Origin of the sequence: Candidatus Poriferisodalis sp. (genome assembly GCF_965203655.1) — a bacterium.
In the GTDB taxonomy this organism is placed as follows: Bacteria; Actinomycetota; Acidimicrobiia; order Acidimicrobiales; family Poriferisodalaceae; genus Poriferisodalis.
The window spans coordinates 57,672-288,357 of sequence record NZ_CBDBDD010000008.1 but is presented as its reverse complement, the minus strand read 5'-3'; the positions used below and the strand labels follow the sequence as shown (position 1 = coordinate 288,357).

The window sequence follows — 230,686 nt, the reverse complement described above, 5'->3', positions numbered from 1 at the left end:
TGTAGGCCAAGTGTGGACCGCTCACGAAGCCGAATTCAGCGACGGGTTGCGGTGCTGTGGTGGCAGGATGCGCAGGTGAATTCAACGGGGAGCAACTCGGGCAGCATCAGCGCAGTCGGGCACAGCTATGTCGACGCCGCTACGGGAACGCGGTTGGACGCTTGGTTTCCGGAAGGGGCGACGGAGGACTCGCCGCCGGCCCGGTCGTGCCTGGCTGTCGAGCTCGGTGTCAATGCGGGCGAGACGGTCACGGTCACGATCGACGATCTGGATGCTCCGCCGGCAGACCTGGCCGATGCGTACCTGCGGCTCCACCTGCTGAGCCGCCGGGAGATCCAGCCCCACGACGCCAACCTCGACGGCATGTTCGGCCTGATGACCAACTGCGCGTGGACCAGCGCGGGCCCGGTGCTGCCCGAACGGGTCGACGATCTGCGCACGGCGGCTGCCTCGCTGGGCCACCCCGTGAGCGTGACAGCGGTCGACAAGATCCCGCGCATGGTCGACTACGTGATCCCCCAGGGCGTCCGCATCGGCGATGCCGACCGGGTGCGACTCGGCGCCCACCTGGCAGACGGCACCACGGTCATGCACGAAGGCTTCGTCAACTTCAACGCCGGCACGCTCGGCCCTGCCATGGTCGAAGGGCGCATCTCTGCCGGCGTCGTCATCGGGGCGCATTCCGACCTTGGCGGCAGCGCTTCCACCATGGGGATGCTGTCGGGCGGCGGCAGGGAGCGGGTGTCGATCGGCGAACACTGCCTGCTGGGCGCCAACTCGGGCATCGGCATCGCGCTGGGCGACAACTGCACGGTGGAAGCCGGGCTGTACGTGACTGCCGGCAGCCGGATCACGCTGCCCGACGGCTCGGTGGTGAAAGGCCGCGACATCTCTGGGCACTCAGGGATGCTGCTCATCCGCAACAGCGTCACCGGCGCCATCGAGATGCGAGTCGCCGACCCGAGCCGCTGGGAAGGCATCAACCCCGAACTCCACAAGAACTGACGCCGCTTCGTGCCGCCTGCGCCCCACCGGTCAAGCTAGGTGACACTGGCGAGGACAGTCACTAGGACAAAACTAGGTGCAGATAGTTGATTGTGCCTGATTACACTGCACTGATGCACACCCGATATCAGGCGGAAATGTGGTGAACCGCCGCGACGAAGCTCGCGAATACGCCGGCACACATCCGTGGATCGACTTCGATGCGAGCTTCGCGAACCGCCTCGGGGCACGCTCGTGGATGCAAGTCGGCGAGGCATACGCAAGGTGCGCCGAGCTCTCAGGAACACCCCTCGCCCCGGCAGTTGCTGAAGCGCTCCACCAACATGCACTCATCCGAGGTGCCCAGGCCACGGTGGCCATCGAAGGCAACACGCTGACCGTCGAGCAAGTACAGAGCATTTACGCCGGGGAGTTCACCGCGCCCCAATCCCGCGCCTACCAGGAACGCGAGGTCCGCAACGTCCTCGAGGCGTTCGAACGACTCGACGACATGGTGATGGAAGATGGCGACCTCAGCCTGAGCGCCGAACTGATCTGCGACATGAACCGATGGGTGCTTGACGGGGTCGACCCCGACGCCTCTCTGGAACCAGGTGCCATCAGAACGCATTCGGTCGTCGTCGGCTCCTACGTCGGCCCTCCCGCGCGTGACTGCTGGCACCTGCTCGAGCGGCTGGCTGACTGGCTCGACGGCGACGACTTCCGCTCCACGAGCAGCGAGAGCGCCGAGCACCGCGACGCTTTCGCCCGCACCGTGCTGAGCGCCCTGCTCGCGCACCTCTACATCGCATGGATCCACCCGTTCGCCGATGGCAACGGCCGTACCGCGCGGTTGCTCGAATACCTGATCCTCGCCAGATCGGGCATGGTCCCGCTGGCAGCGGCGAATCTGATGGCTAATCACTTCAACCTCACGCGTGACCGGTACTACGCACGGCTCGCCGCGGCCAGCCGTGAACGCGACGTCCTAGGATTTCTTGAATACGGCATCGAAGGGCTCGTGGACGGACTCGTCGAGCACTCGGCGGCTGTGAGAGCGCAACACTTGGGTCTTGCTTGGCAGAGCTATGTCGCAGAGACAATGGCCCAGTTCCCGACGAGTCCAGCGTCGGAGCGCCAACGCACACTGGTGATGGCATTGGAGCCTGCGGCGAGAGTTCCACGGTCGGATATCGCCGGCTTGACACCGCAACTGGCGCAGATGTACGCGCGCACTGGGTCGCGAACGCTGGCTCGCGACCTCAACCGGCTCGAAGATGCAGGACTCATTGAGATCTCAACCGAAGGCGTCCGCGCTCGGGTTGATCTGATGTCAGCGTTCCTGCTGCCGACGTCAACCTGAGCGACGAACCCAAGCTGAGTCAGGCCGCCTGCGATCGCCTGGTCGGGAACGATCCGAGCTCGGAACGTTGCCAGGAGTCGCCAGTATCGTCGGGTACGGCGCCGGGAACGCAGGGAGGCATCGGCATGGCCTATGTCGAAAACAGGATCATTCACGACGCGGATGCGCACACCATGGAGCCGCCGGAATGGCTGGAGCCGTTCGCTACCGCTGAGGTGGCGCGGTATGCGCTCGACCACTTCTCCATCGGCGACAACGACCAGGTGTTCGCCGACATCGAGAAGGCCCGGGAACGTCAAGCCGACCCGGAGTTCCGCGCCGGCGCTGCGGCCGAGGTGATGCTGCGCAAGAACTACATCGCACCCGGCGCGTGGGATCCCGCCGATCGGTCCCAGGCGCTCGATGACCTGGGGTTCGCCAGCCAGCTCGTGTTCCCCTCGATGCCCAACACGCTCATCGAGGAGATGGAACACACGGCCGCGCCCGCCCTCACCTATGCCGCAGCCACGGCGGCGAACCGGGCACAGATCGCGTTCTGCTCAGGCGATCCCCGCTTGCTGCCGGTGTGCTCGGTGCCGCTGCAGGACATCGAACGCGCCGCGCCGCACGCCCGCCAGGCCATCGAAGACGGCGCAGCGGCACTGCTCATTCCCAACCGCATGCCGAAGGACCACGCCCAGAGCCACGTCGGCTTCGATCCCGTCTGGGCCGCCGCGCAGGAAGCGGGCATCCCGGTGGTGATGCATGTGGCCACGCCCGACCTGGTGATGCCGCCGCAGCACCGCAACAACGGCCTGCCACCCGAGCCCGACTTCCACGGCGGCGGCGAGAACTTCCGCTCCGTGTCGTACATGGCGATCTCGGCTGCACCGCTGCAGGCGCTGTCGATGCTGATCTTCGACGGCGTGCTCGAGCGCTTTCCGGAGCTGAAGATCGGCGTGATCGAGCTGGGCGCTGTGTGGGTGCCGGGCTTCATGCGCCAGCTCGAAGCTGCGTTCGACGCGTTCGAGCGGCACGAGCAGCGGCTCGGCGAGCTCAGCCTGCGCCCCTCGGAATACGTGCACCGCCAGGTGCGGGTCACGCCCTACCCCACCGAGCCGACCGGCTGGATCATCGAGAACACAGCCCCTGAGATCTGCATGTTCAGCTCCGACTATCCACACGTCGAGGGCGGTCGGAATCCGCTGCGGCGCTTCGACCGCGAGGTCGAGCACCTGCCCGCCGACGTGCAGGAGCGGTTCTTCCGGCTGAACTTCGAAGACCTGATGGGCACGGCAGTGGCTGACGTGCCGGTCGTGGCGGCTGCATAGGCCCCAGGGCACACCACGCGCCGATCGACTTGCCCGCGCGACCACGACCCGAGAGGTAACGCCAGATGGGAATCCGGCTCGACAAGCCATGGCAGCGCCTCGACGACGCGGCGGTCGATGCACTGCCGGGCCAGCTCGGCGTGTACCAAGTCGCCGACGCAGAGGGCACGGTGCTGTCGGTGGGTTATGCGGGTGCGCGCGAACTCTTCGGCATGCAATCCGCACTGCGACGTGAAATGGAACTGCACGCCAACGCCACGCAGTTCCGCTGCGAGTTCACCTCCAACTACCGCAGCCGCTGGGACGAGCTGCTGATGCTGCATCTCGCCGACCACGGTGAGCTTCCCCAGCCGCAGCGCGACCAGGCACAGCGCGTCGGCCGGCTATCGCCTGCCTGATCGCAGAGAGGCCGTGCCCCGGGCCGAAGCGGCCTGCGAGCGAGAGCGTCGAGCACAGGGCGAAGCCGTGGCCCGAACGGCCGAACTTTGGCGGGTCAGATAATGCGCTCGGCTGCCAAGGCCGCCAGGTCGTCGGCTTCGAGCCCGCAGAATTCGCGGTAGATCGTCTCGTTGTCGGCGCCGACGGGCCGGTACGGCTCGAGCTCGCGCATGTCCGAGCCGTGCCAGCGCAACGGGCTGTGCGCCAGCGGGATCTCGCCCAGGCCGTCCAGCTCGGTCCATTGCAGGAACCCGCGCTCGATCATGTGATCGTCGTGCACGACGTCGGTGACCTCGCGGACTTCCGCCACCGGCACGCCCGCCGCGCCGAATGCAGCGGCAGCCTCGGCCCGGGTGTGCACTGACGTCCAGGCCGTCACCAGCTCGTCCACCTCGTCCATGTGCTCGCAGCGACCGGCGTTGCTGCGCAGGCGCTCGTCGCCCAGCAGGTCGGCCCGGCCGATCACCTCCAGCACCGACCGCCAGTGCGAGTTCATCGCAGCGATCAGCGCGATGTGCCCGTCGCTGCACGGATACACGTTCGACGGCGAGACGCTCATGGCGGCGTTGCGGTTGCCCATGCGCCCAGTGACGCCGTGCATCTGCCACGCCTGCAATGAGGTGGTAAGCGTGTAGTACGCAGCCTCGGCCATCGACGTCGACACCAGGCGACCGCGACCGGTGCGCTGCGCTTCGAATAGCGCAGTCACGACAGCGCCGTACAGGTGGGTGCCGCCGAGGAAGTCGATGAACGTCGCGCCGGACTTCACCGGCGGTCGGTCAGCGAAGCCGTTGATGCTCATCACGCCCATGTGCGCCTGCACGGTGACGTCCATGGCAGTCCGCTGGGCGTCCGGGCCGTCGAGGCCGTAGCCGCTGGCCTGGGCGAACACCAGCTTGGGATTCGTCTGCCAGAGCGTCTCGGCGTCGATCCCGAGCCGCTCGGGAACGCCGGGTGCGAAGTTGCACAGCACCGCATCGGCGCCGCCGGCGAGCTGGATGAACAGCTCGCGGCCACGGGGCGACTTGAGATCCAACGACACGATCTCTTTCGACGAATTGAGCATGGCGAAGGGCAGCTGGTGACTGTGGCCTCGCAGGGCCTCGCCCCGGGGATGCTCCACCTTGATGACCCTGGCACCCGAATAGGCCAGCAGCAGGCCGGCGTATGGCCCCTGGTAGATCTGGCCGAGGTCCAGCACGACCACGCCGTCGAGCGGCAGCGGTCGGGCCGACTCGCCGGCCCCGGTCTCCGATTCGCTCACTTGAAGCTGCCGCCGAGAATGTCGCGGGCCATGATCAGCCGCTGCACCTCGCTGGGGCCCTCGCCGATCCTGCGGATCCGCAGCTCCCGGTACCAGCGCTCCAGCGGCAGGTCCTTGGTGACGCCGATGCCGCCGTGGATCTGGATGCAGCGGTCGACCACTCGCCCGGCGGCCTCAGAAGCGACCAGCTTGGCCATCGCGGCCTCGGTGCGGAAACGCTCGCCGCGGTCGGCTTTCTGGGCGGCCTCCAGCACGCACCAGCGGCCGTGGCGGATGTCGATCTCGTTGTCCACGATCATCCACTGCACCGCCTGCTTCTCGGCCAGCACCGATCCGAAGGTCTCGCGGCTGCGGGCCCAGTCGATCGCCATCTCCTGCGCCATGATCGCCGGCCCCAGGCAGCCCGCTGCATACGGGATGCGCTGGCGGCTCAGGCGGTCGTTGGCGATGCCGAATCCGCCGTTCACCTCGCCGAGCACATGGCTCTCGGGCACCCGCATGTCGGTGAACTCCAGCTCGGTGGCATAGCGAGTGGCCCGCAGCGTGTGCACTACCCGGCGCACGTTGAACCCGGGAGTGTCGGTGTCGACGATGAACGCCGTGACGCCGTTGCGCCCCGGATCGTCTGACGTGCGAGCGAACAGCAGCGCGTAGTCGGCCTTGTCGGCACCGGAGATGAACAGCTTCGAGCCGTTCAGTACCCACTCGTCGCCGTCCTTGTAGCCGCGGGTGCGGATGGCCCGGCCGGGGTCGGAGCCGCCCGACGGCTCGGTCAGGGCGAAGCAGCCCATCTTCTCCCCGCGCAGCGTCGGGTAGAGCCAGCGCTCCTTCTGCTCGTCGGTGGCCTCGTAGAGCTGCGCCAGCCCGGCCCCGCCGAACACCCCGTAGCAAGGGTTGTAGAGGCCGGCACGGTGCTTGGACATCTCGATGGCCATGAGCGCGCGGGTGGTGGTGTCGAGACCCGGCCCGCCGTACTCGGCGGGAATATCGAGCCCGTAGAAGCCCATGTCGCGGGTCATCTGTGTGAGCCGGGCCGCGTCGTCGGGCTCGAGCTCGCCGGCGTCGGGGTCGAGGTCGGCCTCGAGGGGGATGATCTCGCTCTCGACGAAACGCTGAACGGTCTCGACGATCAGCGCCTGCTCGTCGCTCATGGAGAAGTCCACGTTGTGCCCCCTTGGGTCGGCGCCGTGTCGGCGCCCGATGCTAGGAGGGTGGCGGCGCAGGGGCCGTGTCAGCCGGCCGTCCAGGCGAGCTGGGCGAACGCCGGCGCCACCACAAGCTGCTCGCCGACCGAGACCGACAGGTCGACGCTGAAGCCTGCATCGTCGGAGGTGGCGATCGTGCCGGAGCAGACCACCGTCTCGCCGGCGTGCACCGGCGCACGATTGCGGTACACGAGCCGGACCAGCCGAGCGCCGGGGCCGGCGGATCGCAGCACGCACTCAGCCAGCAGCGCGCCCAGCATCTGGCCGTCGACCAGCGGTGCAGGAGCGCCCAGCCGGCGGGCGTGCGCCTCGTCGTAGTGCAGGCGATGCCAGTCCCAGGTGGCAGCGCCGTAGGCGACCATGTCCGCCAGAGCGATGCGCCGATGCAGCGGCCGCAGCGACCGGCCGGGGCTCAGACGCTCCCGAGGCAGTGGTTCGTGAACAACTGAGGTACCGAGAGCATCAGCGACACCGACGGTGTCGGGGGCGCTCGCCGCGGATTCGGCGGCCTCGTCCCCGGTGTCGTCGGCCGCAGGGCCGATCGGCCGGAAGATCATGGTCTCGGTGTTCGTGGCGAGCAGGTCGTCACCTGCGGCATAGCGGGCCTCTGCGGTCACCAGCAGCAGCGATCCTCCGGCACGGTCGAGCCGCTCGGTCGCATCGGTCAGCGTCCACGTCGTGGTGATGACGTCGTCGAACCGGGCAGGCCGCTCGAACCGGTAGTCGTTGCCCCCGCGGAACATCGCACAGCGAACAGGCAGCGGCAGCTCCCAGGTGTGCCCGAGATACGAATTCCCGTCAGGAACGGCACGACCGGTCAGCTGCGCGGTCTCGCAGATGAGCGTCGGCGGCGCCTCGTCGGTCCACCGCCCGGGATCGGCACCGATGGCCAACGCGAAGTAGCGAATCGACGCCCGGCTGAGTGGCTCGGGCGCCACGTAGGAGTACGTCGAACCCAGCGCAGCGCGCACGTCGGGAGTCAGCAACTGCGTCATAGGAAACGCCCCGATCCCGGCTCAGGGCATCAAGGCGACGGCTTCTACCTCGATCAGCCACCGACGGCTCAGCAGCCCCGACACCACCACACCGGTCGAGGCGGGGAACGGCCGGCCCATCACGCGCTGGCGCACCTCGCCGACAGCGCGGTAGTCGCCGACGCCGTCAGGCGTCACGTACTCGACGGTCTTGACGAGGTTGTCGATGGAGGTGCCGGCCATCTCGCAGATGGCCGCGATCTCGCCGTAGACGAACTCGGCCTGCCGGCCGATATCGCCCTCGGCAACGGTCTCGCCGGTGCCGAGATTGAACGCCGTCGTGCCGGAGATGAACAGCAGCCCACCGGCCTCCACGGCGGGGCTGAAGGTGAGCGACGAGTAGGCGTCAGCCAAGTAGGGCACCACCGTCTTGGGATGTGCCGACGCCCACACGTCGAGCGCCACGAGCGCCCCGGGATGGGGAAGCTCAGGCATCAGCAACCCCGTTGACGACGGGAACTGCGGTGCGAGCAGCCGCCGGCGTGCCTCCGCGGTCTCGTTGTACTGGCGGCGGGTGGCCGCGGTCGTCTGCTGCACGATCCGTACGACGTTGCTCAGGTCCATGCCGTGGGGCTCGAGCCGGCGGCCGGCCTCTTCGAGAGCCCACTCGCACTGGCCGACGAAATCGCCCCCCAGCACCGCATTGCCGTCGTCGTCGACAGGCAGCACCTGGGGCACGTGCACCAAGCCGTCGAGGGGCCCGGCCACGACCTCTACCTCCACCAGTGCCTCGGGCCGCACGAGCGATTCGACAATGAACGTCGAGGGGCGCACGCCCCCCACCGCCGAGCCCAGGCTGTGCGGCTGCTGCGCCGTGATCGCGTCTCGCTCGGGTGCACCGGCCACGGTGATGTACTCGGTGACTTCGGAGCATTCGCTGATGTCGCGCCCGGCCGCGTCCAGCACCGCCTCCACCTTCGCCCAGCACACGCTGGCCTGCTCGGCGCCATCCCCGCGCACGGTGACCCGACCCGACTCGGCGTCATAGGCGCCCGCGGTCTGCCCCGCCAGCCAGGCGGCGCCGCCCGCCTCGATTCCCTGAGAGAACGAATACCGGCTGGTGTCCAGCCACGGGAAGGGCTCTGGCGTGATCTCCTGGGGGGCCATGGTGCGTGCTCCTCGTGCACCTACTGCGGCGCTGCTGCCGCTCACACCTTGTCTAGTGCGCGCAAGCGTTCGACGCTAGGACGTTCGCGCATGCTTCGGCCGAGCTCTCCGGCACCCGTATTCCCGCTGGCCGGCAGCCTTCGCGGCTGCGTCGGCGGCTAGTTGCCGGTGAAGTTCGGCGCGCGGCGCTCCACGAAGGCGGCGATGCCTTCACGGCCGTCGTGGGTCTGCATGGCGTCGGTGATCGTCTTGCCCTCGAACTCGCCAGCCTGCTCGAGCGGCGAGTCGATGCCGTTGTAGATCACCCGCTTGGCGTGGCCCAGCGCCCACGCCGGTCCGTCAGCGAGCGCCTGGGCCAGCTCGGCTGTGGCCGAGTCGACCTCGTCGTCGGGCACCACCCGGTTGACCAGGCCCCACTGCTCGGCCTCCTCCGCAGACAGCACCCGGTTGGTGAGGGTCAGATCCAGCATCCGGCGCAGCCCGATGTGGCGCGCCAAGAAGTACGACGACGTGCCGTCGGGCGTCACGCCGGCCCGGGTGTAGGCCATGGTGAACTTCGCCGACTCGCCTGCGACGACCAGGTCGAACGAGGCGGCCAGCGACATGCCGGCCCCGCCGACACTGCCGCCCACGCCCGCAACGAACGGCTTCGGCGTGCGGTTCATCTTGTTGATCGCTGCGTGCAGGTCGATCACCATGTCCGATGCGAGCTGGGGCAGCCCGTCGCCTGCGGCGTGGAACTCCTTCAGGTCGCCGCCGGCGCAGAACACCCGGCCTTCGGCGGTGATCGACGCGGAGTTGACCGCATCATCGAACTCGATCTCCAACATGACGGCCCGCAGCTCGCGTGAGAACAGCGGGTTCACCGCATTGGCGCCCTCAGGGCGGTTGAACCGCACATGCGCCACGCCATCGCGCACTTCGTAGTTGATCGTCTCGAGGTCCATGTCTGCTCCTTGCATGATGCGTGAACAATGTGCGCACAGGTGAGCCCGATGCGGGCTCACCGGGAGGTTACGCGCCGAGGCAGCCCAGCGAATGAGCCGGCTAGCTGCGAGCCGCGGGCGACAGGTCGCGGGCCGCCTGGACGGGGTCGATGCCACCGAAGGGCATGATCGAGATGGCCGACACATCGACGCCGTTGGCGTGGTAGCGGTCGATGTGTTCCCGGCACGCTTCCGGCGAGCCGTGCACCAGCAGTTCGTCGACGAGATCGTCATCGATGACCTCGAGCGCGCCGCGGCGGTCGCCTTCAGACCAGCGCTCCCACATGGCGGCGAGCAGCTCGCCGCGTCCGAGCCAGCGATGGAATTCGGCATACACCGGCACGTTGAGGTAGGCAGCCATGGCCCGCTTGAAGCCGGCTCGGACGGTGTCGGCGTCAGGGTTGGGGCACACGAAGATGCGAGCCACCACTTCCTTGCCCTCGCCGCCTTCGTCGACGTAGGGGCGAACGGTGGCCACGTCGTCGGCCGAGAGCCAGTTGATGATGGCGCCGTCACTCTCGCTGCCCGCCAGCCGCAGCATCCCGGGCCGCAGCGCAGCCAGCAGGATCGGCGGCTGGATCTCGGGCGGTCGGCCCAGGCGGAAGCCCTGCACCTCGAACGTGTCGTAGCTCTCGCTGATCCGGTCGCCGGTCAAGGCCTCGCGCAGGAACCGGGCGGTGTCGCGTGTGCGCTTGAACGGCTCGTCGAAGGGAATGCCGTTCCAGCGCTCGACGATGACATTGGAGGAAGCCCCGATGCCCATCGCGAACCGGCCCGGCGCGGCTTCGCAGATGGCGGCTGTCTGCTGGGCCAGCAGCGCTGGGCCACGGGTAAAGGCCGGGATGATGGCGATGCCGAGGCGAACGTCGGGCACCCACTGGCTGGCCAGCACCAGCGGGGTGAAGCCGTCGGTGCCGTCGGCCTCTGAGCTCCAGAACTCGGTGTAGCCGAGGTCGGCGAACTCCCGGTAGAGGTCGGCTTGGGCGTGCAGCGGATCGCCGAAGGGAACGGTGATGCCGTAGCGCCAGTCGGTTCGGTTGTCGGTCACGGCGCGCAGGCTAGTGAGACCAGCCCGGCCGGATCGGGTGACCGTCTTGCGAGCCGCTCGCAGCGGGGGCCGGCATTCGTGTCACACCCCCTGTTCACACTGGAGACATGGCAGATCAGCTTGAACTCGGACCCCAGCTCCGGTTGGTGTCGACCAGCCGGAAGCCGCACCGGCTGAGCCGGGCTACCCGCCAGGTCGGCTTGGCGGGTGTGGCACGGGCACGTGAAGTACTGGCTTCGACAGTACGCCCGCCCGATATCGACCTCGACGCGGCGTGAACCCTGCTCGAAGCCCTGCGGCGGCAATTCGCCGGGCGGGTCGTACAGGTGCGCAGGTACAGTGCCGGCCATGAGCAGCGCTTCCACGTCCCAGACCCACAGCGACGACATCGTCATCGTCGACGCCGTCCGCTCCCCTGTCGGCCGCCGAGGCGGCGACCTGAGCGGCATCCACCCCTCCGACCTGCTCAGCGACGTGCTCACGTCGCTGATGGAGCGAACGCAGGTCGACCCTGCGGGCATCGGTCAGCTCGTGGGCGGCTGCGTCAGCCAGGCCGGCGAGCAGACGGCGAATATCGCCCGCACCGCGTGGCTGGGCGCAGGATTCCCGCTCTCAGTGGCCGCCACGACGGTCGATGCGCAGTGCGGGTCGAGCCAGCAGGCCACGACTCTGGCGTACGGCCTCGTGCGCAGTGGCGTGGTCGATTCCGCGATCGGCTGCGGCGTCGAGTCGATGACGCGCAACCCGATGGGTTCGAGCTACAAGAAGGGCCAGCGCACAGCGACCTCGCGCTACAAGGAGCACTACGAGTACACGACGCAATTCCAGGGCGCCGAGCTGATGGCCAAGCAGTGGGGCATCAGCCGTGACGAGTGCGACGCCTACGGCTTGCGCAGCCAGAACAACGCCGCCCGGGCGTGGGAAGAAGACCGCTTCGGCACCCAGATCGTCGAGATCGACGCGCCGGTGCTCGACGAGGACGGCAAGCCCACCGACCAGATCCGCCACGTGGTGCGCGACGGCGGCATCAGGCCCACGACGGCTGAGGGGCTCGCTGGACTCACGCCGGTGATGGACGGCGGCGTGCACACCGCCGGCAGCTCGTCACAGATCAGCGACGGCTCGGGGGCGGTGCTGCTGATGCGTGCCGGCCGGGCCGCCGAGCTGGGGCTGCGCCCGCTGGCCCGCATTGTCGACACCTGTTTGGTGGGCAGCGATCCCGTGCTGATGCTGACCGGGCCGATCGAGGCCACCAACTACCTGCTCGATCGCAACGGCATGACGATGTCAGACATCGACCTGGTCGAGATCAACGAGGCATTCGCGTCGGTGGTGCTGGCGTGGGAGCGCGAGGTCGGTCCCGACATGGACGGCGTCAACCCCAACGGCGGCGCAATCGCGCTGGGTCACCCGCTCGGCGGCACCGGAGCGATCCTGCTGACCAAGGCGGTGCACGAACTGCACCGCGCCGACAAGAGCACCGCGCTGGTCACCATGTGCTGCGGCGGCGGACTCGGAACCGGCACCATCATCGAGCGACTCTGATCAACGCTCCGTCGCACGCTCCGCCCGGCGAGGCCGCTCGCGCCGTCGCCAAGCGGCCGGATCGCGGAGGCCACCATCGGAGATTGCGCGACCGGACGCCGGTTCGCGTTGCAGCGGTCGCAGCCGCATGCGCGGCGGCATGGGTCGGCTGGCGCTATGTCGACCGAGCTGAGCCTCCACCGGACGCTTCGGCCGACGCCGCCACACCGTCGGTGCCCGGGGCTGCGCCGGACGCGAGCGGCCCGGCAGTCGAGCCGAACGCCGTCGTGCTCGAGATCATCGACGGCGACACGATGGACGTCGACCTGGGCGGGCGTCGAGCCACCGTGAGGTTCCTCGGCATCGACACGCCAGAGAAGACCGGCGGCTATCTGCCGGCTGAATGCGGGGGCGATGCCGCCACCCGCCGGACTGCCGAGCTGCTGCCGCCCGGCACCGAGGTGCTCCTCCAACGCGACGACGAGCTCTACGACCGCTACGACCGGCTGCTGGCATACGTGTACCGGGCCGACGACGGGTTGTTCGTCAACCGCTATCTGGTGCTCGACGGCTATGCCGCTGCCATGCACTTCGAGCCGAACACCACGCACCGGGCCGTGCTCGACGCCGCTCAGGCAGATGCCCGAGCGGCCAACCGGGGCATCTGGTCGGACTGTGGCGGCCCCGACCGGCCGCTCGCGGGCGCTGGTTCGAGCACGGGTTAGCTTGTCGGCGTGGCACCGCTGTCCCAGCGGCTCGGATACGGCCCCGACGACAGACTGCTGATCATCAGCGCGGCCGGACTCGGCGGCTGCCATGCGATGAACGAGGGCGTGTACGCCTCGCTGCGCGACGGCCTGGCAACCACGGGCACGCTGCTTGTGCCATGCCCGTGGTCGCGCGAGGCGGCCGCGCGGTTTCGCGGCGAGGACGTCGGCATCGCGCTGACCCTCAACGCCGAGTTCGAGCTGTACCGGTGGGGACCGATCACCCAGGTCCCGTCATTGCTGGACGGCAACGGCGGGATGCCCAGCACGGTGAGCGATGTGTGGGATCACGCCGACCTCGACGAGGTCCGCCGCGAATGCCGGGCACAGATCGAGCGGGCGATCCTGTGGGGATTCGACGTCACCCACCTCGACAGTCACCTCGATGTGCTGAGCGTGCGGCCCGAGTTCTTCGATGTGTACCTGGAGCTGGCTGTCGAATTCGGGCTGCCGGCCCGGCTGATCTCCACCGACGCCCGGCGGCAGCTGGGCTTCCCCGTCGAAGACCTCGTCGCCGCCGAAGGGGTAGTGACGCCCGATCGGGTGATGCGCATCGCACCGGGCGCGATGGGCCGCTACCGCCGCATCGAGGCACTGCTCGACTCGCTGGAGCCGGGCGTGACCGAGCTGCAGCTTCAGCCCGCGGCCGATCTGCCGGAACTGCGGTCGCTGACAGCCGACTGGGGGTCACGAGTCGAAGACCTGCTGCACCTTCGCGACAACGCCGAGCTGCGCACGCACATCCAGCGCAGCGGCATCAAGCTGATCGGCTACCGGGAACTGCGGCGGCTGCAGCGGTCCGAGACAGGCCGTCGCTGAGAGGCGCCGAATCAGCAGGGCGCCGAGTCAGCCTGGCGAGCCGAGTGAGCCCGCCGCGCGCCATGCCGGCAGCAGCTCCAGCCAGAGCGCCATGTCGCCGGACACCTTGAGATCGCCCGCCATGTAGTGCTGTGCAGGATCGGCATCGCCGCACACCACCTCGGCGGCAAGCTCCCACGGCGCTTCGAGCGTCAGATCGGCGCCGCGGGTGGTGCCCGGCGTCGCGGCCCGCAGCACGCCGCCCTCGAACGACAGGCTGACGTTCACCTTGCCGTCAGGACCGCCGCTGGTCTTCATCACGATCATGCCCGAGACGCCGCCCAGCGGCTCATGATCGCCGGCAGCCCAGCTCGCCAGGTACTCGTCGTCGAGGAAGCTCACGGACGCAGCCCCGCGAACAAGTCGTGCTCCATCGGCTCGGTTGCGATGCGCGACTCAAGCAGCATGTATTCCTCGTAGGGGTGGATGGCATCGGCCACGTCGTCGGGCAGGCCGAACCAGAATGGCGAGGTCGGGTCGACCTGGGTGGCGTGGGCCAGCAGCGCCTTGCGCCGCACCGCGTTGTTCACCTCGACGACGGCGGTGATGCGGTCGTCCCGGCTGGGGCGTCCCAGCCACTTCTCGTCGAACGGCGACTCGAGATCGAGGTCCAAGAAGGCCTGGTGGATCAGCTTCATGCGCTTGTGAGACCACACCGGCGCGTACATCTTCATCGGCGTGAACGCAGGGCCGCACTCGGGACGCCACGCCGGCTCGCCGGCATGGGCGAAGGCGGGAATACAGATCGCGGTGACCTGCAGGTGATCGGGGTGCGGGTAGCGCGACTGCACCAGCGGGTAGGTCAGGATCACCTGCGGGCGCACGCGCCGGATCACCTTCACCAGCCGGGCGACCGCCTCGTCGAGGTCTGCGTTCGCGAACGCCTCAGGGTGGGCGTTGGCCTCGGTGTCGGGCATGCCCGAGTCGCGGTAGCCCAGCATGACCACCTCGTCGTAGCCGATTTCCACCGCTGACGCGTCCAGCTCGGCACGGCGGATTTCGGACAGGTTCTCCTTCACCTCGGGCCGGTCCATTGCCGGGTTGAGGATGTCGCCCTCCTCGCCGCCGGTGCAGCACACGAGCGTCGTGCGGATGCCTTCATCGGCATACCGGCGGACAGTGCCCGCCCCCTTCGACGCCTCATCGTCGGGGTGGGCGTGCACCGCGAGAATTGACAGTCCGGTGTCCAGCGTCATCGGCGGTCAAGCTACCGGCGTCGAGACGGTGCTGGCCGACTGTCCGGTGACTCCGATCACGGTCTCGGCGGTCATCCCATCGGCGTCAGCTCGACGTGTCCGGTTTCCTCGTCGATGTCCATGGAGTACCCGCAGATTGCAGCAAGGCGGTCACGCCCCTCCTCGGGACCCGACGCGAGCAGCTCGTCTCCCACCCACAGCCGCACGGTGCGTGGCGGGTTGTAGATGTAGCTCGCGGCACGGCGGATGGCCAGCACGTGATAGCCGGGATCCACCGCCAACCCCAGCGAGCCCAGCGTCGAATCGTCGGCCTCGGAGCCGGGTGCGACCGGCAGCTGCACCACGACGTCATCGGTGTCGCCCAACGCGAGCGCCAGCACCGGATGGATGTCCTCGTCTTCGAGCACGAGCGTGGTGATGTTGCGCGCCTGATCGCCGATGTCCTCGGCGGCTTCGGCAACGTGCAGCAGGCCGCGCAGTCCCGCCGGGTCCGCATCAGACACCCGGGCAACATCGGCCGCGGCACGCAGCACCCACGTCTGCATCGACGCCTTCATCCCGTCGAGCCGCTCCTGCATCGAGCGCACCTCCCGGGCCAGCGACAGGTCGTCCAGCACGAGTGCCGAATAGGCCAGCCCGATGGCTGCCTCGGACAGGTTCTTCATCTCCACCAAGGTGTCCACCGCTCGGTCGAGGTCGCTGAGGGCATGGCCGTCGTCGGGCTCGGGCGGGTTCCAGCGCTCCATCGCGGCCAGCTCCCGCAGCCGCACGATACCTGCCGGGTCGCCGCGCATGAACAGCACGTCGCCGGGTTCGACGATGCTGTCGCCGCCGACGTCGGTGATCCAGTGACGGCCCCGCTGGATGGCCACCACCCGCATGCCGACGGCCACCGGCAGCTCCATGTCGCGCAGCGGCCGGTTCGCCAGGTGGCTGCCGGGGGCCACCACCAGCCGGTGCGAGACCTCGGCCGCTTGGGCCAGGTCCACGATGAGGGCTCGTGGGATGCCCCAGTGATGCAGCACGATCTTGGCGATGTCCACTGCCGCGTTGGCGATCTGCTCGATGGACGACACCACCTGCAGCACCGAGCTCATGCCGTCCACCTCGCGGGGGTGGCGCACGGCCAGCATCGCCAACGACCGCATCTCGTGCACAAGGGCAGACATGTCAACCTCTAGGCCCAGCACGGCATCGGCCATGCCCTCGTCGTCGAAGTAGAGCGCGGCGTAGGCCAGATCGACCATGAGCTCGGAGGCGTCCTTGGCCTCCGAGAGCATGGACTTGAGGTTTCGGGGTTTGTCTTCGGGGTCTGATCGCATTTCAGATCGTCAGCCAGCGGCGCGACGAACTCCTTTCAGGCTAGGGGTCACGACAGGCCCACCCAGCTCACGGCGAGCACGAGTGCGGCGGCACCCGCGAGGTCGACGGTGCTGTTCACGAGCGGGATGCCGTACGTGTCGGGATCGACACCGATGCGGGTGGCCACGACCGTGCCGTAGTAGGCGATGACTCCCGCCAGCGCCGTCGCGATCATGCCCCCGATGAGCGAGATGGCCACAAGTCGCAGCATTCCTGGCGACGAGAGCGAGAACAGCGTGCCGAAGGCGCTGGCAAGCACCCCGTTGAGCACGAATACTGGCACGGTCAGGGCGAAGGCGAACAGGATGTCGAGGCGGGCGCCGCGCTCGGGGAGCGCGCGAGGCTCGATGACGCCCAGATGCAGCTTGGTCGACAGCCGGCTCGACAGGATGCCGCCGATGGCGCCTGCGGCAGCGAGACATGCGGGCACCAGGATGAGCACCGCTCGCTTGTCGACGAAATCCTCGAGTCGGTGCTCGATCACCACGCCGGCCACGATGAGCACGAGTCCTCCGATGCCCAGCACGGGAATCGACTCGCGCAGGATCTGCCAGAGCTGTTCGAGCCCCGAGCGCCACGCCCAGAACATTGCCGCGGCAGCCCCGACAACGCTGGCGGCTGCCAGCAGCGGTGTGAGGGCGGTGATCCCGACGAGATAGGTGGCCAAGAACAACGCCGGCAGCGTGACCACATCGCCCACCGCGGAGATGAGCGGCGCGCTGACGTTGTCGAGATCCCAGCCGCGCCGGGTGGAGCTGGCCGCGAGACCAAGCGTGACGACGAGCACCACGATCGAGGCCAATTGGGCACCGACGACTGATACCACGATGAGGTCGGTGATGCCGATGATGTCCGACAGGCCGAACACCGGCGCCAGCACCTTGGTCATGACGCCGAGCCCCACGGCGGTCACCAGCGTCAGCACGGCGGCCGCGATGACGTTCTGGCCCACGATCGTGTCGCTGCGCGCAGTGGCCCGGAAGGTGCCCGCGTGGATGGTGGTGGCAAGCCGGCTGCCCAGCGCGCCGAAGATGTCGCCGCGCATGCCGATGGCTGCAGGCACCAGCACGAGCAGGCCCGGCAGGCGCTCGAGCGTGCCGGTGACCGCTGCGAGCAGTACGCCCGCCGCCGTGGCGGTCAGGCTGCTGACGGCGAGAGCAGTGAGGCTCTGACGGGCTCCTGTGGCGTCGGGGCCGAACAGCCCGCGCCAGAAGCCCAGCGGATGCAGCCGGCGTACCGGGCGGAGCACCCGGGTCCGTCCGAATGCCCCGGCCCGACCGGCGAGTCGGACACTCTCACGACCGAGCCGGACGCTCTCACGGCGAATCCGGGTGCCCTCGCGGCGAATCCGCTTGGCCTGTGCGATGTGCGGGGCCCTCGCGTGCGCGCGAGGGGCACGGCTGGGGGCGCGCTTCGACGAGCGCCGCGGCGCGGAATCGCCCTCGGCCATACGCAAAGGGTGGCAGCCCCGCTGCCCAATGCGCGAGATGTAGCCGCTGCGGCCAAGGACGCGAGCTCAGAGACTCGCTTGCAGCGGCGAGCGATCAGGTACCGCCGTCGAGCAGGAAGGCGAAGAGTGCGGCGAGTTCGGGCGGTCCGCCCGGGATATTGCCCGCAAACCGCAAGACGACTTCGTTCTCGGCATTGACGGCCACGAGGTAGGGCACCGACTGCAGGCCGAACGCATCGACCACCGACCATGCCGGCGTGTCAGCCACGACGGGGTACTGCCAGCCCTCGTCCGCCAGCCACTGGGTCGGCGGATGATTGCCGCGTGCAGGGTCTTCGAGCACCGATACGGCGTAGAAGTCGACCCCTGCGGGAAGCTCGTTGGTCTCGAGCCACTCGGTGAGTTCTGCCACCTCGTTTTGGCAGTGCGGGCACCAGTGCGCATAGAACGCGATGACGATCGGGCGTCCCTGGTTGGTGATGCGCACCACTTCGCCCGTCAGCAGATCGGTGCCGACGACAGCCGGCGGCGTGCGGCCGACGGCGGGATCGTCCTCGAGCTGCTCGAACTTCGGCAGCGCGGTACCGAACACTTCGGTGGGGCCCGGTGTGGTGTCGGCAGCGGAGGTCGTGGCCACGGCTCCATCGGTTGCCGAGGTGGTCGCGATGTCAGTGCTGGGTGCGCTTGTGGTCGTTGCCGTCTCGCCTCCGCCGCAGGCAGCAAGCAGCGCCAACGCACACAGACCAATCACCGCTCGCCGCACGAACGACAAGGCTAGGCACCGCCCAGCGCGGTCGTCGTCGAGTGTCACTGCTGCCCGGAGCTTTCGGAACGGCCGGTGGCAGACTTGGCCCGTGGAGACCCGCCAGCTCGAATCGACCCCCGGCTTCGTCATCTTCGACCTGCCAGGAGCCCAGCACTATGTCGGGGAGGCTCGCCTCGGCACCCGGCTCATCCCCGGCAACGCGACGATGCTGGTGCGGCATCTGACCTACGTCTTCGCCACGCTGGAGCAGCAGCGCAGCGGTGCCAGCATCGGCCTGAAGTCCGACCCCGCCGATGCCCACGGTGCCGTCGAGGCGCTGGCAGACGAGCTGGCCGACGACTTCTCCACCGGCAGGCTCTCGACCAGCCCGGGCCTGCGGCTCGATGCCGAGCTGCTCGCACCCGTGCTGGCCCACGACCAGCGCAATCTCATCGGCAACGACGACCGCGACGGCATCTCGTTCAACCACGAGCTCATCGGCGTCGGAGCTGCTTCGGCGGCAGCCAGCTTGCTCGGCGATCTCGACGGCAAGCGCATCGCGATCGAGGGATTCGGCCCCGCAGGGCTCGGCATTGCACGCGAAGCCGCAGCGGCAGGGGCGAGCATCGTGCGTGTAGCCACCGCGAAAGGCTGCACTGCCGACCCGATTGATGGCGGCCAGCTCGACCCGGTGGCACTCTCGGAGGCCTGGCTGGCAGACGGCGAGATGTGCGTGGCAACGCTCTCGGGAGACAGCGAGCCGGCCAAGCCGTGGACCGTCTGGAAAGACGACGTCGACGTGCTGTTCTGCGGCTCGAAGCCCGCTGCGATGTCGGGCGATGGCGCCTCGATGGCCGGTTCCACACCGGTCGTCGCCTTCTCGTCAGCAGCGGTGTCGTCGAAAGCCCTGGCAGTGCTGCGCGCCGCAGGCACGCCGGTCGCGGCCGACTTTGTGGCTGCCGCGGGTCCGGCATTGGGCTGGTGGGCCGACCCTGTGCTCACGCACGACGACCTGCGTTCGGCCACGACCGACACGGTGAACGCTGTCATGTCGGAGACCGCCGGCCACGACGACGGCCCGTTCATGGCCGCCTGCTACCGGGCCGAGTCGTTTCTGCAGACCTGGCAGGACGAGCTGCCGTTCGGCCGTCCGCTGGGCTGACGCAGCACGCAGGTCGCTCTCAGCGGAAGTCTCGGCTCGCTACCGAAGCAGCTACATCGAGAGCCTCGAGTTTCTCGGCGATCACGTTCGCCACGTTCTCGTGGCGCTCGAGGCGACCTGACACCATCAGCGCGGGCATGTCGCGCGCAACCGAGCGGTACCGCTGCCAGCATCCCCGCGACACCACCACGTTCACCAAACCCGTCTCGTCCTCGAGATTCAGGAACGTCGTGCCGCCTGCCGTCATGGGGCGCTGACGGTGCGTCACCAAGCCGGCGACGCGGATCTTGCCCGGCGGGCACGTGAGCAGCTCCCCCGCTGTGCGTATCCCCGCTGCGGACAGCCTTTCCCGCAGGAATCGCGTGGGGTGGCCGTCTGGAGAGACCCCGGTCGCCCAGAGGTCTGCGGCGGCGGTCTCGATCCCCGACATCGACGCCAGCGGAGGCGGTGATGCGCCGGTCACGATCCCTGCCAGCCGGTCCGGGCCCCCTTGATGCACCGCGCCGGCCATCCACACAGCTTCACGCCGCGACAGCCCGAAACAGTCGAACGCGCCAGCAGCAGCCAGCGCCTCGAGCGGCCGCAGGCTCAGTCCGGCTCGGCGCTGAAGGTCTTCCATGCTGCTGTAGGGGCCACCGACGGCAATCCGCTCGGCGAGTTCATCGCCCACCTCCCGCACTGATGACAGCCCCAGCCGCACCGCCGCACCGCCGGTGGAGGCATCGCACGGCTCCAGCGTGGCTGTCTCGGAGGACAGGTTGATGCAGGGCGTATGCACCACCACCCCGTGACGGCGAGCGTCCTGGCACAGCGAGTGCGGTGAGTAGAACCCCATCGGCTGCGCATTCAGCAGCGCTGCGCAGAACGCCGCCGGGTAGTGCAGCTTGATCCATGACGAGGCATACACCAAGTGAGCGAACGACACCGAATGGCTCTCGGGAAAGCCGTAGTCGGCGAAGGCGACCATCTTCTCCCAGACCCGCTCGGCCACATCGCCGACCAGCCCCCTGGCGGCCATGCCGCTGAACAGGCGCTCGCGCAAGCGGCCCATCCGCTCGCGGGACCGCTTGGAGCCCATGGCCTGGCGCAGCTCGTCGGCTTCGGCGGGTGTGAACCCGGCGACATCGATGGCTGTCTGCATGAGCTGCTCCTGGAACAGTGGGATGCCCAGCGTCTTGGCAAGCGAGTTCTCGAGCAGGGGGTGCAGGTAGGTGACCGGCTCTTCCCCGTTGCGCCGCCGGATGTAGGGGTGCACCGAGCCGCCCTGGATGGGTCCGGGGCGGATGAGCGCCACCTCCACCACCAGGTCGTAGAAGCAGCGGGGCCGCAGCCGCGGCAGGGTGGCCATCTGGGCGCGTGACTCCACTTGGAAGACGCCGATGCTGTCGGCGCGGCAGAGCATGTCGTAGACCTCGTCTTCCTGGGGCAGCATGCCGATGTCGATGTTCGTGTGATGCGTGTCAGCGATCAGATCGACGGCGTAGTGCAGGGCTGACAGCATTCCCAGCCCGAGCAGGTCGAACTTCACCAGCCCGACCGCGGCGCAGTCGTCCTTGTCCCACTGCAGCACCGAGCGATCGGCCTTGGTCGCCCATTCGGTGGGGCAGACATGAGTCACCGGCCGGTCGCAGATGACCATGCCGCCCGAGTGGATGCCGAGGTGGCGCGGCGCATGCTCCAGAGACACCGCGAGATCCAGCACGTCGGGAGGTATGCCGTGCTCAATAAGCCGATCCCTCGAGGATCGGCCGTGCTCTTCGAGCAGCGGCTCCGGCGCTGCGTCGCGCCAGTCGCGAGTGCGCGGGCGGCCCGGGGCGGCCTGGCTGCTGTCGGCAGATCCGGCCAGCTCGGAGAGCGAGCCGTACCGGTCCAGCGATTTTGCCCATGCATCGGCTTGGCCGGGCTCGTGGCCCAATGCGCGAGCCATGTCGCGCAGAGCCGAGCGCGATCGGTAGCTGATGACATTTGCCACCTGCGCTGTATGAGCACGGCCGTAACGCTCATACACGTACTGGATGGCTTCCTCGCGGCGACCGCTCTCGATGTCGACGTCGATGTCGGGCGGCCCGTCGCGCTCGGGCGACAGGAAGCGCTCGAACAGCAGCCCCAGATCGACCGAGTCGACATTGGTGATGCCGAGCGCGTAGCAGACCGCCGAGTTCGAGGCCGAGCCGCGGCCCTGGCAGTAGATGTCGCGGCTGCGGCAGAACGACACGATGTCGTACACCACGAGGAAATAACCAGCGAAGCCGAGCTGCTCGATGAGGTCGAGCTCGTGATTGATCTGCGCCCACGCCCCCGGCACCCGCTCGCTCTCAGGGTCGCCGTACCGCCACAGGGCCCGCTGGGTCACGAGGTGGCGCAGGTACGACATCTCGTCGTGACCGTCCGGGCAGGGGTACGGCGGCAGGTTCGGCGCGATCAGCGACAGGTTGAATGCACAATCGCGGCCGAGCTGCGCAGCGGCGTCCACCACGCCCGGCCAGCGGGCAAACCGGCGCGCCTGCTCGGCGCCCGATCGCAGGTGTGCTCCTGCGGACGGGGGCAGCCAGCCGTCCAGTTCGTCGAGGCTGCGCCGGGCGCGCACGGCAGCCAGCGCAGTGGCCAGCCGTCGCCCCGCAGGGGCTGCGTAATGGACGCCGTTGGTGCAGACCGGCTCGACGCCGGCCCGCACAGCCAGTTCGGCCAGCGCGTCGTTGCGGTCGCTGTCGAGCGGATCGCCGTGATCCCACAGCTCGACGAAAACGTTATGGCGGCCGGCGGCTTCGATGAGACGGGTGAGCTGCGCGGCTGCAGCGCGTGCCCCCCCGTGCGGTCCTTCAGCCATAAGCGCTGCGGGGACGGCGCCTTTGCGGTGCCCGGTGAGGATCGCCCACTCGCCACGATGCTCCGTTGCGGCTGCCAGGAACTCGCTGGTGCCCAGGCGCGGGGCGTGCTTGCGGCCCGCCATCTGCGCTGCCGAGATCAGCTCGCCCAGCGAGGCGTATCCCGCCGGAGAGCGCGCCAGCACCACCACGTGCGATCCCGCAGGATCGGCGCATCCGGTGCGCTCCGGCTGAATCCTCTTGCTCTTTCGGGGCACCGGGATGCCGCTGCCATGAGCATCGAGCGTCAGCTCGTCGGCGCCGTACGCGTCGAGCGTCAATTCAGCACCGAACACCGTCGGCAGGCCGGCTTCGGCGGCAGCCTCTGCGAAGCGCACCACGCCGTAGAACCCGTTGTGATCGGTCAGCGCCAGCGCTTCGAGGCCCAGCCGCACTGCCTCGTCCACCAGCTCAGCCGGGCTGGATGCCCCGTCCAGGAAGCTGAAGTTGGAATGGGTGTGCAGCTCTGCATAGGGCACCGTGAGCCCCGCCGGCTGCGGTCGGGCGACAGGCTCGGGCCAGCTGGGTTCGATGGACCGGCCCCGAGGGGGCCGGTCAGACAGCCGCCGTTCCAATTCTCGCCACGAGATCCCCGGATTCGTGAAACCCACGCCATAACATTAGCGAACAACAGTTCTTAAGAACAAGAGTTCTCAAAACAGAAGTTCTACAAGCTGCATCGCTTCGCCGCACTGCTCTTGAGCGCTCATGCCACCGGCAGCCGAACTACGTTGCGGCCATGGCTGAGACCTCAACCGCTGGCGCCCCTTCCGGCGCCTCCGCCGGGCAGCTGCCAGACGGCGTGGCCACTGCCGAGCTGTTCGCTTCGGGCGAGGCCTCGGCGACCGAGCTGCTCGATGAGGCCGTCGCCCGGGCTGACCGGCTGAACCCGCAGATCAACGCCATCATCGGCCGGCTCGACGAGAGCGCCCGCCGTGCGGCCGAGCACCTCGACGCCGCACGCGACGCAGGCGAGTCGAACGGCTCGCTGGCAGGCGCTCCCTTCCTGACCAAAGACCTGACGTGCACGACGGAAGGTCAGCCGTACCACGCAGGCAATGCGGCGCTCAAAGAGGCCGGGCATGTCGCGTCGAGCACCGCGCACCTCGCCACGATGTTCGCTGAGTTGGGGCTCGTGAACTTCGGGCGGACCAACACGCCCGAATTCGGTCTGACCATCACCACCGAACCGCTGGCATATGGGCCGACGGCCAATCCCTGGAACACCGGCCATTCGACCGGTGGGTCCAGCGGCGGATCCGCCGCGGCAGTGGCGGCGGGCATCGTGCCCATCGCCCACGCCAACGACGGGGGCGGCTCGATCCGCGTGCCGGCCGCCAACTGCGGACTGTTCGGGCTGAAGCCGAACCGGGGGCGCGTGTCGCTGGGTCCCGACTCGGGCGACGGCTGGGCAGGGTTCAGCGTCGACGGAGTCGTCAGCCGCAGCGTGCGCGACAGTGCCCGGGTGCTTGACGGCATCAGCCGACCGTGGCCCGGCGACCCCTACTGGGCACCGCCGCCGTCGGGCACGTTCGAGTCCGCGGCAGAACGGGAGCCGCAGACGCTGCGGGTCGGGCTGTGCGCGCACTCAGACTGGGGCCCGGTGAATGCTGAATGCAGCCGAGCTGTCGCCGACGCCGGGAAGCTGCTGGAGAACCTCGGGCACCACGTCACCCACTCCGCGCCTGCCGAGCTGTTCCACGAGGAGTTCTTCGAGCACTTCCGCACGATCGTGTCCGCGCAGAACGTCGTCATGCTTGCTGGGATGGAGGAGGCCTTGGAGCGGCGCATGGGCCGCCCCGACATGGAAGGCGACACGTGGGCGCTCATGCAGATCGGCCGCGAGGTGAGCGGAGCGCAGTACGTGTCGGCTGTCGAGTGGTGCCATGCGTGGACACGACGGCTCGCCGCATGGTGGGCAGAGCACGACGTGCTGGTGTCACCGGTCATGGCCGAGCCGCCGCCCCGCCTCGGCGAACTGCGCAACCCCGAGACCGGCCGCGGCCGGCTGAACGACCTGCTGCAGTTCACCCCGCAGTTCAACGTGACCGGCCAGCCGGCGATGTCGGTGCCTCTGCATTGGGCGCCCGGCGATCTGCCCGTGGGCGTGCAATTCGTGGGCGCGCATGCCAGCGAGGAGATGCTGCTCTCGCTGGCAGGTCAGCTCGAGCAGGCAGCACCATGGGCGGGTCGCACACCGAGCCTGTGGGCCGGCAGCGGCTGAGGTCTGCTGCCGGGGCATCGGAGAGACTGAGCTATGTCTGCCGACCGCCGCGACGAGGATGCCACGGCGCTCGCGCAAGCATTCGCCGCAGGCGAGGCCGACCCCGCCGAAGCGATGCAGACCGCGCTCGAACGGATGGAGCGGCTGAATCCGGGGTTGAACGCGGTCATCCATCCCCGCCCGGAGCAGGCGTTGGCGGAGGCTGAGGCGTCAACGCAACGTTGGTCGCGGCGACGGACCGGCGGCGACTCGCGAGACGACCTGTCTGACGATGGCGTGCTGTTCGACGGCGTGCCCATGGCAATCAAGGACCTCGGCTGCGAGCAGGCCGGGGAGTTCCATCACGCCGGTGCCCGATTCTTGGCCGAGCTGGTCTGGCGAGGCTCGTTGGACAGCCATCTGTACCGGCTGCTGCGCGGCGCGGGGCTGATCTCAGTGGGGCGCACGAACACGCCCGAGTTCGGCACCACCATCACCACCGAGCCGGATGCGTATGGCCCCACGGCCAACCCGTGGTCGCTCGACCGCTCGCCGGGCGGTTCCAGCGGCGGCTCGGCAGCCGCCGTGGCGGCAGGCATCGTGCCGGTCGCGCACGGCAACGACGGGGGCGGTTCGATCCGCGTCCCGGCGGCGGCGTGCGGGCTGGTGGGGCTGAAGCCGACCCGGGGCCGGGTGTCGACCGCGCCGCGCCTCGGCGAGCACCGCGGCGGATTCGCGGTGGACGGGATGCTCACCCGCACGGTGCGCGATGCCGCACGGTGCCTCGACATCATCAGCCGTCCGGCACCGGGCGATCCCTATGTCGCTCCCCCGCTCGGTCCCGGCGAGTCGTTTGCCGACGCGCTGACCGCCCCGCTGGCTCCGCTGCGCATCGCAGTGTCGACGGGTCGTCCCGGCCGTGCGTGCACACCGGTGCGGACGGCGGTCGAGCAGGCTGCCGATCTGCTCGCGCGACTCGGCCACAGCATCGAGCCCGACACGGCGCCCGACGGCTGGTTCAGTCCTGGCGTGACCGACCACACGATCGTCGTGCGCACGGTCGGCATGGCGACCGAACTCGCCGGATGGGCAGAGCGGCTCGGGCGTCCCATGACCTCCGACGACGTCGAGCCCGCCAACTGGTGGTCGGCGGAGCTGGGCGCATCGCTGCCTGCGTCCGCGTACGTCCAGGCACTCGAAGAACTCGCCCGCTGGCGGAGGCGCGTCATGGCGTTCTGGAACCCCGCCTCCGGGCCGGCCTCGCCGGAAGGCGACGGCTTCGACTTGCTGCTGACTCCCGTTCTCGCAGACGTGACACCTGCACTCGGCTACCTGGCTGACCCGGCCGACGGTGCCCGACGGATCGCCGAGCTGGCGACCTTCGTCAACCAGGCCAACATCAGCGGGCAACCAGCCATCTCGCTGCCGACAGCGCTCGACCTCGACGGGATGCCGCTGGGGGTGCAGCTGCACGCGACGCACGGCGGCGAGCATCTCCTGGTGGCCGTTGCCCAGCAGATCGCCGATGCCGGCGGGCTGATCCCGCTCGGCGACTTGCCGGCGGAAGCAACCGCTTCATGACGCCCTCGGACCGGGCGCTCGCCCGGGCGATCGAACTGCTCGGCACGCTCGGCGTGTCCGTGCGCTGTGCGGTGGTCGTGACTGATGCCGAGACGCTCCGTTCGCACCGGCGCGTGATGGTTGTGCGGGTCGCGGCCTTCGCCGTAGGTGCCGCGCTGGCCGTCGCGTGGGGCATCGGCTGGCTGCTCATCGTCGCTGCTGCCGTCGCCCACCAACTGCTGTTCAACGTGCAACGCCTGCTCGCAGCCACCGACACGGGTCTGGTGCTTGCCGACATCGGCATGCGGCGAGCGGCCATCGTGAAACGCTGGGACACAGGCACCGACGCCAGCCTGGTGCTGCGCACCGACAGCCCGCGCGTGGAGGTGGCCATCGATGCACCCCTCGATGACAGCGGCGTCGCGCAAGCTTGGACAGGACATGTCAGCGGGACCGACCTCGACAGCTTCGAGACCACGATCCGGGCAGCAGGCGGCGAACCGCTGCGACGCACAGCGAGCGACGGAGACTGAGCCCCCACCGCAGCGACGCCACAAGTACGGTGACGCGCCGTGAGATTGCTGCGCTACACGATTGCCGAGTCGCCGCGAACCCACGTCGGCGTGGCGACACCCGAGGGCGTGGCGAGTCTCGACGGCGTCGAGGTGGGCGGCTCGCCCATCACCACCATCGGCCAGGCGATTGCCAGTGCCATGTCCGACCCGGCGGCGCTGGACGGCGCATCCGCAGACCACGGCTGGGACGACATCTCCTTCGCCGTGCCGGTGGACCCTGGTGCTCGCATGCTGTGCGCTGGGGCCAACTACCACAAGAAGTACCCGCTCGGCGGAAACGTGCAGGCTCCCGCGCAGCCGGTCTACTTCAACAAGCCTCCTGGAACGCTGGTGGCCCACGGCGAGCACCTCGTCCGGCCCGCGGTGTCGGTCCAGTTCGACTACGAGGTCGAGCTCGCCGTCGTGATCGGGCGGACCGGGCGTCACATCGAGGCAGCCGATGCCCTCGACTACGTCGGCGGCTACTCGATCCTCAACGACGGATCGGTGCGTGACTGGCAGCGCCACAGCGTTGCAGCAGGCAAGAACTTCTTCCGCTCCGGGTCGCTGGGCCCGTGGATCACCACGGCCGACGAGATCGCCGATCCCGCAGCGCTGGAGGTGATCTGCCGGGTGAACGGCACCGAGCGCCAGCGAGCCAGCGTCAGCGAGATGATCTTCTCGGTCGCGGAGATCGTCTCTTACCTGTCGCGGGTGATGCCGCTCGAACCCGGCGACGTCATCGCCACCGGCTCTCCCGAGGGAACCGGCGGCTCGTTCGAACCGCCGCGCTGGCTGGAGCCGGGCGATGAGATCGCTCTTGAGATCCCCGGGATCGGCGTCCTGGAGAACCGGGTGATCGACGAATAGCCGGTCTCCGGCCGATTTCGCCGCTCCGTGGGCGGCCGAGTCGTGCCGCCGAGACGGCCCATTCTGAACGCAACCTGAGAATCCGGCGGGCGACACCCATAGGCGACCGGCCATCGGTACCTTGGGCCGAAGGTTCCGGCCGCCGCCTGCGGCGGCCACAGCTCGACGACGGGGCCGGTCCCGAGCCGGCTTCAGCGAGGACGCGCCCGGTGCGAGGTTCAGCGCCACAGTCACGCTCGCCCGCAGCACGCCGCAGGCTTGCACGCCGAGGCGTGGCGGCGCTCGCGTTCGCCCTGGTGGTCAGCGTCGTGCCGATCGCCGGCACCGGCGCCCAGTCAAAGCCCACCGACGAGGAGCTGCGAGAGCGCCAGAAGCAGCTCGAAGAGCAGCAGGAGGAGCTCGAGGCAGAGCTGGCCGAGGAACGACGGATCCGCGACGAAGCACAGGCTGAGCTGCTCGGGAAGATCCTCGAAGTCGACCTGCAGCAGGCCGACGTGAACGAGGTGCTCGAAGCCTTCGACCAGCTCAAGGTGCTGGTGAACGACCAGCGTGCCGACCTGGACGCGGCTGAACTGGCCTTGGATGCTGCCGAGGCATCGGTGGAGGCAGCGCTCCATCGGCAACTGTCGCTCGACGCCCAGCATGAAGAGCTGGGGCTGCGGGTCATCGATCTCATCGTGCAGACCTACATCGGCCACGATGCCCTGGTCGAGGGTTCCTACGGCTTGGTGCGCACCGGCGACATCTACGACGCCGCTCGCATCCGGGTGCTGATCGGCGCGGCGCTCGGCGACCTGAACGTGACCGCCGACCAACTGAGGGCCCTCACCATCGATGCCGAGCTGGCACTGCGCGAGTTCCAGCGCGCGGAGGAACTGCGAGATGTGCGTCGCGTCGAGTCCGAACGCGCGCTCGAGGACCTGCTCGATGCCGTCGAGCAGGAGGCCATCGTGCTGGTGGAGCTCGAGGACGAACTCGACGCACTGCTGTACGAGCAAGCGGCGCTGGAGGAATGGAATGCCTCGGCCGCGGCGGAGGCAGCCGCCACCGCTGAACGCGTCACCAGTGTCATCCGCGAGCAAGATCGCATCGAGTCTGAGCTCAAGCGCCGCAAAGCAGAAGAGGAACGGCGTCGACGCGAAGCCGAGGAGCGGGCTCGCCGGCTGCGTGAAGGCACCGCCGGGCAGCCCATCAGCAACGATTTCGACCGCAGCGAACTGGACTGGGTCGGCGGGTTCGTGGAGAGCGGCGTCCGGGTCGGCCGGATTCAGGTGCACGAGTCGATTGCAAACAAGGTGCATGATCTGCTCGTACACGCTGCCCAGGACGGTATCGGGCTGTCCGGCGGCGGCTACCGCAGTGCTGCTTCGCAGATCGCTCTCCGGCGGGCGCACTGCGGCACTAGCGAGTGGGCGATCTGGCAGAAACCCTCCTACCAGTGCCGGCCGCCTACGGCCCGTCCCGGCAAGTCCATGCACGAGCGCGGCCTGGCCATCGACTTCATCTACAACGGCCGCTCGGTTTCCTCTCGCAGTAACCCAGCATTCCGCTGGCTGGCAGCCAACGCCGCGACCTACGGCCTGAAGAACCTGCCGAGCGAGCCGTGGCACTGGTCCACCAATGGCAGATGACGCCGCAACACCTGGTGCTTTGAGGCCTCCCGAACCACATCTTCGCCTGCTGACCTAAGCCCTCAGAGCTCAGTCGTAGGTGGCCTCGCGCTGCCAGCGGCCCCCCTCGACAGCGCAGAGATGGGCGGTGCCGTCGTCGAGCACGAGCTGGAACCGAGCCTGGCGACGGCGTGCAGCGCGATCCCACCAGCGCTCGTCCAGCGGCCACGGCCCGGCCCACGCCGTGATGCGGCTCGTGCGCCCGTCGACCCTGCGCAGCACCGCCGGAGGTGCACTGAGCTGCGCCCTGCCGCTCACGCCCACCGGCTCGCCGTCCGCGTCGAGCACCATGAGCGGCTCGGGTTCGACCATCACCTCGGCAGGGGCGGGCGCACCGAGCCGTCCTGGCCACGGAGCTGTGTTTGATGCGCCAGTCCCACGAGGACCGACTGTGTTCGATGCGCCGGTCCCCAGAGGACCGGCTGTGTTCGATGCGCCGGCTGTGCCGAACGGGAGGCGCTGCTCGAGATCGGCAAAGCGACGGCCGGAGCCCAGACGGCCCACGGTGACGCTGTCGAAGCCGACCAGGGTCTGCACTCGCTGCAGTGCCCGTTCGGCCCGTTCGTCGGCCTCGGACTGGCCGCCCCAGAAACCGAGCTGACGCCCTTCGTCGGGGACCGTCTCGGCAACGGTCAGCCGGATGTGCGAGACACGGCCGCTGGCACGGGTGCGCTTGCCGGCCCGCCAGCCGTCGAGCTGCCAGCGCACACGGTCGACCACATCGGGCGGGCTGAAGCGGAATCCGTGGCGCCATCTGCGGCTGGTCGTCTCGCCGTGTTCGGTCTCGGCGCTGATTTCCACGCACACCAGCGCCTGGCCGAGCCGCGCCAGTCGGGCATCAAGCTGATCTGCCAAGGACTTGGCTGCGAAGGCCACCGAGTCGAGCCGGTCCGCGGGCGGGTCGATCTCGGTCTCGACGCTGAGCTCAGGCTGCGCGACCCCAGGCTGGCTCAACCGGGGATCGCGCCCGCTGGCCAGCCGGTGCGCCCATTCGCCTTGGGTGCCGAACCTGCCGACGAGGTCCGCTACAGGCAGAGCCGCCACATCGGCCAAGCTGCGCAGGCCCAGCCGCCGCAGCACGTCGATGAAATCTCTCGCCGTGCTTGATGCGCCCGCCAGCGGCGAGAAAGGCTCAGCCAGGGTCGATATCGGCAGCGTGCCCAGGAAGGATGCACTGCAGCCGGCGGCCACCACCAGCACCGGCATCGATGGAGTCCGGACCGACGCTGCCCTCCCCGCAAGACCGGCAGCGAACAAGCCGTCGGCGATGCCAACGCTGACGGCTGGGTTTGATGCGCCGACGCCACGAGCGCCGGCTGTGTCCGATGCGCCGACGCCACGAGCGCCGGCTGTGCCCGGCTCGCCGGCCAGCACTCCGGCAACGGTGCGATGCACCAGCTCGGCCAGCGCTTCGTCGCCGCCGTAGTAGCGCGATGGACCCCGGGTGGCAATGACACAGCAACCAGGCGCCAGCACCTCGACTCTCGGCGCCAGATCTTCCAGCGCCGCCGCCACGGGGGCGAAACAGCGAGCGTCGAGATCGGGATCGTGCTCGGCCAGCTCCAAGACGGGACATTCCGTCTGGGCTTGACGGCGACGCATCCCCGTGCGTATCCCAGCAGCAGCGGCCGCAGGCGTGACGGCGGTGATGCGCCCGGCGGAGACCACCGCCGCTGGTGCGGCCGGGTCGAACCCTGCTGCGACAGCAGACCAGTTCCCGACCTCCGCTGCCAGCATCCGTGGCGGGACGTCGGCAGGTTCACCCTGGCCGGTCAGGCTGGCCCGGCTGTCTCGGTTATCCCGCACGACGCTGCAGGGGGACGACCACATCGGTGTCGATATGGGAAGCATCGGCGTGGGCGGCATCGACGAGATCGGCAAGCTGATCGGTGCGCTCCGGAGTGATCGCACCGCGGACGGCGGTGATGTGCCCGTCGGCATCAGGCAGCCACAGGACGGCTCGTCGCGGCAGCGACGCCGCACCGCGGCCCGCAGCAACCACCTCGGCCCGGCGTTCCCGCAGCCGTCCATGCCCGTGCCCGAGACCGGTCCATGCGGCGTGCTCCACCGTCATGGTCACGTCTGGACTGAATGCGCTGGCTGTGTTTGATGCGCCGACGCCACGAGCCCTGGCTGGGTTTGACACGCCAACCTCGATCACCACGGTCCCGCGTTCCCGCAGGCGAGTGCGCAGGCGCCGGCTGTGGGCAGCCGCCAGCCGCACGCTCCCAGCCAGCAGGATCACGTCGACGTTGCCGACCAAGGCGTTCAGCACTTCGGCTGCAGCGCTGCCGGGCTCATCCACGAAGGCCCACCGGTCCAGCGATGCCCCCCGCTCGGCCACCGCCGAGACACCCATGCGTCCCAGGCCCACCGCGGTCACCCACCCGCCGATGCGCGAGACCTCCGCCGCGAAGGCCGTTGCCAAGGTCAACGCCCCTGGACCCTGAGCGGCCAGCACCGCCCCGGGGACCAGCCCCGGCTGGGTCAGCAGCGGTACCAACTCGTCAGCAACGGGCAGCAGCCGCTCGCAGCGGCCGGCAGCCATGTCGCTCAGACGCACCGCCTCTGCAGCCATCGCGACAGACTAGACGAACAATCGTCCTTACGAACGGTTGTTTACAGTCGTTGCCCGTTGGCTAGCGACTGTGCTTGTCGCTACAGGTAACGAGTTACCTGTAGTGGGCGAACAGCTCTTCGATGAGCTCGGTGATGCCGTCGGAGGTGTGGCCGCGGGAGATGTCGATCGTGGCCACGTTGCCGTACACGTGAATGTGGTCGACGCCGCCACGCTGGAACAGGCGCCACGCCAGCAGATCGGCCGGATCCTCGGCGCTGGCGGCGTCTTCCGCGCTGTTGTAGTAGCGATGGCCCGCCCCGGTCAGCGGACGGTTGGTCTCGAACTGGACCGTGCCCGGCCGGACGGCCGACGGTCGCTCTGCTACTCGGACGGGCTGACCCATGGCCGATGAGCCTAGACAGATGAGTCGCTAGCTTGGGGCTGCTCGTAACCCGGATATTCCGCTTTCTTGCGAAACAGGAGCCCGACATGGCCGCTGCCGACACCGCTGAGATCACCGAGGAGCAGTTTGCTGCTGAGGCGCTGGAATTCTTGGAGGCCAACGCCAAGCGCAAAGCCGAGCGGCGCGAGTTCGTCTGGGGCGAGGGGCCCGACAACGCGGCGCTCTTCGAGGAGATCGACCGCGAGCGCGAGCGCGCCGAGCTGGAGGCGTCGAAGGAGTGGCGGGCCGCCAAGTACGACGCCGGCTTCGGCTGGATCAGTGGTCCGGCCGAGTTGGGCGGCGGCGGCATGCCCCGCAAGTTCGAGCGAGTCTGGGGCCAGCTCGAGAGCCAGTTCGACACGCCCGACGGCGGCTTCTTCGGCATCGGTCTGGGCATGGTGGCGCCGACCATCCTCGCCCACGCCGAGCCTGAGGTGTCCGCCGAGGTGCTGCCCCAGATGTACCGGGCCGACATCGTGGGCTGCCAGCTGTTCTCCGAGCCGGGCGCCGGTTCGGACCTGGCCAGCCTGCAGATGCGGGCCGAGCGCGACGGCGAGGAGTGGATCCTCAACGGCCAAAAGGTCTGGACCTCGGGCGCGCACTATTCCGACATCGGCGAGGTGATCGCCCGATCCGATTTCGACCTGCCCAAGCACCAGGGCCTCACCGGCTTCCTCGTGGACATGAAGGCCCCCGGCGTGGAGGTACGCCCGTTGCGGCAGATGACCGGCGGGGCCAACTTCAACGAGGTGTACTTCACCGACGTGCGCGTGCCCGACTCGCATCGCCTCGGCGAGGTGAACCAGGGCTGGGGGGTGGCGCTGACCACGCTCATGAACGAGCGGGCGGCGATCGGCGGCGGCTCGGGCGGCGGCACCGGCGGGGGCAGCTTCACCAAGCTGTCAGCCATGGCCGCCCACTACGGGATGGCCGACGACGCCCTGGCCCGCCAGAAGCTCGCCGAGATCTACACCCACGGCAAAGTGCTGGGCTGGTCGAACCAGCGCACGATGGACGCGCTGCGTGCCGGCAAGACCCCAGGTCCCGAGATGTCGCTGTCGAAGATGGGGCTGATCCGCCAGATGAACGCCACCTCCGAGTTCGTGGCCGGCACCATCGGCCCCAAGCTGGTGGTCGACTCTGGCGAGTGGGGCACGTTCTCGTGGGCCGGCTTCGTGCTGGGCTTCCCGGCGATGCGCATCGCCGGCGGCTCGGACGAGGTGATGCGCAACATCGTCGGCGAGCGCGTGCTCGGGCTGCCCAAGGAGCCGGGCATCGACACCACCAGCCCGTTCCGGGAGCTGAAGGTCGGCACCCAGCGCGCCGAGTGAGCCGCCCGGCATGAAGATCGGATTGGCTCCCACCAACAGCGACTACGGGCCTGCGACTGCCGACATGGCGGTCGAGGCGGAACAGCGGGGCTACGACTCGCTGTGGGTGGGCGAGCACAGCCACATCCCTGCCAGCCGGGAGACGATTCACCCCGACGGGGGCGATCTGCCGGAGCTCTACTGGCACATGCGCGACCCGTTCGTATCGCTGGCGACCGCGGCGGCTGCGACGTCGAAGATCAAGCTGGCGATGGGCGTCTGCCTCGTGCTCGAACACGAGATCTTGGACCTAGCCAAGAGCGTGGCGACACTGGACGAGGTGTCCGGCGGCCGCCTGCTCTTCGGCGTCGGCGTGGGCTGGAATCGGGAGGAACTGGCAAACGTGTCGAACGTGCCGTGGGCGCTGCGTTACAACGCCATGCGGGAGACCGTGGCCGCGCTGCGGCTGCTGTGGGCTGAACACGAAGTCGGGTACTCGGGCGAGTTCGTGAACTTCGCGCCAGCGTGGGTGTACCCGAAGCCGGCTCAGCAGCCGGGGCCGCCGGTGCTGGTGGGCTGCCGAGGACGCATCGGCATGCGCCATGTCGCCGAGTACGCAGACGGCTGGTGCCCCCTCGATGTCGGCTTCCGCGACATACGAGTGGGCATGGAACGGTTCCGCACTGCGGTGGAGGCAGCGGGGCGCGATCCCGATGCCATCCCGATCTCGATGTACTGCTACGCGAGCCCAGACGCAGAGAAGCTGGAGCTGTACCGCGAACTCGGCGTCGAGAGGGTCGTCCTCGCCGCCCCCGATGGTCAGGACCGTCTGGCGCGATACGTCGACCGCAACCAGCATCTCGTGGACGCCTTCGCCGACTGACACCCCGCCGGCGATCGGGACGGCTCGCGGGCACCCGCGAACCGGCCGTCAAAGGCGGGTCGGAACCTCGGCGAGGGGGATGACTTCAGCCTGGGGCGTCTCGATGTCTCCTTCGGGCAGCATGAAGCGCCAGAAGGCGATGCCGAAGGGACGGCCCTCGCTGTCGAGCCAGTTGGGAACGCCGGGATCGGTGTGGGCGATGACGGCGGTGAAGCGGCCGTCATCGTCGGCCACCATCTGCGCACGGTTGAGCGAGATCGAGCGGTTCGCGTAGTCGAGCGATTGCAGGTGGCGGTTCCACAGGCTGATGTTTGCGTAGCGGCATCGGGGCCAGCGGCCCCGGATCACCAGCGCCTCGTCGGGCCCGATCACGAACGGCGCCAAGGCGTAGGCGGCATCGATGGCCGACAGGCCGAGGTCGCCGGGAAGGCCAGGGGGCGGGAACTCATTGGGCACCAGCGACACCCACGAGCGGGGCTCGCCGTGGGCCATCGGCACGCGATCCACGGTCAGCTCACGGATCATTGCCGCAATGCGGCGGATGCCGGCGCTGACCGAGTCGTCGGAGGGCGGGGGCGGGGGCGTGCCGTCGATGACCTCGATATCCATTTCCGGGATCCGGGCGGGATTCGTCGCTGCGTGCGTGGTGTCCTCGAAATAGTGGCGGCTGATGATCGCTCCCTCTTCGGGCGGCAGCTCCAGCCAGTTGCCCTGCCGGGGCTCGCCGCCGAGCACGATCTCAAAGCGGCCGTCGGCGTCGACGTCCAGGGTCGTGTCGTTGAGCACGCCGAGCACCTGGTTGTCCATCGATCCCCACCCGGTGCTCGACTCGACGGTGATCGACAGGTAGGTGGCGCCCTTGGTCTCGCCGGTCACGCGGTACGCATAGTCGGCCGACACCGGGGCCTCGAAGTAGATGGTGTCGGGGTTGTCGCCCAGCAGCTTGCGGCTCGGCGCCACCAAGCGCTGGAACCGGGGAGCGGACGGGTCGCGCTCGAACAGCCCCACCAGCCCCCATTGCAGGTAGTGCAAGAGGGCGCGGTGCGCCTCGACGGCGTCCTCGGCGGTGTACAGGTTCCACTCGGGCGACACCCAGCGCTCGTCGGCGTCACGCAGCGTCTCGAGCAGCTCAGCGAGCGCCCGGCGGGACTCAGTTTCGGGAAGCGGGTCCATGGCTGTGGTCGGCTCAGCCCTCAGGGGGCAGGTCGAATCGCTCGATGTACTGGGCAGTGGCGTCGCGTATGCCCTCGGCGGTCATGCCCCAGTCTTCGGGCTGGTAGCGATGCACGCCGTACTTGCCCTTGGGCTTGTGGTCCAGGTAGTCCCGCACTGCGGTGGCGTAGGCATCGGTCATCGACAGGCCCATCTGTTCGAGGGCCGGGCCGAGCGCCCCGATGGGGTCGCTCACCAGCTGCGTGTAGCTCACGTCAACGAAGCGCTCGTCCGGCACGACGCCGTTTGCTCGCAGATTCACCGAGTCGTTGAGGGCGAAGGCGAATGCATCGTGCACGAACTGGGCGTTCCCGACGGCGTCCACATCGGTAAAGCGCATCCAGTGGACCATGGCGGTGATGCTGGCCGTGGAGGCCATGGTGCGGGCCGGGTCGCGGTGAGTCTGGATCACCCAGGCGTCGCCGAACTCCGCGAACAGGTCCGGCAGCACGAAGAGATGGCCGGGCGTCTTGAGCACCCATTGCGTGGGGCCCGCGCCGTGCTGGAGCACCTGCAGGATCTGCCGCTCGTAGCTGTAGTTGACCGCCAGATCAGGGATCCACCCTGTCAGCGGAGCAATCATGCTCCAGTGGAACCCGGCGAAGCTGCCGGTGGTGAGGGTGATGCACTCCACGGGCAGGTCGGCCCGGAACTCGTGCATGGCCAGGAACTCGGGCTGTATGTCGGCCCAGAACTCCTGCTCGCTCTGCCCCATCTCGAGCCGATCCGCAAGGCCGGCCTCGGGCAGCGGCACCGGGTGCAGCGCCTCAGCGCCGATCGGGGCTCGCAGGTCGGGATGCAGCCCCAGCAGTTCGAACAGGATCGAGGTGCCCGAGCGGGCGGGGCCGGCGATCATCACCGGGGCACGCACGGGCTCGGCGGTGATCTGCGGAGTCGCGTCGATGGCAGCGGTGAGCAGCATCCGAGTGCGCAGCGAGCGCAGCAGCTCCTGCTTGGTCATCAGCCGGCCGAGCACGTGCATGGGCGAGCTATCCAGATCGGCGGCCAGCGACTCGAAGCGCTGCTGCCAGTCGGGGTCGCCCAGGTTGCCAGCAGGCATGCCGCCAAGCGAGGCCGTGGCCAGCTTCAGCAGCTCACCGGCGTCAATGGGCACCAAGTCCTGGGGACGCCCCCCGATCGAGTCGCCCATGAGGTTGATGCGCCGCACCCAGTCAGGCCGGGTGTACCGCTCACCCATGGTCGGAAGTGCGTCTGTGTTCTCTGACATACCGCCGGTCAACGTACCAGCACCCCGCTCAGCGAGTCAGCAGGAAAACCGTTGGAATGGCTCGGTCTGCGCTCGTTACGGTGCCAGCGTGGTTGTTCCGAGACGCCGTTTGCCAGCGTCGCCGAGTCCGGGACATATGCCATACCATATGGTCATGGCTCGACGCGAAGTGCTCGTCCAACTCGACGACGAACTCATCGAGCGCCTCGCGGAGATCGCTACTGCCGAGGGAACCAGCAGGTCAGCGCTGCTCCGCCGAGGCGCACGAGCGGTCATTGATGCTGCAGACCTGGCCGCCGCCGATGCCGAGCTGGTCGCTGCATACCGTCGTCAGCCCCAGGATCCAGCACTCGTCGAGGCAGCAACGCGGCTGGCAGCCGAGACAGCACCCCGGTGGTAGCCCGCAACGAGATCTACTGGGGCGATCTGGGCGAACCAGGCGGCCGGCGACCCGTCGTCGTGTTGACGAGGGACGCCGCGGCCTCAGTGCTGACAGCCGTGGTGTGCGCTCCCATCACACGCACGAAACGGGGCATCCGCTCTGAGGTGGAAATCGGCACAGAAGAAGGACTGCCACAGCGGTCCGTCGTCAGCTGCGACAACATCCTCACAGTGCCGATCACCCGCCTCGACGCCGATCCCGTCGGCCGGCTCGGCATAGTCAAGCGAGCGCAGCTCGACCAAGCCCTCCGCTACTCCCTCGACATCGCCTACTGATCTACCGGTCACACGCGGCCACCCATGGCGCTTAGGGCGGTTGCGATGTCGTAGACGGCGATGTCGCCCTCGGCGACGGTCATGACGAGGTCGTAGACGGCGTCGTTACTGGCAGTGCGCACGCTGGCGTTGTTGAGTTCCAGGAAGACTGCTATGGCCAGCCAGCCGAGACGCTTGTTGCCGTCGACGAGCGGGTGGTTGTTGACCACCGAGTGCAGCAGCGCGCCAGCCTTGGACCACACGTCGGGATAGGCGTTCTCGCCGTACGCGGAGGCCTGGGGCCGTGCTGCCGCGGCGCCCAAGAGGCCGATGTCCCGTATCGGCGGTGGGTCGCCGAGCAGCCGGCGGGCCAACTCGACGAGGTCTTCGGTGTCGAGGTACTCGAACGTCTCGTTCACTCGCCTAGACGCCGCAGCGCGTCGGCGTGACGATCCATAACGAGGTCGGCTGCAACTGCGACACGGTCGCGATGCTCCGCCTTGGCCACGTACTCGCGCACGGCACGGCGAGCGGCCTCCTGCATGGAGGTGCCGTCGAGCTCGGCCCGACGCCGCAGTGCTTCTTGCTCGTCATCGGTCAATCTGAGCGTCATCGCCATGGATGGGATGGTATCAAATCGGTATCACTCGCACACTGCTGCTTCGCCTGAGTATCGAGGCAGTGGATGACTGCATAGCCTGTGGACCTGCCTCGCCGTTCCCGATCAGCGAGCAAGCATCCCGCTGGCATCCTGCCCTTCCATGACGCAGCTGTCGTTCTTCAGGAGACAGCGATGAACCGACGCGCCGACCATCCCGAGACGGCGGCTCTGATCGCAGGCCGCAGCGCGGACGACGGGCTGGCGCCCGCACTCGAGCCGTCCACAGCATTCGAGGCCGCGGACGCGACGGATGCCGCGCGCAGAGCCGTACGCCCCCGTGTCACCGACTTCTACGGGAGGTACGGCAACCCCACGGTGCAGGCGTTCGCCGACGCCGTAGCCGAACTCGAGGGCGCCGAGGCAGCTATCTGCAGTTCCAGCGGCATGGGCGCCATCTCGACGGTGGTGCTCGGGATGTGCTCGCAAGGCAGCCATGTGATCACCCAGCGGCAGCTGTTCTCGGGCACGCTGCAGCTGTTCAACCAGGTCTGCCCGCGATTCGGCATCGACGTCACCTTCGTGGATGTGGACGACACCGACGCATGGCTGGGCGCAATCGAACCGGGCCGCACCACGCTGGTCTTCGTCGAGACGCCCAGCAATCCGACGCTCGCACTGGCCGACCTTGAGGCGCTGGGTTCGATCGCCGGCCCGATCACCGTGATCGACTCCACCATGGCAACGCCGCTCATTCAGCGCCCCTTGGACTACGGAGCGGACCTCGTCGTGCACTCGGCCACCAAAGCGCTGTCGGGCCACAACGACGCCACCCTCGGGGTGATCGCCGGCGAGAAGACACTGGTCAACGAACTGTGGGGCTATGCGGTGGTGCAGGGCAGCTCGGCGTCGGCGTTCGACAGCTGGAATGCGCTGCGCGGTCTCAAGACCCTCGGGGTGCGCATGGAGCGCCAGTGCGCGAATGCGCTTGCGGTTGCCAGCACGCTCAGCGCTCACCCCGCCGTCGCCGAGGTGTTCTACCCCGGACTCGACGACCACCCCCAGCGTGCACTCGCAGCCCGGCAGATGGCTTCGGGCGGCGGCTGCGTCACCTTCGAGCTCCTCGGGGGCTACGACGCCGCCTGCGCATTCACTCAAGCGCTGCGCCTGGCCCGCTTGGCGCCGTCGCTGGGCGGTCCCGAGACGCTCGTCAACCACCCCGCGTCGATGACCCATGCCCAGCTCGAGCCCGCTCAGCGTGCGGCAATTGGCATCAGCGAGGGGATGATCAGGCTGTCGATGGGACTCGAGCATCCCGACGACGTGACTGCCGACATCTGCTCGGCGCTGCAGGCCGCCCACACCGGGTCCTGACGTCCATCGCCGGTTTTCGGGGCCGATGCGAGGCCAGCCAGACCCGCCGCGTCTTAATTCCTGACTAAACCGATCATATTTATCGATAATATGCCTCTCGCATATGTCATCACCCGTGCCAACGCCTGCAGCGTCCCTTGCCGAGGGACTCTCCTACCCTGTGCACCTCGACCTTCGCGGTCGTCGCGTGCTGGTGGTCGGCGCGGGCAGCGTGGCCGCCCGCAAAGTCGAGCGCTTGGTGCCCGCGGGTGCGGCAGTCACCGTCGTCGCGCCGACCGCCGTCCCCGCGATCGCCGAGCGAGACGACGTTCGATGGCACCGCCGGCCCTACCAGCAAGGCGAAGTTGCGGGCTACCGGCTGGCGTTCACATGCACGGGCGCCTCCGAAGTGGATGCGCAAGTGTTTGCCGACGGCGAGGCGAGCGGCGTCTGGGTCAACTCGGCCGACGACATCGACCACTGCTCGTTCATCCTGCCTGCCGTCGCGCGACGAGGCCCGCTGTCGGTCTCGATCTGCACCGAAGGCACGACTCCTGCGCTGGCGTCGTGGCTGCGTGGCCGTTTCCAGCGCGAACTCGACGATGGCACGGCCGAACTCGCTCGGCTCCTGAGCGCCTCCCGGGCCGAACTGCGCGCAGCGACGGGATCGTCGGAGCATCCGGGCTGGCAGGAAGCGCTCGACGACGGCCTCCTCGACGCCGTCCGGGCCGGCAACAACGCCTGGGCACAGCAGCGCTTGCGCACAGCGCTCGGCCTCGATTCCGCCGCCGACGGCACAGGGCAAGCGCACACAGCGGTGCTCCCATGACGGTGTACCTGGTCGGCGCTGGACCCGGCGACCCGGATCTGCTCACGGTGCGGGCAGCACGACTGCTCCAACAAGCCGATGTCGTGATCCATGACCGGCTCGTCGGAACAGGCGTGCTCGATCTCGTTCCCCCTCGAACGCTGCTGGTCGATGTCGGCAAGCGACCAGGCGGTCCGCGTCGTGCCCAGGCCGACCTCAACGCGCTGCTGCTCCATTACGCGGCCCACTACGAGGCCGTTGTGCGGCTCAAGGGCGGCGATCCCTATGTGTTCGGCCGCGGAGCTGAAGAAACCCGCGCGCTGCTCGACGCCGGCCATCGCACAGAAGTCGTGCCCGGCCTGTCGAGCGCCACTGCCGCTGCCGCTGCCGCCGGCATCCCGCTGACGCATCGAGGCCTCTCGAACGGATTCACCGTCGTGACCGCCACCAGCGCCCACGACGCAGCGGGCGTGGACTGGCTCTCGCTCGCCCAGATCGATCACACGCTGGTGGTGCTCATGGGGGTGCGATTGGCGCCCCACATCGCCACGGCACTGATCGCAGGCGGCCGATCGCCCGATGAGCCGGCCGCGGTGATCGGCTCAGCCACGACGGCATGCCAGCAGGTGCAGCGCACCACCCTCGGGAGGCTCGGACAGGTCCAGATTCCCGCCCCGGCGACCATCGTGATCGGCGATGTCGCGAGCTTCGAAGGGTTGCCGGTGTGGCACGGCGACCATCTCACCGTCCACCACGGCAGCACCCGCCACGGCGCTCTCGGAGGCACAGCATGACCATCGTCGACCGACCAGCCGCTCGCCCGCGGCCCATTCCACGCGACACCGACCTCGCCGAACCGTTCCTGGCTGACATCGTCAAATGGGAGTCGACCACCCAGCAGTATCTCGACGGCCGCATCGACCCCGACGTCTACAAGACGTATCGGCTGACCAACGGTGTCTACGGCCAGCGCCAAGGCGGACACAACCAGATGGTGCGCATCAAGGTGCCGTACGGGTCGATCCAGCCTGAGCAGCTCGAAATGATCGGCTACCTCGCCGAGCACTACAGCCGCGGCTGGGCGCACATCACCACCCGCCAGAACCTGCAGATGCACTACGTGCAACTCGACCAGATCAGCGACGTGCTGCGGCTGCTCGCGAGCGTGGGCCTCACGACCCGGGAGGCGTGCGGGGACACGGTGCGCAACATCGGCGGCTGCCATCTGGCCGGCGCGTGCCCCTATGAGGTTCTGGACATCTCGCCGTGGGCCGAGGCCGCGTACGAGCACTTCGTGCGCAACCCCATCGCCCAGCGGCTTCCTCGAAAGTTCAAGATCAACTTCTCGGGCTGCGACACCGACTGCGGCCAGGCCATGTTCAACGACGTCGGCGTCGTCGCGGTCGTCGCCACGGACGAGCACGGCGAGCCGCGGGCCGGATTTCGGGTGTATGTGGCCGGAGGCCTCGGCGCCAACCCGCATGCCGCGCTGGCATTGGAGGACTTCACGCCACGCGAAGAGCTGCTGCCGACGATCGAGTCGATCCTGCGGGTCTTCGACCAAGCGGGCAACCGTGACAACCGGCTCCGCGCTCGCATGAAATGGCTCGTGGACACGCTGGGGATCGACGAGGTCCGGCGCCGGGTGTTCGGCATCCGCCGAACGCTGATTGCGTCGACAAGCTGGCCCGGCGGGCTTCCCCATGCTGTCGTGCTCGAAGGCGACGAGCCGGCGGGCCGGGCACCGGACGGCGTTACTCTCGTGGGTCACGGCGCTGCATCGGTCCCGGTGACCATCGCTGCACGCCGCCCGGTCGACGGCGCGAGCCCCTACGCCGACTGGGTGCGGGCCAACGTGGTGCGCGGCACCGCCAACGGCACGGTCTCTGCCTACGCGCACGCCCCCCTCGGCGACATCACCGCGGCGCAGTTCCGCGCTCTGGCAGGCGCCCAGCGCGCCCTCGGAGCCAGCGTGCGGCTGACGAATCGTCAGAACCTCGTCTTCAGAGACCTGCAAGAGCATCAGCTCGGGGAGCTCTATCGCCGACTCGCCGAGATCGGCATGGCATCCGCGGGTGCCGAACTGCTGCGCGATGTAGTGGCCTGCCCAGGTGCCGATACCTGCAGCCTGGCAGTGACCCAGTCGAGGGGTCTGGCCGATGCGATCACCGATGCGCTCGAAGAGGCTGGACTGGCCGAAGTCCCAGGGCTGCGCATCAACATCTCGGGCTGCATGAACAGCTGCGGCCAGCACCATGTCTCGGACATCGGCTTTTTCGGCATCGAGCGGCGGGTCGATGCCAAGTCGGCTCCCGGATACCAACTGCTGCTCGGCGGCCATGTCGGCCAGGAGCAGATCAGATTTGGGGCCCGGGCGCTGCGACTGCCCGCGAAGAATGCACCCGCGGCGGTCGTGCGAATCGTCGACCGCTACGTGGGAGAGCGGGATGCAGGCGAGACGTTCGCGGCCTGGCTCGAGCGAGCAGGCGGCGCGGCAGCGGTGGCGCACGGCCTGGCTGACCTCGATCGCTTTGACACCGAGGCGCACTTCGCCGACTACAACGAGACGGGCCCCTTCACGGTCGCCGTCGGCGAGTCCGAGTGCCTCTGAGTTCGCCCGTCCGTCCTCAATTGCGGGCGGACACGATCCAGAACGCAGCCGGGAAGACGACGCCGTCGGATGTCTGGTGCGGTTCCAGCACGGCGGCGATGGCGTCGCGCACCCGCGCATGAATCTCGGGCGGCTGACCCTTCAGCGCCCGTCGAGCGATGCCCAGGTCCATGGCGAAGTCCACGGTCTCGTCGAGCGTGCCCGCGCTGCTGAAGACCATCTCGGTGTCGTGGGGCTCGAGCTCGATGCCGTCCCAGCCCGCTCCCCCGAGGACTCCCCGCACATGATCTGGATCGGCGAACGCGAACGGGTTCGCAGCCGGACCGCCTTCGGGCATCTCCACGATCTCCAGCACCGCCTTGTTGACGGTAATCAGCCACGGGTTCTGCCGGGGCGTCTGCCAGCAGACAAACGAGAGCCTGCCGCCAGGCCGCGTCGCGGCACGCAGATTGGCGAACGCAGCCACCGGGTTGGCGAAGAACATCACGCCCATGCGGGAATAGACCAGGTCGAAGCCGCCGAAGCTGCCGCCGATGGCTGGGGTTGCTGCCGCCAGCGCCTCGATGTCGGCAGTCTGCGCGTCTGCCACGGCGAAGCTGATGGGCGCTGCAGCGGGCTGCTCGGCGGCGTGCCCGGTTGCACGGCGCCGCGCCACCCCGATGAGCAGGTCGCTGATGTCGACACCCAGCACCGACCCGCTCACCCGTTCGCTCCACTGCAGCGACGTCTGGCCGCAGCCGCAGCCCACATCGAGCACATGCGCCCCCGACGGGAGCTGCTCGGCGACGTTCATCGCCGCCAGGCCGATGTGTCCGAGCTGCCTGTCGAGACGCTCCTGTTGCTCCACCCAGACGTCGGCAGTGCGCCAGAACTCCCGCTGGTCCGCGTTGGGATCGTCATTCGCGCTCATCGGTCGTCCCTCTCGGAGGCTGCCTTCTTCTAGCAGCCTGCACCGGCCGCGTCCGGTGGACGCAGGTGCCGAAGCGAGTGCTCAGAACAGGGTCACGTCGGCGCCGGACTGCACCCGGGCGTAGGTCGCCAGCGCCGTCTCGGTGTCGCAGTGCCCGGAGTTCGGCACCGGCTCTGCGTCGGGCAGTGCGTCGGCAAACGACCAACTCAGCCGGTGGAGGGCGCACGGACCGTGCGTTGCCAGCGCCGCCCGGTGAACCGGGGCCGGGTAGCCCTTGTTGGAGTCGAAGCCGTACGGCGGGAAATCGCCCGCCAGCTCGGACATGATCCGGTCGCGCACCACCTTGGCCATGACCGACGCCGCTGCGATCGACAGGCAGCGCCGATCGCCCTGCACCAGCGCCCTGCTGGGACGCCAGTCCACGAAGTTGAACTTGCCGTCGACCAGCACCCGGTCGGGTTCGGCGGGGAGCGCCTCAAGAGCCCGCCATGTTGCCAGCCGCAGCGCTTCGGTCATGCCGAGTTCATCGCACTCGCCGGCGGTGGCATGACCTACAGACCACGCCCGGGCCCAACTGCCGATGCGGTCGAACAGCTCGTCGCGCGCGTCGGGTCGCAGCTCCTTAGAGTCGCGTATGCCGTTGACCCGCCCGCGGGTCGACACCACCACGGCACCCACGGTCAGCGGACCTGCCCAAGCGCCGCGACCCACCTCATCCACGCCGACAACCGTCGCCTCGCCGGCCTCCCAGCACTGCCGCTCGAAGGCGAGACTCGGCCGGGCCGTCATGGAAGCGAACCTAGTGCGGTGCCTCTGCCCGCCAGCGTGATTCGCGGCGTCGCTAGGCGGGTGGGACCAGTGGTGGCGCAAGCAGCGCCTCGCCACGCCAGCCCGTGGCCGTGAACGAGGGATCGAGACCGGGCGCACTGAGGGTCGGCGCTGCGCTGTCGGGACGATGGGGCACGACCTCCCACAGCAGTGCCGGCCGCTCGCCGTGCCAGCGGACAGCCCAGGACACCGGGCCGATCCACGTCGGCACGTTGTGCACTTCGACCTGCTGACCCAGCCAGCCCGCCGGCCAGTGCGCAGCGAGCCGCAAGCTCGGAGCGTCGCGGCCGTCTCCCCCAGTACTGGTCGCATCGCCGTCGGGCACGTCGACCAGCAGCCGCAGCAGCGTTCGCACGAACAGACCGCCGACCATGAGGTCGTGTCCCATCCCGTTGGTGCCGGTGCGCAGCCCCGGATGCATGAAGGTCGGCCAGTTCAGCGTCGGCGATGCCACCGAGACCAGTGCCTCGAGCCGCTCGAAGGCGCGTCCCGGCGCTGGTCGAGCCTCCGCGAAGGCCAGCAGCGCGGTGGCCACCATGTCGTGACCGCACGACGCGGCGGTGTCGTTCACGAAATCCGCAGGCGTACCGTCGGCTGGCTCGGCTCCCACGAACGGCAACGGCGGTGCCCACGGCACCGCAGCATGGATCCACAGCCCGGTGTCGTGCGACAGCCATTCCCAACGCTGGCTCGCCGGTGCCGGCGTCTCGTCCCACGATGCTTCCCACGGCAGGCGCCCCAATCGATCGCGGTAGAAGGACGGGGACGCAGTAGCACCTACGTCAACCCGCAGTGCCTCGGGCATCGCCATCGCCTCGCGCTGCAAGGCGATCGCCGCACGTTCAACGCCGAGCCGCAGCAGCATCCGGTACCCAGCACGCAGCCCTTCGCGGATAGCCCAAGGCTCTTCCTGCAGCTCCTTTCTTCCCCGCAGCAACCACCGTGCTGCCGATGTCACGAACTCTGAGATGGCCTCAGCAAACGCCGGGTCGGGATGCAGCGACAGCAGCTGCTCGGCCAGCACGAGCGAGGTGCCCGTCACCGAGATGCCCATGCTGGTGGTGACGCCCGAGAAATCCTGCCCCTGGGCCTGGCGCAACAGGAGATCGCGGACCTGCTCGGGCACGCCCGACTCCACCAGCGCCAACAGCTGCACGAGGTCGTCGCCAGCGAACTGTGCATCGGTGTGCACCGCCGGGGCCAGCATCGGGCCGACAACGCCGGGGCCGTCATCGCACGGCGCCGTCGAGAGCAGTTGCGCCGAGCGTGCCGCTAGCGCAGCGTCCGCCAGCCGGCCGCCGGGCAGTTCGAGACGGCAGCCCGCATCGACTCGGCGACGCCAGCCGTTGGCGACCCGGTCCACAGCGGGAACCGCATCGAGCACGGCAGCGCCGAGCGCGGGACTGCCGGCGTCGTCCCACTCGAAGGCTGAACCGCGCCCCACGACTGCAGCGCGCAGCGTCGCTCCGGCAACCAGCGGGAAGACTGCGGCCGCATTGGCAAGGTGCTGCGGGCACCGAACCGAAACCGGAGCCCGCTCGGGTTGCGGCGTCGATGCCGGCTCTGGTCGCGGCGTCGACGCACTATCCGGGATTGACGAACCGCCCCCGATGCTGACCGATACCGAACTTGGCTGACCTGTGGTGGCCTGTTCGCCGGCTTCCACCAGCACGGAAGCGCAATCAACCCCGTCAAGGCCGACAACTACGTCACCCGGTGAGCGATCGAAGATCACGGCTGCACGGTTCACCAGATGGTGATGACCATCATCGAGCGTCATCACCCGACCGTCGACGGTGATCTTGTCGATGCCCCACGCGTTCGACCACTCCCAGATCTCGTCGTCCTCATGCTGGAACGCACCCAGGTGGCACGGTCGGGCCACGAGCGCTACCGCCACAGGCGCAGGCGTGCGGTTGGTGATCTCCACCACGAACACTTCGGGAACGGCGCTCGTGCCGTCGCCCGCCGATTGCTTGCCGCGCTGCTGCTTGACGTGCCGCTGGACATCATCGAGCCGAACCGAAGCGCCCCGGGCCGCAGCAACCCGCTGCATCACATCACCACCGCCGACACGCAGCACGGACTCGACCACCGGCATCCCGTCCACCAACCGCTGCCGCGCCGCAGCCGCCCGCGACGGGAAGACCCACTCCTCACCGGCACGCACCCACCAGTCCAGCGACCAGTCGCCCAGCACCACCAACCCCCGGGGATCTACTGCGGCCCGGTCGAACGTCTCCGGCAGCCCGACCGTCGTCCATGAGCGGCCCACCGTGTTCGCCAGCACAGTGTCCACGACCTGATGAGCGTCGAGCCAGTAGCGGACCCTGCTGGGCTCCGGCGCATAGGCCGCCGATCCCGGGTCGAGCTGCCGCTCAGCCCACCACGGTCGCACCCACCCCTCAGGCGGCTCTGTCAGCACCGTTCTGTCCTAGCAAAGCGACGCCTCCAGTCGACGCGCACCGGGCACATCATCGACGCTGTATGTTGTGCTGTATGTCCGCGACGCGAACGCAGGTGTACCTCACCGAGCAGCAACGTCAACGTATCGACGAACTCGCAGGCATCGAGGGCGTCACGCTGGCCGAGATCGTCCGCAGGGCACTCGACGCCTACTTCTCGTCATATATCCCCGATGCATCTGAGAGCTTCTCGCGTACATTCGGTGCCGTGACCGATATCGAGGCCCCCTCGCGAGACGAATGGCAGCGTGGCTGACCTGCTCGTCGACACCGACATCTTCATCGACCATCTGCGCGGACACCGAGCATTGACCAGCGGCCGTCACCGGCTTCACTACTCGGTAGTCACCCGTGCCGAGCTCTTCGCGGGCACGAGCGCGACGGCCATCGTGACTGAACTCTTGGATCCGCTGCGGGAATTGCCCGTGAGCAGAGACATTGCCGAACGCGCCGGCCGCATCAGGCGCGAATCCGGCGTGCGGCTGCCGGATGCGCTCATCGCCGCCACAGCTCTCGAACATCGACTGGGTTTGGTGACACGCAACCAATCGGACTTCGCCCGCGTCCGTGGGCTGCGAACGCGCTCAAGCTTCTGAGCGGTCATACACTCGCCGCGGGTGACTGCAACGAGCGTCACGCCGACCGTGCTCATTCCCGTCAAGGGCTTCCGGCTTGCCAAGGGCCGCCTCGCGGATCGCCTGAGCGACACCGAACGCCACGAGCTGGCGCGCACCATGGCGAGCCAGGTCGTCAAAGCCGCCGGGTCGCTCCCCGTCCGAGTCGTCTGCGACAACGACGAGGTCGCCGACTGGGCTCGTGCGGTCGGCGCCGAGGTGCTGTGGATCGATGCCGACGGCCTGAACCCGGCGATCAGCGCGGCAGTCGCCGCCCTCGAATCGGACTTCGATCTCGACGTTGACGGATCCGGACACGTTGTCGTCGCGCATGCGGACCTGCCACATGCGCAGACGCTCGCGGGCCTCGCCGAGACCGGCACCGTGACCATCGTCCCAGATCGGCACCTCGACGGCACCAATGTGATGGCGCTGCCGCTCGGCACCGGCTTCGAGTTTCACTACGGACCCGGCTCGTTCAGGGCACATTGCACCGAAGCCCTGCGCCGCGGCCTCGACCTGCGGGTGCGGAGAATTGCCGACCTGGAGTTCGACATCGATACGCCTGACGACCTCGACGCAGCGGGCTTGATTGAGTCTGCAACTGCTGATGGGCGCTGAGGGCTTCTCGATTGACCTGCCGGTGCCGGCGTCGGCGCTCGTCATCGCCGCGCACCCCGACGATGCCGAGTTCGACTGCGGGGCGACGCTGTCCAAGTGGGCGGCTGCCGGCGCGGTGGTGCACCACTTCATCTGCACCGACGGCTCGAAGGGCACATGGGACCCTGAGTGCGACCAGGCGGCGCTGGTGCGAACCCGCCAGGACGAGCAACGTGCCGCTGCTGCTGCGCTCGGCGCCACCGGCGAGGTGCGCTTCGGCGGTTACGTCGACGGCGAGCTCGACAGCGACCTCGCGACGCGTGCGCAGGTTGCGCAGGTCATCCGCGAGCTGCGACCCGCCGTCGTGCTGGGCCATGACCCATGGAAGCGCTACCGACTCCATCCCGATCATCGCCATGCGGGACTGCTGGCTGTCGAGGGCGTGGTCGCCGCACGCGACCCGTTCTTCTTTCCTGAGCAGGACCTGGCGCCCCACCGCCCCGACGAACTGCTGCTGTTCGAGGCCGATGAGCCCGACCACGCGGAGAACGTCGATGGCTGGACTGCCGCCAAGACCGAGGCACTGCTGTGCCACCGCACCCAATTCGTCACCACCCACGACATCACCGACCCTGACGACCCCGCCCAGGTGCAGCGCTTCGCCGACTGGGTGGACGCCGTCGCAGCGGCCAGCGGCCAGCAGGCCGGTCTCGCCTACGCCGAGCTGTTCAAGCGCATCGACGCCGTCTGAGCATCACTGGAACGCGGCGTCGATCTCGCTGTCGCTCCAGAACCCCGCCAACGGGGGCACAGCGCCATCCGCGTAGCTCGCGAGCCGTGCAGCGGCTGCGTCGTCGAACAGTTCGATGACGTCGAGAACTGTCGCCGGGCCGAGCGTTCGCAAGGCACGATCGCCCTCGCTCCCCACGCGGGGCAGGTGCGGTGTCAGCAGCAGCAACCGTCGCCGTTCCGGGTCAGGTTGCGCCGAGGCCAGCACCGACGCTCGCGCGAGCGCCTTCCACAGCGTCTCGGCTCGCAGCAGCCCCGGCCGCACGGTCGTGAACGCCCCTGCCACGTCTATCCACCATTCGCGGTTCGCCCGGTCGGCCACCAAGAAGCTGAACTTCACCCCCGACCCGCGCACCGTGGCGGGGCTGCGCACGATCTCGAAGCCCGATGCTTCGAGCAGTTCGCTGGCAATGTCGTGGGCCTTGCGACCGGCATCCACCGCTTGGCGCACGAATGCATCGGCGGTCATCGAGTCAGCGATCGCTTCCGATGTCGAGACACTCGACTCAGGGAGAGCCGCTGGCTTGGCGATGCCGGATGCGCGGGCATCCGGCATCGCCGGCGCCGTTCGCGCCCGTGGAGGAACCGCACTCGGCTCGAACAGCGGCGGCTGCGCGGCGTGGTGCGGCCCTTCAGGCGAAGCCGAGGCAGCGGCTGCCACGCGTGCGCGGGCCAAGTCCACGTAATCCGGGTTCAGGTCGTAGCCCACGGGCCAGCGGCCGCACAGCACGCTTGCGACCAGCGTCGTGCCCGAGCCCATGAACGGGTCAAGCACGAGGTCGTTCTCGTAGGTGTACAGGTCGATCAGACGCCGGGGCAGCTCCAGCGGGAACGGCGCCGGATGCTGCACCCGCTGGGCGCTCTCGGGCCCCATGTCCCACACGTCGATCGTGGCTTCCATGAACTCGTCGGTGGACAGGCTGCTGCGATGCGGCAGGCCCTCGTCCTGGCGCTGTGATGCCGAACGCGCCCGATCAAATCTGCCCTTGCTGGCGATCACGATGCGCTCGGTGGTGTCACGCAGCGTCGGGTTGGACGGGCTGCGGAACGACCCCCACGCGCACGACCCGCTCGATCCCTTGCTCTTCTGCCACACGATCTCGCCGCGCAACAGCAGGCCAAGCTCCTCGAAGATCTTCGCCACATCGCCCGACAGGCTGCGATACGGCTTGCGGCCCAGGTTCGCCACGTTGACAGCGATGCGACCGCCCAGCTCGAGCACCCGCACACACTCTGCGAAGACGTCTCGCAGCATGTCGAGGTAATCGAAGTAGCTGTTGGGGATGCGGCTGTCGGAACCGGCGGCGAGAGCATCTTCGTACGACTTGCCCACGAAGTACGGCGGTGAGGTGACCACCAGCGCCACAGAGGCATCTGGAAGCGCAGTCATCTGCCGGGCGTCGGCACAGATGCAGCCGTCGCCGAGGCGTTCGGCCAGCTCAGGGTCGATGTCGGGCCCCCGAGTCACCGTGTCGTCATCGGACAGGACGGGCGGGGTGAAGCGGGCGTAGAACGCCGACGCATCGTGGCCCTCGCGCCGGGAGGCTCCGAATCGGGACGTCGCCGTGCGGCGAGCGGACGGCGTGGCCAAGCGCGTTCCGCCCAGCCGCTCCCGGGGAGTCATTTGTTCCAAGATACCGAACAGACGCGCGCCCGCCAAGAGCGGGCCGCTGTCAGGCGTCGTGGAGCACCATGCGGACGCGCTTGTTGCCCTTGCCCTTCGACTCGGTCTTGGTGATCTCGAAGCGGCCCACGGCGCCGGTCGACGCCACATGGGTGCCCCCGTCGGCCTGGCGGTCGAGCCCCACGATGTCCACCACCCGGATGTCAGTCACCCACTCGGGGATCAGGTTGACCTTGGTGCGGATCAGCTCGGGATCGGCGAGCGCCACCGAGCGTTCCAGGAAGCTCACCTCGATAGGCCGATCCGCGGCGATCTCGGAGTTCACCAGCTCGGTGACCCGAGCCGCGAAGCCCTCGGGCAGCGGGCTGAACTCGAAGTCCATGCGGGCGGCCAGTGGCTCCATGTTCCCGCCGGTCACCAGCACGCCCCACTCGTTCCAGATGACCCCGCACAGGATGTGCAGCGCCGTGTGGGTGCGCATGAGCTGCAGGCGGCGATCCCAGTCGACCGTGCCGGTGACCTCAGTTCCCTCCGGCGGAGGCTGGCCGTCCACCCAGTGCCAGATGAGATCGCCTTCCTTGCGGACGTTGTGCACCTGCCAGATGCTGCCGCCCTGGTCGGCGAGCGTGCCGGTGTCATGGGGCTGCCCGCCACCAGTGGCATAGAAGACCGTCTGGTCGAGCGCAACCGCATCGTCACGCACGGCAACCACCGTCGCCTCGACAGTCTGCTGGTACGCATCGCGCAGGTAGATCTGGTCGGAGTTCTCGTCGGCGCTCATCGCCGCAGACGATACGTCGCCCGGCCCGCGCATCGGTCAGTCGGCTCGGCGGGGATGGCGGCCGTTACGGTGACGCCGTGCGGATCGTGACCTGGAACCTGTGGTGGCGCTTCGGCGACAACTGGCAGGCCCGCCACGAGGCCATCGCCGCCACGCTCGCCGAGCTCGGCGCCGACATCGTGTGCTGCCAGGAGATCTGGGCGGAGCGTGACGGCCCGAACCAGGCCGACCTGCTCGGCGACGCGCTGGGCATGAGCGTCGCACACCACCCGCGCTTCGGACGGCGGGGACTGTCGTTCAGCAACGCCATCCTGAGCCGCACGCCGATCATCGAATCCAGCTCGCACTCGCTGGCTGTAGGGGACCCCTCGTCGCCCGAGGGCCAGCAGTCGGGGCACCGGACGGCGGTCGTGGCCCGAGTCGCCCGCGGCGACGGCGAGATGACCGTCATCTGCACCCACCTCGAGCACCGCTTCCACCTCAGCGAGATCCGCCAGGCACAGGTGGACACGCTGTGCGAACTGGCAGCGCCTCATCACGATCCCGAGGGCTTCCCGATCGTCCTGGCCGGCGACTTCAACGCCGTCCCCGGCTCCGAGGAGATCCGCCTGCTGACCGGCGAGCGTCCCCCACCGGTGCCCGGGTTGGTCTGGAGCGATGCCTGGGCACAGGCCGGCGACGGGCCGGGCCACACGTGGTGCGGCCAGAACCCGTACCTGTCACAGGCCATGTGGCCGAACCGCCGCATCGACTACCTGTTCGTGTCGACGCCACGCCGTGTGCCTCACGGCAACATCAAGTCGATCCAGCTCGTCGGCACCGCACCCGTCAGCGGCGTGGTGGCATCAGATCACTACGGCCTCGTGGTCGACCTCATCGACTGATCCGCTGGCGTCAGGTTTCGTAGAGCTCCAAGATCGACGCGGCGACGGTGCTGCCGGCGTTCGCCAGCTCGGGAGGCAGCTCCGCTGCGTTGACGACGTGCGTGTCGGCGCCGAGACGCAGCAGCATCTGGCTGAGCACGTACGGGCTGCGGATCGCGTAGGTCACGATGCACCGGTCGCCGTCGTCGCGTACCTCACGGGACGGGTACGCCTCCACCCGCCACAGGTCGTCGCGGGGAATCGACAGCACCACATCGGTGGTCTCATCGGCCTCGGCCGGTGCAATTGCCGTCGCGTCGCTTGCGCCGGGGTCGCGGCCGTGCGACTCGCCCGTGTCGTCGCACGCCTCGATGCGGTCAACCCGGAAGGAGCGCAGATCCTGACGCAGGTGGCACCAGCCCCGCAGGTACCAGTGGCCGTCGGCCAGCGAGATCTCCAGCGGGTCCACCCGGCGCTCGGAGGTCTCGTCGCTGTTCGGCGTGTAGTAGTGGATGCTCACAGTGGTGCCGACGCGCAGGGCTTCGCGCAGCGTCGGCAGGCTGCGCGGCACGGGCAAGTCCACCGAGACCCGCACTCGCTCGCCGTAGGCCGCGCGCAGCTTGTCGAGCGCGGTCGCCAGCGCACCCGAGCGGTCGGCGCCGCGCAGAGCCAGCGCGGACTGCCCGGCCACCAAGATGCCAAATGCCTGCGGCACCGACAGGTTGAGGGGCCGGTCAAGCATCGCTCCAGGCTCAACATGCACCCACGCCTCGCCGGCATCGTGCTCGTCGCCGAAGACGACGATGCCGAGGTTCTCGTAGGCGCTGGCACCCACGATCTCGTAGCACATCGCTGCGAGCAGCAGGTCGTAGACCGCGCCCGGCCGCATCTCGAATCGCTCCGCGATGTCGCCCACGGTGGCGCCGCCCCGCTCGACCACCCACGGGATGATGGCCAGCAGACGCTCGATCTTCGCTGAGGCGCCGGTCCTCATGACGCTGCCTCAGAATCGGCGGCCAGGGCGTGCAGCCATCTGGTGATGTCGGCCACCAGCTCTGGCGGCGACTCCATGACCGCATGGCAGCCCATGTCCAGCAGCCAGGTGCGAAACGCTGCCCGGTTGCGGACCCTCGCTTCGACGGTAACCGAGCCGTCATCGTGCCGGGCGACGACCCGTCCTCGTTCTGCCGTGGGCTGCTGGGCCATGGTGGCGTCGATTCGCACCCGGGCCAGGAGATCATCGCCGAAGTTGATCTCCATCGGCTCCGCCGGCAGCAAGCCGGCGACGTCGATCTCGGACCGCTCGAAGGCGCCCCGCTCCCCGACCCGTGCGTCGCCCTCGATGCGGTCGACCCGGAACGTCTTGGGTGTGCCGTCCTCGACGGCGGCGAAATACCAGAAGCCGGCGCGGCAGAGCAGGCCGAGCGGCTGGGTGTCTCGCGTGCGCCCGCCGTAGGCGAACCGGACGGTCGCCCGCTCGGCGGCGGCTGCTGCCAGTGCCGGCAGCAGGGTGCTGGTCGCGCTCTGGCTTGCGGCGGCGGTCTCGAGCGCCACTTCTGCGTCGGCAGGGCGTGGCTCGGGCGCTTGTGCCGGCACGTCGGCGCTCGCCAGCTTGGCGACGGCCTCGAGATCCCACGTCTCGCCGATGTCCACCCGCGCCGCGGCGAAACGAAGCGCATGCTGCTCGTCGAGTGTGAGCTGCAGGTCAGGCAGGAAGTAGTCCTGGCGCCGGATCGTGTAGGAGGTGGCGCCGTCGTGGGTGATTGCCTCGGTGATCCGCACGCCGAGGTTGCGGATCAGCGCCTTGTCCCGCTCGAAGGAGGTCCGGGCGCTCTCCAGCGCTCGCCGGTCAGTGGTTCCTTCGAGGGCGTACAGGCCGGTGTCGCGCCAGATTTCCTCGCGGGTCTTGGGCACGTCGCGAGCGAGCAGGTACATCATCAGTTCCATCACGCGCTCGGTTGCGTCCGGGCGTGGTGCCGCTGCCACGCTCGGGAGTGTAGGACTGCGCGATCGGGCGCCCCGCTGAGTTTCGGGGCCGATGGCAGATCGTTCAGAGCCCGCGTGTCAGCCGTTGACGCCGGCAGCCTGGAGCGCCGCCCACACCCGCTCGGGAGTGAGCGGGAAGTCGTCCATCCAGACGCCGGTTGCGTCAGCCAGCGCTGCGGCCACTGCCGGTGCATAGGGGATGACGCCCATCTCGGCCATGCCGCGGGCACCGAAGGGACCCAGCGGGTCGGCCAGCTCCAGCACGACGCTTTCTGTGGTCACGGGAATGTCGCCTATGCCCGGGATCAGGTAGGTGCTGAACCGGGGGTTCAGCAACCGACCGTCCCGGCTGCGCAGGTGCTCGCTGAGCACGTGGCCGTGGGCTTGGGCCACCGCGCCCTCGATCTGGCCGACCACAAAGCGGGGGTTGATGGCCCGCCCAACGTCGTTGGCGCTGATCACCCGGTCGATGCGGATGTGGCCGGTGTCGATGTCGACGGTCAGTTCCACATGCTGCGCGACGTAGCCGTAGGTGAAGTTTGGGGTGCCTTCGCCGGTTTCGGGGTCGAGCTCGGTGGTGGGCGGGGGTGTGAAGCGGAAGTGCCCGATGGCCGGCCGAGCGCCCTCGCGCCATGCCTTCTCGGCTTCCTCGGCGGCACCCAAGATCGAGTTGCCCGCCATCCACGTCAGGCGCGAGGCCGACGCCGATCCCGAATCGCCCGATGTGCCGGTGTCGCTGAAGCGACCCACGACCCGGGACGGGTCGACGCCGGTTGCCTCGGCGGCCATCTGCAGGAATGCGGTGTGCGCGCCCTGCCCGACATCGGCACCGGCGTGGGCTAGCTCGACCGATGCCGGCACGCCGTCGTCGGGCTCGCCATGCAGCACGATCGTGGCCTCGCAGCGCTCGGGAAAGCCGAACGAGAAACCGACGTTCTTGAATGCGCAGGCGAAACCACGGCCGCGACGCAACGCAGGCGTCCACGCGGGCAGCGAAACGAACGGGCTGAACAGTGCTGCGTTTTCCGGATCGGCTGGCTGCGCTGCGGCCCGGGCGCACGCCTCGATCACCTCAGGCATAGTCACGCCGGCCGGCATCGGCGTGTGGGCGATGCTCGGGGAACCCTCGCGCAGGGTGTTGATGCGGCGGATGTCGATGGGATCCATGCCCAGCGCCTCGGCCAGCCTGTTCACCTGGCATTCGACAGCAAAGGCCGCCTGCGGGGCGCCGAAGCCCCGGAACGCTCCCCCGGGCGTGGCGTTGGTGTACACGACGTGGGTGTCGATGGCGGCGTTGGGCAGTTCGTAGGGCCCGCCCAGGCCGAGATGCAGGTTCCCCATCACCTTGTTGGAGGTGTAGTTGTAGGCGCCCGCATCCAGCCAGGCTTCGGCCTGCGCTGCGGTGATCCTGCCGTCGCGGTCGGCGCCCCAGCGGGCCCAGATGCGTCCGCGGTGCCGCTTGTGGTGGCCCACGATCGACTCTTCACGCGACCACTGCATGGCCACGGGCCGGTCGATGCCCCGCTCGGCCAGCCGGCGGGCGGCCAGCGCCAGGATGATCTGCATCGACGTGTCCTCGCGCCCGCCGAATGCGCCGCCGATGGCCGGGTAGCGCACCCGGATGCGCTCCTCGGGCAGACCGAGCGCGTGGGCGATCTGCTCGCGGTCCTCATGCACCCACTGACCGGCGATCTCGACGTTGACGATGCCCTCGGCGTCCACCCATGACGTGCCCGCCTCGGGCTGCAGGTAGGCGTGCTCCTGGTAGGGCACCTCGTAGGTGGCCTCGACGGTCACGGCGGCAGCGGCCCAGCCGGCATCGAGGTCGCCCTTGCGGGTGCGCATCGACTCGTACAGGTTGGAGCCGATGCCCTCGTAGGGGTGCACGAGCGTCGCATCGGGAGCCAGCGCCGCATCCAGATCGGCCACGACCGGCAGCGGCTCCCACTCGACCTCGATGGCGGCCGCGGCGGCACGCGCCTGCGGCAGGCTCTCGGCGACAATCAGCGCCAGGTGGTCGGCCTCCCAGCGAGAGACATCGCAGGGCACTGGACTTCGGCCCGTGTGGTCGAGCCCGACGAATACGGGCTGGTCGAACTTGGTAAGCCCGTACTCGTTGCAGGGCACGTCGGCAGAGCCGAGCACCGCAACGACGCCGGGTGACTGTTCGGCGGGGGCGAGGTCGAGGTGTCGCAGCCGGGCATGGGGCTGGTCGGTGAACACTGCGAAAGCCCACAGCGCATCGGCGGGAATGCGGTCCGCCGGGTAGCCGGCCAGACCGGCGACCTTGGCAGGACCATCGGCACGCGGCGGCGACTGGCCGGTACCGCCAGCGGAGGCCGACGGCATCTCGAGTTCGATGGCCGCACCGGCCTCACCGGGAGCGGCGCCCTCCCTCACGACCGGTCCCCGGCGGCCGTGTGCACTGCTGCGTCACTCGAAGCGGCGTGCACTGCTTCGATGATCGAGCAGTAGCCGGTGCAGCGGCACAGGTTGCCCGACAGGCCGACGGTGATCTGCTCGGCAGTGGGCTCGGCGATCTCGTCGAGCAGCGCTACGGCGCTCATCACGAAGCCCGGCGTGCAGAACCCGCACTGCGCGCCGCCGGTGTCCACCATGGCCTGCTGGAACGGATGCAGGTCGCCTGCCGGCGAAGCCACGCCCTCGACGGTGGTGATGTTCGCCCCGTCCGCACGGCCCGCGGGCACCAAGCACGAGAACACGGCGGCACCGTCGAGATGCACCGTGCAGGCGCCGCACTCCCCTTCGGCGCAGCCCTCCTTGGTGCCGGTCAACCCGAGGTCGTCGCGCAGCCAGTCCATCAGCGTCTTGCCGGCGGCCCCTGCCGCACTGCGCTGCACGCCGTTCACCGTCGCCGTGACGGTGTCGCCAGGCTCGTCCAACACTGTCGATGCCGGCCCGGTATCAGCCGCGCTCGCCGTCAACGCCAGCCGTGGCGCTTGGTGTGGCCATCGATCGGCCTCAGTGCCAGTGGCCAGCGCCGTGATCGCTCGATCCACCACGACGCCGACGGTGTGCGAGCGGTACTCGGCGCTGCCGCGGATGTCATCGATGGGTGTTGCCGCCCGGCATGCAGCAGCCGTGATGTCGGCGCTGGCGTCGGCCAATTCGCGACCAGCAGCCAGCTCGGTCGCTTCGGGCACCGTGATGATGGTGGGCGCGACGCTGCCGAGCGCGACCACGAGATCGGCCACCCGGCCGCCGTCGAGCTCGACGACCACGGTGGCATGCACCACCGAGATCGCCTGCGCCCTCCGCAGTCCCAGCTTCACAAACACGCCGCGTCGGCCATGGGCCCGGTTCGCCCCATCGAGAGCATCGAACGCAATTGCGGTGACGATCTCGTCAGGCTCGAGCACGGTCTGGCGGAACCCGGCGAAGAACTCGGCAATCGGAACCGTGCGCTCGCCACGCACCGAGGTCATGGTGACGGCGGCACCGAGCGCCATGAGCGCCGAGATGGTGTCGTTGGCCGGGCTGGCGGTGACGATGTTGCCCACGACGGTGGCCCGGTTGCGCAGCGGCGGCGAGCCCACCTCCAGGCACGCCTGGGCGAGCGGCAGGCCGGCCGTGCGCATCCGCGCCGAGGCGATCACATCGGCGTGGGTCACCAGCGGCCCCAACGTGACCCGCCCGCCGTCGTACGAGATCCGATCGAGGCCCGGAAGCCCCGAGATGTCCACCAGCAGCTCCACGCCCGAGCGCGCCCCGCGCGACAGCTCGAGCATGAGGTCGGTGCCGCCGGCGATCAGCCGCGCCGCGGCGCCGTGCAACGAGAGCAGCTCAGCCGCCTCGTCGAGCGATGCGGGGGCCGCATATCGGCTTGGCAGCGGGACTGCCCGCTGCACCTCATGAAGCTCAAACATGCCGCACTCAAGGGTGTCAGATTGCGCCGCCGGCAGAGAACGCATTGCGCTGATGCACTTCGTGCTCCCCGTTCATGTTTCCCGCTCGCACGCGCTGGGGCTCGTGGGCAGCCCAGTTCAGCGCTACGCCTACCGGCTCAGCATCTGGCCTGGACCTTGCCGAGGGCGTTGCGGGGAAGTGCCGCTACGGTTAGCCCCGCGGCCATTCCACTGATCCACGCGCATCTCGTCTCGCGCTGTTGTGTAAAGACGGATTTCGAGCCCCTACAGAATCTCGTTTCTGATCATTGCGAGACGCCAGCCACCGTGCACTGCCGTCAGCAATCGGGCTTCGTCATCACTCACGTCGAGGCCGTCGGTTCTGGCCACTTGGCGGAAATATTGCCGGACAGACCTGAGCCACGGACTCGCGAGGCTTCTTACAAGATGTCCGTAGGATTCGCCCATACTGCCTCCGCGCACATAGCCCAGTTGCGTAAAGAGCCACTCTGCCGCCAAGGCTACATCATCCTCGATTGCGCCTCCGTAACGGGGCACCGTCAAGCCCTCGCCAATCGGCCGACCCTCGACGAGCGAAAACAACGACTGCTGTGCTGACTCTCCTTCTTCTGGCCTTGACGAATGCAACCAATCATCGAATGGCGCCACAAGAGCTAGTCCGATGAAGCCAGCGATAGCAGACGGTGCGGTTTGCGTAAAATCGATATTGCCGTCGAGGCGTACGCCAAATCCGCGCCAGAAGTCGTATTCGTTGAACCAGGTTGCAATACGCATGTCGAATCGCGCAAGCCAAGCCGCCGTCAACGTCGACCTAGTCGCGAGTTCGCCCGGATGGGACTCACCGGTAAGTGCCTTCAGGGCTTCCTCCCGATCCGACTCAAGAAGCTGCACTGAGGCCAAGATGCCCTTTTGGAAGACGACTTGGTAGGCGAGCGAGTATCTATCCTTAATCTCTCGCGCGATGAGCTCCGCGTCTGGAACCTCGGAATTCGAATACCGCTCAAACACTCTCTTGCCCACATCATCATGGCCTAACCAAAGTTCGAACTGGCCATCGATCAATCCTGCCGCCCGGTAGGCAGACACGAGTTGAGCGTACGGCTCCGCTTTGAGCAGCGGTTCGACAACCAATGATCCAGGCCCCCGCACGTATCCATTGGCTGCCGCGCGCGTTTCGGCTTGAGTTAGTCCAAAGGGAAGTTCATCTCGCCTAGCATGCCGAAGTCGGCTCTCCATCGAGGAACGCTCCCAGCCGTCCGCCGGCTCTGGCTCTAGGCGAGCTTCAATTCGATTCAAATAAGCGCGCCACTCATCGAGCGCGTAGGGATCGGGCTGTTTTAGATCCAGCGCCTTATTGACAACATCACGCAACACAGGCACTGAAGATAGATACAGCGATTGGTCAAACTTCGCGAGCTCAGAGTGCCAGTCGACCAGCGCAAGCGGCACCTGCCCCGGCCGCTCCCCTGAGATCTCCGACTCAATTCCGATGCCATCCGTTAGCAGCAATCGCATCGAACAATCTGCAATCGACCGATCATTGAGCAGTGCAAGTCGCGCGCCCTCAACGCGTTTCGCATTCTTGTTAATGTCCACAAAAATGGTTCGACATGCAGACAACACGCCTGTTGGGCCGCCTTGCGGTGGTTCATAGCCAACCCGCGAGTCGAGCACTAAAGCAAGAATAGGAATCTGCGTCGAGTCAGGTCCAAGATACTTCACGAAAGCTGCATCGGCAAGAAGCTCGCGCAATGCAAAGAGTCGATGCTGGCCGTCAATGACTACTGGCCTAATTTGTCGCGTATTCCATCGGATTAGTCCGACAGCACCACCTTCCATCTCCCTGATCTGAATCGGCCCTACGTTTTTTGTGGTGAGGCCTTCGTCAGCCGAAGCGATTGGAGCGCCAAGACTACTCGCGGGATAGTGATCCATGGGAATCGGCGCATCACCAGCCTCTACTGGTAACAGAACGACGGTGAGAGAATTGAAGAATTTCAAACTCTCAGGCCGTTTCAGATAAGTTTGGATCTCGGTTCGTGCACGATCAATGTCTAGATCACGCTGAAAGAGCTCTTCCAGCTTAACCGGACGCTTGACGTCAAATACAACGTCGCGCGCGAGAACCAAGTTTCGGCTGGCATCTGATACCGACATAGTAAGGGCGTAGTACGGCAATCGTTCCGGTCCTATTGCGTACATCCCTTTTAGATAGGTGTAGTCCGCAGTGTAGTCCGAAACAGCACCCGCGAGTGCGCCAAGTTTGCTCATACTTAATCCATTCGCTCATTCAGTAACGGCCGGCTCATTCGAATAGTCAGCGACTCAGCTGCAGAAATTAGAGATCGGGTGTTCGAATCCAATCCTTCGAGCGATTCTTCTTCGAAATCATCAAGTGATTCATCCGGTACCACGGTGTCATCGGTCGGGACTGTCGGCGCTGGTTGGACCTGTGCCACCATGATCGCGCAGTCGTTTAGAGTAAGCCCAACACCGTCCAGATGCGAGATTAGCTTAGTTCTTCCCATTAGGTGGTCACGGAGGCGATTTCGGAGGTTCTTGGCCTTGCCAACATAGAGCGGCCGTTGGAGAATTGTGGGACACAATAAAGCCCACTCCGCGATTTCGTCATCCATCGAGGACATCTCCTCGATATGACTGACCGTCGCTTTCCTGAGAGGAGGCGGATCGTCATGCAGCGACAACGCGGTATACGGTCGGACCTTGCCGTCGAAGCGCCGAGGAACGGGCGGATGGAGCGCGTCGTTGATCCCGTCGAGCAACTCACCGTTCTCGCGGCGGGATCCCCCAAGCGGGCGACGCAGGTCCAATGTCCACACATAGAGACCTGGCGAAGTCGGTAGCATGGCTTGTTGCCTATCCTGCGTAGCACCCTGCCACTCGCGAACGGCCACGATCCGCATCGTGTAATCCTGAAACACCTAGATTCCTCTCCCTCACGCCGTTCCGAAGGTTCCGCACCGGGGTAATCGGTCCGAGACTACGCAACGTAGCTTGGTGATCAGTCAAGATGCGAATTACTTTTGGACCCGCGACGCTCGTCACGCTCAGTTGCCCCCTGCGGCGTAGCGGCGCCGCTTGGCAAGCGGTTGGGCCGTGCGTTCAACGCAGCGCGGACCGTGCCAGCGCCAAAGCCTTGTCAAGAGGGCTGTGGCGAAGCTCCCTGCTCGTCACTTCCGTGAGTACTCGCGGACAGGCCGCGCCAGCGAGGCGGTTGGCCACGTCGACGATCTGAGCCGGATCATCGATTCGTTCAGCATCGTGCTCCAGTTGCTCGAATGCGACGACTGCCAGAAGGTTGTACACCTCATTCGGAAGTTGCACTTCACGGGTGTCCACGAACTTGTAGCCCCACGTGGCAGGTGCCCCCTCTCTCGGCTGGAGATCGTCAGCTAAGGCAACGCCGAGACAAAGTAGCCAGAAGTCAACCTGCCGGCGAAAAGGCGTCATCTCCCGGCTCGTCTTTGTTCGCTGATGAGTCGATACGAGCCGGGCGACGTCATCTCGTGCCTCCTGAGGCAGATACAGCGAATGACTACGATTTGTAAGAATATGGGCAAAGTACATAGGTGCTCGATCTACCTCCTCCGGGACCAGCCTGGGCGATTTGCCTGCCCCGCACGTTCGCATACATCGCAATACTGTCTTGGCCCACACGAGCACACGAGACTGATGGCTCTGGAGTCAGTCTGGTTCACAACCTCACCGTGCCACTGTGCGGTCAAAGTGTAAGTAGCGCCAGCCTTCTCACTGACTATGTTCACTTCGGTGTCGGCTTCAAGATCGGCGCCTGTTAGAAGAAGAATCGGCTGTCCAGATTTATCAGCAGTAGTTTTAAGCGTATTCCGGCGCACGGCACCAGACATCATGTTCAAGAGAGAATCGGCCACCAGCGGAGCGCGGGTTCCAGATTCGCTGCACAACGCCAGCACGAAAGCAAGCGCGATCACTCGGCGACTTGCGCCATTGATCTCAATATGTGGCTTGTCGCGCCCGTGGTTGTTGATCGCGAAGATTTCAAATCCTCCCCCTAGCACGGGACGCACGCCTACCTGGGCGATCGTCCTGATCGTCTCCTTGCCTGCCTGACTAGTGTCTGCCTCGGCTTCCGTAACGTTGTCAACCATGATTGCGAAGAGCCGGTTCATTTCGCTGGAGAGATCGGCAACCTGGTCGTCTTGGATGGCTTCGTAGGCGTTCGTCAGGATCCGGTGGATCACTCCCGCAAGATCTTCAGCTCGCCGATGCGCCGCTGCGGCGATCTCACTGTTTTGCCGCGCGTGAATCTGCTTGTTGAGAGCGTCTACTGCGGTGCGTAGTCCCGGGAGTCGATTAGCATATTCCGAGTTTTCAGCAATAAGTCGGTCGATCTGAGCGTCAAGAGCTTCGATTTCCTCTTGGATCAACGTGATCTCGGAATGCTCCACTGACTGAAGCTTGTCATCGATGTCTTTGCGGTCAATTCGAAGGTCCGACAACCTCTGCTCCGTCTCGGCGAGCAAACCCTCGGCGTCAGATGTCTCACTTGGCCAATCCGTACCGTCGGCCAACTGCAGGAGCTCGCGGGCTGAGTCGAAGATGTGTCCGAGGAAGTTGGCCCGCTCTGCGTCTGCTTGCGAGTCAGCAAGTCGATTCTCGACATGATTGCGGTGTGCACCAGGCCGGGAAAGATCCTCCCCACAGATACACCGCCCCATATCCAGGAGCTGACGGACGAAGAACAGATGGCGTTGAGGAATCTGGCCACTGTCGTACATCGGCTCAAGAAACTCGATTGTTGCCGTTAGGCGGGAACGAGCGAGCTGCGCAAACAGTTCCGGCGTTTCCAATCGACCTCCAAGCGATACCAATGCTCGCTCATGGTCTTTGGTAGCCCGATTCATCTCGCGCTCGTTCTCTTCAAGCCGCTTCCTGAGCTCTCCGAGTGCGCCAACACCCTTTAGCTCTTCGCCTAGGCGCTCGCGTAGTTTTGTGCGGCTGTCCTTTAGGTTCGCGAGTGCGCGCTCGCCCTCGCGTTCCTTTTCTGCTACTTCCTCGAACTGACGTCGAGTCTCATCCAGCGTGGCCTGCATCTCATCCAAATCGGAATCGCCGATGGCCTTAGTCGCTTTGGCGCCAAATGAACGCTCTGCGTCGGCTACACGACGGGCCGCCCGCCGAAACACCTCAATCCCCAACAGCGCATTGATGGCATACGTCGTCTTTTTCTCGACCTCGCTGCGGCTAATCGTCATACTCTCGCTGCCGCCAACGAACTCCGAAGCCTCATCGGCATCCATCACGAAGAAATCTCGGAGCTCCCACGGGAGCAGCTGACCGATGACGTGATCCACACCGTACGTGTGTGCCTCCCACGTCCCACCGTGGCTCTGAACCATTAGCTGGGCTGTCTCGTTGATCCGTTGATAACCGGGATCCCCATCCCTTGCAATAGTGCGCACTGTTCGGATGAGTCGATATTTGGTTTCTGCAGTTCCCGGAGAGGCGTCGTGCCTAGTTGAGCCGTCGGACGTGAACTCAATGGCCACACGCGTGTCAATCCCCGACTTCGTTGGCTCCCAGAATGTCGGGTGGGTCCCAAAGCTCGTCAGGTCACCCGGCAGGCCCTGCTCTCCATACATTCCCCAACGGACTGCACGCAGGAATGTCGTCTTGCCAGACGCATTCTCCGCGCGGATAACTGTGAGCGGCCGATCCGGCTCGAGGGATGGCTCAACGACGACATCCTCAAAGCAAACGAAGTTCTGGATCTCTATGCGCGTGAACCGGATCACGACGACTGCTCAGAGTTGGCGGTTTGTTCGATCAGGTTCTCGACGATCTGCTTGATGTTCACTTGTTTTGTCGTATGCCTATCTTCCTGATCTACGATCTCCATGGCGAGTGCCACGAGGGCATCTGCGTCGAAGTGCTCAGGCACTTGATTGGCCTGATCGGTGATCTCGTCAAAGATTCGCTCGAAGTTGCTTACCATGGGTTTCCTTGGGGCGTTCCTGGGGCGACATACGTGTCACCTGGATGCTGTAAGTGGGACTGGCCTGCCGAGGCCGATGGCCAGAATACTTCGCGTATCTCACCTATGTTGGCGAACACGCCCGCTGTGCCCGTCGGATTGTCAGCGTGCTGAGCGAAGGCATAGGCTCGGCTCACCTCGGTATCGATGATCGACCTCACCGACGGCGTCGAAGACACGAGCCGTGCTGGAGGTAGTCCTAGGAAGTCGTGGATGACCGCAAACGGCTTGTCTCGGTGTCGTCGAAGGACACGGCCCCGGCGCTGGATCCATTCACGCTCGACGGATGATGAAGCCACGATGAAGGCTTCTCGGGTGGATGGAATGTCGACCCCTTCGTCCAGCAGCCTCTTGGCGAGCAGGATCTGAAATCCTCCTGCTGCAAAAGCCTCGAACGTTTTACGAATAGCGTTCGACGATGTGGCCTGAGTGATCCCTGCCCACCGGATCCCAAGTTCGTCCAGCAGCGCAGCGATTCGTTCGTACTGCTCAGGGTCTTTTGCCGATGCGTAGATGAGAGCGTGCGAGAGCTCTCGGGTTCCACGGGCTTCAAGTACTTTTCTCAGAAGGGCGTACTTGGCCTCTGTCGTCTCGATGATACGTCGCCGCCGAATCAAGAGCGCATCACGACGTTCCTCATCATCCTGCCCAATTGCGGCGCCGATACGCTTCGTAAGCATGAGGAACTCGTCAAGCTCATCCTCACCAAGTGTTGCGGCGTGTACATAGTATCTGTACGGTGTCAAGCAGAATCCGATTGCACGGTCCAAGCCAAACTGATATACGGGTTCACCGAAATAGTCGAAGACTTCTTCGGTCCCATCAGGGTCGTATTGACGAATTGGTGTCGCCGTCAGTGCCAATCGCTTCTCGAAGAACTCGGGCTTGTTCCTTACGAATCCATCGGCACCTAGACCATGGGCTTCATCGGCTACCAAAAGCAGGCTCGCGTTCCCATGGGCGTCTTCGATGGTCGACTGGAACCGTGGGTCACACAACATCACATTGGTGATGACAACTGCCACGGTGCCGCCTTGCCGTAGCTGCCTCATCGCGCGGCCCAATGCCATGTCTGCATTCGACTCAAGTGCTGGCGCAACGGCACGAAGGCCGAACTTCGCAATCTCGGAACGCCACTGGGCGACGAGCGCCCGCGATGGCGTCGAGATCACTACGAGCAGGGGCCGGTCGGGAGCCCGTTGCTGCACACGTGTCGCGCAAACGAGTGCCGTGAGGGTCTTGCCAGCGCCAGTGGCCATTTCCAAGATCCCGCGCTCGGGGGGTTCAGCGCCTTCCCATGCGTCGACCGCTTCGCCCTGATGGCTAAAGTCACCGTCCCTCCAACGCAGCCAGTCAGGTACTTGGAGCGCAGGTGAGGCGGCCATTGCTGCGCCGGCGAACCGGCGGCGCAGAGACTCGTGTGGATCCGCCGCCCAGCTCGGGTTACCGTCTGCCTCCGCGGCATCGAAGTAGTCGGACTCTCTCGGGGCAACATCCGGTGCAGTCTCGATGATGCGCGCCTCGACAGCCTCGGGCAGGTCGAACACCCGACTAATGCCAATGCTCCGGCCATAGGACCAGTCATCCAAGGCAGACTTGGCTCGTTGGAACACTTCGGCGTCGTGGCCATCCCAGCTCACGGTGACCGTCATCTGTTCCACACCGCCGACGACACCGTGTCCGGTGGCATTTCCCGAGCCGTTGACGATTACGTAGTCGCGGTCGTCACCGAAGCCCCACATCTTCGGGTGGAAGTTGGAACCGGGCTGGGGCACTGCAATTCGGAGCTTGAGTTGGCGCGTTGCGAGCATCCAGCCGAGGCAGTCAAGAGCATGACGGCTCAGCGCTCCGACATCGCTGCGACCATGCGAGAACACCTCTGACACCCGATGCGCAGCCTCGTCGTCGCTGAGTTCGACCACCTGCTCTACGACCCGGCGCTCAGGCTCATACAGCGTCGGCGAGATCGTCATTTCGATTGTTCTGGTCTCTGGGTGCTGCAGATAGATCGCGAGTCCAGGAGCAAGCTTGGAAATCCAGCCAGCGCTGAACCAACCGAATACGCCTCGCACCGAACGCGCCTCTCGAAAGGCGGGAATGAGGATTTCGCGAGCGAAGGGATTCTCGGGCAGCTTGTAGAAGCTCCGTCGGAGGGTCGAGACGTCGGAGAGCATTCAGCTGATCCGCCGCCGGCTCTTGAGTCGCTCCAGGAGATCGTTGGCCACGGATGAGCGGTGCAGCTCATCACTCGATTCGACCTGCTCAAACCGAACTGATCCGTGGCGCGCGATGACGAGGCGCGCTTGAGCACCCGCTGTGACACCAATCCCGGCCAGCGCTTCTCGGGCTCTACCGATCTCCGCGGTTCCGTTAACAGATGTCAGCCTCCAAATGACACTCACTGTGCCGCACCCTGCAGGCGCCGTGACAGGTACATCGCGCCGGTCATTGGGACCGCAGCCAAGTTCGCGAGCTAGCTCGGGGGGGAAGCCCGTAATCGAGAAGCCGTCGAAGTACCTGGCCTCAACCTTGAAGTCCCAACTGAGGTCGCCATCCGCATTCCGTGTCGCGACATCTTCAACCGGTCTGTACGTGACACTGCTCTCGTCCGCAACGCTCACCATGCCGTCAACGACCTCGAATTGCCGAGACGCGACATAGGATCGGACGCTGGCCTCAGTGACACCGAATCGCTCAGGGATGTCCTGAATGAGGAAGCTCAGTGGCACCGCGCCCCCATGCTGGTCGATTCGCTGCTGGATTTCCGCGGGGATGCCCTCGTAGACATCGTCGATCCATGCAGTGAGTCCCCATTTCTCTTTGTCGGCCCGGGCGATCGACTCAATGTTCGAAAGCGTGCTACTGAGTGTGCCGAGCGCCAGTCCCCCTACGGCCGCGATCTCTTCCTTTGTTGCGGGACGGCCTATGTCGAGGAGGGCGAGCTTTGCACGCGCGCGCAGCGTGTCTCGCAGAGCCACGTGTTCGCCGATGCGCGTGAGCCCCAACAATTCAACGAGCTCATCGAGCATGGACAAGCCATGCGGAAATTCGCGGGCAACAATCGACTGCAGATCTATGAGCCCAACGTCATCCACCTCGGCCGCAACAGCGCCAGACAGTGCGCCCAGTAGCTGCTGGCCTGCGTCGCTGAGAGCGAGCGAACCCACGTAGGACAGCGCGAGCCGTGCCGTAACGAGATACTGAGGCAGGAACTTGGCCGGTTCGCTCGCTTCGTCTTCCGCAGCCTCGACAGCGGGCTGCAACATAGCGTTGATTCGCTCGGCCACCGAAGTGCTTTCGACGATCGGAGGCAACTCGGCATGCACCAAGGAGGCGATCACCTCCGCATGTTGGCCTCCATAGGCGTCCAGAGCCCTCGCGACCTTGGCCTCGAGCTGCCGGACGCGCTCGCGCGTCACACCGCGCTCTTCGCCGAGCTGCGCAAGTGTGACTGATCGCTCGACTTTGTGGCGGATGAAGAGGTCGACATCCTCGGGATCGTGCTCCGCTTCGACGCGCCTGACTGCACCGATCAACTCCGCTACAGGCCCGATATCGGCCGGAAGCTCATCAAGTTCAAGCCTGTCCAGGTTCTCAAGCGTGTCGACCTCGGTGAGCATCTCCACAAACCGAGGGGAGCGAATCGCATCAGCGGCGGTTCGGCAACCGAGCACATCTCGAGCGGCGGCCAGGGCTGGCAGGAGGCCCTCCACCAGAACGGGCGCGCCGGCCCATACCGCCACGTCCTCGTCCGGCACCGCCAGAGAGCCTCTGACGGTCTGGCGCTGTGCTGTCTCAAGCGGTCCCGCCGCCTCCAACACGCACAGCAGGTCGATGAGTGTGGTGAAGCCGAAATTCGGAAGCTGAAGAAGCTGTTCAGCAGTCACATGCTTCGCGCTCGGCAGCAAGTTGCTGCGCCGAATCACATTCAAGGCCCGAACTGACACCGGCAGAGCAGCAAGCTCGTCGGCTGAGACCCCTGCCGGAATCGCCTCCAATCGACCGCTTCCCGCTACCTGCCGTGCCGCGGCCACGAGTTGTTGGGAGCGAGCTCGGTCAAGGGGCTCCTCAACGACCTGCCAGTAGCTGCCGAGGTCCGCGAACGTCCTGAGCTCGGGCAGACTCGCAACAACCGATGGCAGCGGGTGATCTCCCAGCGCTTCGATGAACCATGCGGGAAGGACAGGCGTCCCAGGCGCACCCCATGGCGCCACGCATGACGACCGCTCGTCCACCTCGTGCGAACTCCCTACAGCGCGCACACCGTACAGGTGTCATCGCTTTCCTCGTCCAACACGCCGGCGAGTGCTTCGATGAGCGGCCGGTCGGGCCTCTCCTTGGTTTGGCGCTTGAGGGCAGCATCGTGCCGTTCGAGGATCTCGTCACGACGTCCGACTAGCTCGACGAGGGTTTCGCCGGAGGTCCAGGTGTATTGCCGGCCGTCCATGGCGGTTGCAGTGAAGTCCGCATCACCGTCGACCCCGGCGTCCTGCAGCACCTTTTGTTCAATTGCAACCGCGCGCTCGAACAAGTCCGGGTGGCGATCGGCCAGTCCAACCCACTCCGCCTTGCGCTGGTAGAAGCAGAAATAACAACCGGAGCGGCTGCGCCACTCGTAGTACTCGGGAAGACCAATCCCAGCATCGTCGAGAATGCGCATGACGCCGTCGTGATCTATGTCGTCTTCGATGAAGGGAAATACCGTTTCGATGTTGGGCTTGGTCGAGATGTAGCCCTTGCGATTCGCCTCGTCCGCACGTATCGCGACGTAGGAGATGGCCGGTGCGTCACCGATCCAAACCTCGATCGGCTTGATCTTCATATTCTTGGTGCACCAACGCATCTGTGGAGATGGCAGCGCGCCGCGGAATACCTCAAACCAGTGGTCGAACCCCCGGCTCGCGTTGAGACGGGCAATGGGTTTGCCGAGGATCACCTCCAGCCGAGTGAGGTATTCGTAGGTCTCGGGCAACTCCGCCCCGGTGTCGCAAAAGAAGTACTCCATCTGCGGGACGCGGTCGCGCAGGTGAACGGCGAGGGCTGATGAGTCCTTGCCGCCGGAGATACCGCAGATGTGTCGAGTGCTGCTATTCATTCGATGCCTTCATGTTCTCGACAACTTCGATCATGCCAGAATCACTGGCCAGAGTGTCGGCTCGAAGGAGGTGCTCGCACTGCAGCGCCAGCAGGGCCGATCTCGCCCTTGCTTCCGAACCCAGCGACTTCGCGGCAGTTTGGACGGCGAGGCCAAGTGCCTCCTGGACGGCAGCGCGGTCGCGCTCGTCGAGCACCACTAGACGATGCTCCTCACGGCCGTCTGGGCTCGTGACGGTGACGCGCCGGGATACATATGCGCCATTTCCGATCGCACGGTGGTCAGCATGCAGAGCCATGAGACGGTGGAAGCCAGCGATGCGTAGTGGTAACTGAACAGCGAATCGCAGTCGGTCTTCGTCCGACCACTCCGAGACCGCCTTCTGCGACACCACGGTCGCGATGGCCTTGACCCACTCGTGGTCATGTTCATGGGCCGCGCTGGCGAGTGCCAGGACGAACGATCGAATCTCCGGGTCGAGGACCTCCCCAGCCAGAGACGCTGCCTGTCCTGCTACCGCGAGACGGGTTGTCTCCTCGGCTGCATCAAAGAGTTCGCGTCGCAAGTCTTCCAGGAGAGCCTGCGGGCAGGCCTCCAGCTGATCGACCGCCTGCGCGAGGGCGTGGCTCAGTTCGCGCTTTTGCGGGTAAGTCTTGGCTGTGCTCCTGACACTGGGGAGACCGACAGCGTTCGGGAGTTGCTGAAACAGCAATTCGTCAGGCTCCACTGCCGTCTTCAGTACGTCACGCACCGCCATAGCTGCACTCGGCAGTGATCTCGTGTCAAGCGTGTACTTGTCAAGCTGTCCCACAATTCGTACCAAGTGGCCGACGATGGCGAGCACATTTGCGACCCGGTGCTTGCGAAACCTCTTCGCGACGCCAAGTGCATTCGCGAGTTCATCGATGACCTCACGGCGAGCGCCACTTGCGTTGGCGTAGTGCTTGATGTCGAAGTGTCCCGGGTTCCGGACCATTCGTTCTGACAGCTCAGCACTCAGCGATGGCCGGAACGTGCCGTGCTCATAGATCGCGACCTCGTCCGTGTTCGCTAGAAGGCCTGCCGTTACGAATACCGGAAGGGCAGCAGCCTTCATCCCAAAAGGCGGGGACATCAGCACCGCATGCACGTCAAGCAGGTTTATGCGACGTCTCTTGGCTCGCCGAAATTCCGCCATCAGCGCTTGCCACGCCGGCTGTAGCGAAGGTGTCACTGGCTCCGCGAACACCCGCGTCTCGTTGCGGCTGTCGAGGCGGTGCATCCGCGACCGGCCGAGCATCGAGCGGTACATCGCGACTTCCGGTCCGTAGCCCTCGAAACCAAGGTCCGCCTGGTCTGCCCGCTCGATCATTGCGCTCAGGAGGATCTTCCGAGCCTTGGCCCCCTGCGAGGTCATATGAGTCCGGTTGATCATCTCGTTGCCGATGACCGGTGTGTGCGAGTAGCAACGATCCGCGGCTTCAGAGAGTGCTGCGCTTCCCCGGCCCTTCGAGAGCGGCGTACTCGCTTCATCATCAATCAGGAACCAATCGCAATTCTCCGCGGCGAACGTCGACACCAGCGCTGCACGCAACTCAGCCTCCGCGAGAGCGAGTCGTTCACCTAGCTCGCTTCGCGCGACCCAGTCGACGTTCACATCTGCCTGCTCCAGCACGGCGCGTATGGCCTCTACGGATCTTGCCGTCCTATCCAGTTCTGCAATCGATTTGGGTATTGCCGCGACCGTCGGTTTCGCTGGACCAGCGGTTACTGCACGCTTCGGGCACGACCCCTCCGCACCGACTACGAGCAGGACTTCGCCATCCACGTCCGCAAGAGGTGACACTGGGTCAACCGATTCGCAGCCGGTGACGTAACGACGCGAGAAAGTCCGAAGAATGTCGTTTTGAGCCGAATGGCGAGCGGCCACGACGGGCTGCGGGTTGTCGACCTTGGCCAAGATTTCTACGAGCGGCAGCTGGCTTGCGGCGCCCATTGCTGCATCGACGCGCGCTCGCAGATCGATGTCACTGCCCTGCCATATTCGGTACTCGCTAGCGAATTCTCGATAGGTCACCAGACTCGACAATTCGAGGCAGTCGAGCAGCTTGTCCGCGCCGGGGTCAACAAGCCGGAGGACATCGGTCGATGCCCTAAGCGGTCCCGCCGTTGAGACCAAATTGAGGACTGCTACTGCCTTGGCAAGGCAGGTTGCTTCATCAGTGAGCCCGTGAACGTCGCGCAAGCGAGTGGCGATCTCAGTCCACCGGCGCGATGTCGGCCCGGCGACGCCAGTCACTACACCGCCATCAACGAAGTAGTCGTAGACCCAAGGCAGCCCAACCATCGGCAACGCCCCGTGCGCAACCAATGGCGTCGCTTCCAGGAACGCAGGCAGTGCGCGCGGATCAGGCCCAGTGAGAAATGAGAACAGAGTGCGCTCGTTTTGCCCATACCGACCGCAGAGCTCTGGCAATACAGCGGCCGTCAGAGGGTGCAGCGGATAGCAGTCAGCGATGGCATCTGACCGGCTCAAGTCCTCGAAGCCCAGCTTCGACAGCGATTGGGCCAACTCGCGTGATTGCGCCACGAGGCGGCGTTGCACCGCGTCATCGGTGACCTCGAAGACCGTCCCAATTAGCGCCCGCGTCTGTGCAGCCGAGTCAACAAACGGAATGTCCTCGAACCGCCCTTGGACCTTTGCCCATTCGAGCTGCTGGGAGCCGTCACCTCCGGCGAAGTAGTCCTCGAATGCCAGATGTTGCAGCGTCAGCGTGAAGATGGGTGACCCAACCTCCTGTCCCGCTTCAGCCAGTTGTTGCAGCAAGTAGGGATCGGTATCCGCCGATTGATCTACAGCTTCGAGGTTCTTGCCGAACTCGTCGATCACGACAAGAAGCGGTGCGTCGTCAGCTAGCGCTCGCGCGACTTCCAACAACGCTGCCGGAGACGGTCCCGTACGACGGGGATCAGTCGACTTCGCATCGGATAGGGCAGCCTTCAGCGCCTTGGTGGCCGGGAAACGAGTGGCAGTCGGCAACTTGCCAAAGCGTCTCACTGCCGCAGAGTGCAGGGCCCGCAGCACTGTGTGGCTGATTGGTTCGCGGCTCGCAGTGACAACGGCGCGATTGAAGCCCCGCTGGTCGGTCAGGTGATGGCAATGTGCACGGGCGATCAGCTCGACAACGTCTGGATCAGCTCTCTCGATCAGGCCGAGCGCAGCATCCCGCACCGGACCTGATTCGCCAAAGACCCCATCAATCAGCACCGCGAGCGACGACTTGCCCGAGCCATAGGGGCCCGTGATCGACCAAGCACCACCTCTCTGCGTCGTCGCGGCAGCGGCTGCGAGGCGTTGAACTACGTCCAGAGCGCGAGCGGTGACGATGTAGCCGTCAAGGGGCTCCGTGGACGTGATGTCTCGTTCGAGGTTGGCCGACCGCGCAAAGCGCCCCGAAATCGCCAAGACTGAACTGGCCGGCCTCATGCCGCTGACCTCACCGGTTGGCGCTCCCTGGCCGCCAGCAGATCAGCTATCGGACCTTCGCGTTCAATCGGCAAGTCTTCGCGATCGACCGGCAGATCACCATTCTCCCCAGCCCAGGCGTCATCCATGCCTGCGCCGTAGTACCGATGCAACACGTCGACCGCGGCCTCCGAAACGTCACGCGTCCAGCTGAGTTGTTGCCCAACCGTCGACGACATCAGGCTGACACCCTCCAATGTGCTCAGCGGCGCTTCAAGGATTCGCTGCATGTCGCTCTCGGTGAGTTTGAATGCGCGCCCCGGCGCACCAGATTCGTTCGCCAGTTGCGAAAGCGTCACCGTGTTTCCTGTCGGCGGCCGCCGAGACAAGAAATCAAGTGTCGCGAACAGCACAATCTCATCTGGAAGCGTCGGCTTCGCTCCAAGGGCGAAGCGGTAGTTGCCTGAAGCAGCAGAAGCGCCGATCAACCCGAGCTCGCGCAACGGACAGTCGAGTACATCGTCGAGCGACGACCGACCTGATCGAGTTGCTGGCGCATACGTACGCAATAGCGCGCTGATGTCCTTTCGCATCGAGGATTCATGAGGGGCCGGAACCGACGCACTGGACTCGAGCTGCCCTCGAACCGCGATCTCCAGTGCCTTGTCGTCGAACTCGACGAAGTGAAGTTCGTTGAACGCGATCCACCAAACAGGCAAATGGCTCCTGGGCGCAAGCAGCATCCAGTGCAGGAGCCAGATGGTCCCGGGATCCTCCATGTACGGATCCCAGCCGTCGTCGCAGAACAGGGCATGGCCGAATCGGGTCGGGACCATTTCAGGAGCGCGCTGGTTCTCCGACTGCGGATCCTTCGTGATGATCTTCGCAGCTTGGCCCCAAAACTTGATGGCCCGGACCATGTTCTTGCCCACACCCATGTTGACTGGTGCGTCGGCTTCGCTGAATCCGTGCTGACGCGTAGCTGCCGTCGCGTAGGCCTTTCGAAACCACCCGTAGCGCGGATGAAACGTCTCGTGCCTGGCAAACGTCGCCATCACCGCATCCGACAAGCGCATCACGGGCTCCCGTTCAGGAATCGAACGCGCTCAACGGCACGAATCGTTCGATCCGCCGCCTCTTCGATCTCACCGGCCGTCGTAAATCGGCCCAAGCTGAACCGCAGGGACTCTTCCGCAGCCGCGCGGTCCACGCCCATTGCCAAGAGCACTGGCGACGGCCCCAGAGCCCCTGCGCTGCAGGCGCTACCGGACGACACCGCAACGGATTCCATGTTCGTCATGACGGCGTCCCCGTCAGCTCCAACGAATCGAACACTTGCCGTGTTGGGTAGACGACGGCTCACACTGCCGTTCTGAGATACCCCATCCAGACCATGCACGAGTTTCGATACCAGGGCGTCTCGGAGCCCACTGACGCGGATCGCTTCGCTGGACTGCTCATCGGCTGCGATCTCACTCGCGGCGCCGAAACCCACTATTCCCGACACGTTCAGAGATCCTGAGCGCCGTCCGCGCTCATGCCCGCCCCCGAGCAGAAGCGGTCGTAGTTGGTGTGACATCGCCTTGGTGACGATGAGTGCGCCTACGCCCGTGGGCCCACAGATCTTGTGGCCGCTAATCGAAGCCGCATCCACGCCAGCAGATGCCATGTCGAAGGGCAGCCGTCCGACGATTTGGGTCGCGTCGCTGTGGAAGAACGCCCCAGAATCTGCGACACATTCGCCGATTGCCGGAAGGTCATTGATGACGCCGGTCTCACTGTTGGCAGCCATGACGGATACGAGCAGAACGTCTTGGCCCAGCATCTCGTCAAGTGCTGCAAGATCGACGCAGCCGTCGCTGGTCACTGGAACGATGTCCACCTTCGCGCGGCCGTTTTGTGCAAGCCAGTCCGCAGTTGCCATCACCGACGCGTGCTCGACTGCAGACACCAAGATCCGAGAGCGTTCAGGGCTCACGTCCGATACCAAGCCTTGAAGGGCGAGATTGTTGGCCTCCGTCGCGCCCGCCGTGAAGATCACGTGGCTCGTTGCAGCGGCCCCAACGAGTCGACTCACCTGCTCCCGGGCGAGATCGACGCGTGCCGCCTGAGCCCTGCCGAACCTGTGAACCGAAGACGCATTTCCCACGCTGTCTCGTAGGACTGGTGCCATCGCTTCGAGCACCCGCGGATCGAGCGGTGCTGAGCCGTTGTAGTCCAGGTAGATGTCGGTGCTCATGTCGACTCCGGAGTCAGGTACGCCAACAGCTCCGATCGGCGAAATCGCCACGCCCGACCGACCTTGGCAGCGGGCAGCTCACCCAGCCGCGCCCGTCGGAGCACCGTCTTCTTGGACACCTTGAGGAATCGCGCCACCTCATCAGGGGTCATGATTTCCTCAGCCTCTTCCTTTGGCGGAGTGTCGTTGTTCACGGAGTTCACATTGGCAACCCGGTGTCACATCTTCGGTACTCAAAGGGACACTAGAACCCAGAAGGACCCACTGGGGCGGATGCTGCGTACTTCGGGCTGTCCGTCGGGACGCGGCGCTGCTGGACCACGCTACGTTCGCAACTTGGGTCGCGGAGTCCTCTCAGTCCGGATCTAGCGCCACATCCACGGCCGCACGGCTTCGCAGCAGCAGGCGCGGCTGCCCCGCGTAACACACTGCGTACAGCATCCCCTCCCGCCGGAATGAAGTTACGTGGTAGGTACCACAGCGCGGACAAGCGATGTGACGATCATCCATGCTGTCGGAATCCACGACGGTAGCAAAGCCGTTCAACCGCACGCCGCCGGAAGCCGCTATGTCGAGCATCGCAAAGCAACCCATGCAGATGCGATCTCTGGCGACTTCTTCTCCCGGCGCAATGTCAGCTCCAATCTGCTCGCCGCACTCCGGACAACGCACCTGGATTCGGCGCCCGAGCGATCCGCGGTTGGTCTGGACCTCCCCTGTCGCAGACCGATGAGCGTGGAACCGGCTATTGCAGCTCGGGCAGGTGCCTATCGCACTAGAGCCTCGCGCGACCCCGATGCTGATGGTGATGGGTGCCCAACCGCAGTGAGGGCAACCGACGGACTCGGAAGCCGTGCGCGTCCTCAGCTCTCTTGCGATTTCTTGCACTTCATCGATCGCGCTCTCGGAGACTGTTTCCGACAGGAAATCCCTTGCCTTACTGAGGAGATCGCGGCTCGTGTACATGAACATCGGCTGCTTGGACGCCGTTCGCATCTCAGCAATCAGCTCATATCGCGGACCTAGAGTCTTGCCCTTGAACCGCCACCACCAGTCATCCTTTTCGTCGTCTGTGACGATGATGGTCGGCAGTCCGGACTCGCGTGCGAAGTCGAGCGCCTGCATCCAGAAATACACGTCGCCGAATCGTCGCGGCTCATCCTTGTCCTTGTCTCGATAGCCGGGCGGTTGCTCGCGCTCGAAGCGCTCCTTAGCGTGAGCCTCAAGCTCAGCGCACCGAGTCTCGTCATACGACGGTCCAACGCGTTTACCGATTGCCGACTGGATGCGATCTCGCAACCCGTCGCGCATGAGACTTGACGGCGTGAGCTCACGGTTGGGATGTTCCTCACTCCTTGTCTTGATGTAGCTCGCCAAGTCCTGCTCGAAGGCATCTAGACGCTGCAGGACCTCGTCGGCATCCAGAACCGGGTGCCGACGCAACTCTCGTGCCCGGCTTCGCAAAGCCTCCACCGACTTGTTCAGTTCTGCTCCAAAGTCTTCGTACGCTGCAACTTGCTGACTGATGACAGTGATGCGGTTCCGCTGAAACTCCTCGGCTGCCTGGTGTGGCACAAAGACCCGGTCGCCAAATCGCGCCAGCACGCGAAACATCGCCTCCTGCGTGTCATCCGAGTAGCGGTAGAAGCCCAGTAACACGCTCGCGTCGAGGACAAGAACACCTTCGTTCCAGAGACGCCTCAGTTCCTCATCAGTAGGCCAATAGTGGCCGGGAAAGGTGTCCGCGAGATCGCTCAGTTCCACGACGCGATGTTTCCAAACCTCGGCGAACATTTCCACTGGCCGCTCAGATGCTGAACGTCAAGCATGATGGCCCTGGCATCCGGGAGACTCGCCCGCTAGGTGAAAGACACACGAAGTCACGGCTGGATGCACGAAGCGAGCTGGTGGCGCTGCACCTTGCCGAGGGCGTTGCGGGGCAACGCCAGGATGCGGTAGGTGCGGCGGGGTCGCTTGTAGTACGCGAGGCGCTCGCCCACGTAGTCCTTCAGCTCGTCGTCGTCAAAGTCCCGCTCGGCGACCACGTAGGCCACCACCACTTCGCCCCACTCGGGGTCGGGCTCGCCGCCGACGGCGCACTCGGCGACATCGGGGTGCGATGCGATGACCTCCTCGACCTCGCGGGGGTACACGTTGAAGCCGCCGCAGATGATGAGCTCCTTGGCGCGGCCGACGATGCGCAGGTAGCCGTCGTCCCACTGGCCGAGGTCGCCGGTGCGGAACCAGTCGTCGCTGAACGATGCTGCGTTCTCGGCGGGCCGCTCCCAGTAGCCCGAGAACACGTTGGGTCCCCGCACCAGGATCTCCGCAGCCTCGGGGCCAGCCGTCGCACGGGAGCCAGCCGACACGTCGGGGGGGCCAGCCGGCGCAGCGTCGTCGTTGGCCGCCGGCTCGCCATCGCCGTCACTGACGTTGAGCGCGTCGAGGCGCACTTCCACTCCGGGCAGCGGGAAGCCGACCGTACCCGCTCGCCGAGGCTCGTCATGCGGATTCGAGACGAGCATGACAGTCTCGGTCATGCCATAGCGCTCGATGACGTGCTGGCCGCTGGCCTCCCGCACGGCGTCGTGCAGCTCGGACGGCATGGGTGCCGAACCCGATACGCACAGCCGCAGTGCCGACAGCTCGGCGGCTCGCGGCGAAGCCACCAGCCGCGAGTACATAGTCGGTACGCCGAAGAACATGGTGGCTCGGTGCTCGCCCGTGCCACTTCGGCCCGCGATTGCATCGAAGACGGCGTCGGGATCGAACGTCGGCTGCAGTACGGCCCGGGCGCCCACGGTGAGCGTGCCGTGGAGCCCCACGCCTAGGCCATGCATGTGGAACAGCGGCAGCGCCAACACGAGCACGTCGCCTGGCGTCCAGCGCCACGCCAGCTCCAGCGCCCGCACCGACGCCAGCAGGTTCGCATGGCTCAGCACCGCACCCTTGGGCCGCCCGGTTGTGCCCGACGTGTACCCGATAAGGGCAGTTTCATCGGGCCTGCGTCCGGAAGCCTGCACAGCGATGTCGAGGCGTGCAGCGCGGGAGGGGCTGTCGCCACCGGCCAATCCAGCGGCGTCAAAGTCGCCGATCAGCATGGCTGGATTAGCGTCGGCGATCCACTGTGCCCACTCGCCGGCTTCGCCTACGCCCTCCACCAGCGCCGCTGTAGGACGGCAATCAGCCGCCACGCCGCGCACTTCATCGGCCCGGTACGCACCGTTCAGCGGGACCGCCACCGCGCCCATCGCCAGCACGGCGACGTGCGCCGCAACCAAACGGGTCGAGCTCGGACCGCTCATCAGCACGCGGTCACCCGCGACGACGCCCGCACTCGCCAAGCGCTGGGCGACATCTTGGGCGCGCCCCAAGAGTTGGACGCCGGTCATCCAGCCCTCGTGCGCATCCCACACAACGGCTCGCTGCGGATCGGCAAACCAGCGATCCAGCCAGACCGCCGGCAGCGTGCCCCCTGCAGACAGATCAACCTCGGCGGCACTGCCGCCAGCGGGCAGATGCCGGGACCAATGCGACTCCTGCCCATCGGTCATCTCGGGCTGCTCCCTCGGCACACGGGCGCCGGTGCCTGGCTCGCAGGAAGCTCAGCGGGACCGACGCCCACCGAGCCACCCGGATCGAGCGGACATGGCGCACCCCCAACGGGATTCGAACCCGTGCCGCCACCTTGAGAGGGTGGTGTCCTTGGCCGCTAGACGATGGGGGCTGGTTGAGATGCGGCTTGCCAGCATAGCCACCGCCCCAGAACTGGCCGCTAGCGCTCGTCGGCGGGAGGCCAGGTCTCGGTGTCGGGGTGGAGGCCGTACCAGGCGAACCAGAACGACTGCGACGAGACGATGCGCGGCAGCCTGACGTCGATCAGCAGGCTGGGGTCGACGAGCGTGTGGCCGTCGACGCGGCTGATGCGCAGCTCGTCGTGCAGCACTCCCCCGGGTACTACCTCGACGGGGGCGAGGTGACGCCATGCTTCGCGGGGTACACCCGCTACGTCCGCGGCGCTGTACACCCTGGCACCGCCTTGGTTTGGCACGATCACGAGCGGCTCGTCGCCGAGCCAGTAGACGAAGGGGTCCATGCCTTCGAGCGCTGCGAGCCTCAGCGCCAGGGCGTGACCGCCGCGGTCGACGGTGACCACCTCCTCCTTCAGCTCGAACACGTCGGGCGTCTCGAAGGTGGGGAACCACAGGTCCTCGCTGGAGTAGTACGACCGGTAGGCCGCGCCGGGCGTGTAGTCATAGCTGATCGGCGGACGCTCCGGCGTCTCGGGGAAGAAGGTCGGCGGCGGCGTGTCGAGCGTGAACGTGTCGGGATGATCGGCCAGCCAGTCCGACCAGCGCGCCGTGGCCACCGGGAACTGCTCCAGCTTGGTGCCGGCCAGCGGGCCGGCGAACGCCGTGCCCGAGAGGTGGTTCCACAGGCTCTCGGTCTCGTTGTCGATCATGATCTTGTTCGAGTCCATCAGCAGGCCCGACGTCTGGAACGTCAGCACGTCGCCGCTGGGCAGCCGCCGGTCGAACATGAGCGCTGTGAGGCACAGGGTGCAGTAGCCGAGTGCTACCGGTACACCGCCCACCACGTCGTTCGCCAGCTCGTGGCGCGCCAGGAACCGCACCGGATACGCACCCGACTCGTTGCCGATGACGAAGCCCAGCACGAGTTCTTCGGGGGTCATGAAATCTGCTTGAGCAGGGGTCAGCCGCTCAGGGTTGTTCAGCTCGGGGATGCCGCCCCGTCGCACCCCGCCCCACTGGACCGCCCCGAGCGTCACCCGGTCGGTGACCTGGGCCAATATCTCGTCGTACTGAGAGTCGAGGTATGCGTACAACGTTCGCTTGAAGTTCCCGTAGTCGTCGCCGGGATCAATGCCGTGAGAGCGGTACCACGAGCCATACCGGACATAGTCAGTGATGGGATCGTCGGCGCTCTCAATTCCGGTGAGTGCCTGCAGTGCTCTCATCGCGACGTCGGACACTTCCCGCGAGCCGCCGACGCGCAGCAGATCCAGAGTCCAAGCAACCCAGCGCTGTTCGCCGCTCCTGCCCATCTCATCAGCGATGATCGCCGCAAAGGTGGTGTTGGGCCGTACCAGGAACTCGTCGATCTTCTCCAGCAGCGTCAGTTCGAGAAACGGCCGCCCGTCGGCGGTATCGGGAATGAACGGCTGCGTCGTCGGCACGGATCCGGGCGACGTCGTGTCGGGTGGCGCCACATCGCCGGCAGCGTCTGAGTCTGCAGCACCGTCTGCCGATTCGTCAGATGGCGAGGATGTCGCAGGAGGGTCTGTCGCAGCGGAACTCTCGCCCTCACCGGAGGAGGGCGAGCACGCGGCGGCAAGCACGCTCACCGCCACGGCTGCGCAGATCAGCTTTCGCATACGGCGGCCGAGCCTATGGCAGCCCTTCGCAGCGCCACGGTCAGGCCGATTGGGCTAGAACGACACCCATGGGTGGCCGAATCAGCGGCACCGCCAAGGGGGAATCGCGATGGACAACGGCGCAAGCAACGGGGCGATACCTGACAATCCTGCGGGCTACGTCTGCCTTACGTTCGACTTCGACGGGCCGTCATTGTGGATCGCCCGCCGCCAGACCACCCCCACGCCCATCTCACGCGGCGAATTCGGCGCCGTCGCCGTGCCGCGGATCCTCAAGCTGCTCGCCCGCCACAACATTCCGAGCACCTTCTTCATCCCAGGCCACTCCATCGACACCTATCCCGACGCAGCCCGCATGGTGGTCGACGCCGGATGCGAAGTGGGACTGCACGGCTACGCCCACGAGTACAACCCCCGGCTCAGCGAGGACGAGGAGCGAGCGATCCTCGAGCGGACCTTCGCGCAGATCGAATCGCTCACCGGCGCTCCGCCCAAGGGCTACCGGGCGCCGTCGGGCGACATCAACCCCTGGACCATCGACCTGCTGATGGAATTCGGCCTCAGCTACGACTCGTCGCTGATGGGCCACGACTACGCGCCCTACTGGCTGCGCACCGGCGATCAGTTCCCGCTGGACGGGCCGATGGAGTTCGGCGAGCAGGTCGACCTCGTGGAGCTGCCGTTCAGCTGGCACCTCGACGACTACGTCCACCTCGAGTTCGTGACGTTCAAGAACACGATCCTGACCGGGCTGGAGAATCCCGCCGCCATGTTCGATGGGTTTCTTTCCGATGTGAAGTGGATGACCAGCGAGGTGCGGCACGGCGTGTGCACGGTCACCTTCCATCCGCAGGCGATCGGCCGCGGCGGTCGCCTGTACGAGATGGAACGCTGGATCGAACAGATGACCGATCTCGGCGTGAGCTACACCCGCATGTGCGACGTGGCCGACGCCTGGCGGGGCGGGCGGCAGCTCGGCATCGAGTAGTAGCCGCCCCCGGCCGCCGGGCCCCTAGCCCTCGACGCCGTCGAGCATGCGGCTGATCAGCAGCTTCTGGACCTCCGAGGTGCCCTCGTAGATCTGGTACACCCGCACGTCGCGGTAGATCTTCTCCACCGGGTAGTCGTTCAGGAAGCCGTATCCGCCGTGGATCTGGATGGCTTTCGACGCCACCCGCTCGGCCATCTCCGACGCGAACAGCTTCGCCATCGAGGCCTCGCGGGCGCATTCGAGGCCCTGATCGCGCATCTGCGCCGCGTGCAGGTAGAGCTGACGTGCCGCCTCGATCTGGGTGGCCATCTCGGCCAGCGTGAACGAGATCGCCTGGTGCTCGACGATGGGGCGCCCGAAGGTCTCGCGCTCCTGGGCATAGGAATGTGCGGCCTTGAACGCAGCCCGTGCGCCGCCGGTGGCTTGGGCCGCGGCGCCGATGCGGCCCAGCGACAGGTTGCCCAGCGCAATGCCGAGCCCGCGTCCGATCTCGCCGAGGACATCGCTTGCGGGAACGCGCATGTCCTCGAAGACCACCTGGCAGGTGTCGTTGGTGCGGTGGCCGAGCTTTTCCTCCTTGGCGATCACGCGGTAGCCGGGGTTGTCGGTGGGCGTGATGAACGTGGTCATGCCCCGCTTGCCGGCGCTCGGATCGGTCACCGCCACGATCATCGCCACATCGGCCGTCGAGCCCGCGGTGATGAACGCCTTGTGGCCGTTGAGGACGTACTCGTCGCCGTCTCGGGTGGCCCGGGTGCGGATGGCCGCAGCGTCGGAGCCGGTGTGGGGCTCGGTGAGGTGGATGCAGCCCAGCCACTCGCCGCTGGTGAGCTTGGTGAGGTAGTCGCGTTTCTGCTGGTCGGTGCCCGACTGCTGGACCGCCACGGCGACCGGCGAGTTGTTCGCCGCCATCATGTTGCTGATGCCGCCGTCGGCAGCGGAGACCTCCTCGATGGCCAGCGCGTACGACACGAAGTCGGCACCCGCGCCGCCCCAGCACGGGTCGATCATCACCCCCATGAGCCCGACGTCGGCCATCTTGGCGTAGAGCTCGCGGGGCGCCCCGCCGGCCCGGTCCCACTCTGCGGCGAACGGCGCGATCTCGCGCTGCGCGAATGCTCTCGCCACATCGCGGATCTGCTGCTGCTCGTCGGTCAACTGCACTGCGCCCTCCTCGGGTTCGGCCACGGGATACAGGGGCTCGGCACCGCCGTACAGCGGCGACTTAGGGTACCGAAATGCAGAATTCTGATTCCGGGGAACGCACCTCCGAGGCCGGTTTCGACCTCGACCAGGTGGATCGCCTGCTCACCACCACCCGGGCAGTGCGCAAGCGGCTCGACTTCGACCGCTGGGTCAGCGACGAGCTCATCTTCGAGTGCATCGACCTCGCGGAGCAGGCCCCGACGGGCGGCAACGATGCGAGCCGCCGCTGGATCGTGATCCGCGACCAAGACCTCAAAGACCGGCTCGGCGAGCTCTACGCCGAGGTGGGCACCATCTTCATCAACGCCCGGGGGCGGCTCGACGGCACCGGCCATCCCAAGGAGCACATCGTCAGCTCCAGCGCCTACCTCGTGGAGAACTACGCGAAGGCCCCTGCCCTCGTCATGCTGGCGATCTGGGGCATTCACGACGACAGCGGCCGGCCGGGGCTGTTCGACAGCGCCATCCCCTCAGCGTGGAGCTTCAACCTGGCGCTGCGCTCCCGCGGCCTCGGCACCGCCTACGCCACCATGCTCAACAACAAGTCCGACGAGGTGGCCGAGCTGCTGGGCATGCCGCCGGGCCTCACCACGCTGGTGTGCTTTCCGGTGGCCTACACCAAGGGAACCGACTTCTCGCCTGCCCCCCGCCGACCGGCGAGCGAGATCACCTACTTCGACCAGTGGGGCTTCACCCGCCAGCGGCCCAGCGACAACGGCACCGCCCGGGTGGCCGATGGGCAGGGCGTGGTCGTCGAGATCGACACCGACGCCCGACCGCGCGCCGTGTGGGAGGTCATCACCGACATCAACATGCCGGCGCAGTTCTCGGAGGAATTCCAGGGCGCCGAATGGAGTTCAGAGGGTGATCCGGGTGTGGGCTCGACGTTCCGTGGCCGCAACTCCATCCCCGATGTCTTCGACTGGGAAACCGACTGCATCGTCACCGCATGGGAGGAGCGCACCGCATTCGAATGGCGCGTCACCGACACCGAGAATCCCGGGGCGGTGTGGCGCTTCGACCTCGCCGAACAAGGCGGCGGGAGCCGGCTGCGGTTCTCGATGCTGATCGGCCAGGAGAACAACGGCACGGTGCCCATGGCCTTGCGCGACCCCGCCAAGGAGCAGCGGGTGCTGAACCGGCGCCGGGACGTGCTGCGGGCCAACATGCAGCGAGTCGTCGAGGGTGTCAAGGCCATCGTCGACAACGACTGAGCCGCTACGCCTACTGGGCACGCGAACGCACAACTGTCGAGACGCACGAGCCAATGACGCGAGAGGGCCGGCGGGCTGTTGCCCGCCGGCCCCTTCGTGCTGACCCGGAGGTCAGCTGTGTTCGCTCAAGCGCGAAGCTCGTCTAGCCGCAGGAGTTCGTGCCCCTGTCGAATGGACAGAGCGGCGACTGGCCATTGAAGTCAATGGGGTCGCCGACGACGACCCACGACTGGGATTCGACATCGAACTGGCTGAAGTCGGTGCCCTCGATGAAGTACGCATCCTCGGCGCCGTTGAACTCGGCTGCGATGCCGTCGAACAGCAGCGGGTGATAGATGCTCAGCGACCGCACCGCCAAGATGAAGTTCGTGCGGGTCAGGCCGCCTGGCAAATCAGCAGCAACGCGCAGTGCCTCAACGTACGGGTAGCCGTAGAAGTAGCCCACGCCATTCAGTGAATTCGACGGGTCGAGGCCGCCGGCTTCGAGGTTGGCGTTCAACCACGTAATGAACGGCTCGCCGGTGTAGGTGGGATCAGTGGTGTCCTTGGCACCACCGCCGACAATCCACCAGCCGTCGGAGGCATCGCCTGGCGGGGCCATGTAGTTGGCCACCGCCTTGCACACCGACGGTGTGAACAGCGCGCCGCCCCGGTCCTGAATGTCCTCAACCAAGCCGTTCGCTCCGGCCTCCTGGATCACCGAAACGCACGGAGCGCCTGCAGTCATCGAAATCAGCACATCCGGATCGGCGGCTTGCAGCGTCGTCATCTGGTTGGTGAACGTCGGCTGGGCGGGATCGACTCGCTGTGGCACGAAGTCGCCCACAACGCCAGGGTTGCGGTGGATCCAGTCCTCGAAGCCCAACTCGTAGGCAAGTCCGAAGTCGTTGTCCATCACCAGGGCCGCCACAGTGACGGGCAGCCGATCGGCGAGGTTGGTTTCGATCCATGCGCCCCACAGATCAGCCTCAAGCGAATACGAGAGCTGCAGACCAGTGGTCCACGGATGGTTGATCGGGTCGCCCCACGCCGGGTGACCGGTCATGACGAACGGCTGCGGGATGCACTCGTCGTTCAGCTGATCGTAGACGGCAAGCGTATTGGGTGAGCCCAGTGTCAGGATCGAGAATACGTTTTCTGACTCGATCAGCTCATTCACGAAGTCAATCGTCAGGTTGGACTGGTACCCGTCATCCCTGACGATCAGGGTGAGGTTGCGCGGAGATCCGCCAACCATGATCGGATCATTCTCGTTGACCCAGTCGTTGTAGTTCGCCCAGCCAAAACCGATGGCACCGTATGCGGCGAGCGTGCCGGACTGCACGGTCGTGTGACCGATCCGGATCTCATCGGCAGTGATGCCATGCGTGTTGGACCAATCCTCGGGGCACCCGTTCATGTCAATTTCGAACCCCGCCGGACCCCGCAGGATTCCGTCGGATCCGACACCGAACTCGCCGGACTCAAGGCCCTCCGAGAGCATCGCTACTGTCGCGGCGCGGCGCTGGTCGTTCTCCGCGAAGATTCCTTCGAGGGTCGACCGGTCGGCTTCAGCGGCCATGTCGTCGTCGGCCATGTCGCTGTCGTCGTCGGCCATGTCGCCGTCGTCGTCGGCCATGTCCTCATCGGCCATGTCGCCGTCGTCGTCAGCCATGTCCTCATCGGCCATGTCGCCGTCCTCGTCAGCCATGTCCTCATCGGACGGTGCTGCAGTGGTTTCGGTTTCGCCGGCTCCTGCGTCTGCTCCGTCGCCATCATCATCGCCGCCGCACGCAGCAGCAATGAGTGAGAACGCGAATAGCAGCGCTAGCAAGCGCCAGATTCGGCGTTTCGTCATTGTGAATCTCCCCCTATAGGTGAATGCAATGAAACGCGGCAAGCCCAAAGAAGGCTGCCAAGTGCGTCGCGAAACTACTTCGCTTCATAGGTGCCCTGCTTGGGTGCGGCATGTCAATTCCGCGACAATTTGCAGTGCGAGCGCAGTCAGTCGTTGCCCAGCAGCCTCTGCCGCGACCCTGTGCCGACGAGACCGTCAGGAAACACCAAGGTGAGAGCAATGAGGGCCACAGCAAACAGGAAGCGGTCATCTGCCAAGAGGTCAAAGAGCTCGCTGATCGGACCGAGGCCGTCGACGCGGGCGAGCCGAGCACCGGCCGCCACGGCGACTTCGCGGATCGCGACGCCGACAACAGCCCCCCAGACCGAATGCAGCCCGCCCAGCACCGCCAAGGCGTAGAGCATCAGCGATTCTTGCGGCGGATACGACTCTTGTGAGACATAGGGCACCAGCACGACGCTCAGGGCACCCGCGAGCCCGCTCACCATGGCACTGAACGCGAACGTCCCTACCCGGATCGTCACGACATTGACGCCGTACACCGCCGCTGCCGTGTCGTCGTCACGCACCGCACGTATCGCACGTCCGACGCTGCTATAGGCAAGGTTGCGCGTGAGCCAGAGCACCAACGCGACAACAATGAGGCAGATCAGGTAGCGGTAGCAAGCAGCTGACCACCGGCTCGTTCCGAACCAAGATGGCGGCAGCATCTCCAAGTCCACGCCGCGGCCGCTGACTCCACCCGTGAGCGACGGAAAACGCTTGGCGAGCGGTTGGTATGCCATAGCCAGCCCAAGCGTGACCAAGGCGAGATAGATGCCCCGGATGCGCAGCGCCGGTACTCCCACGAGTATTCCCAACGTGCCCGCAATAAGCGCTCCTGCCAGCATGCCGGCCATCCACGGCAGCCCTAAGTCATCAACGGCGAAAGCTGTCCCGAATGCCCCAGTTGCCACGAAAACGCCGTGCCCGAGGCTGATCATGCCTCCAAAGCCGGTGGCGACGGTCACCCCGAGCACCGCCAACACGGCGACCACCAATTCTGTCCTGGCGCGGAACTCGGTGACTTCGCTCGTCAACGGCATCGCCACAAGCCAGACGCCAAGCGCTGCGGCTCCGATCCAGCCCAGAGGCCCGATTCGGGTCCGGCGTGCCACCCCGTCCGGCGAGAATTCCGCGCCCTGCTGAGGCCCGCCCTTCACGCTCGCACGTTTCGCCGAGTGCCGAACAAGCCGTACGGCCGCACCAGCAGCACCGCCACCATGGCCAACAGCGCCGGCACGACGCTCACCTCGTAGCCGATGAACGGGACGTATGCAGGTATGAGCGTCTGCGCCAGAGCGACCACGATGCCGCCGACGAGCGCTCCCTTCGGCGAGTCCAGACCACCGAGCGTCGCCGCGGCGAACGCGTAAACGAGCACGCGCTGCATCATCTTCGGCTCGAGCACGACGACGTTGGCGCTCAGTGCAGCCGCCAAGGCACCGAGACCCGCTGCCAGAGCCCAGCCATACATCAAGACGCTCCCGGACCGAATCCCGCTCAGCTCTGCCGAGTCTCGGTCAGAGGAGACCGCTCGGAATGCCAAGCCGGTCCGTGTCCATCGCAGGGCAGCCACTAGCAGTGCGAGCAGTGCGAGCAGCGTGATCCACGTGCCCACCACGGAAATCCGCAAGCGTGCACCGACGATGTCGATGTAGTCGTCCGGCTGGTTGGGAAAGACTGAGGGAAAGGCCCTCGGAGCCGTGCCCCACCATTGCTCCGTCAATGAGTTCAAGCCCAAGAACAGCCCGACTGTCACATTGACAACGGCCAGTTCGGGAGCATGCCGCAACGGACGGATCAGCACCCGTTCGGTGACTCCGCCTGCCGCTATGCCGAACACCACGGCACCCACGATGGCCGAGGGAACCGAGAGCGGACCACCCAGCCAAGCGGCCACAGTGCCACCGGTGAGGCCCGGTGCGGCGCCGCTCAGCAGGACGAATGCCACGTACGCCGAGAACGTGGCCATCTCTCCTTGGGCGAAATTCAGCAGACCAGTCGAGCGGACAATGATGGCGAGCGCGATCGCAAGCGACGAGTAGATCGCACCGTTGAGCAACGTGTCGAAGATGCGTTGCAGCAGTAGAACCAAGTCCATCGCGGCTGCCGTCTGCCTCGTGCTCGACCCAGTGCTTGTCTCAGTGCATGCCCGAAAGCGGCTTCGGAGCCTGCCCCGAGAGTTCGCCTACGTCGACGATGGCTCGTCGCCGCTCTCTGCAGGGGCGACGCTCCCAGCGTCGTGTCCCCCATGCCGGACCTCGGCCGAAGCACCGGAACTTGCGAGTGCCTCCGAGCGCTGCGAACCCGACGTGGTGCCGCTGCGCAGGAAATGGCGAACCCCGACGAGGATCGTCACAGCAATCGCAATGATGCTGAGCACCAACGCCAGCATGCTCTGGGTGGGCCATCCGAGGAGCCATATGCCGACTGCGGTCTCCGAAGCCTCAACCGCTTCGCCCGCAACCTCGCACAGATCGCTGACGGCATGACCCCGAAACTCGCCGGTGGGTGACGTCGCACAGAACTCGGTGCCCGTACCGAAGAACTCCTGTGACTTCCTCGCCTCACTCAGCAGCGGGATGGCTGACACGCTCTCGTCACCGCTTCCGATGACCGCCTCACGAGCCAAGTGGCCCACGTGATGGGCTCGCAGGGCAAGATTCAAGGCAAACGTCTTGATGTACGCGAAGCTCAGAATGCCCAGAATGCATGCGACCCTGGCTTGAGATTCGACCGCGGCCGACCGGTCGCCGCGCAAGCCCTGCCGCGCGGCCCTCAACTCGTTGGCGGCAACGAACACCGCTATCGGCGCCAGCACGATGATGGCAAAGCGGAACATGAAGGCAAACACGCCGACGATCAGGTTGTCGACGTTCATCAGCACCCAACCGATGATCAGCGCAGCCGGGCCGATCAGCGCCAGACGCAGCGCGATCGGCGCACGATTCGACGACGGTCCTGGATCCAGATTCTCCAATGGCGTGATCGGGTCGCCGTTCGGCTTCAAAGGCACTACGTGAATGATGCGTTTCTGGACGGCCGCGACCATCGAGGCGATGCCACCCGGGGCGAAGAAGGTGAACAGTATGAGGATCAGCCCGAAGATGGCCGCCGACAGAGGCCCGCCGCCATCGAGCTCATAGAAGCCGAGCGGGATGGTGATGCGTTTGGTGAGGTCGCGCACCCATACCACGAAGAGCCCGCCGAACACCGAGCCCTGCAACGCGCCGACCCCGCCGATGACCAAGCCGATGATCAGGTCGATCGCGAGGATGAAGGTGAAGTCCTGCTCCGCCACAAAGCCCTTGTCCAAGCACCACATGAGGCCAGCCAACGAGCCCAGCGAAGCGCTGAGCGCGAAGTTGACCGTCTTGTACATCGGCAAGTTCACGCCGTACACAGCAGCGCCCGCCTCGCTGTCGCGGATGGCTACGACCGCACGGCCAGGACGGCTTCGGATGATGTTGCGGACGAGCGCCAATGCGAGAGCGGTAATGAGCAGCAGGATCCAGTACCGATAGGCGGCCGACCCTCGAACGCCGTCAACACCCGGCAGCCACTCGAACCAGCTTGAGACGCCATCGAGCTGGCGGTCGACAACCTCGTCAACTTTGCGGCCGTTCGGCCCGCCGGTGCGCTCAGCGATGCCCAACTCGTCGATTTTCAGCAGCGACGGAAATACTGCCGCCTGCGCGATGGTGATCAACGCTAGGTAGAGACCCTTGACGCGCAGCGCCGGCAGTCCAACGACGACGCCGACAGCGAAGCCGACAAAAAGCACGAGCGGGATGACCATCCAGTAATCCCAGAGCTCGTCTTGCACCATCGTTGCGCTGACGAATGCACCGATGCCCATGAATGCCGAGTGGCCCAATGCGAGCATGCCGTTGAAGCCGACCACGAGGTTCACCGCGAGCACGGCGACAACGAAAACGAACGCCCGGTTCATCTGGCCGATTCGGAACGGCTGCAGCACGTACGGCACCAGCACAGCGATAGCGAGGGCGTAGCCCCAGCTCAGCCACTGCCACTGGCGATGCTGTGTGCTGCCTTTGGAAACGACGAGCAGTGAAGTACTCATACTTCGGCAACTCCCCTTCGATAGTTGGGCTAGACGCGCTCAATGCGACGGGTTCCGAAGAGGCCCGTCGGCCGGAACAGCAGCACGAACAGAATCACGAGGAATGCCATTGCCAGCTCCAGAATCGAGAAGTAGTTCTGGCCCAGCACGTTGACGCCGAACCACGTCACCAGCACTGACTTGATGAGGCCCACAACGAGCCCGCCGATAACCGCACCGCCGAGGCTGTCAAGGCCTCCCAGCGCCGCGGCGGCCAAGGCGTAGATGAGGACGGTTGCCATCAGCGTCGGACTCACGCCACCCAGCACCGGTGCGGCCAGCACGGCCCCCAGTGTTCCGAACACTGAGGCCAGTGCCCAGCCGAAGCCCAGCGTGCGACCTGTGTTCACCCCGACGAGGCGGGCTGACTCCACGTTGGACGAGACTGCCCGGAAAGCAAGCCCCGCTTTGGTCTTGCCCAAGACGATCGCCAACACGATCAAGGCCAGCGCGAGCGTCAATAGTGTGCCGATAGTGCGGTAGTGGATCCGGGTGCCAAACAGCTCCCAGAATGTGCGGCCCACCATGTTGCACATCTCGACGTCCGTGGCACCGGCACCAGCCTCGACAAGATCTCCTGCGGAATTCTCGACGCACGCGATCGTGCCGTCCCGCGCAGTCTTGAGTTCGCTCCCGTTGGGCACCCAGCTCGGGAAGGCACCGAAAGGATCGTTCACCGCCCGAAGCTGATACTCCCAGATGTCTCCTGCGAAGGCGTTGAGCATTAAGAACAGGCCGAGCGTGATGAGCACCACCGGTAGGTGGTCCTCAGGATCAAAGGGTCGAACGAGGGCTCGTTCAACCGCCGCGCCGAGGCCGGCGCTGATTGCCATAGCGATGACGATCGACAGCCACAGCCAGAGACCCTGCTCAATGTTCAGCACGTAGACGAAGAAGGCACCAATCATCGCCAACTCGCCGGTGGCGAAGTTGATCAGCGTCGTCGCCTTGAAGATCAGCACCAACGCCAACGCGACAGCGCTGTACAAGGCCCCGTCTCGCAACCCGTTCATGATGAAGTCCGGGAGGATTTCGAAGTTCCAGTTCACGGTCTGCCCCCGTACCTACGGATTACGCGCCCAAGTACGCTTCCTGCACTGCAGGATCGTTCTTGAGCTGGTCGGCTGGTCCATGCAGAGCGATCTCGCCGCTCTCAATCACGTAGCCGTAGTCGGCCATGTCCAATGCCAGGTTGGCGTTCTGCTCAACGAGGAGCATCGTCAGCCCGGTTTCTCTATTGAGCTGACTGAAGCGCTCAAAGAGGTCTTCGATGATGAGCGGTGCCAGTCCCAGCGACGGCTCGTCGAGCAGCAGCAGCCTCGGTCGGCACATCAGTGCCCTGGCGACGGCGAGCATCTGCTGCTCGCCGCCCGAGAGCGAGCCCGCGAGCTGATCGCGGCGCTCCTCGAGCCGGGGAAAGATCTCAAACCAGCGGTCGACATCCGCGCTGACTTCGTTGTCCTTGCGGGTGTAGGCGCCGATCCTGAGGTTGTCCATGACGGACAGCTCGGGGAATGTTCCCCGGCCCTGCGGTACATGGGCGACGCCGCGCCGCACGATGTCGGCGGTCTTGGACCGAGAGATGTCGTCGCCTTCGAACAGGACCGTGCCCGAAGTTGTGCACATGTTGCACAGCGCCCGCAGCGTCGTGGTCTTGCCTGCACCGTTGGCGCCGAGGATCACCACCACGCTGCGATCGGGCACCTCGAAGTCGAGGCCCCGCAGGACTTCGACAGCCCCGTAGCGCGCGTGCAGGTCTTCGACCTTCAACATCAAATCCGTCATGACGAACTCCCCAGGTACGCCTCGATGACCTCCGGATCGTTGCGCACAGCATCGGGAGGACCGTCGGCGATCTTGCGGCCGAAGTTGAGCACGACCAGGTGCTCGCTGATATTGAGCACCATGCGCATGTGGTGCTCGACCAGCAATACCGAGAGGTTGTGCCGGTCACGGATGTCTTTGATGTCCTGGGCGAGCGAGTCGACCTCTTGGTGGGTGAGGCCCGATGCGGGCTCGTCGAGCATGATCAAGCGCGGGTTGGAGATCAGTGCCCGAGCCAACTCGATGCGCTTGAGGGTGCCGAACGGCAGGCCGGCTGCTGGGTTGTAGGCATATTCTTCGAGGCCGAGCTCTTCGAGCGCCTCCCATGCCCGTCGGCGCAGATCCTTCTCCTCCTTGCGGGTGCCGAGTCGGAACGCCGCGGTGAAGAAGTTGGCCTTGGTGTTCGTGTGATCGCCGACCATCACGTTCTCGATCACCGTCATGCCGCGCCACAACGCAAGGTTCTGGAACGTGCGGTAGACGCCGACCCGGCTGATCTGGTGCGCCGGCATCGAGAGCAGGTCATGCCCGTCGAACGTCACCGATCCCGTCGTCGGGTCGTAGATCCGGCTGACCACGTTGAACAAGGTGGTCTTGCCGGCGCCATTCGGTCCGATGAGTCCGAGGATCTGTCCCTCGTCCAGAGAGAACGACAAATCGTCGAGCGCACGAATGCCGCCGAACTGCACAGAGATGTCTTGGACTTCGAGCAACGCCACGCGCTGAACCCCCTCAGGTCCGTGCCGATCCAGAGACCGGCCGCAGGCAAGTTATCAGGTCGGCTCAGCTTCGTGGCTTTCCGGATGGAGCCCCACGTGGGCCGAGCCAGCGGGTGATGTTAGGTCGTGACGAAGCGACATGTGCAAATGCGCCCGGCTAGGTCCGCCGCAGCGCGCCACCCCGCTTGCATCGGGTGCTCGCGTGCCGGCAGGGCGCTCGCAACGGGCTGGTTCGGGGAGGAGGACTCGAACCCCCAATGACTGGACCAGAACCAGTTGTGTTGCCAATTACACCATCCCCGAGGGCCCGATCAGGCTAGTGGTGCGGCATCGCGATGACCCGACGAAATTGCCGGATTAGTCCGCTGGTGAGCCGGTTCGGCGGAGTCGCTGGCGCGCCGCGTCGAGCCGCTGCAGGGCGGTGTCTCGGCCCAGCAGCTCGAGAGACTCGAACAGCGGTGGACCGACCGCGCGGCCGGTGATCGCGACGCGAACCGGAGCCTGCGCCTTGCCCAGCTTGAGACCGAATTCCTCCGCGATCGAACGCAGGCAGGAGTGCAGTGAATCGGCCGTCCATTCCACATGGCAGAAGTCATCGCGCGCGCGGTCGAGGATGTCACCAGCCGGCGGCGCCAGCGCGGCATCCCAGTCGTCGGCGTCCATCTCGGGCTCCGCGAACAGAAAAGCGATGCGGTCGGGAGCATCGGACAGCAGTCGCGTGCGCTCACGGATCAGCGGGGCGACGTTGCTCAGTGCTGCCCGGTCGAGGCCCGCTCCCCAAGGGCGGTCGTGTACCCATGGTTCGATCGCAGCAGCGAAGCCTGCGTCGTCGAGCAAGCGCAGGTACTCGCCGTTGACCGCAGTGAGCTTGTCCATGTCGAACATGGCGGGCGCCGCATTCACGTCAGCGAGATCGAACAACTCGACGATCTCCGCGAGCGGCCGCACCTCGACGCCGTCCGGGGGTCCCCAGCCCAGCAATGCCAAGTAGTTGACCATGGCCTCGGGCAGCACACCCTGGTCGCGGTAGCTCGTGAGCGACACGTCATCACGCCGCTTGGAGAGCTTCTTGCGCTGCTTGTTCACGATGAGCGGCAAGTGAGCGAATGTCGGCACGTCGGTTGCCCCCAGCGCGGCGCGCAGCAGCACCACCCGTGGCGTCGTGTTCAGCAGATCTTCGCCTCTGCAGACATGGGTGATGCCGAGGTCGAGATCGTCGACGGCGTTGGCGACGAAGAACGTCGCGCTGCCGTCGCTGCGTTTCACCACGAAGTCCTCGATGGAGGCATTGGGGAACTCGACGCGACCCCGAACGACGTCATCGAAGGCCGTTACGCCCTCGGAGGGCACGGCAAATCGCACCGCACCGTCGTCGAGATAGGCCTGCCCGCTGTCAAGCCAACGCTCGATCGCGGCGTCATACAGGCTGGCTCGCTCGCTCTGGAAGACCGGTTCGCCATCGAAGTCCAGTCCCAGCCAGTCGAGCATCTCGAGGATCTGCTCGATGTGGGCACGCGTCGCCAGCTCGGCGTTGGTGTCCTCGATGCGCAGCACCATCTCGCCCCCGCAGTGGCGGGCGTACAGCCAGTTGAACAGTGCTGTCCTGGCGGTGCCGAGGTGCGGCAGCCCCGTGGGGGCCGGCGCGAATCGCAGCCGGGGGCGAGTCGTCGCCGGCGCCGGCCTGCGGCCGGCTCCGTCACTGTCGGAAGGCATCGGGCTATTGGCGCACGCAGCGCCGCTCAGCACTGGCCGGTACTGCAGTTCGGGTCCGAGGAGTCGACCCAGCGACCCACCGGCCTGCCGGCCAGCGCGAGCAGTCGCTGCAGCGGTGGGGTGGACAGGTCGACTGCGAGCGGTTCGAGACCCGGCCAGACCTGCACCGGCGGTGCCGCGGCTTGGACCCTGTCCACGAGCAGTTCATCGAGCCCGGCGCCGGCACTGATGGCCTGCTGGAGGTCGTAGCCCAGGATCGTCAACTCCACAACACGCGTCCACAGCAGGTCGCGCAGCCGGGGGCTGAAGCCAGCACCAGCATCGAGTCCCGCGGCGACTGCGAGCACTGTGCGCACGCTCTCGATGACGGGCCGCGTCGGATCGGGACGATCCTCGGAGTGCCCGCCGAAGCCCAGAGCGACCCCAGCCGCAGGCGTAGGAATCTCGACCGGGGGCGGCAACGGCTGACCGCTCATCTGCGCTGCAGCCGCCAGGTTCCCGTCAGCGACGCGCGCGAGCAGGTCGGCCACGGTGTAGGACTCGAGCGGCGGTGACAGCGCCATCGCCATGTGCTCCCAGGCGGGCAGCCGCATTCGGGCAGCGAAGTCGGTGCACGCCCGGCGGTGCAGTCGCAAGAGCTCACGGTCGGTCTGCGCTGTGCTTGGCGGCTCGGCCTCCAAAACAGTCATGGTGGATTGCGGCGTCGTCGTCTGGGCCATGGAAGTCTCAGTCAGTGAAGTCTCAGTCAGTGTTGTCGGGCTGGGGTGGTCCGGGCGCTCGTCGCTGTGGGTCACGCGTCAGGCCCAAGGGATCGGTCTCGTATCGGCGCCTGATATCCGCAGGAGTCAGCGCCAGCACTGCGGTGGGAACGCAGGCGACCAGCGTGCGGATCTCGCTGTAGTGGTGTGATTCTGCGACGCCTTCAAAGAGGGTCATCCGTCGCGCCACGAGTGCTGCGGGCGGCTGCGGGTCGAGAAATCCGAACGCCAGGTAGCCCGCCTCAAGGTCCCACACGACGGGTGCTCGCCCGAAAATCGATGCGCGTTTGAGCGCGACGGCAACGCAGCCTGCGTCGACATCGTGCCGATGCTCGCCATCGACCAGCAGCACCCGGTCGTCGAACAGTCGCACGAGGCCGTATGCGTATCCCTGATCGGGTCCCTGATGTCCTCGCAATGCACCCGTGGGCTGTCCGCTGGCGAGGTCGCCGGGGCGCTCGGCACGCCAGCGCCGCGGCGTCACCTCCGGCGAGGAATACGCACGGACTTCGCTGAGCGGCCCTACCCGGACGTGGCGCGGTGCAGCCATTGCCGCGGAGTCTAGGAAGCGGCGGTGGTGCTCGCCGCAGCCAGTTATGCGTTCGCGCTTGTGTCGATGCGGTGGCGCATGAGCGCGTAGATGACCGAATCGCGCAGAGCTAGCCAAGACGACTCGATGATGTTCTCAGAGACGCCGATGGTGGTCCAGGTCGTCTCGCCGTCGGTGGAGTCGATGAGCACTCTCGTGACCGCTTCGGTGCCCCGGTCGGCATCCAGCACCCGGACCTTGTAGTCGGTCAGGCGAATTGCATCGAGCTCGGGGTAGTCGTCTCGCACGGCTTGCCGGAACGCGTTGTCGAGGGCATTCACAGGGCCATCGCCCTCGCCGACCGTCACCCGTCGGTCACCGCCGACGACGATGCGCAGCGTGGCCTCCGTGTCGAACTCGGCCTCCCGACCACGCTCCACCAGCACCTTGAACGACTCGACCTTGAAGAAGTCGAATGTTTGGCCGGCGGCCTCGCGCAGCAGCATTTCCAGCGAGGCATCGGCTACCTCGAAGTGATAACCGGCGTGCTCGAGCCGCTTCAGCTCATCGACTACATCGGCCATAGCTGCCTTATCGATCTCGATGCCGAGCTCGGCCGCCTTCAGCTCCACCGACGCCCGTCCTGACAGGTCGCCGAGCAGGAAGCGTGTGCTGTTGCCGACTGCCGCCGGGTCGACATGCTCGTAGCTGTCGGGGCGGCGCGCGATGGCGCTGGTGTGCAGGCCCGCCTTGTGGGCAAACGCCGAGGTTCCCACATAAGGCTGCTGGTTCTGAGGCGGCATGTTCATGAGCTCGGCGACGTGATGCGCCACCGACGTGAACCGGGTCAGGCATTCGCGCGGCACCGTCTCGATGCCCATCTTGAGCGTCAGGTTGGGCACCAGCACGGTGTTGTCGCAATTGCCGGTGCGCTCCCCGTAGCCGTTGACGGTGCCCTGCACGTGCGTGGCGCCGGCAATCACGCCTGCCACAGCGTTGGCCACCGCACAGCCAGTGTCGTTCTGGGTGTGCATGCCGATCTGGACGCCGTCGAAGTGGCCGACCACCTCGCGCACGATGTTCTCCACCTCGTGAGGCAGCGAGCCGCCATTGGTGTCACACAGCACCAGGCAGTCGGCCCCGTTGACCGCCGCCGCTTCGAGCACCGACAGCGCGAACTCGGGGTTGCGCTTGTACCCGTCGAAGAAGTGCTCCGCGTCGAAGAAGACGCGCAGCCCCTCGCCCTTGAGGAACTCGATCGAGTCGCCGACCATGGCAACGCCTTCACTGAGCGGTTGCCGGAGCGCCTCGGTGACGTGGTAGTCCCACGACTTGCCCACGATGCACACCGTGGACGTGCCTGCTGCCACCAGCGCCGCCAAGGTCTGGTCGTCATCGACGCGGCCGCGGGGCCGGCGCGTCGAGCCGAAGGCCACCAGCGTGGCGTGCTCAAGTTGCAGCTCGGTCGCTGCCCGGGCGAAGAACTCCTCGTCCTTGGGATTCGAACCGGGCCACCCGCCTTCGATCCACTGGATGCCCAGCGCATCGAGCTGGCGAGCCACTTTGAGCTTGTCTTCAGATGACACCGAGATGCCTTCGAACTGGACGCCGTCGCGCAGCGTCGTATCGAAGATCTCGACTCGTTCGGGCCACGAGGGATCTCGTACGCCTTCGCGGATGAGCGGTGCTGACGCGCCCGGTTCGGGTGTCGTGTCGGTGGTGTCAGATGCACTCATGCCTGTATTGCTCACGACATTGCTCACGACGGCCTCACCCCTCCGAGACGCCGGCCGTGATCGCCTTGGCGATCTCCTCGGTGCCCACGTCGGGCACCGAGTCGTCGGCGATGACGGCCTCGCACGCAGCTCGCACGCGCTCAGCGCACTCGGCTTCCCCCAAGAACTCCAGCATGAGCACTGCTGACAGGACCGCAGCCGTGGGGTTGGCGAGGCCCTTGCCGGCAATGTCGGGCGCCGAGCCATGCACGGGTTCGAACAGCGAGGGACCCGTGCGGTCGGGGTTCAGGTTGGCTGACGCGGCGAGCCCGATGCCACCCGCCACGGCGCCTCCGAGGTCGGTGAGGATGTCGCCGAAGAGGTTGTCGGTGACGATCACCTCGTAGCGGTGCGGATCCTCCACGAAATGAATGCAAGCCGCGTCGACGTGGTTGTACGCCGTCTCGACATCTGGGTACTCAGCGGCTACCTCGTTGAACGTGCGCTCCCACAGGTCGCCGGAGAAGGTCAAGACGTTCGTCTTGTGCACCAGCGTCAGGTGCCGGCGTTCGCGGGAGCGAGCCAGCTCGAAGCCGTAGCGGATGGCGCGCTCGGCCCCCATGCGAGTGTTGACCGATCCCTGCGTGGCGATCTCGTGCGGCGTGCCCTTGCGAAGGAATCCGCCCTCGCCCGCGTAGGCGCCTTCGGTGTTCTCGCGGATCACCGTGAAGCTGTGGCCGTCGGGAAGGGTGAACGGGCGCAGGTTCACGTACAGGTCGAGCTCGAAGCGGGCCTTCAGCAGCAGGCCGCGCTCGATGATGCCTGGCGGCACGTCGGGCGTGCCGACGGCGCCGAGCAGGATGGCGTCGAACGTGCGCAGCTCTTCGAGGGTCTCGTCATCGAGCACCGTGCCGTCCCGCAGGTAGCGATGGCCGCCCAGTTCGAATTCGGTCGTCGAGATGCCGGCACCGGCGGCGGCAATCACGTCGAGAGCGACCGAGGTGACCTCGGGTCCGATGCCGTCTCCGCCGATGACTGCGATGCGATGAGTCACTGTGGTGCCCCTTGGGTGTTCGTGCGGGGAACGTGCCGCTCCCGCTCCAGGATTTCCAGCCAGTACATCCCGAAGCGCGATCGAGCCCCGAGTTCGACCTCGGCTTGCCGATCGCGCCAGAGAGTGTGCCCGGATAAGCCCTCGGTAACCTCGCGGGGTGCCCGAGATCCATCACATCTCTGCCGAGACCCACGACCGGCTGCAAGCGGAGCTCACCGATCTGACTGGTCGTGGGCGCATTGATATTGCGGCACAGATCGAGACCGCGCGCCTGCTGGGAGACCTGTCGGAGAACGGCGACTACCACGCCGCCAAGGAGGAGCAGGGGAAGATGGAAGGCCGCATCATGCGGCTGAAGTCCATCCTGGAGAACTGCGAGATCGTCGCCGACATTGATGACAGCTCCGGCGACAGCGTCGTGGCTCCGGGCCTCGTGGTGTCCATCCGCTTCCAGGGCGACGAGGAAGTCGAGCAGTACCTGTTCGGCTCGATCGAGGAACGCCGGTCAGGCATCGAGGTGGTCTCGCCGGGATCTCCGATGGGCCGGGCGCTCGAGGGCGCACGGGCCGGCCAGACGGTGACCTACGAGGCAAACGGCAACCAGCTGAGCATCGACATCGTCGCCATCGAGGCCTGACTGGCCCCAACGACTGCGCCGGCAGGTTGGTTTGACGGGCGCACAGGGTCCATAGTGGGGATGTGACAGATCCGGCAGCGGCGGGGCCGCGCACGCTCAGCGAGAAGATCTGGGACCGCCACCTCGTACGCACCGGCGGCGGCCAGCCCGATCTCCTCTACATCGACCTGCACCTCATACATGAGGTCACCTCGCCACAGGCGTTCGACGGCCTGCGCATGTCCGGACGCACGGTGCGCCGGCCCGATCTCACGGTCGCCACCGAGGACCACAACGTTCCGACTGCCGACCTGCATCTGCCGATCTCTGACCCGATCTCGGCCAAGCAGGTGCAAGTGCTGCGAGCGAACTGCGCCGAGTTCGGCATCACGCTGTACCCCATGGGCGATCCGGGCCAGGGCATCGTGCATGTCATCGGACCCGAGCAGGGACTCACACTGCCCGGCATGACGGTGGTGTGCGGCGACAGCCACACCTCGACGCACGGGGCGTTCGGTGCGCTGGCATTCGGCATCGGCACATCCGAGGTGGAGCACGTGCTGGCAAGCCAGACGCTGCCGCAGACCCGGCCCTCCACGATGGAGGTACGCGTCGACGGCACGGCGCCGGCTGGTGTGACCGCCAAGGACATCGTGCTCGCCATCATCGGCCGGATCGGCACCGGCGGCGGCATCGGCCACATCATCGAATACCGCGGCTCGGCCATCGAAGCGCTGTCGATGGAAGGGCGGATGACCGTCTGCAACATGTCCATCGAGGCAGGCGCCAAGGCCGGCATGATCGCGCCCGACGACACCACATTCGAGTATGTGAACGGCCGTCGGCACGTCCCTTCCGGAGCTGAGTGGAAAGCTGCGGTGGCCGATTGGCGCTCGCTGGTCACCGATGACGGCGCGACGTTCGACCGTTCGGTGTCCATCGACGCCGCGTCGCTGCGGCCGCACGTCACATGGGGCACCAATCCCGCACACGTCATCCCGATCGACGGCACCGTGCCCGCGCCGAGCGATTTCGACGACCCTGTCGAGGCGACGACCGCCCAGCGGGCGTTGGATTACATGGGGCTGTCCGCTGGCACCCGGCTCTCCGACGTGGCAGTCGACACGGTCTTCATCGGGAGCTGCACGAATTCTCGCATCGAGGACCTGCGTGCGGCTGCGGCCGTGGCACAGGGTCGCACGGTGGCCGACGGGGTTCGGACGCTGGTCGTGCCCGGCTCGTTCGCCGTCAAGACCCAGGCAGAGGCTGAAGGGCTGCACGAGATATTCACCGAGGCGGGTTTCGACTGGCGTGAGCCGGGCTGCTCGATGTGTCTGGCCATGAATCCCGACAAGCTCGCGCCGGGCGAACGCTCGGCGTCAACCTCGAACCGCAACTTCGAGGGCCGGCAGGGCCGCGGCGGGCGCACGCATCTGTGCTCGCCGGAAGTTGCCGCCGCGACGGCGATCGCCGGCCGCTTCGTCACCCCTGACGATCTGGCCTGAATCGAACAAGGGAATGCGCTGATGGAACCCGTGAGAGTGCATGAAGGCCGTGCGGTTCCGCTCGACCGTTCGGACGTGGACACCGACCAGATCATCCCCAGCGACTGGCTCAAGCGCGTCGAGCGCACCGGCTTCGGCAAGGGGCTCTTCAGCGAGTGGCGCGACGAGCGCGACTTCGTGCTGAACGATGAGCGCTTCGCCGGCGCGACGATCCTGGTCGCCGGTGCCAACTTCGGAACCGGATCCTCACGAGAGCACGCCGTATGGGCATTGATGGACTACGGCTTCGTGGCGGTGGTCTCGCCGCGCTTCGGCGACATCTTCCGCAACAACTCCACCAAGAACGGCCTGGTGCCCGTTCAGATTTCCGAAGAGGCTGCAGCGCGGCTGCGGACTGCCGTGGCGGAAGATCCTGACCTCGCGGTGACCGTCGACGTCGAGCGTCGAGTGCTGAGCGCACCCGCTGCGGGCATCGAGGAGTCATTCCCGATGGACGACGCCACACAGGAGCGATTTCTCGAGGGGCTCGACGACATCGGCATCACGCTTCGCAGCACCGAAGCCATCGACCGTTACGAGACCACACGGGCCGCCTGGCTGCCGACGACCTGAACGCTTCCGGCACTTCGCTTGCGGCCCAGCACTGCGGGCCAAGACGCGCAGTGCGTCCGTCAGTCGCGATACGGTACCGCCACGCTTCGGGCGGCTTGCTCGACCTGATCGCGACTTGACGCGAGCAGGCATGCGTACGCGAGGGAGAGCGATCCATGAAGAAATGGCGACTGCTCGTTGCCGTGCTAGCCGTGTTTGCGCTTGTCGCTGCGGCATGCACAAGCGACGACGACGATGACGGTGCGGCACCCGCGGCCACAGCGGCACCGGACACCGATGACATGGCCGACGACGACATGGCCGACGACGGCGACGACCACGACGAGGACGACGGCCACGACGAGGACGACGGCCACGACCACGACGAGGACGAAGACGGCGACGACATGGCTGCGGCGCACGGTCCGTGCAATGACGGCGCCAACGTCGGCGGGACGCTCATCATCGGCAGCACGCAGGTGCCCAGGCATCTCAACGGCACTGTGCAGTCGGGCTATGCGACCGCCGTGCCCGGAACGCAGCTCAATGCCAGCCCGCTGCGCTACGACGCCGAGTACAACCCGATGCCGTACCTGGCAGAGAGCTGGGAGGTCGCCGATGACGGCCTCTCGGTGACGCTGCATCTGGTCGAGGACGCAGTCTTCCACGACGGCATGCCGATCACCTCCGCGGACGTGGCATTCTCGATCCAGACGGTGCAGGCGCATCACCCGTTCAAGCCGATGTACGCACCGGTGACAAGCGTGGACACGCCCGACGAGCACACTGCGGTCATCAACCTCAGCCAGCCGCACCCGGCAATCCTGCTGGCGATGTCGCCCGGCCTGCTGCCGATCATCCCCAAGCACATCTTCGATGACGGCCAGGACCTGCCGACCCACCCCCGCAACACCGAGGACTTTGTGGGCTCGGGTCCGTTCCGGCTGGCCGAGTACGAACCCGGCACGATCATCCGGATGGAGCGCTTCGACGACTTCTTCATCGAGGGCACGCCGTGCCTGGACGAGATCGTGATGGAGATCACGCCCGATCCCACCTCGATTGTGCTCGGCCTTGAGAACGGCACTACGCACCTCTCGGTGACGCTCGGCGGCGCTGCCAACACGCTGCGGCTGATGGACAACCCTGACGTCGAGGTGACTGCCAGCGGCCACGAGGCGATCGGGCAGGTCCAGTGGCTGGAGTTCAACGTCAACGATCCGGTGTTGTCTGACCAGCGAGTGCGCCAGGCCATCGCGTACGCGATCGACCGGGACTTCCTCGCTGAGGTGATCGACCAAGGCCTCACCTTCCCGGCGCCGACCGGAATCGTGACTGCAAGCCCGTTCCACAACACCAACGTCAACCACTACGACAAGGACGTCGACCGGGCCAAGGCGCTGCTGGCCGAGGCGGGCTACGGCGAAGGCGAGCTGGAGCTCAGCATCGACTACATCCCGCCGACGCAGGTGATCTACGCCGAGTACGTGGTGCAGGCCCTCGAAGAAGCCGGCATCAAGACCGAGTTGAGCGTCTCACCGGACTTCCCCACGTGGGCCCAGCGCGTCGCCGGCGGGAATCACCAGATGACGATCAACAACGTCTGGAACTGGGGCGATCCGGTGATCGGCGTGCATCGCACGTACCTGTGCGACAACCGGGTCGGTGTGATCTGGACGAACAACACGGGCTACTGCAACCCTGAAGTGGACAGCATCCTGGCCGCTGCAGGGCAAGAGCTCGACGGTGCCGAGCGGGCCCGCCTGTACGGGCAGTTCCAGGAGATCGTGGCCGACGAAGTCCCGATCTACTTCCTGACCACACCGCCGTTCTGGCAGGCGTACAACCCGGTCGTGCAGAACCCGCCGATCAACAACATCTGGGGGCAGATGTCGCCGATGCACGAGGTCTGGCTCGACCAGTAGCGGCGACACAAGCCCAGTGCAGCGGCACTGACACCGCTGCTCGGAATCCAACCTCGTAGAGATCATCAATGCTCAGGTCCATCACCGCCAGGATCGCCCAAGCACTTGGGTTGATCCTGGCGGTGATGTGCTTGAACTTCCTGCTCATCCACCTCACACCCGGTGATCCAGCCACGGTCATCGTCGGCGAGAGTGGTGCCGGGGACCCCGAACTGCTGGACGAGATCCGGGCGCAATACGGACTCGACCGGCCAGTCATCGTGCAGCTGCTCTCCTACGTCGGCCGCGTCGCCACCGGTGACCTGGGCGACTCGTACTTTTTCAACCAGTCGGTGACATCGCTGATCATCCAGCGCTTGTGGCCCACGGTGCTGCTGGTCGGCACGGCGCTGGCGTTTGCCGTGGCAGCGGGAACGATGGTCGGCGTCGCCACTGCGCGCCGTCCCGAGAGCCCGATCAGCCACGGCGCGACGGTGCTGGCGCTGGTGGGCTTCTCTATGCCGGTCTTCTGGACCGGGATCATGCTGGTGATCCTGTTTGCCTCGGCGTGGCAGCTGCTGCCAGTGCAGGGGTGGCACGACGTCAGCTACCCAGAGGACCTGATCGGAAACATGCTCGACGTAGGCGAGCACCTGGTGCTGCCCGCGCTGACGCTCGGTCTGATCTACCTGGCGCAGTACAGCCGCTTGTCACGCGCATCGATGCTGGAAGTGCTCGAGTCGGATTACGTGCGAACGGCTCGGGCCAAGGGTCTGAGCGAGCGGCGAGTGGTGTACAAGCATGCACTGCGCAATGCCGTCATTCCGGTGGTGACTGTTGTGGGCTTGCAGTTCGGGGCGCTGCTGTCTGGGGCGCTGCTGGTGGAAACGGTGTTCAACTGGCCGGGCCTGGGACGGCTCGCGTTCGATTCGATCCTGCGAAGGGACACGTCAGTACTGCTGGGCGTGCTGCTGGTGTCCTCGGTGATGGTGATCATCGCCAATCTGCTGACGGATCTGCTGTACACCGTCATCGACCCGCGCATCCGGCTGCGGGAACGATCCAATGTCTGAAACCACCGGGCTCGGGGACGCTGCCGCCGCCGACGCGGGCGTCGCGCCGGGCCTCGGTGCCGGCGGCGCAGGAGCCGCACGACCAGGCCGGGAAACAATGCGGCTGTTCGTGCGCAACCGAGCGGCAGTGGCAGGGGTCGTCATGCTCGTGGGGATCATCTTCATGACCTTCGTCGGGCCACGCATCTACGACAACGATCCCAAGGACATCGTCGCTATCCCGCTCACGGGCCCTGGCGAGCTGGAAGAGGCCCGACTGGGCACCGACTACCTGGGTCGGGACGTGCTGGCTGGCGTGATCGGCGGCGGAGTGACGAGCCTGACGGTCGCTGCCATGGCAGCCGCGATGGTGTTGGTGATCGGCATCAGCATCGGCGCGCTGGCCGGTTACTACGGCGGATGGCTGGACAGCGCCCTGATGCGCTTCACGGAGTTCTTCCAAGTGCTGCCCGCGTTGCTCTTCGCCATGGTGGTCGTGGCGCTGTTCGAGCCGTCGAAATGGACCATTGCGTTCGCGATCGGCGTGGTCGCCTGGCCCGGTATCGCCCGCATCACGCGAGCCGAGTTCCTGCGGCTCAAGAACCTGGAGTTCGTGCGTTCGGCGCGTGCAGTCGGGGCCACAGACTGGCGCATCATTCGCAAGGTGGTGTTTCCGAACGCGCTGCCGCCGCTGATCGTGTCGGCAACGCTCATCATGGGTACGGCGATCCTGTTCGAAGCGGGGCTGGCGTTCTTGGGTCTCGGCGATCCGAACAGCACCAGCTGGGGCCTGATGATCGGACTGAACCGAGGCAACTTCCTGACAGCGTGGTGGTCGGTGACATTCCCCGGCCTGGCGATCTTCTTCACCGTGCTGAGCTTCAGCCTGATCGGCGACGGCTTGCAAGATGCCTACAACCCCAAGCTGCGAGGTCGCTGAGTCGTGAACGTTGCTTCCTCAGCACGCCACAACGGCAGCGATGCCGCATCGCCGCGACTGCAGGTGAGAGGACTGACCGTCAGTTTCGACGAGTTCGTCGCCGTCAATGACGTGTCGTTCGACCTGCACGACGGTGGGACGCTGGCGGTCGTCGGCGAATCCGGATCGGGCAAGTCGGTTACCGCCCTGTCAATCATGCGCCTCATCGAGATCGGCACCCGGGCGGAGATCCGCAGCGGCGAGGTGCTGTTCCGCCATGACGACGGCACCGTCACCGATCTGCTGAAGCTCCCCGAACCGCAGATGCGATCGATTCGGGGCGATCGCATATCGATGATCTTCCAGGAGCCGCTGACCAGCCTCAACCCCGTCTATACCGTCGGCAGCCAGATCAGCGAGGCGCTGCGGCTGCACCGCGGCATGAGCCGCAGCGAGGCTCGCGAGCGCACCCTGGAGATGCTCAATCGCGTCCGGATCCCGGATGCGGCACGGCGTATCGACCAGTACCCGCACGAGATGTCGGGTGGGATGCGCCAACGGGTCATGATCGCGATGGCTCTTGCCTGCGACCCGGCGATCCTGATCGCGGATGAGCCGACCACCGCGCTCGACGTCACCATCCAAGCGCAGATCCTCGCACTGATGGCCGAGATGCAGCGCGAGACCGGGGCAGCGGTGCTCATCATCACCCACGACATGGGCGTGGTTGCCGAGATTGCCGACGAGGTCGTCGTGATGCAGCAGTCGCGATTGGTCGAGCGCGGCCACGTCTCGGACATATTCGACCGACCCAGCGAGCCCTACACGCAGTCGCTGCTGGCTGCGGTGCCCCGCCTGGGGTCGATGGCTGGCGTTGAGGCCCCGCAGCGCTTCGACCTGATCGATCCCGATGCTCTGGCGGCGGCAGCCACGTCGGGCGTGGGCAGCGACGGGGGCGCGGACTCGTGACGCAGCACGATGCCGCAGAGGCTGAGCCGATCGTCGAAGTCGATGCGCTCACCAAGCACTTCCCGGCCAGCCACGGCGCCCGCGTGCACGCAGTGGAGCAGGTCAGCCTGCACATCGATCGCGGCGAGACGCTGGCGGTTGTGGGCGAGAGCGGCTGCGGCAAATCGACGCTGGCGTACCTGATCATCCGCCTGCTGAATCCGACCAGCGGCACCATCCGGCTCGACGGCGCCGACATCACGAACCTGGGACCCCGGGCGCTGCGGCCACACCGGCGCAAGGCACAGATCGTCTTCCAGGACCCTTTCGCCAGTCTGGATCCCCGCCGCACCGTGGGCAAGGCGATCGCAGAACCGCTCGAGATACATCGGGCAGTGCCAAAGCGCGACACCAGCGACGTCGTGGCCGACTTGCTGCGCCGCGTGGGCATGTCGCCCAACCACATGCGGCAGTACCCGCACCAATTCTCCGGTGGCCAGCGGCAGCGCATCTGCATCGCCCGGGCCTTGGCGCTGCGACCCGAGCTGGTGATCGCGGACGAGGCAGTCTCTGCGCTGGACGTCTCGATCCAGGCGCAGGTCATCAACCTGATGATGGACCTGCAGGAAGAGCTCGGACTGTCGTACTTGTTCATCAGCCACGACCTCGCCGTGGTGGAGCGGATCGCCCACCGGGTCGGCGTGATGTACCTCGGACAGATTGTTGAACTGGGCCCGCGGCGAGCCATCTTCGAGAACCCCATGCACGACTACACCAAGCGGCTGCTCGATGCAGTGCCGATCGCCGATCCGGCTCGCCGCCGCACCGACCGATCGGTGCAGACCGACGAGGTGCCCAGCCCGGTCTTCGAAGCAGGCACCGCCCCGGACCCTGTGACACTGTTCGAAGTGGAGCCGGGGCACTACGTGGCGCAGGAGCAGGAATGATGGAATCGCACGCGCCGGCCGGCACCGACAACGAACCGTTCGTGATCTACCCGGCGCGCCGGGTCATCACCATCAACCCCGCGTTCCCCTTCGGCGAAGCCGTAGCCGTAGCCGGCGACCGCATCCTGGGCGTCGGCAGCACCGACGAGCTGGCGTCGTGGGGCGAGCACCGCATCGACGATTGCTTTGCCTCTCACGTGATCATGCCCGGGTTCATCGAAGCGCACTGCCACGTCATGTCGGGCGGGCTGTGGAATTCCACCTACGTGGGCTACTTCGACCGGCGCGATCCGCAGGGGCTGCTGTGGCCGGGCTGCACGTCGATCGACGATGTGCTCGAACGGCTGGGCAAGGCCGCAGCCGACATGACCGACGACTCCCAGACGCTGCTGGCCTGGGGCCTCGACCCCATCTACTTCCCGGGCGAGCGGCTCGTGGCGCGCCACCTCGACACCGTGACCGGCGACCGGCCGACGCTGATACTGCATGCCAGCGGGCATCTCGCCACCATCAACTCGGCGCTCATGGACCGATGCGGGATCGACGAGACGGCGACCAGTCCCGGCGTGGCCCGGGGCGGCGACGGGCTGCCGAACGGCGAGCTGCATGAGCCCGCCGGGATGATGCTGGCCGGCGAAGCATTCGCCGACATGATGAAGGCCAACCGCAGCGAGCAGGCCCGCTGGCGCTACGCCAACGAGGCACGCAATGCCGGGCACACCCTGCTGACGGACCTGGGCACAACGCAGCTCTGGGACCCGGACCAGCTCGGCAACTGGAAGAAGGTGACCAGCGATCCGGCATATCCAGCGCGGGTGATGGTGGCAATGTCGAACCTGTTCGGGGCCACGGCCGACCCGGCAGAGCTGGCCGAGCTGTGCGTGCAGCTGAAGGGCGAGCAGACCGCCAAGCTTCGCTTCGGCATCGTCAAGCTGATCCTGGACGGCTCAATTCAGGGGTTCACGGCCCGCATCAGCTGGCCGCATTACTACAAGCCGCCGCCTGGGCACATCGGCAACGGCATGTGGCTGACTGCTCCCGACCAGATGGCCGACCTGGTGGAGCAGTACCACCGAGCCGGCTTGACTGTGCACTGTCATTGCAATGGCGACGAGGCCACCGAGGCGTTCGTAGAAGCCGTCGAGCAAGTGCTCGAGCGCTATCCCCGCTGGGATCATCGCCACACCGTGCAGCACTGCCAGCTCACCACGCCCGACCAGTACCGTCGCATGGCAGCGCTCGGCATGCACGCCAACATCTTCTCGAACCACATCTACTACTGGGGCGACCAACATCGGGACGTGACCGTGGGACCCGAGCGCGCGGCGCGGATGGATGCCTGCGGGACGGCCTTGGCCAGCGGCGTCAGCTTCTCGATCCACTCAGATTCGCCGATCACGCCGCTGGGCCACCTGCACACGGCATGGTGCGCGGTGAACCGGGTGACAGCGTCGGGCCAAGTGCTGGGTCCCGACGAGCGAATCGGCGTGTCGGATGCCTTGCGGGCCATCACCATCGAGGCCGCCCGGCAGATCAAGATGGACGCCGAGATCGGCAGCATCGAGGCCGGCAAGCTGGCCGACTTCGCCGTGCTGGAGGACGACCCGCTGAGCGTCGGCCCGATGGCGTTGCGTGATATCGGGGTGTGGGGCACGGTGCTGGGCGGCGTCCCCCAGCCTGCGCAGATCAGCGGTACGTAAAGGCCGCTCCAACGGCGAGCGCACGGCATTGCGCGGCGAAGTTGCGGGCACAGGCAAGATGAGCGGTAGATGAGCACTCAGCGCCTTCCCATGAACGTCGTCGGCGGGTACCTGGGCGCGGGCAAGACGACGCTGGTGAACCATGTGCTGCGCTCGTCCGACGAGCGCATCGCCGTGATCGTCAACGACTTCGGCGAGATCTCCATCGACGAAGACCTGATCGTGGCCGCCGACAGCGACAAGCTGACGCTGGCCAACGGCTGCATCTGCTGCACGCTCGCCGACGGGTTCGCCGCCGCACTCATGCAGATCCGCTCGGCGGGCGCACTGCCGCAACGCCTGCTCATCGAGGCCAGCGGTGTCGCCGACCCGATCCAGATAGCGGCCTATGGCCACACGCCCGGGTTGCGACTGGACGCCGTGGTGGTGATGGCAGATGCCGAGCAAGTCCGCCGCCAAGCCAATGACCGCTGGGTGGCCGACACCGTGCGGATGCAGCTTGCAGCCGCAGACCTGCTGGTGGTCAACAAGATCGACTTGCTCGACGATGCCGACAAAGCCGACGACTTGTGCCACTGGCTGGCAGGGCTCGCGGCCGGCGCCACTGTTGTGCGGGCGAGTCGAGCTGCGGTGCCCATCGATGTGCTGCTCGGCCCCCGATCGGCCGATGACGCGGCCGACATCCGTGAACGGCCGGCGCCCGAGGCGGCCGCTGCTTCCAGATGGCACGTCGTGGAGGAGCTCTTCGAATCGCAGACCGTCGTGCTCGACGCACCTGTTCCCATGCCCGTCATCGAGGCGTTGCTCGCCGATCTGCCCGACGACGTCGCCCGGCTCAAGGGTCTGGTGCAAGCAGCGCCGGCCGCCGGCGCGAGCGACACGACCGCCAGAGAAGCCGCCGACGCGGCCGCCTACCTGGTCGAAGCCGTCGGCAAACGCACCTCGATGACACCCCACCTCACCGACCCCACCCAGCCACCACCCCGGTGGGCCATCAGCCTCATATCCCACAAGGGCGCCCTCGCTCCCGACTGGCTCGCCGAGCGACTGCGCTCAGATTGCTGAGCCGTCCTGCTCAGGAATGGCCCGCGAAGTCTCGAGAGGGCTTGCCGGGGCGGCGGGGTCAGATCTCCCAGAGGAGCGACTTCGCGGTGAGCCCCAGCAGCGCCGTCGCGAGCCCGGTGTCGTTGACATGGACCTTCGGGCGGCGCTTGGCGCGTGTGGCCGCGCCGGTAGCCCAGCCGGACATGCGGGTGACGAGGTGCGTCATCTCCAGATACGACAGGTAGTCGGCAGTGGTGTCGATGCTGCCCAACTCCAGGTCGCGATGGATGTCGCGCATCACGAGTTCTGAGGCCGTCCTGGCCGCGGCCGCTCGCAGCAGGCGCGCCAGCTCGGTGGACCGTCGAGCCCCTGTGACCTCGACGATGTCGCGGGTCACAGCGGTATGCACGTATGCGTCGAACCACAGCCTGCGATCTGATTCCCCCAAGCTGATTGCTTCGGGATAGCCGCCGCGACAGATGCGGTCGGCATAGTCGGCCCGGGTCACTGCTGACGGTGCGGCATGCAAGAGCTCCTGGGTCGCGGTCGCTTGGGCGCGACCGTCATCGAGCAAGAAGGTCAACAACCCGTTGCCAGTGCCTTCCATCTCGACCTGCGAGAACGGCGCCAGGTCGAAGAACACTGCTCGGCCCGCCAGCGACTCCGAGAACACCGGAACCGTCAGGAAGTTCGTCGAACCGGTCAGCAGGAAGCCGCCCGGAGTCGGGTCGGAATGGTGCAGAGCGTGTGCCCGTTCGCAGCACGCCGTATTGTCAGGTGCAATGAACGCGATTCGACGAGCGGCCGCGCTGCCTGCTGCGACGGCGTCGCACGACCACCGCTGACGTGCGAACGGCGATGTCCGGACCCTGCTGTGCTGCCTGTCGGATCGCCATGCTGGCATCGGCTGCGCTGCTTGCAGCCGGATGCGGCCTGTTCGGAAACGACCAACCGGCTGTGCAGCAGACACTGAGCACATCGCAGCCTGCGCCGGTGCCGGCGACGACCACGACGCGCGCACCGTTCGTTGTGTCGATCGCCGAAGAATACGAAGCTGAGGCCGCTCTCGACACACTGGTCGATGAGATCTTCGAGGAATCGGGCCTCGAGACTGCGATTGACGAGGCGGTCGATGAGATCTTCGAAGAGTTGGCCACAGAACTGGCCGACGAGGTCCCGTCGGCGGGCGAGGACGCGCTGTCATCCGATGTCTGTGCCGAGAGGACATTGGGCGAGTGGACGGTGTCGCGGCTCCGAGACGGCTCGTGTGCCAGCCGAGTCATCAGCCGAGAATCGACCGGCGACGAGAGCATCACGCTCGACGGCGATGACCGCTCGAGCGAAGATGCCTCCGGCAGCGATGACGCCGAGAGCGAAGATGCAACCGCGGGCGAAGGCGTCGTCGGTTTGGTGTGCCGATGGGTCGGCGAGGGCGAATTCGATGTCGAGATGTACGTGCAGTTGCCGTCCTACACCATCGAGGAGGAGTGGCGCGGCTTCAGGGCGAGACTGTGGGTGCTGCCGGTTGCACGATACGCGTCGGCGACGCGAGCATGGCCAGCGGCTGAGTTTGGGGAGGAACTCACGACGGCGGAGCAGGGGCTGCTCATCGAGGGTGCTGACCCGACGCGAGTTGCCTTCTACCCAGATGACGGGGCGGAAGATCTCGACGCTTTCTCGGCGACCGAGGTCGGCGATATCCCGAGCGTGTTCGGCGCCAGAGGCACGACACGTTTCGGCCGGCCGCTCGAGCTGTGGATCGAGACTGCACGCGATGTCGTCCAGGAAGAGCAAGAGGACCAGACTGCTGACGATGAAGCACAGGACGTGCCGTCGGAGGAGGAGACTGAGACCCTTGTGTGGCGGGCCATCTTCCCGCTGAGCGGCGCCGCGGCGGCTGCCGAAATCGTCGGCGAAGATTGCAACAGGCTGAACCTCCGCCCGACGTACGAGACGTACGACATCGACGGCTTCGTGCCCGGAGGTCCCTGAGGACGACACCGCGGCGGCTCTGCCGATCGTGCGCGACCACCGTCGAATCCGGCCACGACCGCTCGCGGCGGCTCTGCCGATCGTGCGCAACCATCGTCGAATCCGGCCGCGACCGCTCGCGGCGGGCCTCCGGTGGCGTCTAGCTGCTCGGGTCCTCGATCATCGAGGCTGCTTCGGCCCGCAACTCCTGTGCGCAGGTATGGAGATAGTTGCGGCCGGTTGCCGTCACCATGTTGTAGGCGAGTTCGTCGACGGCGTCGGCCTTGAGCACGAGCGCCTCGTGTGCCCGGTGGCCGAGGGCCAGCACCATGTCGGCCAACTCGGCAGCCCACTGTGCCTCGCCCGCGGCGAGCGCCTCGCTCGCCCGTTCGAACAGCACGTCGACCCCCCCGGCCAGCGCCGCCACTCGCCCGGCCCGGTCCCGAGGGTGGAGCGGGTTCATGTGGGCCGGATCGCCGTCGAACCATCCGAGGATGCCGCTGTAGATCGCGCGCACACCCCAGCTCACGTTGCCGTAGTACTCGCCGAGCAAGGGATCGGCGGCAAGGTCAGGCGGCAGGGTCACCTCGTGAGCGAGCTCGTCCGGCGTCTTGCCGTCATTCATGCCAGCGATGGTCTGGTTGTAGACGTGCCACAGCCCCCGGCTGTAGACATCGAGCGCTCGATCCACCTCGGCCGCTCCCGAGAACGGAATGGTGTGGCCCAACACCAAGTGCTCGGCCTGCATTGCCCGGATCCGGTCGACCGACTCGCACCAATCTCGCACGTCGCGGTACTGGGTGCCGCGGATCGCGTACAGGTTGGGAAAGGACCGGTACATGTTGTCGCCGGCGAACACCACCCGCTGGTCGGCGAACCACGTCATGATCTGGTCGTCGGTCTCGCCGGGGTTGTACGACACCTCCAAGGTGACGCCGCCGAGCGAGACGGTGGCCCGTGTCTCAAAGGTTTGATTCGGCAGCGCCCTCGGATCGGGGCCGCCGGCAGGGCCCTGTGCGAGCGTCCCCTCTTCGGGATAGATCGCCGACGCGATGCCGTTGTTGATGCGCTTTTCGGGGGGCAGCAGGAACCCGGCCTGCCGGAGCCCGCGCTGGCGGGCAACGTGAGCGCCGTTGCGGCCGAATCGACGAGCCTCATCACCGAAGCGAGCGATGCCCCAGATCTCGATATCGGGGTTCTCGTCCAAGAATGCGGCCGCGCCGCCGGTGTGATCCGGATGTCCGTGGGTGTAGACGAGGCCGAGAATCGGGAGGTCGGTGCGGGTACGCAGCTCGGCGATGGCGGCCGCTGACTCGCCGGGCAGCGATCCGGAATCGACGGCCACGATGCCCGTGTCGCCGAGCACGAACGAGAATGTCGACACGCCATAGCCGACGGCAACACAGACTCGGTCAGTCAGATCGACGAACTGCCGAGCAAAGAGGTGATCGATCGAGCGCAGTGCCTCCGAAGCGGCTGTATCCGAACCGTCCATCAGCTCGTCATCGGGCGGCGTCTGCGGCCTCGATGCGGACGGGTCGGGTCGCACTGTCGCCTACCTCGCTGCCGATGCCGATCGGATGTAGGGAACGACCGACTCGCCGGCCAGCACCGGGCCGCTGGTGTGCAGGTGGCAGCGCACGTAGCCCCCGTGCCGGGCAGCGGTGGCGTCGGGCATGAGCTCCGTGCAGATGTCCATCGCCACCGGGCACCGGTTCGCAAAGGGACAGCCAGGCGGCAGGTCAGCCGGGCTCGGCGGCTCGGCATCCTTCTTGAACGTCTGTCGCAGCGCTCTGCGCTCGGCCTGCGCAGCCGGGTCGGGCACCGGCACCGATGCAATGAGCATTTCGGTGTACGGATGGGCCGGCAGGTCGTAGACCCCCTCGGCGGCACCCTGCTCGACCAGGTAGCCGAGGTACATCACCCCGACGTCATCGCTGACGTGGCGGACCACGTCGAGATCGTGCCCGATGAACAGGAATGCCACGCCGGTGTCGGCCTGCACCCGTCGCAGCACGTTGATGACCTGGCTCTGGATGGACACGTCAAGGGCACTCGTGGCCTCGTCCGCGATGATGAGACCCGGCTCCACTGCCAGCGCCCGCGCGATCGAGACCCGCTGGCGCTGCCCACCGGACATCTCGTAGGGGTATCGGTCGAGGAACTCGTCGGCTAGGCCGACCTCATCGAGCAACGCCACGATGCGCTGCTCGCGCTCGGCGCTCGGCTTGATGCCGAAATGACGGGTGATGCCGTCGCCGACGATGGTGCGCACCTGGTGCACCTGGTTCAGCGAGGAATACGGGTCTTGCAGCACAGCCTGCACCCGCTTGCGGAACGCCAGCTCGGCCTCCCGCGGCACATGGGTGACGTCCGCCCCGTCGAGCCGGATCGTGCCCGCCGTGACGTCAGTGAGCTGCAGGATCGCCCGCGCCACGGTGGACTTGCCCGAGCCCGACTCGCCCACGAGGCCGAAGGTGCGATGCGGCTCGATCACGAAGCTGATGCCGTTGACGGCCTTCACCGTCGGCATCGTCTGGCGGAACAGCCGCTGCCTGCCGGTGAAGTGCACGTGCAAGTTCTCCACCTCGAGGAACGGCACTGTCATGCGGTCGTCTCCGCGGGCGGGCCGAACTCGAACTCGGCATGGCGCACGCAGCGCACCAGATCGGTGCCCACGGCTTCCAGCAGCGGCACCGACGTGCGGCACCGCTCGGTCGCGAACTCGCAGCGCGGCGCGAACCTGCACCCGTCCGGCCACGCAGCAGCAGACGGCACGACGCCGCCGATCACCGGGAGGTCGCCGTGAACGCGGTGGCTCTGCGGCATCGTGTCGAGCAACGCCCGCGTGTAGGGGTGGCGCGGCCGCGAGAACAGCGTCGACACGCTCGCCGTCTCCACCACTTGGCCGGCGTACATCACCAGCACACGGTCGGCGGCGTCCGCGATGACGCCGAGGTCGTGCGTGATCAGGATCACCGCCATCTGGTGGCGCTGTTGAATCTCAGCCATCAGGTCGAGGATCTGACCCTGGACGGTGACGTCGAGCGCGGTCGTGGGCTCGTCGGCGATGAGCAGCTTCGGCTCACAGGCCAGCGCCATGGCGATGCCCACCCGCTGCGCCATGCCGCCGGAGAACTCGTGCGGGTACTGATCGAGCCGCCGCTGCGGATCGGGAACCTGCACCTCAGCCAGCAGCTCGGCGGCCCGCGCCCGCGCCTGCGATCTGGACATGTCGGTGTGCACCAGCAGCGACTGCATCAGCTGCCGCCCGACCCGCAGTGCAGGGTTGAGCGCGGCAACCGGCTCCTGGAAGATCACGCCGATGTCGCGCCCGCGGATCTCCTGCCATTCCTGTTCAGGCAGGAACGTGACCTCGCGGCCGTCGAACGAGATGCTGCCCTGGCTCAGGTACCCGGGCGCGGGCGTGAGGCCGAGCGCCGCGAGCATCGTCATGCTCTTGCCCGAGCCCGACTCGCCGACCACGCCAAGCGTCTCGCCCGGGTACACCTCGAGCGACACATCCGACAGCACCCGGTTGACGGTGCCTCCGGCTGCGGGAAACCCGACGGCGAGATCCCGGATCGACAGCACGGCACCGTTGGCGTGAAGCTGCACCACCGGCGGCAGCGCAACCTGGCGCGGGACTGTCAGCGAGCTGTTGGCGGCATCGCGGCCGAGCGAGTCACGGATGCCATCGCCGAGCAGGTTGAACGCCAGCACCGTGAGCACCAGCGCCCCGCCTGCAGGAACGATCTGCCAGATTCCCTCCAGACGAAAATCGAAGCGAGCCCGGGCCAGCATGACGCCCCAGTCGGGGTCGTCGAGCTTGGCGCCGATGCCCAGGAAGCTCAGCGTGGCGCCAATGAGGATGACGGCGCCCGAGATGATCGCGACCTGCACGATGAGCGACGGCAGCAGGTTCGGCGTGATGTAGCGGCGCAGGATCGTCGCGGGCGACAGCCCGGTGATACGGGCGGCATCGACGTACATCTCCTCTTTCTCCGCGAGGGTCACCGCGCGGGTCAGGCGCGCGAACCGCGTCGCCATGGCGATGCCGACGCCGAGCATCGCTGAGGGAAGGCTCGGCTCCAGGATGATGATGACCGCCATGGCCAGCAGCACGATCGGCAGCGAGAACAGCACGTCGTTGATCCACATCACGATGCGGTCGGTGCGACCGCCTCGCCAGCCCGAGAACAGGCCCACCGGCACGCCGAGCCCGATGGCGACGACCATCGCGATCAGGATCGAATTCACGGCGAACCGCGCTCCGTGCACGACGCGGCTGTAGAGATCCCGCCCCGTCCCGTCGGTTCCCAGCCAGTGATCCCAGCTCGGGCCCTCGAACGTCCGCGTCAGCGTGACATCGCCGGCGTAGGGGTCGTGGGGCGCCAGCAGCCCTGGCCACAGCCACGCCAGCAGCAGCAGCGTCACCCATGCCATCGCCGCCACGGTCAGCGGGCTGCGGAACATTCGCATCCAGAACCGCGACCGCGGACTCGCAGCCACGGGCGGCCTCGGCGCCGATGCTGCCAGCGCGCCCGCGGCGTCGCTCATCGCTCCAGCCTCACCTTGGGGTTCAGCAGCCCGTAGCTGATGTCGACCAGCAGGTTGACGACGAGCACCACAATGCCAACGACCAGCATCGAGCCCTGCAGCACGGTCACGTTGCGGGTCTGGATGGCGTTGGTGAGCAGTGTGCCCATCCCGTTGATGTTGAACACCACCTCCACCGTGAACGTCAGCCCGAGCGCCGCAGCGGCCCGGAAACCGATCGCGGTGACCGTCGGGATCATCGCATTGGGCAGCGCGTGCTCCCCGATCAGCGATGTTCGCCTGATGCCGCGTGCGCGGGCGGCAAGCACATAGCGCGACTGCAGGGCGTTGCTCATCGAGCTGCGGAGCTGGCGCTGCACCAGCGCGACAGTCGGCAGGGCCAGGCCGATGGCCGGCAGCGTGATGCTGCTGATCCACCCGGTGATGCTCTCGCTGGGCCGGGTGTAGCCGGCAGGGCTGAGCCAGCCCCACTTCACGGCCAGCCACCACGACAGCAGCATCGCCAACACGAACCCGGGAGCAGCGATCAGCGCCGCTGAGGCGATCGAGATTGCTCGATCGGCCCCGCCACCGGGCCGCACTCCCGACACGATGCCCATCGCCATCCCCGCAGCCACGCCGATGACGAGGCTGTAGGCCACGATGCTCAGCGTCGGCCCGATGCGGTCCGCGATAAGGCTCGAAACCGAGACGCTCTCATTGGTCAACGACGTGCCGAGGTCACCGGTGACGGCACTGGCAAGCCAGCGCACAAACCGGATCGGTATCGGATCGTCCAGCCCGAGCTGGCGCTCCACCGACGCGATGCACTCGATGGTTGCGCCCTCGCCGCAGACCGAGCCGGCGATCGAGCCGCGGGCCTCCATCGCGACGGCGATGGCGAAGGAGATGACGGCGATGGCGAACAGCAAGGGGATCATCGCCAACAGGCGGATTCCGATGTACCGCGCCACGTGGTCCCCTCAGTCCGTTCGGTAGGTGCGATGTGCCGGGGCCGCCGGTTCCGGGAGGCAGCCCCGGCACATCACGGTGCGAATCCGAGTCGCAGGCGCTCAGCCCTTGGTGACGCCGTGCGGCCAGAAGTGGATAGGCAGGCCCTGGGTGTGGTGGACGCCGCCGATGTTGTCTTGATAGGCCACCACGGTCGTCAGCGTGTTGTTGACGATGAAGATGCACTCCTCGAGCATGATCTTCCACGCCGCCGCAACATCGGCCTCGCCGTCGGCGAAGTTCTTGCCCCTCGCCGCAGCCACCAGCTCCACCACACCCTCGGGGCTGACCTTCGACGGGTTGAACGCTGCAGTGCCTGTCCGTGCCACCAGCGACATCAGGGCATTCGGCTCGTTGAACGGGATGATCTGCACCGGGTGGACGCCTTGGGCGAGCCGACCGAACATCTCGCCGCCGGTGGGCGGGTCGAGCGCCTCGTTCTGCATGGTGATGCCCAGCTCCGCGAGCGCAGTGCCCCAGGCCGAAGACAGCACGGGCCAGAAGCCGGCCGGCAGGTGGCCGTTGGTGAACGTGAATCCCTCTTCGCCGGTAGCCGCGAAGCGCGCCTCGGCAGCCTCGATGTCGAACTCGGGAACGTCGAGATCGTCGATCCAGGCGTAGTCGGACGGCCCGGTCGCGAACTGGTTGTTCACTGCGTCGGGGTCGTTCAGCTGCGCCTGGATGCCTTGGCGGTTCAGCGCCTGGGCCATGGCACAGCGCACTTCGCGTTTCGCGAGCTGCGGGACCTCCTCACCGGTCCAGTCGGCCACCACGAATCCGATGCGCACCGTGGAATTGCGCGAGGTGCCGCCGGTGGTCAACAAGTCGAGATCGTTGAGCCGCACCACCGCCACGTCGTATTGGCCGGCATTGAACGAGTCGAGCCGGGCGACCTGGTCGATCGCGGCCTCCAGCCGGACGGTCTCCAGCCCCACCAGGCCCGGCCGCCAGTAGTCGGCGTACGCGACGAGATCGTTCTGAGTGAAGTCCGGGTTCGAGCTGGCCCACGCATACGGGCCGGTGCCCACCGGTGACGCCGCCGCGTCGCCCAGAGACGCCGGCGACACCATCAGGCCCGAGTTGCGGATCAGCCCGCTCAGCAGGAGGATCTCGCCCGGCGCCGCCAGATTGAACCTCACCGTGTGCTCATCGATTGACTCCACGCTGTCCACGATGCCGAGCTGCCCCGCAACCGGCGGGATCACCTGCGGCGGCCCCGCGGTCTTCACGAACTCCACGTTGGCGACCACGGCGTCGGCGTCGAATGGCGTGCCGTCGTGGAACGTGATGCCCTCATGCAGGTAGAAGGTCACCTCGCTGCCGTCGTCGTTCGTCTCCCAGCACTGCGCCAGCCACGGCACGACGTGCCCGCCGGCGTCCTGGCGCACCAGGCCCTCATATATCCAGGAGTAGTAGGCGAACGTCGCAGGCGTCTGGTCGTCATGGGGGTTCAGCGAATTGACGGCGATCGAGATCGCATAGCTGAAGTCGCCGCTCGGGGCGTATGTGCCACGCTCCACCGGCGGGAGGTCCGCTGCGCAGTTCGCGGCCTCCCCGATCGTCACCTGTCCCAAGTCGGCCGAGCCGTCGTCCTGCTCTTCAGCGGTCTCCGGTTCGGCTTCGTCTGTCTCGCTCGGCTCGCTTGCGGCCGTGCCGGCGTCGTCGGCCGCGTCGGCCGATACGTCTTCGACGATCGCGGGAGCGAGTCCCGTCTCGTCATCGCCGCATGCGGCGACCGCCAAGCCGAACGCGAACAGCGCGGCGAGCGCTCGGGTACATCTGGGCAAGGTCATCAACTCATCCTCTCCTTGGGACTGATCTGCGCAGGAAGCTCACTCCATCGCGCCCCTGCCAACCTCTGTTTCAGGAACAGCGAGGGAATCAGACAGTAGCGGAAAGGCGGCGGTCCGGTGCAGCGACGGTCTCAGCGTCAGCGGCCGCTGACCGACCGCGGGACCACACGGCCGTCGTACACCACAATGCCAACCGTTGGCAACTCTGCCCAGTTCATCGCAACGGCGCCGCCGCCGACGCTAGGGCATCTGATGCGCAGGTCCGGAGACGGGCATGCCAGGCGCAGGGTGGAGTCGGGATGCTTCTCTAGGAGGTAGTCGTCACCGCCATCGATGGGCTTCAAGCCGACCAGACCGTCTGCAAGGCCTGCGTCGTCTGCCGTGAGACCCCAATCTTGGAGGTCTTTCGCAATGCAGTCACGATCCTGGACGCGGGCAGCATCCGAAAGTCCCTCGGGACAGCCGTCGGACTTCAAGCTGGCGAATAAGTCGTGCAACTCATCCCGTTCAGAAGGCTGGCGCCACTTATGCGATGGTTGCAACTTCATCATTTTCCAGGCGACGTCGCCTCGCACTTCGTAGTAGCCCGCGCGAGTCGGCGTCCACCTGCACGAGACCGTGGCACCACGTACGCAACGCAGCGTCGCCTGGCGCGCACGTTCCTCCTGATCTTCAGCCTCGGCATTGCCGAGCTCGTCCCAGAAGCTGAACCCGCGTGCCCGCGTGACTTTCTGCCGCTCATCGTCCGTCGCGAGACCGTCCCACCACACCAACGCATGCTCGCCGAACAATTCCTCGATCCGCTCCCGGTCCTCGGGCCTGTCTGGCCACAACTCCCGGATATGGAAGTGATACTGCGGTGCTTCATCGGGGTCGGGGTGAATCACACACATTCCCCTGCTCACCAATTCCCGGACTGTCCTGTGTTCCACGTCTTCAGGGACGAACCATGTCCAAACGGTGCGGTGGCGATGGTCGCTGTCGCCATAGACGTACCGTGTGTAGCGTCTTATGTGCAGCCCCTTATCGCCGTCGTACTGATAATGCTGCGAAACAATCCCTTGCACGGCATTCGTCAACGTCATGATGACCGGTGAGTTCACTATCGCATTGCCCGATTGGTGCGTCGAGACGAGGGTCAAGCGACCCGTGGGCGGGTCGAGGCAGGCGCCCTGTTTCGCGCACGTGTCCCAATCGTTCTGAATCGTTGTCAGGACTACATCAGGATCACCGATCTTGTCGTTGTACACCCGACACGGTTCGCCTGCGCCGTAGAACCAGTCCCTCTGTGTGTGGAAAGCTTGGGCGAACTGTGTCCTGAGAGAGTTAAAGCTCGGATGCGCCAGCACCCGCGGCCCTGGTTGTCGATCCATCTCGTTGTCGTAGTCTTCCGGGCATTCGGACGGTGTCGGCCTGAACGGCAGTACGATGCATGGTGCGCACCCGACGGCGTAGGCATCGTGGGCCGTCATGTCAGGATTCTCTGCCAACCTGGCCTGAATGCCCCGGCAGCGGATGGCGTCGGCCACTGCATCGCACCCTGCGACCCTGCTCGCCCGCTTGATGCACAGCGCGTCGACGCGGGAGCACGAGTCACCCTGCTTTGCACCCTGCTTTCGGCAGTCGAACTCGAGCAGCACGCGGTCGTACATGCACCAGTACTTGTTGCTGCTGTAGTTGCTGCTGTAGTTGCTCAGCGCGGATGAATTGGGGTCGCCGGGGTCGCCGGTGACGAAGCTCGAGCAGTCCCTCGCTGTCGGCACTCGCATGAAGTCGTCGCCGACGTAGTCATCGCAGCTCAACCCGACGGGAAAAGACTGGGTGACGCCGCTGCACGCCGGATGATCAGCCTCATCCGCCCGCTCCGTCGGAGCGGTGTAGCAGGTATTGAAGCTGTTCCAAGGCGTAGCGCCGACCGGGCAAGTCCAAGTGCGGCGAAAGTACACCCGGCACTGCTCAGGGCCTGCCGGCGTAGGGCTGACCGGCTCGGCATCGTCCTCGGCAACGACCCGTCCGACTGTCGCCGGGCACTTCGCAGGCATGGTGATCCGGCATACCGAGTCTTCCTTGCTGACGAACGCGCCGGTCATTTCTTCGCAGAGCTTCAGCGGGTGATCGGCGTCCGGATAGGTCAGACTGGGCGTCTCTTGCACCGGGTCGACGAAGCCATTCTCGTTGGCAGCATCCTCGCACATCGACACATAGACAATGGAGTGCTGCATGAAGCGCTTGCCGTTCACACCGTTCACACCGTGCACGTCGAGCGGGCTCACCGGGCATCTGTCCAGGTTCAAGACGCACAACGACCTGTCGTGGTCGTCCTCTTTCGACACCAACGTTTTGCTGCCGTAGGAGTATTCGGGACAAACGTCGGCCTCTCCGGAGACCACTGCCGGGGTCTGCGCCGCGGCTGGCGTCTCGCCGAAACGCCCCTGCGCGTCACCCGGCAGCACTGACGCCCACGGCGACAGCACGAGCGCCACGGCGAGCGCCGCGCCGCACATGACCCTCATGAGCCAGCCGACGGTACCCCCGAGCACCGCTCGGGTCACCGCACCCAGTCCAGCGGGCACTCCGGGCCGTTCGCGGGCAGTGTCGACGCCGCCGGGACGCACAGCTCCGTCACCGTCACCACTGCCCGGCGCGGCGCCCATACCTGTCCCTCAGCCCTGCGTGCTGCCACATAGTCCTCCCAGTCGGCCGCCCAGCCGGCCAAGCCGGCGCAGTCGGCGGCCTCCTGTGCGGCGACCTGCGACACACGATAGGACACGTCGGTGACGGCGTCCTCCTGGCCCACCGAGATCAGCAGCAGATAGGCCGACAGGCGTGCAGGGCCGGCATCTGCGCGAAGCAGCGGGTCGGCCGGTGCGTCAAGCGACCGGAGCGTCTGATCACGCACGCTGCCCGGCGCAGCGCCCCCTGGCATGCACGAGACAGCGAGTGCCGCACCCGGCCCGAGCGCGACCACGGTGACCTCCTCAGGAAAGGCAATGCGAGCCGCGCGTGGCCCATCGGCGGCCATGGCTGCCGCGAGACGGCGCAGCGCTTGGGTTCGTGCGGGCTCGACCGAGCCGACCGCCACGCAGATCTGCGCAAGCGGCGACGGGGCAGCCAGCGCGCGCGACACCAGAAACTCATAGCGCATCACCCCCAGCGCCGTCATCTGCATGGCATCGCCGTGCGGCGGGATGCCGATGCCGCCGGCACCTGACGGCGCCGCGATGCCGTCGAGCTCCCATGCGCTGCCGCAGGTGCGGGGAGGAAACGCCCAATCCAGCACCGGTGCCCAGACCGGCAAGTACCTCGAGCGCAGATCGCCGAGCGCGGTCTGCGGCGCAGCGGCTGGATCGAGCCGCGGCAGTCTCGGCGACGCCGGCGGCAGCACCTCCACCTGCGGGCGATCCGACAACGGCGCACCGGCCGTCGCGCCGTAGCCCACGCCCTGTGCGGCGTTCGGATCTCCCAGCGTTCCGCCCGAATCGGCGCCGGCTGCGCAGCCTGCACATGCCATGACCGCCGCCGCCGCCGCCAGCGCGCACTGCGCCGCGAGCGCGCATGTGCGTCCCCAGCGCAGCCGCAGCCGCAGCGGCTGCGCCCCGCCGCGCTGGTGCTGGCGCCTGGAATCGCGAACGCAGGCGGGCGCCCTCAGTGCTGCTGGTCTCCGAAGCGCACTGCTGCCTCCATGGCGTCGAACCGGCGCAGCACTTCGGCTTCCATCGCACGCACCTCCGGGTCGTGGGAGCGGCGCGGCCGCGGGAGGTCGACCGGAATGTCGTCGAAGACGCTCCCCCCGGGCCGGAGCATCAAGATGCGATCCGCGAGTTCGATCGCCTCGCCCACGTCGTGGGTCACGAACAGTGCCGTCTTGCGGGTGTGCAGCCAGATGCGTTGCAGGTAGTCGCGCAAGGACCGGCCCGTGAGCGCGTCCATGTGGCTGAAGGGCTCGTCCATCAGCAAGATGTCGGGATTGACCAGGAACGCGCGGGCGATGCCGACCCGCTGCTGCATCCCGGCGGACAGCTGCGCGGGGTACAAATGGGCGACCTCGCTGAGGCCGACCATCGACAGATAGAACTCCGCCTCACGCTTGGAGCGGTCCGACTTTCGATTCTGCACGTACAGCATGTTCTGGAGCACGCTGCGCCACGGCAGCAGCCGCGCCTCCTGGAACACGTAGCCGATCTGGGCGGGCACGCCGTCCTGAACCACCTGCACCGTGCCCGCGGTGGGCGTGTCGGTTCCCGCCACGATGTTGAGCAGCGTGGTCTTGCCGCTGCCCGACGGCCCGAGCACCGCGACGAAGACGTTGCCGGTCACCGACAGGGAGATCCCGCCGAGCGCCTGTACCTGTTGGGGGTACATCGGCGTCGGCGGGTAGATCTTGGTGAGGTTCTCGATCAGGATGGTGGCCATGGTGCTTCTCCTCGAGTGGCGGTGCCGGGGGCGGGCAGCGAGATCCGTTCAGGCGTCGTTGGACTCCGCGAAGGTCAGTGTCGGCGGCTGCTGCCACCGCGTATACCGGCGCTCGAGCCGACGCAGCACCAGCCAGTCGAGCAGCGTGATGAACACCACGAACAGCAGGATCCACGCCACAAAGCCCTCGAAGCGCAAAGCGGTATACCAGAATCGCGCACGCCACCCCACGCCCGTGGCAGAGCCGAACCACTCCGCGATGAGCAGGCTGCTCCAGCCCGCCGTGGCGGCAAGGCGCACGCCCGTTGCCGCGCCGACTGCGGTGCCGCCCATGAACAGATAGATGGCGCGGCGAACGCGCGGCACGGCGAACGCGTCGGACATCACAATCAGCCCCGGGTCGAGGGTGCGGATTCCCGAGCTCAGGTTCATCGCCACGAGGGGAACCGCGGTGATGGCCACGGCGACGACGGGCGTCACGGAGCCGAACCCGAACCACAGCGACGCGACGAATGCCCACACCACCGCTGGCAGCACGAGCAGCACGAGCAGCGTGTCGCTCACTATCGACCGGAACCAGCGCGATCCGCCCACCAGCACGCCCAGCACTAGGCCGAGCGTGATGCCCACCGCGAGGCCCGCTGCGTAGCGCAGCAGGCTGATGCCCAAGAACGGCCAGAACTCGCCGCGGTTCATGCCGCCATGGGAGCCGCCTCCCATTTCGGTCCACAGGAAGACAGCCACCTCGTCAATGCTGGGGACGCGGGGGTTGACCGGCATCAGCAGCAAGTGCCAGCCTGCCAGCAGGATTGCCACAGCCAAGAAGTGAAAGAACCACGGCCGCCGGGTCCAGCGCTCCACGCGCCGTCTCGTCGCATCGGCCGGTCGCTGCGCGCCGAAGCCGCCCGGTACTGGCGCTGAATCGGGCATGTACGTCATCGGCGCGACTTCATGAACGCGTGGGCGCCGCCGAACATTCGACGCTCCAATTGACGGAATATCAGATTCTCCGAGATCAGCATCAGCGCCACGATCCACATTGTCCATGCCAGCATGGCGCGCATGTCGTAGCTCTCGAAGCTGCGTTTGAGCTGAAAGCCCATGCCGTCGGCAGATGCGAAAATCTCCGTCAGCACGGTGATGCGCCAGGCCAAGGCGAACGCTTGCCGTGCCCCGCCGATGACAGCCAGCACCGACGAGGGCACCAGCACGCCGCCGACGATCTGTGCCCGCGTCCGGCCGAACGACTCGCTCATCACTATGAGGCGCCGATCAATGCTGGTGAGGCCCTGGGCGACGTTGGACATGACGTAGGGCGTCGCGACCAGCGTGGCAGCGAACATCGGCCCGAGGCCGGACACGCCGAAGAGAATGAGCGCCAGGATGGCGAGCGTCACCGTGGGTATCGCCACGAAGATGCGAGTGAAGCTGTTGAGCAGCTGCCGGAACCAGCTGCTGTATGCGATCACGACGCCGAAGGCGACGCTCAGCAGCAGTGCCAGCACGAGGCCCCCGGTCACCCGTACGGTGGTGGTCCACAGCGTGCTGCCGAAGCCGTCTCCTGAGGCGATCTGCCAAGCCTCGACCGCAACGACATGGGGCGGCGGCAGGCGCAGGGTTCCGAGCAGGACGTGAGAGCCCAGGTACCACACCCCCAGGAAGCTCAGCCAGCCCGCGATTGCGCCGAACCGCAGACTCCAGCGGGCGCGGACCGAGCGCTGCAGTTCACGTGCCGACAGATCGGAGATCGAGGCAGACGGCGCAGCGGTGTCATCAGTCATGATCAGTGGTCTTCCAGCTTCAGGTCCTGCGCAGTGACCATCACCGGCATCGCAGCGTCGGCCGGGAGCAGGCCCCGCGCCTGCAGGCCAGCCACCGCCTCAAGATAGGCGGCCTCATCTGCCTCGCTCAAATAGACCGACGGCGCGATCCAGTCGTTGCGCCGGACATAGTCGGTCAGCCACGCTATCTCTGCATCGGTTCTCACTGACAGCAGGTGGGGGTACTGAGCGATGAGCTCAGCCGAGTGGCTGTGCCAGTGCTGCACTGCTCGCTCCCATATGTCGAGAAAGTCAAGCACCTCGTGGAGATGCGCATCGAACCAGTCCTGTGTGGTGAGGAACACCTTGCCCGGCGGCACATGGCGGGGACCGTGCAGGTCGGCATACACCTGCGCAGCGGATCGACCGTCATAGAGCGGTCGCAGCATGCCGCTGCTCATCTCGGGCACGCTCATCTCGGGCAGGCAGATGCACACGTCGGCGTTGCCGTTCTCGACGAGCGCAGCGAGGCCGAAGCTGGCGACCACGAGGTCGAAGTCTCTGCTGTCGCCGCTCAGATCCAAGGCGTGGGCCTCATCGACGATCAGCGACCACATCAGCATCGAGCCCATCTCGCTCTCGAGCACGACCCGGCCCTCGACGACGCCCGCCATGTCGGCTGCCTGCGACGTGCGCTTGGTGGCAGCGATGGAACGGTCGTGCGAGTACATGCCGATCACGACAGGGTTGTACGACAGCCCCAGCGAGAGGGCGGGCACATCCAAGGCGTCGACGACGACGACATCCGCATGCCCGCTGATGAGCGCGGTGAACGGCTCATAGGGGTGGACGGTCTCTAGGCGCAGGTTGTGACGGTCCTCCCAGTCGGCGACCGCCCCGGAGTCGTTCATCCACTGCCACAGCGGCTCCGCCGGCAGCGCGAAGCGGACGGTGCGCTCGTGCTCGTGGCCGTGCTCGGTGTGGGCCCCTTCGGCTGCGCCGGCCACCGCTTGGGTGCTGGTCGGCTCGACAGCGTTCCGCCCGCATGCGACACCGGCCACGGCTGCGACTGCCAGCAGGGCCGCTGCCGCGCGGCGAGCGATCGAGGCATCGGTGCGTCGCCGCATCACGCGCTCCCCTGCGCTGGTGCGTTGGAGGGCATGGCCCAGTCGGTCACTGCCCGCATGCATCCCCACTCGTCGAGCAGGCAGTGCGGGTCGGCACGCAGCACACGGAATCGGTCAGCCGCGGAGAAATCACCGGGACCAAAGCGAATGCGCCCACCGTATCCGGCGTCGTAGTCGGTGGCGACAAGCTGGTCGATGAGTGCCTCGCGCGAGAACGGGCCGTCGATGCGCGACAGCGCGGCCACGACGACGTCGAGTGCATCGCAGGTCTCCACGAGCAGGCTCCACGCATCGCTGTGCGGGCGATGCGAGAACGTCGAAGCCCCCGGCAGCGAGTTGCGCAGCCGCACGCAGCCGCGGTCCAGATCGGCCACGACGTCGCCGGCTGCTCGCTTCGCGCTGACCATGTAGAAGTTCGCCGCCTGGGCCTCGGGTGCACCGGTCAGCGTCAGCGTCGCACCCTGGATGTCGTTGGCGATCCATCGGGGATGCCAGCCGACGAGCTCGGCAGCGCGCATCATCCGGCGCAGCTCGAACCAGGGCGCAGTCGCGAACACGGTGGCCACACCGGCATCGCGTTGTTTCGCGGCTTCCGCCAAGTAGAAGTCTTCGATGTCTGCCAGCAGGGCCGCCTCCGACTCGGGGACCGCTTGCATCGCCGACTGCGCGGCCGCCTGCTCCGCGGGCGTCAGGTCTTGGCGGAGCAGACCGACACGGTCTTCTGCGCCCACCAGCGAGAGCAGGCCGAATCCTGCTGGCACATGGGTGATGACACCAGGGATGAGATTGGCGCTGCCGGTGAGCTCTACGATCTCGTCGAAGTCGGCGCCGATGTTGTAGTCGCTGCGGTCGGGCGAGGCGCCCACGGGCGGCCCGTACAGCAGCCCGATCTGGCTGTTCTCGGTGAACAGCTCTGCCCCCTGTGCTATGGCGATTGAGCTTGCCAGCAGGTAGCCCGCAGTACCGTCATCGAGGAACAGGCGACCTCGCGAGCGCCGCTGCACGGTGGCCGGCACCGACGCGGCGACGCCCAGCATCGGGATCTGTGCGTCGACGGCCAGACATTGCACGCCGCGTACGTCCCCGAACAGACCGAGCACGATGATGGGGTCGCCGACGGGCACGTCTGCACAGACGCGCCCGAACGATGCGCCCGGCGCAGACCAGCTCCAGCGGTGAATGCTGAACTGCACGCAGCGGCCCCGGATGCCGCCGTGCGCGTTCACCTCGGTGAGGTAGGCCTCGATGACGCCGACAGGCCCCTCGATGACCAGCGACCCGAGGCCGACAGCTTCCAGATCGCCGAGGTCGGGGCCGACATAGGCGATGCGCAGGGCCCTGTTGAGATCGCAGACGGCAGCCTCCAACGCGGCGGCGTCGCCGCCGGCCGCATCGATCCCCGCGACGCTCCGCGCGAGCGCGGGATCGTCCGGGCCGCCTGATGCAGCGCCGCCGCGGCCGTCGAGCGGCGCCTCAGGGGCGTCGACCGCGCCGTCGCCGCAGGAGGCGCAGGCCACGCACAGCGCTGTGAGGATCGCAACGAGCCGCCCGAGCCGCCTGTGCACGGTGTGCCAGCCGGCCGACGGCGGCTCGGTCATCGCAATCCGACGGGGCCGGCGGCGCCCGTGGCCGCCTCGCCGAGTTGTGCCAGCGTTTCTGTCGTCGCGCCGCTCGCGGCGGTCATCCTGATCGAGATGGGATGCACGGTGGCCATGCCCGTCTCGTCGACGTCGATGCGCCACGGGAAGTGAGCGTTCGCTGCTGCGGTGGCGCCGACGATCGACAGGCATGAGCCCGGCACTGCCGCAACTTGGCTGGCGCGTTGAATGAGCAGGTCGTGGCCGGGGCCGACCGCCAGCACATCGATGGCGCCGGCGGGGTCAGCCGTCATGGCGCTTGCCAGAAGATGCTCCATCCCAGGCGTGTCGTGGCCCTCGAGGCGCACCGCCTCCCAGCCGATCATGCCCGACGCACTGTCAAGGCCGACTGCGGTGATGCGCACTTCGGCGGCCATCAGCGAAGCGCCGAGCGTGCTCACGATCGAACGGAGCAAGCTGATCGACGCGTCGGGCGGGCCCGAGATGGCAAGACAGCCCAACTGCTCGAGGTTGAGCAGCAACGGGCCTTCGTACGTCGTGCCGACTGGGACCAGCGCAGGGCACAGGGAGGGCACGTGCCCGACGGCGCCGAGATCGCGGGCGGTGACTCCCAGGGGCAGTTCGAGCACATGCGCACCTGCCGCTGAGCGCCACCCGGGTGGCGCCGGCAGCGGTTCGCCGAGCAGCACCTCCAAGCCGTACGTGCCGCATCTGACAGCCAGCACGATCGGCTTGTGAGCCTGCTGGCCGACCGTGACGGCCCACAGATGTCGCATCGCTGCATCGATGAGCTCCAGCGATTCGCTGGCGGCGGTCTGGCGGAGCAGGTGCTCGACTGCACTGGGCGCCGCGCTGGGGCGCTGGCTCTGCCTGCGGCGCCGGGCGAGCTGCCACAGCATCATGGCATCGCCGATCGCCGTTCCCGCGAGACTGCGGCCGAGGGGCGTGCCCGGCACCACCGCCGCCCGACCCTGCGGCTGCGACGCGGTGAGCGACGGCAAGTAGTCGGGGGCGCGAGGCGCCTCCGTTTCGGGCGCCCGCAGGGGTGCGTCGATGCTGTCGGCTTCGGCGAACCCTGCGTACGGCGCCGGGTCGAACGACACCGCAGGCCCAGGCACAGGCGGAGGCGGAGGCGGAGACACAGCCGCCGGGTCAAACGAAACCCCAGGCCCAGGCGGAGGCACAGCCGGAGGCGGAGGCACAGCCGGAGGCGGAGGCACAGCCGACGGGTCAAACGAAACCGCAGGCCCAGGCACAGCCGGAGGCGGAGGCACAGCCGACGGGTCATACGAAACCGCAGGCCCAGGCACAGCCGACGAGTCGGCGAGATGCTGTTCGGGAGCGGCAGGCTCGGCCGAGGGCGATACCGCAGCGGCCCAGCCTGCGTCGGCGGGAGGCTCCATCGTCGGGGATGCGTCGGCGGGAGGCTCGGTCGTCGGGGATGGGTCGGCGGGCGGCTCCGTCGTCGGGGATGCGTCGGCGGGTGCCCGATGCTCGGATCGGGGGTCGTCGGCTGCGGGCGCCTCGTCGTCCACGGCGGGCATCTCGAAGGCATCGGGCTGTATCAGCGACCTGCCCGGGTCGAGCGCAGGAATCGCGCCGCCGACCGCTCCGGCACCCGGGAGTTCCGTTCCCGCCGCAGGGCGCTCGCCTTCGGGCAACGCGCCGCGCGTCAGGCGGTGCCAGAACGGCGCCACCTCCTCGGGCGCCGGCTCGCGGCCCCACGCCGTGAAGAGCAGGCTCTCTGCGAGCGCCCACAGATGCACCGGGTCTGGCAGGCCCCACGGCATCGGCTCGCCCGGCAAGGCGAGCGCTGTCCCTGCGGGGAGCAGATCGTCTGCCCGCGCGTCGGCGACGGCGCCGTGAGCGGCATTGATCGTGCGCAGGTCTGCCCAGCGCTCGGGGGCATTGAGGAATTGGGCTGCGACGCTGCGCAGCGTGTCCTGGGCGCGGGTGACGTAGTACCCGCGCACGGGGATCATCGTCGGCGCGTCCTGCTGCGCCTGTTCGCCCAGACCCGCCGTCTCGTCGGCCGCGTCGTGGTCGACCTCGGCATCGGCCCGCTCGATGCCCGCTGCCGCACTGCCGGCACCCTCGGCCGCAGACCCGACAGCATCGGCGCCCTCAACCACGGGGATCGGCGGCGGCGCGTCCTGCTGCGCTTGTGCGCCCAGACCCGCGGTCTCGTCGGCCGTGCCGTGCTGCGCTTGTGCGCCCAGACCCGCGGTCTCGTCGGCCGCGTCGTGGTCGACCTCGGCATCAGCCCGCTCGATGCCAGCTGCCGCACTGCCGACGCCCTCAGCCGCAGACCCGACAGCATCGGCACCCTCGACCACGGGGATCGGCGGCGGCGCGTCGTGCTGCGCTTGTTCGGCCCGACCCGCGGTCTCGTCGGCCGTGTCGTGGTCTTCCTCGGCATCGGCCTGCTCGATGCCCGCTGCCGCGCTGTCGGCACCCTCGGCCGCAGACCAGACAGCGTCGGCGCCCTCGACCGCCGGCCCCGCACCGCCGGCACCCTCGTCGGCGGCCCCCTCGGGCGCTGCGGCGCCACGGTCGGCATCTGCGTCTGCGCCGTCGTCGTCGACACGCCCGCCCGGCGTCAATCCTGCGCCGAATGCTGCGAGCATGTCCTCAGAGACCGGTGTCATCTCGGTCACCGTCGCGGCGGGCTGGATGATCGGCGTCTGGGGCGGCACCACGCCTGCGGAAGCCGCGGCGGGCGGAGGCAGGAACGCCGCCGCGCCGACATCGGCCAGCGATCGCTGAGGCCCGGCGGCGGTCGTCGGTGCGTCGCTGAACGACTCCTCGAACAGCGGGCCGCCGTGGCGGTACCACGGCTCGTCTGCATCCGCGCCGTCGGGGGCGCGCGGCACCGGCGCCGACAACGGTCCCGCGGGCGGCGCCTTGCGACGCTTCTTCGCGGCACGACGCTCGGCACGACTCGACGAAGGGCTGTCGCCCGCCTCGGCCCCACGACGCTCGGCACGACTCGACGAAGGGCGGTCGCCCGCCTCGGTCCGCTTGGCCGACTTGCGCCGCCGCCACGTCATCTTCCCCATCGTTCCCCACGGTAGTACGCCCGACGCACCGCCATCCTGCCGACGCCCGGGGTCAGCAGGACGGCGTCGCGTTCTGCGCTGTCGACTCGCCCGACTCGCCGAGGGCTCAGGGGACCGCGAGCGGGCACTCGAACACGGCAGCCGTGCTGACGGCCTGCCCGCTGGGCCCGATCAGCTCAGCCTCGGCCCTGGCTGTGGCGGCGATCGGCTGGGCCCCACGGAAGATCCCGAGCACCGACCGGTTCTGGTACGTCGTGAGCACCGTGACCTCGACCTGCGTCCCGACGCACGCCATGGGGCCGACGATCAGCCGCTCGCGATACGGCGTCGGCGTGGAGGCCACATGATCCTGCACAGCGTCGCGCACCTGCTCGATCGTGCCGCCCGCAGCCACGGTCGCTGCGGCGACGAACGCTGCTTGGGAAGCAGTGTGCGCGGCATGCTGGCGTGCGGTGATGAGCCGGGGTGCGTCATAGGCGATGCCCCCCAGCAGCAGCAGGGCCACCGCGATGACGGCGATGAAGATGGCATAGTCGCCACGCTCGTCGGCCGCGCTCATGGCGCGGCCACGGATCTGCTGCGGTACGGGTCGATGACGGCCCTGCCGACCGCGATGCGCTCGCTGCCCAGCGTGAGCAGCGATGCGCGCTCGCTGCCGAGGCCGCGAGGCGCCAGGTCGCAGTGCACCCGCACCCAAGCACTGCCGCCGACCGGCACGGGCACGGGGCCGACAGGGCCGTCACGCTCGTGAACCACCGTGCCGTCGCTGGGAAGCCACCACACGAGGCCGTCGACGTCCTCTACCCAGACGGTCGCGTCGCTGCTCACGTCGTTGAAGCACTCGACGTTGCGCTCCAGCAGCGTCAGCTGGAACCGCGCGAGGCTCAGGCGGGCCGCCGCGCCCGCCTCGGCAACATGCGCGCAGCACACGGTCGCTGCCTGCGCGGCACGGTCCGCGGCGGCCTGGAGCGCCTGCTCGGAGCGTGCTGCCGACGTCATGGCGTTGATCGCCATGATCACCAGCATGAGCATGGGGAAGATGACCGCGACGCCGATGGCGGTGCCCGACCCCGCCTCGCCGCCACGCCGCACCGCGGCACGCAGCGCCCTCAGCACCACGCCGCTCAGCAGGCCGACGGGCTCGACGGGTCCGCGCCCGATGGGTCCGCGCCCGCTGCCTGGTCGGAGACGAGCAGTTCGCAGGCGGAGCCGGAGACCCAGATGACGCCGAGCACGGGCGAGCGCACCACGCCGAACGTGGTCACGCTGACGACGCCGTCATCGACGCTGACCTGGGGCGGCCGCGACTGGATCACCATCGAGCCGGAGGCGTTCATGGCCTGCCACGCCGCAACGACGCCTTGGCACTCGCGCTCGTTGTCGATGCGGGTCTTCTCCAGCTCGAGCCGACCGTCGCTGATGCTGCCGACGGTGCCGCACGACGACGGCCCGGGGGGCGCTGCCTGCGCGACCGTGACGGCGATGTCGGCCGCTGACTGCACCGCGGTGCGCCCCATCGACAGGAGTGCTATGTGCAGCCCGATCAGGATGGTCGTGACCACCGCGCCGAACAGCACCGCTACCGGAAAGATCTCGCCGCGCTGATCTTCCCGCCTGCGAACGCCGCTGCGGCAATCGCGCATGAGCCTCGCGGCCCGCCGGTCAGAACTCTACTGAGCAGACGCCCTTGGCAGTGGCGCTGGCTGTGGTCGTCACCGTGCCCCCGACCAGCACGCACGACGTGCTGTCTATGGATATGTTCACCGCGGAAGCCGTGAATCGGCAGTGCGTCGCCCTTGCGGGCGGGGCTGGGTCGAGTGTGCCGGCTTGTGACTTGCCGAGATCGTCCTTCAGTTGCGTGAGGGTGCAGTTGCCTGCATTGACCCCGCCGACGGCTTGGTCTTCGAGGTCGCCGATGGCTTCGGAGCCCCGGGTGAACAGCACCGCGGCGACGCCTCCGGCGATGACGAGCATCACCACGATCACGATGACCGTCTGCAACGCGATGCCGCGGCTGTCGGCGACGGCCGCCATCGGGCTCCGCCTCGACATCCACCACGCTGCGCCCACCGCTGCGGGCACGCCTGCTGCAATCAATAGTGACATCATCATCGAATGTGACCTCTCGCTTGAATCGAAAGTATGCGGTCAGCTCCGCTCGACTGAGAAGAAACTGGGGAAATCATAGCTTGCGTCGCGAGATTGCTCTCGCACCGGGGAATGCCGACCGACGGCGCCGCTACAGGCCGCCGCCCGCGACGGCACCGGAGTCGAGGATGCCGGCGAGCGGCGGGTAGCCCATCAGCATCATGAATGCGCCCCCGATGAACGCGAGCGGTGCGCCCATCTTCTCGCTGGCCGACGCCGCCGCGGCATCGGCCTCGGCAAGCGTCTTCGAGCGGACCGCTTCGACTTGGCTCAATATCGCGTCGCGCGCCCCCGCGCCGGTGGCGCCGGTGAGCTGCAAGGAGGCGATGAACGGCTCGAGGAAGCCGAGGCGCTGCGAGTCGCTCAGCCGGCGCAGGCCTGCCCATGCCGGCTCGCCCGATGCCGACGCCTCGACGAGGGCGTCGCGCAGCGCCTGGAACGCCGGCTGCCTGGAATAGCCCGCTGCCGTGTGCAGCGCCGCGTGGACGTCGGCGCCCGCAGTGGTCAGCTGCGCCACCAGTTCGAGCCATGCCTCCGCGGACTGCTTGAAGCGCTCCCGCTCCTTGGCGGCATCGGTCTTGAGGATCGAATCCGGCAGCCACCAGCCCGCCAGCGCGCCGCACCCGGCAACCCCGGCCGCGAGCAGCAGCGGGATCGACACGCCGAACGCCACCGACATCACCGCCACGACGATCACCATGAACACTGCACCGACGATCAGGCCGCCGAGCTTCGCCAACGCGTGGCTCTCGAGCCTGCGCCCGAGCACAGCCGCATCCTGGCGCAGCCGCAGCTGGCGGCCCAGGTCCCGCTCGACCAGCGCGCGTGCCCGCAGCACCGCTGCGTGCAGCCCCCGCGCATCAGCGCCGTCGCGTGCGCGCGCCCGGCGCCGCAGCCCGACGCCGATGCACAGCACGCCCGCGACGGCCCCCGCAGCCAGCACTATCGCCTGGACCGTCATGGCCGCTGCGCTTCGGCGCCGGCGCTGTCTGGGGGGATCGAGGCCTCGAGCTCTCGCTGGTCGAGCAGCCGCACCGGCACGCCGGACTCGGACAGCTTCAGCACCCAGAAGATGTTGCCGAAGATCATGGCGCCGACGAGCAGCAGGATGGCTTGGCCGACCGGTGTCTCGAACGGGTCGAAGAAGCCCGCATTGAACGTGAACATCAGCACTACCGAGACCACCGTGATGCCGACGATCGAGACCACCTGGGTCCAGGTGCGAGCGTTGGCCACCTCATTGCGGCGCCGCATCTCCACCTCGTTGCGCATGGCACGTGCGACGCTGTCGAATGCCTCGGTCACACGCGCCCCGGAATCCCACGCGATATTGATGCCCAGCACCAGGCGGTCGGCGTAGGGCGACTTCATCTCCGCAGCGAACCAGTTGAGCGCCGGCGCGAGGCCGACCGCCGCGGCCATCGACGCCATGCGCGCAACCTGCGGGCGAAGCGCCGACGGCGCGGTCGGCGCCGACAGCGTGACAGCCTCATAGATCGAACCGCTGGCGCCGACGAGGTCGCGCAGGTGCTCAGTCCACTGGGAATATGCCTCGATCTCGTCGGCGACGGCGCGGCGGCGGCGCGGCGTGGCGAACATCTTGGGCGCCACCCATCCTGCGGCCGCTCCGAGCAGTATCGAGACGGGCCAGCCCGTCGCATACCACGTGCCCAGCGCCAGCACGGCTGCGAGCGCCGCGCCGGTGAGATGCGTCATGTCGACGTTGGCGGATCGCAAGTCGAGCCGCCTGGACCTGAAGTCGCGCAAGCGCTGCCTCGATGCCTGGGGCTGGCGCTTGCGCACTCCGATCAGCAACGCGATGGCGCCGAACGCGGCCACCATGCCCAGCAGGACTGCTGCGAGGCTGAGCACCGGTCAGGAGCCCGACTCGAGCGCCGAGCGGGCCGGCAGGCGGCGAGCGAGGCTGCGACCCTGCGGCCGGTGCAGCGGCGGCCCGGCAGGAGGGCTCGGCGGCGGCCCGGCGGGAGGCTGCGGGTACCGGGCAGGTGCGAGCGGGTGCGAGCCCTGCGCCGGGCGCGAGGCGAGCGAGCCGAGCGGCGGGGGGGGGGGGGTCGGGACGGGCGGGGCGGTTGCCGCCGGCGACCCGAGCACGGACGGGTCGAAACCCGCTGCCCGCAGACGGCTGAGCGCCTCGCCATCGGGCCGGAAGGGGCGGGCGTAGACCGCGACGCCGTCAGGCCCCGGCGCGAAGACCTCGCTGGTGAGCACCTCGCCGTCCGCATACCCCACGACCTCACGGATGGACGTCACCGCTCGACGGCCGTCGGGGAGCTTCTTGATGAACACCAGCAGGTGCAGCACTTCGGCGATCTCGCGCAGCACCGAGTCGGGCGTCGGCGCATCGGGCGAGCGCTGCGCGTAGATGAGGATCTTGTTGATGGCCGCCTCGGTGCTGCCTGCGTGGATCGTGCCGAGCGAGCCGTCGACGCCGATGCCCATCGACTGCAACAGCTGCATCACCTCGCCGCCGCGCACCTCGCCCACGATCACCCGGTCGGGCGACATGCGCAGCGCAGCCCGCAGCAGGTCGTACATGGCAACCTCGCCCGTGCCTTCGGTGTTGGCTGTGCGGGTCTCCAATGCGAGGGTGCGCTCGTGCAGCCCCGATGAGCGCAGATGCAGTTCGAGCGTGTCCTCGACGGTCACGATGAACTCCGCCTGAGGCACCTCCGCGAGCATCGAGCGCAGCAGCGTCGTCTTGCCGGCGCCGGTGCCTCCGACCACCAGGATGTTGGCCGGATCGGGAGGCCGCACTGCTGCGCGCAGCAGCGGCGCCATCTGCTGCGTGATGGTTCCCGTGCTGAGCAGGTGGTCGAGCGATGCCTGCAGCAACCGGTGGCGGCGGATGACCATGGAGGTGCGCTCCGCGACTGCGGTCACGGCGAACAGGCGGTGGCCCGACGACAGGCGCAGGTCCAAGATGGGCGATGCTGTGTCGAATCGACGTGAGGTCTGCCCGGCGGTGGCGGCCAGGTGACGGATCATGGCGACCAGTTCGTCCTCGCTCTCCGCCAGCGGGGGCGCAGCGACGCGACGGCCGTCCGCCAGCGACAGGATCACCGAGTCGTGGCCGAGCACGTGAATGTTCTCGACATCTGAGCGTTCGAGCAGCGGCACCAACGCGCCGCCGCCCATCAGCCCCCGTACGTGCGCCCCGAACTCGCGGCGGTTCTCGCTGTCGAGCGGCGACTCGCCGCGCATGACAGAAGCCGTGTCGTGCTCGTCGAGCAACTCGTCGGCCCGGGCCGCCAGGGCTGCTTCGACCGCCTCGGTGGTCAGCCTCTGGCGCTGCAGCTCGAGATAGTGCTGTATCAGTCCGTCGCGCGACTGTGCGAACAGCTGGAAGCCGGGGCTGCGCTCCACGCTGACGTCGGATGCCGCTTGGGCCACGAGCGTACGCTATACCCGGCCGTTCGGCGGTGTCGCAGCGTCGACGGCGCGTCAGCCCGACTCGTAGGGAGATCGCGTGGCGTGCGCGGAATCGGGCCCGGCCGCTGCTCCGAACAGTCGCTCCGCCCACGAGCGAAATGAGCCGGTTGCCAGCGCCGACGGCTGATCGTGGCCGAGCGGGCCATTCGACTGGCCCGGCGGCGGCAGATGATGCTGAGCAGCCTGATGCCCCACCGACGGCGGCGGCGCGTGCTGCGGCGGCAGATGATGCTGACCAGCCTGATGCCCCACCGACGGCGGCGAATGCTGCGGCGGCACATGATGCTGCGCAACCTGATGCCCCACCGGCGGCGGCGAATGCTGCGGCGGCACATGATGCTGCGCAACCTGATGCCCCACCGACGGCGAGACTGCTTCAGGCGGCGGCTGGTGCGCCATCGCTGCCTCATCGCCCGCAGTCTCAGCGCCGGGCCGACGCAGGGGCAGTCGAGGGCGCGGTGTGGCGGCGCTCGGCGGATGCGCATACTCGTACAGGCGCTCGGCCACGTCTGCAAGGTTCTGGACCAGCCGCCGCGACTTGCGCTTGCCGCGCGGCATGAATATCGACAAGTTTGCCCCGTGCTCTGCGGAGACATCGAGACTCCCCGCGAAGCACAGACCGTGCTCTGCGCTCCACTCTTCACTGCTGTGCGGGGAGGCGCCGATCGTCATCACCAAGCCGCGGGGTCCTGCGGCATCGGCATCTTCGCTCACCGCGTCCGAGAGATGCGCCAAGCTTGCGAGATTCTCGTCGCCGTGGGTCACCACCAGCACCCCGGCAGCGCTCAGCGTCAGTTCTGAGGCGCCCGCGCCGCCGCTCACGCGTCCAGCGTCGACCACGACTGCCAGCTCGCCGCTGTCGGAGACATCACGCAGCTCCTCGCCCATGCGGCAGAACCTCTCCGATACTGCCGCGGCGCCCGAGGGGGTCACCGGCGCCGGCATGACGTGCAGATCGCTGAAGAGCACGTCCTGGGCATGGTTGATCAACTCTGCCGCAGTGGCGGGCTTGCCGGATGCCACGAAGGAGGCAGTTCCGGGAGTGAAGCGCATCCCCAGCGTCTGCGAGAGCGAGCCGGCGGCACTGCCGACCTCGATCAGCAGTACCGGCTTTCCCTGAGATGCCCAGTGTGCGGCCAAGTAGACAGCAGGCGTCGATGTTCCCGGCAGCCCAGACGTGCCGTAGACAGTCAGCATTGCCATACCTCCCCAATAATGCCCGCGATCAGCCGCGATCAGCCGCGATCAGCCGCGATCAGCCGCGATCAGCCGCGATCAGCCGCGATCAGCCGCGATCAGCCGCGATCAGCCGCGATCATAGCCGTGTTCTCGGCCGTGTTCTCGACAGTCATGGCGCATGCGGACGCATCTCAGGCGGGCGAAACCCCGCATCGCGTGAGCGACTGTCATCGAGAGGCGGCATTGTAGCCATCGAGGGTTCTCACCACGTCGTCGGCCGTCAGGTTGATGCCCAAACGCCAGATCTGGCGATCCGAAGCGGCCAGGTACCGCTCGACCATGTTCTGAATCTGGAGCGCCACGGCAGGCTCCACGACATAGACGAGGCTGCCGTCCTGCACCACATCGATCCGCAGGACACCGATCAGGGCGAGCGGCGATGCCAGTTCGCCCGTGCCGGCGCCGGCCGTCGGCGCCAAGCCGGTCTGCGGCTCGCGGCCGATCAGCGCCACCGTGTCGCCGGGCTGCAACTCGCCGTAGGTGACCTCACCTGCAGGCAGAGCGACCCTGATGCCGATGCTGTCGGCTTCGGACCCTCCCGACAGCGGCGGCGGGCGGAACATGCCGACGGTGACGAAGGTGCCCTCGGGGATAGGACCGGCGGCCCACTGGCCGTAGACACCGCGGATGTCGTTCGCCGTGCTTGCCGATCCTTGGCCCACATTGGCCTCGACGAGCTCGAAGTCTGCTGCGCTCACCGGCTCCCAGATTGCGATATCGCGCGCTGCCACGACGTACAGCTGCCGCTCATCGACGGTGTCGAGCACGTACCAGAAGCCAAAGCCCGTTCCTGCCAGCAGCACGACTCCGAGGATCACCAAGCTCCAGCGGCGCCGCTCGCCGCCCATCGGCATCGCGACGGGGCGCTGCTGCGCCGCCGGACCGTCGGCTGCTTCGCGGATGACATTGGTCACGATCGACAAAGCTAGTCACGATGCCAGAGCCAGTCGCGATGCCGGGGCCTCAATTCGATCTGCACGCCGTTGCCGGCCGATGCCGGCAACGCATCGGCGTCGGCGCCGCCCACGGCGATGCCGACGGGAACGGACGCGTGCCGTGACGTGGGCCGCCGCATTGGTGTACGCCGCCGCGGTTGTCTGGTTCGCGTCCGCGGCGGCCTTGTCGGTCATCGACTGGCGCACGCGACTGCTGCCCACCAGGCTGATCTGGCCGGCTGCGGCAGCAGTGTGGGTGCTCTACGGCATCGCGTCGGCGCTGCGAGGCACGCCGAGCGGTCTGCTCGGCGCGCTCGGCGGAGCACTGGCGTGCAGTGCGCCGCTGCTGGTGATCCACGTCATCCATCCTGCGTCGATGGGATTCGGCGATGTCCGCTTCAGCGTGCTCAACGGCCTCGTCTGCGGTTGGTGGGGATGGCACGTGGCGCTGGCGGGCCTTGCGTTGAGCTTCGTGGCGGCGCTGCCCGAAGCCTTGGCAGTGATGGCCCGCCATGGCCCACGAAGCAGCCGACCGCTGGGGCCGTATCTCGCGCTGGGCACCGCAGCCGCGACAGCTTGGGCGCTGCTGGTGCTGGGAGCAGTGCCCGAGCACTGAACCCAGGGTGAGGCTCGTCTTTGCAGGGCAGATCGAGTTCGGCCTTGCAAGGAGGGAAACCCTGATGGGAACGCAGGACGCGGAGGGCGGTGGCGGTGCCGTGACGCAGGATGCCGCCGAGGAGTCGGTGTCTCGACTGCAGCCGATATTCACCGTGAACCCTCAGCGCCCAACTGAGCGCCGGAAGGCCGTTCGCTCGCGGCCAGTCTCACGCTCATCAGTGCGGCGTGACCGCCTCACGAGACGGGTCAGCACTCAGGGTCGGGTCGCTGCGCATGCTGGCCCATGCGTACCCGTTCAGCAAGTCTTGGCCGTCCTTCAGGCAGCGACTTGTGCGGGCAATCCAGCCGCGTGGCTTGTGCCGCTCCACGCTCCAGTGCCAGAGGTTCCACGAGCAGTACGGCACACCGAGCAGCACGAACAGACTCCACAAAGTCAGGCTCGCAGACCCTGGTGACACCTCACCGCCCGATGTGCTCCGGCCCGCGAGCACGAGCGTCACCACGACCGAGAGCAGCACGATCCCGTAGCCCGCAAAGCGCATCGCACGCAGCCGAAGCGGATCGAGGAAGCGGGATCTCTCGCTTCTGGACATAGCGACGAGAGGGTCAGTGCCGCCTTCTGAATCTGGGATGTGGACGAGCCACATCGCGTCGGCCGGCAGCTCATCGCGGGTGAACTTGCCGACCCGCTCGACGCCGATCCGCTGGTCGGCACTCGACGGCAACCTCACCGTGCAGGCATCTTTCCGGTCCACCTGCGCCGCTCTTGCGTCGATGCAATAGCAGCAGTGCTTCACGAACGGTGATGTGAGCGTGACTGGGTTGCAGACAACGACGATGCGCGCCGATTGAAGAGCACCAGATCGCAACGAGCGCACAAGATGAGCGCCGTCCTCTTGCGGTGCCACAGCGACGGACAGCACGAATCCGCCAAGCGCAAACCCGCCTGATCCGGTCGCATCCGGCGCGGGCCCGAATACACCCCAGTCTCGAAGCGCAAAGACTGGCTTCGGGCTGCTCGGTCGCAAGAAGAACGATTGCAGAGGGTGCAACAGCTTCGACAAAGCAGATGCCCGCTCATTGATCTCCAGCGGGATGCGGCCGTGTTGTCGAACGGCGTCCGGCATGACTGCACTGCTGGCGCGCAGCAGTGGGCGAACGCCGAGTGCTTCTCGAACACTCCTCGTGATCGACGGAAGGCGATCGCGGGGGTACGGACGGTGCGGCGCACGGCCGCTGAAGATCGCCAGTCCCAGCTGCACGACGAGTGCCGCGAGGCCTATCAGCTCGACAGCCATGTCACCGATTCAGGGCTGCCTGACAGCACGCGTGCCGACGCCGAGCATCAGCGATATCGAGCAAATCGGCGCCGGTACACATGCAGCAGCAGCAGGCCGGCGTTGGCGACCCACAGCCACCAGACATCGAGTATCGCGTTCCACAAGGCCACAACGAGCGCCCAGAACACGTCCCACATCTCCATAGGTTCAGCATAGATCTGTCGCCGTCGGGGCTCGCCATGATTTCGCCCATGATGATGTGGCGGACCAGTGACCGCCCTCGTCTGCGGTGCTGATTCGTCGGGTCAACAACCTCTGTGGTCATTGCGGCTCACCAGCAGGTGCCTCGCCACATAACCAGTAGGCGTCTTGCCAAGCTGAGACAACGCAGCGGTCAGTTCCAGAGGGCGCAGATCGGAATGGCCTCGATGCGGTCGCCGAGGGTGAACCGGTCCAGGCCGGTGTGCAACAACGCGCCACCGGCGAATCTGTCGCCGAGCGAGTCGCGCATCCACGCAAGGTGGTTGGCGTGCGATGGCTTCGGGGCACTGTGCGCTTTGATCTCGACGCCGACGACTCCTCTCGCCCCGAGATCCGCCACCAGATCTACTTCGCGCCTGCCGTCTCGGTCGCGCAGGTGGCACAGACGGGGCCGCAACGGATCGAACTGGGCTTCGGCCCGCAGTTGGCTGACCACGAATGTCTCGATCAGCTGTCCGAGCACGTCGCCGTTGCTGAGGACGTACTCGACATCGGCGCCGATGGTCGAGCCGAACAGGCCTGTGTCGGCCACGAATCGCTTTGGCATGCGTACCAGCCGCTTCAGCCGGTTCGTGCCCCACGCCGGCACGTCGGCGACGACCCCGAGTTCAGACAGCAGGCGGACGTAGGACCGTGCGGTTCGGCTGTCGATTCCGGCCGCTTCGGCCAGCGTCGTGTCATGCGCCAGTCCCGCCGAACTGAGCGCATACGCCTCAAAGAACTCGCCCAGTCGGCCCGCGTCGGGGCCGTTGTTGACTGTTGCCCGGTCGCGAATCAGCAGTTGGCCGACATAGCTGGCGAGCCACTCTCGCTGAGCCGTTCCGTGCAGTTCCAGCGCAGGCTCGGGGAACCCGCCCCGGAGCGCAATCTCCACATAACCGCGCAGGTCGGGCGGATCGGGCAGAGGGCCTGCGTCGGCATCGGGCAGCACCTCGCTGAAGAACGGTCGCAAGGGCCGCCCCAGTTGCTCCCGAACCGTCATCGGATTCATCAAGACTCGGATGAGACGGCCGGTGCCCGGCCACAGGGCTGGATCGTCGTCGAACCTCGCCGAGCCGGTCAGAATGAAGCGGCCCGCACGCCGTTGCGTGTCCACAGCACGCTTCACTGCCCCGACGACCGGCGGGCAGGCCTGCCACTCGTCGAGCAGCAGCGGCTCTTCACGATCCCTTAAGGCAGCATCCGGGTCGGCTTCGAACGCAGCTGCCTCCACCGGGTTGTCGAGCCGAACGGTGCTCGCCGCATGCCGCAGCGCAGTTGTGGTCTTGCCCGAGGCCCTGGGGCCCGTGATGATGACCGCCGGCGCCGCAGCGAGAATGTCCGCCAGCAGAACGTCTGCCATGCGCTCGACGTACCTGTCCATGGATGCAGACTAGCCCCGGCTGAAGTGTGAATGTCCTTATTGCGCATGTTTCGATATATGTATTGCGCACCTGGTGATGCATCTTTTGCGCACATGCCGGGGTTGCTGCAGCGCAATCCGCCGAGATTGAGTGCCCCGCTGTGCCGCTGGCATGGGTGCTCGGGTCGCCGGGGCTGGTTGCGTGCGAGACTCATCGGGCGGGCAGCCAACTGCACCGAGACCCTGGTCCTGAGTTCTGAGCCTGGAGTGCCGACATGGCGATCACCATTCCTGAACCTGATGTCAACAACGTGTGGCGACTGGAGACGCCGGGCAACGAGGGGTGGCTGCGCTCGGCTCGGCCCGATGCCGACGACAAGTTCTTCATGTGCTCGGCGGACGGGCATGTGCAGGAGCCCAACACGTTTCTGTACGACCGCATCGACCCCGCGTACCACCACCGGCTGCCGACCATCGCCGTCACCAAGGCGATGGACGTTCATGGCAAGGCCGCCAAGGGCGACGACGGCAAGGGCGAGGGCGGCGGCGCCACTGGCGAAGCCAGCGACAACACAGAGGAGCAGTTCTTCCAAAAGGCTGAGGGATTCCGCCCGGCCAAGCTCAACTGGACCAAGCCCTTCGAAGGCCACGAGAAACTGCGCAACCAGTCAGGGCGCAGCCCCGAGGCCCGACTGGCTGACTTGGCGCTGGACGGCTGCGACGCCGAGATCCTGTTCCCGAACAAGGGCTTGAGCATCTGGGCCACGCCCGATGCCGACTTCAGCCACGCCATGTGCCGGGCCTACAACGAGTGGGCCTGGGAGGAGTTCGCCGACTACGACGACCGGTTGGCCCCGATGGCCTGCATCGCTCCCGCAACGCTGGACAAAGCCATCGCAGAGGTCCAGCGCTGTGCGGCGCTCGGGTTCAAAGGGTTGAGCCTGCCGGCCAAGCCGGTCTTCGGACCGCCCGACGTGGACGACCTCAACTACAACCTGCGTGAGATGGAGCCGCTGTGGGACTGCATCGACGATGTCGAGCTGCCGGTCACGTTCCACGTTTCTACTGGGCGTGACCCGCGCACCTCGCGCAGCCAGGGCGGCGCCGTCATCAACTACGCCGTGCACTCGCTGGCGCCGACCATGGAGCCGCTGGTCAACATCTGCGCCTCGGGCGTCGCCGAGCGGCACCCGAAGCTTCAGTTCGGATCGATCGAGGCCGGCATCGGCTGGGTGCCGTGGATGCTCACCGCCATGGACGAGGCGTACCTCAAGCACCACATGTGGGTGCGGCCCAAGCTCGAGATGCTGCCCAGCGAGTATTTCAAGCGCCAGGGTTTCGCGAGCTTCCAGGAGGATCCCGCCGGCTTGGACTTGGCCCGAGAGCACGGCTTGGTCGACAACTTCCTGTGGGCGAACGACTTCCCGCACCACGAGGGCTCATGGCCGTACTCGGCCCAGGCCATCGAGCGCACGATGAGCCACCTCGAGGACAGCGAGCGGGCCAAGATCCTGGGCCTCAACGCCGCCCGCATCTTCGGCTTCGACATCCCCGAGCGTTACCTGCATCACCCCGACGCAGCCACAGTCGCCGCACTGCGCTGAGCAGACCTCAAGCACATCGCTGAAGGTGCCTCGTCGAGGCGCAATGTAGGGTGGATTCCGAAGACCCGTCCAGGTAAGGAGCGACGGCGATGCGCAAAGTGGTCAAGAAAATCGGCAGCGGACTGCGGAGTTTCGGCCACTTCTTTGCTGCCCTTGCGCACCCGAGCTCGAAGTCATCGGCTCCGGACCCGCGCAAGGCTGCCGCGCGAAAGATGCGAGAGTCGATGCACGCAAGCCGGGCTGGCAGCACCGCGAACCATCCGGGCGCCGAAGGGCTGTACGCCAAGGAACTGGCGAAGGGCTACAAGCAGCAGCGCTAGACGTTGACGGCGTAGGGCACGGGGTCGCCGGCTAGGGCCAGGTTGACCTGCTCGGCGATCTGGGTGCCGGCGCGGTCTTGCGCCTCTGAAGTGCTGGCGCCGAGGTGCGGGGTGGCCACCACATCGGGTCGGCCGAACAGCGGCGATTCGGTTGCCGGTTCGGTTGCGTAGACGTCCACTGCTACGCCGCCGAGGTACCCGGCCTCCAAAGCTGCGGCAGCAGCCGCCTCGTCGAGAATGCCCCCACGGGCGGTGTTGACGATCAACGCATGCGGCCGGCACTTCGCCAGGTTTTCGGCCCCCAGCAGTCCCGCCGTCTCGGGCGTGCGGGGCATATGCAGCGTGATGATGTCCGATCGCTCCAGCAGTTCGTCGAACTCGACCATCTCGACATCGGCGGCTCGGCCGGATTCCGCGCTCACATAGGGGTCGTAGGAGATGAGCGCTACGTCGAACGGTGCGATCCGCTGCGCGACCAGGCGGCCGACCCTGCCGAGGCCCACGATCCCGATCGTCTTGCGGTAGATCTCCATGCCGCCCCAGCGGCTGCGCTCCCAGCGGCCGTCCGCGAGTGCCTGGTGTGCTTGAGGCACATGGCGAGCCAGCGCCAGCATGAGCGCCACGGTCATCTCTGCCGCAGACACCACGTTGCTGGACGGCGCGTTGCACACGAGCACGCCGCGCTCGGTCGCAGCGGCTACATCGACGTTGTCGAGCCCTACGCCGGCACGCCCGACGACGACGAGCGAATCGCCGGCTGCCAGAAGATCAGCATCGACCTGAGTCGCCGAGCGGATGACCAGTGCCTGTGCCCCGGCGACGGCGTCGCGCAGCTCGTCGGAGCTGAGCCCCGTACGGATGTCGACGTCGTGGCCGGCAGCGCGCAGCAGGTCGAGACCGGCGTCGGCCAACGTCTCGGCGACCAGGACCCGTGCCATGTCACCCGACCAGGTCTGCGATGCGGCTGATGCCTTCGGCAAGGTCGTCGAGCCCGAGAGCGAACGAGAAGCGCGCGTAGCCGGGGGCGCCGAAGGCCTCGCCGGGCACAAAGGCCACCTTGGCGTGCTCGAGCACGGCCGCCGCCAACTCGAGCGTGGTCGTGACTTCCGTGCCGCCGTAGCGGCGTCCCAGCAGCCTTTCCATGTTGGGGAATGCGTAGAACGCGCCTTCGGGCTCGGGGCAGTCCACGCCCTCGATGGCGCTGAGCATCTCGGTGATGCGCTGACGCCGCACGTCGAACGCTGATCGCATCATCGCCACCGCCTCGAGATCTCCCGAGACCGCTGCGAGTGCCGCCGCCTGAGCCACGTTGCAGACGTTGGACGTGGCATGGCTCTGCAGGTTGCTGGCGGCGGCGATCACGTCTGACGGCCCGGCCATCCAGCCGACCCGCCAGCCCGTCATGGCGTAGGTCTTGGCCACGCCGTTCAGCACCACGCAGCGGTCGGCGATCTCGGGCACCAGTACGGGGAGCGAGTGATGCTCGGCGTCGCCGTAGGTCAGGTGCTCGTAGATCTCGTCGGTGATCACCCACAGTCCGTGCTCGACGGCCCACTGGCCGATCGCCACGATCTCGTCGTGCGGGTAGATGGCGCCGGTCGGGTTGGACGGCGAGACGAACAGCAGCGCCTTCGTGCGGTCGGTTCGTGCTGCTTCGAGCTGGTCCAGGCTCACGCGGAACCCGCTCTCGATGCCGGCGAACACCTCGACCGGTACGCCGCCGAACACCCGGATCGCCTCGGGATAGGTCGTCCAGTAGGGCGCCGGCAGCAGCACTTCGTCACCAGGATCGATCAGCGCAGCCATGGTGTTGTAGACGGCCTGCTTGCCCCCGTTGGTGACCAGGAATTGGCTGGCCTCCCAGTCAAGGCCGCTGTCGCGCTTGGTCTTGGCAGCCAGCGCTGTCTTCAAGGCAGGCAGACCGCCGGCAGGCGAGTAGCGGTGGTTCGCCGTGTCGCGGCATGCAGCCGCTGCAGCATCGACGATGTGTTCCGGCGTCGGGAAGTCGGGCTCGCCGGCGCCGAAGCCGATCACGTTCTCGCCCGCCGCCCGCAGCGCCTTGGCCTTCGCGTCCACGGCGAGGGTGGCCGACGGGGCGATGCCCGCCAGTGCCGTCGATACTCGATTGCTCATTGAGCGTCTCCCGTCTGCTCGACGCGCTGCCGCGAGCGCCCGACAGTCTCGCCGCCCAGCGACCGCATCAGGCGCGGAACCACCCTGTCGGCGCAGCCAGGCGTGAAGTCGCCGATGAATCTCGTCGGCGATTTGTAGTGAAAATGTGGTTGTCGGCGACTGGCCCGGGCGCAATAGTGGCAGCCGATGGCTGCCTCTCCCTCATCGATTTCTCTTCCCGCCGAGCTGCGACCCGCCGATGGGCGCTTCGGCTCGGGCCCGTCCAAGGTTCGTCCCGAAGCTGTGAAAGCGCTGGAAGCTCGTGCGCTCGACTACATGGGCACGTCGCATCGTCGCACCGGCGTGCGATCTGTGGTGGGCCGGTTGCGCGCAGCCATGACTGAATTGTTCGGGCTGGGCGATGGCTGGGAGGTGGTGCTGGGCAACGGCGGCAGCACCGGCTTCTGGGACGCCGCCGCATTCTCGATGATCGAACGCCGGGCACAGCACCTGGCCTTCGGCGAGTTCTCCGAGAAGTTCTCTGCTGTGACTGCTGCCGCGCCGCACCTGGAAGACCCAGTGGTGATCACAGCGCCCTATGGCAGCCACCCGACGCCTGAGCCCGACGCCGGGATCGACGTGTATGCGCTGACCCACAACGAGACTTCCACCGGGGTGGCGATGCCGCTGGCGCAACCGCAACTGGGCCCGTTCAGGCAAGGCGCCTCGCCCGCGCTGGTCCTGGTCGACGCGACCTCTGCCGCCGGCGCAATGACGTGGGACCCGGCTGACGTCGACTGCTACTACTTCGCTCCCCAGAAGGCCTTCGCCGCCGATGGCGGACTGTTCATCGCGCTGTGCTCACCGAACGCGATCGAGCGGATAGAGCGGATCGACAGCGACGGCCGCTACAAGCCCGCCACGCTGGACTTGGCCATCGCGGCGCGCAACTCTCGCCAAGACCAGACCTACAACACGCCAGCGCTGGCCACGATTCTGCTGACGCTCGAAACCGCCGAGTGGATGCTGGACGGCGGCGGCCTCGCCTGGGCGGCCTCTCGCTCGGCAGCCTCCAGCAGCAGCATCTACGACTGGGCTGCAGCCCGGGACTTCGCCTCGCCGTTCGTCACAGACCCCCAGATGCGCTCCCCCGTCGTATGCACCATCGACTTCGACGGCGTGAGCGCCGATGACATCGCGGCAGCGCTGCGAGCCAACGACATCATCGACACCGAGGGGTACCGGAAGCTGGGCCGCAACCAGCTCCGCATTGCCGCATTCCCTGCGATCGATCCGATCGACGCCGAGGCCCTAACCGCCTGCATCGACTACATCGTCGAGCGACTCTGATACCGCAACTGGCAACGCAGTCGAACGGCCCCAGGGCGACAGCTGATTCGCCTCAGCGCTCGGAGACGAGAACGCCCGTCTTGACGACAAACGTGCCTGCAGCCTTGTCGTGCCAACCCTGGTTCTTCCGGTCCCACGTGATGCTCAGGTAACACACAGCCACCGACGCGACGGCGGCAAGCAGCGCAAGGAACTCACTTGCCAACGACAGAAAAACGGCCAACACGGCAAAGGGAACCAGCGGGACCGCCCAGCGAATCAACGACCTGCCCCATCCCGGGGGGCGGCCCGTCGATTCATTCACCACTCGAATGTCAACGATCCGCTTTCCCACGGTCTGTCCCCACAACGCTGATTGGACAACCTCATACCCGACGAAGACAAGTGGCAGAACCACGAGGGCTACGAAGAACCTGCCTGCTGCAGAGCTGACCCTGGGCTCGACAATGTAAAGGCCGACGACATCCCGGGTGATCAACCAGAGCGTGTACACGACCCCAATGTCCAGGACCCGTGCAGCCAATCGAGTTCCGGGGCCCGCAAGCTGCACGGTCCCGAGGTCGCCCACACCGACTGAACGGGTCCGCCATCTGCTCTGCGCGGCAGACGCCTTGCCGAGGTCACTCATCTGCTGCTCACGGCTTGATGACGAGGGTGCCCGCGGCCTTGTCGTGCCAGCGCTGATACACGCGATCCCATGTCAGGCTGAGATAGCACAGAATCCACCACAGCCAGCCAATCCACACGAGGAACGGGATGGCCGCGGCTAAATCCGGGATTGACCACCACGCGCTTTGCCGAGGTTCTTCCCGAGATGTGGCGCGAGCAGTTAGTCGCCGACGGAGCGACTCTCAGCGCAGCGCCATCACGATCCCGCCGCCGCGCCCACGACCACGAGCGCAGTGCATCCGGCCAAAATGCTCGCCGAGACGATGCCGCAAACTAACCCTGCGACGCGCATTCCCTCGCCCCGCTTGCCCCCGAACTGCGTGTCCCGCTTCGCACGGACTGCCAAGACAATGCCCACGACGCCTGCGATGCCCCAGGTGATGAACCCGCAAATCCCGCACACCATCGCCGCTATGGCGAGACCGCTGTAGGGGGCATTCATGTCTGGTTGCACGCGGTTCATTTCTGGTTGAACCCCTTCGATCTGCTTAGTTGATCTCTGCGCTTGCGCGACCTTGATGACCAGTGTACCGGCGGCTCTGTCGTGCCAGCCTTGGTACACGCGGTCCCATGTCAGGCTGACGTAACACAGGATCCACCACAGCCAGCCAATCCACAAAATTCCGAAGCCAAATGCGGGCAAGCCCGCGATCGTCACAGGCAAGCCCGGAATGGCCCACCTCGCGATGGCCTTGCCCCATTCGGGTACCTCACCCGACTGGGCGTTCACGACCTTGGTGCCCACCACGCGCTTGCCCAAGGTTCGTCCCCACAACGCGACCGGAATGATCTCGTAGGCGATCGAGACAGCAGAGAGGACCAAGAAGAATCCTGCACCCGGAAACACTCCGGTGAAGTCGGGCGATTCCTCCTGCAATTCATCACCGAATGCACTCCAGTCGACGTTCACCAAGATGATGACCATGTCGACTGCGAATAGGAGAACTGCGTCTAACACCCGCGCACCGAAGCGGGCCCCTGCAGAAGCAAGCCTGACGATGCCGCCGTCCGGCAGCTCAGCCCAGCCGGTGCGTCGCCCGCCGTCAGACGGCGGAGGTTCTCGGTACTCGCTCATCGAATAGCGCCCCTGTTCCCTCAAGGCGTCGGTGGATGAACTTCAGGCATTGATGACGAGGGTGCCTGCCGCCTTGTCGTGCCAACCCTGATACACACGATCCCAAGTCGCGCTCACGTAGCACAGGATCGCCAAGAGCAGACCGGCGAGGGGAATCAGTGAGATTAGGCCAGGAATCACCCACCGGCCGACTGACTTGCCCCAGCCAGGCACTCCGCCATGTGCCGCGTTGATGATCTTGATGCCGGTCATCCGCTTACCCAAGGTTCGTCCCGACACAGCGACTTGCACACCCTCGTAAACCAACCAGACGATCGGGCCGATGAGCGTCGCCATGGCCAGCCCGCCGGAGAAGACCCCCGAGTCCTCGTCGGAGAGGGCCCATCCGCCGAGCATGATCATGAGCACGACCATGTAGATGACAAAGACGAAGATGATGTCGAGAATCCGGGCACCGAATCGCGCGCCGATGCGCGCCAGCTCGACGGTCTCCCCAGATCCGAGTTCAGCCCAGCCAGTGCGCCGGTCTCCGTCGTAGGACGGGGACTCGCCGTAATCGCTCATGAGTGACCTCCGCGGACGTTGACGCAGTCGACAGACGCCAGTGGAACCTAGCGCGCTCCAATGGGGAGTCCCCGGCGCACATCGGCCAGCGTCGGTGCCGCGAGCTGATCCGAAGCGCTAGTTGTGGGCCGGGTCGTCGGGGTAATTCGCGAGCAACCGCGCGGGGGGCGATTGGCGCGCCAGCACGTCGTGCCAGAGCGTCGCTGCATTCGCCGTCAGATCGCCAGGTGCCGAGTCGAACACCCACCAGCAGCCCGCCTGCAGCTCGCCTCGCAGCTGGCCGGGCCCCCATCCGGCGTGCCCGCCATAGATCCGGACGGCAGTGACTTCAGCATCGAGTTCAGACGGATCGGCGGTGAGGTCGACCAATCCGACGGTCCCATTGACCGTGCGCCAGACGCCGTCGGCATCAGCGGACCCACCGCTGGAATCCGAGGGCGACGGCAATTGGCCCGCGGACGGATCTGATGTGGCCCCGAGCGCAAGCAGGCCCTGAGGCTCCACGGGACCGCCGAGCCCAACTGCAGCTTCGGTCGCAAAACGCGACGCCCAGCGCGGAACCGCCGCCGCGCACGAGATGTCCGACGCTCGATTGATGACCACGCCCAGGGTGCCCGCTTCCTGGTGCTCGATCACGAACACGACCGTGCGATCGAAGTTGGGATCCACCAAGCGTGGCGTCGCCACGAGCAGGTCACCCGCAGTGGGCACCCGCACCGGCGTCACGACAACGTCGACCACACCCCGATTCTGCCACCGTGTCCCGGAGGTTCAGGAAACGGCGCCGCCCGAGGCTGCGGTGACGTCTTGGCGGCCCGCGGTGATCCACGGCATCATGGCTCGCAGCTCCGCACCGACCTGCTCGATGGGGTGCTGCTTGCCTTCCTCGACCATCCGGCGGTAGTTGGGCAGCCCGTTGCGGTTCTCGTCGATCCATTCCCGGGCGAAGCTGCCGTCCTGGATCTCCGCCAGGATGCGCTTCATCTCCGCCCGTGTCTCGTCGGTGATGATGCGTGCGCCACGAGTCATGTCGCCGTACTCGGCTGTGGTCGAGATGGAGTAGCGCATGCCCGAGATGCCGGCCTCGTAGATGAAGTCGACGATCAGCTTCACCTCGTGCAGCGTCTCGAAGTAGGCCGACTCGGGCTGGTAGCCGGCCTCCACCAGCGTCTCGTAACCGGCCCGGATCAGCTCGGTCAGGCCGCCGCAGAGCACCACCTGCTCGCCGAACAGGTCGGTCTCGGTTTCCTCGGCAAACGTGGTGGTGAGCACGCCGCCCCGTGTGCCGCCGATTCCCTTTGCGTAGGCCAGTGCGTCGGCCAGCGCGTGCCCGCTGGCGTCCTGGTGAATCGCCACGAGCGCCGGAACACCGCCGCCCTCGACGTACGTGCGCCGGACGTTGTGGCCCGGTCCCTTGGGGGCGATCATCCACACATCGACCTCATCGGGTGGACTGATCTGGCCGAAGTGAATGTTGAAACCGTGCGAGAAGGCGATCGCGTTGCCCGACCGCAGATTCGGTGCAATCGACTCGTCGTAGATGGCTGCCTGATCGGTGTCGGGCAGCGCCATCATGACGATGTCGGCTTCGGCAGCCGCCCCCGCAACATCGGCCACGCGCAGGCCCTCGGCCTCTGCCTTGGCGCGAGATGACGAGCCAGCCCGCAACCCCACCACAACGTCGACTCCGCTGTCACGCAAGTTCAGGGCGTGAGCGTGGCCCTGTGAGCCATAGCCCATGACCGCCACGGTGCGGCTAGCCAGCTGGCTGAGGTCTGCGTCTTCTTCGTAATAGATGGTCGCGGGCATCCTGGTAGTTCCTCTCGGAGTCAGCGTTGGCGGGAGTTTGCCAGTCTCAGGCGGTCATGCCGACGGCGGGCTCATCGGCATCGAGCGCACGCAGCGCGATGCGGCCGGTGCGCTGCAGCACGTGCAGGCCGAACGGACGCAGCTGACGCTCGCACCGATCGAGCCGGTCTGGATGGGCGCTCACGCTCACAATGGCCTCGCCATCGGCGTGATCGAGCACTTCCCCGCCGTATTCGGAGATCACATCGACAACCGGCTCGAGATCGACGGCACCCACGCGGGCCAGCATCAGCTCCCGTTCGAGCGAGTCGGACGGATGCAGCTCGCTGATGTTGATGACGTTGACGAGCTTGTCGAGCTGCTTCGCGATCTGGTTGACGTCGGTGTTGTGGACGTCGACCACGATCGTGATGCGGCTGTAGGACGGATCGGCCGTCGGGGCCACTGCTAGCGAGAAGATGTTGAAGCCACGCCGGCTGAACAGCCCGGCGATCCGCGCAAGAACGCCGAATTTGTTCTCCACGATGGCCGCAAAGATGTGCAGGTCCGGTTCCTGCGGCAGGCTCACCACCGCGGTTTCCTCAGGCGACAGGTTCGTGCCCTGCGGGCCGCTCACGACGGCCTGCCACATTGCGCACCGCTCACGACGGCCTGCCACATTGCGCACCGCTCACGACGGCCTGCCACATTGCGCACCGCTCACGACGGCGCCGAACCCTTCAGCGCCGCATCGGCGTCGCCCTCGGGACCGAGGATGATGTCGTCGTTGGAGCCGCCGGCCGGCACCATCGGGTACACCTTCTCCTCGGTGTCGACGCGGAAGTCGACCACCACCGGGCGGTCGTTGATGGCGTTCGCCTTGGTGATGGCAGGCACCACTTCCTCTGCAGATTCCACCCGGATGCCCACGCAGCCCATGGCTTCGGCCCAGCCCACGTAGTCGGGATGGTCGGCGCTGAGGTACACCTCGCTGTACCGCTCGGCGTAGAAGAGCTCCTGCCACTGGCGCACCATTCCCAAGTAGGCGTTGTTGAGAATGCCCACTTTGACCGGGATGTTCTCGGCGCTGGCGGAGATCAGCTCCTGCGCAGTCATCTGGAAGCAGCCGTCTCCGTCGATGGCCCACACGGTTCGGTCCGGCTGGCCCACCTTGGCGCCGATCGCTGCGGGCACCGCGAACCCCATCGTCCCCAAGCCGCCGGAATTCACCCAGGTATACGGGTAGTCGAACTGCCAGTACTGGCTCGCCCACATCTGGTGCTGACCCACGCCCGCCACGACGATCGTGTCGTCGGGGGTGTGATCGCGCATCTGCTCCACCACGAACTGCGGCTTGAGGGGGTGACCGCCCGACGGCTGGTCATATTGCAGCGGGTATTGCTCCTGCCAGCCCGAGACCGTCGACTTCCACGCGGATCGATCAGCCAGTGCGTCAGTTGCTGCGCTGCCGTCGCTGGGACGCAGCGCCTCGATCAATGCTTCGATCGCCACCTTGGCGTCACCGGCGATCGCCACCTCGGGCACTCGCACCTTGCCGTGCTCGGCTGGGTCGATGTCGACGTGAATGACCTTCGCGCTCGGGGCGAAGTGTGCCGGATTGCCGGTGACCCGGTCGTCGAAGCGCGCACCGAGATTGATGAGCAGGTCGGCCTGCTGCATCGCCGTCACCGCGGTGTAGTTGCCATGCATGCCGGGCATCCCGAGGCACAACCGGTGGCTGTCGGGAAACACGCCACGCGCCATCAACGTCGTCACCACATGGATGTCGCACATCTCGGCGAGCTCACGCAGGGCTTCCGCCGCCCGGGCCTTCAGCAGACCACCGCCGGCGTAGATGACCGGGCGCTCGGCCGCGCGGATGAGCTGCGCAGCTTCGGCGATGGCCGCCGGATCGACCTCACGGCGGGGCCGGTACCCCGGCAGTTCGACGCTGTCAGGCCAGTACCACGTCATCATCGCGTTGCTGACGTCCTTGGGCAGGTCGATCAGCACGGGGCCGGGTCGTCCCGTCGTGGCGATGTGGAATGCCTCGGCCACGATGCGCGGGATGTCGGCTGGGTCGGTCACGAGATAGTTGTGCTTGGTGACCGCCATGGTGATGCCCGTGGTGTCGCACTCCTGGAAGGCATCGGAGCCGATGGCCGACATGGCCACCTGGCCGGTGACCACCACCAGGGGGATCGAGTCCATGAATGCGTCGCACAGCGGCGTCACGATGTTGGTGGCTGCCGGGCCGCTGGTGACCATCGCCACGCCGGGCTTGCCGGTGACGTGGGCATAGCCCTGCGCCATGTGACCCGCGCCCTGCTCGTGGCGGACGAGCACATGGCGGATCGGCGAGTCCAAGACGGGGTCATACACCGGGAGGATCGCGCCGCCGGGCAGGCCGAACATCACCTCGACACCGCTCATCTCGAGGCTTCGCATCAAGGCCTGAGCGCCGGTCAGCTCCATCGATTCTCTCCTGAACAATCTGCGTCCACAAACAAAAGCGCCTCCCGAGCGGGAGGCAGGGCGAGCGCGTCGAGACGGGCTCGCCTAGACAAGTACCACCCCGGTGCACTCGAGCAAGCGTGCTGGCGTGCGCATCGGCTCATTCTGTCGTGCTCATCGGGCAGCCACAACCTTGCGCGTGCCCACCAGCGTCCGAAATCTGGCCACCGGAACGCCGAGCGGGCGTACATTGACCGGGTGCCCCGCAGACGGCTGTTCAGCCTCGTGGCCTGTGCTGTGGCGATGACGACCGGGGCCGCCGCGGCCGGATGCTCCGGCATCGACGACAGCACCGGTCCGGCAATCGGCAATCCAGCGGGCGGCACCGCAACCACCGTGCCCGAGCCGACCACGACGCTGCCGCTCACCCAGACGCCCGAATACGTGGCGTCCAACACACCCTGTCCCGCTGGCCTTCCCGAGATTGGGGCCGTTGGGGTCGCGGAGGCCGCTCCCGGGCGCACCGTGACCCTGGAACCCTTCCTGGATGTGCCCGAGGCCACCGTGATGGTCTTCGATCGGGCGCGATCTAGTGCGGGCAGCCGCGGGGGCGGCTTTGTCGGCGACCGCCGGGGACGCATCTGGCACTTCGAGGTCGACGGAAGCGGAACTGCGGTGCTCGGTGACGGACCGGTGGCAGATTTCTCTTCGAACACGGCAGCCGAGCACGACCAAGGACTGGTCGGCATGACCTTCGGGCCGAAAGGGCGGCTCTGGATCAATCGCACCGACCGGCACGGGGACAGCGTGGTAACCGTGCTGACGCCCCGAGACGACCGCTCGGGGTTGCAGGGCGAGTCTGCCAATCTGCTGACGGTCTCCCAGACCAACGCCCAGCACAACGGCGGCGCCCTGGTATTCGGGCCTGACGGGCTGCTGTATGTGTCTTTCGGCGACGGTGGCGGCCTCGGCGACCCCCATCATCACGGTCAGAACCTCACCACGCCCCTCGGCGCAATCCTGCGTTTCGCCGTCGACGACGGCGGCAGTACCGACGCAGGCGACTGGCGGCTGGTGCCGGCGCCGGGCAATCCCGATCTCGGCACCGCCAGCGACCCGCGCATCTGGGCATACGGCGCCCGCAACCCGTTCCAGATCTCCCTCGACACGGTGACCGGAACGCTGTGGGTCGCCGATGTCGGCCAGCAGTGCATGGAGGAGGTGACCGTCCTCGGCCTCGACGAGGCCGGGGCCAACCTGGGCTGGAACTCCTATGAAGGCAGCCGTCGCTTCGTCGGCACCGAACTCGACAACCACCGCGAACCCGACTTCGAATACCGGCACGGGCGCGGACTCTGCGCGGTCATCGGCGGGCACGTCTACCGCGGCAGCGAGCTGGACTGGCTGACCGGTCGATACGTGTTCGCCGATCTCTGCGGGGGCGACATCTACGCAGTCGCGGTGCAGCCAGGTGCAGGACCCGACGAAGTGTGGAGCCTGGGTGTCAGCACGCCGCGGCCGGTCGGATTCGGTGTGGACGCTGCTGGCGAGCTGTATGTGATCGATATCGAGACCGGCGTGTGGCGCCTCGCCGGATGACGCAGGCAGCATCGACCGGATCGGGGACGTAGCCGTGTTTCGACGCACGGTCTACGACCGGGAGATCCTGCTGCTGGCGGTGCCGGCCTTCGGGGCGCTGATCGCCGAACCGCTGTACGTGCTCACCGACAGGGCAATCGTCGGGCGACTCGGCACACCCGAACTCGCCGGGCTCGCGATCGCATCGGCCATCCTGCTGAGCGCTCACGCAATTCTGATCTTCCTCGCCTATGGCACGACCGGCCTCGTCGGCCGGCTGGTGGGCGCCGGATCGCTGCGTCGAGCAGCCGAACAGGGCATCGCCGGCATGTGGCTGTCGATCGCGCTGGGCGTGGTGTTCAGCCTGGGCATGTGGGCCAGCTCGGGCTATCTCGTCGGCGTGTTCGACCCAACCCCGGAAGTCGCTGATCACGCGCTCACGTACCTGAGAATCAGCCTCATCGGCTTTACCGCGTTGCTGGCGGGCATGGCGGCCACGGGTTACCTGCGGGGCACCCAGGACACGGTCACCCCCCTCGTGATCGCCGTGGCTTCGGCCGCAGGGAATCTGCTGATCGAACTCGTGCTGGTGTTCGAGCTCGACATGGGCATCGCCGGCGCGGCGTGGTCAACGGTCATCGCGCAGTGGGGTGCCGCCGTGGCCTTCGCAGTCGCCGTCCATCGCCACGTTCGGGCGGTGGGCGCGAGGCTGCGGCTCGTTGCTGCTGCGGCGTGGCGTTACGCCCGTGTCGGCGCCCAGATGTTTGTGCGCACGGCATCGCTGCGGGGCGCGTTCGTGCTGGCTGCAGTGTTCGCGGCTCGTATCGGCACGACCGAGGTGGCATCGCATGAGATCGGCGTGCAGATCTGGTCGTTCTTCTCGCTCGCCCTCGACGCGGTGGCGATTGCAGGTCAGGCCATGGTGGCTAAGGAACTTGGCGCCAGCCGACCCGAGGTGGCCCGCGCGGCCAGCGTCCGCATGATCGGCATGAGCATCCAGCTCAGCGCAGTGTTCGGGCTGGCGCTCGTGCTGCTGCGCGGGCCGCTGGCATCGATCTTCAGCAACGACCCCGCTGTCGTCGCGCTCAGCGGCTTCATCCTGTTGTTCGTGGCCGTCGCGCAGCCCGTCAATGCCGCCGCCTTCGCCTTCGACGGCATCTTCATCGGCGCCGGCGACTTGGGCTTCCTGGCACGGGCGATGGCCGGTGCCGCAGTGGGTTTCGCGATCGTCGGCGGCGCGGTGCGCATCCTGGATCTGGGCATCGGCTGGCTGTGGACGGCGCTCACCCTGTTCATGTTCTTCCGAGCAGCGCCGCAGTGGATCCGCTTCAGGGGCGACGCCTGGCTGCGCACCGGCGAAGATTGAGCGCCTCGGCCATTCGGCAGGCGCTCAGGCGTCGCGGCGTTGCGCGAGCAGCCCGGTGACAGCTTGGCCGTCTGCCTGGCCACGGGTGGCCTTCATCACCGCGCCTACGAAGACGCCGGCCACCTTGGATTCCCCGGCGCAGAACTTCGCCCAGGCCTCGGGGTTGTCGGCGATGGCCTGGTCGACGAGCGCTTCGAGCTCGCCGCTGTCCATGGCTTCGTAGCCCAACTCGGCCGCGATCGCCGAAGGGTCTGCCGCTGCTCCGGGCGCCCGCTCGCACATGTGGGTGAGCACGGTCTTGGCCTGTGTCGCCGTGAGCTGGCCCGAGGTCTCCATCTGGACGAGGGACGCGAGCTGGGCGGCCTCGAGCAGCTCGGCCCCGTCCAGCGCCAGGTTCTGCACGGCGTGGGTGACGGCGCGGCCCGCATCAGCGCCCGCGGCTACTGCATCGAGCACCAGCGGGGCGAGGCCGCGACTGGCGATGACCTGAGCATCGGCAGTGTCAGCGCCGTGCGCGCAGAGACGCTCTCGCAACACAGCCGGCAATTCGGGCATGGCGGCTCGCACCCGCTCGATCCAGTCCGGATCCGGTTGGAGCGGCACGAGGTCGGGCTCGGGGAAGTAGCGGTAGTCGTCGGCCTCTTCCTTCGAGCGCAGCGAGTGGGTGCGCCCGTCGGTGGACCAGTGCCGGGTTTCCTGCACAGGTGCTTCGCCCGCCTCGTACAGCCCGATGTGGCGGCGAGCCTCGAAGTCGATGGCATTGCGCAGCGAACGCAGCGAATTGAGATTCTTGACCTCGCAGCGGGTGCGCAGCTCGGTCGAACCGGCGGGCCGCACGCTGATGTTGGCGTCGACGCGCATCGAGCCCTCCTCCAGCCGGGCGTCGGATGCGCCGACCGCCAGGAGGATCTCGCGCAGCTCCTCGACGTACGCGCTGGCCTCGGCGGCTGAGCCGATGTCGGGCCGCGAGACGATCTCGAGCAGCGGGGTGCCTGCCCGGTTGTAGTCGACGAGTGCGCCCACCGCCCCGTGGATGCGCCCGTCTGCACCTCCCAGGTGCGTCGTCTTGCCGGCGTCCTCTTCGAGGTGCGCCCGCTCGATGCCGACCCTGCCCTCGCCGGGAACGTTGAGCCAGCCGTCGGAGCAGATCGGCTGGTCGTACTGGCTGACCTGGTAGTCCTTCGGCATGTCGGGGTAGAAGTAGTTCTTGCGGTGGAACACCGACGGCCGGATCTCGCAGTGGAGCGCGAGCCCCACCGCCATGGCCAGCTCGACGGCGCGACGGTTCAGCACCGGCAGCGAGCCGGGCAGGCCGAGGCACACCGGCGTGACATTGGTGTTCGGCTCGTCGCCGAAGCGGCTGGGCGCTGCTGAGAACAGCTTCGTGTCGGTCGCCAGCTCGACGTGGACTTCGAGGCCGACCACGATCTCCCAGCCTGAAGGCGCCGCGCCCGTCGCCGACTGCGTGGTTGCAGCCATCAGTTTCCTGCTCCTGTCGAGTCGGCTGCGCCGACCAGCGGCGGCTTTGGCAGCGGCGGCGCAGCACGCTCGATCGCCGCGGCGACGGTCAGCATCGTCTCCTCCCCCAGCGCCGGGGCCATGACCTGCACGCCCACCGGCAGATCGTCCGCGCCGGTCCCGAACGGCACCGACATGGCCGGATCGCCCGAGAGATTCGACGGGATAGTGCAGGTGTCGCACCGGTACATGGTCATCGGGTCAGCGCGCTCGCCGAAGCGGAATGCCACGCACGGCGAGGTGGGCGACAGCAGCACGTCATACTCGGCGTAGGCAGCGTCGAAATCCCGCCGGGTCAGCATGCGGACCCGCTGAGCCTTGCCGTAGTAGGCGTCGTAGTAGCCGGCGCTGAGAGCGAACGTGCCCAGCATGATGCGTGCCTTGACCTCATCCCCGAAGCCGGCCCGACGAGTCAGGCGATTCATCTCCTCGACATCTGCGCCCTCGACCCGCAGCCCGTACCGAGTGCCGTCGTAACGCGCCAGATTGCTCGAGGCCTCCGCAGGTGCGATGAGGTAGTACGCGGTGAGGCCGTAGGTGACTGCAGGCACCGAGACCCTGCCGACGGTCGCCCCGGCGTCGGCCAGCGCGTCAGCCGCCTCGAGCACCCGTTCGGTCACGTCGGCGTCGATGCCGTCCAGCACCTCGCCTGCTGAATCTCGGGGCGCTGTATCTCCCAGCACTGGGCCGCCGTTCGCAGCACCATTGCGGCTCCCGGTCAGCTCGCTGACGACACCCACCCGCAAGCCCTCGACTCCGCGTCCCACCGCGGCCTCGAAGTCGGGCACGTCGGCAGGTATCGACGTGCTGTCGGCCGGATCGTGGCCGCTGATCACCCCGAGCGTGAGCGCAGCATCGGCGACGTCGGTTGCGAAGGGGCCGATCTGGTCGAACGAGCTGGCGAAGGCCACCAGGCCGTAGCGGCTGACCCGGCCGTAAGTGGGCTTGATGCCCACGATGCCGCACAGCGATGCGGGCTGGCGGATCGAGCCTCCGGTATCGGAGCCCAGCGCCAGGGGCGCGAAGCCGGCGGCGACTGCTGCAGCCGAGCCCCCGCTCGAGCCGCCCGGCACCCGGGTGAGGTCGTAGGGATTGCGTGTGGGGCCGAAGGCCGAGTGCTCGGTGGAGCTGCCCATTGCGAACTCGTCGAGGTTTGTCTTGCCGATCATCACCGCGCCGGCCGCCGTCATGGCCTGCACGACCGTGGCGTCGTAGGGAGGCTGCCAGCCTTCGAGTATCCGCGATGAGCAGGTGGTCGCGACGCCGCGCGTGCACATGTTGTCTTTGAAGGCGACGGGGACGCCTGCCAGCGGCCCGGGGTCGCGGCCATCGTCGACCGCCGCATCGATGGCCGCCGCCGCGGCGCGAGCCTGATCGGCCGTCACCGTGTTGAAGGCGTGGACGTCGGCATCGTGCATCTCGATGCGGCCGAGGAAGTCTTCGAGTACGTCGGTCGCTCGGCGTGTGCCGGCGCACACTTCGGAGGCGATTGCGTGAGCCGAGGTCATCGGGCCGTCGCCGAGCGGGGCACGGCCGGTTCAGGCTTCCTCGCCGAGCACCGGCGGCACTTCGAACTGCCCGCCGGATGCGGCGGGCGCTTGGGACAGCACCTCGTCCCGATCCACCGGCGAACCCGCGACATCGTCACGGAACACGTTGCGCAGCGGGTAGGGGTGCGCGAGCGGCGGCACATCGGCGAGATCCAGATCTTCCAGCTCACGGGCATGCTCGAGCACACGTCCCAGGTGGCCCGCGTAGTGCTCGATCTCGTCCGGCGTGAGCTCGATCCGGGCCAGCCGCGCGACATGTGCCACCTGATCCGTGCTGATCGCCGCCGCTTCTCCCATAACTGCGGTGAGGGTACTGGCGCAGTCTCAGCGGGGAATTCGCCGCTGGGCAGCCTCAGCCAGCATCTCGCCTGGGCGGGTGGGGCTGAACAGCACGCGCGACACAGCCTGCACCTGCGCGGTGCCGGACGTGCGCGGCACGACTTCGACGTCCACGCTCAGCTCGGCCAGCAGCACGGGGCCGAGGGCGTTGCCGCTGATGTCCACCAGGTCGGGCGCTTCGAGATCAATATCCGCCGGCGCGGGACCGAGGGCCGCCACATCGGCGCGGCGCAGCAGGAACGGCTCGCGTGTTGCCATCTGGTCGTGCAGAACGAAACCGTTGGGGACGAACACCACCCAGCGGCGTGACAGTTGGTAGAGCGATCTGAAGCCCAGCGCCGCGGCGGCAAGTCCTGTGATCGTGGTCACCACGGCCCAGATCCACTGGCCTCGAGCCCACAGCACCAGCGGCACCCCCACGCCGACGACGACGACTGCCCACACCAGCGGGACGGGCGCGACAGCCAGCAGGAACGGCGGCCGCAACAACATCCGCCGCTCGTTGCCATAGCTGAGTCCATCCACCATGGAATTGCCGGTCTCGGGCAGCAACGCCACCGCTGCGGCGATGACGGCTCCCGCAATCGCCGTTGCGGCACGCGGCGCGGCCAGGTCGGCATTCCACGCCGCGGCGGCTACCACCGAGGCGATCGCCACCCCGACAGCGGCAGGTGCAGCGATCCGCACCACAGTCAGCGCCCACGGCCGCCGCACAAGCGTGGCCGTCAGCACCACTCCCCACGCGCCCCACAGCTCAGCGCTCAAGATCCGGGTGGTGTCGGGCGAGCAGGCACTGAGCGCGTCCGCCGCGGCAGCCCCCACGCTCCACGGCGCAATCAGCCACAGCAACCGCAACAGCCACAGAGTCGGGTGCGCTCGCAGCGTTGTTCCCACGGGCAGAGTCTCGCCGCGCGGAGCAGGCAAACGGGGATTGGTTGCCGCGCATCGATCGCAGGCCCTTGCCATTTCGCTCGACGGCTTGTTGCGGAAGCGACGGCGCGAACCCGTGGTGTCGCACCCGCTCAGTAGCGTCGCGCTTGTGGATTCAACAGCCGCGGGCGGTGCCGAGGCTGCGACGACCGCTGCTGTCGACGGCGACGTCGATGCAGCGGAACGCCGGCAGAGCGATCTCGACCGCATGCGGCACTTGGCGAGCCTGGTCAACCGCTACGACGTGGAGTACCACCGCGATGACGCGCCGTCGGTGCCCGACGGGGAGTACGACGCCCGCAAGCGCGAGCTCATCGAGCTCGAAGCGCGCTATCCCGACTTTGCGGATCCGAATTCGCCCAGCCAGCGTGTCGGAGCTGAACTGTCGGCACTCTTCGGCGAGGTCGTCCATGCCCGGCCGATGACGTCGCTCGACAACGCCATGGATTTTGGCGAGCTGCGTGCGTGGCATGGCCGCGTCATGCGCGGTCTCGCTGCGACGCAGCGGACGCTCTTCGACGACGCGGACACCGACGGGGCCGACAACGGGGGCACCGAGTCAAGCGTGCCCGAACCGGAGTTGATCTGCGAGCTCAAGTTCGACGGGCTGGCCGTCTCGCTCCGGTACGAGCAGGGACGCCTCGTCCAGGCGGCGACACGCGGAAACGGGCGTGTCGGCGAGGACGTCACTGCGAACGTCGTGACCATCGCGGACATCCCCCGGGAACTGAACAGGGAATCGCCGGTGCCCGAGGCCATCGAGGTGCGCGGCGAGATCTTCCTGCCGCTGGACAGATTCCGCGAGTTGAACGAGTCGCAGGCCGAGGCTCGCCACGCGCTCGCCGCGGCCGTGGACGACGCCAAGCAACAGATCGCCGCGGCACCCGACGACATGCCGGCGGGCGAGCGGCGGAAGCTCGAATCGCTGGCCAAGCTCACGCCGGTCGATGTGCAGCGCCGCCATCCCGACTACGCCAATGCCCGGAACACGGCTGCCGGCAGCCTGCGCCAGAAGGATCCCTCGATCGTCGCGACGCGTGGCCTGTCGTTCTGGAGTTACGACGTCGGCGGGTTGGCCGGCGGGCCCGATCTCAGCGACGCCGGCAAGGTTTTCGCGTACTTGGGCGAGCTCGGCATGCCGGTCAACCCCGAAATCCGGACCTTCGGCACGCTCGCCGAAGTCGAGGACTTCTGCAGGCAGTGGGAGCGCGACCGCCACAAGCCCGCCTACGAGATCGACGGGGTCGTGGTGAAGGTGGCCGACCTCGAACTCCGGTCACAGCTGGGCTACACCAGCCGTGCGCCGCGGTGGGCGGTGGCCTACAAGTTCCCCCCGGAGGAACGCACGACCAAGCTGCGCAGCATCATGGTCTCGATCGGGCGCACCGGTCGCGCCACGCCGTTCGCCTACATGGAGCCCGTCTTCGTCGGCGGATCGACGGTGTCGCTGGCCACACTGCACAACCAGGATCAGGTCGCCGCCAAGGACGTGCGCCCGGGCGACACCGTGATCGTGCGCAAAGCCGGCGATGTCATTCCCGAGGTGGTCGGCCCCGTGCTCGCCGAGCGCCCTGTTGGCTCCGAACCGTGGAAGTTCCCCGAGAGATGTCCGTCATGCGGCAGCCCGTTGAAGCGCAGCGAGGGCGACGCCAACACGTACTGCCGCAACCGCGCCTGCCGCGATCGGGTGATCCAAGGCATCGGGCACTTCGTGGGCCGCGGTGCGCTCGACATCGAAGGTCTCGGCGAACAGACCGTCGTGACGCTCTACGAGCGAGGCCTCGTCACCGACCCGGCCGACCTCTTCGGCTTGAGCGCCAATGACCTCATCGGACTCGAGGGATTCGCCGAGAAGTCGGCCAACAGTCTTGTAGCCGAGATCAACGCCGCTCGAGATTCGCCACTGGCCCGGTTGCTCATCGGCCTCGGCATCGAACACCTCGGTCCAACGGCATCGGAGCTGTTGGCGCGACGATTCGGCTCACTGGATGACGTGATGACGGCCGGCGACGAGCAGCTCGCGGCCATCGACGGCATCGGACCCATCATTGCCGCCAGCGTCCGCAGCTATTTCGACGACGTCGACAACGCCGCTCTGGTCCAGCGCCTGCGGGATGCGCAGGTGTGCTTCGACCGAGTCGACGGCGAACTCGACGCGCCGCAGGTGCTCGCTGGCAAGTCCGTCGTGGTGACGGGGAATCTCGACGGTTGGCACCTCAGCCGCGATGAGGCCAAAGCCGCCATCAAGGCACGAGGCGGCAAGAGCCCGGGCAGCGTCAACAAGAGCACCTTCGCACTCATCGCCGGAGCAGGTGCCGGGCAGGCCAAGCTCGACAAAGCCGCCGAATTCGGCGTCCCAGTCCTCGACGACAACGGCCTGCGCAACCTGCTCGACTCCGGAGAACTCGCGACCGGCTAGGCACCCCGGCAACGGAGGGTTCCGGGATTGTGGAATGACGCAGCGAGTCACGCCTGATCGGCGCTGCGCGGATCACTCAGCGAAGGTTGTCGGGGATCTCTACTTGTAGCGACGGATCGGGTTCTGCCGCAGCGACTCGCGCGTTGTAGGTGTCAAGTAGTTCTCGCAGGTGCGTCGCCATCTGGTGACGCTGGTGCCGGGCCGGGATGTCCACCGCGTCAGCGACGAACTCAGCCACGTCTCGCACCGAGATGAGGTCGGCAATGTCGAAGTTGCCCGCGAGCCCCTCGGCGGCAGCGATGCGATCTCTGAGGGTCAGCACGATCGGGAAGACATCGAGCGAGAGGTTCTGGACGCACTTGCGCAGCAGGGCTTCGCCGGGTGCGGTCGTCACATGGAACGCAGCATCGTAGACAACGAAGTCGCCGATGCGGCCGGTCTGCTCATCGGCTGTGGTGTAGGAATGGTTGTCGACTTCCGTGTCGGGATAGTGCAGGCACAATGCTGCACCCACGACATGCTGCGCCACAGCACCGGTGGCGTTACCCCCACGAACACTGGCGGCGTCGAGCAGCTGGCGGATCACCGTGCTAGTCGGTTCATGACTCCGGTATTCGATTCGCAATCGCTGCTTGTCGAAGAAGTCAACCTGGATGCGATCGACCATCGCGGCCTGCAATGTCTCGATGATCTCCGCTCGCACATCGGGATCTATTGCAGCGAACGCGTCGGCGGCTGTCGAGGAGTTGACGGCAGCTTGGAAGCCGCGCGCGAGTTCCTGGCTGCCTCGGCTGGTCCTACCACCCTCGCTTGCCAGTGGGCGCTCCTCGCCATGACGAGCCAGAATCTTGTTGATTCTCGAACCGCCAAGCAGTCGGACTTGCGACCCGCTGAACCACTGGGCTTCGTCGAGTGGGAAGTGGGCGCTCATGTGCTCGCACATGATGAGGCCGACCGTCATCACATTGCGGTTGACGCCCGTCTCGGTGCGTTGCGTCTCGTACCAGTCATCGATGGCACCGTCGAGGGCCGCGGCGATCTCGCCAGCAGTCATGCTGCCGCGTGGGTGGCGACGGTAGACACCTCCAGCGCGGGCTTCACGAAGCTCTCGACGAGCCAGGTAATGACGGGGACGGTGACAGCGTCACCGAAACCGAACAGCGCTTGTGATTCGGTCACCGGCGAGATGTCGAAGTCGTTGGGAACGCCTTGAAGCCGCCCGCACTCGCGGGCTGTCATCCACCGCACACGATGACAGCCCTCACTGATCTCCACGAGCGCCTGACGCGACGAGCCACCCCTCGCGGTTCTCAGGCAGCCCGCGATCTCATCGCCGCGCACCTCCCAGACAGCTCGACCGCCACGGGTCCGGCGGTACGCAGTCCGCCACGCCGTGACGTTCTGATCACTCAACTCGGCAATGCGGGCCGCGTGCCGGTCCGGCAGAGTGCTGTCGAACCCCACAAGCCGCTTCGCGTCCCACCAGCGTTCGTCCTCAGGCGCAAGTCGCTCGACAACATCGCCAAGCAGTGGATCGGCTGAAGGAGGTCGGCCAATCATTCGCCGGGTGAGGTCGAGGCCCGAGGCTCGTGCGAGGAATCGTCTGAGCGGTGCAGGACGAAGAGCATCAGCGTCGGACACCCCGCCGTCCACTAGCGACAATGAGGGCGGATTCGTTGCCTGATCAGCACCGAGCAGGCCGAACACGAAGAGCCGGCTGCGCGACTGCGGCACGAACCAGCGCGAATCGACAACAGCGAGATCGCAGGCGTAGCCCAACCTGTTGAGCGCCGCTAGCGCATCTCGCAGATCGCGGCCTCCACGTGACGAGACAAACGACGGAACGTTCTCGATGAGCACCGCTGCCGGGCGCCGGGCACCCATCTCGTCCAGAACGCGCACGAACTCGAAGAACAGGCCCGACTGCTCCCCCGCCAGGCCGCGCCGGTGACCGGCCAACGACAGGTCGATGCACGGAAAGCTCGCCGTCGCAAGATCAACGCTCGGCACGTCATCGCCGCAAATGTCACGCACATCGGAGACGCTGTAGTCATCGCCGAAGTTGGCGGCATAGACCGCGTGCTTCACCTTCGAGATGTCATTCGCCCAGACCACATCGAACCCAGCCGCCTCGACACCGGCGCGCACCAGCCCGATACCGGCGAAGAACTCGGCAACCGACAGCTTTGACATCGACTCGGACAGTACTGCCGAGGTGCGACATCGTCGCGGACGGCCCACGCAGTCGCTTGCCGTTGCAGTGCGCGGGGCATGCTGAAGCAGTGACGAGGCCCGCAAAGACCGACAGCACGCAGGCGTTCAGCGAGCTTGCGGAGGCATACAGCAGGGCTCGACCCCAGTACCCCGACCTGCTGTGGAGCACCCTGCGAGAAAGACTCGATCATCACCCCGTGCCCCACTCGGCGATCGATGTCGGCTCGGGCACCGGCATTGCTACGCGGCAACTCGCACGCGCGCTACCCGGATGGCGCGTCGTGGGCGTCGAGCCGGGCGAAGCGATGCGCGCTGCGGCCGCCAGGGACAGCAGCGACACAGCCATCGAATTCCGCTTCGGCACCGCAGAGGACATGCCCCTCAAGACGTCCTCGGCCGGTCTCGTCCTGGCGGCCCAAGCCCTGCACTGGTTCAACCACGCTTGCTTCTATGCCGAGGCTCACCGGGTGCTGGCACCAAGAGGCCTGATCGGGATCATGCAGAACGACCGTGCCCTGGCGCTCTCGCCCTTCTTGGAGGACTACGAATCGTTCCTCGAAGAGCACAGCCCGGGTTACACGCGTGACTACCGCGACTTCGACATCGTCAGCGAACTCTCGGACGCAGGCTTCAGCGAAGTGTCGAGGTTGTCTACCGCATGGACCCGGTCGCTGTCCCACGATCTGTTCGTCGACTTGGCTCTGTCTTCGTCCAAGATGCATGCGGCTGCCCAGCAGCTCGGCGAGGCCGAGACGGCACGACGACTGCAAGCGCTGCTCAATCGGCACCACCCCTCAGGCGAACTAGGTATCCCCTACGTGTCCGAACTCTTCATAGGCCGACATCACCTAGGCCGCCACGACTGAGCGTCGCGGTCGCCAACAGTGTGCTCACGAACATGCTGCGGCTGCTCGACCAATGCCCTCTTGCCGTCGGCGGCGTTGTACAGACTGTGATGTTCGCAATGTACGTTTTGTGATGAATTGGCTCGCCGATTTGTGATTGCGAGCATCGAGGTCAGAACGTGGTGAAGCACCATTCGTAGGTGAAGTCGGCCGCTTCGATGTCGATGGTGGGGGTTGCGATGAGGCGAGCGCACGACCGCCCGCTGCGCAGCTTCTCGATGACCTTGTCGTCGCCCGGCGAATAGAAGTACTCGCCGAGCTGGATGATGCCTGCGTCGAGCTCGCTGGCAGGAATGGTGGTGCCGTTGATGACGAGCGTCAGTTTCCAACCGGCTTCGAGCCGGGCACCGATGGGACTCTGGTGCGGCACCTGAGCGCCGGGCACCGGCGTGACTGCCTGCAAGCCGCTCGGGTAGGCCGGTGCGGGCTCGCCCCCGCGGGTCAGCCACACCGCCAGAACGACGGCTGCAGCGGCAACAAGCGCACCGAGCGTGATGGTCGTGGAGACGCCTTTGCGCAGTGCCCAGGGCACGCGCGGCTGGCCGTCAGCGGACTCGTCGCGGCTCATGTGAGATGTCCGGCAGCGGTCGCGCCGCCGAGCACCTCGTCACCCTCATAGAAGACGACAGCCTGGCCGGCCGCGACGCGGCGCTGGGGCTCCACCCAACGCAATTGGCCCCCGGCATCGAGATACGTCGGCAACGCCGGACCGTGGGCGCTCGTCTGGGCCAGGACGTCGCCTTCGACTGTGTCGCCGGCCCAGCGATGATCGACCAGCCGTACGCCCGGTGCCGACAGCTCGGAGGCCTCGCCGACAGTGACACGACGAGCGGCGATGTCTACGTCGATGGCGTAGCGCCGCTGCGGTGCACCGCCGAGGTCTAGGCCCTTGCGTTGACCCACCGTCACCAGCTCTACCGCCGGTGCCGCGCCCACGTACCGGCCGGCAGTGTCGACCAGCTCCGCCGGATGCAGGTCGATGCGCTCAGCCAGGAAGCGCTCCCTGCCCGCGTCGGCGGTGATGAAGCAGACGTCCTGGCTCTCGGCCTTGTCCGCCGTGCGCAGGCCGAGATCGGCAGCAAGCGCGCGCAGTTCATCCTTGCGGTAGTCGCCGACCGGAAACCACAGGTCCGCTAGGTCGGCTTCGGAGAGCATGTACAGCACGTACGACTGGTCTTTCGCGCTGTCGGCGCCACGCTGCAGCCGTCGCCTGCCGCTCAGTGAGCTGATGCGAACGTGATGACCGGTGACCAGGCGATCGAAGCCCAGGCGGCGGGCACGGTCCAGCAGCACGTCGAACTTGACGTGCCGGTTGCAGGCAATGCACGGGTTGGGCGTACGGCCCCGCCGGTGTGCGTCGACGTACGGCTCGACCACATCGCGCTCGAACTCGGCCGCATAGTTGAAGACGAAATGGTCGATGCCGAGCTGCTGGCACACCCGTCGGGCATCGTCCACGTCGGAGACCGCGCAGCAGCCCTGGTCCTGCGGGCCGCCCCACAGCTTCAGGGTGACGCCGACCACGTCGTGCCCAGCGCGCAAGCACAACGCCGCAGCGACCGAGCTGTCGACACCGCCCGACATCGCGACGAGCACCCTGCTCCCTGCAACGGCACCATGCCGCTCGGGGCTGGTTTCCGTGGCGTCATGCCGCTCGGGAGTCATCGCAGCTGCTCCACGCAGTTGGGGATGGCGTCGATGGCTCGCTCGATCTCCCACGGTTCGGTGCACCAGCCCAGCGACAGGCGGAGCGAACCGGCTGCGGCGTGACGCTCAACCCCCATCGCCGCGAGCACATGGCTCGGCTCCATGGCACCCGACGCGCACGAGGCCGCCGCCGATGCCATGACATCGAAGCGGTCGAGCAACACCAGCAGCGCCTCGGTCTCGATGCCGTCGATGAGCAGCTGGCAGATGCCCGCAGCTCGCCGAGACCGCTCGACCGTCTCAGTGCACCCGTCGATCGAAGTCAGCAGGCCGTCGGCCAACCGGTCCGCCAAGTCCCTGATCCGGCAGATGTCCTCGCTGCGAGTCTCGTGCAGCTCGCCGAGCGCGGCGCCGAGCGCGGCGATCCCGGCGGTGTTGTGCGTGCCGCTGCGCCGATCGGCCTCCTGTCCGCCGCCGAGCTGCTGCGCCGACAGCGTCACGTCAGGCCGGATCGCAAGCACCCCCACGCCCTTCGGCCCACCGAACTTGTGGCCGCTCAACGACAGCAGATCTGCCGGATGCGCTGCCTCGGCCATATCGACCCAGTTGACCCCTTGCACCGCGTCGGTGTGCAGCCGCGCCTCGGGGGCATGGCGCCTTACCACGTCGGCCACGGCCTCAAGATCGGCAATGACGCCCGACTCGTTGTTGACCAGCATCACCGACACCAACCCCACAGGCGGGCCCGCATCGGGCGCCAACTGTGCGCGCAGGTGGTCGAGGTCGACCTCGCCGCCGGCGTCGACCTGCACATACCGGCCGCCGACCGCTTCGACGGGGTGGAGCACCGCATGGTGTTCGGTCGCTGGGCACAGCGCCGTCGTGCCTGTTGCGGAGGTGACGCCGTGCACCGCGAGATTGTCTGCTTCAGTCCCGCCGCTGGTGAACACGACGCCGTGCGGGTCGAAGCCGAGCGACCCAGCGACGATCTCACGCGCGTCATCGATGGCCGCCCGCGACCTGCGCGCCATGCGGTGCGCGCCCGAGGGATTGGCGAACTGGTGCTCGAAGAACGGCACCATGGCCTCGATGGCGCATGGCCGCATCGGCGTCGACGCAGCGCAGTCGAGATACGCGGGACGCTGGGATTGATCACGCTGAGCCTGCCGATGCTCGGCCGGCTGGTTCTGCACCGCGCTCATGCCGTGAGGTTACGGGTGTGGTCCTCGACCAGCCGCCCGCTGGAGTGAACGCGACGTTGCTCAAGCCAGCGATTCATGGACTCGGCCTATGCGACTCCTTAGGCACAAACGATTGATTTCTTCACGTTCGCGCGACCACGTGCAAGCGGAGTCAGGCGAAAATGCAAGTGGGGACAGATCGCACACGAGGACATGTGCAACTGCCGAATGCCGCCCGAGAGAAAGAGCTTCATGAACATCTCTGCATCGGTGAGCTGGCAGTTTCCCCCAGCGATGGCCAATGAAGGTTGCGTGAACGCTCCGTGAGCACACGTACCAACGTCGCCGTAGGCAGGCCGACGATACGCCAGCTGGAGTATCTGGTGGCCCTCGACGCCCATGGGCACATCGGGCGCGCGGCAGCCGCATGCTTCGTTTCCCAGCCAACGCTCAGCACGCAGATCCGGCAGCTCGAGCGCCATCTGGGCGTCACCATCACCGAGCGCGTGGGCCGCGGCATCGTCGTGACGCCTGCAGGCCGCGAACTCGCAGAACGCGCACGAGCGGTGCTGCGTGACACCGACGAGATGCTCGAATGGGGCCGCAGCAGCACGGACGGTCTGGGCGGACCATTGCGAATCGCAGCCATTCCGACGGCGGCGCCCTACTTGCTTGCCCGCATGCTTGCGGTGATCAACGAGCGACATCCAGAGGTGCTGCTGTGCCTTGACGAGCTCAGGGCCTCTGCGCTGGTCGAGGCACTGGTCGCAGCACAGCTTGACCTGGGTCTGATGGCGGAACCAGAGGCGCACGATGACCTCGCGCACACGATCATCCTCGAAGACCCGCTCCTGCTGGCAATGGCGCCCCAGCATCGACTGGCCCGCCAGCCTTCAGTGGCAATCGATGACCTCGCCGGCGAGACCGTGCTGCTGCTCGAGGACGGCCACTGCTTGCGCTGCCAAGTGCTCAAGGTGTGCCGGAGCGTCGGTGCCCGCGAGGTGAGCAAGGGCGGCACGAGCCTGGCGACGATCTGCCAGATGGTGGCCGCGGGGATGGGCGTGACACTGCTGCCCACGAGCGCCGCCCCCATCGAGGCCCGGCGAGGCACCGGAATCGTGGTGCGGCCGTTCAGCGACGTCACGGCGAAGCGACAGCTGGCGCTTGTTTGGCGACGTCGCTCGCCGGCTGCGCCCCTGTACCGGGAGCTGGCCGAACTCATCGCAGCGAGACTGGCAGATGCGAACTCCGGGTCGGCACCCTCGCCTGCGTCATCGAAACCCGACGTCGGCGACGCGACGGCCGCGGGGTGACATCGCCCGTTCTGGGTGCAACACTTGCCGGTCGCTGGAAACGAGCGTCGGCGTGACGCAGTGCACCAGCGATTCGAGACGCGATTCGCGTGCAAGCAGGCATCGACAAGGCAATCACCCCCATGGGCATCGAGGTCTCCATCGACATTCCGGCATCGCCGCAGGAAGTCTGGGATTACGTCGCAGACCTCGCGAGCAACGTCGAGTGGATGGCTGACGCTCAGTCGATCAACTTCACGTCTGCCCAGACCGAAGGCGTCGGCACGACGTTCGACTGTGTCACCAGGATCGGCCCGATGAAGACCACGGACAAGATCGAGGTCACCGAGTGGGACCCGCCGAACACGCTCGGCATCACCCATCAAGGTGCAGTGACGGGCACTGGCCGCTTCGCGCTCGAGCCCATCGAAGACGGCACCCGCTTCACCTGGAGCGAGGATCTGACGCTGCCGTGGTACTTCGGCTCGCGGATGGGCCAGCAACCCGCCTCCATGGTGCTTGAACGCGTCTGGCGCAAGAACCTGCGGAACCTGCGCGCACGGATGCTCGAACGTCAGCAGGGACCCACCGGTCACGAGCCCGGACCGCTGCTCGGGATGGGCCGCGACTCAGAGATGCGCGCCTACGGCCCGCACATCATTCGCATGAGCCTGCGCGGCAGAGACCTGAGCCATGAGGCCGAGGCGATGCGTCACGTGCGGGTCCACGGATTTCCCGCACCGGAGGTCATCGAGCAGCCCGACAACCACTCGGTGGTAATGGCGCGTCTGACCGGCCCAACAATGCTCGACGAGCTGGCGGCCAAGCCGTGGCTCCTGACACGCCACGTCAAGGGTCTGGCACGGCTGCACCGGCTGCTCGGCGACGTGCCGGCGCCGAAGGACTGGGTCAAAGTCTCGGGTGGTCATTCGGTGGTGCACCTGGACCTGCAGCCCGACAACGTCAAGCTCACGCCCGACGGCCCCGTCGTCATTGACTGGTCGAACGCCGCAGCCGGCGATGCCGCTTTCGATGCCGCGTCCACCTATGTCCGGCTGCGCACCGCCGCCCCAGACAATCACGCCGCCGCGCGCGCCGTGATCAACGCGTTCCGCACCCGCTTCGCCCGCGCGTTCCTCAAGGAATTCGGCGCCGACGAGATCCTCTCGCGCCTGAGGGCCGCAGCAGACCTGCGGCTCCTTGACCGCAACCTGCACCCCAACGAGCGTGAGGCCGTCTTTGCGCTCGCCCGCGGCGAACTCGACTGACGAGTTCGCCTGAGTCGTCCTGACTTGCCGGAGTCAGGAAACCATCTGCTGCAGTCCGTCGACTGCGTGTCAGCGATCCTGGTCGAGGAGCATCTCGGCGGCCGCGTAGGGGTCGATTTCTTGACGGGCGAGCTGCTGGCGCAGGCGCTCCGCAGCAGGCCCTTCGGTGAGGGTTGCCACGCGTTCGGCAATGGTGGCCCGCAACACTTCATCAAGCTCGGTCTGCACCCTGGCCGCACGGCGAGACTCGAGTTCGCCCGAGACCGTGCAGTGGTCGCGGTGCGCACAGATGGCATCCCACAACTCCGCGGCGCCCTCGCCGGTGGTGCCCACTGAGGTCAGGATCGGCGGGTCCCAGTCGCCGGGCGCAGACAGATCCAGCATCTGGCGGATGTCCCGGCACGTTTCCGATGTGCCGGGCCGATCGGCCTTGTTCACCACGAAGATGTCGGCGATCTCCATGAGACCGGCCTTGTTGGCCTGCACCGAGTCGCCCCAACCGGGGTTCACCACGACGACGGTGGTATCTGCCGCGCCCACGATCTCCGTCTCGATCTGGCCGACGCCGACCGTCTCGATCACCACCCAGGGCCAACCCAGTGCGTCCAGCACTCGTACCGCGAGCGGTGTCGCCAAGGTGAGTCCGCCCAAGTGGCCGCGCGTCGCCATCGAGCGGATGTAGACGTTGTCGTCGAAGGTGTGGTCGGACATGCGCACGCGGTCGCCCAGGATTGCGCCGCCGCTGAACGGCGACGACGGGTCAATCGCCAAGACCGCCAGCCGCTCGCCCCGCTCGCGTGCCACGCCGACGACGGCTGAGTTGAGCGTCGACTTGCCGGCCCCGGGCGCACCGGTGATGCCGACCGTGTGTGCGCTGCCTGACTGGGCGAACGTGAGCGCGCCCAGCGCACGCGCCTGCGAACCGCCGCGTTCGACCAACGACATCGCCCGCGCCAGGGCGCGGCGCTGTCCCGAGCGCGCAGCTTCCAGAAGCTCTGCAACATCAGCAGCGAGCGGATGGTCGGGTGATGTCATCGGCGCGCCGACAGTAGCGAGACGCGCCGGGAGCGGCACGTTTCAGCGACGCGTGATGATGGCGCCGAGACCGGCCAGCTTTCCCGTCAGATCGTCGTAACCGCGGTCGATATGGGTTGCTCCGGCCACCTCGGTCTCGCCTTCGGCAGCGAGACCCGCCACCACCAGCGCTGCACCAGCGCGGATGTCGTGCGCACGTACCGGCGCTCCCGAGAGGCGTTCGGCGCCGCGCACCACCGCGTGATGGCCTTCGGTGCGGATGTCGGCACCCATGCGCCGCAACTCGTCGATGTAGCGGAAGCGTCCGGTGAATATGTTCTCGGTGACGATCCCGACGCCGGAAGCCGTGGTGAGCATGGCCACCAGGAACGGCTTGTAGTCGGTGGCGAGGCCGGGGTACGGCAAGGTGGCCACGTCGGCAGATGTGAGACGCTGCGTTGCGGTCGCCCGGATGCCCTCGGCATCGGCGACGATGTGCATGCCCATCTCGGTCAGCTTGCGGATGAGCATGGTCATGTGGTCGCCCACGGCGTGGCGCAGGAATACGGATCCGCCGCACATGCCCACGGCGGCCAAATAGGTGGCAGTCTCGATGCGATCCGAGATCACCCGATAGCCGTCCCCGTCCGCAGGGGTGCCGCCGACTTCTGTGCGAGCCGACGTTCCGATGCCGCCGGCAGTGCTCCTGGGAGAACTCGCGTGCTGACCGGCGGGCGACAGTTGCTCGACTCCCTCAATCGCCAGACCATTCCCGGCCCATCTCGCCTTGGCGCCCATCTGGTTGAGAAAACTGACGAGATCGCCGATCTCGGGTTCTCGCGCGGGGTTCACAATGCGCGTACGGCCTTTGGCCCGCACTGCCGCCATCAGCACGTTCTCCGTCGCGCCCACCGACGGGTACTCCAGCACGATTTCGGCACCAGTGAGTGCTTCAGCCGTGCCGGAGATGTCGCCGTGCGACGTGCGGAAGGTGGCCCCCAGGCTCTCCAGCGCTCGCAGGTGCATGTCGATGGGCCGTGGGCCGAAGTCGTCACCGCCTGGCAGCGCCACGCGGGCGGCGCCGAAGCGCGCCAGCAGCGGGCCGAGCACCACGATGGAGGCGCGCATGCGCTCGACGAGGTGATACGGCGCCTCGGTGTTGATCTCGGCCGGCACGTCGATGACCAAACAGTGATCGGTGCGGGTGATGCTGACTCCCATGGCTTCGAGCAGTTCGCACATGACCGACACGTCGGAAATGTCGGGGACGTTTGCCAGAACATGCCGACCCTCGGCCAGCAGGCACGCCGCCATCAGCTTCAGCACGCTGTTCTTGGCCCCGCCGATGCACACCTCGCCGTCGAGGCCGCCGTTGCCCCGCACCACAATCACGTCACCAGCCGACTGAGCCATCGCATTAGCAGTACCACTGCTGCAGGCCTATGGCTAGGCCTATTGCATGGCGGTACCGGGTCACTCGCTGCCATATGTGCTAGGCCCGCCGCCGTGACCTGCCTCGTGCGCACGTTCGTGGCCGATGCCGACGAGGTGGATGCCCTGCTGCGTCCCCGCGACGACATTGTGGCCGAAATGCCGGCCGCCACGCTCAACGGCGGCCACCGCTTCGAGCTCGCAGAGGGGCCGTTCACCAGCTACTCGCGCGTGGTCGAGGTCTCGCCAACCGCGGAGCAATCGGCGGGCTGCACACATGGAGCAGCGGGTGACGTGATGCCCCGTTACGAGGTCACGGAGACAGTCGAGTGGCGCTTGGCGGTGCCGTGGTTCGGCCCGCTCTTCAACGTCGCTGTCCGGCGCGCGATGCGCACGGGACGCACCGGCGACGGCACCCAGCCTGTCTGGGCTCCTCCACGGCGGTTCACCCCACGTGCGGCCACCGTCATGGCCATGCTCGCCGCGACAGCGATGCTGAGCGGCTACCTGGCGAACGCACCCTCGGAGCTGCACACCTACGCCGCAGACGAATTCGGTGCGGATCAAGCCGCCCAGGGATTGCTAGGGGCCGTCGTGCGCATCGGGACGCTGCTGGCGATCGGCGTGTCGGTACTGGCGGACCGGCACGGGCGCCGGCGCGTCGTGGCGGGCGCCATGGGCATCGGCATCGTTGCTGCCGCGCTCGCAGCCCTGGCACCGAACATGGTGTGGCTGGGCGCGTTCCTGCTGATCGGTCGCACAGCCAATGCGGCGCTCGGTGCCACGGTCGTCGTGATGGCGCTGGAGGAGATCCCCGCCGGCTGCAGGGCGTGGTGCCTGTCGGTGCTGGCCATGTCGGCCGCGCTCGGCGCGGGCGTGGTGGTGTGGCTGCAAACAATCTCGGATCTTGCGCCGTGGGCATGGCGCCTGGTGTTTGCCTTCCCGCTCGTCGCGCTGGCAGCCGCTCGCCCGCTGCTCCGGCGGCTGCCGGAGAGTCGCCGGTTCGAGCGGCGGGGTCGGGGCGTGACATTGCGCGGCTACTGGCGGCCGATTGCGCTGCTGGGGGCCATCTATCTGGCATTCGGACTGTTCCTGGGCCCCATCGACTGGTTCCGCAACGAGTACCTGCGCGACGAGCACGGCTTCAGTGCCGGCTTGGTGTCGCTGTTCGTGCTGGGCACCGCGACGCCCGCCGGCCTCGCCGTTTACGCGGCAGGCAGGCTCGCCGATTCCCGGGGGCGACGCATCATCCTGGCCGTGGCCTCAGTGGCCGGGCTCGGCTCGCTGGTGGTGCTGTTCAACGTGTCCGGCGCCGCACTGTGGATCGCAGGCCTGGTCGGGGCGATGCTGTCGGCGGGACTGCTGCCAGCGCTCGGCGTGTACCGCGGCGAGCTGTTCCCGACTGCCCTGCGGGCACGCGCCGCGACGCTGACCGGTGCCATGGGCGTCGGTGGCGCGGCAGCAGGAATCTATTTCGCCGGCCGGCTGCGCACGGCGTGGGGCAGCTTCGGCGATGTGATCGCTCTGCTGTGGGTAGGGCCGCTGCTGGCGGTCGCCGTCGCCGTGTTGTGGCTGACCGAGCGCAGCGGGCAGGAACTCGAAGAGCTGCATCCCGCCGACGCCGCCGCAGATCCCGAGGGCCCGTGGTCACGCGGCCTGTGAACGATTCCGGTGAGACCGGGCCGGGACATGATGGGTCTGCGATGCGCGCTGCCGAAGCACTCCTGCTGACGCCAGGTGCCGGTGGCGGCGCGGATCATCGCACGCTCGTCGAGATCGATGACGCGCTGTCGGGCCGCCTGCCGGTGCGCCGTCACGACTTCGCATACCGGAGAGCCGGGCGGCGCGCGCCGCCGCACGCGCCCAGCGTCGTTGCCGAACTGCTGGGCGACCTGCCCCAGATTGCGGCCGATCTGGGCGTGTCGCCGGGCGGTCTGGTGATCGGCGGCCGGTCGTTCGGCGGCCGTGTCTGCTCGATGGCAGTGGCCGACGGCGCCCGCGCCGCAGGGCTCGTGCTGCTCAGCTACCCGCTGCACCCGCCCGAACGGCCCGAGCGCCTCCGCACCGAGCACTTCTCCCTGATCGGCGTACCGTGCCTGTTCGTCTCGGGCACGCGCGACCCGTTTGCCACTCCTGAGGAGCTGAGCGAGCACACCCGAGCCATCACGGGCCCGGTCACACTCCGCTTCATTGACGGTGCCCGGCACGATCCCAACACGATCGCGGCCCGCCAGGCCATCGTCGAACACCTCAACTGCTGGCTCGACACGCTCGGAGGCTGAGCCACCGGCTCGATCTCGTGAGCCGAACGGGCAGCGGCTCGCGGGCGCCTGCCGCACTGACGCAGCCGGGACTGCTCAAGATCGCTTTGCATATCCGGCCGGAAAGCGTGGTATTGCCGGTTTCGGGCTTGAGCCGCGGCAGGCGACGGCTCACTCCTCGGGGTGCCAGCCGAAACCGATCGAGCGTCGGCGAGCCTGCTCAGTGCCGCCGATCAGCGCTTGGTCCGAATCATCGGACGCATGCCCTTGGTGAGTGTCCCGAACTTGGCACCGATCCTCGCTGACGACGAGCGCCGGGTGCGGGCCCGGCTGGGCTCGCTGCGCCAGACAGGCTGGATCGAGTGCATGAGCGTGGGGATGACCGAAGCCCGCCAGCAGCGCTGGTTCGTCACGAACCAAGCCGCTCAAGCTCTCTACGCCCACGATGGCGTGCACACTACGAGGGACTGCGATCCACCGATGACGCCCTTCTCAGACCGCCTGCCAGTCAACGCGCCGACGTCGGAACCTCGTGAGCACCTGCCGTGGACAGCCACCGCGCGAGGCGTGCGTACCGGCGTGCGGCGACTGGCTGCGCTGGAGCCGCTCTACCGGCTCGCCCCGGGCTTGCTGCATTCAGGCTGGCTGCGCGTACCCGACAGCGACACTGCCGACCGTCTCGATATCGGCATGACCGACTTTCGCCTGCTGCGCTACGGCGGCTGGTTTCATGCCGTCGCGCACTACGGCGAGCACTACTGGGTCACGTTCACCTACGTCGGCCTGCACGCCACCGAGAGGGCGTTGCGCCGCAAGCGAGCCCATCGCTTCTGGGGCCTTGACGCCTACGCGAGCGAGCACGATGCGCACGAGCGAGCTGTCGATCGTGTCTTCTACGGTGACCCCGAATACGAAGCCACGCCCTCCGCGCAGGTGATGCTGGCTGCGGACTCGTGGGCGGCCCACCTGGCGCAGCGCGAGTTCGCTCGCGGCGCCCGGCCGCTGATCTGCACCCCCGACGGACTCTGGGGCGATCCGGTCGAACTGCGCCCCTCCCGTGATCGGGTCGATGATCCGGTCACGCCGGTGGCAGCGGGGCGGGCAGAGCAACTGAGGCGCTGGCGGCGCATCAACGCCGACACCGTGGCCATCACCGATTCCCTCACCTACGCAACATTCATGGCTGTCGCCCAATTCCCGGCCATGCGAGGACGCGAGCTCAGCCGCATGTTGAGCGCCTCGCAGCGGAGCGTCAACGACGCACTCGCCAGGCTCGTCGAGGTCGGACTCATCGATCGTTTCGATGGCCGCTGCTATCTCACCGAGCAGGGTCTGCGGCGAGCTGCCAATGTCAGTCGACTGCTGGCGTCTGCGCTCATCCGGCGACACGGCGCATACCTGCTGCCCGCCTTCCGGCACAGACAGCGCCACCACGACGATGGTGTCAACCAACTGGTACTGCAGTTCGCCGCCGAAGGCGCGGCAGCATTCGTGGGCTGGAGGGGGGAGATCAACGTGCCCGGCGTCACCCAGATCAGGCCCGACCTCGTGGTGCTGGTTGCCGACGGACCTCTCGGCGCCGGCACCCACTGCCTCGAGTACGAGCGCAGCGCCACCAGCCCTTCTGAGGTCATCGAGAAGATGAGGACGTACCGCAAGTGTGCGGCCGTGGGACGTCACGTGCCCTTGCTGATGGTCTGCGAAACCGAGCAAGCCGCCGAGAGATTCGCCGAGTTCGACACGCTGGTGCCGCTGCTGGTCACCCACATGGCGGCCGTCGAGACAGGCCGGCTGACGGGTGACAGCACCGTCTGGCGGAAACGCGATACCAATGCGGTCTCGCTGCACTGCGTGTGAGGGCTGAGTCGGCGACCTGATGCCCGCATCCGGCACCGGGCGTCGTCAACGCGGCGGCGAATCTCAGCCGTCGATCTGATCGACGATCATCTTGGCGATCTCCAGGCTCGAGGTGGCTGCCGGACTCGGGGCGTTCAGCACATGGGTGCTGCGGCTGGCGACTGTGACCGCAAAATCGTCCTCGAGTTCGCCTGCGGGATCCATGGCCTGGGCACGCACGCCGGCGGGCGAGGGCACGAGATCGTCGACTTCGATGTCGGGCACCAGCCGCTGCAGCGCCCGGGTGAACGCTGCCTTGTTCAGCGAGCGCCACACCTCCCCCGCTCCGGTGCGCCAGTAGCGACGGGCGAGTCGCCACAGGCCGCGATTGGTGACGTGCTCGCGCAGCTGTGCCCTGCTGATGTCGCCCCAGCGGTAGCCCTCTCGGGCCAGTGCGAGCACCGCGTTGGGGCCGGCGTGGATCGTGCCGTCGATCATCCGAGTCAGGTGTACTCCGAGGAACGGGAAGCTGGGATCGGGCACCGGGTAGATCAGGTTGTTCACGAGGTGCGAGCGCTCCGGCACCAGCTCGTAGTACTCGCCGCGGAACGGGACGATCCGGTAACCATCCGCCGCGTCCGCCAGTTCTGCCACTTGGTCACATCGCAGGCCAGCGCAGTTCACGAGCCACGCCGCTTCCAGATCGCCCGTCGTAGTGGCGACATGCACGCCATTGGCGGTTTCGCTGATCTCGACCACCCTCGTCGAGGTCCGCAGTTCGCCGCCTGCGGCTTCGATCTCGGCAATGAGGACGCTGCACACGGCCCCGTAGTCCGCGATCCCGGTGCTGGGGATGTGCAGCGCCTTCACGCCAGAGCAATAGGGCTCGAGCTCGGCGAGGCGACGGGCGTCAATCAGCTTTGCGGCGACGCCGTTGCTCGCTGCACGCTCGGCGAGCGCTGCCAGCCGCTCCTGTTCGGACCTGTCCACCGCCACGATGACCTTGCCGCACACCTCGTGCGCGATGCCCCGTTCCCTGCAGAACTCGACCATGGAGCTGCGCCCGGCGACCGCCAGCGAGGCCTTGGCCGACCCCGGCCGGTAGTACACGCCCGAGTGCAGCACGCCGGAGTTGCGTCCGGTCTGGTGCAGCGCCGGCCGCTCCTCGGCCTCACAGATCACTACCCGGCTTCCCGGATGGTCTGCCAGATACCTGTGCGCTGTGGCCAAGCCGATGATGCCCGCCCCGACGACGGCGAGGTCGGCGCGAGCCGACGAAGTCGAAGCGCTGGTCACCGGGGCGAAGCTACCGCCGAGGCTTAATCAGAAGGCTTGTCTCTCCGCGCATCCTCTAGGGTCGGCGGCGATGAATGGCAAAAGCAGGTCCTTCGGCGATCGCGGCCGCGACCATCCGGATCTCTCCCGGCAAGCTCCCGACCGCAACCTGGCGCTCGAGTTGGTGCGCACCACCGAGGCTGCGGCCATGGCTGCCTCACGCTGGATGGGACGCGGCGACAAAGACGGCGCTGACGGCGCTGCGGTGGACGCCATGCGGGTCGTGCTCTCCACGGTGCCCATGGACGGCATCGTCGTGATCGGCGAAGGCGAGAAGGACGAAGCGCCGATGCTGTTCAACGGTGAGCTGATCGGCGACGGTACCGGGGCCCTGACCGATGTCGCGGTGGACCCGATCGACGGCACCACGCTGACGTCGCTGGGCAGGGGCAACGCCATAGCGGTGATCGCTGTCTCGCCGCGCGGCACCATGCTGGATCCCGGCCCATGCGTCTACATGGAGAAAATCGCCGTCGGTCCCGACGCCAAGGGCGTGGTGGACTTGAACCGGTCGCCCGCAGAGAACCTGCGAGCCATCGCGGAGGCCACCGGGCAGGGCTTGCGCGACCTCACCGCCGTGGTGCTCGACCGCGACCGCCACTCCGAGCTGATCGGGGAGATCCGCGAGACCGGCGCTCGCATTCGGCTCATTCCCGACGGCGATGTGGCCGGCGCCATCTCCGCGGCCGCGAGCGACTCGACAGACGTGCTGTTCGGCATCGGCGGCACGCCCGAAGGCATCATCTCGGCAGCGGCGCTGAAGTGCCTCGGAGGCGAGCTGCAGGGCCGGCTGTGGCCCCGCAACGACCATGAGCGCCAGACCGCGGTCGCTGCCGGCTACGACCTCGATCAGGTGCTGCACATCGATGATCTCGTCCAATCCGACGACGTCTTCTTTGCCGCGACCGGCATCACCGACGGCGAACTGCTGCAGGGCGTGAAGTTCACGGCGCATCGTGCCACCACCGACTCGCTCGTGATGCGCTCCCGCAGCGGCACCGTACGCCACATCAAGGCCACGCACGACATCGACAAGCTCAGCGCCTACGCCGCGGTGGACTTCACCTGAGCCATGCCCGATAGCCAGAACGCCCCCGCGCACAACGAACTCGAAGAAGGCACGACCGCCCGCATCGACTTCGGCAAAGTGGCCCAGATCGGCCGCGACGGCCACCAGGTCGTACCGGTCGTGCTGCAGGATGCTGACAGCGGCGACGTGCTGTTCATCGGCTATGCCAACGAGGAAGCACTGCGGCTCACGTTCGAGCGACGCAGCGCCGTGCTCTATTCCACGTCGCGCAACGAGATCTGGCACAAGGGCGCCACCTCAGGCGACACGCTCTCGCTTGTCGAGGTGCGTGTGAACTGCGAGCAGAACTCGCTGCTGTACCGGGTGCGGCGCGACGGCGGCGGCGCGTGCCACACCCGCGACGCAAACGGCAACTCCCGCCCTGGCTGCTACTACCGAGCCGTCGACAGCCCCACCGAGCTGCGCCACCTCCGAGGCTGATCTAGCGGGCGCGGCTATTCGTCGAAGTCCTCGGGCATCAGCACGAACTCCGGGTAGGCCTCGATGCCGAGTTCGCCCGAATCCTGCCCAAGCTGCTCTACCGTCTTGGAGACTCGCAGACCCATCACGAGGTCCAGAATCTTCCAGACGATGAACGATGCGATGAACACGAAGGCGCCGACGGAGACGATGCCGAGCAGCTGAATGTGCAACTGGGCACCGGCAGCAATCGCGGTTGCCAGCGTGCCCCAGATGCCGCAGACGAGGTGGGCCGGGATGGCGCCGACCACGTCGTCCACCTTGATCAGCTCGAGACCCTTGATGGCGGCCGTGCAGATCACGCCGCCGATGGCACCGATGATGATCGCCCACCAGTGCTCGGTGATGTCTGGCCCCGCAGTGATCGACACCAATCCGCCGAGAGCGCCGTTGAGCCCCGCGAACAGGTCGATGCGGCCGAGCAAGCTGCGCGAGACCGCCAAAGCTGCAACCACTCCGGCCGCTGCGGCCAGATTGGTGTTGACCAGCACGTTGCTCATGGCGACTGCGTCGAACACGCTGCCCAGCGCTAGCTGCGATCCGCCATTGAAACCGAACCAGCCGAGCCACAGGATGAAGACGCCCAGCGTCACGATCAGCACGTTCGACGGCGGCGTCGGTCTCACCGAGCCGTCCTTGCGGAACTTGCCGAGCCTCGGGCCCACCACCAGCACTCCGGCCAGGGCTGCCCAGCCGCCGGTGCTGTGCACGATCGTCGAGCCTGCGAAGTCTTGGAAGCCCTGCTGGGACAGCCAGCCGCCGCCCCAGGTCCACGCCCCCACGATCGGGTAGATGATGGCAGTCAGGATCAGCGTGAACGCGAAGAACGACCACATCTTGATGCGCTCGGCGATTGCCCCCGAGACCACCGATGCCGCGGTCGCCACGAACACCATCTGGAAGAACCAGTCCGACATGACCGAGTAGCCGTTGGCGGCAACTGCCTCCTCGGCAGCGGCGGCGCCGTCCAGCAAGGCCAGCTCGTCGCCGCTCGGCCCGTACAGGAACGTGAACGAACCCCAGAGGTCGCCGACGTCGACGTACATGAGGTTGTAGCCGAGGAAATAGAACGCGAGACCGGCGATCGAGTAGATGCCGATGTTCTTCAGGCAGATCATCGACGCGTTCTTGGTGCGGACGGCGCCGGCCTCGAGCATGGTGAAGCCGGCGGCCATCCACATGATCAGCGCACCCCACACCAAGAACATGAAGGTGTTGAGGATGAACTGGCCAGAGGGCTCGATCATGAGAAGTCCTTTCCGGGCTGCGACAGGACGCTCACATGTTTGCAGGCACTACGCCGTCGCCACGACATTCTCCGGGGCGCACGGCCAAGCCGCGATCAGCGGCGACGCCTGTCGGCTGGGGAAGATACGGCGACGGCGCTCAGACGGCGCTGGCAACTGCGATGCGTGTCTCGGCCCAGGCCAGTGCGGCCTTGGCCTCGTCATCGTCGGCGTCGGCCGCGACTGCCGCCTGGGCTGCTTCGAGGTCAGCCTGCGCAGCAGCGACGTCGATCTCGTCGGCCGCGTACGCAGCGTCGCTGAGAATCGTCACCACGTTGTTGCTGACTTCCACGAAGCCGCGGTTGAGCGCCAGCGTCACGATGCCGTCGGATGCCCAGAGCTGGGTCTGCCCGATATCGAGCGCGCCGATGAAGGCGGCGTGGTGGTCCAGGAAAGCGATGTCGCCGTCGACCGTGCGCGTCACTACCTGGCTGCACTCGCCGCTGAACAGCACCGCCTCGGGCGAGACAAGTTCAACCTGCATCGGGCTCGACCTGCATCCGTCTCTTGGGGTGCCGGCCCTCAGGCCCCGGCCTGCGCCAGGTCGCGGGCCTTGGCCATCGCCGACTCGGCGTTGCCGACATTGAGGAACGCCTGCTCGGGCAGGTCGTCGAGATCGCCGTTGCACAGCATCTCGAACGACTCGATGGTCTCCGAGACCGGCACGAAGATGCCCGGCAGGCCCGTGAAGACTTCGGCCACGAAGAACGGCTGGCTCAGGAAGCGCTGGATCTTGCGGGCCCGGTCGACGGTGATGCGGTCTTCCTCGGACAACTCGTCGAGGCCCAGGATGGCGATGATGTCCTGCAGTTCCTTGTAGCGCTGCAGGATCTCCTGGGTGCGCCGCGCCACGTTGTAGTGCCGATCGCCCACCACCTCGGGGCTGAGGATGGTGGAGGTGGACGCCAGCGGGTCCACGGCCGGGTAGATGCCCAGCGAGGCGATCTGCCGGCTCAGCTCGGTGGTCGCGTCGAGGTGCGTGAAGGTCGTGAACGGCGCCGGGTCGGTGTAGTCGTCGGCGGGCACGTACACGGCCTGCAGTGACGTGATCGAGTGGCCCGACGTCGAGGTGATGCGTTCCTGCAGCTCGCCCATCTCGTCGGCGAGGTTGGGCTGGTAGCCCACCGCAGAGGGCATGCGGCCCAGCAGGGTGGACACCTCTGAGCCCGCTTGCACGAAGCGGAAGATGTTGTCGACGAACAGCAGCACCTCCTGGCCCTGCACGTCGCGGAAGTACTCGGCCATCGTCAGCGCCGACAGCGCCACGCGCAGCCGGACGCCCGGCGGCTCGTCCATCTGCCCGAAGACCAGCGCCGTCTTCTCGAGCACGCCGGATTCCTCCATCTCGAGGTAGAGGTCGGTGCCTTCACGGGTGCGCTCCCCCACCCCGGCGAACACCGACACGCCGCCGTGCTGGGAGGCGACGCGGTTGATCATCTCGGTGATGAGCACCGTCTTGCCCACGCCGGCACCGCCGAACAGGCCGATCTTGCCGCCCTCCACGTAGGGCTCGAGCAGGTCGATGACCTTGATGCCCGACTCGAACATGGTGGCCTTGGGCTCCAGGGTGTCGAACGCGGGTGCGGGGCGGTGGATCTCCCAGCGGTCGGCGATGTCCTCGGTGACGTCGGCGCCGTCGAGCGGTTGGCCGAGCACGTTGAAGATGTGCCCGAGCACTCCGTCGCCCACCGGCACGGTGATGCCCTGGCCGGTGTTGATGACCGCCATGCCGCGTGTCAACCCGTCGGTGGCCTTCATCGACACAATGCGGACGCGGTTGTCGCCGATCTGCTGGGCGACCTCGCCGGTGATCGTGACCGGCTGGCCCTCCAGCTCAACGTGCATCTCCACGGCGGTATTGATCTCGGGAATCTCGCCGGGCGGGAACTCCGCGTCGACGACCGGCCCGGCAATGGCCACTACGCGGCCATCGGCGTGCTCGGCGGCGTCTCCCGCAGTTCTCTCTTCGGTCATCGTCATGTCTGTCACTCCTTCGAGCAGAGCGGAGGTTCGGTGGGGTTACTCGCGTGCACGGAACAAGTCCGCAGTACGGGCTTCGATGGTGTCGGAGAGCAGGTCGACTTCACCGCCGGTCTGCGCGAGCGCCTCGGCGCCACCGACGATCTCCATGATCTCGGTGGTGATGGCGTCCTGGCGGGCACGGTTCATGATGCGCGTCAGGTTGATCTTGAGTTCTTCGGCGTTGTCGGTGGCTGCCTTCATGGCGCGCTGGCGGGCTGCATGCTCTGACGCCGAGGCTTCGAGCAGTGCCGAGTAGAGCCGGGCTTCGGCATAGCGCGGCAGCAGCCGCTCGAGGATGACGGCGGGTTCGGGCTCGAACTCGTAACCGCCCTCGGGGCCGCCCCCCGAGTCCTCGGCGCCGTCCGCTTCGTCGAAGTCACCCGTGTCGAGCGGCATGAACGGCACGATCGCCACCGACTGATTGCCCATGGAGTGGAACTGGGTGTACGCCAGCATGACCCGCTGGCAGCCGTTCTCGAACAGCTCGGTCGCCGCCGCAGCTACCTGCTGAGCGTCGGCGTAGCTGGGCTGGTCGCTGAAGCCCTCGAAACCCGCCGCGATGCGGTAGTTGCGGAAGCGGAAGTACCCGAGCGCCTTGCGCCCCGACAGCACCAGCTCGTAGTCACGGCCCTCCGCTGCGTCGGCAGCGATGGCCCGCTCGGTGGCCCGCAGGACATTGTTGTTGTAACCGCCGCACAGGCCGCGGTCTGCAGCAATGGCCACGTAGGCGACCTTGGTCACCTCGGCCGGCTCGCGCAGCAACGGGTGGTCGGCTTCGCCGCCGGCGGACGCCAAGTTGGCGATGACCGCGGTGACCTTGTCGCTGTAGGGCCGTGCTGCCCGCACTCGGGCCTGGGCTCGGACGATGCGTGAGGCAGCGATCAGCTCCATGGCGCGCGTGATCTTCTTGGTGGCGTCGATCGACCTGATGCGACGCCGAAGAATGCGCTCCTGACCGCTTGCCATCGGTGCTCAGTCCCCGCTCAGTCCTCTGCGGCCGCACCGTCGGCGGCATCGGCCGTGCTGTCGGCTGTGCTCACGAACTGGGCAGTGAATGCCTCGACGGCTGCCTGCAGCGCCGCAGAATCGACATCACCGGTGGAGCGGATGTCCGACATCAATGCGCTGTGGCGGGTGCTCATGTAGGCCAGCAGCTCTTCCTCGTAGCGGTTGACGTCGTCGACCTCGATGCTGTCGACGTAGCCGTTGGTGCCCGCATAGATCACGACCACCTGCTCTTCGACGGGCATCGGCGAGTTGAGCCCCTGCTTGAGCAGCTCCACCAGCCGGTAGCCGCGGCCGAGCTGCGCCGCTGACACGGCGTCGAGCTCGGAACCGAACGTGGCGAACGCCTCGAGGTCGCGGAACTGGGCGAGGTCGATCTTGAGCGTGCCGGCCACGCTCTTCATGGCCTTGGTCTGCGCAGCAGATCCCACCCGCGACACCGAGATGCCCACGTCCACCGCCGGCCGCACGCCGGACTTGAACAGGTCGTCCTGCAGGTAGATCTGGCCGTCGGTGATCGAGATCACATTGGTCGGGATGTACGCCGAGACATCGCCTGCCTTTGTCTCGATGATCGGCAGCGCCGTCAGCGAGCCCGCGCCGTTGGCATCGGACAGCTTGGCGGCACGCTCCAGCAGCCGGCTGTGCAGGTAGAAGACGTCGCCCGGGTAGGCCTCGCGCCCAGGCGGCCGGCGCAGCAGCAGCGACAGCTGGCGATAGGCCTCGGCCTGCTTGGACAGGTCGTCATAGACGATGAGGGCGTGGTCGCCGGTCTCCATCCAGTGCTGGCCCATGGCGCAGCCCGCGTACGGCGCCAGGTACTTGAACGGCGCCGGATCTGACGCAGGCGCCGAGACCACCACCGTGTACTCCATGGCACCACGCTCACGCAGCGTGTTCACCACCTGCGCAACCGTCGAGCCCTTCTGCCCGATGGCGACGTAGATGCACTTCACGCCCAAGCCGGCCTGATTCAGGATCGTGTCGACGGCAACCGATGTCTTGCCGGTCTTGCGGTCGCCAATAATGAGCTCGCGCTGGCCCCGCCCGACGGGTGTCATCGAGTCGATGGCCTTGATGCCCGTCTGCAGCGGCTCGTGCACCGGCTTGCGGCCCATCACGCCGGGCGCCTGGATCTCCATGCGCCGCTCGACGGCACCGGTGATCTCGCCCTGGCCGTCGATCGGCTGGCCGAGCGCGTTCACGACGCGGCCCAGCACGGCGTCGCCGACCGGCACCGACAGGATGCGGCCCGTGGCCCGCACTGCCTGGCCTTCCTCGATGTGCTCGACGCTGCCGAGCACGACGGCGCCGATCGACTCCTCGTCGAGGTTCAGCGCCAAGCCGACATCGCCGCTCTGGAACTCGAGGATCTCGTTCACCGAGCAGCCGGGCAGTCCCGAGACGCGGGCGATGCCGTCGCCGACCTCGAGAATGCGTCCGACAGTGCCGGATTCGATCGAAGGATCGAAGCCTTCGAGATTCCGGCGGATCGCGGAGGTGATGTCGCCAATATTGATGCTCAAGTCGGTCACGACAGGCGCTCCTTCATCTGGTCGAGCCGGGTGCGAACCGAGCCGTCGAAAACTGTGTCGCCGATCTGGGCGGTCAGTCCTCCGAGGATCTCAGGGTCCACTACGACATGGACGGTCACGTTGCGGCCGCTGGCACCGCTCAGCGCCTCGGCCACCCGGGCGATCTGCTCGTCAGTGAGCGCGACTGCCGAGCGGACTTCGGCCACCGCCTCGCCTCGCGTGGCCGCGGCCAGTTCCAGCGCTTCGGCTGCTATGGCCTCAAGGTCGCCGCCTCGGCCGGCGCCTACGAGCATCGCCACCACATTCAGGGTGACCGGCGACGCCTGGTCGGCCAGCAGGTCTTCCACGATGCCGATGCGACGTGACGCCGGCACCGTGCGATCCGACAGCACGCGGCGCAACTCTTCGTTGCCCGATGCAGCCCGTCCCACCGACGCCAGTTCAGAGGTGACTCGGTCGAGCACATCTTCGGCTTGGGCGATTGCTACCACGGCACCTGCGTAGCCCTCGGTTCGCTCGCTCATCGGTCGATCCCGATCATCAGTTCAACTCCTGTGGGGGTCCACCGCCTGCCGTTGCAGCCAACGCGGTGCTGCTGGCGAGGGCGGGAACCTGCGGCGGGGCGGCTCAGTTCCCCACCCGCTCGATGTAATCCTCGATCAACTGGGCGTGCGCCGCCTCGTCGATGCTGGCCATCACCACCTGCTCGGCGGCACCTACCGCGATCGAAGTGATGTCAGCGCGCACCTCGGCCATGGCACGCTCACGGGCGGCCACGATGTCGGCCTCGGCCTGCGCACGTCGCTCGGCGATCTCAGGCTCGATGGCTGCGAGCCGCTCCTGGCGGACTTCCTCGGCCTGCGCACGTGCTTCCTCGATGATGCGCGCCGCTTCCGCGTTGGCCTCGGCCAGGCGAGCGTCGTAGGTCGCACGCAGCTCCTCGGCCTCGGTCTTGGCAGTAGCCGCGGCGTCGAGGTCGCCCTGGATGCGCTCAGTGCGCGCCTCCATCGCCCGCCTGATCGGCGGGATCGCGAGCTTCCACATCACGATGAGAAGGAGAAAGAACGCAATCGAACCCCAGATCACCTCGAACCATTCGGGGATGATCGGGTTCGAGGCGGTGAGCAGTCCCCCTGCTACAGCGGTGTTCACTGCCGCCTCCTACGCGAAGTTCAGCAGGATGAACACCACGAAACCGATGAGGGCCAATGCCTCAGTGAACGCGATGCCCAGGAACATGGTCGTGCGGACCATGCCTGCTGATTCGGGTTGGCGCGCCATCGCCGTGATGGCATTGCCGACGACAAGGCCGATGCCAACGCCGGGGCCAATGGCCGCAAGGCCGTAGCCCAAACCGGCGCCGACAGCCTTGAGGCCGTCGACCGCGTTGTCCGCTTGTGCGAGCAATTCGATCACTCGTCTCTCCTGTTGTTCGGGAACTGTTTGTGGGGATCTGTGGATTGGGCCGCGGCTGCGGCCGTCGGATTAGTGCTCTGGGTGCAGTGCGCCGCCGATGTACACAGCGGTGAGGATGGTGAAGATGAACGCCTGCAGCACTGAGACCAGGATCTCGAAGGCCGTGAGCCCGATCAGCATCAAGAACGGTGCCGGCGTGATGATGACCAGCCAGGTGGGCGTGCTGTCGGTGAGCGCCAGCCAGAACACAGTGTGAGACAGCACAGCGAACGTGACCAGCAGCAGGTGGCCGGCAAGCATGTTCGCGAAGAGCCGCACCGCCAGCGAGAAGGGCCGCACAAAGAACGTCGAGACGAACTCGATGAGCGCCACCAGCGGAAGCAGCGCCTTCGGTACGCCTGGCGGGATCACCACGTTCTTCAGGTAGCCGAAGAAGCCGTGGTGCTTGATGCCGATGCCGTTGAATACCAGCCAGACCAAGATCGCGAGCGCTAGTGGCATCGCCATGCGCGCGTTGCCTGGGAAGTGGATGAGGGGGACCACCTCGGTGATGTTCGAGAACAGGATGAAGAAGAACATCGTCAGCAAGAACGGCAGGTAACGCAGGCCATCGGGGCCGATCGACTGCATGATGATGTTCTCGCGAATGAACTGCACCGAAGTCTCTGCCACGGTCTGGATGCCGCGGGGGGCAGTGATGACTTCCGCCCGGTCGTAGCGACGCTTCGCCATCACGAACATCACCACCGGCGCCACGAAGGCGAAGAGGTAGATGATGCCGACCTTGTTCAGCGCGAACACCGTGTCGTCGAGACCCGGCAGGATGTTCGGCCACTCCAAGAGGTGCCCGATGTCAGGGAAATTCACTTCTGCTCCTTGCCGGGACGTTGAAGATCAAGGCCTGGGGCTGCGAGCCGCAGGGAAACATAGCGGATCTCCCACACAAGCAGACCGAGATGGCTCGCGATGATGGTGATCGCGATGGGCACAGGCTCGAAGAAGCCGAGCTGACTGGCACCCAGAACGATGCCGGCGAGCACTGCAAGACGCGCGATGAAGCCGCCCAGCGTGGCCCCCATGAGCGCGACCGGCGACGTGCGCGCACCCCAAGCCATGAGCGCTGCAGCCGCCGCAAGATTGCCGATGACCAGCGCATAGCCAAGTGCCGACGAGAACGCCCCGCCCATTCCCCAGAACAATCCGCTGACGACAACCCAAGCCGGGAAAACCCACAGACTCCGCCGCGCCATGTCCAACGCGATGCGCCATTCCGGGGAGCGTTCGTCGCGTTCGGGATTCACGCGGGCGAGTCGGCGTCAGCTTCGAGCGACACTCCTGTCGGCAGCGATGCCGGTTCGTCGATGCCGGCATCGCGATCGATGCCCCGCCGCCTGGAAGGACGGCTTGAGGCCATCTCTTGCTCGTGGATCCGCATGCGCTCGGCGTAGCGGTACCACTCGACAAGCAGCTTCACAACGAACGCAGTCACGCCGAAGCTCAGCGCGAGCCATGGTCCGGTGTCCCACCATCGGTCCAGCCCGAAGCCCGCCGCTGCGAATATGGCTGGCGTCACCACGATCTCGATGGCCTTGGCCAAACCGTCATCGCTGCCGTTGCCGCCGGCGGAGCCGCGTGCCATGCGCACAGGCTACGAGTGTCAGTCTTCGTAGGGCGGGTGAGCAGCGCAGAGCTCGGCGACTTCGGCGCGCACCTGGGCGATGGTGGCCTCGTCGTCGGGGGCGCGCAGCACTCGGGCGGTGAACTCGGCGATCTGGGCCATCTCGGCGGGGCCCATGCCTTGGGTGGTGACCGATGGGGTGCCCATGCGCAAGCCGCTGGTCACGAAGGGCGAGCGGGGATCGTCGGGGATCGCATTGCGGTTCAGCGTGATGCCTGCAGCATCCAAGGCTTCTTGCGCGACCTTGCCGGTGAGATCAGGATCGAACGTGCGCAAGTCGATCAGCAGCAGGTGATTGTCGGTGCCACCGGACACCAGCCGGAAGCCGTGCTGGCCGAGGACGTCGGCGAGCGCCGCAGCGTTCTCGACGATGCGGGCCTGGTAGGCCGCGAACTCGGGACGGGCGGCCTCGGCGAAGCCCACCGCCTTGGCAGCGACCGCATGATCGAGCGGCCCGCCCTGGCTGCCCGGGAAGACCGCCGAGTCGATGCGCTTCGCGTATTCCTGGGTGCACAGGATCGTTCCGCCGCGCGGCCCGCGCATGGTCTTGTGGGTCGTGAACGTGACGATGTCCGCGTGCGGGACCGGGTTGGGATGCACGCCCCCCACGATCAGACCGGCGATGTGCGCTGCGTCGAACATGAATGCTGCGCCGATCTCGTCGCAGATCTCCCGGAACGGCGCCGCGTCGATGCGGCGGGGATACGCCGTGGCGCCAGCCACGATCAGCTTGGGCCGGTGCTCGCGGGCCAGCTCGGCCATGGCCTCGTAATCGATGCGCTCGTCGCTGCGTGTCAGGCCGTAGCTGACGAAGTTGTAGAGCTTGCCGCTGGCATTGACCGGCGACCCGTGGGTGAGGTGCCCGCCGTGGTCGAGGCTCATGCCCATCACGGTGTCGCCGATGTCGAGCAGTGCGAGGTACACCGCGGCGTTGGCCTGTGATCCCGAGTGGGGCTGCACGTTCGCGTGCTCGGCACCGAAGAGCGCCTTCACGCGGTCGATGGCGAGCTGCTCGGCCGTGTCGGCGTTGGCATTGCCGCCGTAGTAGCGGCGACGGGGATAGCCCTCGCTGTACTTGTTGGTGAGCACGCTGCCCGTCGCTGCCATGACGGCGGGCGATGCGAAGTTCTCCGAGGCAATGAGCTGGATCGTCGTCATCTGGCGCTCGAGTTCGGCCGCCAGCACGGCATCGATCTCGGGATCGCCGAGCGGCGCCCAGCTCGCTGCTGTGGGGTGCTTTCGGGTCATCAAGCTGTGTCTCCTTGCAATGCCCGTCGTGGGCGCGGTGTGCCTCGTTGCGCCGTCGGGCGCCACACAGTCTCAGCGCCGGCCGAGTGCGTCGATCTTGTCCACGCGTCGCTGATGCCGTCCGCCTTCGAACGCCGCAGCGAGGTACGCGTCGAGTGCGGCGACCGCCCCGGCGTGATCCAGCAGGCGAGCGCCGAGGCAGATCACGTTGGCGTCGTTGTGCTCGCGGGCGAGCCGGGCCGATGTCTCGTCGTGCACGGTGGCGGCACGGATGCCGGCCACCTTGCCAGCGGCCATCGCGATGCCGATGCCGCTGCCGCACACGGCCACACCGAGATCTGCCGTCTGGCTTGCTACGGCCTCGCCGACGGCCTCGCCGAAATCGGGGTAGTCGACCGATTCGGGACTGTTCGTGCCCAAGTCGACGATGTCGTAGCCGCCGTCGCGCAGGTGCTGCGCCAGGCGGTCCTTCAGTTCCCAGCCGGCGTGATCAGCGGCGAGCGCGATGACGGTTTCGTTCGGGGTGGACGAATTGCCCTCTGCCACGGCGTCAGTCTCGCAGCGGTCGCCGCTGCTCAGTCGCCAGATCCGGCAGAAACTTCGGGAATTTCGAGCGCTTCAGCCCGGACGGCGCCGGCTCGCAGGATGATCGGCGTTTCGCCGGTGACATCCACCACGGTGGATGCAGTTCCCCCGGCTGCCTGCCCGCGGATGACACGCCCGGGTACTGCCATCTCGCCAGCGCTCGTTGCCAGGCCCATCGCCGCATCGGAGGCGCTGGCCGGTGTGGGATGACCGTGGCGGTTGGCGCTGGTGCCGGTGACGGGTCCGACGTCGTCGATGAGCCAGCGCAGCCAGCCCAACGCCGGCGCCCGCACGCCCAGGGTTTCGCGTCCGTGCAGCGGGTCGGGGCCATCCCTGCGTTTCGCGACGAGCGTCAGGCCGCCGGGCCAATGCTGCTCCGCGAGCGCTCGTGCAGCTGGACTCAGCTCGACCAGCTCATCGGCCTGCGCCAGCCCCGAGACCAGGATCGGCATGGGCTCGCTGCGGGGACGCTCCTTGGCCTCGCAGACGCGGGCCACGGCGTCGGTGTCCGCGTAGCGCGCCATCACCCCGCAGATCGTGTCAGTGGGCGCTACAACGAAGTCTCCGTCCAGAAGCCGCCGAGCCGCGGTTTCCAGTTCGAGCGCATCCGGCTCGTCGCGCGGCCGCATGGCGACCAGGACACGCTCCGAGCCGGCCAGATCGCGTTCGATGCGCACCCGCTCGTAGCCGCGGGCCTCGGCTAGGGCCGCGACAGCCGACCCCTGGTCGCTCGCGATTTCCACGACGAGCAGCCCGCCCGGCGCCAACCAGCTGCGCGCTTCCCGGACGATCTCGCGTACCGCGCTGAGCCCGTCCGGCCCCGCGTACAGCGCCTCACGCGGTTCCCAGTCGTCGATCTCTGGCGCGAGCGGCTCGCCGTCGGCCACATACGGCGGGTTGGACACGACGGCGTGGAGCTGTCCCCGCAGCAGGATCGCGCTGCAATCGATGTCGTTGGGAGCGTGCACGCCCTCCAGCGCCTCGAACCAGCTCCCCTGATGCAGCGAGACCCGCGATGCGGCGTGCCCGACGCCTGCCAGGTTGGCCGCCGCCAGCGCCAGAGCATCTGCAGAGCTGTCGGTGGCGTACACGCGAGCTTGGGGCACCTCCTGGGCGATCGACAGCGCGATCGCGCCGCAGCCCGCGCCCAGATCGGCCACGGTGACCTCAGACAGACGCCGGCGGCGCACGGTCTGGACGAGCCAGTCGACGGCGATGCCGGCGACGGCTTCGGTCTCGGGGCGCGGGATCAGCGCCCGGCTGTCCACTGCCAAGTCGAGCTGGCGGAATGCCCAGCTGCCCAGTACGTACTGCAACGGCTCGCCTGCAATCCGCCGGGCCGCCATGGCATCGGCGTGCGCCACCATGCGCACCGTCATCGGCGTCTGCGGTGCCAGGGCAATCTGCGCGGTGTCGCCGCCGCTGGCCTGCGCCGCGATCCAGCGGGCACTGACTTCGGGTTCACTCACGCCGGCCGACTCGAACTGCGAGCGCAGCCCGCGGTAGAGGTCCCCGAGCGTCAGGGCCTCCTTGCCCGGCGTGTGCGGACTTCGCTGCACCACCGAAGCGCCGTCAGTCGCGAGCGTCAGCCACGGCAGCGAGTCGCTCGGCGTGCTCGGCGCGCTGGAGGGCGTCGGTGATCTCGTCCAACTCGCCGGCGAGGACCCGGTCCAGCTTGTAGATCGTCAGGCCCACGCGGTGATCGGTGACCCGGTTCTCCTTGAAGTTGTACGTCCGGATCTTCTCGGACCGGCCACCCCCGCGGACCTGATCCCGCTTGTGAGCGGCCACCTCCGCCGCGTGTGCTTCCTGCTGGAGCTGCAACAAGCGCGAGCGCAGCACCCGCATGGCCTTGGCGCGGTTTTGCAACTGGCTCTTCTCGTCTTGCATCGACACGACCACCCCGGTGGGCTTGTGGGTGACGCGCACGGCTGAGTCGGTCGTGTTGACCGACTGGCCGCCCGGCCCCGACGATCGGAATGTGTCGACGATCAGGTCGTTCGGGTCGATCTCGACGTCGACCTCCTCGGCCTCCGGCAGGACGCTCACCGTCGCAGACGACGTGTGGACACGGCCCTGTGATTCGGTGACCGGCACGCGTTGCACCCGATGCGGTCCCCCCTCGTGCTTCAGCCCGCGCCAGACACCCGGACCGCGCACCGCGAACGTCACGTTGGTGAACCCGCCCATGTCGCTGTCCTGGCTGCCGAGCAGTTCCAGCGACCATCCCCCTTGGGCCGCGACGTACGCCCGATACATCTCGAACAGGTCCCGGGCCCAGATGTTCGCTTCCTCGCCGCCCTCGGCACCCTGGATCTCCACGATGACGTCGCGCTCGTCATTCGGATCGGTGGGCAGCAGCAGGATCTCCAAGCGCTCGTCGAGTTCGGCGGCGCGCTGCTGTGCGGCTTCGAGCATCTGGGACGCCTCGGCCGCGTCATCGCCGTCGCTCGCCTCGAGGAGGTCGTGGGCGGCCTCGGCGTCCGCGCGCGCACGCTGGGTCTCGTGCGCGACGTCGATGATCTCGCCGATGCGCGCCAGGCGCCGGCCGAGCTCCGCGAACTGGGCGCGGTCGCCCGAAGCGGCGCCCTCGCCGAGCTTCCGTTCGAGTTCGGCCCGTTCGGCTTCCAGCGCATCCAGCCGCAGGGATTCCAAGGCGCCCGACACGCGTTCAGGCTAACTGCGGGGTTTCAGGCCGGATCAGGAGCCGCTGCTGGACAGCGTGCGCCATCCGTCGTCGATCTCGACGATCTCTGCAGGACTGTCCAGTCTCGCCGCCATGGCTCGGACGACCTCGTGGGCGTCGCGTCGCGGCAAGGCGACGGTCAGCTCGGCATCGGGGTCGAGGAAGAGCCGCGCGTCTGCTGCGAACGGCACCACGTCGAGGTCGATGCCGACGCAGACCACCACGACGAGGCGGCGACCATCGGGTGTCAGGCCGTATGCCACCGCCGGCGACGGGTCCTTGGGGCCCCCTCGGGGCACGGGAGGCGATGCCGCCCGCAAGCGGCCCGCGTCGACAAGTTCTGGCTGGCGGATGAGCAGCGAGCGCAGCCAGCGGGCCGCACCCATCCGGTTGAGCGGATGCGGCGATGCACCCGGCGAGCGGTGTGTCCGCACCGTCTCAGCGACGCGTCCGATGGCTTCGGCGGTGGGCTCGTCGGCGTGCAGCAGACCGAAGGCCTCCCGGTCGTGCGCACCGACGCCGACCTCGATCCGCCACGCTGTTGCGGGATCGTCGCGGTCGTGGGGATCGATGTCGCCGGTTCGGGTACCGCCGCTGCTGGCTAGGGCAGCCGGCGCCGCTGGGACGATGCGGGCCACCTCGAGACCCACCACCTCACCGGTGATGACGCCGTGCTCAACTGCGATCTCGACGCCGGCGCCGGCGAGCAGCGACACGAGCTCTGGCACGCGCGGCGGGACCGGCTCGGTCGGCCTCGGCAATGGCTCAGCAGGCACCGCCGAGTCGCCGCGGATCTGCCACACCGCGGGCGGCTGGGTGAAGCAGGCTGCGCGCCTCGCCAGCAGGCCGCTGTGATCGTCGGCGAAGACATGCGCAGCGTCGCAACCGCTGCGAATTGCCAGCGCCAGCGCGCCGCCGAGCGCCCGGTGGGGGCGCTCCTGCGCGAGGCACACCACCGCAGGCTCAGCACCCGCGGCCACGGCGAGGGCGCCGTCGTCGGTGCCCGAGACCTCAGCCAGCTCCACACCGAGCACGCTGCGGGCCAACGCTCGCAGCTTGGCCGCGTGCAGGGCCTGGATGCGATCCGCTTCAAGCGTCATAGCGGCTGCTGGCTGTCACGAGTCGTGTCTGGTCGTTCGCGATGCTCGCCGTGCCCTCGTGCCTAGACGAACCGGAGGGGTGTCAGCTCCGCCGCTTGCGCTGGCCGTAGCGCCGCTCGAAGCGCTCGACCCGACCGGCCGTGTCGACGATCTTCATCTGACCGGTGAAGAAGGGGTGGCTCGCGCTGGACAGCTCGACATTGGCCAGCGGGTAAGTGTTGCCGTCGGTCCATTCGATCGTGTCGTTGGTCTCGATCGTGGACTGGGTGAGGAAGGCGAAGTCGGCGCTGGCGTCGCGGAACACGACTGGCCGGTAGTCGGGATGGATGTCGCTCTTCATCGTGTCCCCTGCATGGATGGTTCCGGGCAGATCAGCCTAAGAGGCAGGTGCAGCAATCGCATCTTTGGCGAGTCTCAGCGGTGGTCGCCGAGGCTGAAGCTGTGATCGGGATCGAGCTGGATCTCGCCGTCCTGCGGCACGTCGGATCCCGGCAGCCCGCCGGCGAATGCGATCTCCAGATTTGCCGCCTCTCGCAGCCGCGCCGCCACCAGATCGTCGACGGCGTTGCCTGTGGATGTGCGTGCCGTGGCCACCATCGTGATCGAGCCGGCTTCCTCCAGATTCCGGGCACCACCGAAGAATCGCAGCGTCGACGTGATCGCGGCACCCACGGCATCGGCGGGCTGGTTGCGACCGTTGCCGCTCGCCGCATATGCACGGGCCAGGCGCGTCAATCCATCGAAGAGGATCACCACATCGTCCCCGGCCTCGGCCATCCGCTTGGTGCGCTCCAGCGTGAGCTCGGCCACCGCGAGATGCTCCTCGGGCGGCCGATCGAAGGTCGAAGCAAGTACCTCGCCGGAGGTCTCAAGCCGGCGGGTCATATCGGTGACGTCCTCAGGCCGCTCTGCAATCAGCAAGACGATCAGGTGGATGTCGGGATGGCGCTCTCCGATGGCTGCGGCCATGGCCGCCACGAGCGGCGACGCCGGACTGGTGCCGTCGGCCGTGAGCAGACCTCGAGTTCCGATGCCGATCGGAGCCCCGGCGTCGATGGGAGCTAGCGGCCCAGCCTGTTGAGTGTCGCCGAGCAGCAGCGCCTCAGTCGGCAGCACCGGCGTGAGGCTGTCAAACAGCGGCCGGTCGGGCACTTCTGGCGGCGGCTCGCCGTTGAGCGTGTCCAGGCGCAGCAGCGCAGGATTTCGCTCGCTGCGGGCCGCCGGCCGGCTGACGCCGGTGATGCGGTCGCCGCGACGCAGGTCGTACTGGCGCACCTGCCGTGCCGCTATGTACACGTCGTCGGCAGAGGGCAGCGGGCCATTGGTGCGCAGGAAGCCGTAACCCTCGTCGCGCAGGTCGAGCAGGCCGTCGCAGTGGACGGTCTCTCCGGCGATCGGCGTGTCGTCGCGCCCGCGGCCGCGACGACGGCTGCGGCGATTGCCCTCCTCGGCCACCGGCACCTCAGCAGAGGAATCCTGGTCGTCCGGCGGCACGTCGCCTGCGGGGGTTTCCTGCGATTCCGCAGTGGGTGACGAGGGTGATGCATCGTCGGCAGGGCCGTCGCCGCCCGAGCCGTCTGCGTCGCGAACAGCCGGAGTGCGTGTGCGCGTCTTGGTGACGGGGGCGCTTGCGGAGCCAGTCGTCGGCTCGGTTGTGTCATCCGTGCCGCCGTCGCCGTCGTCGGGGCCGAGGATGGCGCTGATGATGGTGTTCTTGCGGGCACGGGCCGCTACCTCGACGCCGAGCGCTGCGGCGATCTGGAGCAGCTCGTCTCGCTCCTTGGATTCCAGCAAGGCACGATCCGGCGTGTCCGACATGGCTACCTCAGAGGCTCTGGCCGTGGTGCGCAGCCCCGTACAGGCCGCGAAGTGTGTCTGCGTTGCCTGCGGCGGGTTCGGTCACCCGACGCAGCGATCCGGTCCCATGACGCACGAGCAAGCCCTTCACTGGGCGCACTCCGCCACTGAGCAACCGTCGATCAGCGCCGACGCTACCGCCGCCTGTACTCAGCCGCTACTGCGACGCTACGACGCTGACGAAGTCGCGGAGTGTGGCTAGATCGTTCGGGAGCGCGGTGAGGTGCTCTTCGCGGTTTGCGAGAGCCGCGAGCGCAGGAGGAAGCTCAGGTTGTTGACCAGTGGCCTCGAGCACTGCATCGCCGAACTTGGCCGGATGGGCTGTGGACATGACTGCCATGGGCGTAGTCCAGCCGTCGGTGGGAGCATCGCGTCGTGCGACGGTGAGCGCTACCGCGGTGTGCGGGTCGATGAGCCGCCCGTCGATCTCGTTCACTGCTGCGATGGTGGCCGAGACCTCGCCTTCGGTCGCTGAACCCGCATCGAAGCCTGCACGCAGGCCTTCCAGCACCTCCGGCGTCAGTGCGAGCGAGCCCTCGGTCCGGAAACGGGCCATGTCAGCTGCCAGTGCGGCGCCTCGACGGCCGTTCAGCTCGAACAGCAGCCGCTCGAAGTTGCTGGACACCTGGATGTCCATCGCCGGGCTGGTGGAATGACGCACCTCGGTGATGGCCATCTCGCCGGTGCTGTGGGCGCGAGCCAGGATGTCGTTGTGGTTGGTGGCGACCACCAGCCGGTCGATGGGCAGACCCATGCGCCGGGCCACATCGCCTGCGAGCACGTTGCCGAAATTGCCGGTCGGCACGCAGAACGACACGGCGTGCTCGGGAGCGCCGAGCCTGACTGCCGTCGTCACGTAGTAGACGGTCTGCGCCGCGACGCGCGCCCAGTTGATGCTGTTGACCGCACCCAGCCGCATCTGCTCGCGGAACGGCCGGTCGGCAAACAGCGCTTTCACCAAGTCCTGGCAGTCGTCGAACGTGCCGTCGATGGCCACGTTGTGGATGTTCGGGCTGTCCACCGTGGTCATCTGGCGCCGCTGAATCTCGGTGACCCGGCCAGCCGGGTGCAGCATCACCAGCTCGATGCCCGCACGGTCCCGGCACGCCTCGATGGCGGCCGAACCGGTGTCTCCCGAGGTAGCTCCCACGACCGTCATGAAACTGCCGCGCCGGTCCAGCTCGTGCTCGAAGAGCCTCCCGAGCAGCTGCAGGGCGACGTCCTTGAACGACAGCGTCGGCCCCCAGAACAGCTCCACCAGATGCTCGCCAGCCGCGAGCGCGCTGAGGGGAACGACATCGGGGTGGGTGAACGAGGCGTAGGCGTCTTGGACGAGAGGCGCCAGATCGTCGATGTCCAGCGACGGGGTGACGAACGGCGCCAGCACGCGTGTCGCCGCCTCGTGGTACTCGAGCCCGGCGAAGTCCCGCAGATCGCTCCCGCTGAGCGCAGGCAACTCGTGAGGCACGTACAGCCCGCCGTCAGCGGCCAAGCCTTCGAGCAGTACGTCACCGAAGTCCAAGACCGGGGCGTCGCCCCGGGTGCTCAGGTAGCGCATGGTGCCTTTTGCCGATCCCGGCGATTACTCGCCGATCACCCGGATCGCATTGCCAATGCGCCGCACCGCGTCGAGCTCGCGCACGTCCCGCAGCGTGGAGGCCACATCGGCTTCGCGGGCACGGTGAGTGATGAACTCCAGATGAGCGATGTCGTCGGCCGTCCCGGCCCGTGTGGTCTGCTCAACTGAGCGGATCGACACTCCGTGCTCACCGAACACACCGGCCACCGCGGCGAGTACGCCTGGCTTGTCGGTGACGTCGAATTGCAGGTGGTAGGCGGTGTAGGTCTCGTCAATTGGGCGCAGGCGCGCTGCGCTCAACGGGCCGAACCCGTCGCACACACCGCGGCGGAGATTCTGCGACACGGTGATGAGGTCGCCCAGCATGGCGCTGGCAGTCGGGAACCCGCCCGCACCGCGCCCGTACAGCATCAAGTCCTCGACAGCCTCACCCTCCAGGAACACCGCGTTGAAGGCATCGCGCACTGAGGCCAATGGGTGGTCAGTCGGCACCATCGCCGGATGCACCCGCACGGCGATCTCGCCGTTCTGACGCTCGGCCACGGCGAGCAGCTTGATGACGTGGCCCATCCGGGCGGCTGCCGCGATGTCGCCCTTGCCGATCCCGCTGATGCCCTCCTGGTAGACGTCGCCTGCCACGACCTTGGCGCCGAACGCCGTCATGGCCAAGATCGCCGCCTTGGCACCCGCGTCGAAGCCCTCCACGTCAGCTGTCGGATCGGCCTCGGCATAGCCCAGCCGCTGCGCCTCGCCCAGCACATCGGCGTAGTCGGCGCCGTCCTCGGCCATGCGCGTGAGGATGTAGTTGGTGGTGCCGTTCACGATGCCCATCACACGGGTGATGCGCTCGCCGATCAGCGAGTTGCGCAGCACGCCGATGAGCGGGATGCCACCTGCGACAGCCGCCTCGAATGCCAGGTCGACGCCGTTGGCAGCAGCCAACGCGAACAGCTCCTCGCCGACATTGGCGATGAGCTCCTTGTTGGCAGTCACGACCGGCTTGCCTGCACCGAGAGCAGCGCTGACCAAGTGGCGGGCCGGCTCGATGCCGCCCATCGCCTCCACAACGACGTCCACATCGTCGGCCGCCACCAGCGACTCGCTGTCGCGGGTCAGCACACCCGATGGCAACTCCACCGAGCGCTCGGCACTGAGATTGCGGACCGCAACCCGGGCGACCTCGAAGTCCAGCCCGGTGCGGCCTACCAGATGCGCTGCATCGCGCCGCAGGATCGCAACGAGCGCGGCGCCAACATTTCCACAGCCCAAGACGCCGACGCGCAACGGGCGCGGCTCACCCGCATCAGCGTCAGCAGGGGGCGCGGGCTCGGCTTCGGCTCCAGACACGGCCGAAACGGTACCGCCAGCGCGCCGGCACCCCCGCAGCGTTTTCTGCGACGCTCATCCCGACGCCGATGCGCAGAGACCGCCGAATCTCAGAGAACGTCGAGGGCGAGCATGTCGTCGACGGTTTCGCGGCGGATGACGAGGCGCGCGTCGCCGCCGGCCGCGAACACCACGGCGGGGCGGCCGATGCGGTTGTAGGGCGCGCCCATCGAGTAGCCGTAGGCGCCGGTGACCGGGGTGGCGACGAGATCACCCGCGACGAGTCCTGCGGGCACGGGGGCCGAGCGCACGATCACGTCGCCCGACTCGCAGTGCTTGCCTACCAGCCGCACCCGATCGGGACGGGGCTCGGCGGTGCGGGCGGGCACGAAAGCGGTGTAGTCGCTGCCGTAGAGCATCGGGCGCGGGTTGTCGCCGTAGCCGCCGTCGACGGCGACATAGGTCCGCACGCCCGGCACCTCCTTGATGCTGCCCACGGTGTAGAGCGTCACCGCGGCCGCTGCCGCGATGGCACGTCCGGGCTCGGCCACCAGACGGGCCTCAAAGCCGTATCGCTTGCTGAGCGAACCCCAGCGCTCACGCAGCGTCGCGCCCCATTCGGTGATGGTGGGCGCCTGCTCCGACTCGACGTACGCGACGCCGAGCCCCCCGCCGATCGACAGCTCTTCGAGACGGCCAGCCGCTGCACCCCCATCGCCGAACAGCGGTGCTGCGAACTCGGCGACGACATCGAGCGCTCTTGCCAGACTCTCCACGCGGAACACCTGGCTGCCGATATGGCAGTGGATGCCAGCGAGCTCGATCGACGACATCGCAGCCGCACGCTCAACGGCAGCAATCGCAACACCCTGGCCGATGCCGAAACCGAACTTGGAGTCGGCCTGCCCGGTTGAGATGTACTCGTGCGTCTCGGCACGGACACCCGGGGTGACCCGCAGCAGGACTCGCGGCACTGCCCCATCAGCACGGTGCAGCTCGTCGAGACGGTCCAGCTCGGCGAAGGAGTCGACAACGATGCGGCCCACGCCTGCTTCGCGAGCCATCGCCAGCTCAGCGGCCGATTTGTTGTTGCCGTGCAGCACGACGCGCTGCGCCACGTCGCCATCAGCCGCGGCGTCGTCGAAGGCTCGCAAGACCGTCTGCAGCTCACCCCCGCTGGCGACATCGATGTCCATGCCCTCGGAGATCGCGAGCCTGGCCATGGCTGCGCACAGGAACGCCTTGGCGGCATAGGCCGCTCCCCCGTCGAAGGCCGAGACGGCCTCGCGGCAGCGGGCACGCAGGTGCGCCTCGTCGTAGACGAACAGCGGCGTGCCGAACTCGGCGGCGAGGTCGGCGAGGTCGCAGCCGCCGAGGTGCAGATGACCCTGCGCCGACACTTCGGCCGTGTCGGGGAGCAGGCGCAACGGGATCGGACCGCTGGGATCGTCGCCGACCGCGCCGGCATCGGCTTCCGCAGTGTTGTGCGGTTCAGAAGTCATCGCCGGACCATCGCTTCCCGCTCACATTGCCTCGGGCGCATCCACGCCGAGCAGGTCGAGGCCGATCGCCAAGCCGATGCGCGTGCCCTCGGTGAGGCACAGCCGAGCATCACGCACCTCCGGCGACACCTCGCTGTGCAGGATCGGGCAGTCGTGGTAGAAGCCGTGGAACGCGGCTGCGAGATCCCGCACCCAGGTCGTCACCTTGTGCGGCGCTCGCTCTCGGAGCGCTATCTCCACCACCGACGGCAGCACTTCGAGCGCCCGCAGGAGCGCCAATTCCCGATCGCCGGTGAGCGGTGAGAGATCGGTGCCTGGCGGCGGCAGGGGGGCAATGCCGTCCGCTTCAGCGCGGCGGGCGACCGATGCGATGCGGGCGTGCGCGTATTGCACGTAGAAGACAGGGTTCTCCGCAGCCTGCGCCGACAGCAGGTCGATGTCGATGGTCTGGCGCGAATCAATCGACTGCAGCAGGAACGCGAAACGCGCCACGTCGGGACCCACCGCGTCGATGAGCTCGCGCACCTCGACCATGGTGCCGGTGCGCTTGGACAGCTCGATGACCTTGCCGTCGCGCATGAGGGTCACGTTCTGGCCGACGATGGCCTCATAGGACTCGGCGGGATGCCCGAGCATCTGCATGGCCGCCGCGATGCGCGGCACGTAGCCGTGGTGATCGGCGCCCAGCACGTCGATGACCAAATTGACACCGCCGGCGCGATTGAACTTGGCGTCGTGGTAGGCGATATCGGGCAGGAAATACGTCGGCTCGCCGTCACTGCGGATGAGGACCCGATCCTTGTCGTCGCCGAACTCACTGGTGCGCAGCCACTCGGCGCCGTCGTCCGTGTAGGTACAGCTGATGTCAGGTGTGCGTTTCGGAGCGTGTTGGGCGCCGAGTTCTTCGGCTGTACGAAGCCGGGCAAGCACTGCGTCCATCGCACCTGACTCGGCCAGTTCGGCTTCGCTCTGCCAGTGATCGAAACTGACGTTCATTGCGTCGAGCGCCTCAGAGACATCTCGCAGCGCCCGTTCCATACCCCATCTCGCAGCAAAGCGAACCTCAGGGGGAGTTCCGACAGGAATAGGCGCGTGCCCTGCTTCAAGCGCAGCCTCCCTCAGCCGTTGCGAGATGTCGGCGTCGGCCACCCCGGTGGCAGGCAATTCGGCAACCAACTCGTCTGCCCAGTCGGCCACGTACTCGCCGTGGTATCCGTCGTCGGGCACGGGTTCGCCCTTCATGCGCGCAACCAGAGACTGCCCGAACAACAGCACCTGCGCACCGAGGTCGTTGACGTAGTACTCGGTGACGGTGGCATAGCCGCAACGACGGAACAAGCGGGCGAGGCTGTCGCCGAATGCGCCCCAGCGGCCGCCGCCAGCGTGCAGTGGGCCGGTCGGATTGGCGGAAACAAACTCAAGGTTGACCGTGCGCTCCCGGCCGGCGTCGTGGGTGGCATAGCCGGTCTCCCCTTGGGTGATGACCTCGGCCAGCACCTCGTGCAGCCACGACGGCGCTAGGTGCATGTTCACGAACCCGGGTCCCGCCACCTCGGTCCGTTCGAGATGCGGCAAGCCAGCGCCGTCGAGCTCCGCAGCGAGTCGCTGCGCCAGATCGCGAGGCGCCATCCCTGCGCCCTTCGCATGCACCAATGCGGCGTTTGTCGACCAGTCGCCGTGATCGGTGCGAGCCGGGCGTTCGAGGCCGATGCGCGACAGGTCGGCGTCGACACCGAGGCGCGTCAACGCCGCCGAGATAGCGCCAGCCAGCACTGCTTCCATCACTACAGCTCCGTCACCGAAGCGAACCTATCCCTGCCGGGTGCCGATCCTCGGGACAATTTCGGGCGTCAACCCGATGCTTGTCGCCGGAGTGGGGCGCGACAGCGGTCGGTAGCTTGACCGGGCATTGAGCCTGGAGAGCCGTCCGGGCGTTCAGCCCTCGTAGCTCAGGGGATAGAGCAGTGGCCTCCGGAGCCATGTGCGCAGGTTCGAATCCTGCCGAGGGCGCTGCGCCGGCACCATGCCGCCGTGCTGGATGCGCCGGCACCATGCCTCCGTGCTGGATGCGCCGGCACCATGCCGCCGTGCTGGATGCGCTGGCACCATGCCGGCCGGGGGCGCTGCGTCGATCAGTCCGTTGCAGACCAGCCGGTCAGCTCGGTGCGCTGGATGACAATGGCGGCGCCCACCGGCGGCTGGGCGGCGTATTGCGGGTAGCGCTTGCACAGCAGCTCGATCGCATGCCGGTGCTGGGCGCCTTCGGTGTGCACGGCGGCGCGGCCGCGCAGGCGCACCCACCACAGGCGCTCCCAGTTCGAGTCGTCGTAGTGCTCGATCAGCATGGTGACCTCGGGAAAGCGCCGGACGTTGTCGAGCCGCTTGAGGTCCATGGTTGTCTTGGGCTTGTGGTCGACCGCTGTCACCACCACGTCGTCCTCGAACGCGTAGGTGCAAGGCACCAGGTCGACGCGCCCGTCGGACCGGATCGTCGCGAGGGTTGCCACCCGTCCCTGCTCGAGCAGCTCCAGCAGTTCAGCGTCTGTCACGGCGCGCCACCCTAGAGCCCTGAGCAGCGGTTTCAGCTACCGCGCAATCGACCCGTAGCGCTACGGGGCACCTGACGTAGCCTGTGGCCATGGCAATGACCGAGGCAGCCACCGGGGCTCCCCCAGCTTCCAACGGGGCGCCGCAGCGCTGGACCTTCCAGTGGAAGGAGCTGTACGACGAGGTCATCACCACCGGGCTGTGCACCGGCTGCGCCGGCTGCGTGATCTCCTGCCCGCACGACGTCATCGGCTACGAGCATGTCCAAGGCGGCTTCACGCCGTTCCACCTCGAAGAAGAACTCGGCCTCGAAGACTGCGGCCACGGCCAGAAAGGCTGCACGAGCTGCACGCGAGCATGCCCCCGCTTCCGCACGTGGGAAGACGAAGCCGACGACTTCATGTTCGGCCGCCACCGCACCGCCGACGAGCCATCGGGTGTATTCAAGGACATCATCCTGACCAGGGCCTCCGACGACTACGTCCACGAGATCGGCCAGGACGGCGGGCTGGTCTCGGCAATCCTCATCTGGGCGCTCGACCACGGCTACATCGACGCCGCCCTGACGTCCTATGTCGGCGAGGGCGAGGGCAACCAGTGGACGGCCTCGCCGGGCGTGGCCTTCAACCGCGACGACGTGCTGCGGGGTGCGGGCAGCCGCTACACGTACTCGGCCAACACGCTCGCCTACGACGAGGCGATGGAGGCCGGCGCGCAGAAGATCGCCCTGGTGGGCATGAGCTGCCAGAGCTCGATCGTTCCAGTGGCCAAGTCGCGCAAGGTCGGCAAGGTCGGCAACCGCTTCGTGCTGAACATCGGGCTGCTGTGCTCGAAGTCGTTCGACGAGGCGATCTTCGAAGAACTCTTCGAGCAGAAGTACGGGCTCGACCGCCACCGGATCCGCAAGACCAATATCAAGGGCGTGTTCCAGATCTGGACGCATGACGGCGGCTACTACGAGATCAACCTCAAGGAATGCCACGCCTGGACTCGCGAAGGCTGCAATCACTGCCCCGACTTCGCCGCCGAGCACGCCGACATCTCCACCGGCGGCATCGGCAAGTACAACGACTGGACCCTCACCATCGTCCGCACCGACATCGGGCGGGAGATCATCATGAAGATGCTCGCCGACGGCTCGCTCATCGGCCGCCCCGGCGACGAGGACCCGGGCGCCATCGCGCTCATGCACAAGCTCAGCGAGAAGTCGCGTGTCCGCTGGCCCAAGTTCGCATGGGAGAAGCCGGCGCTGCTGCCTGAGCCCACCAAGAAATAGCCGGCGGTCTGCCGTGAACTCTCAGACGCAGAGGTTGATGAAGTCGACGATGTCTGGCTGCACCTCGGTGCTCGCCAAGAAATCGTCCAAGCGATGCGCCGGCACTACCTCCTGCGCACGCGCCAGCGAGCAGGCACACAAGCTCTTCAGGCGGTCTGAACCAGCGGAGCACGCGTCCAAGTACTGCTGTCGCTGAGCCCCCGACCACGCCGGCGGCGGCGCGGCTTCTCGACAGTCGACGAGCACGGACGCGAGCTCCGGCGAGAACTCCAAGGCACCCGACATGCGGTCCTCGAGGACCACGAGGTCGATCTCGGTCAAGCTGCCCTCCATGCGTCCCGCGGCGCAGTGGCACGGCCCCACGAGCCCGTTGTCGGCCACGCACGCATCCATGAACGCCGTCAGCGGCTCGATCGCGAGCAGCCCCGACCCGGCGACGGCTGGCTGCGTCGGCGGCGCCAGCGTGCCCGGATTGCCCAGCGGCACATCCGCGCCGGCTTCGCCTGCAACGCTGGTTGCGGGTGTCACCTCGACCACAGTTGCCGAACAGGCGGCGACGCCGAGCAGCACTAGGACCGACGCGACCCAACGGGCGACCAACCCCAACGCGGGCTGGTGCGGCCGCGCGGGCTCAGTTGCTGAGCGGCAGGTCGGCCAGCCGGCGGGCATCGCGCAGCACCGTATCTGTCATCTCGGCGGTGAGACGGCCGGTGAAGGTGTTCTGCTGGCTCGGATGGAACGAGCACACGATGTGCGAGACGTTGCTCAAACCGCCCGCCCGAGCGGAAGGGCCATCGGCGGGCACGGAAACCGTGACGCCATGCCCGAAGCGGGGCCGGGGCCGGATGCCTGCCAAGGTGCACAGCACGCCGTAGGCGAAAGCGCCGAGAGCGACTGCGACACGAGCGTTGACCAGCAGTGCCAGCTCGCGTTCCAGGAATGGCCGGCAGGCGTCCCGCTCGGTGGGAGTGGGCTTGTTGGCCGGCGGCGCGCAGCGCACCGCGGCGGTGATGTACGCGTCGCGCAGCGCAAGCCCATCTCCGGCGCGCACCGATGTCGGCTGGTTGGCGAAGCCGCAGCGGTGCAGAGCCGCGTAGAGAAAATCGCCGGAGCGATCGCCGGTGAACATCCGGCCCGTGCGGTTCGCGCCATGTGCAGCCGGCGCCAGGCCGACGAGCACGACCGCTGCGGCAGGGTCGCCGAAGCCGGGCACGCCGCGGCCCCAGTAGCCCTCGTCGGCGAACGCAGCCCGCTTGTCGGCGGCGGTTTGCTCGCGCCACCTCACGAGCCGATCGCATCGCCTGCAGGCTGCGACCTCGTCGCTCAGCAAGCCCAAGGCCGCGATGCTCGCGATATCGCCGGGTGGGCTGGGTGGGGCGCTCACCCTGCGAGTGTGCCAGGCAAGTAGCTTCGACCTGGTGCCGAACCGAACTCGACCCACACTGCTGCTGTTCGTCCGGCACGGACTCACGCCGACCACCGGCGTCGAGCTGTACGGCCGGCGACCCGGAGTGCATCTGTCGGAGGCCGGAACGCAACAGGCTCAGCGTGCAGCAGAGCGCATCGCCGCAGGCGGACGCCGGGTGGCGGCTGTCTATGCCAGCCCGCTGGAGCGTGCCCAGGAGACTGCCGCGCCGATAGCCGCCGCGCTCGGACGCCGCGTGCGCACCCATGACGGCCTCAACGAAGCAGACATGGGCCGCTGGACGGGCCGCAAGCTCAACCAGCTGCGCAAGCTGGCGGCATGGTCGCAGGTGCAGCATTACCCCAGCGGCTTTGGCTTTCCCGACGGCGAGACGTTCCGCGAGATGCAGACGCGCATGGCGGCGACGGCGAGCGAGCTGGCGGCCCGCCATCGCGGCGCGACCGTTGTCGCCGTCAGCCACGCCGACCCCATTCGGGCGCTGGTGGCAGACGCCATGGGCACCCATCTCGATCTCTTCCAGCGGATCGTGGTGTCGCCGTGCTCGGTGACTGCGATCCTGTACACCGCTGACGGCCCCGTCGTGCTGGCCACCAACAGCACGTCCGACCTCGCAGCATTGGCTCCGGCATGAGTGACGATTTCGACCTCCGCAATCCCGACACGTTCGTGGCGGGCACCGTCGGGCCGCCCGGCCAGCGGATCTTCTTCCTGCAGGCAACCGAGGCTGGCCATGTGGTCTCGCTGAAGCTGGAGAAGGGGCAGGTCTGGGCGCTGGCGAACCTGCTCAGCGAGCTGCTCGAAGGCGAGAACTACGAAGGACCCGCGGCTGCTTTCGGCGAGCTGGTCGAACCGGTGACCGCCGCATGGACCGTCGGCCGCCTCGCCACCGGCATGGACACCGAAGGCAAGGTCATCGTGGTGATTGCCGACGAGATCGATGACGACGACGACCCCGAAGCCGACACGGGTGCTGCGGGCGAGATGTCGGATCCCGACGACGATGAGCGCACCGGCGGTCGAGCCCGCATCCATCTCGACTACCCGGCGGCGCTCGGATTTGCTCAGCAAGCACTGCTGCTCGTCGAAGAGGGCCGAGACTTCGGCATGCGCAACGGGCACCGTCCGCCCAAGACATGAACGGTGCGGTTCGTGACCGGCCCCAATCGCACTGTCTCTCCATGAATGAGGGCGGCGCGTGAACGCACCCTCCCCACACCACCTGATGCCGACCGACGAGGACGGCGAGCAGCTGAGGCTGCCGGTGATCCGAGATGCGCCTGTGGCAGACGTGCTCGAGGTGCTGCAGGAGGGCGACATCTCGATCCTGGGACGGATGCCCTATAGCAGCAACGCCACGTTCCTAGTGCGCATCGACCACGCCACCACACCCACGGCCGCGATCTACAAGCCCGAGCGGGGAGAGCGGCCGCTGTGGGACTTTCCGTCTGGCCTGTACCGGCGCGAGATCGCTGCGTTCGAGCTGTCTGAGGCTTTGGGATGGCACGTCATCCCGCCCACGGTCGAACGGGACGGCCCGCTCGGCGTCGGCTCGGTTCAGCTCTTCATCGACGCGGACTTCACAGAGCACTACTTCACGCTGGTTGCCGAGGACCGGCACCATGGCGACCTGCGGCGGATCTGCGCGTTCGATTTCATCGCCAATAACACCGACCGCAAGTCGGGTCACTGCTTGGCGTCGCGCTGGGGGCCGATCTACGGCATCGACCAAGGCCTGTGCTTCGCCAGCGATTTCAAGCTGCGGACGGTCATCTGGGACTTCGGGGGCGAACCGTTCGACGAAGAGTTATGCACCGCCATCGGTTCGGCCGCCGATCCGCCCGCCGATCTCGCACGATGGCTGCGGCCCGACGAGCTCAGTGCCCTGGCCGAACGTGCCGAATGGCTCGCCGACTTCGGCAGGTTCCCCGACGACGACGGCGGCCGCCGCTGGCCCTGGCCGCTGGTCTAACTAACGGCTCAGCGCGACTTGAGCGCTTCGATCAGCGCCGGCATCACCTTGTGCACGTCGCCGACGATGCCCAAGTCGGCAACGCCGAAGATCGGCGCTTCGGGGTCCTTGTTGATGGCCACGATGTTCTTGGAGCCCTTCATGCCCACCAAGTGCTGGGTGGCGCCGGAGATGCCGCACGCGATGTAAACGTTGGGCTTCACCACCTTGCCGGTTTGGCCCACCTGCTTGGCATAGGGAACCCAGCCGGCATCCACGATGGCGCGCGAGGCACCAGACGCCGCCCCGAGCAGGCCTGCCAACTCGTCGACCATCGAGTACGCCTCGGGCCGGCCCAGCCCTCGACCGCCCGACACCACCACAGCGGCATCATCGAGCTGCGGGCCCGAGCGCTCCTCGGCATGGCGACCAGTCACCGTCGCACGCCCCGCCTCGCCGGCGTCGACTGCTGCCACGCTCTCGACCGCGGCAGCGCCGCCGCCGCTGGGCTCGGCCTCGAAGCTCTTCGGGCGGAACATCGCGAGCGCCGGTGCCGGTGCCCGGTACGCGGTGAAGATGTTCTGCGTGCCGCCGAAGATGGGCTCCTCGGTGACGAGGGCCCCGTCGACAATCTCGGCCCCCACGTTGTTGGTGGAAACGGGACGGTCCGCCAGCACCGCCAAGCGGGCGGCGGTGTCGCGCCCGTCGGTGGTCTGGCCGAAGAACACGGCATCGGGCGAGGTGGCTTCGATGTGCCCGGCCAGCGCTGCGGCGGCGTGCACGCCGACCAGCCCGTCGCCGAGTCCGTCGAGTGCGTACACGGTCGACACGCCGTGCGCTCCCAGCTCGGCAGCCATGGCTTCGCCGTGTGCTGGCGCGAAGGCCGTCACGGTGTCGGCCAGTGTGCGGGCCTTGGTGGCCAGTTCCAGCGTGAGGCCGGAGGCACCGTCGGCGTCGCCTTCAGCGAAGAGCAGAATCTGTGCAAGCGTCATTGCGGGTGGTTCCAGTCGGTTTCGTGGGTGAGTGGGTCAGGAAGCTGAGTCAGCCGATAGCTGGCGGGCAGGTCAGATGACCTTGAGCTCGGTCAGGAACTCGACGATGTTGGCGTGCGCATCGCCCTCGTCGGTGATGATCTCCCCGGCCTCGCGCTCGGGCGCATCGGTCACCTCGACCGTTTCCTGGCGTGCCCCGGCCACACCGACCGCGGCCGCATCGATTCCGAGGGCTGCGAGATCCTTCGAGTCGACCGGCTTCTTCTTGGCCGCCATGATCCCCTTGAACGAGGGGTAACGGGGCTCAACCACGCCCGCAGTCACCGATACGACAGCCGGAAGAGCGCACTCCACTTGGTCGTAACCGGCCTCGGTCTGCCGCTGGACACTGGCGACGCCATCGGCGATTTCGATGTGCTTCGCGAACGTCACCGAGGGCAGCCCCATCACGCCGGCAATCATCTCGGGAACGGTGCCGGTGTACCCGTCGCTGGACTCGACACCGGCGAGCACGAGGTCGGCCTCGAGCCCGGCGATCGCCGCGCCCAGCACCTTGGCCGTGCCGAGCGCGTCGCTGCCGGCAAGCGCATCGTCACTGATGAGCACCGCATCGTCGGCGCCCATGGCGAGCGCCGTCCTCAGACCGCTCGTCTCCGACCGGGGTGCCATCGACACCAGCGACACTTGGCCGCCGCCGGCCGCCTCGGCGAGCTGCAGCGCCATCTCGACGCCGTAGGAGTCGGATTCGTCCAGGATCAGCTTGTCGTCCCGGTTCAGCGTCCCGGTCTCGGGAACCAGCTCGCCCGGGATAGCCGGGTCTGGGATCTGCTTGACGCACACAACGACCTTCATGGGGCGAGAGTCTGCCGACTCACGGCTTCGATGCCACACCCACCGCCCAATGACGCCCGCAGGCTCCGGCTCTGCCTCATGGCGCTCGCAAGCTCGCGTCGGGGCGAGACTTGCGCGGTGCGTGTCTTGCTGCTGGTCAACGATTCGGCATCGTCGACCACGGCCCGCACGCGAGTGCTCATCCACACGGCGCTCTCGGAGCGGCACGACACCGATGTGGCCTTCACCAACCGGCGAGGGCACGCGGCTCGCCTGGCACGTGGGGCGGCGACGACCGGCACCGACGCGGTGGTCGTGCTCGGCGGCGACGGCACGCTCAACGAAGCCGCCAACGGGGTCGCCGGCACCGACTGCGTTCTCGCCGCACTGCCGGGCGGTTCGACCAACGTGTTCGCCCGGACGATCGGCACGCCCGACGATCCGCTGGCAGCGACCGAAGCCGTCCTTGACGCATTCGAGAACGGCAGCATCACCTCAGCGGGGCTCGGACGCACCTCCGGCCGTTATTTCCTGTTCCACTGCGGCATGGGGCTCGACGCTGCGATCGTCGAGCAGGTCGAGAGGCACCCGACGCTCAAGCGGTATCTCGGCCACCCGCTGTTCCTCCTCGCGGGCATCGACACGCTGCTGCGCCGCTACGACCGCCGGACCGGCACGCTGAGCGTGCGGACAACGGCTCCGGCATCGGCGACCATCGACGGCTGTTTCATTGTCGTCGCGGCGAACACCGACCCCTACACATTCCTCGGCAGCCGTCCGGTGCGGATCGCTCCCGCGGCAACACTGCACACCGGACTGTCGGTGGTCGGGCTGCGGTCGCTCCGGTTCGCCGACGCGCTGGACGTGCTCTCCGCGGTGTTCCGAGCCAACGGCAGCCTGAGCGACACCGATCCGAGCGTCGTGCAGCGCATCGACGACGTGCGCGACGTCACCGTGACCGGGATGCACCCGTTCGGTCACCAGCTCGACGGCGACCACCTCGGTGCCGTCGACGAACTCCAGCTCGAGTGGGTGCCCGACGCACTGCGACTCGCCATTCCGGCAGCACCTGACTGAACTCGGCGGCTCGCTGGCACCGTAGCCCCGAGTACTGCGCCCGCTTCCGCAGATCTGACCACAGCCGCAGAGGACCCCACCGGTAGCCTGCGGCCATGGACATCCGGATCGGCATCACGCACGGCGGCCGCGAACTCAGCGTCGAGATCGACGACGACGGCGCCGATGACGCCGCAGCCGCGCTCGAAGGCGCACTGGGCGGCGATTCGACGGTGCTGTGGCTGACAGACCGCAGCGGCCGCCGCGTCGGGGTGCCCGTCGACAAGCTGGCCTTCCTCGAGCTGGGTCCGGCTGGCGATCGGCGCATCGGCTTCGCCGCGGACTGAGGCAACGATGCGGGCGCCCGCTGATCGGCCCCGGCCCGCACCGCACGCGCACGACAGCCCACGCGAGCACCTGCGCCGCCTCATGGCGTGGTGGTCTCTGCTTGCAGACCTGTCGTTCTCGGACTTGCTCCTGTTCGTGCCGGGGCAGCTGAATTCGCTCGACGAGCTGCCGGACGACACTGCAGGCACTGCCCCACACGGCGAGAATCCAACGCGCCGACTCGGCTCCGATGCGCAGATCACCGTCATCGGCCAGATCCGTCCCACGACCGGGCGCACCCTGTACCGCGACGACCACGTCGGGCTGTGCGTCACGGCTTCCGAGCGCCCGCTTGTCTCGGAGGCGTTCGCGCGCGGCGTGATCGTCACCGGTGAGGGGCTGCGGGTGCCCGGAGACAGGCGGGCGCGCATCACCGCGGTGCCGGTCACCTACGACGGCGAGACGATCGCCGTCATGAGCAGCGAGGTCACGCCGCGCTTCACCGACATCCGCGACCCGGGCGAGCTGGAGCGGACCTACATCGCCACCTTCGGGCGGCTGGCTCGCATGGTTGCCGCGGGCTCGTTCCCCTACCGCGGGGTCGACATCGCCGGCGAGGGGACACCCCGGGTCGGTGACGGACTGTTCCTGACCGATGAGACGACGCGCATCGGCTTCGCGTCGCCGAATGCGGTGAGCGCACTGCACCGCATCGGCGTCGGCGGCAACGTGCAGGGACGGCGTGTACGCGACCTCGATCTGGGCCCCGATGTCGTGGGGCGAGCGATGAGCGGCGGCATCCCCGCGGTGGGCGAGGTCGAGCATCGTTCGGTGACCGTGCAGCTGCAGGCGCTGCCGCTGACCGACACCCCGGTGCGCAATGCGCTGGTGCTGCTGCGAGATGTCACCGAGCTGCGCCGCCGCGATCGGCTGCTCATCTCCAAGGACGCCACCATCCGCGAGATCCACCACCGCGTCACCAACAACCTGCAGACGGTCTCCTCGCTGCTGCGCATCCAGGCGCGCCGCCTGGAGTCACGCGAAGCCAACCGGGCGCTCGAGGAGGCAGTCCGGCGCATCCGCGCCATTGCGCTCGTCCACCAGACGCTCTCGAGCGAGACCACCGACGATGTCGACTTCTGCGACGTCGCTGAGACGCTGACCGAGACGATGCGCCAGAGCATCACATTTCCGGAGCGGCCGATCGAGTTCACCGTCTCCTGCGAAGCGGGGATGCTGCGCTCGCAGACGGCCACATCGCTGGCCGTGGTGCTCAATGAGCTGCTCCAGAACGCCGTTGACCATGCCTTCCCCCAGTTGTGGGAGATCGAGGACCAGGCGCTCGAGGCGGCGCCGGCCCTCGACGAGAGCCCTATCGGCCGAGTCGAGGTAGAGATTTCCCGGCCGTCGGCCGATCTGTTGTCGATGGTCGTCCGTGACGACGGCGTCGGGATCCCGCCTGGCTACGACACTGAGCGATCTGGCGGGCTGGGCACCTCGATCGTGCGGGCTCTGTGCGGTGCAGACCTCGGCGGCACGTTCGAGGTCCGGCGCCGGATGCCCCCGCCGGGATCCGAGGCGGTGGTGCAGATCCCCCTGCGGACCATCGCCTGACCGCCGCTCAAGATGCCGAACTCGTTGCGCTGAAGGCCGGCACCTGAAGTCGCCCGCAGTTATGAAGATATATGATTCTGGCCGTGGCCATTGAACGCCTCACCATCTCGCTTGAGTCAGGGCTCGCGGCTGCGGTCCGTGACGCCGCTGTGACAGACGAGCAGAACATGTCCGCGTGGCTGGCCGATGCCGCACGCCGTCGGCTTGTCACCCGGGGCCTGCACGATGTCGTCGCCGACTGGGAGGCCGTGCACGGGGAGTTCACCGAGGCTGAATTGGCCCGAGCGCGCGCTGAGCTGGGGCATTGACGGCGTTAGTGCTTGACGCAGGAGCGCTGATCGCGCTCGACCGAAACGATCGCGCCATGTGGGCGCGCCTGAGGGCCGCCGCCGACGCTCGCGACATCGTTGCCGTCCCAACGGGCGTCATCGCACAGACGTGGCGAGGTGGTCGCCGTCAGGCGCTGCTCGCCAGAGCGCTCATGCATTGCGAGGAGCTAGTTCTCGACAGCGCGATGGCCCGGGCCTGCGGGCGGCTGTGCGCCCGCTCCCGCACTGGCGATGTCATAGACGCTTCGGTAGCGGTCGCCGCAGCACAGCTCTCTCATCACCACCGCACCGTTGTCGCAACATCAGACCCCGACGACATCAAGGCGCTGACCGCGACACTCTCCGGTCAAGTTGTCGTGGTGACCGTATAGACGACACAGCTGAGCCGTTCATCAACCCTCGCTTCGACATCCCAATGCGTGCACGAGCCGGTGGCAGCAGTCGTATTGCGCCCAGGATTCGCTTGGTAGTGACCCTCTACGAGCTGCCGGAGAGCTGGCTGGAGCCGACTCGGGTACGCGCCCAGTCGGGGCGCAGTGCTGCGTAGGACTCCCGATCGGGTTGTTCGTCGTAGGGACGACACATGACGTCGAGCAGCTCGCCGCCGATCAGCACAGCCAAGTTCGCAAGTCCTACCGCTGTCTCTGGCCGGTCACGCGCCAGCACCAACCACGACGGACGCCGCGACGGCGGTCCTAGCTCCGGGCCGGGAACTTGAAGCGCCGCACCAACAGCGCGCTCTAGGCCAAGGCCAAATCAGACCTTGGCTGCCGCGTCGCTCTCAGCCGCACGCCGTCGGCGCTCCCGCTTCGCGAACGACCTATACGACACGATCACGTAGGTCAGCAGTGCGGCCCACATCGCCCCGATCAGCACCCAGTTGCCTGTGCGGTGCGCCGCGCCGAACACGTAGGCCGACGCGCCGCTCACAGAAATCATGATGATCCACCAGCGGATCCCGAACTTGGGCCGTGGCTGTTCGGGGGGCCGTGCGGTGGTCATGGTGTCAGGGTAGTTCGTTGCGCTCAGGGCCTGAATATGCCTCTCGCTCACTTGCAGAATTGCGAAAAGCCGAGCTGACAGCGGAAACGGTTCTTGATTGCTTCTAATTGCTCGCGGGTGATGCGCCCGGCAATTCTGTCGCGGTTTGCCTGCGCTAGCTGGCCCGGCGACACCTCGCCGGACTCGGGCTCAGACTCATCGTCCGGCTGAGGCTGCGCCGCGGCCGTTCCGCCTTCGCTCGGTGTCGGCTGCGTTTCGCCGCCGCTGCTGTCGCCGCCGCTGCTGCTGCCATCGCCGTTGCCCGAGCCTGAGCCGCGGCCGGACCTGGTGCCCTTGGCACCCTTGCCGTCGTCGCCGTTGCCGTTCCCGTTGCCGCTGGTCCCGTCGCCGCTGGTCCCGTCGCCGCTGCTGCCATCGCCGCTGCCGATGATGGCAGTTTTGGCCGCTGCATAGAAGCCCCCGCATGTCACTCCGGTAGCAGTCTGGTACTTGGCGGCCGCTGCGATCCATGCCGGGGCTGCTGCGCCTGCTGTGGCGACGGTGCTCGTGGCTACGAGCTTGACCAGAACGGCGCAACCCGTTCCCGAGGCCACGGCCTCGATGAACGCTTGGAGGGGCTCAGGCGTCTTGTTGTAGAGCTTGTTGATCTCTTGGTTGAGCTGCCGGGCCTTGTCGGCGGTCCACTGCGCGTCGTCCTTGACGTCTGTGGCGATCTGCTCGAGGAGGTCGCGGGCTGCATTGAGCGATTCGGTGGTGCCGGTCGCTATCAGGCTCCCGGCCCGCTTGAGCGCGTCGCCTACTGGGTCGCTGGCGGTGATGGGGGCGTGGCCGTGGCCGGCGGGGGCGTCGCTTTTGCGGTGGCAGTCCACGGTGCCGCCGTGATCGTGGTGGGTGTGTGAAGGCTGTCCTCGTCCGCTGCAGGTCTTCACAGTGGGCTTGGCGGGTTCGGGGTGGGAGTGGCTGTTGTCGCTCTTGCGGTGGCAGTCGACGGTGCCGCCGTGATCGTGGTGGGTCAGGGCGCTCTGTGCGCGTCCGCGGCAGGTCTTCACGGTCGACGCTGTGCCGCCGTTGCCTGAGCCGCTGCTCCCGTCGCCGCCAGTACGAGACCGACGGCCGGCCAACGGGCGATAGCCGGCACCGACACGGCCCCGCCGCGGCCCGGGCGTGGCAGCAGGCAGGCCGGCGGGGCAGGCGCCCAGCGGCGGCTGTCCTAGCTCCGGGCCGGGAACGCGAAGCGCCGCAGCGGTCTAGTCGGCAGCCTCGGCCTCGCGGCCCCGCCGCCACAGCTCCATCAGTCCCATGGCAACGAGTATCCCGGTCAGGATGCTCGCCGCGACTATGACGTGGTCGCTGATCGGGTTCGTACGCCCCAGAATCCTGTACTCGATCACGTACACCACCAGCACGTACACCAGCACGTACGCCACGAGCCAGGCGATGCCCAGCCCGAGCTGCGAGCGAAATCGCTGCCAAGGGCTCGGGCTCTGTTGGGCGGGGCTCGCCGGCGTCTCGTAGGCCAAGTCAGACCCCGGCCGTCGCGTCGCTCTCACCCACAAGCCGCTTCGCCTCCCGCCGCCGGCGCTCCCAGACGCCGCCCAAGATGCAGAGACCGATTGTCAGGATCCCTACGACTCGCAAGACCGTCATGCCGCCGATCGTGTCGATCAGTTCCGGCGTGATGAGCCACACTCCAACGACTGAACCGAAAACCGGACCTGCGGCGATTGCGACACGCCTGGTCCATCGCTGCCTGCGCAGCGTCGTCGTGGCCGGAGCGGTCATATGGCGATTGTACCGTTCGCTCATCTGTTGTCTCGGGCTCAGTGATAGGTGATGTGGTGCACGCCGTTTACGATCCTGAAGCACATACGCGTCGCTGGGACCCATGCGTGGCACTGCGTATGAGGGTTGAACGCTGGTGGTGCGGTCGTCGGGGTCGGGCTGTCGCTGGCGTCGTCGTCGCTGGCGTCGTCGTCGCTGCTGTCGTCGTCGCTGCTGTCGTCGTCGCTGGCGTCGTCGTCGCTGCTGTCGTCGTCGCTGCTGTCGTCGTCGCCGTTGTCGTCGCTGCTGTCGTCGTCGTCAGGCGGGTCTTGGCGGTTGCGTTCCGCTTCGGCCAGCTCGGCACCGCAGGAAACGGAGATGTAGGCACCGCCAACACCGCCGACGAAGGGTGCCCCTAGAGCAGTGCTAATTGCGGCAGCTCCGAGGCCGAGCGATGTGCAAAAACTGCCGATGGCGTAGTCCTTCTGCTTGGGCGTGAGCTTGTCCCACTGCTTGAGCAGCCAAGCGTTTATTTCCTCGCCGGATTTCTTCCGGATCTCGGCCTCGGCTAGTGCCGCCTCGCCGGTGTCCTCCGCTATCGCATTGACCATCCTCGTCAAGGCTGACCAAGAGGCCGCCGTAGTGACCTTGACAACGTTCACGACCGGGTCGCTGGAAATGATGGGGGTGTGGCCGTGGCCGGCGGGGGCGTCGCTTTTGCGGTGGCAGTCGACGGTGTCGCCGTGGTCGTGGTGGGTGTGCGAAGGCTGTCCTCGTCCGCGGCAGGTCTTCACAGTGGGCTTGGCGGGTTCGGGGTGGGAGTGGCTGTTGTCGCTCTTGCGGTGGCAGTCGACGGTGCCGCCGTGATCGTGGTGGGTCAGGGCGCTCTGTGTTCGTCCGCGGCAGGTCTTCACGGTCGACGCTGTGCCGCCGTTGCCCGAGCCGCTGCCCGAGCCCGACCCGGAACCGGAACCGGAACCGCTGCCCGACCCCGAGCCGCTGCCCGAGCCCGACCCTGAGCCGGAACCGGAACCGCTGCCCGAGCCCGACCCGGAACCGGAACCGGAACCGCTGCCCGACCCCGAGCCGCTGCCCGAGCCCGACCCTGAGCCGGAACCGGAACCGCTGCCCGAGCCGCTGCCCGAGCCCGACCCTGAGCCGGAACCGCTGCCCGAGCCCGACCCTGAGCCGGAACCGCTGCCCGAGCCTGAGCCGTTGCCCGAGCCGCTGCTCCCGTCGCCGCCGTTGCCCGAGCCCGAGCCGCGGCCGGACCTGGTGCCCTTGGCCCCCTTGCCGCCGTTGCCGTCGCCGCTGCTCCCGTCGTCGCCGTTCCCGTCGCCGCTGCTCCCGTCGCCGCCGTTGCCGTTGCCGTTGCCGAATTGGTCGATTGGGTAGCAGCTAGGTGGCGTGCCGGTCATTCCTGCGGGGCAGGATGCGGGCGGTTTCGGTTTCGGCTTGGGTGTCTTGGGGATTGACTGGCAGTGCGGCCACGGCTGGCAGCGCGGCTGCGTTGTCGGGGTCGGGGTGGTGGTGGGCGGTCGGGGGTCGGGCAGCCGTGCGGGGTGAACGTGAGTGTGAGACACCGCGACGGTGCGGCAGTTGAACTCCATTCCCGACAGTGGGTCGAAGTCGCAGCGGCGCTCGGTCTTGCGGTGCGCTTCGGCCGGGTCGGCGCTGGCGAGCGGCACGATTGCGAGCACCGATGCGAATACCAGCAGCGCGCCCAGCGCCGAAGTGAGTCGTTTGGGCATTGGTGGGTTCCCTCCGGACCGGTTGGCGTGTGGGTGATCCGCTCACGCGCCGACCCCGAAGGGGGATCCATGCAACTGATGCCGCCCAGCGGGTCGGCGTGTACGCGAATCGTTGGTTTTCCGAACGCCCGGATCGGACACGAACGGACATCTGGGAGCCGTCGGCGGCGCAGCGCGGCCAGCGGGGCGCGTCAGGGCGGAATCCCAGCGGGCATGGGGGTTCGCGGCCCGCCCGGGCGGTTGCGCAGCGTCAGCGCTCAGAAGCGCCGCCGGAGTGTTGACGGGCCTGTGCGAGGTGTATACAATACGAACGTTTTACGTACACCCTGAAACCGCCTCTGACCAGCAGGTTTAGGTCGCTGTGCGGGTCAAGGGTCGGGGTTTGCGGCCCAGAGTCTCGAGAACGTCGACAGCGCCGCAGAACGGTGCCCAGCCGCCGAGATCAGCCGCTAACGATGTCGTCAGGCAGCCGTGGCACCCGCGGCACCGGCGCGAGCACCACGCGGCTCACGCGCTGGCAAGTCCCTCTGCGCACGACTGCCTGACCGTCAGGGGCGGACTTCGACGAAGCCGGCTGCGCTGAAGTCGCCGTCGAATGCAAGTGCCTCGGTGATTCTCTCGCGGCGCATGATCTCGAAGCTCGTGGCGTCGACGTAGGAGTACGAACGCTCGTCGTGGGCGGCCAGCCATTCCCAAGCCCGCTGGTCGACAGCAGCGTCCACCACTGCAATCGAGACGCGTGGCGATTGGTGCATCATGTTGACGAAGCGCAGAGCCTCTGCATGGCTGGCACGACGACGCAGCCACGTCCAGGTTTCGCCCATCACCAAGTTGGACGTCCTGAGCGGGCTGCCGCCCGGCCACAACGCAGCTGCGTCACGATGGCGATGATCGCGTGGGACCAGCAGACCGATCCAGAACGAGGTGTCGACGAACCTCACGATTCAGTGTCGTAGATGACGGCGTCAAGATCGTCGTCGGGGGCGACGTCGACGCTGCCGACGAGCGCGTCCAACGGGTCTAGAGCGAGCACATCGCTGTCGCGACGCAGCGCTGAGCGGACAGCCTCTCGCACAACCGCGGACCGCGAGACCCCTCGTCTGGCAGCAGCCGCCGACAGGGCGTCGTCGATGTCGGGCTCGATGTAGAGCTGTATACGCCGCATTAGTGCAGTATACATTATATCCGCAACTTCTGAGTGGCCCGGCCAAGCGAGACCTCAACCCTGACGATCGACCCCGAGCGCTGTGGTCGGCGGGTCAGGAGCTGCAGGAGAGCTGGCTGCAGCCGACCCGGGTGCGGGCCCAGTCGGGGCGCAGTGCTGCGTACGACTCCCGATCGGGTTGTTCGTCGTAGGGATGACGCATGACGTCGAGCAGCTCGCCGATGGCTTCGGGGCGGCCCGCAGTGGCGGAGTCGATCGCAAGCTGGGCCAGGTAGTTCCGCAGGACGTATTTGGGATTGACTCGGTTCATCGTCTCGGCCCGTGCGCCGTCGGCAATGCCCTGGGCTCGCAGCCGGGCCGCGTAGCGCTCGACAAACTCGCTCGTGGCTGAGCGGTGCTCGTCGGTGACCTCGTCGGGCGCGTAGTACGCATCGGCGAGCGGGGCGATGCGCTCGGCACGGTCGACGCCCTCAGCGGTGTCCACGGTGGCGAGCCGTCGCCAGAACACCGTCATGTCGGTCTCGACCAGCCGCAGCACCTCCAGCACCCCGGTCGCCAGCTCAGTGTCGGTCTCGGATTCCAGCGCCGGCAGTCCGAGCTTGGCGGCCATCATCGCCGACCACTTCTGCTCGAAATACGGCACGTAGCCGTCAAGGGCTGCTTGCAGCAGCTCGGCCTCGCCGACGAGCGGATACAGCGCATTGGCGAGCTGCATCAGATTCCACTGGGCGATGTGCGGCTGGGTGCCGAAGCGGTAGCGCCGGTGGGCGGCGTCGGTGGTGTTGGGGGTCCAGTCGGGGTCGTAGTCGTCGAGCCAGCCGTAGGGGCCGTAGTCGATCGTCAGGCCCAGAATCGACATGTTGTCGGTGTTCATCACGCCGTGGACGAAGCCGACCCGCATCCACTCGCAGACCATGTCGGCCGTGCGCCGGACCACTTCGTCGAAGAACTGCGCATACCGCTCCGGCGAGGAACTGCCGGACCCGGCGTCGGCAGCCAAGTCAGGAAAGTCGTTGCCGATGACGAAGTCGGCCAAGGTGCGCAGCGTGTCGATATCGCCGCGGGAGGCGAAGATCTCGAAGTTTCCGAACCGTACGAACGACGGCGCCACTCGGCAGACCACGGCCCCGGGCTCGAGCTCGGGGTGGCCGTCGTAGAGCATGTCGCGCATCACCATGCCGCCCGTCGCCACCAAGCTGAGCGCCCGGGTCGTCGGCACGCCGAGATGTGCCATCGCCTCGCTGCACAGGAACTCGCGCACCGAGCTGCGCAGCACGGCCAAGCCGTCGGCGGTGCGGGAATACGGCGTTGGGCCGGCGCCCTTGAGCTGCAGCGTCTGGTGCTGGCCGTTGCGGTCAACCACTTCGCCGAGCGCGATGGCACGGCCGTCGCCGAGCTGACCGGCCCAGTTGCCGAACTGGTGGCCGCCGTAGCAGTGGGCATGCGGATCCATGCCGTCGAGCAGCGTGCTGCCGCCGAACACCGCTGCGAACTCCGGGTCGCTCGCCAAGTCGGGGTCGAATCCCAGCAGGTCGAACATCTCCGCACTGTGCGCCAGCAGGTGCGGCGCGGGCACCGGTGTCGGCTCGACCCTCGAATAGCACGCACCCATCACCTGCCGGCGGACGTTGGCGGCGTCGGGGTCAGCCGGCAGCGCGGCAGTGAAGCGGTTGTCGAAGCTGAGCTTGTCGAGCGAGCCGATCGGCGTCGGCGCCGCAGTGATGCTCACAGCAGCTTCAATCCCTCGTTGTAGCGGCGGGTCGGCAGGTGTTCGGTGCACAGCAGGCGCGCCATGTCCTGGAATACACCGGCCGTCTCGCTGTTGGGGTCTGCCGCGGCGATCGGCATGCCCTCGTCGCCGCCCGCGCGCAGTTGCGGCACCAGCGGCACTTGGCCGAGCAACGGCACGTCCAACTCGTCGGCCAGCGCCTGGCCGCCGCCGGAGCCGAACAGCTCGTAGCGCTTGCCGTCGTCGCCGGTGAACCAGCTCATGTTCTCGATCACCGCCCTCACCTGCAGGTTCACACGTCCCGCCATCTGGGCAGCGCGCTGGGCAACCTTCTGCGCTGCAGGCTGCGGCGTGGTCACCACCAGCATCTCCGAGCGGGGAAGGAACTGCGCCAGCGACAGAGAGATGTCGCCGGTACCCGGTGGAAGATCGATGAGCAGATGGTCGGGTTCGTCCCAGAAGACATCGGTGAGAAATTGCTCGAGCGCCTTGTGCAGCATCGGGCCGCGCCAGATGACCGGCTGGTCCTCGCGGGCGAAGAAGCCCATCGACATGCAGCGCACGCCGTGCGCCTCAGTGGGCACCACCATCTGATCGATCACCGTGGGCGGGCGGGCAACCCCGAGCATCCGGGGAATGGAGAAGCCCCACACGTCGGCATCGATGACAGCGGTGCGCGTGCCGCGTTGGGCCAGCGCAATCGCCAGGTTGACGGTCACACTGGACTTGCCGACGCCGCCCTTGCCGCTGGCCACCAGCAGCACGCGGGTCCTATTGCCGGCCTGAGCGAACGGAACCTCGCGGCCTTCGGCGTGCCCGTGGCCGGCGTTGGTGCCCGCGGTGGCAGCCGGGTCGCCGATGAGCTGGGCCCGCAGCGTCGACTGCTCGGCCTCGTCCATCACCGTGAATTCCACGACGACATCGTCGATGCCGTCGAGGGCGCGTCCCGCCTCGCTGACAGCGTGGGACACATGCCCCGCAGCCGGCCAGTCATTCGACGGCAAGGCCACAAGCACCTGTGCAGCACGCCCGGCGACGGCCGCGGCCCGCAACATGCCCATCTGGCCGATAGGCCGACGCAGCTCGGGATCCATCACGTCAGCCACCGCAGCGGCCAGCTGCTGGTCGGTAACGCTGGCTGGTCCGCCGTTGGCGGCTGACCCTCGACGCTTGCCCTTCACTGGGTGCCCCTGACCGGTTGCGATCGACTGCCGCGTGGTGACTGCACCGGCGTTGCAGCCGCACCTGCAATTCGCCAAGCACGCTACTGCCGCAACCCGGCAGTTGAGCCCTTGCGGATGACGAGGACCCGTTTGTCGGCCCAGCCGCTACGGGTCCTCGGAAGAACTCTTCATCCAGCCGTTCTCTTGCAACACACCTGGCGCTGGGAGACCTCGACCCTGTCCTGGAGTCGCACCGCCGCGGCCGTCGACCACGTGCTTCCCAAGGTGGCTCATGATGAGTCGGACAATCCGATGTCATCTGATTTCAACATGAACTAATGTCGATATCTCAGCTAAACGTGTGCAAATGCACATGACAGATGGACTCGATGTGAAACGACAAGTGCGTTATCGCGCGGTGGTAGCCGCCCTGCTTCTGGCAGGCAGCTTCTTGGTGGCAGTGCCTGCCGCGGCCGAGGGCCCAGGGGGCATCGACCCCGGTAGCGATCTACTGGACAACACTTGGGACAAACAACCCACTACCGGCGAAGGAACCAACCCGGATGCTGGCGGCGATCAATCACCGACCACCGGCGAAGACGGGGACGGCGACGGCGAGGAACAGCCAACAGACAACGATGGCCTCGAGGGCTTGCAACCGGAGGGGCCGATCGGGCCAGTTGGCTCTACTGGCGTGCCCACTTATGGGGCTGTGTGGGCACCCGACGCAATGGTCCCGACAGCTGTTGAGATTTTGTCCGACGACGCCAACGTCGAATTGTTCACGCACGAGCTAGAAGATCGATCGCTGTTCGCTGCGCTGCTCCTGATCGACAGCCATGAGGCACCGGCCAAGTACCGATTCGAGAATGCGGTGCCTGACGGCCACACCGCTGAATTGCAGCCGGATGGATCGGTGAGGTTCTTCGACTCCGACGGCAACGAATCAGGCGGTGTCGCTTCGCCTTGGGCCATCGACGCCAACGGCGAGGAAGTGCCCACTCGCTACACCCTCGACGGCACAGCGCTCATTCAAGTCGTCGATCACGAAGGGGCTGCCTACCCCGTTGTTGCTGACCCGGTGTGGCTCGCGGCAATTGTCTTGGTGGCACGGGTGGCGCCCACGGCTTACGCGATACTGCAGACTTGCGGACCAGCGCAGTGCGTGGCGGTCACCACGACCACGAGCAGAGCTGTCTACAACCACGTCAGACCCCGTGGCGGATCATCCGGCGGCGGCCGTCCAACCAATACGTGCAATGCAAAATACCGGACTGGGTGCTGAGTGGAGCGGCGAACCGTCGTTGTAGTCCCTGACCTTCCGGCCCGGAATCTCTGGTTCAGGAGTCGGTTGCGCCGATGGCGCGGGTAATGGAAGCGTGCCGTAGGGTCCGCTGGCCTGACGGACGTCCTGTCAGTTATCGGCAGGACCAGATCGCGCTCGGCCTGCACCTGTGGTCGTTGGTATCGGGGATCACGGTGACCGTCCTGTGGATTAACTCTTCGAGTTGGGCGGCGTGGTGGGTGTTGATACCGCTGAGCATTGCGAACGGCGTCGGGTTCGAATTGGTCGCAAGGAATCGCTTGCGTCGCGCCGTGCTGCGGTTCGAAGCCCTCGGCAGTGGAGGGCAAAAGCTGATCAGCATGGGTCCCGGGCACTGGATCAATCAGCAGCTCAGTCGCTTTGACGACTATGCAGTCTGGAAGTGTGACCAAAAGGCCGAGGAGTTCCAGGCTCGAGCCGAGACGGCCGAAGCCAGCGGAAACCAGAGGGCTGCTGCGAGGTACCTGCGCCGTGCTGAGCGTGAGCGAAAATACAGCCGGTTCTGTAAGTACCTCGCCGAGCGCCGCCCCTATCCGTTTTCCGTTCTGAAGTCGTCCAAGAGTCGTCGAAGCAGCTAGCTGCGCAGTTGCTTGGACGTTCTGCGGTCGGTTATTCGAGTTCGGCTTGCATTTCGGTGATTGCGTCTTGGAGAGCGGCGGCCATGGCGGGGGGCGGGTTGCGTTGCAGCGCTGCGCCGTAGTAGCCGATGGCAGCTTCGAGGTCGCGCTCGACGAAGCGGGCTGTGTAGCCGCGGAAGACCCACGGATCGAATTCGCCGGGATCAAGCGCCACAGCGGCGTCCAGTGACGCAATGCCGGCGGCGATGAGCTCGCGATCGGGGATGCGCACCAGCAGCCAGCCGCGCAATGCCAGTGCCTCGGTGTCGCTGGGGTCGTCCGCCAGGACTCGGTCGAGATCCGCGAGGGCCGACTGCAGATCGCAGCCGACCACAGGGGCATCGGCTGCCCCGACAGCACCGGATGGGTCCTGCGATGACAGCGATTCGCAGTGACGCAGGTGCAGGCGGGCTGACAGCACGAGCGCGCCGCGCAAATCGCGGTCGAGCCGGAAGACCTCCTCCAGCGTGGCGCGGGACTCGTCGAGCTGGTTCGCCGCGAACTGCCGCTGGGCGTCGACGAGCAGCGAGCGCGCCGAGCGGTCGATGTCACCCGAGAGGGTCTCGCCTGACAGGCGAAGCCCAGCGGAGCGGGCTACCAGCACGCCGGCTGCGGCGCCCACGAGCACCAGCGCAGCGACGGTGACAACTGTGGCGCTGCGCCAGCCGGTTCTGCGAGCGCGCTCGGCCGGCAGGTCAAGGTCACCTGCTGCGGTGGATCCGTCCCCGTCGGCCCCATCCCCGTCGGCGCCGATTGCCGCCTCGGCATCGTCGCCGTCGACGCCGGCTGACGCACTTGCGGCCCGGGCCTTCCAGCGGCGGGTCGCTGCCCACAACCCTGCCGCTGCAGCGGCGAACGCAGCCACTGGCAGCGCCCACACCAGGGTGCCCACGCCCTCCCCCGGCGGCAGCGCATTCACATCGTCGCCGTAGGCAGCGGCGAGATCGGCCCTGATCTCGGCGTCGCTGCGGCCGGCATCCACCCACAGATCGATCTGTCGGCGCATGGCTGCCGCCGCCGGTGCGTTCGACTCAAGGACGCTCTGGCCGTCGCAGACCGGGCAGAGCGTCGCTTCCTTCAGCTCATACGCACGCTCGGCTTCGGTCGCCGGCGGGCGCGACGCGGTCGCGGCAAGAACCGCGGCGATGACCGCTACAGCGATCACGGCAAGCCAGCCGACGCGCCGCAGTCCAGGAGCGCCTCGGGTCGGCGCAGTCGGCTGCGTCGGCGAAGTCGCTCCCGAGTTGCTCATGACGGGCTCAGAGGCCCAGGCGCGGCATCCGCGCTCGCGGAGCCCAGCAACAGAGCGATGACCGCATCGGGGTCGTCCGCGCTGATCTGGCCCTGCCAACGAGCCGCCACGATGCCGTCTGGCGTGATCAGGAATGACTCGGGCGGCCGCAGCACGCCGAAGGACACGGCCCAGCGGGCATCGGGATCGTCGATGACCGCCCAATTGCCGCCGAGCCGCTCATAGAACGCGATGGCATCGGCTGTCCGGTCGCCGAACGGCACAGCGACAACGGCCCCGTCGAAGGGGTGGCGCTCGGCCCACTCCTCGAGCGCCGGGTGCTCGCGCTCGCAGGGCACGCACCATGAGGCGTAGAAATTCACGAGCACCCATCTGGGTGCCGCAGCATCGATGTCGAAACGTGCCGCCCCGTCGGGATCCGAGCGCACGCCAGGCAAGCGCTGGGCATCATCGGCCGCCAGGGTGTTCGCGGGTGGCCAGATGAGCTCACCCCGCAGGTGCGGCACCGGCTCGCCGATGAGCGGGCTAGCGGCGCGGATGCTGCCGCCGTCAGAGTCCCGCGTCGCCAGCAGCGCCACCAGGCCGGCGGCCACCAAGCCGACAAGCACCGCGCTGACGCGCACCCAGGCGCGCTGTCGGGGTGTCGCAGCGCTCGACGTGCCGTCCGATTCGGAGGTCACGTGCGCGGATCTCCCGCATCCGAACCAGCCTGATCGGGAGCGGCGCCCGCAAGGACCCGGCCGCTGGGGGGACGGCGGATCCGGTCCCGTGCCCCGATACGGGTCGGCACCAAGGCTGCAGCAACGCCGACCGCCAGCACGGCGCCTCCGAGCCACATCCACGCCACGAGCGGCTTGATGAGCACCCGCAGCGCCACTTCGCTGCTGCCCTCGTCTGGAATCGTCGCCAGCGACAGGTAGACGTCGTCGACGAGGCTCGTCGCCACCGACGGCGTCGAGATCGGCTGGCCGAACTCGGCGAAGCGCGTCACTGCGGGCTCGAACACACCGCGGCCTTCCACCTCCACGCGGACTCGCACCACCCGGTTGCCGTTCTCCATCCCGTCTGTCAAGCCCAGGTAGGTGACCTCGTGACCCGCGACCGTGCCGGACTCGCCCGGCGCCAGCGTGAACTCCCCTTCCGACCCGTACGCGCTCGAGGCGATGAAACCGAACGCGATCACGCCAATGCCGATGTGGGCGATCATTCCCCCGCCGGTGCGCCCGAGCAGGCCGCGCCAGCCGTTCCGTCGAGCACCCAGCCACAGCAGCCGCACCGCTGAGCCGACGACGAACCCGCCCAGCCCGAGGGCCAGGACCTGCCACAGACCGTGCGCGCCCGCCCAGATCGACAGCACCATCGTCACCGCACCGGCGGCCGCGGGCCACAGCAGCCGTTGTGAACGCGTCTCGGCGGGCGTGCTGCGCCAGTTCAGCGCCGGCGACAGCGCCATGAGCCCGAGCAACGCGATGCCGACCGGCGCCAGCATCCGGTCGAAGTAGGGCCGGCCGACGGCCAGCCGTTCATTCGAGACCGCTTCTGCCAAGAGCGGGAACACCGTGCCGAGCAGCACCACGAACGCCGCGACGGCAAACAGCAGGTTGTTGGCGAGGAACGCGCCCTCGCGCGACCAGACCGAACCCAGGCTGGCCGAGGTGCGCAGGGCCTCGCCCCGCCATGCCACCAGCACCACGCCAGTCGCGACGATGACGCCGAAGAAGCCCAGCAGGATCGGTCCCAGCGACGACTCGCTGAACTCGTGCACCGATTCGAGAACACCTGATCGAGTGAGAAACGTGCCGAAGATCGTCAAGGCAAACGTCACGATGAGCAGCGAGAGGTTCCACACCCGCAGCATCTGGCGTCGCTGCTGGGTGATGAGCGAGTGCACGAACGCGGTGGCGGTCAACCACGGCAGCAGCGAGGCGTTCTCCACCGGATCCCATGCCCAGTAGCCGCCCCAGCCCAGCACTTCGTATGACCACCATGCGCCGAGCATGATCCCGGTGCCCAGGCAGCCCCAGGCCACGAGCGTCCAGCGGCGGGTGTCGGCCAGCCATCGGGTGTCGAACTGGCCCGTGATGAGCGCAGCTACCGCGAACCCGAACGGCACAGTGAAGCCGACGTATCCGAGATACAGCATCACCGGATGGATGGCCATGAGCGGGTGATTGCGCAGCAGCGGGTTCAAGCCGCCGCCGTCAAGCGGCGGATCCGCGAGGGTGGCGAAGGGATTCGCAGGACCCGCGAGCAGCGCAAAGAAGAAGATGCACACTCCCAGCATCACGGCGAGCGCCCAGGCCACCGTCGGCTCCGCGGTGCGCGCTCGGAAGCGCCATGCCGCTGCCGCGACGTAGCCGCACAGCACCAGGATCCACAACAGGATCGATCCCTCCAGCGCTCCCCAGAGGGTCGCGATCTTGTAGATGAGCGGTGTCGCGATCGTGGAGTTGCGAGCCACGTACGCGATCGAGAAGTTGTCGCTGAGCAGTGCGATCTCCATCGCAGCCACGGCCAGCACGCAGCCAGCCGTCATCGCGGCGATCCATGCCAGCGCTTGGCGGCAGCGCGCAGGCTGCCCCAGCACCCTGGCGGCGACGAGTGTTGCAGCCCCGCCGAGCGCGCTGACGAGGCCGACGGCCACGCCGAGCGTGCCCAGCACGGCAATCACAGCCGGGGCACCTCAAAGGGACAGTCGTCCAAGAAGCCCTCGGGAGCCTCGTTCGGGTCGGGCAGACGGCCTTCGTTCGCCGCCATGTACTCGTTGGTGTGCTTCACCAGCATGTTGTCGCTCGAGAAGAAATGAGTGTCGCGGCCTGCCACCGTCACGACGTCACCTTGCACCCAGCGGCCCTCGAGCACCACAGGTATCCACGGCGACTCGAACAGGTCGGGCGGATCGACGCTGTGACGCACCGACACCGATGCGCAGTTGTGGATCACCTCGAAGGTGGTCACTCCCCCATCCACCGCCACCGACGCCGGCACCACCCGTCCTTGCAGGCGAAACCGGCGGTCGCCCAGCTCGACCCGCTCGGCAATGGCCTCGTCCGCGTTGCGGAAGAACAGCGTCGCATTGCGCAGTCCCGCGACCGTGGCCGCTCCTCCCGCGATCGCCAGCAGCACCACAAAGCCGACGATCATCACCTTGCGGCGACGGCCGAGCACGCGGCGCGCGTCGGCTCGATCTGGCTCGGCGGGAAGGGGATGACGGGGGCTGAGATCGGTCACTGGCTGGTTTCCGGATGCGACCGGCTCGGGTCCCCGCTGGCTCCCGCGGGCCCGATGCCGAGGTCACGGCCGAGCACGCGGCCACGGCGCACCACCCAGGTCGCGTAGGCGACCACAACCACCGCGGTCAAGGCGTAGCCGCTGAAGACATTGGCCGCCCACGTCATCGATCTGTCACCGGTTCGTCGTGGCGGGGCTCACTGCGACGCTGGGCGAGCAGTTCTTCGAGCGCAGCTTCCTCGGCGAGCTCTTCGAGGCGCAGCACCCGGTAGCGGTGGATCCCGATCCACAGCGCGATGAGGGTGAAGGTGGCCCAGGAGTACAGCAGCGTCCAGTACATCTCGCCGCTGTAGTTGCGTTCGCCGCCGATCCCGATTTCCAGGCTGGCTTCCTGATGCAGCGTGCGCCACCAGTCCACCGAGTAGTGGACGATGGGCAAGTTGACCACCGCGATGAGGGCCATCACCGCGGAGCGTCGAGCGCGGGCCCTCGACTCGGCAGGCAGCCGCCGCAATGCCAAGTACCCGAGATAGGTCACGAACAGCAGGACGGTGGTGGTCAATCGTGCGTCCCACTGCCAGTACGTGCCCCAGGTCACCTTGCCCCACAGCGAGCCAGTCACCAGTGTGAGCCCGGTGAACATCACGCCGAGCTCAGCCGCGGCGCCGGCTACCCG

Annotated in this window: 210 protein-coding genes, 3 tRNA genes and 1 pseudogene (1 of these 214 running past the window's edge); 67 read left to right on the top strand and 147 right to left on the bottom strand. The window is 67.2% G+C overall.

Annotation, left to right across the window (positions count from 1 at the left end; translation table 11 throughout):
* Window positions 1–75: 75 nt before the first annotated feature.
* From ACOGW9_RS09925 to ACOGW9_RS09910, 4 genes are all read left to right on the top strand, one after another.
* Complete coding sequence (locus tag ACOGW9_RS09925; protein WP_419910780.1) at window positions 76–1,005, top strand: DapH/DapD/GlmU-related protein; 930 nt, start codon at window positions 76–78, stop codon at window positions 1,003–1,005.
* A gap of 142 nt (window positions 1,006–1,147) precedes the next feature.
* Window positions 1,148–2,347: a Fic family protein gene (locus ACOGW9_RS09920; protein WP_419910779.1), complete on the top strand. Its 1,200-nt coding sequence runs from the start codon at window positions 1,148–1,150 to the stop codon at window positions 2,345–2,347.
* Window positions 2,348–2,472: 125 nt separating this feature from the next.
* On the top strand, window positions 2,473–3,657 hold the full coding sequence (locus ACOGW9_RS09915) for an amidohydrolase family protein (protein WP_419910777.1): 1,185 nt from the start codon (window positions 2,473–2,475) through the stop codon (window positions 3,655–3,657).
* Between the two features lie 65 nt (window positions 3,658–3,722).
* The gene (locus ACOGW9_RS09910) at window positions 3,723–4,055 is read left to right on the top strand and encodes a DUF7508 domain-containing protein (RefSeq protein ID WP_419910775.1); all 333 of its coding nucleotides are present in this window, start codon (window positions 3,723–3,725) and stop codon (window positions 4,053–4,055) included.
* A 95-nt stretch (window positions 4,056–4,150) separates the two neighbouring features.
* Here ACOGW9_RS09910 and ACOGW9_RS09905 read toward each other — a convergent pair whose 3' ends face one another.
* From ACOGW9_RS09905 to ACOGW9_RS09880, 6 genes are all read right to left on the bottom strand, one after another.
* On the bottom strand, window positions 4,151–5,359 hold the full coding sequence (locus ACOGW9_RS09905) for a CaiB/BaiF CoA transferase family protein (RefSeq protein WP_419910773.1): 1,209 nt from the start codon (window positions 5,357–5,359) through the stop codon (window positions 4,151–4,153).
* Window positions 5,356–6,522 (bottom strand): acyl-CoA dehydrogenase family protein, encoded by a 1,167-nt coding sequence (locus ACOGW9_RS09900; RefSeq protein ID WP_419910771.1) that lies wholly within the window; start codon window positions 6,520–6,522, stop codon window positions 5,356–5,358. Before ACOGW9_RS09900 ends, ACOGW9_RS09905 begins: the two co-directional genes overlap by 4 nt.
* A gap of 68 nt (window positions 6,523–6,590) precedes the next feature.
* On the bottom strand, window positions 6,591–7,559 hold the full coding sequence (locus ACOGW9_RS09895) for a hypothetical protein (protein WP_419910769.1): 969 nt from the start codon (window positions 7,557–7,559) through the stop codon (window positions 6,591–6,593).
* A gap of 21 nt (window positions 7,560–7,580) precedes the next feature.
* A complete protein-coding gene (locus tag ACOGW9_RS09890) occupies window positions 7,581–8,705 on the bottom strand; it encodes a RidA family protein (RefSeq protein WP_419910767.1) in 1,125 nt (374 codons plus the stop codon).
* A gap of 158 nt (window positions 8,706–8,863) precedes the next feature.
* Entirely contained in the window at window positions 8,864–9,652 is a 789-nt protein-coding gene (locus ACOGW9_RS09885) for an enoyl-CoA hydratase/isomerase family protein (RefSeq protein WP_419910765.1), read from the bottom strand.
* A gap of 100 nt (window positions 9,653–9,752) precedes the next feature.
* The gene (locus ACOGW9_RS09880) at window positions 9,753–10,739 is read right to left on the bottom strand and encodes an LLM class F420-dependent oxidoreductase (protein ID WP_419910763.1); all 987 of its coding nucleotides are present in this window, start codon (window positions 10,737–10,739) and stop codon (window positions 9,753–9,755) included.
* Between the two features lie 107 nt (window positions 10,740–10,846).
* Here ACOGW9_RS09880 and ACOGW9_RS09875 point away from each other — a divergent pair, with 107 nt between their 5' ends.
* The 4 genes from ACOGW9_RS09875 (at window position 10,847) to ACOGW9_RS09860 (ending at window position 13,849) form a co-directional block, all read left to right on the top strand.
* Window positions 10,847–11,017 carry a hypothetical protein gene (locus ACOGW9_RS09875; RefSeq protein ID WP_419910761.1) on the top strand — a complete coding sequence of 57 codons (171 nt, stop codon included), beginning with the start codon at window positions 10,847–10,849 and terminating at the stop codon, window positions 11,015–11,017.
* 70 nt (window positions 11,018–11,087) lie between these two features.
* The gene (locus ACOGW9_RS09870; RefSeq protein WP_419910759.1) at window positions 11,088–12,284 is read left to right on the top strand and encodes a steroid 3-ketoacyl-CoA thiolase; all 1,197 of its coding nucleotides are present in this window, start codon (window positions 11,088–11,090) and stop codon (window positions 12,282–12,284) included.
* Window positions 12,285–12,367: 83 nt separating this feature from the next.
* On the top strand, window positions 12,368–12,988 hold the full coding sequence (locus tag ACOGW9_RS09865; RefSeq protein WP_419910757.1) for a thermonuclease family protein: 621 nt from the start codon (window positions 12,368–12,370) through the stop codon (window positions 12,986–12,988).
* A 9-nt stretch (window positions 12,989–12,997) separates the two neighbouring features.
* A complete protein-coding gene (locus ACOGW9_RS09860; RefSeq protein ID WP_419910755.1) occupies window positions 12,998–13,849 on the top strand; it encodes a ChbG/HpnK family deacetylase in 852 nt (283 codons plus the stop codon).
* Window positions 13,850–13,876: 27 nt separating this feature from the next.
* Here ACOGW9_RS09860 and ACOGW9_RS09855 read toward each other — a convergent pair whose 3' ends face one another.
* The 5 genes from ACOGW9_RS09855 to ACOGW9_RS09835 all read right to left on the bottom strand — a co-directional run bounded on the left by ACOGW9_RS09855 (window position 13,877) and on the right by ACOGW9_RS09835 (window position 18,659).
* Window positions 13,877–14,230 (bottom strand): SCP2 sterol-binding domain-containing protein, encoded by a 354-nt coding sequence (locus ACOGW9_RS09855; RefSeq protein ID WP_419910753.1) that lies wholly within the window; start codon window positions 14,228–14,230, stop codon window positions 13,877–13,879.
* The gene (locus ACOGW9_RS09850) at window positions 14,227–15,084 is read right to left on the bottom strand and encodes a PIG-L family deacetylase (RefSeq protein WP_419910751.1); all 858 of its coding nucleotides are present in this window, start codon (window positions 15,082–15,084) and stop codon (window positions 14,227–14,229) included. The genes ACOGW9_RS09855 and ACOGW9_RS09850 overlap by 4 nt, the downstream gene beginning before the upstream one ends.
* A 71-nt stretch (window positions 15,085–15,155) precedes the next feature.
* Window positions 15,156–16,406 (bottom strand): potassium channel family protein, encoded by a 1,251-nt coding sequence (locus ACOGW9_RS09845; protein WP_419910749.1) that lies wholly within the window; start codon window positions 16,404–16,406, stop codon window positions 15,156–15,158.
* A gap of 47 nt (window positions 16,407–16,453) precedes the next feature.
* Window positions 16,454–17,695, bottom strand: coding sequence for a magnesium transporter (locus ACOGW9_RS09840; protein WP_419910747.1), 1,242 nt, complete (start codon window positions 17,693–17,695; stop codon window positions 16,454–16,456).
* Between the two features lie 295 nt (window positions 17,696–17,990).
* On the bottom strand, window positions 17,991–18,659 hold the full coding sequence (locus ACOGW9_RS09835; RefSeq protein WP_419910745.1) for a TlpA family protein disulfide reductase: 669 nt from the start codon (window positions 18,657–18,659) through the stop codon (window positions 17,991–17,993).
* A 91-nt stretch (window positions 18,660–18,750) separates the two neighbouring features.
* Between ACOGW9_RS09835 and ACOGW9_RS09830 the strand changes: the two genes are divergently transcribed.
* A complete protein-coding gene (locus ACOGW9_RS09830; protein ID WP_419910743.1) occupies window positions 18,751–19,803 on the top strand; it encodes a hypothetical protein in 1,053 nt (350 codons plus the stop codon).
* A gap of 19 nt (window positions 19,804–19,822) precedes the next feature.
* On the opposite strand, the gene ACOGW9_RS09825 is transcribed toward ACOGW9_RS09830, so the two are convergent.
* Entirely contained in the window at window positions 19,823–23,278 is a 3,456-nt protein-coding gene (locus tag ACOGW9_RS09825) for an error-prone DNA polymerase (protein ID WP_419910741.1), read from the bottom strand.
* A gap of 128 nt (window positions 23,279–23,406) precedes the next feature.
* On the opposite strand from ACOGW9_RS09825, the gene ACOGW9_RS09820 reads away from it, so the two are divergent.
* The 5 genes from ACOGW9_RS09820 to ACOGW9_RS09800 all read left to right on the top strand — a co-directional run bounded on the left by ACOGW9_RS09820 (window position 23,407) and on the right by ACOGW9_RS09800 (window position 29,485).
* Window positions 23,407–24,891 (top strand): amidase, encoded by a 1,485-nt coding sequence (locus ACOGW9_RS09820; RefSeq protein ID WP_419910739.1) that lies wholly within the window; start codon window positions 23,407–23,409, stop codon window positions 24,889–24,891.
* Between the two features lie 33 nt (window positions 24,892–24,924).
* Window positions 24,925–26,451, top strand: coding sequence for an amidase (locus tag ACOGW9_RS09815; protein WP_419910737.1), 1,527 nt, complete (start codon window positions 24,925–24,927; stop codon window positions 26,449–26,451).
* The gene (locus ACOGW9_RS09810; RefSeq protein ID WP_419910735.1) at window positions 26,448–26,963 is read left to right on the top strand and encodes a hypothetical protein; all 516 of its coding nucleotides are present in this window, start codon (window positions 26,448–26,450) and stop codon (window positions 26,961–26,963) included. Before ACOGW9_RS09815 ends, ACOGW9_RS09810 begins: the two co-directional genes overlap by 4 nt.
* A gap of 39 nt (window positions 26,964–27,002) precedes the next feature.
* A complete protein-coding gene (locus tag ACOGW9_RS09805; protein ID WP_419910733.1) occupies window positions 27,003–27,854 on the top strand; it encodes a fumarylacetoacetate hydrolase family protein in 852 nt (283 codons plus the stop codon).
* A gap of 272 nt (window positions 27,855–28,126) precedes the next feature.
* A complete protein-coding gene (locus ACOGW9_RS09800) occupies window positions 28,127–29,485 on the top strand; it encodes a M15 family metallopeptidase (RefSeq protein WP_419910731.1) in 1,359 nt (452 codons plus the stop codon).
* A gap of 69 nt (window positions 29,486–29,554) precedes the next feature.
* Here the strand turns inward: ACOGW9_RS09800 and ACOGW9_RS09795 are convergent, their stop codons facing one another.
* The 3 genes from ACOGW9_RS09795 to ACOGW9_RS09785 form a co-directional block, all read right to left on the bottom strand.
* A complete protein-coding gene (locus ACOGW9_RS09795) occupies window positions 29,555–31,330 on the bottom strand; it encodes a DNA polymerase Y family protein (RefSeq protein ID WP_419910729.1) in 1,776 nt (591 codons plus the stop codon).
* On the bottom strand, window positions 31,320–32,102 hold the full coding sequence (locus tag ACOGW9_RS09790) for a hypothetical protein (protein WP_419910727.1): 783 nt from the start codon (window positions 32,100–32,102) through the stop codon (window positions 31,320–31,322). The genes ACOGW9_RS09795 and ACOGW9_RS09790 overlap by 11 nt, the downstream gene beginning before the upstream one ends.
* 94 nt (window positions 32,103–32,196) lie before the next feature.
* Window positions 32,197–32,487, bottom strand: a complete 291-nt coding sequence (locus ACOGW9_RS09785) for a hypothetical protein (RefSeq protein WP_419910725.1) — start codon at window positions 32,485–32,487, stop codon at window positions 32,197–32,199.
* A gap of 86 nt (window positions 32,488–32,573) precedes the next feature.
* On the opposite strand from ACOGW9_RS09785, the gene ACOGW9_RS09780 reads away from it, so the two are divergent.
* Window positions 32,574–33,857 (top strand): acyl-CoA dehydrogenase family protein, encoded by a 1,284-nt coding sequence (locus ACOGW9_RS09780; protein WP_419910723.1) that lies wholly within the window; start codon window positions 32,574–32,576, stop codon window positions 33,855–33,857.
* A gap of 10 nt (window positions 33,858–33,867) precedes the next feature.
* Window positions 33,868–34,719, top strand: coding sequence for an LLM class F420-dependent oxidoreductase (locus ACOGW9_RS09775; RefSeq protein WP_419910721.1), 852 nt, complete (start codon window positions 33,868–33,870; stop codon window positions 34,717–34,719).
* Window positions 34,720–34,767: 48 nt separating this feature from the next.
* Here the strand turns inward: ACOGW9_RS09775 and ACOGW9_RS09770 are convergent, their stop codons facing one another.
* Window positions 34,768–35,892 (bottom strand): DUF1214 domain-containing protein, encoded by a 1,125-nt coding sequence (locus ACOGW9_RS09770; protein ID WP_419910719.1) that lies wholly within the window; start codon window positions 35,890–35,892, stop codon window positions 34,768–34,770.
* A gap of 13 nt (window positions 35,893–35,905) precedes the next feature.
* Window positions 35,906–37,159: a sulfotransferase family protein gene (locus tag ACOGW9_RS09765; protein ID WP_419910717.1), complete on the bottom strand. Its 1,254-nt coding sequence runs from the start codon at window positions 37,157–37,159 to the stop codon at window positions 35,906–35,908.
* 154 nt (window positions 37,160–37,313) lie between these two features.
* Here ACOGW9_RS09765 and ACOGW9_RS09760 point away from each other — a divergent pair, with 154 nt between their 5' ends.
* Window positions 37,314–37,559: a ribbon-helix-helix protein, CopG family gene (locus ACOGW9_RS09760; RefSeq protein WP_419910715.1), complete on the top strand. Its 246-nt coding sequence runs from the start codon at window positions 37,314–37,316 to the stop codon at window positions 37,557–37,559.
* Entirely contained in the window at window positions 37,553–37,876 is a 324-nt protein-coding gene (locus tag ACOGW9_RS09755; RefSeq protein WP_419910713.1) for a type II toxin-antitoxin system PemK/MazF family toxin, read from the top strand. Before ACOGW9_RS09760 ends, ACOGW9_RS09755 begins: the two co-directional genes overlap by 7 nt.
* Window positions 37,877–37,884: 8 nt before the next feature.
* Here ACOGW9_RS09755 and ACOGW9_RS09750 read toward each other — a convergent pair whose 3' ends face one another.
* Together ACOGW9_RS09750 and ACOGW9_RS09745 are read right to left on the bottom strand one after the other, a co-directional pair.
* Entirely contained in the window at window positions 37,885–38,274 is a 390-nt protein-coding gene (locus ACOGW9_RS09750) for a type II toxin-antitoxin system death-on-curing family toxin (RefSeq protein ID WP_419910711.1), read from the bottom strand.
* The gene (locus ACOGW9_RS09745; RefSeq protein ID WP_419910709.1) at window positions 38,271–38,474 is read right to left on the bottom strand and encodes a hypothetical protein; all 204 of its coding nucleotides are present in this window, start codon (window positions 38,472–38,474) and stop codon (window positions 38,271–38,273) included. The genes ACOGW9_RS09750 and ACOGW9_RS09745 overlap by 4 nt, the downstream gene beginning before the upstream one ends.
* 174 nt (window positions 38,475–38,648) lie before the next feature.
* Here ACOGW9_RS09745 and ACOGW9_RS09740 point away from each other — a divergent pair, with 174 nt between their 5' ends.
* The 4 genes from ACOGW9_RS09740 to ACOGW9_RS09725 all read left to right on the top strand — a co-directional run bounded on the left by ACOGW9_RS09740 (window position 38,649) and on the right by ACOGW9_RS09725 (window position 43,225).
* Window positions 38,649–39,827 carry a trans-sulfuration enzyme family protein gene (locus ACOGW9_RS09740; RefSeq protein ID WP_419910707.1) on the top strand — a complete coding sequence of 393 codons (1,179 nt, stop codon included), beginning with the start codon at window positions 38,649–38,651 and terminating at the stop codon, window positions 39,825–39,827.
* Window positions 39,828–39,987: 160 nt separating this feature from the next.
* A complete protein-coding gene (locus ACOGW9_RS09735; protein ID WP_419910705.1) occupies window positions 39,988–40,635 on the top strand; it encodes a precorrin-2 dehydrogenase/sirohydrochlorin ferrochelatase family protein in 648 nt (215 codons plus the stop codon).
* Complete coding sequence (gene cobA, locus ACOGW9_RS09730; protein ID WP_419910703.1) at window positions 40,632–41,408, top strand: uroporphyrinogen-III C-methyltransferase; 777 nt, start codon at window positions 40,632–40,634, stop codon at window positions 41,406–41,408. Before ACOGW9_RS09735 ends, cobA begins: the two co-directional genes overlap by 4 nt.
* Window positions 41,405–43,225 (top strand): nitrite/sulfite reductase, encoded by a 1,821-nt coding sequence (locus tag ACOGW9_RS09725; RefSeq protein ID WP_419910701.1) that lies wholly within the window; start codon window positions 41,405–41,407, stop codon window positions 43,223–43,225. Before cobA ends, ACOGW9_RS09725 begins: the two co-directional genes overlap by 4 nt.
* Before the next feature lie 16 nt (window positions 43,226–43,241).
* Here ACOGW9_RS09725 and ACOGW9_RS09720 read toward each other — a convergent pair whose 3' ends face one another.
* From ACOGW9_RS09720 to ACOGW9_RS09710, 3 genes are all read right to left on the bottom strand, one after another.
* Window positions 43,242–44,135 (bottom strand): class I SAM-dependent methyltransferase, encoded by an 894-nt coding sequence (locus tag ACOGW9_RS09720; RefSeq protein ID WP_419910699.1) that lies wholly within the window; start codon window positions 44,133–44,135, stop codon window positions 43,242–43,244.
* Window positions 44,136–44,216: 81 nt separating this feature from the next.
* Complete coding sequence (locus ACOGW9_RS09715; RefSeq protein ID WP_419910697.1) at window positions 44,217–44,924, bottom strand: ribonuclease HII; 708 nt, start codon at window positions 44,922–44,924, stop codon at window positions 44,217–44,219.
* A gap of 52 nt (window positions 44,925–44,976) precedes the next feature.
* Entirely contained in the window at window positions 44,977–47,388 is a 2,412-nt protein-coding gene (locus tag ACOGW9_RS09710; RefSeq protein ID WP_419910695.1) for a hypothetical protein, read from the bottom strand.
* Window positions 47,389–47,462: 74 nt separating this feature from the next.
* Between ACOGW9_RS09710 and ACOGW9_RS09705 the strand changes: the two genes are divergently transcribed.
* The 4 genes from ACOGW9_RS09705 to ACOGW9_RS09690 are packed head-to-tail and all read left to right on the top strand — an operon-like array spanning window position 47,463 to window position 49,393.
* Complete coding sequence (locus tag ACOGW9_RS09705; RefSeq protein WP_419910693.1) at window positions 47,463–47,684, top strand: CopG family transcriptional regulator; 222 nt, start codon at window positions 47,463–47,465, stop codon at window positions 47,682–47,684.
* The gene (locus ACOGW9_RS09700; protein ID WP_419910691.1) at window positions 47,677–48,024 is read left to right on the top strand and encodes a type II toxin-antitoxin system VapC family toxin; all 348 of its coding nucleotides are present in this window, start codon (window positions 47,677–47,679) and stop codon (window positions 48,022–48,024) included. Before ACOGW9_RS09705 ends, ACOGW9_RS09700 begins: the two co-directional genes overlap by 8 nt.
* 21 nt (window positions 48,025–48,045) lie before the next feature.
* The gene (gene cofC, locus ACOGW9_RS09695) at window positions 48,046–48,663 is read left to right on the top strand and encodes a 2-phospho-L-lactate guanylyltransferase (RefSeq protein WP_419910689.1); all 618 of its coding nucleotides are present in this window, start codon (window positions 48,046–48,048) and stop codon (window positions 48,661–48,663) included.
* Window positions 48,635–49,393 carry a PIG-L deacetylase family protein gene (locus tag ACOGW9_RS09690; RefSeq protein WP_419910687.1) on the top strand — a complete coding sequence of 253 codons (759 nt, stop codon included), beginning with the start codon at window positions 48,635–48,637 and terminating at the stop codon, window positions 49,391–49,393. The genes cofC and ACOGW9_RS09690 overlap by 29 nt, the downstream gene beginning before the upstream one ends.
* A 3-nt stretch (window positions 49,394–49,396) precedes the next feature.
* On the opposite strand, the gene ACOGW9_RS09685 is transcribed toward ACOGW9_RS09690, so the two are convergent.
* Together ACOGW9_RS09685 and ACOGW9_RS09680 are read right to left on the bottom strand one after the other, a co-directional pair.
* Window positions 49,397–51,055, bottom strand: a complete 1,659-nt coding sequence (locus ACOGW9_RS09685) for a DNA-methyltransferase (RefSeq protein ID WP_419910685.1) — start codon at window positions 51,053–51,055, stop codon at window positions 49,397–49,399.
* Between the two features lie 49 nt (window positions 51,056–51,104).
* Window positions 51,105–51,836, bottom strand: coding sequence for an alanyl-tRNA editing protein (locus ACOGW9_RS09680; protein WP_419910683.1), 732 nt, complete (start codon window positions 51,834–51,836; stop codon window positions 51,105–51,107).
* A 77-nt stretch (window positions 51,837–51,913) separates the two neighbouring features.
* Between ACOGW9_RS09680 and ACOGW9_RS09675 the strand changes: the two genes are divergently transcribed.
* On the top strand, window positions 51,914–52,720 hold the full coding sequence (locus tag ACOGW9_RS09675) for an endonuclease/exonuclease/phosphatase family protein (RefSeq protein ID WP_419910681.1): 807 nt from the start codon (window positions 51,914–51,916) through the stop codon (window positions 52,718–52,720).
* 10 nt (window positions 52,721–52,730) lie between these two features.
* Here ACOGW9_RS09675 and ACOGW9_RS09670 read toward each other — a convergent pair whose 3' ends face one another.
* From ACOGW9_RS09670 to ACOGW9_RS09610, 13 genes are all read right to left on the bottom strand, one after another.
* Complete coding sequence (locus tag ACOGW9_RS09670; RefSeq protein WP_419910679.1) at window positions 52,731–53,693, bottom strand: helix-turn-helix transcriptional regulator; 963 nt, start codon at window positions 53,691–53,693, stop codon at window positions 52,731–52,733.
* Window positions 53,690–54,685, bottom strand: coding sequence for a helix-turn-helix transcriptional regulator (locus tag ACOGW9_RS09665; RefSeq protein ID WP_419910677.1), 996 nt, complete (start codon window positions 54,683–54,685; stop codon window positions 53,690–53,692). Before ACOGW9_RS09665 ends, ACOGW9_RS09670 begins: the two co-directional genes overlap by 4 nt.
* 78 nt (window positions 54,686–54,763) lie before the next feature.
* Complete coding sequence (locus ACOGW9_RS09660; protein WP_419910675.1) at window positions 54,764–57,085, bottom strand: xanthine dehydrogenase family protein molybdopterin-binding subunit; 2,322 nt, start codon at window positions 57,083–57,085, stop codon at window positions 54,764–54,766.
* On the bottom strand, window positions 57,082–58,572 hold the full coding sequence (locus tag ACOGW9_RS09655) for an FAD binding domain-containing protein (protein WP_419910673.1): 1,491 nt from the start codon (window positions 58,570–58,572) through the stop codon (window positions 57,082–57,084). Before ACOGW9_RS09655 ends, ACOGW9_RS09660 begins: the two co-directional genes overlap by 4 nt.
* A gap of 264 nt (window positions 58,573–58,836) precedes the next feature.
* A complete protein-coding gene (locus ACOGW9_RS09650) occupies window positions 58,837–60,843 on the bottom strand; it encodes a hypothetical protein (protein WP_419910671.1) in 2,007 nt (668 codons plus the stop codon).
* A 2-nt stretch (window positions 60,844–60,845) separates the two neighbouring features.
* The gene (locus tag ACOGW9_RS09645) at window positions 60,846–61,496 is read right to left on the bottom strand and encodes a hypothetical protein (RefSeq protein WP_419910669.1); all 651 of its coding nucleotides are present in this window, start codon (window positions 61,494–61,496) and stop codon (window positions 60,846–60,848) included.
* 199 nt (window positions 61,497–61,695) lie between these two features.
* A complete protein-coding gene (locus ACOGW9_RS09640; RefSeq protein WP_419910667.1) occupies window positions 61,696–62,160 on the bottom strand; it encodes a hypothetical protein in 465 nt (154 codons plus the stop codon).
* Window positions 62,161–62,171: 11 nt separating this feature from the next.
* Window positions 62,172–64,367: an AAA family ATPase gene (locus ACOGW9_RS09635; RefSeq protein WP_419910665.1), complete on the bottom strand. Its 2,196-nt coding sequence runs from the start codon at window positions 64,365–64,367 to the stop codon at window positions 62,172–62,174.
* A complete protein-coding gene (locus tag ACOGW9_RS09630) occupies window positions 64,364–64,567 on the bottom strand; it encodes a hypothetical protein (RefSeq protein WP_419910663.1) in 204 nt (67 codons plus the stop codon). Before ACOGW9_RS09630 ends, ACOGW9_RS09635 begins: the two co-directional genes overlap by 4 nt.
* The gene (locus ACOGW9_RS09625; protein WP_419910661.1) at window positions 64,561–66,780 is read right to left on the bottom strand and encodes a DEAD/DEAH box helicase family protein; all 2,220 of its coding nucleotides are present in this window, start codon (window positions 66,778–66,780) and stop codon (window positions 64,561–64,563) included. Before ACOGW9_RS09625 ends, ACOGW9_RS09630 begins: the two co-directional genes overlap by 7 nt.
* Window positions 66,781–68,604 (bottom strand): hypothetical protein, encoded by a 1,824-nt coding sequence (locus ACOGW9_RS09620; RefSeq protein WP_419910659.1) that lies wholly within the window; start codon window positions 68,602–68,604, stop codon window positions 66,781–66,783.
* Between the two features lie 251 nt (window positions 68,605–68,855).
* Complete coding sequence (locus ACOGW9_RS09615; protein WP_419910657.1) at window positions 68,856–69,701, bottom strand: phosphoadenosine phosphosulfate reductase family protein; 846 nt, start codon at window positions 69,699–69,701, stop codon at window positions 68,856–68,858.
* A complete protein-coding gene (locus tag ACOGW9_RS09610) occupies window positions 69,694–72,570 on the bottom strand; it encodes a hypothetical protein (RefSeq protein ID WP_419910655.1) in 2,877 nt (958 codons plus the stop codon). The genes ACOGW9_RS09615 and ACOGW9_RS09610 overlap by 8 nt, the downstream gene beginning before the upstream one ends.
* Window positions 72,571–72,768: 198 nt before the next feature.
* Between ACOGW9_RS09610 and ACOGW9_RS09605 the strand changes: the two genes are divergently transcribed.
* Entirely contained in the window at window positions 72,769–72,921 is a 153-nt protein-coding gene (locus tag ACOGW9_RS09605; protein WP_419910653.1) for a hypothetical protein, read from the top strand.
* Between the two features lie 242 nt (window positions 72,922–73,163).
* Here the strand turns inward: ACOGW9_RS09605 and ACOGW9_RS09600 are convergent, their stop codons facing one another.
* The 7 genes from ACOGW9_RS09600 to ACOGW9_RS09570 form a co-directional block, all read right to left on the bottom strand.
* On the bottom strand, window positions 73,164–74,222 hold the full coding sequence (locus ACOGW9_RS09600; RefSeq protein WP_419910651.1) for a DUF4007 family protein: 1,059 nt from the start codon (window positions 74,220–74,222) through the stop codon (window positions 73,164–73,166).
* The gene (locus ACOGW9_RS09595; RefSeq protein WP_419910649.1) at window positions 74,222–75,385 is read right to left on the bottom strand and encodes a cysteine desulfurase family protein; all 1,164 of its coding nucleotides are present in this window, start codon (window positions 75,383–75,385) and stop codon (window positions 74,222–74,224) included. Before ACOGW9_RS09595 ends, ACOGW9_RS09600 begins: the two co-directional genes overlap by 1 nt.
* Window positions 75,382–75,579 carry a helix-turn-helix domain-containing protein gene (locus ACOGW9_RS09590; protein WP_419910647.1) on the bottom strand — a complete coding sequence of 66 codons (198 nt, stop codon included), beginning with the start codon at window positions 75,577–75,579 and terminating at the stop codon, window positions 75,382–75,384. The genes ACOGW9_RS09595 and ACOGW9_RS09590 overlap by 4 nt, the downstream gene beginning before the upstream one ends.
* Before the next feature lie 160 nt (window positions 75,580–75,739).
* Complete coding sequence (locus ACOGW9_RS09585) at window positions 75,740–77,149, bottom strand: PIN-like domain-containing protein (protein ID WP_419910645.1); 1,410 nt, start codon at window positions 77,147–77,149, stop codon at window positions 75,740–75,742.
* 116 nt (window positions 77,150–77,265) lie between these two features.
* A complete protein-coding gene (locus ACOGW9_RS09580) occupies window positions 77,266–78,939 on the bottom strand; it encodes a class I adenylate-forming enzyme family protein (RefSeq protein WP_419910643.1) in 1,674 nt (557 codons plus the stop codon).
* A gap of 100 nt (window positions 78,940–79,039) precedes the next feature.
* Window positions 79,040–79,112: transfer RNA gene (locus tag ACOGW9_RS09575), tRNA-Glu, on the bottom strand.
* 48 nt (window positions 79,113–79,160) lie between these two features.
* Entirely contained in the window at window positions 79,161–80,780 is a 1,620-nt protein-coding gene (locus ACOGW9_RS09570) for a DUF3179 domain-containing (seleno)protein (protein ID WP_419910641.1), read from the bottom strand.
* Window positions 80,781–80,889: 109 nt separating this feature from the next.
* Between ACOGW9_RS09570 and ACOGW9_RS09565 the strand changes: the two genes are divergently transcribed.
* Window positions 80,890–81,768: a polysaccharide deacetylase family protein gene (locus tag ACOGW9_RS09565; RefSeq protein WP_419910639.1), complete on the top strand. Its 879-nt coding sequence runs from the start codon at window positions 80,890–80,892 to the stop codon at window positions 81,766–81,768.
* Window positions 81,769–81,792: 24 nt separating this feature from the next.
* Here the strand turns inward: ACOGW9_RS09565 and ACOGW9_RS09560 are convergent, their stop codons facing one another.
* Entirely contained in the window at window positions 81,793–82,935 is a 1,143-nt protein-coding gene (locus ACOGW9_RS09560) for an acyl-CoA dehydrogenase family protein (protein ID WP_419911286.1), read from the bottom strand.
* Between the two features lie 74 nt (window positions 82,936–83,009).
* Between ACOGW9_RS09560 and ACOGW9_RS09555 the strand changes: the two genes are divergently transcribed.
* Entirely contained in the window at window positions 83,010–84,191 is a 1,182-nt protein-coding gene (locus ACOGW9_RS09555; RefSeq protein ID WP_419910637.1) for a nitroreductase family protein, read from the top strand.
* Between the two features lie 142 nt (window positions 84,192–84,333).
* On the opposite strand, the gene ACOGW9_RS09550 is transcribed toward ACOGW9_RS09555, so the two are convergent.
* The 13 genes from ACOGW9_RS09550 to ACOGW9_RS09490 all read right to left on the bottom strand — a co-directional run bounded on the left by ACOGW9_RS09550 (window position 84,334) and on the right by ACOGW9_RS09490 (window position 98,505).
* Window positions 84,334–86,028 carry an ABC transporter substrate-binding protein gene (locus tag ACOGW9_RS09550; protein WP_419910635.1) on the bottom strand — a complete coding sequence of 565 codons (1,695 nt, stop codon included), beginning with the start codon at window positions 86,026–86,028 and terminating at the stop codon, window positions 84,334–84,336.
* 146 nt (window positions 86,029–86,174) lie between these two features.
* Complete coding sequence (locus tag ACOGW9_RS09545; RefSeq protein ID WP_419910633.1) at window positions 86,175–87,113, bottom strand: branched-chain amino acid ABC transporter permease; 939 nt, start codon at window positions 87,111–87,113, stop codon at window positions 86,175–86,177.
* Between the two features lie 113 nt (window positions 87,114–87,226).
* Window positions 87,227–88,171, bottom strand: a complete 945-nt coding sequence (locus tag ACOGW9_RS09540; protein WP_419910631.1) for a branched-chain amino acid ABC transporter permease — start codon at window positions 88,169–88,171, stop codon at window positions 87,227–87,229.
* A gap of 87 nt (window positions 88,172–88,258) precedes the next feature.
* Window positions 88,259–90,154: a branched-chain amino acid ABC transporter permease gene (locus ACOGW9_RS09535; RefSeq protein ID WP_419910629.1), complete on the bottom strand. Its 1,896-nt coding sequence runs from the start codon at window positions 90,152–90,154 to the stop codon at window positions 88,259–88,261.
* A 29-nt stretch (window positions 90,155–90,183) separates the two neighbouring features.
* On the bottom strand, window positions 90,184–91,242 hold the full coding sequence (locus tag ACOGW9_RS09530; RefSeq protein ID WP_419910627.1) for a branched-chain amino acid ABC transporter permease: 1,059 nt from the start codon (window positions 91,240–91,242) through the stop codon (window positions 90,184–90,186).
* 22 nt (window positions 91,243–91,264) lie between these two features.
* Window positions 91,265–91,978 (bottom strand): ABC transporter ATP-binding protein, encoded by a 714-nt coding sequence (locus ACOGW9_RS09525; protein ID WP_419910625.1) that lies wholly within the window; start codon window positions 91,976–91,978, stop codon window positions 91,265–91,267.
* Window positions 91,975–92,736 carry an ABC transporter ATP-binding protein gene (locus tag ACOGW9_RS09520; RefSeq protein ID WP_419910623.1) on the bottom strand — a complete coding sequence of 254 codons (762 nt, stop codon included), beginning with the start codon at window positions 92,734–92,736 and terminating at the stop codon, window positions 91,975–91,977. The genes ACOGW9_RS09525 and ACOGW9_RS09520 overlap by 4 nt, the downstream gene beginning before the upstream one ends.
* 228 nt (window positions 92,737–92,964) lie before the next feature.
* A tRNA-Gln gene (locus ACOGW9_RS09515) sits at window positions 92,965–93,039 on the bottom strand.
* Between the two features lie 54 nt (window positions 93,040–93,093).
* Window positions 93,094–94,449 (bottom strand): glutamate--tRNA ligase, encoded by a 1,356-nt coding sequence (locus tag ACOGW9_RS09510; RefSeq protein WP_419910621.1) that lies wholly within the window; start codon window positions 94,447–94,449, stop codon window positions 93,094–93,096.
* Between the two features lie 26 nt (window positions 94,450–94,475).
* Entirely contained in the window at window positions 94,476–95,168 is a 693-nt protein-coding gene (locus tag ACOGW9_RS09505) for a hypothetical protein (RefSeq protein WP_419910619.1), read from the bottom strand.
* A gap of 22 nt (window positions 95,169–95,190) precedes the next feature.
* Window positions 95,191–95,757 (bottom strand): hypothetical protein, encoded by a 567-nt coding sequence (locus ACOGW9_RS09500; protein WP_419910617.1) that lies wholly within the window; start codon window positions 95,755–95,757, stop codon window positions 95,191–95,193.
* Window positions 95,758–95,801: 44 nt separating this feature from the next.
* On the bottom strand, window positions 95,802–97,472 hold the full coding sequence (gene cimA, locus ACOGW9_RS09495) for a citramalate synthase (RefSeq protein ID WP_419910615.1): 1,671 nt from the start codon (window positions 97,470–97,472) through the stop codon (window positions 95,802–95,804).
* A 34-nt stretch (window positions 97,473–97,506) separates the two neighbouring features.
* Window positions 97,507–98,505 (bottom strand): 3-isopropylmalate dehydrogenase, encoded by a 999-nt coding sequence (locus ACOGW9_RS09490; protein ID WP_419910613.1) that lies wholly within the window; start codon window positions 98,503–98,505, stop codon window positions 97,507–97,509.
* A gap of 157 nt (window positions 98,506–98,662) precedes the next feature.
* Here ACOGW9_RS09490 and ACOGW9_RS09485 point away from each other — a divergent pair, with 157 nt between their 5' ends.
* The 9 genes and pseudogenes from ACOGW9_RS09485 to ACOGW9_RS09445 all read left to right on the top strand — a co-directional run bounded on the left by ACOGW9_RS09485 (window position 98,663) and on the right by ACOGW9_RS09445 (window position 109,752).
* Complete coding sequence (locus ACOGW9_RS09485; RefSeq protein ID WP_419910611.1) at window positions 98,663–99,142, top strand: GreA/GreB family elongation factor; 480 nt, start codon at window positions 98,663–98,665, stop codon at window positions 99,140–99,142.
* A gap of 62 nt (window positions 99,143–99,204) precedes the next feature.
* Window positions 99,205–100,626: a 3-isopropylmalate dehydratase large subunit gene (leuC, locus tag ACOGW9_RS09480; protein ID WP_419910609.1), complete on the top strand. Its 1,422-nt coding sequence runs from the start codon at window positions 99,205–99,207 to the stop codon at window positions 100,624–100,626.
* 21 nt (window positions 100,627–100,647) lie between these two features.
* A complete protein-coding gene (leuD, locus tag ACOGW9_RS09475) occupies window positions 100,648–101,238 on the top strand; it encodes a 3-isopropylmalate dehydratase small subunit (protein ID WP_419910607.1) in 591 nt (196 codons plus the stop codon).
* A gap of 155 nt (window positions 101,239–101,393) precedes the next feature.
* Window positions 101,394–103,142: an ABC transporter substrate-binding protein gene (locus tag ACOGW9_RS09470; RefSeq protein WP_419910605.1), complete on the top strand. Its 1,749-nt coding sequence runs from the start codon at window positions 101,394–101,396 to the stop codon at window positions 103,140–103,142.
* 68 nt (window positions 103,143–103,210) lie between these two features.
* Window positions 103,211–104,194: an ABC transporter permease gene (locus ACOGW9_RS09465; RefSeq protein ID WP_419910603.1), complete on the top strand. Its 984-nt coding sequence runs from the start codon at window positions 103,211–103,213 to the stop codon at window positions 104,192–104,194.
* On the top strand, window positions 104,187–105,113 hold the full coding sequence (locus tag ACOGW9_RS09460) for an ABC transporter permease (RefSeq protein ID WP_419910601.1): 927 nt from the start codon (window positions 104,187–104,189) through the stop codon (window positions 105,111–105,113). The genes ACOGW9_RS09465 and ACOGW9_RS09460 overlap by 8 nt, the downstream gene beginning before the upstream one ends.
* 3 nt (window positions 105,114–105,116) lie before the next feature.
* Window positions 105,117–106,987: pseudogene (locus ACOGW9_RS09455) on the top strand (dipeptide ABC transporter ATP-binding protein).
* Window positions 106,987–108,687, top strand: a complete 1,701-nt coding sequence (locus tag ACOGW9_RS09450) for an amidohydrolase (RefSeq protein ID WP_419910599.1) — start codon at window positions 106,987–106,989, stop codon at window positions 108,685–108,687. Before ACOGW9_RS09455 ends, ACOGW9_RS09450 begins: the two are co-directional and overlap by 1 nt.
* A 69-nt stretch (window positions 108,688–108,756) precedes the next feature.
* A complete protein-coding gene (locus ACOGW9_RS09445; RefSeq protein ID WP_419910597.1) occupies window positions 108,757–109,752 on the top strand; it encodes a CobW family GTP-binding protein in 996 nt (331 codons plus the stop codon).
* A 58-nt stretch (window positions 109,753–109,810) separates the two neighbouring features.
* On the opposite strand, the gene ACOGW9_RS09440 is transcribed toward ACOGW9_RS09445, so the two are convergent.
* Window positions 109,811–110,635 carry an ATP-binding protein gene (locus tag ACOGW9_RS09440; RefSeq protein WP_419910595.1) on the bottom strand — a complete coding sequence of 275 codons (825 nt, stop codon included), beginning with the start codon at window positions 110,633–110,635 and terminating at the stop codon, window positions 109,811–109,813.
* Window positions 110,636–110,724: 89 nt separating this feature from the next.
* On the opposite strand from ACOGW9_RS09440, the gene ACOGW9_RS09435 reads away from it, so the two are divergent.
* Window positions 110,725–111,723: a hypothetical protein gene (locus tag ACOGW9_RS09435; RefSeq protein ID WP_419910593.1), complete on the top strand. Its 999-nt coding sequence runs from the start codon at window positions 110,725–110,727 to the stop codon at window positions 111,721–111,723.
* A 139-nt stretch (window positions 111,724–111,862) separates the two neighbouring features.
* Here the strand turns inward: ACOGW9_RS09435 and ACOGW9_RS09430 are convergent, their stop codons facing one another.
* The 22 genes from ACOGW9_RS09430 to ACOGW9_RS09325 all read right to left on the bottom strand — a co-directional run bounded on the left by ACOGW9_RS09430 (window position 111,863) and on the right by ACOGW9_RS09325 (window position 138,753).
* The gene (locus ACOGW9_RS09430) at window positions 111,863–113,251 is read right to left on the bottom strand and encodes an alkyl sulfatase dimerization domain-containing protein (RefSeq protein WP_419910591.1); all 1,389 of its coding nucleotides are present in this window, start codon (window positions 113,249–113,251) and stop codon (window positions 111,863–111,865) included.
* Window positions 113,252–113,257: 6 nt separating this feature from the next.
* The gene (locus ACOGW9_RS09425; RefSeq protein ID WP_419910589.1) at window positions 113,258–114,310 is read right to left on the bottom strand and encodes an ABC transporter ATP-binding protein; all 1,053 of its coding nucleotides are present in this window, start codon (window positions 114,308–114,310) and stop codon (window positions 113,258–113,260) included.
* Window positions 114,307–116,262 (bottom strand): dipeptide/oligopeptide/nickel ABC transporter permease/ATP-binding protein, encoded by a 1,956-nt coding sequence (locus ACOGW9_RS09420; RefSeq protein WP_419910587.1) that lies wholly within the window; start codon window positions 116,260–116,262, stop codon window positions 114,307–114,309. The genes ACOGW9_RS09425 and ACOGW9_RS09420 overlap by 4 nt, the downstream gene beginning before the upstream one ends.
* Complete coding sequence (locus ACOGW9_RS09415) at window positions 116,259–117,215, bottom strand: ABC transporter permease (RefSeq protein WP_419910585.1); 957 nt, start codon at window positions 117,213–117,215, stop codon at window positions 116,259–116,261. Before ACOGW9_RS09415 ends, ACOGW9_RS09420 begins: the two co-directional genes overlap by 4 nt.
* A gap of 99 nt (window positions 117,216–117,314) precedes the next feature.
* The gene (locus ACOGW9_RS09410) at window positions 117,315–119,045 is read right to left on the bottom strand and encodes an ABC transporter substrate-binding protein (RefSeq protein WP_419910583.1); all 1,731 of its coding nucleotides are present in this window, start codon (window positions 119,043–119,045) and stop codon (window positions 117,315–117,317) included.
* Between the two features lie 137 nt (window positions 119,046–119,182).
* Window positions 119,183–121,528 (bottom strand): hypothetical protein, encoded by a 2,346-nt coding sequence (locus tag ACOGW9_RS09405; RefSeq protein ID WP_419910581.1) that lies wholly within the window; start codon window positions 121,526–121,528, stop codon window positions 119,183–119,185.
* Window positions 121,529–121,593: 65 nt separating this feature from the next.
* Window positions 121,594–122,556, bottom strand: a complete 963-nt coding sequence (locus tag ACOGW9_RS09400; protein ID WP_419910579.1) for a hypothetical protein — start codon at window positions 122,554–122,556, stop codon at window positions 121,594–121,596.
* Window positions 122,557–122,690: 134 nt separating this feature from the next.
* Complete coding sequence (locus tag ACOGW9_RS09395) at window positions 122,691–123,458, bottom strand: ABC transporter ATP-binding protein (protein ID WP_419910577.1); 768 nt, start codon at window positions 123,456–123,458, stop codon at window positions 122,691–122,693.
* A 48-nt stretch (window positions 123,459–123,506) separates the two neighbouring features.
* Complete coding sequence (locus ACOGW9_RS09390; RefSeq protein WP_419910575.1) at window positions 123,507–124,397, bottom strand: ABC transporter permease; 891 nt, start codon at window positions 124,395–124,397, stop codon at window positions 123,507–123,509.
* A complete protein-coding gene (locus ACOGW9_RS09385; protein WP_419910573.1) occupies window positions 124,394–125,239 on the bottom strand; it encodes an ABC transporter permease in 846 nt (281 codons plus the stop codon). The genes ACOGW9_RS09390 and ACOGW9_RS09385 overlap by 4 nt, the downstream gene beginning before the upstream one ends.
* A gap of 2 nt (window positions 125,240–125,241) precedes the next feature.
* Window positions 125,242–126,345, bottom strand: coding sequence for a hypothetical protein (locus ACOGW9_RS09380; protein WP_419910571.1), 1,104 nt, complete (start codon window positions 126,343–126,345; stop codon window positions 125,242–125,244).
* A complete protein-coding gene (locus ACOGW9_RS09375; RefSeq protein WP_419910569.1) occupies window positions 126,345–127,943 on the bottom strand; it encodes a hypothetical protein in 1,599 nt (532 codons plus the stop codon). Before ACOGW9_RS09375 ends, ACOGW9_RS09380 begins: the two co-directional genes overlap by 1 nt.
* The gene (locus tag ACOGW9_RS09370) at window positions 127,940–131,002 is read right to left on the bottom strand and encodes a hypothetical protein (RefSeq protein ID WP_419910567.1); all 3,063 of its coding nucleotides are present in this window, start codon (window positions 131,000–131,002) and stop codon (window positions 127,940–127,942) included. Before ACOGW9_RS09370 ends, ACOGW9_RS09375 begins: the two co-directional genes overlap by 4 nt.
* 106 nt (window positions 131,003–131,108) lie before the next feature.
* On the bottom strand, window positions 131,109–131,561 hold the full coding sequence (locus tag ACOGW9_RS09365; protein ID WP_419910565.1) for a hypothetical protein: 453 nt from the start codon (window positions 131,559–131,561) through the stop codon (window positions 131,109–131,111).
* Complete coding sequence (locus tag ACOGW9_RS09360) at window positions 131,558–132,121, bottom strand: hypothetical protein (RefSeq protein ID WP_419910563.1); 564 nt, start codon at window positions 132,119–132,121, stop codon at window positions 131,558–131,560. The genes ACOGW9_RS09365 and ACOGW9_RS09360 overlap by 4 nt, the downstream gene beginning before the upstream one ends.
* Window positions 132,122–132,126: 5 nt before the next feature.
* Window positions 132,127–132,645, bottom strand: a complete 519-nt coding sequence (locus tag ACOGW9_RS09355; RefSeq protein WP_419910561.1) for a hypothetical protein — start codon at window positions 132,643–132,645, stop codon at window positions 132,127–132,129.
* Window positions 132,646–132,664: 19 nt separating this feature from the next.
* Window positions 132,665–133,108: a hypothetical protein gene (locus tag ACOGW9_RS09350; protein WP_419910559.1), complete on the bottom strand. Its 444-nt coding sequence runs from the start codon at window positions 133,106–133,108 to the stop codon at window positions 132,665–132,667.
* Window positions 133,109–133,241: 133 nt separating this feature from the next.
* Window positions 133,242–134,111 carry a type II secretion system F family protein gene (locus ACOGW9_RS09345; protein WP_419910557.1) on the bottom strand — a complete coding sequence of 290 codons (870 nt, stop codon included), beginning with the start codon at window positions 134,109–134,111 and terminating at the stop codon, window positions 133,242–133,244.
* Window positions 134,108–135,022 carry a type II secretion system F family protein gene (locus ACOGW9_RS09340; RefSeq protein ID WP_419910555.1) on the bottom strand — a complete coding sequence of 305 codons (915 nt, stop codon included), beginning with the start codon at window positions 135,020–135,022 and terminating at the stop codon, window positions 134,108–134,110. The genes ACOGW9_RS09345 and ACOGW9_RS09340 overlap by 4 nt, the downstream gene beginning before the upstream one ends.
* A gap of 3 nt (window positions 135,023–135,025) precedes the next feature.
* Window positions 135,026–136,561 carry a CpaF family protein gene (locus tag ACOGW9_RS09335; RefSeq protein WP_419910553.1) on the bottom strand — a complete coding sequence of 512 codons (1,536 nt, stop codon included), beginning with the start codon at window positions 136,559–136,561 and terminating at the stop codon, window positions 135,026–135,028.
* A 51-nt stretch (window positions 136,562–136,612) separates the two neighbouring features.
* Entirely contained in the window at window positions 136,613–137,797 is a 1,185-nt protein-coding gene (locus ACOGW9_RS09330; RefSeq protein WP_419910552.1) for a hypothetical protein, read from the bottom strand.
* A 209-nt stretch (window positions 137,798–138,006) separates the two neighbouring features.
* Window positions 138,007–138,753: an SAF domain-containing protein gene (locus ACOGW9_RS09325; RefSeq protein ID WP_419910550.1), complete on the bottom strand. Its 747-nt coding sequence runs from the start codon at window positions 138,751–138,753 to the stop codon at window positions 138,007–138,009.
* Window positions 138,754–138,895: 142 nt separating this feature from the next.
* Between ACOGW9_RS09325 and ACOGW9_RS09320 the strand changes: the two genes are divergently transcribed.
* Window positions 138,896–139,390 (top strand): prepilin peptidase, encoded by a 495-nt coding sequence (locus tag ACOGW9_RS09320; RefSeq protein ID WP_419910548.1) that lies wholly within the window; start codon window positions 138,896–138,898, stop codon window positions 139,388–139,390.
* A 217-nt stretch (window positions 139,391–139,607) separates the two neighbouring features.
* Here ACOGW9_RS09320 and ACOGW9_RS09315 read toward each other — a convergent pair whose 3' ends face one another.
* The 3 genes from ACOGW9_RS09315 to ACOGW9_RS09305 form a co-directional block, all read right to left on the bottom strand.
* Window positions 139,608–140,123 (bottom strand): hypothetical protein, encoded by a 516-nt coding sequence (locus tag ACOGW9_RS09315; protein WP_419910546.1) that lies wholly within the window; start codon window positions 140,121–140,123, stop codon window positions 139,608–139,610.
* A 614-nt stretch (window positions 140,124–140,737) separates the two neighbouring features.
* A complete protein-coding gene (locus ACOGW9_RS09310; protein ID WP_419910544.1) occupies window positions 140,738–140,875 on the bottom strand; it encodes a hypothetical protein in 138 nt (45 codons plus the stop codon).
* A 191-nt stretch (window positions 140,876–141,066) separates the two neighbouring features.
* On the bottom strand, window positions 141,067–142,296 hold the full coding sequence (locus ACOGW9_RS09305) for an ATP-binding protein (protein WP_419910541.1): 1,230 nt from the start codon (window positions 142,294–142,296) through the stop codon (window positions 141,067–141,069).
* A 254-nt stretch (window positions 142,297–142,550) separates the two neighbouring features.
* On the opposite strand from ACOGW9_RS09305, the gene ACOGW9_RS09300 reads away from it, so the two are divergent.
* The gene (locus ACOGW9_RS09300) at window positions 142,551–143,879 is read left to right on the top strand and encodes an amidohydrolase family protein (RefSeq protein ID WP_419910539.1); all 1,329 of its coding nucleotides are present in this window, start codon (window positions 142,551–142,553) and stop codon (window positions 143,877–143,879) included.
* An 89-nt stretch (window positions 143,880–143,968) separates the two neighbouring features.
* Entirely contained in the window at window positions 143,969–144,199 is a 231-nt protein-coding gene (locus ACOGW9_RS09295) for a hypothetical protein (protein ID WP_419910537.1), read from the top strand.
* Here ACOGW9_RS09295 and ACOGW9_RS09290 read toward each other — a convergent pair.
* Window positions 144,196–145,137 (bottom strand): hydroxyacid dehydrogenase, encoded by a 942-nt coding sequence (locus tag ACOGW9_RS09290; protein WP_419910535.1) that lies wholly within the window; start codon window positions 145,135–145,137, stop codon window positions 144,196–144,198. The genes ACOGW9_RS09295 and ACOGW9_RS09290 overlap by 4 nt on opposite strands.
* 1 nt (window position 145,138) lies before the next feature.
* On the bottom strand, window positions 145,139–146,332 hold the full coding sequence (locus ACOGW9_RS09285) for a pyridoxal phosphate-dependent aminotransferase (protein WP_419910533.1): 1,194 nt from the start codon (window positions 146,330–146,332) through the stop codon (window positions 145,139–145,141).
* Between the two features lie 186 nt (window positions 146,333–146,518).
* Between ACOGW9_RS09285 and serC the strand changes: the two genes are divergently transcribed.
* The gene (gene serC, locus ACOGW9_RS09280) at window positions 146,519–147,661 is read left to right on the top strand and encodes a phosphoserine transaminase (protein ID WP_419910531.1); all 1,143 of its coding nucleotides are present in this window, start codon (window positions 146,519–146,521) and stop codon (window positions 147,659–147,661) included.
* 52 nt (window positions 147,662–147,713) lie between these two features.
* Here the strand turns inward: serC and ACOGW9_RS09275 are convergent, their stop codons facing one another.
* The 7 genes from ACOGW9_RS09275 to ACOGW9_RS09245 all read right to left on the bottom strand — a co-directional run bounded on the left by ACOGW9_RS09275 (window position 147,714) and on the right by ACOGW9_RS09245 (window position 154,232).
* Window positions 147,714–148,289 carry an RDD family protein gene (locus ACOGW9_RS09275; RefSeq protein ID WP_419910529.1) on the bottom strand — a complete coding sequence of 192 codons (576 nt, stop codon included), beginning with the start codon at window positions 148,287–148,289 and terminating at the stop codon, window positions 147,714–147,716.
* A 237-nt stretch (window positions 148,290–148,526) separates the two neighbouring features.
* Window positions 148,527–149,405 (bottom strand): RDD family protein, encoded by an 879-nt coding sequence (locus ACOGW9_RS09270; RefSeq protein ID WP_419854258.1) that lies wholly within the window; start codon window positions 149,403–149,405, stop codon window positions 148,527–148,529.
* 42 nt (window positions 149,406–149,447) lie between these two features.
* The gene (locus ACOGW9_RS09265; protein ID WP_419910527.1) at window positions 149,448–149,969 is read right to left on the bottom strand and encodes an RDD family protein; all 522 of its coding nucleotides are present in this window, start codon (window positions 149,967–149,969) and stop codon (window positions 149,448–149,450) included.
* A 117-nt stretch (window positions 149,970–150,086) separates the two neighbouring features.
* Window positions 150,087–150,710 (bottom strand): YqgE/AlgH family protein, encoded by a 624-nt coding sequence (locus ACOGW9_RS09260; protein WP_419854260.1) that lies wholly within the window; start codon window positions 150,708–150,710, stop codon window positions 150,087–150,089.
* A gap of 30 nt (window positions 150,711–150,740) precedes the next feature.
* Window positions 150,741–151,778 (bottom strand): ketol-acid reductoisomerase, encoded by a 1,038-nt coding sequence (gene ilvC / locus ACOGW9_RS09255; RefSeq protein WP_419910524.1) that lies wholly within the window; start codon window positions 151,776–151,778, stop codon window positions 150,741–150,743.
* Between the two features lie 46 nt (window positions 151,779–151,824).
* Window positions 151,825–152,394, bottom strand: coding sequence for an acetolactate synthase small subunit (gene ilvN, locus ACOGW9_RS09250; RefSeq protein ID WP_419910522.1), 570 nt, complete (start codon window positions 152,392–152,394; stop codon window positions 151,825–151,827).
* An 83-nt stretch (window positions 152,395–152,477) separates the two neighbouring features.
* Window positions 152,478–154,232 carry an acetolactate synthase large subunit gene (locus ACOGW9_RS09245; RefSeq protein WP_419910520.1) on the bottom strand — a complete coding sequence of 585 codons (1,755 nt, stop codon included), beginning with the start codon at window positions 154,230–154,232 and terminating at the stop codon, window positions 152,478–152,480.
* A 237-nt stretch (window positions 154,233–154,469) separates the two neighbouring features.
* On the opposite strand from ACOGW9_RS09245, the gene ACOGW9_RS09240 reads away from it, so the two are divergent.
* Together ACOGW9_RS09240 and ACOGW9_RS09235 are read left to right on the top strand one after the other, a co-directional pair.
* Window positions 154,470–155,810 (top strand): PQQ-dependent sugar dehydrogenase, encoded by a 1,341-nt coding sequence (locus ACOGW9_RS09240; RefSeq protein WP_419910518.1) that lies wholly within the window; start codon window positions 154,470–154,472, stop codon window positions 155,808–155,810.
* Window positions 155,811–155,844: 34 nt separating this feature from the next.
* On the top strand, window positions 155,845–157,155 hold the full coding sequence (locus ACOGW9_RS09235; RefSeq protein WP_419910516.1) for an MATE family efflux transporter: 1,311 nt from the start codon (window positions 155,845–155,847) through the stop codon (window positions 157,153–157,155).
* 24 nt (window positions 157,156–157,179) lie between these two features.
* Here ACOGW9_RS09235 and gatB read toward each other — a convergent pair whose 3' ends face one another.
* Genes gatB through ACOGW9_RS09215 form a run of 4 tightly spaced genes read right to left on the bottom strand, consistent with a single transcriptional unit; the run spans window position 157,180 to window position 161,456 of the window.
* Window positions 157,180–158,634, bottom strand: a complete 1,455-nt coding sequence (gatB, locus tag ACOGW9_RS09230) for an Asp-tRNA(Asn)/Glu-tRNA(Gln) amidotransferase subunit GatB (RefSeq protein WP_419910514.1) — start codon at window positions 158,632–158,634, stop codon at window positions 157,180–157,182.
* On the bottom strand, window positions 158,634–160,181 hold the full coding sequence (locus tag ACOGW9_RS09225) for an amidase family protein (protein ID WP_419910512.1): 1,548 nt from the start codon (window positions 160,179–160,181) through the stop codon (window positions 158,634–158,636). Before ACOGW9_RS09225 ends, gatB begins: the two co-directional genes overlap by 1 nt.
* A gap of 30 nt (window positions 160,182–160,211) precedes the next feature.
* Window positions 160,212–160,520 carry an Asp-tRNA(Asn)/Glu-tRNA(Gln) amidotransferase subunit GatC gene (gene gatC / locus ACOGW9_RS09220; protein ID WP_419910510.1) on the bottom strand — a complete coding sequence of 103 codons (309 nt, stop codon included), beginning with the start codon at window positions 160,518–160,520 and terminating at the stop codon, window positions 160,212–160,214.
* 27 nt (window positions 160,521–160,547) lie between these two features.
* On the bottom strand, window positions 160,548–161,456 hold the full coding sequence (locus ACOGW9_RS09215) for a hypothetical protein (protein WP_419910508.1): 909 nt from the start codon (window positions 161,454–161,456) through the stop codon (window positions 160,548–160,550).
* A 145-nt stretch (window positions 161,457–161,601) separates the two neighbouring features.
* On the opposite strand from ACOGW9_RS09215, the gene ligA reads away from it, so the two are divergent.
* Complete coding sequence (gene ligA, locus ACOGW9_RS09210) at window positions 161,602–163,911, top strand: NAD-dependent DNA ligase LigA (protein WP_419910506.1); 2,310 nt, start codon at window positions 161,602–161,604, stop codon at window positions 163,909–163,911.
* Window positions 163,912–163,987: 76 nt separating this feature from the next.
* Here ligA and ACOGW9_RS09205 read toward each other — a convergent pair whose 3' ends face one another.
* Both ACOGW9_RS09205 and ACOGW9_RS09200 read right to left on the bottom strand, forming a co-directional pair.
* Window positions 163,988–164,965, bottom strand: a complete 978-nt coding sequence (locus ACOGW9_RS09205) for a DUF4928 family protein (protein WP_419910504.1) — start codon at window positions 164,963–164,965, stop codon at window positions 163,988–163,990.
* A complete protein-coding gene (locus ACOGW9_RS09200; protein WP_419910502.1) occupies window positions 164,962–166,104 on the bottom strand; it encodes a DNA cytosine methyltransferase in 1,143 nt (380 codons plus the stop codon). Before ACOGW9_RS09200 ends, ACOGW9_RS09205 begins: the two co-directional genes overlap by 4 nt.
* 89 nt (window positions 166,105–166,193) lie before the next feature.
* On the opposite strand from ACOGW9_RS09200, the gene ACOGW9_RS09195 reads away from it, so the two are divergent.
* Complete coding sequence (locus ACOGW9_RS09195; RefSeq protein ID WP_419910500.1) at window positions 166,194–166,991, top strand: class I SAM-dependent methyltransferase; 798 nt, start codon at window positions 166,194–166,196, stop codon at window positions 166,989–166,991.
* Between the two features lie 151 nt (window positions 166,992–167,142).
* On the opposite strand, the gene ACOGW9_RS09190 is transcribed toward ACOGW9_RS09195, so the two are convergent.
* The 3 genes from ACOGW9_RS09190 to ACOGW9_RS09180 are packed head-to-tail and all read right to left on the bottom strand — an operon-like array spanning window position 167,143 to window position 169,879.
* Complete coding sequence (locus ACOGW9_RS09190; RefSeq protein ID WP_419910498.1) at window positions 167,143–167,598, bottom strand: hypothetical protein; 456 nt, start codon at window positions 167,596–167,598, stop codon at window positions 167,143–167,145.
* Entirely contained in the window at window positions 167,595–168,695 is a 1,101-nt protein-coding gene (mnmA, locus tag ACOGW9_RS09185; RefSeq protein WP_419910496.1) for a tRNA 2-thiouridine(34) synthase MnmA, read from the bottom strand. Before mnmA ends, ACOGW9_RS09190 begins: the two co-directional genes overlap by 4 nt.
* Window positions 168,692–169,879, bottom strand: a complete 1,188-nt coding sequence (locus tag ACOGW9_RS09180) for a cysteine desulfurase family protein (RefSeq protein ID WP_419910494.1) — start codon at window positions 169,877–169,879, stop codon at window positions 168,692–168,694. Before ACOGW9_RS09180 ends, mnmA begins: the two co-directional genes overlap by 4 nt.
* Window positions 169,880–170,181: 302 nt before the next feature.
* Here ACOGW9_RS09180 and ACOGW9_RS09175 point away from each other — a divergent pair, with 302 nt between their 5' ends.
* A complete protein-coding gene (locus ACOGW9_RS09175; RefSeq protein WP_419910492.1) occupies window positions 170,182–171,171 on the top strand; it encodes a LysR substrate-binding domain-containing protein in 990 nt (329 codons plus the stop codon).
* An 89-nt stretch (window positions 171,172–171,260) separates the two neighbouring features.
* On the top strand, window positions 171,261–172,418 hold the full coding sequence (locus tag ACOGW9_RS09170; RefSeq protein ID WP_419910490.1) for an SRPBCC family protein: 1,158 nt from the start codon (window positions 171,261–171,263) through the stop codon (window positions 172,416–172,418).
* 69 nt (window positions 172,419–172,487) lie between these two features.
* On the opposite strand, the gene meaB is transcribed toward ACOGW9_RS09170, so the two are convergent.
* Together meaB and ACOGW9_RS09160 are read right to left on the bottom strand one after the other, a co-directional pair.
* A complete protein-coding gene (gene meaB / locus ACOGW9_RS09165) occupies window positions 172,488–173,453 on the bottom strand; it encodes a methylmalonyl Co-A mutase-associated GTPase MeaB (RefSeq protein WP_419910488.1) in 966 nt (321 codons plus the stop codon).
* A 42-nt stretch (window positions 173,454–173,495) separates the two neighbouring features.
* Complete coding sequence (locus ACOGW9_RS09160) at window positions 173,496–174,845, bottom strand: UDP-N-acetylglucosamine 1-carboxyvinyltransferase (RefSeq protein WP_419910486.1); 1,350 nt, start codon at window positions 174,843–174,845, stop codon at window positions 173,496–173,498.
* 93 nt (window positions 174,846–174,938) lie between these two features.
* On the opposite strand from ACOGW9_RS09160, the gene ACOGW9_RS09155 reads away from it, so the two are divergent.
* The 3 genes from ACOGW9_RS09155 (at window position 174,939) to ACOGW9_RS09145 (ending at window position 178,981) form a co-directional block, all read left to right on the top strand.
* Complete coding sequence (locus ACOGW9_RS09155) at window positions 174,939–176,525, top strand: MFS transporter (protein ID WP_419910484.1); 1,587 nt, start codon at window positions 174,939–174,941, stop codon at window positions 176,523–176,525.
* A 41-nt stretch (window positions 176,526–176,566) separates the two neighbouring features.
* Window positions 176,567–177,145 (top strand): alpha/beta family hydrolase, encoded by a 579-nt coding sequence (locus tag ACOGW9_RS09150; protein ID WP_419910482.1) that lies wholly within the window; start codon window positions 176,567–176,569, stop codon window positions 177,143–177,145.
* Between the two features lie 240 nt (window positions 177,146–177,385).
* Window positions 177,386–178,981: a replication-relaxation family protein gene (locus ACOGW9_RS09145; RefSeq protein ID WP_419910480.1), complete on the top strand. Its 1,596-nt coding sequence runs from the start codon at window positions 177,386–177,388 to the stop codon at window positions 178,979–178,981.
* A 63-nt stretch (window positions 178,982–179,044) separates the two neighbouring features.
* Here the strand turns inward: ACOGW9_RS09145 and lhgO are convergent, their stop codons facing one another.
* Window positions 179,045–180,256: an L-2-hydroxyglutarate oxidase gene (lhgO, locus tag ACOGW9_RS09140; RefSeq protein ID WP_419910478.1), complete on the bottom strand. Its 1,212-nt coding sequence runs from the start codon at window positions 180,254–180,256 to the stop codon at window positions 179,045–179,047.
* Window positions 180,257–180,326: 70 nt separating this feature from the next.
* Between lhgO and glpX the strand changes: the two genes are divergently transcribed.
* Window positions 180,327–181,364, top strand: a complete 1,038-nt coding sequence (gene glpX / locus ACOGW9_RS09135) for a class II fructose-bisphosphatase (RefSeq protein WP_419910476.1) — start codon at window positions 180,327–180,329, stop codon at window positions 181,362–181,364.
* Between the two features lie 3 nt (window positions 181,365–181,367).
* Entirely contained in the window at window positions 181,368–181,805 is a 438-nt protein-coding gene (locus tag ACOGW9_RS09130) for a phosphoribosyl-AMP cyclohydrolase (RefSeq protein ID WP_419910474.1), read from the top strand.
* A gap of 14 nt (window positions 181,806–181,819) precedes the next feature.
* Here the strand turns inward: ACOGW9_RS09130 and ACOGW9_RS09125 are convergent, their stop codons facing one another.
* The 22 genes from ACOGW9_RS09125 to argS form a co-directional block, all read right to left on the bottom strand.
* Complete coding sequence (locus ACOGW9_RS09125) at window positions 181,820–183,091, bottom strand: ammonium transporter (protein WP_419910472.1); 1,272 nt, start codon at window positions 183,089–183,091, stop codon at window positions 181,820–181,822.
* 139 nt (window positions 183,092–183,230) lie between these two features.
* Window positions 183,231–183,614, bottom strand: a complete 384-nt coding sequence (atpC, locus tag ACOGW9_RS09120; RefSeq protein WP_419910470.1) for an ATP synthase F1 subunit epsilon — start codon at window positions 183,612–183,614, stop codon at window positions 183,231–183,233.
* 38 nt (window positions 183,615–183,652) lie between these two features.
* The gene (atpD, locus tag ACOGW9_RS09115; RefSeq protein WP_419910468.1) at window positions 183,653–185,110 is read right to left on the bottom strand and encodes a F0F1 ATP synthase subunit beta; all 1,458 of its coding nucleotides are present in this window, start codon (window positions 185,108–185,110) and stop codon (window positions 183,653–183,655) included.
* Window positions 185,111–185,149: 39 nt separating this feature from the next.
* The gene (locus ACOGW9_RS09110) at window positions 185,150–186,118 is read right to left on the bottom strand and encodes a F0F1 ATP synthase subunit gamma (RefSeq protein ID WP_419910466.1); all 969 of its coding nucleotides are present in this window, start codon (window positions 186,116–186,118) and stop codon (window positions 185,150–185,152) included.
* A gap of 17 nt (window positions 186,119–186,135) precedes the next feature.
* The gene (gene atpA, locus ACOGW9_RS09105) at window positions 186,136–187,692 is read right to left on the bottom strand and encodes a F0F1 ATP synthase subunit alpha (RefSeq protein ID WP_419910464.1); all 1,557 of its coding nucleotides are present in this window, start codon (window positions 187,690–187,692) and stop codon (window positions 186,136–186,138) included.
* Complete coding sequence (atpH, locus tag ACOGW9_RS09100; RefSeq protein WP_419910462.1) at window positions 187,689–188,216, bottom strand: ATP synthase F1 subunit delta; 528 nt, start codon at window positions 188,214–188,216, stop codon at window positions 187,689–187,691. The genes atpA and atpH overlap by 4 nt, the downstream gene beginning before the upstream one ends.
* 103 nt (window positions 188,217–188,319) lie before the next feature.
* A complete protein-coding gene (atpF, locus tag ACOGW9_RS09095; RefSeq protein ID WP_419910460.1) occupies window positions 188,320–188,844 on the bottom strand; it encodes a F0F1 ATP synthase subunit B in 525 nt (174 codons plus the stop codon).
* A gap of 9 nt (window positions 188,845–188,853) precedes the next feature.
* Window positions 188,854–189,108, bottom strand: a complete 255-nt coding sequence (gene atpE / locus ACOGW9_RS09090) for an ATP synthase F0 subunit C (RefSeq protein WP_419910458.1) — start codon at window positions 189,106–189,108, stop codon at window positions 188,854–188,856.
* Window positions 189,109–189,177: 69 nt separating this feature from the next.
* The gene (atpB, locus tag ACOGW9_RS09085) at window positions 189,178–189,975 is read right to left on the bottom strand and encodes a F0F1 ATP synthase subunit A (RefSeq protein WP_419910456.1); all 798 of its coding nucleotides are present in this window, start codon (window positions 189,973–189,975) and stop codon (window positions 189,178–189,180) included.
* Complete coding sequence (locus ACOGW9_RS09080) at window positions 189,972–190,409, bottom strand: ATP synthase subunit I (protein ID WP_419910454.1); 438 nt, start codon at window positions 190,407–190,409, stop codon at window positions 189,972–189,974. The genes atpB and ACOGW9_RS09080 overlap by 4 nt, the downstream gene beginning before the upstream one ends.
* Window positions 190,406–190,747, bottom strand: a complete 342-nt coding sequence (locus ACOGW9_RS09075; protein ID WP_419910453.1) for an AtpZ/AtpI family protein — start codon at window positions 190,745–190,747, stop codon at window positions 190,406–190,408. The genes ACOGW9_RS09080 and ACOGW9_RS09075 overlap by 4 nt, the downstream gene beginning before the upstream one ends.
* 18 nt (window positions 190,748–190,765) lie before the next feature.
* Window positions 190,766–192,034 carry a serine hydroxymethyltransferase gene (glyA, locus tag ACOGW9_RS09070; protein ID WP_419910451.1) on the bottom strand — a complete coding sequence of 423 codons (1,269 nt, stop codon included), beginning with the start codon at window positions 192,032–192,034 and terminating at the stop codon, window positions 190,766–190,768.
* A 72-nt stretch (window positions 192,035–192,106) separates the two neighbouring features.
* Window positions 192,107–192,580, bottom strand: coding sequence for a ribose 5-phosphate isomerase B (gene rpiB / locus ACOGW9_RS09065; protein WP_419910449.1), 474 nt, complete (start codon window positions 192,578–192,580; stop codon window positions 192,107–192,109).
* Window positions 192,581–192,609: 29 nt separating this feature from the next.
* Window positions 192,610–194,178, bottom strand: coding sequence for a peptide chain release factor N(5)-glutamine methyltransferase (prmC, locus tag ACOGW9_RS09060; RefSeq protein ID WP_419910447.1), 1,569 nt, complete (start codon window positions 194,176–194,178; stop codon window positions 192,610–192,612).
* A 13-nt stretch (window positions 194,179–194,191) separates the two neighbouring features.
* Window positions 194,192–195,274: a peptide chain release factor 1 gene (prfA, locus tag ACOGW9_RS09055; RefSeq protein WP_419911284.1), complete on the bottom strand. Its 1,083-nt coding sequence runs from the start codon at window positions 195,272–195,274 to the stop codon at window positions 194,192–194,194.
* A 45-nt stretch (window positions 195,275–195,319) separates the two neighbouring features.
* Complete coding sequence (locus ACOGW9_RS09050; protein ID WP_419910445.1) at window positions 195,320–196,405, bottom strand: hypothetical protein; 1,086 nt, start codon at window positions 196,403–196,405, stop codon at window positions 195,320–195,322.
* Window positions 196,406–196,487: 82 nt separating this feature from the next.
* Window positions 196,488–196,745, bottom strand: coding sequence for a type B 50S ribosomal protein L31 (locus ACOGW9_RS09045; RefSeq protein WP_419910443.1), 258 nt, complete (start codon window positions 196,743–196,745; stop codon window positions 196,488–196,490).
* Between the two features lie 74 nt (window positions 196,746–196,819).
* Complete coding sequence (locus ACOGW9_RS09040) at window positions 196,820–198,223, bottom strand: hypothetical protein (RefSeq protein ID WP_419910441.1); 1,404 nt, start codon at window positions 198,221–198,223, stop codon at window positions 196,820–196,822.
* Between the two features lie 196 nt (window positions 198,224–198,419).
* Entirely contained in the window at window positions 198,420–199,820 is a 1,401-nt protein-coding gene (thrC, locus tag ACOGW9_RS09035; RefSeq protein WP_419910439.1) for a threonine synthase, read from the bottom strand.
* Window positions 199,821–199,844: 24 nt separating this feature from the next.
* Window positions 199,845–201,188 (bottom strand): homoserine dehydrogenase, encoded by a 1,344-nt coding sequence (locus ACOGW9_RS09030; RefSeq protein WP_419910437.1) that lies wholly within the window; start codon window positions 201,186–201,188, stop codon window positions 199,845–199,847.
* Between the two features lie 89 nt (window positions 201,189–201,277).
* Window positions 201,278–202,669 carry a diaminopimelate decarboxylase gene (gene lysA / locus ACOGW9_RS09025; protein WP_419910435.1) on the bottom strand — a complete coding sequence of 464 codons (1,392 nt, stop codon included), beginning with the start codon at window positions 202,667–202,669 and terminating at the stop codon, window positions 201,278–201,280.
* Window positions 202,670–202,690: 21 nt separating this feature from the next.
* Window positions 202,691–204,451, bottom strand: coding sequence for an arginine--tRNA ligase (argS, locus tag ACOGW9_RS09020; protein ID WP_419910433.1), 1,761 nt, complete (start codon window positions 204,449–204,451; stop codon window positions 202,691–202,693).
* 156 nt (window positions 204,452–204,607) lie between these two features.
* On the opposite strand from argS, the gene ACOGW9_RS09015 reads away from it, so the two are divergent.
* Window positions 204,608–204,679 (top strand) — tRNA-Arg (locus ACOGW9_RS09015).
* 122 nt (window positions 204,680–204,801) lie between these two features.
* Here ACOGW9_RS09015 and ACOGW9_RS09010 read toward each other — a convergent pair.
* Window positions 204,802–205,218 (bottom strand): TIGR03668 family PPOX class F420-dependent oxidoreductase, encoded by a 417-nt coding sequence (locus tag ACOGW9_RS09010; protein ID WP_419910431.1) that lies wholly within the window; start codon window positions 205,216–205,218, stop codon window positions 204,802–204,804.
* A gap of 89 nt (window positions 205,219–205,307) precedes the next feature.
* Between ACOGW9_RS09010 and ACOGW9_RS09005 the strand changes: the two genes are divergently transcribed.
* Window positions 205,308–206,492, top strand: coding sequence for a Coenzyme F420 hydrogenase/dehydrogenase, beta subunit C-terminal domain (locus tag ACOGW9_RS09005; RefSeq protein ID WP_419910429.1), 1,185 nt, complete (start codon window positions 205,308–205,310; stop codon window positions 206,490–206,492).
* A 21-nt stretch (window positions 206,493–206,513) separates the two neighbouring features.
* Here the strand turns inward: ACOGW9_RS09005 and ACOGW9_RS09000 are convergent, their stop codons facing one another.
* Window positions 206,514–207,020: a hypothetical protein gene (locus ACOGW9_RS09000; RefSeq protein WP_419910427.1), complete on the bottom strand. Its 507-nt coding sequence runs from the start codon at window positions 207,018–207,020 to the stop codon at window positions 206,514–206,516.
* A 103-nt stretch (window positions 207,021–207,123) separates the two neighbouring features.
* Window positions 207,124–207,876 (bottom strand): uracil-DNA glycosylase, encoded by a 753-nt coding sequence (locus tag ACOGW9_RS08995; RefSeq protein WP_419910425.1) that lies wholly within the window; start codon window positions 207,874–207,876, stop codon window positions 207,124–207,126.
* Window positions 207,877–207,910: 34 nt separating this feature from the next.
* Between ACOGW9_RS08995 and ACOGW9_RS08990 the strand changes: the two genes are divergently transcribed.
* The 3 genes from ACOGW9_RS08990 to ACOGW9_RS08980 are packed head-to-tail and all read left to right on the top strand — an operon-like array spanning window position 207,911 to window position 209,887.
* Entirely contained in the window at window positions 207,911–208,549 is a 639-nt protein-coding gene (locus tag ACOGW9_RS08990; protein WP_419910423.1) for an MSMEG_4193 family putative phosphomutase, read from the top strand.
* A complete protein-coding gene (locus ACOGW9_RS08985; protein ID WP_419910421.1) occupies window positions 208,546–209,055 on the top strand; it encodes a DUF3090 family protein in 510 nt (169 codons plus the stop codon). Before ACOGW9_RS08990 ends, ACOGW9_RS08985 begins: the two co-directional genes overlap by 4 nt.
* A 58-nt stretch (window positions 209,056–209,113) precedes the next feature.
* On the top strand, window positions 209,114–209,887 hold the full coding sequence (locus ACOGW9_RS08980; protein WP_419910419.1) for an SCO1664 family protein: 774 nt from the start codon (window positions 209,114–209,116) through the stop codon (window positions 209,885–209,887).
* Between the two features lie 8 nt (window positions 209,888–209,895).
* Here the strand turns inward: ACOGW9_RS08980 and ACOGW9_RS08975 are convergent, their stop codons facing one another.
* A complete protein-coding gene (locus tag ACOGW9_RS08975; protein ID WP_419910417.1) occupies window positions 209,896–210,858 on the bottom strand; it encodes an electron transfer flavoprotein subunit alpha/FixB family protein in 963 nt (320 codons plus the stop codon).
* Between the two features lie 72 nt (window positions 210,859–210,930).
* On the bottom strand, window positions 210,931–211,710 hold the full coding sequence (locus ACOGW9_RS08970; protein ID WP_419854322.1) for an electron transfer flavoprotein subunit beta/FixA family protein: 780 nt from the start codon (window positions 211,708–211,710) through the stop codon (window positions 210,931–210,933).
* A 117-nt stretch (window positions 211,711–211,827) separates the two neighbouring features.
* Here ACOGW9_RS08970 and ACOGW9_RS08965 point away from each other — a divergent pair, with 117 nt between their 5' ends.
* The 5 genes from ACOGW9_RS08965 (at window position 211,828) to ACOGW9_RS08945 (ending at window position 215,386) form a co-directional block, all read left to right on the top strand.
* A complete protein-coding gene (locus tag ACOGW9_RS08965) occupies window positions 211,828–212,766 on the top strand; it encodes a diacylglycerol/lipid kinase family protein (RefSeq protein WP_419910415.1) in 939 nt (312 codons plus the stop codon).
* Between the two features lie 95 nt (window positions 212,767–212,861).
* Window positions 212,862–213,092: a DUF3107 domain-containing protein gene (locus tag ACOGW9_RS08960; RefSeq protein WP_419854333.1), complete on the top strand. Its 231-nt coding sequence runs from the start codon at window positions 212,862–212,864 to the stop codon at window positions 213,090–213,092.
* Window positions 213,093–213,099: 7 nt separating this feature from the next.
* Window positions 213,100–214,686 (top strand): sensor histidine kinase, encoded by a 1,587-nt coding sequence (locus ACOGW9_RS08955; protein ID WP_419854332.1) that lies wholly within the window; start codon window positions 213,100–213,102, stop codon window positions 214,684–214,686.
* Between the two features lie 83 nt (window positions 214,687–214,769).
* Window positions 214,770–214,994 (top strand): hypothetical protein, encoded by a 225-nt coding sequence (locus ACOGW9_RS08950; RefSeq protein WP_419854331.1) that lies wholly within the window; start codon window positions 214,770–214,772, stop codon window positions 214,992–214,994.
* Between the two features lie 8 nt (window positions 214,995–215,002).
* On the top strand, window positions 215,003–215,386 hold the full coding sequence (locus tag ACOGW9_RS08945; protein ID WP_419910412.1) for a hypothetical protein: 384 nt from the start codon (window positions 215,003–215,005) through the stop codon (window positions 215,384–215,386).
* A 106-nt stretch (window positions 215,387–215,492) separates the two neighbouring features.
* Here the strand turns inward: ACOGW9_RS08945 and ACOGW9_RS08940 are convergent, their stop codons facing one another.
* The 10 genes from ACOGW9_RS08940 to ACOGW9_RS08895 all read right to left on the bottom strand — a co-directional run bounded on the left by ACOGW9_RS08940 (window position 215,493) and on the right by ACOGW9_RS08895 (window position 223,604).
* Window positions 215,493–215,636 (bottom strand): hypothetical protein, encoded by a 144-nt coding sequence (locus ACOGW9_RS08940; protein WP_419854329.1) that lies wholly within the window; start codon window positions 215,634–215,636, stop codon window positions 215,493–215,495.
* Between the two features lie 135 nt (window positions 215,637–215,771).
* Window positions 215,772–216,017 (bottom strand): hypothetical protein, encoded by a 246-nt coding sequence (locus ACOGW9_RS08935; RefSeq protein WP_419854328.1) that lies wholly within the window; start codon window positions 216,015–216,017, stop codon window positions 215,772–215,774.
* Between the two features lie 47 nt (window positions 216,018–216,064).
* Window positions 216,065–217,066 (bottom strand): hypothetical protein, encoded by a 1,002-nt coding sequence (locus ACOGW9_RS08930; RefSeq protein WP_419854327.1) that lies wholly within the window; start codon window positions 217,064–217,066, stop codon window positions 216,065–216,067.
* Window positions 217,067–217,264: 198 nt separating this feature from the next.
* The gene (locus ACOGW9_RS08925; protein WP_419854326.1) at window positions 217,265–217,567 is read right to left on the bottom strand and encodes a hypothetical protein; all 303 of its coding nucleotides are present in this window, start codon (window positions 217,565–217,567) and stop codon (window positions 217,265–217,267) included.
* Window positions 217,539–217,799 carry a hypothetical protein gene (locus tag ACOGW9_RS08920; protein ID WP_419854325.1) on the bottom strand — a complete coding sequence of 87 codons (261 nt, stop codon included), beginning with the start codon at window positions 217,797–217,799 and terminating at the stop codon, window positions 217,539–217,541. The genes ACOGW9_RS08925 and ACOGW9_RS08920 overlap by 29 nt, the downstream gene beginning before the upstream one ends.
* A gap of 38 nt (window positions 217,800–217,837) precedes the next feature.
* The gene (locus ACOGW9_RS08915) at window positions 217,838–219,529 is read right to left on the bottom strand and encodes a hypothetical protein (RefSeq protein ID WP_419910409.1); all 1,692 of its coding nucleotides are present in this window, start codon (window positions 219,527–219,529) and stop codon (window positions 217,838–217,840) included.
* Window positions 219,530–220,077: 548 nt separating this feature from the next.
* Window positions 220,078–220,470, bottom strand: a complete 393-nt coding sequence (locus ACOGW9_RS08910) for a type II toxin-antitoxin system VapC family toxin (RefSeq protein WP_419854339.1) — start codon at window positions 220,468–220,470, stop codon at window positions 220,078–220,080.
* Window positions 220,467–220,694, bottom strand: a complete 228-nt coding sequence (locus ACOGW9_RS08905; protein ID WP_419854340.1) for a CopG family transcriptional regulator — start codon at window positions 220,692–220,694, stop codon at window positions 220,467–220,469. The genes ACOGW9_RS08910 and ACOGW9_RS08905 overlap by 4 nt, the downstream gene beginning before the upstream one ends.
* Before the next feature lie 94 nt (window positions 220,695–220,788).
* The gene (locus tag ACOGW9_RS08900) at window positions 220,789–222,423 is read right to left on the bottom strand and encodes a protein adenylyltransferase SelO (protein WP_419910407.1); all 1,635 of its coding nucleotides are present in this window, start codon (window positions 222,421–222,423) and stop codon (window positions 220,789–220,791) included.
* Window positions 222,420–223,604 carry a P-loop NTPase gene (locus ACOGW9_RS08895; protein WP_419910405.1) on the bottom strand — a complete coding sequence of 395 codons (1,185 nt, stop codon included), beginning with the start codon at window positions 223,602–223,604 and terminating at the stop codon, window positions 222,420–222,422. Before ACOGW9_RS08895 ends, ACOGW9_RS08900 begins: the two co-directional genes overlap by 4 nt.
* Window positions 223,605–223,977: 373 nt before the next feature.
* Between ACOGW9_RS08895 and ACOGW9_RS08890 the strand changes: the two genes are divergently transcribed.
* Both ACOGW9_RS08890 and ACOGW9_RS08885 read left to right on the top strand, forming a co-directional pair.
* The gene (locus ACOGW9_RS08890) at window positions 223,978–224,871 is read left to right on the top strand and encodes a hypothetical protein (RefSeq protein ID WP_419910403.1); all 894 of its coding nucleotides are present in this window, start codon (window positions 223,978–223,980) and stop codon (window positions 224,869–224,871) included.
* Window positions 224,872–224,945: 74 nt separating this feature from the next.
* Entirely contained in the window at window positions 224,946–225,488 is a 543-nt protein-coding gene (locus tag ACOGW9_RS08885; RefSeq protein WP_419910401.1) for a hypothetical protein, read from the top strand.
* A 31-nt stretch (window positions 225,489–225,519) separates the two neighbouring features.
* Here ACOGW9_RS08885 and ACOGW9_RS08880 read toward each other — a convergent pair whose 3' ends face one another.
* From ACOGW9_RS08880 to ccsA, 5 genes are all read right to left on the bottom strand, one after another.
* Window positions 225,520–226,692 (bottom strand): cytochrome c-type biogenesis protein CcmH, encoded by a 1,173-nt coding sequence (locus ACOGW9_RS08880; RefSeq protein WP_419910399.1) that lies wholly within the window; start codon window positions 226,690–226,692, stop codon window positions 225,520–225,522.
* Between the two features lie 83 nt (window positions 226,693–226,775).
* Window positions 226,776–227,459, bottom strand: coding sequence for a redoxin domain-containing protein (locus tag ACOGW9_RS08875; RefSeq protein WP_419910397.1), 684 nt, complete (start codon window positions 227,457–227,459; stop codon window positions 226,776–226,778).
* Entirely contained in the window at window positions 227,456–229,450 is a 1,995-nt protein-coding gene (locus ACOGW9_RS08870; RefSeq protein ID WP_419910395.1) for a heme lyase CcmF/NrfE family subunit, read from the bottom strand. Before ACOGW9_RS08870 ends, ACOGW9_RS08875 begins: the two co-directional genes overlap by 4 nt.
* On the bottom strand, window positions 229,447–230,010 hold the full coding sequence (locus ACOGW9_RS08865; protein ID WP_419910393.1) for a cytochrome c maturation protein CcmE: 564 nt from the start codon (window positions 230,008–230,010) through the stop codon (window positions 229,447–229,449). Before ACOGW9_RS08865 ends, ACOGW9_RS08870 begins: the two co-directional genes overlap by 4 nt.
* A 163-nt stretch (window positions 230,011–230,173) precedes the next feature.
* A protein-coding gene (gene ccsA, locus ACOGW9_RS08860; RefSeq protein ID WP_419910391.1) for a cytochrome c biogenesis protein CcsA crosses the window boundary here: on the bottom strand, window positions 230,174–230,686 show its 3' portion. It continues 330 nt past the right edge of the window; 513 of the gene's 843 nt are visible here — the last part of the coding sequence; its start codon lies off the right edge, out of view — the gene reads right to left on this strand; the stop codon is at window positions 230,174–230,176.

Bases quoted from the DNA above. Each gene is read 5' to 3' on its own strand.
- ACOGW9_RS09285 (WP_419910533.1), bottom strand. From the start codon at position 146,332: ATGAGCAATCGAGTATCGACGGCACTGGCGGGCATCGCCCCGTCGGCC.
- ACOGW9_RS09305 (WP_419910541.1), bottom strand. From the start codon at position 142,296: ATGGACAGGTACGTCGAGCGCATGGCAGACGTTCTGCTGGCGGACATT.
- ACOGW9_RS09125 (WP_419910472.1), bottom strand. From the start codon at position 183,091: ATGATCGAGCCCTCTGGCCAGTTCATCCTCAACACCTTCATGTTCTTG.
- ACOGW9_RS09550 (WP_419910635.1), bottom strand. From the start codon at position 86,028: ATGACGAAACGCCGAATCTGGCGCTTGCTAGCGCTGCTATTCGCGTTC.
- cobA (WP_419910703.1), top strand. From the start codon at position 40,632: ATGACGGTGTACCTGGTCGGCGCTGGACCCGGCGACCCGGATCTGCTC.
- ACOGW9_RS08915 (WP_419910409.1), bottom strand. From the start codon at position 219,529: ATGCCCAAACGACTCACTTCGGCGCTGGGCGCGCTGCTGGTATTCGCA.
- ACOGW9_RS09050 (WP_419910445.1), bottom strand. From the start codon at position 196,405: ATGACGCTTGAAGCGGATCGCATCCAGGCCCTGCACGCGGCCAAGCTG.
- glyA (WP_419910451.1), bottom strand. From the start codon at position 192,034: ATGACCCGAAAGCACCCCACAGCAGCGAGCTGGGCGCCGCTCGGCGAT.
- argS (WP_419910433.1), bottom strand. From the start codon at position 204,451: ATGGAAGCAGTGCTGGCTGGCGCTATCTCGGCGGCGTTGACGCGCCTC.
- ACOGW9_RS09670 (WP_419910679.1), bottom strand. From the start codon at position 53,693: ATGAGGACCGGCGCCTCAGCGAAGATCGAGCGTCTGCTGGCCATCATC.
- meaB (WP_419910488.1), bottom strand. From the start codon at position 173,453: ATGACATCACCCGACCATCCGCTCGCTGCTGATGTTGCAGAGCTTCTG.
- ACOGW9_RS09760 (WP_419910715.1), top strand. From the start codon at position 37,314: ATGGCTCGACGCGAAGTGCTCGTCCAACTCGACGACGAACTCATCGAG.
- ACOGW9_RS09395 (WP_419910577.1), bottom strand. From the start codon at position 123,458: ATGGCCACCATCCTGATCGAGAACCTCACCAAGATCTACCCGCCGACG.
- ACOGW9_RS09345 (WP_419910557.1), bottom strand. From the start codon at position 134,111: ATGACGGTCCAGGCGATAGTGCTGGCTGCGGGGGCCGTCGCGGGCGTG.
- ACOGW9_RS09565 (WP_419910639.1), top strand. From the start codon at position 80,890: ATGGACAACGGCGCAAGCAACGGGGCGATACCTGACAATCCTGCGGGC.
- ACOGW9_RS09870 (WP_419910759.1), top strand. From the start codon at position 11,088: ATGAGCAGCGCTTCCACGTCCCAGACCCACAGCGACGACATCGTCATC.
- ACOGW9_RS08905 (WP_419854340.1), bottom strand. From the start codon at position 220,694: ATGCGGCGTATACAGCTCTACATCGAGCCCGACATCGACGACGCCCTG.
- ACOGW9_RS08935 (WP_419854328.1), bottom strand. From the start codon at position 216,017: ATGACCACCGCACGGCCCCCCGAACAGCCACGGCCCAAGTTCGGGATC.
- ACOGW9_RS09160 (WP_419910486.1), bottom strand. From the start codon at position 174,845: ATGGCTCAGTCGGCTGGTGACGTGATTGTGGTGCGGGGCAACGGCGGC.
- ACOGW9_RS09290 (WP_419910535.1), bottom strand. From the start codon at position 145,137: ATGGCACGGGTCCTGGTCGCCGAGACGTTGGCCGACGCCGGTCTCGAC.
- glpX (WP_419910476.1), top strand. From the start codon at position 180,327: ATGAATGGCAAAAGCAGGTCCTTCGGCGATCGCGGCCGCGACCATCCG.
- ACOGW9_RS09630 (WP_419910663.1), bottom strand. From the start codon at position 64,567: ATGGTAAGCAACTTCGAGCGAATCTTTGACGAGATCACCGATCAGGCC.
- ACOGW9_RS09540 (WP_419910631.1), bottom strand. From the start codon at position 88,171: ATGGACTTGGTTCTACTGCTGCAACGCATCTTCGACACGTTGCTCAAC.
- ACOGW9_RS09815 (WP_419910737.1), top strand. From the start codon at position 24,925: ATGTCTGCCGACCGCCGCGACGAGGATGCCACGGCGCTCGCGCAAGCA.
- ACOGW9_RS09615 (WP_419910657.1), bottom strand. From the start codon at position 69,701: ATGAATAGCAGCACTCGACACATCTGCGGTATCTCCGGCGGCAAGGAC.
- ACOGW9_RS08960 (WP_419854333.1), top strand. From the start codon at position 212,862: ATGGACATCCGGATCGGCATCACGCACGGCGGCCGCGAACTCAGCGTC.
- ACOGW9_RS09245 (WP_419910520.1), bottom strand. From the start codon at position 154,232: ATGGAGCTGACCGGCGCTCAGGCCTTGATGCGAAGCCTCGAGATGAGC.
- ACOGW9_RS09350 (WP_419910559.1), bottom strand. From the start codon at position 133,108: ATGTCACTATTGATTGCAGCAGGCGTGCCCGCAGCGGTGGGCGCAGCG.
- ACOGW9_RS08985 (WP_419910421.1), top strand. From the start codon at position 208,546: ATGAGTGACGATTTCGACCTCCGCAATCCCGACACGTTCGTGGCGGGC.
- ACOGW9_RS09465 (WP_419910603.1), top strand. From the start codon at position 103,211: ATGCTCAGGTCCATCACCGCCAGGATCGCCCAAGCACTTGGGTTGATC.
- ACOGW9_RS09040 (WP_419910441.1), bottom strand. From the start codon at position 198,223: ATGTCGGACACGCCGGATCGTGCCTTGCTGGAATCCAAGGAGCGAGAC.
- ACOGW9_RS08885 (WP_419910401.1), top strand. From the start codon at position 224,946: ATGGCGCGGGTAATGGAAGCGTGCCGTAGGGTCCGCTGGCCTGACGGA.
- cimA (WP_419910615.1), bottom strand. From the start codon at position 97,472: ATGAGTGCATCTGACACCACCGACACGACACCCGAACCGGGCGCGTCA.
- ACOGW9_RS08920 (WP_419854325.1), bottom strand. From the start codon at position 217,799: ATGACCGCTCCGGCCACGACGACGCTGCGCAGGCAGCGATGGACCAGG.
- ACOGW9_RS08975 (WP_419910417.1), bottom strand. From the start codon at position 210,858: ATGACGCTTGCACAGATTCTGCTCTTCGCTGAAGGCGACGCCGACGGT.
- ACOGW9_RS09745 (WP_419910709.1), bottom strand. From the start codon at position 38,474: ATGGCGATGACGCTCAGATTGACCGATGACGAGCAAGAAGCACTGCGG.
- ACOGW9_RS09400 (WP_419910579.1), bottom strand. From the start codon at position 122,556: ATGGCATGTGCAGGCTGCGCAGCCGGCGCCGATTCGGGCGGAACGCTG.
- ACOGW9_RS09915 (WP_419910777.1), top strand. From the start codon at position 2,473: ATGGCCTATGTCGAAAACAGGATCATTCACGACGCGGATGCGCACACC.
- ACOGW9_RS09715 (WP_419910697.1), bottom strand. From the start codon at position 44,924: ATGACGGCCCGGCCGAGTCTCGCCTTCGAGCGGCAGTGCTGGGAGGCC.
- ACOGW9_RS09205 (WP_419910504.1), bottom strand. From the start codon at position 164,965: ATGACTGCTGGCGAGATCGCCGCGGCCCTCGACGGTGCCATCGATGAC.
- ACOGW9_RS09655 (WP_419910673.1), bottom strand. From the start codon at position 58,572: ATGTTTGAGCTTCATGAGGTGCAGCGGGCAGTCCCGCTGCCAAGCCGA.
- ACOGW9_RS08955 (WP_419854332.1), top strand. From the start codon at position 213,100: ATGCGGGCGCCCGCTGATCGGCCCCGGCCCGCACCGCACGCGCACGAC.
- mnmA (WP_419910496.1), bottom strand. From the start codon at position 168,695: ATGACTCCCGAGCGGCATGACGCCACGGAAACCAGCCCCGAGCGGCAT.
- ACOGW9_RS09150 (WP_419910482.1), top strand. From the start codon at position 176,567: ATGCGCGCTGCCGAAGCACTCCTGCTGACGCCAGGTGCCGGTGGCGGC.
- ACOGW9_RS09410 (WP_419910583.1), bottom strand. From the start codon at position 119,045: ATGACCTTGCCCAGATGTACCCGAGCGCTCGCCGCGCTGTTCGCGTTC.
- ACOGW9_RS09200 (WP_419910502.1), bottom strand. From the start codon at position 166,104: ATGTCAAAGCTGTCGGTTGCCGAGTTCTTCGCCGGTATCGGGCTGGTG.
- ACOGW9_RS09790 (WP_419910727.1), bottom strand. From the start codon at position 32,102: ATGGCTGCAGAGGCGGTGCGTCTGAGCGACATGGCTGCCGGCCGCTGC.
- ACOGW9_RS09780 (WP_419910723.1), top strand. From the start codon at position 32,574: ATGGCCGCTGCCGACACCGCTGAGATCACCGAGGAGCAGTTTGCTGCT.
- ilvC (WP_419910524.1), bottom strand. From the start codon at position 151,778: ATGCCCGCGACCATCTATTACGAAGAAGACGCAGACCTCAGCCAGCTG.
- ACOGW9_RS09545 (WP_419910633.1), bottom strand. From the start codon at position 87,113: ATGCCGTTGACGAGCGAAGTCACCGAGTTCCGCGCCAGGACAGAATTG.
- ACOGW9_RS09850 (WP_419910751.1), bottom strand. From the start codon at position 15,084: ATGACGCTGGACACCGGACTGTCAATTCTCGCGGTGCACGCCCACCCC.
- atpD (WP_419910468.1), bottom strand. From the start codon at position 185,110: ATGACGATGACCGAAGAGAGAACTGCGGGAGACGCCGCCGAGCACGCC.
- ACOGW9_RS09470 (WP_419910605.1), top strand. From the start codon at position 101,394: ATGAAGAAATGGCGACTGCTCGTTGCCGTGCTAGCCGTGTTTGCGCTT.
- ACOGW9_RS09535 (WP_419910629.1), bottom strand. From the start codon at position 90,154: ATGAGTACTTCACTGCTCGTCGTTTCCAAAGGCAGCACACAGCATCGC.
- ACOGW9_RS09300 (WP_419910539.1), top strand. From the start codon at position 142,551: ATGGCGATCACCATTCCTGAACCTGATGTCAACAACGTGTGGCGACTG.
- ACOGW9_RS09365 (WP_419910565.1), bottom strand. From the start codon at position 131,561: ATGAGCGCGGCCGACGAGCGTGGCGACTATGCCATCTTCATCGCCGTC.
- ACOGW9_RS09810 (WP_419910735.1), top strand. From the start codon at position 26,448: ATGACGCCCTCGGACCGGGCGCTCGCCCGGGCGATCGAACTGCTCGGC.
- ACOGW9_RS09770 (WP_419910719.1), bottom strand. From the start codon at position 35,892: ATGGACCCGCTTCCCGAAACTGAGTCCCGCCGGGCGCTCGCTGAGCTG.
- ACOGW9_RS09380 (WP_419910571.1), bottom strand. From the start codon at position 126,345: ATGCGGCGACGCACCGATGCCTCGATCGCTCGCCGCGCGGCAGCGGCC.
- ACOGW9_RS09650 (WP_419910671.1), bottom strand. From the start codon at position 60,843: ATGAGCAAACTTGGCGCACTCGCGGGTGCTGTTTCGGACTACACTGCG.
- ACOGW9_RS09595 (WP_419910649.1), bottom strand. From the start codon at position 75,385: ATGAGCACCGACATCTACCTGGACTACAACGGCTCAGCACCGCTCGAT.
- ACOGW9_RS09110 (WP_419910466.1), bottom strand. From the start codon at position 186,118: ATGGCAAGCGGTCAGGAGCGCATTCTTCGGCGTCGCATCAGGTCGATC.
- ACOGW9_RS09075 (WP_419910453.1), bottom strand. From the start codon at position 190,747: ATGGCACGCGGCTCCGCCGGCGGCAACGGCAGCGATGACGGTTTGGCC.
- ACOGW9_RS09580 (WP_419910643.1), bottom strand. From the start codon at position 78,939: ATGACCGATGGGCAGGAGTCGCATTGGTCCCGGCATCTGCCCGCTGGC.
- ACOGW9_RS09310 (WP_419910544.1), bottom strand. From the start codon at position 140,875: ATGGAGATGTGGGACGTGTTCTGGGCGCTCGTTGTGGCCTTGTGGAAC.
- ACOGW9_RS09640 (WP_419910667.1), bottom strand. From the start codon at position 62,160: ATGTACTTTGCCCATATTCTTACAAATCGTAGTCATTCGCTGTATCTG.
- ACOGW9_RS08970 (WP_419854322.1), bottom strand. From the start codon at position 211,710: ATGAAGGTCGTTGTGTGCGTCAAGCAGATCCCAGACCCGGCTATCCCG.
- ACOGW9_RS09775 (WP_419910721.1), top strand. From the start codon at position 33,868: ATGAAGATCGGATTGGCTCCCACCAACAGCGACTACGGGCCTGCGACT.
- ACOGW9_RS09510 (WP_419910621.1), bottom strand. From the start codon at position 94,449: ATGCCTTCCGACAGTGACGGAGCCGGCCGCAGGCCGGCGCCGGCGACG.
- gatC (WP_419910510.1), bottom strand. From the start codon at position 160,520: ATGGGAGAAGCGGCGGCGATCAGCACGGATCAGGTGGCACATGTCGCG.
- atpH (WP_419910462.1), bottom strand. From the start codon at position 188,216: ATGAGCGAGCGAACCGAGGGCTACGCAGGTGCCGTGGTAGCAATCGCC.
- ACOGW9_RS09440 (WP_419910595.1), bottom strand. From the start codon at position 110,635: ATGCCAGCATGGCGATCCGACAGGCAGCACAGCAGGGTCCGGACATCG.
- ACOGW9_RS09725 (WP_419910701.1), top strand. From the start codon at position 41,405: ATGACCATCGTCGACCGACCAGCCGCTCGCCCGCGGCCCATTCCACGC.
- ACOGW9_RS09570 (WP_419910641.1), bottom strand. From the start codon at position 80,780: ATGCGAAAGCTGATCTGCGCAGCCGTGGCGGTGAGCGTGCTTGCCGCC.
- ACOGW9_RS09785 (WP_419910725.1), bottom strand. From the start codon at position 32,487: ATGGGTCAGCCCGTCCGAGTAGCAGAGCGACCGTCGGCCGTCCGGCCG.
- ACOGW9_RS09885 (WP_419910765.1), bottom strand. From the start codon at position 9,652: ATGGACCTCGAGACGATCAACTACGAAGTGCGCGATGGCGTGGCGCAT.
- ACOGW9_RS09045 (WP_419910443.1), bottom strand. From the start codon at position 196,745: ATGAAGAGCGACATCCATCCCGACTACCGGCCAGTCGTGTTCCGCGAC.
- ACOGW9_RS09525 (WP_419910625.1), bottom strand. From the start codon at position 91,978: ATGACGGATTTGATGTTGAAGGTCGAAGACCTGCACGCGCGCTACGGG.
- ACOGW9_RS09270 (WP_419854258.1), bottom strand. From the start codon at position 149,405: ATGAGCGAGTACCGAGAACCTCCGCCGTCTGACGGCGGGCGACGCACC.
- ACOGW9_RS09685 (WP_419910685.1), bottom strand. From the start codon at position 51,055: ATGACTCCCCGGGAGCGGCTGGGCGGAACGCGCTTGGCCACGCCGTCC.
- serC (WP_419910531.1), top strand. From the start codon at position 146,519: ATGGCTGCCTCTCCCTCATCGATTTCTCTTCCCGCCGAGCTGCGACCC.
- ACOGW9_RS09145 (WP_419910480.1), top strand. From the start codon at position 177,386: ATGCCCTTGGTGAGTGTCCCGAACTTGGCACCGATCCTCGCTGACGAC.
- leuD (WP_419910607.1), top strand. From the start codon at position 100,648: ATGGAACCCGTGAGAGTGCATGAAGGCCGTGCGGTTCCGCTCGACCGT.
- ACOGW9_RS09845 (WP_419910749.1), bottom strand. From the start codon at position 16,406: ATGCGATCAGACCCCGAAGACAAACCCCGAAACCTCAAGTCCATGCTC.
- ACOGW9_RS09130 (WP_419910474.1), top strand. From the start codon at position 181,368: ATGCCCGATAGCCAGAACGCCCCCGCGCACAACGAACTCGAAGAAGGC.
- ACOGW9_RS09275 (WP_419910529.1), bottom strand. From the start codon at position 148,289: ATGAGTGACCTCGGCAAGGCGTCTGCCGCGCAGAGCAGATGGCGGACC.
- ACOGW9_RS09505 (WP_419910619.1), bottom strand. From the start codon at position 95,168: ATGGCCCAGACGACGACGCCGCAATCCACCATGACTGTTTTGGAGGCC.
- ACOGW9_RS09190 (WP_419910498.1), bottom strand. From the start codon at position 167,598: ATGAGCCGCGACGAGTCCGCTGACGGCCAGCCGCGCGTGCCCTGGGCA.
- ACOGW9_RS09555 (WP_419910637.1), top strand. From the start codon at position 83,010: ATGCAGAATTCTGATTCCGGGGAACGCACCTCCGAGGCCGGTTTCGAC.
- ACOGW9_RS09370 (WP_419910567.1), bottom strand. From the start codon at position 131,002: ATGGGGAAGATGACGTGGCGGCGGCGCAAGTCGGCCAAGCGGACCGAG.
- ACOGW9_RS09375 (WP_419910569.1), bottom strand. From the start codon at position 127,943: ATGACCGAGCCGCCGTCGGCCGGCTGGCACACCGTGCACAGGCGGCTC.
- ACOGW9_RS09295 (WP_419910537.1), top strand. From the start codon at position 143,969: ATGCGCAAAGTGGTCAAGAAAATCGGCAGCGGACTGCGGAGTTTCGGC.
- ACOGW9_RS09355 (WP_419910561.1), bottom strand. From the start codon at position 132,645: ATGCGCGATTGCCGCAGCGGCGTTCGCAGGCGGGAAGATCAGCGCGGC.
- ACOGW9_RS09420 (WP_419910587.1), bottom strand. From the start codon at position 116,262: ATGAGCGACGCCGCGGGCGCGCTGGCAGCATCGGCGCCGAGGCCGCCC.
- ACOGW9_RS09820 (WP_419910739.1), top strand. From the start codon at position 23,407: ATGGCTGAGACCTCAACCGCTGGCGCCCCTTCCGGCGCCTCCGCCGGG.
- ACOGW9_RS09500 (WP_419910617.1), bottom strand. From the start codon at position 95,757: ATGGCTGCACCGCGCCACGTCCGGGTAGGGCCGCTCAGCGAAGTCCGT.
- ACOGW9_RS09910 (WP_419910775.1), top strand. From the start codon at position 3,723: ATGGGAATCCGGCTCGACAAGCCATGGCAGCGCCTCGACGACGCGGCG.
- ACOGW9_RS09330 (WP_419910552.1), bottom strand. From the start codon at position 137,797: ATGCTGACTGTCTACGGCACGTCTGGGCTGCCGGGAACATCGACGCCT.
- ACOGW9_RS09385 (WP_419910573.1), bottom strand. From the start codon at position 125,239: ATGACTGATGACACCGCTGCGCCGTCTGCCTCGATCTCCGATCTGTCG.
- ACOGW9_RS09450 (WP_419910599.1), top strand. From the start codon at position 106,987: ATGGAATCGCACGCGCCGGCCGGCACCGACAACGAACCGTTCGTGATC.
- ACOGW9_RS09705 (WP_419910693.1), top strand. From the start codon at position 47,463: ATGTCCGCGACGCGAACGCAGGTGTACCTCACCGAGCAGCAACGTCAA.
- ACOGW9_RS09425 (WP_419910589.1), bottom strand. From the start codon at position 114,310: ATGACAGTGCCGTTCCTCGAGGTGGAGAACTTGCACGTGCACTTCACC.
- ACOGW9_RS09625 (WP_419910661.1), bottom strand. From the start codon at position 66,780: ATGCTCTCCGACGTCTCGACCCTCCGACGGAGCTTCTACAAGCTGCCC.
- lysA (WP_419910435.1), bottom strand. From the start codon at position 202,669: ATGACTTCTGAACCGCACAACACTGCGGAAGCCGATGCCGGCGCGGTC.
- ACOGW9_RS09445 (WP_419910597.1), top strand. From the start codon at position 108,757: ATGAGCACTCAGCGCCTTCCCATGAACGTCGTCGGCGGGTACCTGGGC.
- ACOGW9_RS09180 (WP_419910494.1), bottom strand. From the start codon at position 169,879: ATGAGCGCGGTGCAGAACCAGCCGGCCGAGCATCGGCAGGCTCAGCGT.
- ACOGW9_RS09875 (WP_419910761.1), top strand. From the start codon at position 10,847: ATGGCAGATCAGCTTGAACTCGGACCCCAGCTCCGGTTGGTGTCGACC.
- ACOGW9_RS09005 (WP_419910429.1), top strand. From the start codon at position 205,308: ATGGCAATGACCGAGGCAGCCACCGGGGCTCCCCCAGCTTCCAACGGG.
- gatB (WP_419910514.1), bottom strand. From the start codon at position 158,634: ATGGCTGCAACCACGCAGTCGGCGACGGGCGCGGCGCCTTCAGGCTGG.
- ACOGW9_RS09460 (WP_419910601.1), top strand. From the start codon at position 104,187: ATGTCTGAAACCACCGGGCTCGGGGACGCTGCCGCCGCCGACGCGGGC.
- atpC (WP_419910470.1), bottom strand. From the start codon at position 183,614: ATGCAGGTTGAACTTGTCTCGCCCGAGGCGGTGCTGTTCAGCGGCGAG.
- ACOGW9_RS09600 (WP_419910651.1), bottom strand. From the start codon at position 74,222: ATGCGCTTGTCGGATGCGGTGATGGCGACGTTTGCCAGGCACGAGACG.
- ACOGW9_RS09225 (WP_419910512.1), bottom strand. From the start codon at position 160,181: ATGACCTCGGCTCACGCAATCGCCTCCGAAGTGTGCGCCGGCACACGC.
- ACOGW9_RS09680 (WP_419910683.1), bottom strand. From the start codon at position 51,836: ATGAGCGCCGACGAGAACTCCGACCAGATCTACCTGCGCGATGCGTAC.
- thrC (WP_419910439.1), bottom strand. From the start codon at position 199,820: ATGCGCTACCTGAGCACCCGGGGCGACGCCCCGGTCTTGGACTTCGGT.
- ACOGW9_RS09765 (WP_419910717.1), bottom strand. From the start codon at position 37,159: ATGTCAGAGAACACAGACGCACTTCCGACCATGGGTGAGCGGTACACC.
- ACOGW9_RS09895 (WP_419910769.1), bottom strand. From the start codon at position 7,559: ATGACGCAGTTGCTGACTCCCGACGTGCGCGCTGCGCTGGGTTCGACG.
- ACOGW9_RS09645 (WP_419910669.1), bottom strand. From the start codon at position 61,496: ATGCGGATCGTGGCCGTTCGCGAGTGGCAGGGTGCTACGCAGGATAGG.
- ACOGW9_RS09890 (WP_419910767.1), bottom strand. From the start codon at position 8,705: ATGGCCCCCCAGGAGATCACGCCAGAGCCCTTCCCGTGGCTGGACACC.
- ACOGW9_RS09390 (WP_419910575.1), bottom strand. From the start codon at position 124,397: ATGACGTACATGCCCGATTCAGCGCCAGTACCGGGCGGCTTCGGCGCG.
- ACOGW9_RS09265 (WP_419910527.1), bottom strand. From the start codon at position 149,969: ATGAGCGATTACGGCGAGTCCCCGTCCTACGACGGAGACCGGCGCACT.
- ACOGW9_RS09740 (WP_419910707.1), top strand. From the start codon at position 38,649: ATGAACCGACGCGCCGACCATCCCGAGACGGCGGCTCTGATCGCAGGC.
- ACOGW9_RS09720 (WP_419910699.1), bottom strand. From the start codon at position 44,135: ATGAGCGCGAATGACGATCCCAACGCGGACCAGCGGGAGTTCTGGCGC.